This is a genomic window from Achromobacter sp. Root170, assembly GCF_001428165.1.
Lineage (GTDB): Bacteria > Pseudomonadota > Gammaproteobacteria > Burkholderiales > Burkholderiaceae_B > Achromobacter > Achromobacter mucicolens.
This window is the reverse complement of sequence record NZ_LMHN01000012.1, coordinates 229,702-457,634: the sequence shown is the minus strand read 5'-3', so window position 1 is coordinate 457,634 and position 227,933 is coordinate 229,702. Positions and strand designations below refer to the sequence as shown.

The window sequence follows — 227,933 nt, the reverse complement described above, 5'->3', positions numbered from 1 at the left end:
GTACTGCGCCAGCGCCTGCGGCGAGATGCGCTGTTCGCGCAGGCTTTGCGGAATGACGTCATAGGAACGCCCGTCCATGCCGAAGCGATTCACGTAGTTCTCGCCCACCAGCACCGCCAGCGTGTCGCCGATGGCCTTCATGGTGACGCCCAGGCTGTTGGCCTTGCTGCGATCCACCTTCAACTGCACGACGGGGTTGTTGTAGTCCAGGTCGCTGTCCACCACCATGAACAGGCCGCTTTCCCGCGCCGCCTTCTTCAGGCTTTCCATGGCGTCAAAGACCACGGCATAGTCCGACGCGCTCATCAGCACCATCTGCACCGGCAGCCCGCCCGTGGAGCCGGGCAGCGACGGCAGCTGGAACGCAAAGATGTTGCTGCCTTCGACCTGGTTCGCCATCGACTGCATGTCGGCCTGGATCTCGTCGGCCGAGCGCGTGCGGTCCTGCCAGTCCACGAAGTCCACGCCCCCGATGCTGTTGGAGACGCCGTCGGACCCGTTGATCAGCCAGCGCCCCTTTTGCTCGGGCAGCGTCTTCATGACGTCGTCCCACTTCTTGCCGAACTTTTCGACGTAATCGATGTTGGCCTGCTGCGGCGACTTGATGGCGGTGAGCACCGTGGACTGGTCCTCGACGGGGGCCAGCTCCTGCTGCGCGGCGTTGTACAGGAAAGGCAGGCTGGCCAGCACGGCCACCGCCAGCACGCCGGTGACCCAGCGGTGATGCAGCGACACGTCCAGCACGCGGCCGTAGGCCTCGCCCAGGCGGCCGAAGAAGTGCTCGGCCTTGCGGGCCATCCAGCCGTCGGCGACCCGGCCATTCAAGAGAAACGAGCTCATCACCGGCGACAGCGTCAGCGCGATCACGCCGGACACCACCACCGCCCCGGCCAGCGTGAAGGCGAATTCCTTGAAGAGCGAGCCGGTCAGGCCGCCCATCAGCCCGATCGGCGCATAGACGGCCGCGAGCGTGATGGTCATGGCGATCACCGGACCGGCGACCTCCCGCGCGCCGATCAGCGCCGCCCGCACGGGCGACTTGCCCTCCTCGATGTGGCGGTGCACGTTCTCGACCACGACGATGGCGTCGTCCACCACCAGGCCGATGGCCAGCACCATCGCCAGCAAGGTCAGCAGGTTCACGCTGAAGCCAAAGAGGGCCATGATGGCCGCGCCGCCCAGCATGGACAGCGGAATGGTGACCACGGGAATCAGCACCGCCCGCAGCGAGCCCAGGCACAGGAAGATCACCGCCACCACGATGACGATGGCTTCGAGCAGCGTCTGCGTCACGCCGTCGATCGAGGCGCTGATGAAGCGGGCCAGTTCGAACGGCACCTGCACGCTGGTGCCCGGCGGCAGGTTCTGCTTGATGTTGGGCAGCAACTCGTTCAGGCGCTTGACGATGACCAGGGGATTGCCGACCGGCGTGGCGTTCAGGCCGAAGTACACGGCCGGCTCGCCGTCCATCAGGCCGCTCGAATCGGTGGACGCCGCGCCCAGTTCCACGGTCGCCACGTCGCCCAGCCGAACGACGGCGCCGCCTTCGTGCTTGACCACCAGGTCCCGGAACTCGGCCACGTTGACGAGGTCGGTATTCACCTGGATGTTGGACACCACGTACAGCCCCTTGGCCTGGCCGGGCGCCGCCTGCACGTTGTTCTGGCGCAGCGCGTCGGCCAGCTCGCCGGCCGAGATGCCGCGGGCCGCCATGCGGTCCGGGTCCAGCCATACCCGCATCGCCAGCTTCTGCCCGCCGTACAGCTCGACGCTTGCCACGCCATCGATGGACGAGAGCTGCGGCTGCACCACCCGCGACAGGTAGTCCGTCAGCGCGGCCAGCGACAGGTTCGTGCTGGAAAAGCCCACGTAGGCGACGGCCGTCGCCTCGCCCGCGGACTTGACCAGGACCGGGTCGTAGACGTCCTGCGGCAGGCGGTACTTGACCTCGTTGACCTTGGCCATCACCTCGGTCATGGCCTTGTTGGAATCGGCATTCAGCTTCATCCGCACGGTGATCACGCTGCGGCCTTGGGTCGACGACGACGACAGGTAGTCGATGCCCTCGACGGTGGCCACGGATTGCGCGATGGGCTGCGTGACGAAACCCTGCATCAGATCGGGCGAGGCGCCCGGATATTGCGTCGTGATGGTGATGGTGGTGCTTTCGGTCAGCGGATATTGCCTGACGGGCAATCCGCTCAGGGCCTTGATGCCCAGCAGCAGGATGAGGGTGCTGACCACCAGCGCCAGCACGGGACGGCGCACAAACAGATCGGTGAACTTCATGTTGGCCTCCGCACCTTACCGGGCCTGCGCCACGGCGTGTCCCGGCGCGGCCAGCGCCACGGTGTCGTCCGGCAGGATCTCGACGGCGGCGCCGTTATGCAGGCGCAGCTGGCCCGACGTCACGACCCGGTCGCCCGCCTTCAGCCCCTCGGTCACCACCACCCGGCCGCGCAGGCGCTCGCCGGTTTTCACATAGGCCTGCCTGACAGTCGGCGCCGCCGCAGCAGCTTCTGGCGGCGTCACGACGTAGACCGAATCGCCATAGGCGCTGTAGCTGACGGCCGTCTCCGGCACGGTGATGACATCCGGGCGGTCGGGCAGTCCGATCCGGGCCTGCGCGTACATCCCGGCCGACAACGCGCCGTCGGGATTGGCCAACAGGGCCTGCACGCGGACCGTGCGGGTGCCCGGATCGACCTGCGGCTCCACGGTGGTGACCTTGCCCGGGAACTCGCGGCCCGCGTGCGCGTCCACCGTCACCGCCACCGGCTGTCCCACCCGCAGCACACCCAGCGCCTGCTCGGGCAGCGTCAGGTTGGCATACAACGAGGACGCATCCGTCAGCGACACCAGCGGATCGCCCGCGCGGGCAAACTGGCCCAGGTTCACGCGGCGCACGCCAAGCACCCCGTCGAACGGCGCCCTGATGCGCTTCTGGTCGATCAGCGCCTGCACGCGCCGCACGTCGGCGGCCGCCTGTTCATGGTCGGCCACGGCCTGGTCGAGCTGTTCACGCGTGGCGGCCTGCAGCGGCACCAGCCGGCGCGTGCGATCCAGCAGGGCACGCGCATTACGCGCCTGGGCTTGCAGCCGCGCCAGCTCGCCCTGCTCGGGCGCGTCGTTCAACTGCACCAGCAACTGCCCCGCCTTGACCGCCTCGCCCGGCGTGAAGAGGATCTGCGCCACACGTCCGTCGACTTCCGCCGCCACCATCACCTGGCGCGTGGCTTCCAGCGACCCGATGCCGGCAAGCATCACCGGAAAATCCGCCTGCACGGCGGGCGCCACCGCGACCTTGGCCGGCGGCATCGACCACCCGCTGCCTGCCGCGCCCGCCTTCGATTTCCAGTACATCACCCCGCCGGCCAACGCTGCCGCCGTCGCCAGGACGACGACCGCCCATGCCCCGTATTTCGCCTTCATGATTCGCTCGCTTTTTTATTTAAACAAGAATTTGCTTGGATAATCCACGAATCGCGGGATTTCGTCAAAGCAGCGAAAGCAATGAAGGGGATAGCGCCGGCCTATGGGTCAAAAAAAAGCCACGCGGACAGCGTGGCTTGGGAATATGAGCAGGCGCCTGCCGGCGCGCCGACTAACCGCGAACCATGTGCAGGTAGTGGCGGTGCCGCTCGTATTGGTCGAGGATGTCGCCGATGACGGCGTCGCGGCTCCAGCCCATGATGTCGTAGTCCTGCCCGCCCTCGCGCAGGTGGACTTCGGCGCGGAAGTACTTGCGCTCGTCTTCGTCGGCGGCCTCGTCGGGCGTCAGGCTGGGGCGCACGAAGGCCTGGGGCTGCACGGCGTAGGAAAAGTCCAGGTGTTCGCCATGCGAGACCTCGAGGATTGCGCCGCCCTCGTTCTCGTCTTCGCGCACCTGCACGGCATAGCCTTGCTTGCGCAATTCGTCGGCCACGTCTTCCAGCGCGGGCCGCACCACGTCCGCGATGAAGCGCAGCACATGGGCGCGGCGCGGCATCATGACCATGTTGCGCAGACGCCGCTCCCAGGATTGGCCGCCGCGCGCCGGCCGCGACAGCGTCAGGGATTGATAGCGGATGCCGCGCTTGGTGGCGTCCAGCTTGAGCGCCTTGAACAAACCCCAGAGCGACAGCAGCAGGATGATCGAGAACGGCAGCGCGCTGGCGATGGTGGCCGTCTGCAAGGCGGTCAGGCCATCGGCCAGCAGCAGCGCGATGGCCACCGCGCCCATGGACAGCGACCAGAAGATCCGCTGCCATACCGGCGTGCGGTCCGCGCCGCCCGAGGCCAGCAGATCCACCACCAGCGCCCCGGAGTCGGCGGAGGTGACGAAGAACACGGCCACCATCGCAATGGCGAACACCGAGATCACGCTGCTCCAGGGCAATAACTCAAGGAATGCGAACAGGGCGAGCGAACTGTCCGCATCCACGGCCTTCGCCAACCCCTGATCGCCGCCAACCAGGATGTAATAGATAGCCGTGTCGCCGAACACCGTCATCCAGAACAGCGTGAACCCGGCCGGCACCAGCAGCACGCCGCAGACGAATTCACGAATGGTGCGGCCCCGCGAAATGCGGGCGATGAACAAGCCCACGAAAGGCGACCAGGCGATCCACCAACCCCAGTAGAACAACGTCCAGCCGCCCAGCCAGTCGGTCGGCTCGTAGGCGTACAGGTTGAAGGTCTTGTTGACGATGTCGGACAGATAGGCGCCGGTGTTCTGCACGAACGTCTGGAAAAGGAACACGGTGGGGCCAACGGTCAGCACGAACAACAGCAGGACCACGGCCAGCACCATGTTGGCTTCCGACAGGAAGCGGATGCCCTTGTCCAGCCCGCTGGCCACCGACAACGTGGCCAGTCCGCAGGTGATGACGATCAGCACGATCTGGGGCACGACGCCAACCGGAATGCCGAACAGATGGTTCAGGCCGCTGTTCATCTGCGCAACGCCCAGGCCCAGCGACGTGGCCACCCCCAGCACGGTGCCGATGATGGCGAAGATGTCGACCGCGTGGCCGATCGGACCATGGATGCGATTGCCGATCAGCGGATACAGCGCCGAGCGCAGGGTCAGCGGCAGGCCGTGGCGGAAGCTGAAGAACGCCAGCGTGAGCGCCACCGCCGCGTAGATCGCCCAGGCGTGCAGTCCCCAATGAAAGAAGGTGATCTTCATGGACTCGCGCGCGGCCTCGACGGTGCCGCCCTCGCCCACGGGCGGCGACACGAAGTGCATGACGGGTTCGGCCACGCCGAAGAACATCAGCCCGATGCCCATGCCGGCGGAAAACAGCATGGCGAACCAGGTGAAGTTGCGGTAATCGGGCTCGCTATGGTCCGGACCCAGCTTGATGTCGCCGTACCGGCTGATCGCCAGGAACGCGACCGAGATCAGGATGATGGCGACGACCAGGATGTAGAACCAGCTTGCATTGCCGATGATCCAGGCCTGCATCGATTCGAAGAGGGTCTGCGCTGCCTTGGGCGCAATGATGGCAAAGGCCACCAGCAGCAACGTAAAGACGGCCGCGGAATAGAAGACGGGCCGATGGATGGTCGTGCTTGGTCGGGGTTCCGAAGTCATGGATGCACTCCTTGTGCCCGAGGGTGATGGAACATGGCGTTGGCCCCCTCAGCACGACCGGTGCGCCGCCGGTATTACTATCACGGGCGCACCCAAGCTGACAATCACCTGAGTTTGAAATCGGACCGTTCAGCGACGGTCCCGCGGCCTCAGTCCGGCTTGGCGTCGCCGAACACCACACGGCGAAAGAACCCGGCCAGCACGGCCTCGGTCATCTCGGGCGTGACGGCCTGGGGATCGAACGCAACGCTGAACTGCATGCCGTCGGACAGGGCCAGCAGACCCACCGCAAGCTGCTCGGCCGGCAGCGGCAGCGGCGTGCCGAACTGGGCCGAGAACTGGCGGATGTATTCGGTGGTGGCCGCGCGCAACTCGCGCAGACAGGCGACAAAGCCCACGCGGAAGTCCGGATCGCGCGCCGCCTGCAGCTTGCCCTCCATCCACAGCAGAAAGCAGTCGTTTTCGCGAAAGTGCTTGCTGTAGTAGTCGAGCACGCGCGCTTCCATCTGCGACCGGCTCTCGCCGGCTTCGAAAATGGCGCGCATGTCGGCCATGACGTTTTCGTGGTCGCGCTTGAGCAGTTGCAGGAACAGCTCGGACTTGCTGCTGAAATTGGAATAGAACGCGCCGCGCGTGTAGCCCGCCTGCTCGGCAATGTCTTCGACGCTGGCGGCCACGAAACCCTTCGACAGAAAAATCGACTGCGCGGCGTCAAGCAGGCGCTGGCGCGTCTGATCTCGGCTTTGCTCTCGGGTCAGGCGGACTTTGGACATGGCGCGAGTTTAGCACCGGCGCGCATTTCAGATTCAACTTTGTATTCAGATACAAGACTGTATTAGAATTCAGTCCGTATCGAGTCTGACTCGTCCCTTTCCTGCCCCATTTCCGCGCAGCGAGGTGTTTCGTGAATTGTTTTGGCCCGGGCGCGCATCCCATCGCGCGCCATGCCGTTGCTGCTGCAGCACGGATCGTTCCCGCCGTTTCGCCCCGCCGCGGCACGCGCCTGTTGGCCCTGTCCGCTGTCATCGCAATGGCCGCCGCCGTGGCCGGCTGCGGCCGTGACGAAGCGCCCGCCCCCGCGCCGCGCCCCGTCGTCGCCATGCCCGCGCAGGCGGACGAAGCCCTGCCGGCCTGGACGCTTCCCGGTGAGGTGCAGGCGCGCTACAGCACGCCGCTGTCGTTCCGCGTGGGCGGCAAGATCGTGGAACGCAAGGTGCGGCTAGGCGACACCGTGTCCCCCGGCCAGGTCCTGGCCAAGCTGGACCCGGCCGACGCCACCAAGAATGCCGCCGCCGCGCGCGCGGCGCTGTCGGCGGCCCAGCACCAGCTGGACTACGCCCGCAAGCAACTGGATCGCGATCGCGCCCAGGCGCGCGAGAACCTGATCGCCGCCACCCAGCTCGAGCAGACCCGTAATGCCTATGCCTCGGCCCTTGCGCAGCGGGACCAGGCCGCGCAGGAGGCGGCGCTGGCGGCCGACCAGCTCAACTACACGACGCTGCACGCCGATCACGCGGGCGTCATCACCGCCGAACAGGCGGACACGGGACAGAACGTCGCCGCCGGCACCCCCGTCTATCAGTTGGCCTGGGCGGGCGACATCGACGCGCTGTGCGACGTGCCCGAAAGCGTGCTGGCGGGCCTGGAAATCGGCCAGCGCGCCACCGTCACGCTGGGGCCCTTGCCCGGCCAGACGTTCACGGCCGTGCTGCGCGAGATCGCGCCGGCCGCCGATCCGCAAAGCCGCACCTACCGCGCCAAGCTCACATTGGAATCGCCCTCGCCCGAGGTCCGGCTGGGCATGACGGCCAACATCAGTTTCGATAACCGCCAGGCCAACGGACGGACCACCTATACCGTGCCGGCCACGGCCCTGTTCCATGACGGCCGCGAGCCGGCGGTGTGGATCGTCAAACCCGAGGCCGACACGCTGGAACTGCGCCGCGTGCAGGTGCTGCGCTACGACGCGCGCACCGTCACGCTGTCGCAAGGGTTGGCGGCGGGCGAGCGCGTGGTGTGGCAAGGCGTGCACACCGTGTCGGCCGGCGAAAAGGTACGCCCGGTGCCGCCGCTGCATCCCGAGGATTTCGCGTCATGAGCGCCCCCGGCCAGGACCCCGGCCAGCAGGCTGACCAAGACGCCCATCGCCACGAGGAAGGCCGGTTCAACCTGTCGGCCTGGGCGCTGCGGCATCAGCCGCTGGTGATCTTCATCATCACGCTCGTCACGCTGTTCGGCGTGCTGTCGTACTCGCGGCTGGCGCAGTCCGAAGACCCGCCCTTCACCTTCCGCGTCATGGTCATCCAGACCCTGTGGCCGGGTGCCACGGCGCAGCAGGTCCAGGAGCAGGTCACCGACCGCATCGCCAAGAAACTCCAGGAGACCGCCAACACCGACTTCCTGCGCAGCTACTCGCGGCCCGGCGAATCCCTGATCTTCTACACGATGAAGGATTCGGCGCCGGCCAGCACCGTGGCCGACCAGTGGTATCAGGTGCGCAAGAAGGTGGGCGACATGCGGGCCACGCTGCCGCAAGGCGTGCAGGGTCCGTTCTTCAATGACGAGTTCGGCGACGTCTACACCAACATCTACACGCTGCAAGGCGACGGCTTTTCGCCCGCGCAGTTGCGCGACTATGCCGACAAGCTGCGCACCGTGCTTTTGCGCGTGCCGGGCGTGGCCAAGGTGGACTATTTCGGGGATCAGCCCGAACACATCTACCTCGAGATCCCGAACACGCAGCTCACCCGGCTGGGCGTGTCGCCGCAGGAGATCGCCGAGGCGATCAACAGCCAGAACGCCGTGCAGGGCGCGGGCACGCTGACCACGGCGGACGACCGCATCTTCGTGCGGCCCACGGGCCAGTTCCCGAACAGCCGCGCCCTGGCGGACACCCTGATCCGCGTGAACGGCAAGTCCGTCCGGCTGGGCGACATCGCCACCCTGCACCGCGGCTACGACGATCCCCCGGCGCAGCAGGTGCGGTTCCAGGGCGAAACCGTGCTGGGCATCGGGATCACCATGCAGCCGGGCCACGACGTGGTGCGCCTGGGCAAATCGCTGGACGCCAAATTCAAGGAACTGCAGGCCGAGCTGCCCGCAGGCCTCGCGCTGACGGAAGTGTCCAGCATGCCGACGGCTGTGTCGGAGTCGGTCGACGAATTCCTGCGCTCCGTGGCCGAAGCCGTGGCGATCGTGCTGGCCGTGAGCCTGGTGTCGCTGGGGTTGCGCACGGGCATGGTGGTGGTGATCTCCATCCCTGTGGTGCTGGCCATCACGGCGCTGTTCATGGAGATGTTCGGCATCGGCCTGCACAAGGTGTCGCTGGGCACGCTGGTGCTGGCGCTGGGCCTTCTGGTGGACGACGCCATCATCGCGGTCGAAATGATGGCGGTGAAGCTGGAACAGGGCTGGAACCGGACGCGCGCCGCCGCGTTCGCCTACACCAGCACCGCCTTTCCCATGCTGACCGGCACCCTGGTCACCGTGGCGGGATTTCTGCCCATCGCGCTGGCCAAGTCCAGCACCGGCGAATACACGCGCTCGATCTTCCAGGTGTCGGCCATTGCGCTCATCACCTCGTGGTTTGCGGCCGTGGTGCTGATTCCACTGCTGGGCTACCGCCTCCTGCCCGAGCGCAAGCGCGAAGCGCATCTGCCGCACGACCACGAGCACGACATCTACAACACCCGCTTCTACCAGCGCCTGCGCGGCTGGGTGGCGTGGTGCGTGGACCGGCGTTATCTGGTGTTGGCCGGCACCGTGCTGGTGTTTGCCGTGGCGATGGCGGGCTTCAGGTTCGTGCCGCAGCAGTTCTTTCCCAGCTCCGACCGCAGCGAACTGCTGGTGGACGTGCGTTTGCAGGAAGGCGCGTCCTTTGCCGCGACGCTGCGCCAGGTCGAGCGTCTGGAAAAGGCGCTGGAAGGCCGGCCCGAGATCGCGCATTCGGTCAGCTTCGTGGGTACCGGCGCGCCGCGCTTCTACCTGCCGCTGGACCAGCAGCTTGCCACGCCCAACTTCGCCCAGCTCGTCATCACCACGCATTCGGTGGAAGACCGCGAAAAGCTCGCTCAGTGGATGGCGCCGATGCTGCGCAGCGACTTCCCCGCGATCCGCAGCCGCCTGTCGCGCCTTGAGAACGGGCCGCCGGTCGGCTACCAGGTGCAGTTCCGCGTCAGTGGCGACAAGATCCCCGAGGTGCGGGCGGTGGCCGAAAAGGTGGCGGCCGAGGTGCGCGCCGACAAGCGCTCGGCCAACGTGCAGTTCGACTGGGACGAGCCTTCGGAAAGATCGGTGCGCTTCGAGGTCAACCAGCAGAAGGCGCGCGAACTGGGCATCACTTCCAGCGACATCTCCAGCTTCCTGGCGATGACGCTCTCGGGCTACACCGTGACGCAGTACCGCGAGCGTGACAAGCTCATCAACGTCACCCTGCGCGCCCCGCGCGAAGAACGGGTCGACCCGGCCCGCCTTGCCACGCTGTCCATGCCCACGGCAAACGGCCCCGTGCCGCTGGGCAGTATCGGCCAGGTCCGCTACGACCTTGAGTACGGCGTCATCTGGGAGCGCGACCGCCAGCCCACCATCACTGTCCAGGCCGACGTGACGGGCGATGCGCAAGGCATCGACGTCACGCACGCCATCGACAGGAAGCTGGACGCCCTGCGCGCCGAGCTGCCCGTGGGCTTTCGCATCGAAGTCGGCGGACCCGTGGAGGAAAGCGCCAAGGGCCAGACGTCCATCAACGCGCAGATGCCCCTGATGGCGGTGGCTGTACTGACGCTGCTGATGGTGCAGTTGCAAAGTTTTTCCCGCGTGCTGATGGTGGTGCTGACCGCGCCGCTGGGACTGATCGGCGTCGTGGCCGCCCTGCTGCTGTTTGGCAAGCCTTTCGGCTTTGTCGCGATGCTGGGCGTGATCGCCATGTTCGGCATCATCATGCGCAACTCGGTCATCCTGGTGGACCAGATCGAGCAGGACATCCGCGCGGGCCACAAGCGCGTGGATGCCATTGTCGGCGCCACGGTGCGGCGTTTCCGGCCGATTACGCTGACCGCTGCCGCCGCCGTGCTGGCGCTGATTCCGCTGCTGCGCAGCAACTTCTTCGGCCCGATGGCGACAGCCCTGATGGGCGGCATCACCATCGCCACGGTGCTGACGCTGTTCTTCCTGCCCGCCCTGTATGCGGCGTGGTTCCGCGTGAAGCACGATGAACGCGACGAGCCGGAAGGCGTGCCGCCCGGCGCCAACGCGGGCGACACGGTGGAACGAGGAGCCTGACCATGCGCATCCCCTTCACTTTCCAACGCGCTCGGTTTGCGGCGCTGCCGCTGATGCTGGCACTGGGCGGCTGCGCCTTCGCGCCGGACAGCAAGCCGCCTGCCATGGCGCAACCCGCGCAATATGGCGTCGAGGCCGCGCCCCCCGCGGGCGCCACCGCGCAGGGCGTGGCGCAACGCTTCGAGCGCGGCGCGCACCCCGTGCCGCAGTGGTGGAAGCGCTACGGCTCCGAGGCGCTGAACGCACTCGTCGAGGAAGGCCTGGCCAACAGCCCGGACCTGGCCGCCGCCGAACGCAACCTGGCCGGCGCGCGCGAGCAATTGCGCGGGCAGGTCAATTCCTCGTTGCTGCCTTCGGTGGACGCGGGCGCCAGCGCCACGCGCAACCGCGCGCTGACGATGCCCGAACTGCCCGAACCCACGGCGCTCTTTAACGTCTTCACGGGACAGGTGCAGGCCAGCTACAACCTGGACCTCTTTGGCGCGGCGCGCTTCGCCAACACCTCGCTGGCGGCGCAGGTCGCGCAGCAGGCCTATCAGCTTGAAGCTGCCCGGCGCTCGCTCGCGGCCAACATCGTCACCGGTGCGATCACCTCGGCCGCGCTGGCCGAACGCGTGGCGCTGACGGAAAAGCAGGCGGTGCTGCTGCGGCAGGTGGCGCATGACACGCAACGCCGCTATGAATACGGCTCTGCCTCGCAGAACGATGCGCTGGCCGCCGACCAGGACGCCGCCACGCTGGAGGCGTCCTTGCCCGGCCTGCGCGCGCAGTGGCATGCCACGCGTCACGCGCTGGCCGTGCTGCTGGGCCGCAGTCCGGACCAGGCGCCCCCCGACCTGGCCTTCGACACGCTCGCCGTGCCCGAGGCGGTGCCCGTGGTGGTCCCATCGGAACTGCTGGCCTCGCGGCCGGACATCCGGGTCGCCGAGGCGGCGCTTGAGGCCGCCGCGGCCGACGTGGGCCTGGCCACCGCGCAGATGTTTCCCAGCCTGTCGCTGTCGGCGTCCATGGGCAAGGGCGGGTTCTCATGGGGCGACGCCTTGTCAGGGGGCGGTTCGATCTGGGCCATTGGCGCATCGCTGACGCAGCCGATCTTCCATGGCGGGCAATTGCTGGCCGAACGCAGCGCCGCGAAAGAACGGTACGAGGCCGCCGTCCTGCAATACAAGCAGACCGTGCTGACCGCGTTTCGTGATGTGGCCGACACGCTCTCGCGCCTGGATGCGGGCGGACAGGCGCTGGCATCGGCGGAAGCCTCGCGGCGCGCGGCCGAACAGTCCTATCGGAACACGGCCAGCCGGGTCAAGTTGGGCGCGCTGGCGCCTTACACCCAATACGCCGCCGAGCAGCATTACGTCGCTGCGCGCCTGCGCGAACTGGAATACGCCAACAGCCGCATGACGGAAACGGCGGCGCTGTTCCAGGCAATGGGGTCGCCGGTCGCCGCCGCACCGCAAAGGTAGCGATCCCGCGCGCCGGTCTTCGTGGCGCGCCGGGGCCGGCTGGCGCATCAGCCTTTCTTGAACAGGCGCTTGACCAGACTCACCGCGCCCAGCACGACCGCGCCGGCGACGATGCCGAACAGGGCATTGAGCAACGTGGACACCAGCGCGTGCACGACGCCGCCCCCGCCCACCGCGGCGGCGGCGTGTTCGATGGCCGCATACACGGGCGGGATGCCGTGGGTCAGGATGGCGCCGCCGACCATGAACATCGCAGCCGTGCCCACCACGGACAGGGTCTTCATCAGGTAAGGCGCGGCGGCCACGATCCGCTCGCCCAGCCAGGCCACCGCGCGCGACGATTTCTGGCTCAGGTGCAAGCCCAGGTCATCGAGCTTGACGATGCCCGCGACCAGGCCGTAGACGCCCACCGTCATCGCAATGGCAATAATGGACAGCACCGCGACCTGGCGCGTGAAGTCGGCGCCCGCCACCGCGCCCAGGCTGATGACGATGATTTCCGCAGACAGGATGAAGTCGGTGCGCACCGCGCCTTTGATCTTGGCTTTTTCAAACGCCACCATGTCGACCGACTGATTCTGCAGCGCCTCGGCGCGCGCGGCGTGATGTCCCTCGGGCGATTCGCCATGCGACAGGAACTTGTGCGCCAGCTTCTCGACGCCTTCGTAGCAAAGAAACGCGCCGCCCAGCATCAGGAGCGGCGTGATCGCCCAGGGCGCGAACGCGCTGATGAGCAGCGCCGCGGGCACCAGGATCAGCTTGTTGACGAAAGAGCCCTTGGCCACCGCCCAGACCACGGGCAACTCGCGGTTGACGGGCACGCCGCTGACCTGCTGGGCGTTGAGCGCCAGGTCGTCGCCGAGCACGCCCGCCGTCTTCTTGGCGGCCACCTTCGTCATGACGGAAACGTCATCCAGGATGGTGGCGATATCGTCGAACAACGCGAAAAAGCTGCTTCCGGCCATCAAGATCCCCAGGCGCCTAGTAAGGTGCTCCGAGTGTACAGGCGGCGGCCGGCGGATTCATGCAACCGAGCTGTCGGTTTTCATTCCGTTTGTGTCCGGATCGGGGCGGGTTGCGCGCCGTGCGCACCGCCGCGTCAGAAGCGTCTGGCGGGTCTGGCGCTACATCGCCTCGATGCGGGGATAGAGATCGCGGTTTTCGCGCTGCATGCGCTCGTGCACACGGCGCAGCACGGTGTTGGCGTCGTCGCGAAAACCCCGCTCGTCCAGTTCCAGGCTGCGGGCATTGTTCCAGCGCTTGGCAAAGCCTTCATAGGCGGCGGCGATGGCGTCCATCTCTTCCTGGAATTCGCGTCCCTTTCGCGCCAGGTCGGCGTCCGCGCTGCGCGCCACTGCGGGATACAGCGCGCGGTCCTCGACCGCCAGATGCAGTTTGATGGTGGCGCTCATGGCGACGATGCCCCGGGCGATCTCGGCCGCGTTGCGCGCCACGCCGGCCAGGGCCAGCTTGCGCAGCGACGCGATGCCTTCCAGGATATCCACGTGCTGCTGCTTGAATTTGTCGATGTTCATACGGACCTTCCCTGATGATGCCGCGGGGCCGGCAGGCCCCGCCCTTCCTTGCCGCGCGCGCCGTCAGGCCGGCGCGCGTGCGCCTGCGTTTTCGAAGAGGATGTTGTTTTCCAGGTGGATGTGCGCCATCAGGTCTTCCTTGAACTGGCGAATGCCCAGGTAAAGCGCGCGCCAGGTATTGCAGGCCGCACGCGGCAAGGTCACGTTGTTGGTCAGCGCCATCAGGCGTTCGAGCGCCACGCCGTGGTCGTCGTGTTCCGTGCGCATGACCATGATCGGCATGGTGGCCATGGCGCCGTGGCCGCGCGCCAGCATCGGGAACAGCACCTGTTCCTCTTTCTGCATGTGGCTTTCCAGTTCCTGCTGCATGGCGCGCAGGTGGTCGGCCAGGCCCGCCGGGCAGTCCGGGCTGTCGGCGTGGACCTGTTCCACCTTCAAGGCCAGGCGGATGAGCTCGGGCAATTGCTGACGGTGGACTTCGTGATAACGCGCCAAAATGTGATCGACCAGCTCGGCCGGCGAAGCGAGCCCCCAGTCCGTTTCCTGCGAGGGGTTCTGCGCCAGGGCGACCAGGCGCGCCTCGATCTGCGCGGGATCCAGCGAACGCTGGGCTGCCGCCTCGGCCAGGCTCTTCTTGCCGCCACAGCAGAAGTCCAGTTCGAATTCGTGAAACACCTGCGTGGCGCCGGGAATGCTGCGGGCCAACTGGCCCAGGGATTGCTCAACCATGCTCATCGCGTCTCTCCATAGATCATGACGGTGCTTCTCTACTTGCGAAATCCGTGCCAGGAAAAACTTGCGATTTATCAATCACCTGCGTTTTAAAGGGTAGATATCACCCTTATGCGGTAGGGTTTTATTCACCTTGCAACGGTAGAATTCACCCATGCAAAATCTCCTGCTTGCCGACCTGGTCGCCGACCTGCCACCCGCCATTCGTCTACAGCGTCTGGTCTCCAGCCTTCGAACGCATTTCCGCTGCGGCGCCGTCGCGCTGCTGCAGCTCGAAGAAGATCACCTGCGTCCCATCGCGGTGGACGGCCTGACGCAGGACGCCCTGGGCCGCCGCTTCGCCGTGCAGCAGCATCCGCGGCTGGCGGCCATCCTGGCGCGGCGCGGCGTCACCTGCTTTCACCACGACAGCACCCTGCCCGATCCCTACGACGGACTCATCAACGGCATGGCCGGCGAACCGCTGCCCGTGCACGACTGCATGGGCACCAGCCTGCACATCGAGGGCAAGACCTGGGGTGTGCTGACGCTGGACGCGCTGGAGGTCGGCACGTTCGACATGGAGGCGCAGGCCGATCTGCGCGACTACATCGTGCTGCTCGAAGCCGCGCTGCGCACCACCCGCCTGGAAGCCGAGATCCGCGCCCTGCGCGTGGCTCGCGGGCAGGCGCCGGCGGACAGCGCCGCACCCGCCGCCAGCGAGATCCTGGGCCAGAGCGAGTCCATTGCCCGCCTGCTGCACGAGATCGAAGTCGTGGCCGATTCGGAATTGCCGATTCTGCTGCTGGGCGAAACCGGCGTGGGCAAGGAATTGTTTGCGCGCCGGGTGCACGGGCTGTCGCGCCGCCGCGACCGGCCGCTGGTGCACGTGAACTGCGCCGCGCTGCCCGAGTCCCTGGCCGAAAGCGAATTGTTCGGCCACGCGAAGGGCGCGTTTTCCGGCGCGGTGGCCGACCGGCCCGGCCGCTTTGAAGCCGCCAACGGCGGCACGCTGTTCCTGGATGAAGTCGGCGAACTGCCGCTGCTGGTGCAGGCCAAGCTGCTGCGCACCCTGCAGAACGGCGAGATCCAGCGCCTGGGCGACGACCGTCCGCGGACGGTTGACGTGCGCATCGTGGCGGCCACCAACCGCAGCCTGCGCGACCTGGTGCGCGCGGGCGATTTCCGCGCCGACCTCTACCACCGCCTGTCGGTCTATCCGATTCCCATCCCGCCCCTGCGCGACCGCGGCAACGACATCCTGCTGCTGGCCGGCCGCTACCTGGAACTGAACCGCGCGCGACTTGGGCTGCGCAGCCTGCGGCTGTCGCCGGAGGCCGAGGAAATGATGCGCCGCTACCGCTGGCCCGGCAACGTGCGCGAACTTGAACACGTCATCAGCCGGGCGGCCATCAAGGCGGTCAGCCACGGCGCCAGCCGCAACGAAATCGTCACGCTGGGCGCCAAGCTGCTGGACCTGTCCGACGGCGACATGCCCGGCGCGCTGGAAGACGACGCGGATGACACACCTGTTCCGGATGCGCCGGCACAGTCGCTACGCGACGCGGTGGACGCCTGTCAGCGGCAGGTCATCCGCCGGGCGCTGGACACCCACGACGGCAATTGGGCCGTCGCCGCGCGCGCGCTGGATGTTGACCCCAGCAACCTGCACAAGCTGGCGCGGCGGCTGGGGTTAAAGGGCTGAAGCGTGGCGCCGTGTTGGGCGCAAATCAAGCAATCCGGGCGTGCGAATCGACCACCAGACGACCGTGGGTGATTGCGGCGTCGACCGCCATTCCGGGCGTGGCAACAAACCCGCCGGCAACGAAAAGCGGCACGGCATGGGGCTCGCCAAGCCGGTCCTGATCGCCCGCCAGCTCCACTGCCACGGTGGCGGTGAAGGCCGGCCGATGCGCGTTCCCGACGGAAACCCGGGAGACGCTGGCGGTAAGCCGATAGCCCTTGTAGACCATATTGTTCTGATACATGGGACCTCCAATGTTTGGCGGCAGGCCTTGCGGCCCGCCACTCACAGCGCGCGGATCTGCGTCGCGTGAGGGCCCTTGGCGCCTTGCGCGGTCACATAGCTGACCCGCTGGTTTTCCAGGAGCACTTTGTGTCCGTCGCTGACGATCTCCGAGAAGTGCGCAAACAAATCCTTGCCGCCGTTCTCGGGCATGATGAAGCCAAATCCCTTGGCATCGTTGAACCACTTCACAATTCCGGTTTCCATTGACGCTTTCCTTTAAATGCGGACAGGCCGCGTAGCGAGGCCTGTCAAGGAAAGGATCGCGAACAATGAGGCGCCCCGCAAAGGGTGCAAGACCGGACGAAAATCACGATGCTCGAAAAGCTTCTGAACCACTATGGGTGCCGGGCCGGGGGAAGTCAACGCGCTTTGTGCTTATTGCGTAACCAATCAACTCAATCCACGGGACGGCCGCGAAAAGCGCGTATGCTGGCCGCGTGGTGCTTGAAACGCGCGTTGCCTCGCCGTATCGCCATGAGGAGCAAGCCGTGATCAACCATCGCCAGAACGTCCCGCCTATCCCCCGCCCAGGCCTATTCACCGCGTTGACCGCTGGCGCCACGTGAGCCTGATCGGCAGGTCCATCGCCCGATTCGCCAAAGCGTGCGTGAAGCGCCTTCCCCCAGCGCCGGCCCCGTCCCGGGGCCCTGCCGCATCGGGACGCGATCCGCATCCGCGCCACGCCGCGATTTCATCGCCCTGGCGGATCTACCGCATCTATGCACGCCCCGGCCATCTGCTGTTGCGCAACGAACAAGGCCAAATCCTGGATCTGGGCGTGATGAAAGGCGCCGAACCCAATCTCCGATACCGGCTCTTTGCCCGGGACCTGCAAGGCAGGGGGTTCGCCACGCGCACGCAATTGCTTGACGACATCGCGCGGCGCATCGAGGCCGGGGAAGTCAGCCAGGAACTGCAGGTCCTGCCCGCATGGGACAGGCCGCTGGGCGCAGATCTGGACCGGGGCACGCACACGGATGTGTCGATGAAATTCGCACGCTAGCCGGACATGCTCGCCAGTCCGCTGATGCAGGACGACGTGACGGGGTTCGACGCGCCCTCGCGCTGGCGCGTGAAAGACAATTGCATGCGGTAACAGGGCCGTGCTACAAGACGGCCCTTCCCCGTCATCCCCCACCCGAATCATGTTCACAGCCTCGACCGCCAGCCCATTTGTCGCGGGCGTCGCCGTCATTCTCGCCATGCCGGGCCCGACCAATACGCTGCTTGCCGCCGCCGGCCTGCGCCAGGGCTTTCGCCAGTCCGCGCCGCTGACGCTGGCCGAGCTTGCGGGCTACCTGATTTCAATCACGGTGTGGGGCCGCTTTCTCGGTGAAGCGGCGCAGGTGCTGCCCTGGTTGCCGGGCGTGGTCCGGGCCACCAGCAGCCTGTACATCGCCTGGCTCGCGTGGCGCATGTGGCGCGCGGCCAGCGCCGTGCCTTGCGCGGCCCAGCAAGTGATCGGCATGCGCACGCTGTTCGTTGCCACGTTGCTCAACCCGAAGGGCATTCTGTTCGCCAGCGCCATCTTCCCCGCGCTGGCCTTCCAGCACTTGGCGGCGTATCTGACGGCGATGGGCGTCTTTGCGCTGTTGCTGGTGCCCATCGGCCTGGCCTGGGTGCTGTTTGGCGCGATGCTGGGCGGCGAACGGATGAAGTGGATCGATCCGGCAAAAATGCAGCGCGGCGCGTCGATCGTGCTGGGCGTGTTTTCCGCGACACTGGCCTGGTCGGTGTTTCGCTGAGCACATGTCGCACCGGCCTGAAAACCCATAGGATCCCTCGGGCGCGGCGGACCGAGCCCGTCCGCGGCAGCGGACGTCAGCCCTTGGGCATCTCGCGCTTCAAGCAGGCATTGACCACCTCGGTCACGCTCTTGCTCAGCCTTTCGCTGTCCGGCGTTGCGCTTTTGGTCGCCAGCAGCTGGTCCAGCTGCTTGAATTCCTCGTACGGCACGGATTTCTGCAAGCCGTCGACCATGCAATTGCAATAACTGGCGGCCTTCGCGTCGACTTCCGGCGAGGCCTGGACCCGGGATTTGAAACCGGCCACGCACGAGCTGTAGGTCTCGCGCTGGACCTCGGGCGGATAGGCTTCTTTCTTGCCGCACGCGGCAAGCGCCGCCAGCGACAGCAACCCCACGCCCGCCGCAACCCGCAATGACGTTCCAGCCATGTGCCCCGCTCCTGATGAATTGAAAGCGGACCATTGTGGCATAGCCGAAACCCGCCATTGCGCCCCGGTCGCCGCGCTTAGCCCATGCACGCTGCGCAATCCAGGATGGCGCGCCGGAACTCGTGCATCAACGGCGACCAGGCGGTCCCCTGCCGCGAAATCAGCGCAATGGCGCGCGGCAACGGCCGGCCCAGCGTCACCGGCAGCGCGACGACGTCCGCCTCAACTTCCAGCGCGCTTTGCGGCAGCAGCGCCAGCAGATCCGTCTGCGCCAGCAACTCCAGCGTACCCTTGGAAAAGTGCTCGACTTCCAGCGCCGCGGCGGGCAACGGCAGGTTGCTTTCCGCGTACCGCGAATCCAGGGCCTTGCGGGCAATCGAGGAAGGCTTGGGAAGAATCCACCGCAGGTCCGCCAGATCGCGCAACGCCAACTTGCGGCGCGCTGCCAGCGGATGGTGGCGGCTGGCCGCCACGCAAAGGCGGTCTTCCATGATCGGTTCATGGTGCAGGGTCGAAGGCACGTCCGCATAGATGGGCGTCACAGCCAGGTCCAGCTTGCCGCTGGCGACCTGCTCGTTCAGGTCATCGGATAATCCCTGCGTCAATTGCACCCGCAGCGCCGGCCGGCGCGGCAGCAGGTGCCGCATCGCGGGCATCGCCACGCTGTCGATGGTGGCGCCCGTCACCCCGACGCGCAGCAATCCCGCCTGCCCCACGCGCAATTCCGCCGCGTGACGCATGGCGTCCAGGTATTCGGCCCAGAGCCGCTTGGCATGTTCCAGGAACACCAGTCCGGCCGACGTCAGGCGCAGCCCACGGCCACTGCGGTCCAGCAACGCAAGACCCGTATCCGCTTCCAGCCGCTGCAGCGACTTCGACAGCGCCGGCTGGCTGACGCCAAACGACGCCGCGGCGCGTTCCAGGTTGCCGTACTCGACGGCGGCCAGGAAGTACTCGATATCCCGCAGCGACAGGTTCATAACCAAAGTTCATTCATTTACGTACTTTTGGGAATATAACGGCCACCCTGCCCTCCTAGAATCCTGGGACCAACCCGAGCATTCACCGAGGCGAGAGCACAATGGAACACAAGCCGAACATCGTCTTGATCGTGGCCGACAACCTGGGATGGGGCGAACTTGGCTGCTACGGCGGCGGCGCCCTGCGCGGCGCACCCACCCCGAACATCGACCGCCTGGCCGCCGAGGGCCTGCTGCTGCAGAACTTCAACGTGGAAAGCGACTGCGTGCCCACGCGCTCGGCGCTGATGAGCGGCCGTCACCCCATCCGCACGGGCTGCCTGCAATCCGTGCCGCCCGGCCTGCCGCAAGGACTTACGCGCGACGAGATCACGCTGGCGCAACAACTGTCGGGCCAGGGCTACGCCACCGCGCATTTCGGCAAATGGCATCTGGGCGACATCCCCGGCCGCTATCCCAGCGACCGCGGCTTTGACGAGTGGTACGGCATTCCGCGCACCACCGACGAAAGCCAGTTCACGTCGTCGATCGGCTTCGATCCCTCGGTGGCGGACATTCCGCACATCATGCAAGGCGAAGCCGGCGGGCCGTCGGAGAACGTCAAGGTCTACGATCTGGATACGCGGCGCGGCATCGACGCCGAACTGGTGGACCGGTCCATCGGTTTCATGCGCAAGCACGCCGAGGCGGCGCGCCCGTTCTTCCTGTATCTGCCGCTGGTGCATCTGCACTTTCCCACCCTGCCGCACCCCGACTTTGCCGGGCGCACGGGCGCGGGCGACTTTGCGGACTCGATGGTCGAAATGGACCATCGCGTCGGCCAGATCGTGCAGGCCGTGGACGCGCTGAACCTGCGCGAGGACACCGTGTTCATCTTCTGCAGCGACAACGGTCCTGAATACCGCAAGCCGTACCGCGGCACCGCGGGCCCCTGGAGCGGCACCTACCATACCGCCATGGAAGGCAGCCTGCGCGTGCCCTTCATCATCCGCTGGCCCGGCCGCGTGCAGCCGGGCCAGGTGTCCAACGAGATGGTCCACGTGACCGATCTGTACACCACGCTGTCCCGCATCGGCGGCGCCGGCATTCCGCAGGACCGGCCCATCGACGGCATCGACCAGACCGACTTCTTTACCGGCGCCAGCCCGAAATCCCTGCGCGAAGGATTCCTGTTCTACATCAAGGGCGACCTGCGCGCCGTGAAATGGCGCGACTGGAAGCTGCACTTCTACTGGGAGCCCGAGGTCAACGAGGGCAAGGGCAAACTGGAATCCCCATATCTGTTCAATCTGATCCAGGACCCCAAGGAGGAAAGCGACATTCTCATCTTCAATACGTGGGTGCTCGGCCCCATCCTGAAAATGGTGCAGGCGTTCAACCAGTCGTGCGCCGAACATCCGAACACACCGCCCGGCAAGCGGGATCCCGGCTGAGCGCAAGACGAATCACCGATAGCAGAAATCAAGGGGAAAACATGAAATTCGCTATCCAAGGCTGCGCGATGCTGCTGAGCATCGCCCTGCCCGCCGCGGCCGCCACGGCGGCCGACAGTAATTCTCAATGGCCGGCCAAACAGATCACGTGGGTGGTGGGCTTCGTGCCCGGCGGCACAGCGGACGTGCTGACCCGCATCGCGGCGCAGGAGCTGGCGCGCCAGACCGGCCTGAACGTCATCGTGGAGAACCGTCCCGGCGCCTCGGGGGCGATCGCGCTTCAGCTGGTTGCGCGCAGCAAGGCCGCCGACGGCTATCTGATCACCGTGCCGGGCCCGCTCATCTACCCGACGCCGCAACCCGACATCGGCCGCGAGCTGGCCCCCGTGATGCTGATGGCGCAAGGCCCCATGGTCATCGTCGGCCCCGCCCGCAACGCCAAGAACAGCCTGCAGGACGTGCTGGCCGATGCCCGGCGCCAGCCCGAAGCCTGGAGCTATGGCAGCTCGGGCAACGGCACCTCGCAGAACCTGGCGGGCGAATTGCTGAATCAATACGCCGGCACCCGCATCGTGCATGTGCCGTACAAGGGCGGCGGCCAGGCGGTGGCGGACGTTGCCGGTGGACAGATTCCGCTGGCCATCCTGGGCTCCGCGCCGGTCATGCCGCAGATCAAGTCCGGCGCACTAAAGGCTTACGCCGTGACGACGCCCTATCGCCTGGACAGCCTGCCCGACGTGCCCACGGTGGAGGAATCGGGCTTCAAGGGCTACGCCGCGACGCAATGGTTTTCAGTGGCGGCCAGCAATGCCATCACGAGCGAACAGCTAGAACCCATCAACGCAGCACTGCGCGCCGCGGTCGCCACGCCCACGTTCAAGGCGGCGGTCGACAACGCCGGCATGCTGGCCGGCGGCGGCTCGCGGGAAGACCTGCTGAAGTTCATCCAGGCGGACAACGCGAAGTGGAAGGCCCTGATCGACAGCGGCGCGGTGAAACTGGCGAACTGAGGGGCTGGCGAACTGAGGGGCTGGGCATCAGCTCATGTACACGCCGCCGTTGATGGCGTAGTTGGCGCCGGTGACGAACGCCGCCTCGTCCGAGGCCAGCCACGCGCACAGCCCGGCCAGATCCTGCGCGGTGCCCAGCCTGCCGACCGGCACGCTTTCGACGATGCGGTCCAGCAGCGCGGGCGGGAAGGCGCGGACGGTGTCGTCGGCGATGAAACCCGGCGACACCAGATTCACCGTCACGCCGCGCGCCGCGACTTCCTGCGCGAGCGAACGGGTGAAACCGATGACGGCGCCCTTGGCGGTCGCGTAGTTGATCTGGCCGATCTGGCCTTTTTCGGCCGCCACGGATCCGATGTTGATGATCCGCCCCCAGCCTCGGTCCGCCATGCTGTCGACGACCTGCTTGGTGCTGTTAAAGAGCGTGTCCAGATTGCTGCGCAGGACGGCCGACCAGTCGGCGTGGCCCATCTGCCGAAAGCGCATGTCCAGCATGGACCCGGCGTTGTTGACCAGCACGTCGATCTCGCCGACCTCGCGGCGGACCTTGGCGAACGCGGCCTCGGTCGAGGCCCAGTCGGTGGCGTCGCCTTCCGAGGCGATGAAGTCGTAACCCAGCGACTTCTGTTCCTTCAGCCAGTGGTCCTTGCGGGATGAGCGCGGACCGCAGCCGGCCACCACGCGATGGCCGGCGCGGTGCAGCGCCTGGCAGATCGCGGTGCCGGTATGGCCCATGCCGCTGGTGACGTAGGCAATGCGCAAAGCCATGGTGCTTCCTTTGAATGTCGTGCGGCAGGCGCCGCGGGAATCAGGCGGCGGCGCCGACCAGCGGAAACAGGCCGAACGCCAGCGCGGCCGCCAGCATCACCAGGCAGACCATCGTGGCCCACTTCAGCGAATAGCGCTGGTGATCGCCGAATTCCACCCCGGCCAGGCCGACGAGCAGGTAGGTCGACGGCACGAGCGGGCTGAGCAGGTGGACGGGCTGGCCGATCAGCGAGGCGCGCGCCATTTCCACGGGCGAGATGCCGTAGCCCTGCGCCGCTTCGCTCAGGATGGGCAGCACGCCGAAGTAGAAGGCATCGTTGGACATGAAGAACGTGAACGGCAGGCTGACCAGCGCGGTAATGCCCGCCAGGTATGGTCCCAGCGCGTCGGGAATCACGGCGAGCAGGCTGCGCGACATGGCTTCGACCATGCCGGTGCCCGACAGGATGCCGGTGAAGATGCCCGCCGCGAAGATCAGCGACACCACCGACAGCACGTTGCCGGCATGCTGCGCCACCCGGCGGCGCTGCTCGGCCAGGTTCGGGTAGTTGATGATGAGCGCAACCGCGAACGCAATCATGAACAGCACGGGCAGCGGCAGCACGCCCAGCACCAGGCTCACCATCAGCGCCAGCGTCAGGCCCGCGTTTACCCACAGCAGCTTCGGACGGCGCAGGTCGTGATCCACTTCGATCTCGGGCAGGTTCTTGGGGCCGTCCTCGTCGTAACCGGCGTGCAGGGACGCGCCATCGGGCAGCGACAGCACACCGAGGCGGCGGCGCTCGCGCAGGCCCAGGAAGAACGCCAGGATCAGGATCGCCACGATCGCCACGCCCATCACCGGCACCAGCGGCACGAAGATGTCGCCCGCGTCCACATGCAGGGCGCTGGCCGCCCGCGCGGTCGGGCCGCCCCACGGCGTCAGGTTCATGACGCCGCTTGCCAGCATCGCCAGGCAGGTCATGGACAGCGCGTTCATCTTCAGGCGCCGGTACAGCGGCAGCATCGACGCCACCACGATCATGTAGGTGGTCGACCCGTCCCCGTCCAGGGAGATCACCAGCGCCAGCACGGTCGTGCCCACCACGATCTTGAGCGGATCGCCCTTCACCGCGCGCAGGATGCGGCCGACGATGGGGTCGAACAGGCCCGCGTCGATCATCACGCCGAAATACAGGATGGCGAACATCAGCATCACGCCGGTCGGCGCGATCTTGCGGATGCCGTCCAGCATCATCTTGTCGATGCCGCCACCAAAGCCGCCCAGCAGCGCAAAGATAATGGGGACAAGGATGAGGGCGACCAGCGGCGAAAGGCGCTTGGTCATGATCAGCGTCATGAACGTGATCACCATGCCGAAGCCAAGCAGGGTCAGAAGCATGAGGGTTATCTCCAGCTAGTCGTTGTTATGTGCTGCCTCCGGCTGGGGAAGCAGGATCGCAAGACTAGGAAGAAAAGCTGTCTGGAACCTGTCGTTTTTTGCTATGCGACAATCGCGCCATGCGCATTCTGGTAATCGAAGACGACGAGGATCTTTCCGACGCACTCGTGCGCCGGCTGCGCCGTCTTGGCCACGCGGTCGACAGCCAGAATGACGGCCTGAGCGCCGACGGCGTCCTGCAGTACGAGACCTTCGATCTTGTCATCCTGGACATCGGCCTGCCCCGCATGTCGGGCTTTGACATCCTGCACCGGCTGCGTGACCGCGGCAGCAAGACGCCCGTGCTTGCGCTGACCGCACGCATCGACATCGAGGACCGCGTCCATGCGCTGGATACCGGCGCGGACGACTACCTTGCCAAGCCTTTCGATTTCCGCGAACTGGAAGCCCGCTGCCGCGCGCTGCTGCGCCGTCCCAGTCCGCAGGCCACGGGCGTCCTGCGATTCGGCGACCTGGTCATCGACAGCGCCGCGCGGCAGGTGACGCTGGCGGGCCGGCGCATCGAGCTGCCCAAGCGCGAATTCAGCCTGCTGGAAATCCTGCTGGCCGGCATGAACCGCGCCGTCAGCAAATCGGAAATCGCGAACAAGCTGTTCGCCTTCGATGACGATGCGGCGCCCAACGCCATCGAGGTCTACATCGCGCGGCTGCGCCGCAAGCTGGAAGGCTCGCCGCTGCGCATCGAAACGCAGCGCGGCACCGGCTACCTGCTGACGGCCGCCGGCGGCGCGCAGGACGAGCCCCCTACCCCGCCGTCACCGTAGCGGTCCCGCGCCACCATGATCCGGCCGCGCCCCGAGCAGCCTCGCCGCATTTCCGTCCGCCGCCGGCTGCTGACCGTGCTGGGGATGCTGTTCGCGGCCGGGCTGGCTGCGATCTACCTGCTGCTGCGCGGCTACGCGCACCAGACCGCCGACACCACCTACGATCAGTTGCTGCGCGCGTCCGTGCTGTCCATGTCCGACAGCCTGCAGCTCGTGCAGGGCGAGTGGCAGATGGACATGCCCTACGCGGCGCTTGCCCTACTGGAGCAGGCGCCGCGCGATCGCGTGTTCTACCGGGTGGCCTCGGCGCGCGGCGCGCTGATTTCCGGTTACGGCGACCTGCCCGCGCCGCCCGCGCGCGGCAACGCCGACGCCAGCACGCCGCAGCTTTACGCGGCCGAATACCAAGGCGAACCGGTGCGCGTCGCGTGGATGGAACGCAAGGTGGCGGGCCCGCAAGAGACCGAAACCGCGATCATCCAGGTCGCCCAGACACGCGAGGCGCGCAACGCGCTGGCCGAACGCATCCTGTGGCAAGGCACGCTGGCGCTGATCGGCTTTACCGCCGCCGCGCTGGCGCTGGCCTATTGGGGATTGCAGCGGTCGCTCTCGCCGATCCAGCGGGTCGAGCGCGAGCTGGCCGCCCGCTCGGCGTCGGACCTGCATCCCATTGCCGCGCCGGTGCCCGAAGAGCTGGACATGCTGGTCCAGTCGCTGGACGGCTTCATGGCGCGGCTGTCGGAAAACCTGGACACGCTGCGCCTGTTCATTGCCGAGGCCGCGCACCAGCTGCGCACGCCGCTGGCCGCGCTGCATGCGCAGATGGAAGTCGCGCTGGACGAGGACGACCCGATGGAGCAGCGGCGCAGCCTCGCGGCCGTGCTGCGCAATGCCGAAAAGCTGTCGCGGCTGGTCAACCAGCTGCTCAGCGACGCCAGCGTCATCCATCGCAGCAACGTCAGGCAGTTCCAGCCGGTCGACGTGGCCGAGCTGCTGAGCCAGGCCGTCTACGACACGGTTCCGCAGGCCGATCCCCAGCCCGACGTCCGGCTGCACCTGCCGTCCCCTGGCGACGAAACGCCCCGCGTGCAGGGCGACAGCCTGATGCTGCGCGAAGCGTTCAAGAATCTGATCGACAACGCCTTGCGCCACGGCGCCAACGAGGACGGCCACATCGACGTTCGCCTGGAACGGCATGACGGCGGCTGGCGCATCACGGTGTCCGACCAGGGGCCGGGCATCCCGCCGGCGCTGGCCAACACCGCCTTCGAACGCTTTGCGCGCGGTCCCAATCCGCGCGCGCCCGGCGCGGGCCTGGGCCTGTCGATCATCAAGCGCGTCGTCGACATCCACGGCGGCACGCTCAGTCTGAGCAACCGCGTGGGCGGCGGGCTGGACGCCGTCGTCACATTGCCTGGAGGCCCCGGTCATGCGTGACGCCCTGACCTTCCTGCGCGGCCTGGCCGCAAGCGCCGCGCTGACGCTGGCCGTGATCGGCCATGCCGCCGAAGTCAGCAGCAGCGGCCTCACGCTGGGTCCCGCCGACAGCAGCAACGTGCTGGTCGTGCATGCGTCCAACAGCGTGCAGGTGTTTCGCGGCGTGCTGGAAGACTTCAGCCGGCTCAACCCCTCCGTGCGGCTGGAGTACACAGAGCTGTCCACGCAGGATCTCTACCGCGAGACCGTGGACCGCGCGGCGAGGTCGCCCGGCGTTCCGTCCGGGCCCGACATCGTCATCAGCAGCGCCATGGACCTGCAGACCAAGCTGGTCAACGACGGCTACGCGCGCGTGCACCTATCGCCGCAGACGCGCGCCCTGCCCGGCTGGGCCAACTGGCGCGACGAGGTCTTCAGCATCGGCACCGACCCCATCGTCATGGTCTACAACACGCAAAAGCTTGACGCCACGCGCGTGCCGCACACCCGCCGCGAACTGCTGTCGCTGCTGCAGGCGCCCGACCAGCCGCTGGCGGGCCGCATCTCCACGTACGACGTGCAGGGCAGCGGCATCGGCTATCTGGCGGCCACGCAGGACACGCGGCTCGACAGCATGGCCGGCGCCCTGCTCGCCGCCTTTGGCCGCAATGGCGTGTCCATCCACGAGTCCACCGAACATGCGCTGGACAAGCTGGAAAGCGGCGAGGTCACGCTGGCCTACAACCTGCTGGAATCCTATACGCGGCACCGCATCGACAACGGCGCGCCGCTTGCGATCATCTACCCGCAGGACTACACGCTGATGCTGTCGCGTTCGGCCATCATTCCGCGCCAGGCGCCGCGCGGCGACCTGGGCGCGCTGTTCCTGGACTACCTGCTGTCGGCGCGCGGCCAGGACGCGCTGGCCCGGGAATCCGGTATGCGCCCGGTCAGCGCGTCGATCGTGCCCGCGGCCGGCGTGCGGCCGGTGGCTTTGGGCGTGGGGCTGCTGGTGTACCTGGACCCGCTCAAGAAACGCCACTTCCTGGACCTGTGGCGCGCGGCCATCTTCCCGCCGCGCTGATGCCGGGCTCGATGGGGTGCGGCGGCCGCAGGTTCAATGCGGGCTGGCCGTCGGGCGCACCACCACTTCGCTGACGTCCACGTCATCCGGTTGTTCGATGGCGTAGGCAATGGCGCGGGCGATGGCGTCCGGGTGCAGGGCGACGCGGCGGAACGACTGCATCGCCACGCGCGCGGTGTCGTCGGTGATGGTGTCGGCCAGTTCGGATTCGACGACGCCGGGGCAGACCACCGTCACGCGGATCTTGCTGGTCTCCTGGCGCAGTCCATCTGAAATCGCGCGCACCGCGAATTTGGTCGCGCAGTACACCGCAGCCGTGGGCGACACGCTCAGGCCGCCAATGGAAGACACGTTGATCACCTGGCCGTGCCCCTGGCGTTCCATGCCCGGCAGCACCGCGGCGATGCCGTGCAGCACGCCGCGGATGTTCACGTCGATCATGCGGTCCCACTCGTCCACTTTTAACGAGGACAAGGGCGATAGCGGCATGACCCCCGCGTTGTTGACGATCACGTCCACTGGCCCGAAAGCTGCCTCTGCACCGCGTACGAAGGCCTGCATGTCTTCGGCGGATGTGACGTCCAGCGCGCGAAACGCCGCCGTGCCGCCCTTTGCCCGAATCTCTTGCACCAGCGTTTCCAGCCGGTCCGTGCGCCGCGCGCCCACATACACGCGGTGGCCTTGGGCGGCCAGCAACCGCGCCGCCGCCTCGCCGATCCCGCTGCTGGCGCCGGTGATCAGCACTACTTTGGATTGCCGTTCTTGCATCGAAGTCATGGTCGTTCTCCAGGTTGTTTTCCGTGACTGAAATGCTACGGACCCGGCTGCCGCGCGCGAATACCCGCGTCTATCGCACCCTTGCCTATTTCTATCGCCCGCCATGTTCCGGCCGGGAAGACGCCGGTAGAATGTGCCGCACCGGAACCGAAACACGGGATGCCCCCATGACGCTGCCGTCCAGTCCGCAGTCGCGCGAAATGATTGCCCTCATCGAACGCCTGGCGCCCAACGAGGGCTACAGCTTGTCCGCGCTGGACGGGGTGCGCTTCATGCGCTCGGACCGTCCGCTCGGCCGCACGCCGGTCCTGTACGAACCCGGCATCGTCATCGTCTGCCAGGGCCGCAAGCTCGGCTTCCTGGGCGATGAGGTCTACGTGTACGACGCGCAGCACTATCTGGTGCTGTCCGTTCCCCTGCCCTTTTCCACCGAAACGCAGGCCAGCCGCGAAGAACCCTTGCTGGCCGTGTCCATCCGGATGGACCTGACCACCGTGGCGGACCTGGTGGTGGCGATCGACGCGCTTGCCGGCGCGCGCTCGGGCGACGGCCAATCCGGCGACGCGCCGCTGGGCATTGCTTCCACCCCGTTGTCGATGGACCTGGCGGACGCCACCGTGCGCCTGCTGCGCGCGCTGTGCAACCCGCTCGATGCCGAGATCCTGGGCCCGGCGCTCGTGCGCGAGATCTGCTTTCGCGTCCTCACCGGCGCACAAGGCGGCGCCCTGCGCGCCGCGCTGGCGCACCCGGGCCGCTTCGGCCGCGTCGCCCGGGCGCTGCGGCGCATCCATACGGACTTTTCACAACCGCTGGACGTGACGCACCTGGCGCAGGAAGCCGGCATGAGCGTGCCGGCCTTCCATGTCAACTTCAAGGCGGTCACGCAGACCTCGCCGATCCAGTACATCAAGTCCACGCGCCTGCATCACGCGCGGCTCATGATGATCCGCGACGGCCTGACGGCGGCGTCGGCCTCGGCGCGCGTGGGTTACGAGAGCGCCTCGCAGTTCAGCCGCGAATTCAAGCGCTTCTTCGGCCGCACGCCCATCGAGGAAGTGCGCGACATGAAGGCCTCGTTCGCGCTGTCGCCCGCGGCCGCCATCGGAGATTTCGCGTCCCGGCATTGAGACGGGCGCGGCGCCGCATCGTGTAGCATTCGCCGCAATTGCCGCAATCTTCACGCCTCAGGATGTCCGACGTATCCCGCCCCATTGGCCTGCATCACAAGACCGCCCAAGCGATCCAGGACGAAACGCTGGCCGCCATCCACCGCTGGTTCGACACGCTTCAAGCGCGCGACGACATCGATGCCATCGTGGCCCGCACGCCGCTGCAGGTCGGCATCCACAGCGAGATCCTGCTGGAATACGAGCCCTCGCGCATCGTGTTCGATGTCATGCCCAGTTGGGAGCCCGACGACCAGGACGGCCTGCTCGCTGAAGGGCGCAACGGGCCGCTCAGCCCCGACGCAGTGCACACGTCGCTGGCGCCCGTGCTGCGCGAGGCCGTGCGCGAACGCATCGCCCGGCTGGCCGGCACGCGGGCCCCGGTGCGCGAACGGCTCTTCGGGTCGGACAAGAAACTTGCCGCGTTGACGCGCAAGGCCGACGGCCCGCACAAGGCGCGGCTACTGCGGCTGCTGGAGTAGTAGACGGCACGGCAAGGGCGCCTCTGCGCAAGGCGGTTGAATTAGCCCGGTATCGCCGCATCAACGCGGCATTTGCCGCGTGAAAATGCGCGGCGAAATGCGCCTTGCGCGCAAGTTTGCGACGATAATCGGCGCTGGGCCCACCGCCATTGTCAACCTGATATGCGCGGCGCGCCCGCCGCTTTGATCCGCAGCAGCGGTGCGCCGCCCCCTTGCCGGCCGGCGCCACCTACAACCATCTGTGACACGTAGCAGCGTTTACGTCTGAACCAGAGTTGGAGGCACGCCATGCCCGATCATCGAATCGCCTTGCGCCGCGCCGTCGAGGCCGTGGACCATCTGACCGATCCCGAGCCGCCGTGGCGCGACATCCTGGGCACGGCCCGCGATCTGGTCGGGGCCGACAGCGGAACGCTCATCGTGTTCGACGCCAGGAACAAGCTGTTGACGCTGTCCGCCATCGGTTTCTCCGACGCGTGCGCGTCGGACTACCAAGCGCATTTCTACAGCTGCGACATCCTTGAGCAGGACGGGCGCCATGCCCCGGCCGGCACGTGGCTGGACACCGCGCGGATGTACGACGCCGCCCAGTTGCACCGCACCGAGTTCTACGCGGACTTCATGGTCCGGCATCGCATGGCGCAACTGCTGTCGCTCATCATCGAGTCGAACACCGTCCTGCACGCGGCGATCGGCTTTCAACGTTCGTCCGTGGATGCAAAGGCCGGCGACCGGCTGCAATCCGGCGACTTTGGCCGGTACTTTCGCGTGCTGCGTCATCAACTTTCGCAGCGCGAGCGCAATCGCGCCATCGGCTGGAAGTCGCTGGAAAGCGCATTTTCAGAAGTCCACGAAGCGGTGCTGCTCATCAGCGTCGATTGCATCGTCGACAAGCTGTCGCCGTTGGCGGTGGGATTTCTGGACGACGTCAATGGCTGGACCCTGCATGGCCGCAAGCTGCGCCACGCCGATGCCAAGGTGCAGCGGCTGTTCGACGCGCACTGCGCCGCGGTGGCGCGCGACGGCCAGATGCGGTCGATGGCCACCGCATCGGGGTGGGGGGAACTGTTCTGGGTCGATATCAGCGCGGCGCCGCCCGCGCTCAGCCTTATCGGCGGCCGGATGCTGCTGGTGCGCATGCGCAAGAAGAGCGCCTTTGCAATGCCGGACGTCACCAAGCTGCAATCGGTGTTCTCCATCACGCATGCCGAGGCCGCGGTGCTGGCTGGACTGGCGGCGGGCCATAGCGTCGAGGAGGTTGCCACCCTGCGTCATGCCTCCGTCCTGACGGTGCGCAAACAGGTGGCGTCGCTGCTGACCAAGATGGAATGCAGCCGGCAATCGGAACTGGTCCGTCTGGCCTCGCTGCTGTAGCGCAAGGGCGACGCGGCGTACTCAATCTTGAGTATGTGGTCTGCACCCATGCGGTCCTACGATGAGCACGAAGGCATGAGCACCGGGCGGGCACGTGTCCGCCGGATGCCTTCCCCCGGCCTGCGCCGGCCTCATCCAAAAGCCTTTGCGCGAGAGTGCCCGAGCCCAGATCCGGCGCCCCTGTTCGTCACCAGGAGTTCCCACATGAAGCCCCTACTTCCCTTACGCGCCCTCGTTCCGGCCGCGCTGGCGGCTTTTGCCCTGCTGTCCGGCCCTGCCGGTGCGCAACCTGCGGCCTCCGCCCCCGCCACGGCCGCGCCGCCGTCCAACTACACCCCTACCCGCGCTGAGGTCGAACGCGATCTGGCGGCGTGGAAGGAGTCAGGCGTCGAAGCCCAATGGGCCGGCGAAGAAACCCCCAACATCAACAGCCCGACCTATATCACCGACTACCAGAAGTACGTCAGTTCGGTGCGCGGCGACATGGCCCAACAACCCGCCAGCCAGACGGGATCGCAGCGCCGTTGGTGATTGCCGCGGCGCGTGGCCCGACTCTGCGGGTTGGGCCACCCCCGATGTCGTGACGAAAAATGTCATCACATCGCGCACGTCCAGTCGCGCCGGCCGGCCGGCAGCGCATCCCCGGCAAACGGCTTGCGCCAAGGCGTTACAAGTCCTGCCAGAATTAATCAAATAAAACACTTCTCCCCGCGCATCTGCTTTAGTTCTAGCCGTTGCATGGTGTTGCGTTTGGCGCGGCTGCCTGCGTCTTGCGTACCGCCGGCATAGAAAAGATCAATAACCCGGAGGAGAAGTCTATGCGTACGTTCAAGCGCAGGGCCGCCGCATTGCTGGCAAGCGGCCTTATCGCAGTGCTGGCGGGCTGCGCCTCGCCAGGCGGCAAGAAGGAAACGATCGCCATGGCGGGGCTGTCGCAGCCCGTGGAAATCGTCAGGGACAAGCACGGCGTGTCCCACATCTACGCCAAGAATCAGGCCGACCTGTTCTTTGCCCAGGGCTTTTCCGCGGCGCGCGACCGCCTGTGGCAGCTGGACCTGTGGCGCCGCCAGGGCGAAGGCAAGATGGCCGAACAGTTCGGCCCGCGCTTCATCGAGCAGGACCGCGCGGCGCGGCTTTTCCGCTACCGGGGCGACATGCAGGCGGAATTCGCCAGCTACCACCCCGACGGCCAGGCCATCCTGACGGCGTTCGCCAATGGCATCAACGCCTACGTGAACTGGGTCAAGGCCAATCCCGACCAGATGCCGCCGGAGTTCAAGCTGACCGGCACCGAGCCCGGCTACTGGAGCCCGGAGACCTCGCTGATCCGCATCTACGGGCTGACGCGCAACGTCAGCGAGGAAGTGCGGATGTCCGAGCAGATCGCCGCACTGGGGCTCAATGCCGTGCAGGGGCTGACCACCTTCGAGCCGCCCCTGGCGTTGCAGGTGCCCGCGGGCCTGGACGTGCGCCAGATCAACAAGTCCGTGCTCGCCACCTACCGGCTGGCGCGCGACGGGCAGAAGTTCGAGGCGGGCGACTTCCCGCGCAGCCCGCTCGCCGCCGACGAACGGGCCAAGCTGGCCAGCGCCTTGTCCGAGGGCCGGCTTGCCTCGCTGGATTCGGCCTTCGACCCGCTGGCGCCGCGCTATGAAAGCAACAACTGGACGCTGAGCGGCGAGCGCACCGCGACCGGCAAGCCCATTCTGGCGGGCGACCCGCACCGGTCCATCACCATGCCTTCGCTGCGCTATATGGTTCACCTGAATGCGCCGGGCTGGAACGTGATCGGCGCGGGCGAACCGGCGTTGCCCGGCGTCTCGATGGGACACAACGACCGCATCGCGTTCGGCCTGACCATCTTCGCCTTCGGCGACGAGGAAGATCTCTACGTCTACGACACCAACCCCGCCAACCCCAGCGAATACCGCTACCAGGGCGGCTGGGAAAAGATGCGCCAGATCGACGAGACCATTGCCGTGCGCGGCGCCTCGCCGGCAACGCGCAGCCTGAAATTCACGCGCCACGGGCCGGTCATCCATGAAGACCCGGTGCGGCGCAAGGCCTACGCCCTGCGCGCCGCTTATCTGGAATTTCCGGGGACGGCGGCCTACCTGGCCAGCCTTCGCCTGAACCAGGCGCAGAACTGGAACGAGTTCGTGGCGGGCATGGAAAAGCACTACACGCCCAGCGAGAACATGGTGTACGCCGACGTGGACGGCAACATCGGCTGGTTCGGCGGCAGCATCGCGCCGATCCGTCCGCGCAATGACTGGTCCGGCATGCTGCCCGTGCCCGGCAATGGCGACTTCGAATGGCGGGGCGTGCTGCCCGGCAGTTCCCTGCCGCGCGTCTTCAACCCGCCCGAAGGCTATGTCGCCACGGCCAATGAGTACAACCTGCCCGCCAACTACCCGTACAAGGACATGTCGGCGCGCACGTGGGCCGAACCCTTCCGCGTGCAGCGCATCCGGGAGGTGGTGGCCGACGGCCGGGGCCTGACCGTGCAGCAATCCCAGGACTTGCAGTTCGACAACCTGTCGATCCCGGCCCGCACGCTGGGCGGTTACGCCAAGTCGTTGAACTCGGCGGACCCGAACGTCGGCGCGGCGCTGAGCCTCTTGAAGGACTGGGATTACCGCATGGAGACCGACTCGCGGGCGGCGACCGTATACGCGTTCTGGCTGCCCGAAGTCGTCAAGCGCGTGACCGACCTGTACGTGCCCGCTAACGGACGCGCGGCGTTCGGCGACCTTTCCACCCGCCGGACACTGGAAAAGCTGGCCACGCCCGACACCGCTTTCGGCCCCCGGCCTGAACAGGGCCGCGACGCCCTGCTGTTGCAGGCGCTGGCCGACGGCCTGACGAAGCTCACCGCCAAGATGGGGCCGGATTCGACACAATGGCAGTGGGGCAAGCTGCACCACATCCAGTTCGATCACAGCCTGGCCAGCCTCTTGCCGCCCGACACGGCCAAGGCTTGGGCCACGCCGCGCTATCCGGTCGGCGGCGACAACGACACCGTGCACCGCGCGACGTTCCGCAAGAGCGACTTCCGCCAGACCAGCGGCGCATCGTACCGCCAGGTGATCGACGTGGCCGACTGGGACAACTCGCGCGTGCAGAACGTGCCGGGCCAATCGGCAGATCCGCGCAGCCCGCACTACCAGGATCTGCTCAAGGGCTGGGCGACGGGCGAGTATTTCCCCATGGCGTTCAGCCGCGCCAAGGTGGACAGCCAGCGCTCGGATACGTTGACGCTGCAGCCTGCGGGCAAGTGAGCTGACATCCCGGCTTTTTGATCGGGCTGCTTGCCTGGTACGGTGTCAGACGGGGCCCCGCCCCCTTGATGTTTGTCATTTCCCGCCGCCATCCGGCGGCGGAGAATACCGCCATGACCCTCTATCCCGTGCTGCTCATCCTGCACCTGCTTGCCGCCTTCCTGTTCGTCGGCACCGTCGCTTTCGAGGTGCTGTTCCTGGAACCGGTGCACCGGCGCCTGCCGCCGGACGTGCGCAAGGCGCTGGGCAGCCAGCTTGGGCCCCGGGTGCGTTCGGTGGTGCCCTGGTCGGTGCTGGTGCTGTACCTGGCGGGATTGGGGCTGGCATGGCAGCATCGCGGCACGCTTGCCGCGCCGCTCGCCTCATCGTTCGGGCTGTTGCTGACTGTGAAGATCCTGCTGGCCGTCAGCGTGCTGGTTCACGTCGTGACCGCGCTGGTGCTGGCCCGCCGGCGCAAGCTCACCGGCGCGCTGCAAAGCCGGCTGCACACCAGCGTGTTCTGTCACATGGTCGCCATCGTCGTGCTGGCCAAGGCGATGTTCTACATCACCTGGTGACCCGGCGCTGGCAGCTATCGCTTCGCTGCCTTGCCCGACGCATCCTGCTCGACCACCATGTCCAGCACGTAGACCTTGGACGGCGCATCGGCGGGCGGATTCTTCCAGTCGTAGCGCTTGACGCGCAGCACGGTGCGCACGCCATCCTGGTGCTCGAATCCCTCGATCGACTGATACAGCGGCTGCCACTTGTCCGGCGCGGGCAAGGCGATGCCCGCCTCGTTAAATTTACGCTCGCGCACCATCAGGCACTGGTAGTGCGGAATCATCGGATGGCTGCACTCGGCACGCTTGGCCGCCACTTCCAGGAACATGATCTGGCCCGTGCTGCCATACAGGGTTTCGGGCGTCGGTTCGCCGATGAACGTCAGGACGCTGCCGTCCTGCGCGGCCAGTTCCAACGCGGGCTCGGCCTTGTCGCCCGACAGCGTCACGCGCAATTGCCCTTTGAGGCGCTGGGCGATTTCCGCATCGAGCTGCATCAGGCTTTGTTCGCACGCCTTCATCGTGGAGGCCAGGTTCGCGATGGTCAGCACACCCTTCTTGTATGTGTACCCGCCGAACTGCGCGTTGCAGCCGCCGCGGACATTGACGCCATCGTCCTTGAAGGTCAGCCGCACCTGATGTTCGACCCCCTTCTGCAGCGCCGCGATGGCCTTGCCCGCGGGGTCGGTGGCGGCGGTCAGGCGCCAGTGGTAGGCGGTGAGGCCTGCTTGGGTGGCGGCTGACGTGGCGGCGGAATCAGGCATGGCGGACGATCCTTCACGGGGAGAGGTCGCGGGCGCGCAGGCAGACAGCAGCGCGGCGCAAACGGATGCAAGAAGGAGGGTTTTTTTCATGATTGGTTCCTGTCAGCCGCTGGCCGGAAAGAAAAGCGGCATTCTACGTCCGTGGGGTGGACGAAATGGCCAGCGCGCCGGCCATACCGTTTCCAAATCTTGCGAGCGCGGCGCCCGAATTACAGTCTGACACTTTCGTCTGCCGTCCGCGCCGCCGCAGGCGTCTGCGCGCGCTACTTTCCGTCGGGATAGGCCGGACTGGCCAGGCAGGCCTGCGCCCATTCGTAGTCGTCGGTATCGAAGATCTCGCCGTCGATCTTTGGCAGCGGCTTGTCGGCATACGCGAAATCGGGATTTGCCGGCGACCGGTTCCAATGGGTCTTGCCATTGCCGTCGCTGCACGCCTCGTCGGCGCTGCTGAACGAGCACGACGCGATGACCTTGGGCTTGCCGTTCTCGACGTTGGCCACGTAGCGCTTCGTGTAGACGCCGCCGGACGCCCAGTACTCGTCAATCGTGCAGACGCGGTCCTTGTTCTGGTAATGGCGGGTGGCAAAGCAGGCGTAGTTGTTGTAGTCGGGCGGCAGCACATCGCACGACGACGCGAAGCCGGCAAACGGGCCGCCGGTGAACTGCGCCCGGAACTTGCGCTGTTCCAGCGCCCGCGCGATCAGGGCCGGGGTGTCGGACCCCTTGGCCTTTTCCTTGAGCTGGGCGCTACGCGCAAGAATCAGGCTGCGCGCCGCCTGTGCGGGGGTCTTGCCGTCGGGCAGCAGGTCGGGCGACTCGATCAATCTTTCCAGTGCGTTGTCGCGCGCCGCCAGCCAACGCTTCTGGCCCTCGACCAGCATCGTGCGGATCTCGGCATCGGGCGCGGATTTCAACAGTGCGCCGTAGCTGCGGTTTAATTCCGCGTCGGCGGATACCGCGCCGCGGTCGGCGCAGATCAGCTTCTCGACGCCGGTGGCGGCCTTCTTGCAATCGATGGCCAGCGCAGGCGCGGACAACACGAACAAGCCAGCCAGGGACAGCAACCGTAGTGCGGGAATTCCAGGTTTCATCTGATTCTTCTCGGGTTCGATGGCGGTTGAACAGCGTGCCATTCTGGCATGAAACCGGGGACGCCTTGAAAACGGCAAACCCGCCGTCCGCCCTGGTCTTGGGCGAGCGGCGGGCCGGGCGATGCGCGCTACAACGCCGAGGCCATCGCCAGGCGCTCTGCGTAATGCGGTATCGACAGGCGCTCGATGACGGCCTGCTGCTGCGCGCCAAACACGTCGCGCTCGTCGGGCGAGGCCGAAATGTTCGGGCGGTCGATCGTCAGCTTGATGGCATTGCAACTGTCCACGAAGAACGTGCCCACCACGCGCTCGGGCGCCACGCCCAGCACACGCGCCACGTTGGCCGCGCAGAACACGTTCGAGCGCAGCGCGGCCTCGTAGTCGGCGGCGGAATTGAACACGATGTCGAACGTCAGCCGGTTGATGCCGGCGTCCTTGCTGCGCACCACCACGGCCATGTCCAGCAGCGGCTGTTCGCGCTGCGGCGTTCCTGCAGGCGGCACGTCGGCGATCAGGGACAGCGTGCGATCGTCCAGGTTGCCCTCGTAGCCCGTGATGCCGATGTCCGCATACCGCGGCCGCTCGGATCCGCTTTCCGTCCACGCCGCGCCGTTGACGCGGAAATACGTGATCGGGAACATGCGGTTCTTGATGATGTCCTCGTTCTGCAACAGGTGATAGAGCGTCCATTCGTAGGCGTCGCCCGCGTCCATGTTCAGGCGCGAGCCGTCACGGGCGGGGGCCAGCGACAACAGGCGTTTCAGGTCGGCCTGATGCCGCTCGGCAAGCTGCGCGGCATCGCGGTCGATAGTGCGAACCAGCGCCACCGGCCGGCTGGCGTCGGCTTCGTGGATCTTCCACGTTGCGGCGCGCAGTGCGTCCGGAAACTCTGCCTGCACCAGCTTGAGCACGGCGTCCTTGATCATCGGGTAGTTGGCCTGGAACACCGGATCGCGCGTGCCGCTGGGAACCACCGCGCCATACTGCCCGTCCTCGCGCTGAAAGCTCACCAGGTTGGGCGACAGCGGATAGGCGATGTTGCCCGCGGTGGCCTTGCGGCCGGCGTAGCCGTAGTGGATCAGGTAGTGGGTCAGCAGGCTGGCCAGCGTTTCGGCCGCCTGCGGCGTCGCCGCGCAGGTTTCCACGATCAGGCCCAGCTCCGCTTCGCCCTCGCGCAGCGGCACGGTCTGCACGCCGTTGCGGCCATAGACCAGCACATCGGCGGGCACGCGCGGCAGGTCCGCGGGGTCCAGGTGGACCAGCGACACCTTGCGCTTGCCCAGCCGCCGCGCGCCTTCCAGCTTGATGCTCCACGGCCAGGGTTTGCCTGCCCGCACGAACTGGCTGTTGCGGATGCCGGCGGTGCGCGCATCGCGCGCGAAGAATTCGGTGTGCTCCATCGCCAGGATCCCCTCGGGATAGAACTGGAGCTGGGGATGGCTTTCCTCGTAGAGCGAATGCGCGGCAATCGAATACGGCGTGCAGCGCCGTCCCGGATCCGGCGCCACGAAAAGCGCGGTGCCGTCGTCGTAGATTTCCGCGACGAGGCAATCCGACGGCGAGCCCGGGTCGCAGGCCAGCGCGCCGCATTCCAGCACGTGGCCGACGTGATAGGCCAGCCCCGGGTCGATGCCGCGGCGGATCATGTCGGACGCGAACAGCGCAATGTCGCAAGACCGGCCGGCCAGCACATACTTCGCGCCGCTGTCCAATGCCGTGATGAGGGGATGCACGCCCATCTGTCCCACGATGGTGCTCTCTTCCAGCGCCGCGGCGTCCAGCTCGGGGCCCGCGCCCGTGGGCCGCAGCGCGCCCGCCCGGAATTCCCGGATCACGCTGGCCGGGTCCAGCTCGGACCGGATGACGGCCACGGTGCGGTCCTTCACGCCCAGCTCGTCAAAGACTTCCTTGGCGACGTCGATCATCCAGTCCAGGTTGCGGTTGCCGCCGGCCATGCCGCAGCTGCCCAGGATGACCGGTCCGTCGATGCGCTCGCCCGCCTCGACCATGTGGCGAAAGTCCGCCTTCACGGCCTCGCGTTCGAAGTATTCGGTACCCGTGCCCAGGTAATACGGGCCGGCGTCCATCGACCCCGCATCCGAGATCACGGCATCGATACGCCCTTCCAGCGCCTTTTGCAGCGATTCGCGGGGAAATCCATATCCCAACGCGCCGCACGCGGACACCACGCGATAAACCAGCTTTGCCATCGTCACTCTCCTGTTTTGCAGGCCGCAGACATTGCGTTTGCTGCATGGGAGTGCACTTTGCGCCTGACGGCGCGGCAAAAAAAATAGTATGTCGATATGCGGGTATCGGCTGCCGATATGGCCTTTTAGCGGGCCGTCAGGAGGCCAGCGGTTCCGCGCCGGCCAGCCCCCTTTCCTCTACGTGCTGCATCACGAATTCGCTGAGGAGCGTGCGCACCGCCTCGGCCGGCGGCGCCAGCGGCACGTCGCTGGAGGCGATGACCGCCGCCGTCAGATAGACCGGCGGCTCGATCAGGGCGGCCGACACCATGGCGTGCCCAGGTGCGCCGGAGAAGTCGCCCAGCGGCAGGATGGTGTGGCCGATGCCCGCCTGCACTGCCGACAGCATCCCCGAAAAGACCTCGGTTTCCGCGACCACCTGCGGCACGATGCCGGCTTCGGAAAACAGCCGGTCCAGCAGGTTGCGCGTCATGTTGGGGTGGGCGGGCAGGATGAGCGGCATGCCGGCCAGCTGCTCGAAGCGCATGGTGCAAGGCCGGCGCCCCGGCTTGCGCGGGCTGACCACGAACAGCCGCTGCCGGAACAGCGGCTGGCGCGCGAACCCGGTCGTGGGCTCGTCCTCGAACACCAGCGCCAGGTCGAGCGAACTGTCGCGGATCCGGGCGCCCAGCTGGCCGCTTGCGTCGCTGCTGAAGCGCAGGCTGATCTTGGGCAGCGATGCCCGGCACTTTTCCATCAGTTCGCCCGCCAGGAACGACGCCAGCGTGGACGACATGCCGATCCGCACCACGCCCTGGATGTCGCCGCCCAGCGAGCGCACGATCTGCGGGATGCGCTCCATGCGGCTCAGGATGGACGTGGCTTCCGTGTACAGCGCGGCGCCGGCGGCCGTGGGACGCGCGCCCCGCGCACTACGATGCAATAGCGTCACGCCCAGCTCTTCTTCGAGCGCCGCGATCTGCTGGCTGAGCGCCGGCTGCGCCACCGGAATGAGCGCCGCCGCGCGGGAGAAACTGCCCGCCTCGACGATCTTCACGAAATACCGGAGATGGCGCAGTTGCACGGACGCGCTCCGTTCAGAACGTCACCGTGACGGACGGCGCGCTGCGCCGGGCTTCGCCGTGGAACACGGCTTCGATGTTGTTGCCGTCCGGATCCAGCACGAATGCGCCGTAGTAGCCGGGGTGGTAATCGCGAAATCCCGGCGCGCCGTTGTCCTGGCCGCCGTGGGCCAGCGCCGCCTTGTAGAACGCGTCGACCATCGCCTGATCGCGCGCCTGGAACGCAAGATGGTGGCGACCCGTCAACTGGCCCAGCGCGGCCTGGCTGTCGGCCGTCGACACAAACAATTCGTCGGCCCAGAAGTAGTCGTCCGCCGTGCCGCCCATGGGCACCTCCAGGGCGTCGAACACTGCCTGGTAAAAGCGCTGGCTGGCGGGCAGGTCCCGCACGACAAGCTGGATGTGATCGATCAGGCGGCCGCGATGGATCTCATTGGTCTGCATGACGTCTCCTTTCGGGTTGACAGGGCTCAGTCGACTATAGCGCCATCCGCCGCCCGAAAATGACAAAGCCCGCATGGCGCTGTCGAGCCATGCGGGCCTGAAGACCGCGGTCATGCCGGGCGCGCGCGGCGCGCCCGAGGCGATCAGCCAAACACGCGGAAGCGTTCGGCGTCGTCCATGAACGGCTTGTCGCCGAAACCGGCTTCGTTCGAGCCAAACGGCATCTGCGCGCGCAGCTTCCAGTAGGCGGGGACGTTCCACTCACGCGCCACGGCGGCGTCGATCAGCGGGTTGTAGTGCTGCAGGCTGGCGCCGACGCCGGCGTTGGCCAGCGCGGTCCAGACGGAAAGCTGGGCCATGCCGCCCGACTGCTCGGACCACACGGGGAAGTTGTCGGCGTACAGCGCAAACTTTTCCTGCAGGCTGCGCACCACGTCCTGGTCTTCGAAGAACAGGATCGTGCCCACGCCGGCGGCAAAGCTCTTGAGCTTGGCTTCGGTCTTGTCGAAACCTTCGGCCGGCGCAACCTTGCGCACTTCTTCCGTGGTCAGGTTCCAGAGCTTTTCGCTTTCGGCGCCAAACAGGATCACGGCGCGCGAGCTTTGCGAGTTGAAGGACGACGGGCTGTGCTTGATCGCTTCCTGGATCAGCGTGGTCAGTTCTTCCTTGGAGGCCGACAGGTTACGGCCCAGCGAATACTGCGTGCGGCGCTGCTTGAGCGCTTCGAGATATGCGTTGCTCATGTTTTGACCTTTCGACCAGTAGATAGAGATGACGATGGGAGGCATTCTACCGGCTGGACCATGACGCGAATACCCGTTCAACCGCACTTCGGCTGGAACAAACTGTTCCACCGGTGAGATCAAACGGGTGAAATCGGTGCGTTGCGGCGGCTAATTCAGTCGGCGCGGAACCCCGTCGCCTTCACCACCTCGGTCCAGCGCCTGGATTCGGCGGTCAGCAGCGCCTGCAGGGCCTGGCGGTCCGAACCCACGACGACGAAGCCGGCCTCGCCCAGCGTCTTCACGGCGGCGGGCTGGCGCAGCGCGGCCGCACTGTCGGCCTGCAGGCGGGTCAGCACGGCGTCGGGCGTGCCGGCCGGGGCGAACAGCGCGAACCAGGCGCCGAAGTTGACCGCTGGCAAGCCGCGCTCGGCAAAAGTCGGCACATCGGCCAGGGCCTGGGTGCGTTGCGCGCCCGTGGTGGCCAGCGCGCGCAGCTTGCCGCCCTGCACCTGGGGCGCGGCCAGCGCGGTCGTCACGAACGCCGCCTGCACGCCGCCGGACACCAGCCCGGAGACGGCATCGCCGGTCGAACGGTAGTGGATGGCTTCGATCTTCAGGCCGGCCTCGCGCGCAAAGAGCTCGGCGCCGAAATGGCCCGGCGTGCCCGCGCCGAAGGTGGCGAAGTTCAGGCGGTCCGGCGCCTTTTTCGCGGCGTCGATGAATGCCGCCAGGTCCTTGTAGGGCGACGTGGCCGGCACGACCAGCACGAAGTCGGCGCGCACCACCTCGGAAATCGGGGCGAAATCGCGCGGCGGATCGTAATTCAGGTTGCGGTACGTGGCGGGCGAAATGCTGATCGACCCGACCTCGCCCAGCAGCAGCGTCTGGCCGTCGGCCGGACTGCGCGCGACGGTCTGCGCGGCAATCTGCCCGCCCGCGCCCACCTTGTTTTCCACCACCACGCTTTCGCCCAGCAGCGGCCCCATGTGCTGAGACAGGGTGCGGGCCACGATATCCGGGCCCGTGCCGGGCGGAAAGCCCACGTTCAGGCGCACCGGCCCATTGGGAAATTGCGCGGCCGCCGCGAGCGGCAGGCACAGCAGTAAGCCGCCCAGCAGGCGGCGCAGCGTCGTTTGCATGGTTGTCTCCTGGTTTTTTTAATGCCGCGGCGGCTGCCGCGGGGTCAGCAAATGCGATAGAAGCGCAGCTCGACGCGGTCGGGATACCGTGCGCCGGTGCCAATGAAAAGGCTTTCGTTCATCCAGCCCAGCGTGGGCGCGGACGTCTCGAAACGGGGATAGCTGCGAAAGTAGATGCGCGCCGGATCGACGGCTCCGCCGCGCGCCAGCCGCGCAATGTCCTCGGCGCTGCCCGTGCGGATGCCGGTGTTCTCGACATACACGCGTTCGCCCGAGGGCGTCTCGATGACGTAGCGTGCGTGGATATCCGTGAAGGTGGCCGACCGGATGATCTGGAAGTCCGCGCCGCCGGGCAGCACCTTGCCCGACAGGCGCGGTCCCTGGACCGTGCCGCCGGTGATGGGGATCACGCGGCGGCGCCCTTGCGGGGTATCGCCCACTTCCTGCGGCGCGCCCACGTCGACCACGACGGTGGCCACGTGTTCAAGCCGGGGGGCCTGCGTGTCGTTCATGGCATCGGCGCCGCTCATGGTTTCTCTCCGCGGGCAAGGCGCAGCGCCGCCGGGTCAAAGCCCGCAAGCTGCTTGTAGCGCAGCGACACCGCCGCCAGCTCCTCGCCCGAAATCACGTCGTTGATGTTCGCGAACCCCGCGGGCGCGCGTTCTTCGGCCATCTGCATCACCTGCTCGGGGCCGTTCAGGCGGTTGCGCAGCACGATGCCCGCGGTACGCGGCAGGCGTTCGGCTTCGTACTCCAGCAGCGCGATCTCCGCCGAGCGCGCCTTGCCGCGCACGGCCTGATCCAGCCAGTCAGCCAGGCAGCGCGCGTCCAGGATGGCCTGCGCCGATCCATTGGAGCCGATGGGGTACATCGGGTGCGCCGCGTCTCCCAGCAGCGTGAAGCGTCCGCGCGTCCAGCGCGGCAAGGGGTCGCGATCCACAAGCGGAAATTCGTAGATCGCCTCGGCGCCGTCGATGATGGCCGGGATGTCGATCCAGTCCCAGCGCCAGTCGGCGAAGCGGTCCGCGAAGACGGACTTGTCGACCTTGCGGTTCCAGTCGGTGGCGGGCAGTTCCGCGCCCGGAATGGACAGCTCGGCGATCCAGTTGATGAGCGAGCGGCCTTGCCGGCGCAGCGGTTCCGAAATCGGGTAGCAGACGAACTTCTGATCCTGGTGCCCCGCCATGAACATGCTGCGCCCGTCCAGATACGGCGGCGCCTCGGTCACCGCGCGCCACAGCATGCGGCCGGAGAACCGGGGTTCGTCCCCCACGGGATGGAGCTGGCGCCGCAGCGCGGAATGAATGCCGTCGGCGCCCACCAGGATGTCGCCCTGCACGGTATGCAGCGCGTTGTCCGCGCGGCTGCGGAACCGGGCCTGCACGCCGTCCGCGTCCTGGGTGGCGGACTCCAGCACCATGCCGGGGACGATGGCATCCGGACCCAGGCGCTCGCGCACGGCCTGCGCAAGCAGCATCTGGAACTCGCCGCGATGCACCGAGAACTGCGGCAGCGGATAGCCGGCCTCGCGGCCGCGCGGCTCGCGCCAGATCGGCTGGCCCAGCTTGTTGTAGTAGTGCAGCTGCGAGGTCTCGATGGCGCATTCGGCCAACGCGGGCATCAGGCCCAGCTGTTCGATCTCGCTGACGGCGTGGGGCAGCAGGTTGATGCCGACGCCGAGCGGACGCAGTTCCTGCGCGCTTTCATAAATGCGGCAGCCGATGCCGCGGCGGTGCAGCATCAGCGCGAGAGTCAGCCCGCCGATACCCGCGCCGGCAATGACGATTTGCATGTCTACTCCTGGTCTTATTTGTTATGCAACATAACAAAATCGCCCCGCGTTCCGCACGAGGGATTTCCCGCAATCCGGTGGCGCGGCGACAATGCCTGCATTAGTGTTGAGGCCCCATCCGCGATCCGCCCCCATGTCCAGAGCATCCGTCCAACGCCCTCGCCGCCCCGCGGCCCGTGGCGAACACTTCGATCCGCACGTGCCCGGCGTTCAGTACGGCGCGCTGGACGACCTGGTCGGCTACGCGATCCGGCGCGCGCAGATCCTGATCTACGAGGACTTCCTGGCCGCGCTGGCGCCGTGGGACATCACGCCGCAGCGGTACTCGGCGTTGACGCTGATCGCCGCGAACGAAAACCTCAAGCTCACCGACCTGGCCCGCATCCTGGGCATTGCGCGATCGGGCGCGGTGCAGATCGTGAACCAGCTGCAGGACCTGGGCTACGTGGAACGCCAGGAGGCCGAGCACGACCGGCGCGCGTACGCGCTGGCCATGACACAGACCGGCCACGATGCGCTGGCCGCCATCACCGAGGCCGTTCAGGCGCACGACGCCCGCATCAGCGCCAAGCTGGGCGCGGCAGAGCGGCGCAAGCTGATCGGCTTGCTGGGCAAGCTGGGCTGACGCGTCCGCCGGCATCGCGCGGCGTTCCCGATTCGCGCGTCCGCGCCCCATTGCATGCTTTCTGCCCCGATGCGGGCATTCCCCTATTACCCCCGCCGCGCCAAAAAACTATCGTATTCGAGAATTATCAAATAAGAGAATTCTCGCTTCCGACAAAATGATTGCTGAAACCCTATACGATTTTGCCGTGATCGGCGCGGGCATCGCCGGCGCCTCCGTGGCCTACCGCCTGAGCGCCTCGGCGTCCGTGGCGGTGCTGGAACGAGAGTCCCAACCCGGTTATCACTCCACCGGCCGTTCGGCGGCCATGTTCATGGAGACCTACGGCACCACGCAGATCAAGGCGCTTACGCGCGCCAGCCGCGCGTTCTACGAGCATCCGCCGGAAGGCTTCTGCGAGCATCCGCTGCTCAGCCCTCGCGGCGTGCTGTACATCGGAACGCCGGATCAGAAGGATCTGCTGCAGGACGCCTTCGAAGACTTCCACCGCCAGTCACCCAACGTGGCCCTGATCGACGCCAGCCAGGCCGTCAAGCGCGTGCCCTGCCTGCGCGAAGACCAGCTGTGCGGCGCGATCGAGGAACCCGATGCGCGCGATATCGACGTGCATGCGCTGCACCAGGGTTTTCTGCGCGGCATGAGCCGCCAGGGCGCCGTGCTGCACAACAACGCCGAACTGGTGGGCGCCGCTTTCGAGAACGATGTCTGGACGCTGACCCTGGCCGATGGCCGGCAGATCCGCGCGCGGGCCGTCGTCAACGCCGCGGGCGCCTGGGCCGACCACACCGCTGGCTTGTGCGGCGCCGCCCCCGTCGGCCTGCAGCCGTGCCGCCGGACCGCGTTCACCTTCAGCGGTCCGGAGGACATGGATTTCTCGCACTGGCCCGCCGTGGTGGGCGTGGACGAAAGCTACTACTTCAAGCCCGACGCGGGGCAGCTGCTGGGCTCGCCCGCCAATGCCGACCCGGTCGATGCGCACGACGTGGTGCCCGAGGAACTGGATGTCGCCACCGGCATCTACCGCATCGAAACCGCCACGTCGCTGACCATCCGCCGCCCCAAGCACACCTGGGCCGGCCTGCGCTCGTTCGTGCGCGACGGTGACTTCGTGGTGGGCTGGGATGCGGCCACGCCGGCGTTCTTCTGGCTGGCGGCGCAAGGCGGCTACGGCATCCAGACCGCGGCGGCCACGTCCGAGCTGGCGGCCGCATTGCTGACGCACCAGCCCATTCCCGACCACCTGCAGGCGCACGGCGTCAATGCCGACGCCGTGCGGCCCGAGCGCCTGCGCTGACCTTATTGCCTACGACACCGAGATTGTCCAAATGACCGCCATTACCCGCTACCCCAGCACCCTGCCCCTGCCTTTCTCGCGCGCCACCCAGGCGGGCGGTTTTCTGTTCCTGTCCGGCCAGATCCCGATGGATGCCGCCGGCCAGGTGGTGCGCGGCGATGTCGCCACCCAGACGCATGCCGCCATCGCGCGCATCAAGGAAACCCTGGCCCTGGCCGGCGCAAGCCTGAAAGACGTGGTGCGCGTGACCGTGTGGCTGACCGACCTGGCGCATTTCGCCCAGTTCAACGAGGCCTATCGCAGCCATTTCTCTTCCGATTTCCCCTCGCGCTCCACCGTCGAGGCCAAGCTGGCCATGGACGTGGACGTCGAGATCGAAGTGCAGGCGTGGCTGGGCGATGCTCAGCCCAAGGCGCCTGCCGCCTGAAAGCTGTCCCGTTCGATTGCATGACACCGCCAGGCGCAGCGCCTGGCGGGGCGACACCCCAAGCGCGCGCCCCGATGCCCGCGCCCTAAAGCCCCACTTTTTGCGCGGAGCGTCATTCATGAAGATCTTTTCCGGGTCCCTGGCGACCGAGACGAACACCTTTTCTCCCATTCCGACCGGCCTGGCCTCCTACCGGGCGCGCGGCTACTTTCCGGCCGGCCAGCATCCGGACCGCATGCAGATGTTCTCGGGTCCGCTGTGGGCGGCGCGCCAACGCGCCGCGGGCAAGGACTGGACCCTCATCGAAGGGCTGACGGCAGGCGCGACGCCGGCCGGCATCACGACCCGCCACGCCTACGAGACGCTGCGCGACGAGCTGCTGAACGATCTGCGCCGCGCGGGCAAGGTCGATATCGCCCTCTTTGGCCTGCACGGCGCGATGGTCGCCGACGGCTACGACGACTGCGAAGGCGACCTGCTGCGACGCGCGCGCGAGATCGTGGGCCCCGATACCGTGATCGGCGCAGAGCTCGACCCGCACTGCCACCTGACGGACACGATGGTCCAGAGCGCCGACTTCCTGGTCTGTTTCAAGGAATACCCCCACACCGACATCCTGGAGCGCGCCTTCGACCTGGTCGACCTGTGCGTGGCGCGCGCCGAGGGCCGCATCAAGCCCGCGCGCGCGGTCTTCGACTGCGAGATGATTTCCATCATGCACACCAGCCGCGAGCCGATGCGCAGCTTCGTGGACCGCCTGCTGGCCATGGAGGGCAAGGAAGGCGTGCTGTCCGTGTCCATCGCCCACGGCTTTCCGTGGGGCGACACGCCGGACATGGGCTCGAAGGTGCTGGTCTATACCGACGGCAACCCCGCGCAGGCCGAGGCGCTGGCGCGCACGCTGGGCGAAGAGATCATCGGGTTCCGCGACCAGCTTGCGCCGCCCTACCCCGGCGCCGACGAAGCGCTGGACCTGGCGCTGGCGCACACCGAATTTCCCGTGGTGCTGGCCGATTCGGCCGACAACGCGGGCGGCGGCGCGCCCAGCGATGCCACGTTCATTCTGGAACGCGTACTGGCGCGCGGCATCACCGATGTCGCCTCCGGCCCGTTCTGGGATCCGGTTGCCGTGCAGCTGTGCTTTGAGGCCGGTGAAGGCGCGCAGATCAAGCTGCGCGTGGGCGGCAAGGTGGCGCCGGTGTCCGGCCAGCCGCTGGACCTGGACTGCGAGATCCTGGCGCTCAAGCGCGACGCCGTCATGACCGGGCTGGCCGGCACGCCCGCGCTGCTGGGCGACGTTGCCGTCGTGCGCACCCACGGCGTGACGCTTGTGATGACCACCTCGCGCACCCAGGCGATGGGCACCGACCTCTTTACCCAATTCGGCGTGGACCTGGCCGCGATGAAACTCATCATCGTGAAGTCCTCGCAGCACTTCTACGCCTCGTACTCCAAGGTGGGGCGCCACGTCATCTACGTCGAGACGCCCGGCGCCATCACGAATGACCTCAACACGCTGCCGTTCGTGAAGCGCCAGCTGCCCAAGTGGCCGTTCAAGCAGTAAGACCCGATGCCCAGGACCAACCACCCAAGCCGCCCATGACGGGCAGACCAGAATCAACAAAGGGGAAATCCATGATCAGACGTTTCAGCCTGCTGGGAGCCGCCGCGCTCCTGGCCATGAGCGCCGCGACCGGCGCGCTCGCCCAGACCAAAACCCTGCGCCTCGTGCCGCATGCGGACTTAAAGACGCTGGACCCGCTCTTTAACACCGCCTACATCACGCGCAACCACGGCTACATGGTGTTCGACACCCTGTTCGCCCAGGACAGCCAAGGCCTGGTCAAGCCGCAGATGGTGGACACCTGGACCATGTCCGAGGACGGCAAGACCTGGACGTTCACGCTGCGCCCCGGCCTGAAGTTCAACGACGGCACGCCGGTGACGGCCGAGGACTGCATTGCCTCGATCCAGCGCTGGGCAAAGAAGGACACGCTGGGCCAGGCCATGATGGCGGCGGGCGCGGAACTGGCGGCCACCAACGAAAACACATTCACGCTGACCCTGAAAGAGCCCTTCGGCCTGGTGCTGGATGCGCTGTCCAAACCCTCCGGCATGCCGCCCTTCATCATGCCCAAGCGGCTGGCGGCCACCGATCCGAACACCCAGGTGACCGAGATGGTCGGGTCGGGTCCGTTCCTTTTCAAGCGGGATGAATGGGTGCCCGGCAACAAGGTGGTCTACGTGAAGAACCCGGCCTACGTGCCGCGGTCCGAAGCGCCGGACGGCCTGGCGGGCGCCAAGAATGTGAAGGTGGACCGCGTGGAGTGGGTCTACATCCCCGACGGCAACACGTCGACGGCCGCGCTGATGAACGGCGAGGTCGACATGATCGAACAGGTCACGCCCGACTTCCTGCCGGTGCTCGAAACCAATCCCGACATCACGCTGAGCACGTCGGTTGCCTCGCAAGGCATGGTGATTCTCAACTCCCTGCATCCGCCGTTCAACAACCCGCTGGCGCGCCAGGCGCTGTATCACCTGGTCAGCCAGAAGGAAATGCTGACCGCGATGGGCTACCCGGACAAGTACCGCGTCGACTACTGCCCCACCATGTACATCTGCGGTTCGCCCCTGGCCACGGACGCGGGCGCCGCGCCCTACGCCAAGCCGGACGTGGCCCGCGCCAAGCAACTGCTGCAGGAATCGGGCTACAAGGGCGAGAAGGTCGTGCTGCTGTACCCCACCGATCACCTGAGCGCTCCCGCCGTCATGGTGCTGGCGCAGAACATGAAGAAGGCCGGCGTGAACGTGGACCTGCAGTCCATGGACTGGGCCTCGCTGGCCGGACGCCGCCTGAAGAAGGATCCGCCCGCGCAAGGCGGCTGGAACATCTTCCTGACCTGGGGCGGTTACTTCGACGCCAGCACGCCGGTGACCAATCCGTGGCTGTCCGCCGCCTGCGGCAACAGCCTGCCGGGCTGGCCCTGCGACAAGGAACTGGACACCCTGCGCACCAGCTGGATCCGCGAAACGGACGCCGCCAAACGCAAGGACATCGCCGCGCAGATCCAGGCGCGCGCCTACCAGACGGTGCCCTACGTAATGTGGGGCGAGTTCAAGCCCGTCTTTGCCGTGCGCGGCCTCAAGCACACCGAGCTGGTCAAGTCCGGCATCCCGGTGATGTGGAACATCGAAAAACCGTAAGGCCGACGCCGGGCGCCGCGCGCGCCCGGCCGCAAGCCGGGGGGAATCCAGCGTGAAATTCATCCTGCGCCGCATCGCGGCCGTCATACCCGTCATGGCCGTCGTGGCGGTTGTGGTGTTCCTGCTGATACACCTGTCGCCGGGCGATCCCGCAGCGGTGATCGCGGGCGACAACGCCACCGCCGACGACGTCGAGAAAATCCGCCAGAACCTGGGCCTGGACAAGCCGCTGTTGCAGCAGTTCGTCATCTGGGTCAGCCATATCGCCACGGGCGACCTGGGCACGTCGATGTCCACGCAGATGCCCGTCTCGCAGCTCATCGCCCAGCGCATGGGCCCGACGATCTCGATCGCGCTCTTCACGATGCTGTTCGCCGTGCTGGCGGCAATCCCCCTGGGCGTGCTGGCCGCGTGGAACGCCGGCAAGTGGCTGGACAGACTGGTGATGGTGGGCGCGGTGTGCGCGTTCTCGGTGCCGGTGTTCCTGATCGGCTACAGCCTGGTGTACGGCTTTTCCATCAAGCTGGGCTGGCTGCCGGTGCAGGGCTACAAACCCCTGGCCGATGGCCTCGTGCCTTACTTGCGCCACCTGGTGCTGCCCTGTCTGTCGCTGGGCCTGGTGTACATGGCGCTGCTGACCCGCATGACGCGCGCCACCATGCTGGAGGCCCTGTCCGAAGACTACATCCGCACCGCGCGCGCCAAGGGCCTGTCGTCCGGTCCCATCGTCTGGCATGCGCTCAAGAACGCCGCCAATCCCATTGTCACGACCATCGGCGTCGGCGTGGCGCTCCTGATCGGCGGGGTCGTCGTGACCGAGACGGTGTTTGCGATCCCGGGCCTGGGCCGCCTGACCATCGACGCCGTGCTGCGCCACGACTATCCGGTCATCCAGGGCGTGCTGCTGGTGGCCTCGGGCATCTACGTGCTGATCAACCTGCTGGTCGACCTGAGCTACCGGCTCTTCGATCCCCGCATCCGCTATTGAGAAGAGGCCACGCATGAACACGACCACCCTGCCCCTTCCCGCCACGCGGCCGCGCCTGCGGCGTGCGTTCCGGTCGGTGCGCCGCCATCCCATGCTGTACGCCGGCGGCGCGATTCTCATCATCCTCGCGGCCATCGCGCTGGCCGCGCCGTGGCTGGCCACCGTCGACCCGCAGGAAATCAATCCGCTGGCGCGCATGAAGCCGCCCTCGGCCGAACACCTGTTCGGCACCGACGCGCTGGGCCGCGACGTCTATTCGCGCACCGTCTGGGGCGCCCGCATCTCGCTGCTGGTCGGCATCGTGGTCGCCGTCGTCTCCACCGCCGCCGGCGTGGTGCTGGGCATGATGGCCGGCTACTTCCGCCGCATCGACGCCGTCATCATGCGCATCATGGACGGCCTGATGGCCATCCCCGGGGTGCTGCTGGCGATTGCGCTGATGGCCACACTGAAGGGAGGGCTGGGCACCGTCATCATCGCCATCGTCATTCCCGAGGTGCCACGCGTCGTGCGCCTGGTGCGCGCGCTGGTCCTGACCATCCGCGAGCAGCCCTACATCGAGGCCGCCGTCTCGGTCGGCACGCGGGTGCCGTCGATCCTGATGCGCCACATCCTGCCCAACCTGTTTGCGCCGCTGATGGTGCAGGCCACGTTCATCGCGGCCTCCGCCATCCTGACCGAAGCCGTGCTGAGCTTTCTGGGCGTGGGCATTCCGCCGCACATCCCGAGCTGGGGCAACATCATGGCCGAAGGCCGCAACTTCGTGGCCGTGGCGTTCCACATCATCCTGTATCCGGGCCTCTTTCTGGGCGTGGCCGTCCTGGCCGTCAATCTGGTCGGCGACGGGCTGCGCGACATGCTCGATCGCCGCCTGGCCAAGAAGCTGTAGGAGCGCACATGCAACCCAATCCCGTCCTGCGCGTGCAAGACCTCACCACCTGTTTCGACGGCGACGACACGACCGTGCTGGCCGTCGACAAGCTCTCGTTCGACCTCCTGCCCGGTGAAACCCTGGGCCTGGTCGGCGAATCGGGCTGCGGCAAGAGCGTCACGTCGCTGTCCATCATGCGGCTGCTGCGCGCCCCCGGCCGCGTCGCCAGCGGCAGCATCGAATTCGACGGCAGCGATCTCCTGGCCCTGCCCGAGAAATCGATGCGCGCCATTCGCGGCAACAAGATCTCGATGATTTTCCAGGAGCCCATGACCTCATTGAACCCCGTGATCACGGTGGGCAAGCAGATCAGCGAGTCGCTCATGCTGCACCAGGGCCTGTCGCGGCGCGAGGCGCTGACGCAGGCCGAGGCGCTGCTGGACCTGGTGCAGATCTCCGACCCGGCGCGCCGCGTGCGCGAGTACCCCTATCAGCTCTCGGGCGGCATGCGGCAACGCGCCATGATCGCCATGGCGCTGGCCTGTCAGCCCAAGGTGCTGATCGCAGACGAGCCCACCACGGCGCTGGACGTCACCATCCAGGCGCAGATCCTGCACCTGTTGCGCGATATCCAGGCGCGCCTGGGCACGGCCATCGTGCTGATCACGCACGACCTGGGCGTGGTCGCGCAGATGTGCCAGCGCGTGATCGTCATGTACGCCGGCCGCAAGGTCGAGGAAGGCAGCGTGGACGACGTGCTGGACCGTCCGCAGCACCCGTACACGCAGGCGCTGATCCGCTCGCTGCCCGACTTCGTCGACGGGCAGGACCACACCGCGCGGCTGGCCGAGCTGCCCGGCATCGTTCCGGTGCGCACACCTGCCTCGCGCGGCTGCGCCTTTGCGGCGCGCTGCCCCGAGGCCCTGCCGCGCTGCACCGAGGAAGCGCCCGGCGCCACCGACGCGGGCGCCCGCCACCGCGTCTGGTGCTGGGCCCGCCAGGACGCACCGGCACCCGCCGCCCTGACCGCCTGAGACGCATGAGACCCGCCATGAACCTGCACGACATTCCCCTCGCGTCTTCCGTGCCCGCCGCCACCGCGGTGCCCATGCTGGAAGTCATCGGCCTAAAGAAGCACTTTCCCGTGGACAGCGGGCGCGGCGCCAAGGTGCTGCGCGCGGTCGACGGCATCTCGCTGTCGGTGCCCCGCGGCCAGACGCTCAGCCTGGTCGGCGAATCCGGCTGCGGCAAGTCCACCACCGGCAAGTGCCTGATCCGCCTGACCGATCCCACCGAAGGCCGCATCCTGCTGGAGGGCGAAGACCTCGCCAAGATGAACAGCAGCCAGCTGCGCGCCATGCGCCGCCGCATGCAGTTCATCTTCCAGGACCCGTTTTCGTCGATGAATCCGCGCATGCGCGTGCGCGACATCATCGGCGAGCCGCTGCGCAACTTTGGCCACGACCGCGAGGCCATCCGCGAACGCGTGTCGCAGTTGCTGGCGCGCGTCAGCCTGCGGCCCGACGCCGCCGACAAGTATCCGCATGAGTTCTCGGGCGGCCAACGCCAGCGCATCGTGATCGCGCGCGCCCTGGCGCTGGACCCGGGGCTCATCGTCTGTGACGAGCCCGTGTCGGCGCTTGACGTGTCGGTGCAGGCGCAGGTCATCAATCTGCTGATGGACCTGCAGCGGGACCTGGGGCTGACCTACGTGTTCATCTCGCACGACCTGAGCGTTGTGCGCCACATCAGCCACCGCGTGGCCGTCATGTACCTGGGCAAGATCGTGGAGATCGGCACCCGCGATGCGATCTTCGACCGTCCGGCCCACCCTTACACCCGGGCGCTGCTGGCAGCCGTGCCGTCCGCCCGCCACGGGGAGCGCAACCCCGTCGAGGTGCTGAAGGGCGAAATCCCCAGCCCGCTGTCGCCGCCGTCCGGATGCGCGTTCCGTACCCGCTGTCCCATGGCGCAGCCGCGCTGCGCCGAAGAAACGCCCCAGCCGCGCCAGGTCGCCGCCGAACAGCAGGTCGCCTGCCACTTTGCCTGATCCCACCATTGCCTGATCCCACCTTGCCGGAGAATCGCATGTCCCAGCCCGACGCCACCCCGTTTGACTACATCCTCGCCGGCGGTACCGTCATCGACGGCACCAACGCCCCGGGCCAGCGCGCCGACGTGGGCGTGCGCGGCGACCGCATCGCCGCCGTGGGCGACCTCAGTGGCAGCGCCGCGCGCCGCCGCATCGACGTATCGGGCAAGGTGGTGGCCCCCGGGTTCATCGACTCGCACACGCACGACGACAACTACCTGCTCAAACGCCGCGACATGACGCCCAAGATCTCGCAGGGCGTCACCACCGTCGTCACCGGCAACTGCGGCATCAGCCTGGCGCCCCTGGCCCACGCCCACGCCAGCCCGCCCGCGCCGCTGGACCTGCTGGACGAAGGCGGCTCCTACCGCTTCGAACGCTTCTCCGACTACCTGGACGCGCTGCGCGCCACGCCCGCCGCCGTCAATGCCGCCTGCATGGTCGGCCATTCGACGCTGCGCGCGGCCGTCATGTCCGACCTGCAGCGCGCCGCCACGCCCGACGAAGTGCAGGCCATGCAATCGCTGGCCGACGATGCGCTTGCCAGCGGCGCCATCGGCATCTCCACCGGCACGTTCTACCCGCCCGCGGCCCAGGCCACCACGGAGGAAATCATCGAGGTCTGCCGCCCGCTCAACACGCACGGCGGCATCTACGCCACGCACATGCGCGACGAGGGCGAACACATCGTGCAAGCGCTGGAAGAGACCTTCCGCATCGGCCGCGAACTGGACGTGCCCGTCGTGATCTCGCATCACAAGGTCATGGGCCAGCCGAACTTCGGGCGGTCCGCCGAAACCCTTCCGCTGATCGAAGCCGCGATGGCCAAGCAGGATGTCTCGCTGGACGCCTACCCCTACGTGGCCGGATCCACGATGCTCAAGCAGGACCGCGTCCTGCTGGCCGGCCGCACCATCATCACCTGGTGCAAGCCGTACCCGGAACTCAGCGGCCGCGACCTGGACGAAGTGGCCGCCGAGCGCGGCAAGTCCAAGTACGACGTCGTCCCGGACCTGCAACCGGCCGGCGCCATCTATTTCATGATGGACGAGCCCGACGTGCAGCGCATCCTCAAGTTCGGCCCGACCATGATCGGCTCGGACGGCCTGCCCCACGACGAGCGCCCGCATCCCCGGCTGTGGGGCACCTTCCCGCGCGTGCTGGGCCATTATTCGCGAGACCTGGGCCTGTTCCCGCTGGAAACCGCCGTCTGGAAGATGACGGGCCTGACCGCCGCCAAGTTCGGCCTGGCCGAGCGCGGGCAGGTGCAGCCAGGCTACTTTGCCGACCTCGTGGTCTTCGACCCGGCCACCGTGGCGGACGCCGCCACCTTCGAACGCCCCACCGAACGTGCGGCCGGCATCCACTCGGTCTACGTCAATGGCGCCCCCGTCTGGGAGGAGCAGGCCTTCACCGGCCAGCACGCCGGCCGCGTCCTGGCCCGGACCGCCGCCGGGAGCGGCGAATGAGCGCCCGCAAGCTGCACCTTGCCGTCGCGCAGCTGGGCCCCGTCCAGCGCAGCGACACCCGCGTCCAGGTCGTGCGCCGCCTGATCGACCTGCTGGAAGACGCGCACAGCCGCGGCGCCGCCTGGGTGACGTTTCCGGAACTGGCCCTGACCACCTTCTTTCCGCGCTGGTCCCTGGACGATCCCCGCGAAGTGCAGGAATTTTTCGAGACCGAGATGCCGGGCCCGCTGACCCGCCCCCTGTTCGACGCGGCGCGCGACAGGGGCATCGGCTTTTACCTGGGTTATGCCGAGCTCGCGGACGGCGCGCAGTACAACACCAGCATCCTGGTGGGCCGCGACGGGCAGATCGTGGGCAAGTACCGCAAGATCCACATCCCCGGCGACGCGCAGACTGTCGACGGCGCGCCCTTGCAGCACCTGGAAAAGAAGTACTTCGCCGTCGGCGACCTGGGATTTCCCGTGTGGCAGACCCCGGACGCCGCCATCGGCATGTGCATCTGCAATGACCGCCGCTGGCCCGAGACCTTTCGCGTCATGGGCCTGCAGGGCGTGGAGGTCGTCATGGCCGGCTACAACACGCCGTCGGGCTACGTGCAATGGAACGAGCCGATCCACCTGCGCATGCACCATCACCTGCTGTCGCTGCAGGCCGGCGCCTACCAGAACGCCTGCTGGGTGGCGGCGGCGGCCAAGGCCGGCGTCGAGGAAGGCAACCCGATGATCGGCGGATCCTGCATCGTCGCGCCCACCGGCGAAATCATGGTGCGCACCTTTTCCGAGGACGACGAGGTCATCAATTTCGTCTGCGACCTGTCGGTGTCGGATCACTACCGCGCCAACATCTTCAATTTCGCCGCCCACCGCCGGCCCGAGCATTACCGGATGATCGTCGAACGCACCGGCGCCCAACCGCCCGCCTGATCCGGCCCACCCCTTACAATCCGGCTACACGCGGCGGGGCTTGCGGGCCCTGCCCCTGCCTTCAACCCTATCAGCCAGACCGCTACATGGCCCCAACCGGCAACACATCCCCGCCCGAGATCGTGGGCAAGGAAGAAATGGGCGCCCGCCTGCGCGCCGAGCGCAAGGCCAGGAAAATGACCTTGCAGGCGCTGTCCAAGGCCAGCGGCATCGCGGTATCGACCCTATCGAAGGCTGAACTCGGCCAGATCGCCCTCAGCTACGAGAAATTCGCCGCCCTGGCCCGCGCGCTCGACATCGACATGACCCGCATGTTCATGCTGCGCGACGCCGCGCAGGCCGCGGTTGCCCCCACCTTCGTCAAGAACCGGCTCAGCGACGCCCGCGACTACATCACCGAGAACTATCACTACCGCCTGCTGATGGGCGAATACCCCGGCAAGAAGATGCTGCCGATGGTCGCCATGATCGACTCGCGCAAGGTGGTGGAATTTGAGGACTACATTCGCCATCCCGGCCAGGAATTCGTCGTGGTCCTGTCGGGCAAGGTCCGCATCCAATTTGAAAATGGCGACAGCGTCGTGCTGAACCGCCTGGAATCGGCGTACTTCGACAGCAGCATCGGGCATGTGTATCTGTCGCTGAGCAGAAAGCCGGCCGAGGTGCTGGCGGTGTGCAGCGACATGGACGACGTGCCGGACAGACTGAAGGGCTGAGCGCCTAAGCGCTTAAGCGCGTAAACGCCTAAACGCCTAAACACCTAAAGGCGCCGTGCGCTCGCGGCCAGCAGCTTTTTCGTCATCGTGTCGTAGCGTCGCAGGATGCGCCGGCCATTGAGCGCCTTGCTCCACGAATACACGGGAATCAGCTGCTTGGAGCCGTAGCCGTCCACCAGATAAAGGCCTTCCCGCCCTTCGGCATTGAAGCCCACGACGATATTGCTGGCGCTGACGTCGTTGAAGATGACGTGCGCATCGATCAGCGCCATGATGAAGTCATGCACGCGATGCCGCAGTTCTGGGGAAAACCCGTGCCGCGCCACCACCTCTTTCAGCGTGGGCGCCAGGTTCCCGTGAGCGTCGACGATGCGCTCGACCACCAGCCCCAAACCCTTCGAGGTCAACATCAGGCCAAAGATGCGCGCCATGAGCACATTGCCCACATGCGCCCCTTGCCGCGCGGACGTGGCGATGTACTCGACGGTCTCCATGATGAACACCCGGTGCGCGTCATCCCGCTGAAAGCGCTTGTACCAGGCCCGCTTGCGGTCCGGCTGGCTGCGGCGCGCGCCATTGATGATCTTGATGAGCAGCGAGCTGTCGGCCGGGTGCAGATACACGTCCCGTTCGCTGCCCGCCGCCGCGATCGAGAGCGGCCTCAAGTCCAGGACGTCGAAGGGACTGGCCGCCCACGCGGCATGAAACGTCATCCGGGGCAGGACGCTCAGATCATTCGGTAGCGGGGTCAGTTCGGCAATATCGCGCCGGACGGACGCATTTAGCATGGCAATCTCTGGAGACGACTGCTGCACTGTGTCGTTGAAAACTTGCGGGGTAGCGCGGCGAACCGTTCTATCCAAACGAACGGATGCAGGATGGCGCAGGCGCGTGGTGGCCATATGGTATGCGGGCATCTGCCCGCGCACAAGCGCGCGTTTGGCACGGCCGACCCGCGGATTTCGCCGGAATGGGCCCGGTTTCCTAGACGATCCCGGGCGGCGGCGGATTGTTTCCCAACATGGAAATCTGTTTTCCAGGCCAATCCGGAAACATTTTCCGGATTGGCTGGCCGATACGCCTCAATTATTGAGGAACACGTTAGCGCGATCCGGAGCCTGGGACTTCTCGGCAGCGGCCGATGCGCGCTTCGGGGCGGGCCGGGCGGCCGCCGGCGCCTGGACCTTCTTGTCGGTCTTGCGCACGATGTAACTGCCGCCTTCGCTCAGGGTGCCCGATGCCATCTTCAGGAAAGAGAACTTGGGCTTGACCTCCGTGACGCGCCCCAGCCCTACTTCGGATTCCATCGCACCCAGGGATTCGCCGCTCTGCGGATCGCGCAGTTCTTCTCCCACCAGGAAGACCGCGTAGGTGTCGCCCGCCGCGATGCCGCCTTCTCCGCGATTGATGATGGCCGTATCGCCCATCACCTTGATGACCTGCATCGGATAGATCGCATCCACCATGCGGGCAACCAGCTTGTCGGCGGCGCCGCCGATCAGCTTGTTCAGGGTATCGGCGCCCACACTGGTGGCGCCCGCATAGTTGCCGCCGAACTTCTGCGACCCCGACCATTTGATCTTGCGGGAAGAGAACTCGATCACTTGCAATTGCAGCGTGCCGCTGGCGCTGCTGTTGACCAGGACTTCGCCCGTCATGGCAATGGTTTCGCGCTGGTTGTTGCTGACGCCAAGACTCTGCAACTGGGCCACCACCAGATAATCGGCGCCACTGGCCTGCGACAGGCGGGCGACCTCGGGATTGGCCGCCGCGTCGCCCAGGATGAACTCCTTCTCATCCTGGAAGAGCCTGTCGTTTTCCCGATTCAGCACATCGAAGCGCCGCGTGCCCACCAGCGATTCGCCGACGGTCTGGATCAACTGAGGACGGAACTGCCTGCTGTTGCTGACCACGACCACGCTACGGCGGTTGCTGTCCGCGCCCAGGCGTTCGTACTTGGCGTAGCGCAGCGTGACGGTGGCTTCCCAGCCGCGGCCCGGAAACTCAGCCACGTTGTTGACGTCGTAACCGAGTATCGGCGCATTCTGCGGCGTATTGAGCGTCTGGCGAATGTTCTTGTTCATGGCGCTGACGACCGTGGAATGATCCTGATTGTCCACGGACGCATCGACAGACACGTTCTGCGTCACGAACTGCGCCGACAAGCGCACGCCAAACGCCTGCCCGGCCGCGCTGACCAGCGCGGCCTGAATGGCTTCTTCGCGGCTCATGCCCTGGCCATCGGCCGTCACGGTAGCCTCCGTGACTTGCGCCTGGGCGCTCGGCATCAGGCCAAGACAAATTGCCAACGAAACCAGCAGGGTCGAAAGAACGGCTTTCATGCAGTGATCCTGTAGGGGCGGTCAACCGCCGTTAAAAGTCATGCTTGCTGTTGATGGACTTCGACGAGCGGTTCTGATCGGTCGCCGTGGCGGCCGCGCCGTTCGGCTGCGCGCCATTGCCGCGCCCGCGCATCTGCGCGTCGATGGCGTTGGCGTTCTCCAATTGCCCGTACGTCCACCCCACCACGGTTCCCACGTGTTCGACGCCGTTGCCGTCCTGCGTCGACCAGCGCTTGACGACGCTGGTGCCGCGCAATTCGCCGCTTGCCGACGCCGTGCCGGTGCGCGACCGCTTCTGGATCGTTTCGGCGATCTGTTCCTTGATCTGCTGGCTCTGGCCAACCTTGCCGTTCTCGATCTCGGTAACCTGGCGGGCCAGGTCTTCGTTGACATCGCCCATCTCCGTGTTCTCGGAGATCCGGATGTTGTTGTTCATGAAGGCAACGATGTTCGCCTCGGCCATCGCCTGCGCGATATCCTGTGCCGTCTGCTTGGCGCGAATCGCGCGCGACGCGCTCCAGCTCGGGTCCATCGGCACCGATGCGCGGCCGTAGGACAGCAGCATGGGACGACCGGCCTCGTCGTAGGTGAATCGCAGGCCGACCTCGTTCAGATAGCCCTTTTCATTGGCAGGCAGCAGGTCCTTGAGCACCTTGGGATCGCCCTTGACCAGCGTCGGCCGCTTGCGCGCAATGTCCTGCGCAAATTGCCGGGTCTTTTCGGACTGCACCGCAATCACCGCCACCAGCATGGCCTTCTTGCCATTAGCCGTCTGCGAGAAGATGCGCGTCTGCACCGGCACCAGGCCTTGCATGTTCTGGTATGCCGACTTGGTCACGCTCTTGCTCAGATTGTCCTTGAACAGCGTTTTCTTCTGTTCCACGGTCATCTTCTTGACGTCCTCCGCCGGGACGCCTTCCTCGACCAATGCGTTATCGAGTTTCTTGTCGAGCAGCGTCAGCGCCTTGTCGATCAAGGCTTCCAAGCGTCCGCCACCAGCTTTCAACGCGGCTTCAAGCTCCACCGGATCGAAGACGTCCTTGTTGCTGGACTGGTCCTCAAAGCGCGTCAGGATCGTCTGGGTGGTCAGGCGGCCATAGGTCGACAGGATGTAATCGGCCTGCATGTCGAACACGGCGCGCTCATAGGCCAGGGCCAACTGCGTGCCGTAATGCGGATTGGCGGCGCTGTCGACCGACAGCGGCGCAAAGCCGGCGTAGAAGACTCGCCCATCCTGGGCCTTGCCCATCGCCTGGCCGAACTGCTCTTCGAATTCGGCCACCCAGTCTTCGTAGCTCTGGACGGGCTCATCGCCCATGGCATTGGCGCCCGTGGCCTTGTCAAGCAGCGCCTCCGGCGCCTGGCCGGGAACGGGGGTCACGGCGTGCGCGCCCGCTGCGGGCTGTGCTGCGGGCTGTGCCGCGGGCTGTGCCGGGGTTTGCGCCAGCGCGGTTTGCATCGGTGTGCCGGCTGCGGCAAGCAGGGACAACGCCAGGACGATCGGGGTGAATTTGGACATGACGCGGCCTCTTACCAAGCGAAATTCTGATTGGGCCCCAGCTTCTCGATGGGGATCAGTGATTGGAAAATTTCCAGGCCGGTATCACGCTCAACCACGCGGAAATCAAATTCGTACTCCAGCTGCTGCTGCTTCTGCGCGCCGTCGACAACCGTGCGCTGACGGATCGCGCCTCCCATTTCCAGGTCGGACGCGACCACGGTGCCGTTACGGGCGACCGTCTTCTGGTTGAACATCTTGGACTTGCTGAGTTGACGCGAGTCCTTCACGAAGTCCGTGCGTTCGGCGCCCGTCGCGCCGGTAAAGATGAATTGGCCGGTCTTCGTCAGTGCGATCTTCATGCGCGAGGTCATGCTGGCGGTGTCGATGCGGAACGTCGTGTCGTTGACCACTTCGCCCATCTGCACGACCCAGCGGCCGCCGCCCGGCTTCTTGGCGTAGGGAGATTCCAGGAACTCCTGCACGGCCTTCTTCGACGCGTATTCAAAATCCGTGTTCTGCAGACCGAAGGACACCATGCCCGGCTGGCCGGTGCGGCTGAGATCGCCATTCGGGTTGCTGGAAACCACTGCCATGTTCTGGCAGCCCGCCAGCGACAGCGCCAGGAGGGCGATGAGAGATGCTTTTTTCATGGATGTTTGATGCTCAGTTTTCAACATATATGCGCACGATGGCGCGCGTGGCCAGGGGATCCATGGCCGTGGACTGGATGATTTCCTGACGCCGAGGGTCCAACGCCAGGCCATCGACGACCTGGGCGCCGTTGACGACGCGGCGTCCGCAATCGTCAAACCACTGGACCGCGTATCGGACGCGCAGAATCACGCCGAAGGGATGTGGGTCGCGCGCGTTGCGGACAGAGAACTGCACCGCCTTCATGCCGTTGCGCAGGTCAATCAACGCCGCGCCCTCCACCGCTGCCCCTTGCGGGCTGGCCTCATCCACGACCTGAAGGGCCGTTTCGGGGGCCAGTGTCATGTCGCAGGTGATGACCCGGGGCGCCGCGAGCGGCACACGTGTTTCCCCCTGCACCCCGCCAGCAATCCCCGCCAACAGGACGATGGCCAATCCTTGAACAAGCGGCCGCATGTCAGAGACCACCGGCAACTTTCACCGGCGCGGCAGCTTGGGTGACCGGCGCCTGGGCCGGCAGCGGCTGCACGTACACAGCCGGCTTGCCCGCCGTGCCGGACGCTTTCACCAGCACCAGCGTATTGACGTCTTCCTGCAGCGGGATCTGTGCAATGGATTCGCCCTGGGCGGCGGCCAGCGTCAGCAGACCGTCTTTCGGGCGGTCGACCACCACCATTTGCAGCGTGTCAGGCAGATTGGCCCACGCGCGAACGTCCGCCTTGGTCAAGGCGTACTGCACGGCGCCGGTTCCCAGCTTCAGCAGCCCGGCCACCAGCGGATCCGCCTTCTGCTTGTCGATCTGGTTGTTCACAGCGGCCTGGGCGGTGGTCTTCAAGACCGTTGAAATCACGGCTTTGGCCACCACGCCCTTGTAGCCGGCATCGAACTCCAGCCCGGCCACTTCGTTCAGGTCGGTCAGGACGGCGGTTTCCTGCTGCGTCTTGCCCGAACCCACCTTCAGGCTGCCGTAGGCGGCCTGTCCGCGCACAAACTGGGGCAGCGCGATGCCGCTATAGGTGACCTTGTCGCTGACGATGAACAGGGGCAGGTCAATGCGAAACTCCTTGAACCCGGGTCCGACGCCGTCTTCGTACAGCACGATGACCTTGTTCTTCAACACGCCTTTGCCCTGCTGCAGCTCCCGGCTCAGGTAGGCAAGGACCGCATTGCCGCCGCGCGTGGCGCTGGCGGCGTTGGCGCTTTTCAACATGTCCCGGGACACGTTCGAGCGTTTGTCGGACGTGGACGAGGACGTCGCACGGAAGACGGCGCTCATGGCATCACCAGCCGACAGGCGGATCTTCGACGACTTCAATCCACTAGGCAGATCTTTCACGCCGTCGGCGATCTTGGGGCCCACCTCTCCCAGGCTTTTCTTGGCGCCCTCGCTCTTCTCGTCGGCCAGACCGGTCTTCACCGACGCATTGACGGTATCGGAATAGGCCTTGAGCTGGGTCTGCGCGTTGCCCTGCCGGACCTGCAAGCGGTTGAAGTCCACCCGGGCATTGCTCTCGTCGCCCAGCATCAGATGGTTGATGGCCTGGTAGTAGTCGACAAGCGAGCCTTGGTAGATCTTGCCCTGATAGGCGCCGAACGCGCTGCTGGTCAGGGTCGTGCCGATCAGGTTGGCGACTTCGGCCGGCGTCTCCACCGTGTCTTCCTTCCAGTTGAGCTGGGTGGCCGCGGCGTTGAAGGCGTCGCGGCTCAGGGCCCACATGCCGGCGTCGTTGAACGCCTTGCCCGCTTCCAGCGCGTCCAGCAGGCTGGCCGGGTCATACGTCGGTTGGCCCTTCGCGTCCAGGTAGCGCGCGGCATACGCCTGGTAATCCGACGCGGCGAGATGGATGGAAGCGTCTTTCTCGCTTACGGTCCGCGTTCCCGCGCAACCTGACAGCACGGCAACAGCAACCAGCACCCCCTTTCCCACCCACCCCATGCGGCGCATCCTGCTCTCCTTGTAGTTAATTCAAATACTTGGTTACATAGATCGGGTGCGATGGTAACACATGGTTATTTTTAAGCACATTTCAAGCCTTATTTGTATCCGACTTGTGACACGTTGGAGAGGTCTTCAGCGCGCACGCCCAGGGCGTGAGCGGTTTGCGGAGATCGGGAAACGGACGGGGAGTCACAAGGGGATCGCGCCGTCAGGACGAGCAGGCGGATAGCGGATCGAGGGATGTCGCCGGGGCGGTCGGCGAGGACGACGGCGGGATGCAACCGAGCCAGGCGGAGCCGGCCGATGGAGTGCCGAGCCCGGCGGAGCTTGATGCCGAGCCCGGCGCCGTCTGAACAACAAAAAACCCGCATCCTCAAAGAGAGATGCGGGTTCATTGCGAGGAATTTCTTGGTGCCGACGGCGAGACTCGAACTCGCACAGCTTTCGCCACTACCCCCTCAAGATAGCGTGTCTACCAATTTCACCACGTCGGCTTGACCACTCCAACAAGGCGAACCTTGCTGGAAAGTCGAGCATTCTATCACGTAATTTCGAAAGCGGGAAAGCCGTCCCGCTTTATCCGTGAAGCGGCTGACGCGAGGGTCATCGCTGCCCTCGCGCCCTGCCCCGCCGATCAGTTGATCTGCAGATTCGTCGCCTTGACCACGTCGCCCCACTTGCGGGTTTCGCTTTCCATGAATGCCTTGAACGCCTGCGGGGTGTTGGGCGGCGGGGGAAGCAAAAAGCCGTTGGTCTGGTAGCTGGCGGCCAGCGCCGAATCGGAGGTCAGGGCCTTGTTGATGGCAGCGTTGACCTTCTGCACGATCTCCGGCGGGGTGCCGGCGGGCGCGAACAGGCCAAACCAGGCCGCCACGTCAAAGCCCGGCACGCCGGACTCGGCGATGGTCGGGATTTCGGGCGCGAACGGCACGCGGCTGGCGGTGGTGACGGCCAGGCCCGTCAGTTTGCCGGCGCGCACGTGCGGCAGGAGCGGCGGCAGGTTGTCGAAGATTGAGTCCACCTGGCCGCCCAGCAGGTCGGCCACGGCCGGACCGCTGCCGCGGTACGGAACGTGCAGGATGTCGATGCCGGTCTTCATCTTGAAGAGCTCGCAGCCCAGGTGGGCGGACGAACCGTTGCCGGGCGAGGCGCAGGTCAGCTTGCCGGGATTCTTCTTGGCGTACTCGATGTATTCCTGCACGGTCTTGACCGGCACGTTCGCGTTGACCGCGAGGATGTTGGGCACCACGTTCAGCAGCGCGACCGCGTCCAGGTCCTTGAGCGCGTCATAGGACATCTTGGAATACAGCGACTGGTTGATCGCCGTGGAGATGGACCCCACGAAGAACGTGTAGCCGTCCGGCTGCGCGCGGGCGACGGTCTCGGCGCCGATGTTGCTGTTGGCGCCCGGCTTGTTCTCGACCACGAAGGTCTGGCCGAATTCCTTGCCCAGCACGTCCGCGATCATGCGGGCGCTGATGTCGGTCGTGCCTCCCGGCGCGTAGCCCACCACCAGCCTCACGGGCTTGGTGGGATAGCCGTTTGCCTGGGCCTGGGCGGGGCCGCCCAGGACACACGCGAGCGCCGCGGCAACGCCAGCCAGCTTGGAATAGATTTTTTTCATGTTTCCTCCTGTTGAAAGCGGTGAGGCGCGACGTTACGCCGCGCCATTTCTTGTTGTTGTCCGGGCCGTCCGGCCCGGTGGGAATCAGTCGGCCGGCCGGGAACGCCAGGGTCCGGCCGCTTGCACGGGCGCGATCAGGTCCGGGGTGACGTCGGCAAGCGTGCCGCAGCCCAGCAGCGCCATGTTCGTGGAAATCTCGCTGTGAAAGATCCGCGCGACCTTGCGGATGCCGGCGGCGCCCGCCACCGCCGCGCCAAAGAGCTGCGGGCGGCCGGTGAACACCATTCGCGCGCCCAGGGCCACGGCCTTGAGCACGTCGGCGCCGCGCCGGAAGCCCCCGTCGACCATCACGGGATAGCCTTCGGGCACCGCGGCCACCACATCTTGCAATGCCTGCAGCGGCGAAATGCAGCCGTCGAGCTGGCGGCCGCCGTGGTTCGACACGATCACGCCGTCCGCGCCCGCCGCATGCGCCATCCGCGCATCGTCGGGGTGCATGACGCCCTTTAGCACCAGCTTGCCCGGCCAGTTCTCGCGGATCCAGCGGATGTGTTCCCACGACAGCTTGTCGCGCTCGCCGCGAAAGCCGTTGGGCGGGTCCTGCGTGATGGGCGGGCCGATCTCTTCGTACAGGTTCGAAAACCGGGGCACCCCGCTGCCCAGCAGCGTGCGCATGAAGACGTTCAGCGTCCAGCGCGGATGCAGCATGCCGTCCAGCACGACGCGTCCGCTCATCTTGAACGGGACGGTGAAGGCCAGCCGTTGCAGGTTCTCGCGGTTGGCGCCCACGCAGGTGTCGATGGTGACCACCAGCACCGGAATGCTGGCGGCGCGCAGCCGCGCCAGCAGCTTGCCGATGCGATCAATGTTGCCCGGCAGATAGGCCTGGTACCAGCAGCGGTTGCCGGTCGCCGCCTGCAGGCGTTCGAGCGGCACGCTGGAGGCGCCGCTGATGATGAACGGAATCCGCGTCTCCTGGGCCACGCGCGCCAGCGCCAGATCGCATTCGTGCATGACGATGGCCGAGAAGCCGGTCGGCGCGAACCCCACCGGCATGGCGTAGTCCTCGCCAAACAGGCTGACCTGGCTGCTGCGCTGGTCCACCACGCGCAGGCCGCGCGGCCGAAAGCCGATGTCGCGCGGGGCGCGTACGCTTTCGGCCAGCGACGCGCCGTCTTCCGTGCCGCCGCAGACGTAGCCTTCGACGCAGCGCGGCATGATGCGCCGCGCCTCGCGTTCGAAGTCACCCACCGACAGGCAGCGATCCAGCCGGCTCATGCGTCCACGGGCGCGGCGAGCGCCTGCAGGCAGGCCTCGAGCGAGCGCGCCTGCGTGTCGTCGTAAAGGGCCAGCTCGTCCAGCACGCGAGCGCCCAGCGCGGCTTCAAATGCCGTCTGGCTGGCATTCTGCGCGTACTCGGCCTGCGCCTTGTCGCCCAGGTTCGACTGGAAGATGCCGGCCGCGCTGACCGGCAGGAAGTCTTCATACACCAGCGGTTCGTATTGGATGAACCCCGCGTCGATCAAGGCGGACAACTCGGAGGTCTCCGGCGTGCCGGCCTTACCCGTCAGGAAGTAGCGGAAGTACGCCAGCCCCTGGTCATGCAACGCCGCGTAGTTGTCGGGAAATGCCGCAAAGCAATCCTTCAGGTTCTGCATGTACGCCGCCGCGTTGCCTTCGTTGGGCGCACCGCTGATGCGGCTGCGGGCCAGATCCAGCAACTGGTCGTACAGCGCGCGGCCCTTGCGGGTCAGCGCCACGCCACGCTGCTCGATCTCGCCAAAGCGGGCCGTGTGGCTGCCCACCGCACTGGTGCCGTCGGCGCCCGCAAAACGCACGGGCTCTTCCAGCGCCTTGAAGCTGGTCTGACGCAGCAGGATCGGGCACTTGCGCGGCGGCGGGCCTTCGATGACGGCCTTGGCCGACACGCCGCGCCGCGGCATCTCGGCCTGCGCTTCGTCGATGTCCAGCGTGCGCGGAGTCAGGTGATTGATGTGCGGACCCTTGAACGCCACCACGTCGGCGATCAGGCGATGCTGGCCGTGCAGCTCGCGGTAGTCGTCCAGGCTGACCGTGGACTCGCTGTGCCAGCGGAAGGTATGCAGCGCCTCGGCGACAAACTCGCGCGCGTCGGCCTCGGTGAGGCCGCCTTCCGCCTCAAAGCGGGCGGTCAGCGCCAGCGCGCGGTCCGTGAAGATCTGGCGCGCCGCCAGGATGCGGGAGGCCTTCTCGCGCAGCGCCACGTCATCGATCAGCTCCAGCCGCAGCAGCGACGTGAAAACGCGGAACGGGCTGACCTGCAGCGCTGCCTCGTGCGTGGCGCGAAAGGCCGTCGAATGCACGGGCACGCCAGCAGGCGACAGATCGTAGTAGCCGACCGGCTGCATGCCCATCACGGCAAACACGCGGCGCATGTTCGCCAGTTCCTCGGGCGTACCGACGCGGATCGCACCGTGGCGCTCGATGTCCAGGCGCTCGATCTCGCCCGTGCGCGCCAGTTGCGCGGCCAGTTCCGGCTGCTCGGACATCGTCCGCGCATTGACCTGCGCCACAAGGTCCAGCAGGGTGTCGTACAGCGGAACTTCCTGCTTGTACATGTCGGACATGGCGCGCGAAAACCAGGCGCGGATCTGATCGGGATTGACGAAATTCTGACTCATGGCGGGCTCGGCACATCGGTAAACAAGGATGGCCCGCATGAGATCATGCCCGCCGGGGCTCGATCAAATGAAAAAAATCGGCTTAATCAGTCCGTTTTTTCATGGATTGCCCGCGCGTGCCGCCCCGCGCCTCCTGCTGGCGCGCCTCGTCGCGCACCCACGCGACGAACTGCTTGATCTTGGGCACCTCGGCGGAGTGTTCGGAATACGCCACAAAGTACGCGCCGTCACTGGGCTGCACGTAGCCCCACGGAATGACCAGCTTGCCGGCTTGCAGCTCTTCCTCGGCCAGCAGACGCGGCGTGAGCGCGATGCCGCAGCCGCCCTCGGCCGCCCGCACGCACATGTAGAAGGTGTCGAACCGCGGACCGTGATAGCTGCTGTCCGATTGAAACTGCTGATGCGAGAAATAGTCGTGCCACGCTTCGGGACGCGAGGCGCACTGGATCAGCGTCTGTTGGCTCAGGTCGTCCAGGCTGGCGATCCGGCCGCCGCGCAGGAACCCGGGCGCGCACACCGGCACGACGTCGGCCTCGAAGAGCTCCAGGCACTGCGCGCCGGGCAACGTGCCGTGGCCAAAGAAGAACGAGATGTCGATCTTGGCCTGCATCAGGTCGAACGGGCGGGTTTCGCTGCGCACCTTGACCTGGATATCCGGATGCGCGGCCATGAAACGCTGCAGCCGCGGGATGAGCCAGCGCGAGCCGAAGGTGGGCTGGGTGCCGATCGTCAGCACCTGCGTTTCACTGCCGTAGGTCAGGATGTACCGCGAGGACATGTCCACCTGGTTCAGGATGGTCCTAACCTCGGATTGGTACAGCGCGCCGGCGGGCGTCAGTTGCAGCCGGCGGCGCACGCGCAGGAAGAGCGGATTGCGCAGCAACGCCTCAAGCTGCGCAATCTGCTTGCTGATCGCGCTTTGCGTCATGTGCAGCTCTTCGGCGGCACGCGTGACGCTCATGTGCCGCGCCACCGCCTCGAAACACTGGAGCGCCATCATCGACGGCATCAATCGCTTTTCCATGGTTTCCCCACGCGGATCGCTTCAATATCGCAAGCATAAAAAAAGCCGGCTTGCGCCGGCCTTTCTGCTGCAGTCCCTTACTTTGCCGGAGCGGCGGGCGCTTGCGCCGGCTTTTCAGCGGCAGGCGCAGCCGGCGTGGCCGGGGCCGCGGGCACGGAGGCGTCGGGCGCGGCGGGAGCCGGGGTGGCAGGCACCGACGACGCGCCCGGCACGGACGATGCGCCCGGCGTGGCCGGCACCGAGGCGCCCGGGGCCTGCGGAACCGAACGGTCGGCCGGGAAGCTCTGCATCACGCCGGAATCCACGGCGGGACCGCTGGTGCCCTTGTGGCTGAAGTAAGCCAGGCCAGCGGTGGAGGCAAAGAACACGACCGCGGACCACTTGGTGGCGCGCGACAGGAAGTTCGCCGCGCCAGTGGCGCCGAACAGGCTGCCCGACGAGCCGCTACCGAAAGCGGAGCCCATGTCGGCGCCTTTGCCCTGCTGAAGCAGGACCAGGACGATGATAGCCAGCGCCGAGATCACTTGGACGGCCAGCAGAATTTTGAGCATCAGGGGCATTACAGACTCCGGAACGGAAACTTAGATGGCGGCAATTCGCAAAAACTCTTCGGCCACGAGCGACGCGCCGCCGACCAGGGCTCCGTCGATATCAGTCATGGCGAACAAACTGGAGGCGTTGGCGGCCTTGACGCTGCCGCCGTACAACACCTGAACCTGCGCCGCGCCGAGCGCGCGCAGGGCGGCGCGGATGGCGCCATGGACTTCCTGGGCCTGCTCCGGCGAGGCCGTGCGGCCGGTGCCGATGGCCCAGACGGGTTCGTAAGCGAGAACCATGCGCGAGACGGCGTCGGCGCCCAGCGCCAGCACGGGCTTGAGCTGCCGTTCGATCACGGCCAGCGTGTTGCCGGCTTCGCGGTCAGCCAGGGATTCGCCCACGCAGACCACGGGCGTCAGGCCGGCGGCCAGCGCGGCCTGCGCTTTGGCGGCCACGATCTCGTCGGTTTCGCCGTGCAGGACGCGACGCTCGGAGTGGCCGGCCAGCGCCCAGCGGCAGCCGAACTCTTTCAGCATCGAACCGGAGACTTCACCCGTGTACGCACCCTTGTCGTGCGCGCTGACGTCCTGCGCGCCCCAGGACACGCTGCTGCCGGTCAGGGCCGACGCGGCCTGCGCCAGGTAGGGAAACGGAACGCAGATGCCGATTTCGCAGTGGCCCGCCGCATCCGCGGCACGAAGCTCGGTCAGCAACGCGGCGTTCTCGGCGAGATTGCCGTGCATCTTCCAGTTGCCCAGCACGAGGCGGGCGCGATTTTCGACTGAAGTCATGGCGAATTTGTCTGACGATTGGGTCTGAGGTGGGAGGACCTGTTACAGGGGCTTTGTGCAGCAACCGCCCACGGGCCTGCCTGGAAAAAATTCCAGGCGAAACCCGAGATTGTATCCTGTTGCGCGGCGATACGCCGAACGCCGCGCGTTTCTTACATGGTCAGGATGATTTTGCCGATGTTTTCCCCGCCTTCCATCATGGCGTGCGCCTTGGAGGCCTCGGCCAGCGGGAAGGTGGCATGGACGATGGGCTTGATGGCCCCTTTTTCCAACAACGGCCAGGCGTGCTCGCGCAGGGCACGCGCGATGGTGCCCTTGAAAGCCACCGGACGGGGACGCAAGGTCGAGCCGGTGATGGTCAGGCGGCGGCGCATGACCTGGGCGGTATCCACATTGGCGTGCGAGCCGCCCAGCTGCGCAATGATGACGATGCGGCCGTCATCGGCCAGGCACTGCATGTCGCGGGCGATGTAGTCGCCGGCCACCATGTCCAGGATCACGTCCACGCCGCGTCCGCCGGTGGCGTCCAGCACTTCCTTCACGAAATCCTGCGTCTTGTAGTTGATGCCCTTGTCGGCGCCCAACGCCTCGACGGCGCGTGCGCGATCATCGCTGCCGACGGTCGCATACACCTTATGCCCCATCGCACGCGCCAGCTGGATGGCCGTGGTACCGATGCCGCTCGCGCCGCCGTGAACCAGCAGCGCCTCGCCCTCGGACAGGCGGCCGCGGTCGAACACGTTGCTCCACACCGTGAAATACGTCTCGGGCAGGCCCGCGGCCTCGATGTCGGACAAGCCCTTGGGAATCGGCAGGCACTGCGCCACGGGCGCAACGCAATATTCGGCATAGCCGCCGCCGGCCACCAGGGCGCAGACCTTGTCGCCCACGGCAAAACCGCTGCCAGCCACGTCGCCGCCAACGATCTCGCCAGCCACTTCCAGGCCCGGCAGATCGGACGCGCCACGCGGCGGGGCATAGTTGCCCTTGCGCTGGAACACGTCAGGGCGGTTGATGCCCGCCGCGGTCACTTTGATCAGAACTTCGCCGGCGCCGGCCTCGGGCGTGGGACGTTCCACGGAGACGAGGACCTCGGGGCCGCCGGGGCGGGTGATTTCAACAGCGTGCATCGCGTGCCTCCTTTGCAGCAAATGGATTATTATTGCGCCCTTTGCGGCATACCGTGGTATCGATCGGACAGAATGTTTGCCTGGCGGCCGCAGTATCGCAAAATGTCGGCAAAAGCAGGACAGGTCAGCCGATAATGTTGGGCTCTGGCCTGAATGGTTACGTCGGGAGGTGTGGCAGAGTGGTCGATTGCACCGGTCTTGAAAACCGGCAACGGGCAACCGTTCGTGAGTTCGAATCTCACCGCCTCCGCCAAAAGCATTTGTTGTAGCGGATGTTCCATGTGCAACACCTAGCCGCTGAATGCTGCGTTTCATAAGGCCTTGATCAGCAACTGCTGAGCACTCTGAGCCAACACATGCGCCGGGCTGCTCGACCGCTAGCTCCGCGAGCGAGCGAATCGCTGCGTTTTTTAGCGCTGCCACGGGCGTGGCGACGCATTAGCGGCAGCATTGCTCAACATTCCGTCCTTCTGAAAATCTGACTATCCCCATGCCTACAGCGCCTGCGTGCCCTCTGTGCCAGACAACTTCCGCGTTTGAATTGGCCTATCACAAGGCAGGAATTCCCATCTACCGGTGCCGGGGATGCGGCGCAGGCAAGGCGGAACCCGAGCAGTTCGATGCCGCCACCTATTACGATTCCTCGTACTTCAATGGAGGACGCGAGGACGGGTATTCCAATTATGTCCAGGCTGGCGACGTGCTGCGTACACAGTTCAAGCAGGACATCGCGCTGCTGAAAAGGCTGGGCGCGGGCAGCGGGCGCCTGATCGAGCTGGGCTGCGCTTATGGCTATTTTCTAGACGTGGCCAAGGCATCCTCCTACGAGGTAGGCGGCGTCGAACTGTGTGAAGAGGCTGTCGAAAGCTGCAATGCCCGAGGGCACGACAAGGTTTACCACGGAGAAGTATCCAGAGAGGCGCTGTCCCGCTTCTCTGACGCGGACGTCGTGGTCCTGCTGGACGTCATTGAACACTTGCCTGATCCAGTGGCTTCGCTTGAGGCGGCATCCGGCACGTTGAAGCCGGGAGGATTGCTGCTCATGACGACCGGAGATTTCTCCTCGGCGGTCGCGAAAGCCACCGGCAGCAACTGGCGTCTCATGACGCCTCCCCAACACTTGTGGTTTTTCACGCCAAAATCCTTGAAGTCGCTGTGCGATCGCCTGGGACTGGACTTGGTCCACATGGATCACCCCTGGAAAAAGGTGCCGATTGGTTTGATCGTGTACCAACTGCTCCGGTATGTTTCGGTGCGACCCACGCTGCCGACGTGGACGCACCGCATGGGTCTGCCCGTGAATCTGTTTGACGCGATGCGCCTGGTGTTCCGAAAACGGGAGGCAGCGTGAAGGCAGTCCACATCCTGCTCGGGTCTTCGGCGCAGCGCCAAGTGCCGACCGAACACCAAGGACCGTTTTCGCGCCTCTCGTCGCTGGCATCGGATTGGACATTCCTGCTCGGCGCGGCCAGCTATGGCGTCGTGCTGGTTTTCTGGGTTTGCCTGCTGGCGTTTATCCCGCTTTCCCGCCGCTATCCCTTTACGATCATCAGTCTGGCCGTTATCGGAGTCGGGCTGATCATCTTGGGCACGGAGTGAGTCATGGCGACAAATTGCCAAGACAACGTATGGGTCGTGATTGCTGCATTCAACGAAGGCAGCGTCATCGCCAACACCATCGCGGGCGTGCTCCCGTATGTCGGGAACGTGGTCGTTTGCGATGACTGCTCGGCCGACGCGACCGCCCAAGCTGCCCTGGCCGCAGGCGCTCACGTCCTCTCGCATCCCATCAACCTCGGTCAGGGCGCCGCGCTGCAGACCGGGATCGAATATGCCCTGCGTCAGCAAGCCGATTACATCGTGACGTTTGACGCCGATGGCCAGCACGACGCCCGCGAAATCCTGCCCATGCTTGCCGCACTCAAGGCGAGCGGCGTCGATGCCGTTCTGGGCAGCCGGTTCTTGGGCACCAAAACCAATGTCCCGTTTTCCCGCAAGCTAGTGCTGACCAGCGCCCTGCTGTACACGCGCATCACTGCGCGAATTCGCCTGACCGATGTGCACAACGGTTTTCGCGCCCTGACCCGCAAATTCTGCGAAGAGTTCAAGTTCAAACAGAACCGGATGGCGCACGCATCAGAAATTCTCGAACATATCGCGTCCCATAAAGTGCGCTATATCGAGCACCCAGTGACGATCGCCTATACGGAATATTCCATCAGAAAGGGGCAGCGCAGCTCAAATGCCATCCGCATTCTGATGGAATTGCTGATGGGGAGAGTTTCCAAATGATTTTCAGCATCTTGCTCACCGCGGTATTTTTGTTCATGGCGGTTTACAGCTTTGCATTCATTCGGCCGACCTGGATCTGCATGTTGCTGTGTCTGTCTTATCTGGTGGGGATCTACTTCGTCTGGAATCCTGAGATCACCTCGGAGATCGCTCATTTCTTCGGCATCGGCCGGGGCCTGGACTTTTTCATCATTCTGCTCCTGGTAGCGATCATCAACGCGCTGATTCTTCTCGCACGCCACCTCAATTCCCAGCATCGCGCCATTACCAGTCTTGCACGCTATGTCGCGCTGCAAAACGCACGCGTTGGCCGCAAAACGTTGGACTGAACAACCGTCATGGCTACCAAGCAGTCAGCTTGGCAGCACGTCACCGCGGGTCATTGGCTGGCGGTGCTTGTGTCTGCAACGCTCATTTACCTGTCGTTGAACCTGGGGGCGTTGCAACCGGAATATCGCGTCTGGATATCGCCCTCCGCATCGCCGGAAGGCAGCGTCACCGTAGCGCTCTACGGCAACGACTTCGATTCCTATCTGTCGCGCGGAATTCTGACCGTGCCCGCAAACGGTTGGCAAATCACCCGAGGCTCGGACTCGACGGTCATGACGGCGCAGGCGCCCGCCGCCCCCATTGAAGTCGTGGCGCGGAACAACCCGGTCATTCTGACGTTTGTGCATCACGCCAACGGCGGTTCGGCCACGGTGAACAACGGCGCCGGCGACCGGCGCTTGATCGCCCTGCGCGCAGACAGGGAAACCTTGTCCACGTTAGTCATTGGCGGCGCCCTCTCTTCCGTTGCAGCCAGCAGCGAGGCCCCCCGCTTCGGCGTGACGATCCGGATCTTCGCCGCCGCGGCAATTCTGATCCTGCTGACGGCAATCACCTGGCAGATGACGCGGCCTGCCATCGCCGATGAAATGCCGCGGCCCAGCCCGCGACGGCTTGAAGTCGCATTCTGTGCACTGCCTTTTCTGATCACGTCGGGCGCAACCCTGATTGCCTTCCTGCCCGGCAACGTCAGCTACGACGGCTCGATCCAGTGGGTTCAGGCGGCCGGCCGCGGTGAATTGTTCGAGCCCCTGGGCTACCCCACCACGTATCTCATGCGCGCGTTCGCATGGATGAGCAGCTCTCCGTTGCCGTTGATTGCCATCCAGGCGGTTTTCGCAGCGTTTGGCATGGCGCTGGTTCTGCGCGAATTGCGCCACCGTGGATTGTCATTGCCTGCCAGTCTGGCGGTGGCCACGGCCCTCGCCATCACGCCGCAGTACTTCTCGTTCTTCACCAATCTGGGCAAGGACCCGCTCTGCGTGACGGGCATCCTGTTTTTTTCCTGGGCGGTGCTGAATCTGTTTCGCCAGACGAAGAAGCAGTTGCCGCCGTGGGGCGTTTTGGCCGCGGCTGTCGCCTCGGGATTGTTTGCGGGTCTGATGCGCAATAACGTCATGCCCGTCATTCTGGTGGCCCTGGCCGTCGCCCTGGCCTGGTTGTTCTGGCGCAGCCGCGCCTACCGTCTGCTCGCGGCCGGCGCGGTATTTCTCGTCGTCGCACTGGTTGTTCCCAAGGCACTCGCGGCGCTGGCGGCACAGGAGGTGGAGCAATACCAGCGGCCGGTCGAGCGGGTACGCATTCTGCCCAACGCCGACCTGCCGCTCGGCGTTTTCACCAACCTTTACCTCTATCATTTGTTCAGCGCCGCCATGGCCAACAACGTCGCCGTTTCGGACGACGAGGCGAAGCCCTTTTTCGCCATCATTCCGCGGGAGAAATGGAAGAATTACTCCTGCTACATGACAGACACGACCATGGCCAGTCTTGGCCAGAACATTCGCTTCACGCAAAGTGAATACAACGCGCACCTGCAGGCACATCAGCCGGCCATGGCGCGAACCGTGCTGCGCATCGTTCGGGACAACCCAAAACTTCTCTTTGACCGGCAAGCCTGCATAACCCGGGTGTTGTGGCAGATCGGCGTCGGAGACCGTCCCTTCCAAGCGACCGCGATGTTGGGATACGACGTCGTCGACAAGCGCTTCCTGCCACTTGCCGGAGAAAGTCGCACGCCTTGGCCCTCGCTGCGCCAGAACATCCAAGATTACGTGCAGTGGACAGAGAATCCCGGCTGGTTCTGGTTCTTCTGGAAGCCGGCGCTGCCGCTGGCCTTCGGCCTCTTTATCGTCGGGCTGTATCTCGCGCGTACCCGAGACGTAGGCGTGATGATGGTTGCCCTACTGCCCGTGCTGACCATTGTGCAATTGCTGCTGGTGATCCCGTTCCCGGCCTACCGATACGCCTACCCGGCGGTGTTGGTGCTGATGCTGCTGAGCGGGCTGGTTTTTTGCCGTCCACTCCCGCCATCCGGGCACACTAACTTTCTGAAGTAAGGAAGCACTGCCGCGTTATGCAGCCCAGGAGCGCTCTTTCACGGCGAAATGCGCCGCTTTGGATATGGCTGGCCAGCTTGCTGGCAGCAGTCGCAATGTTCCTATCCCTGGATCTGGCCTACGAACGTCCGGTCTATCGGCTTCAAGTCGCTCCCGCCACTGGCTACAGCGGATCGCTCAAGGTTGTTTTCTACGGCCTGCGGATTGATGCGCTCCGCAAGGACGACGCCATATCGGTTCCCGAGCAGGGATGGACGGAAACGCGCGCCCTAGACTCCGTCACATTCAGCGCCGAGGCGGGTGCGCCGCCCCTAGTGATAAGAACCGCGGATGAGCCCATCCTCTTTGGGTTGCTTCGCTATGCTCAGCCCAGCGCCGCCATCTTGAGCGATAGCGCGGGATACCGGAATCAGATCGAGCTGCAGAGCGCCACTGAATCTATCGTCCCCATCGAGGTCGGCGGCGTCAATTCCTTGGTGCCCTCCACCGCCACGCGAGCCGTTTTCGGCTTGCCTGCCCGCATCGGCATATTTGCGCTGATCTTGCTGGTTACTTCCGCCGTCGCCTTCCGTTTGATGACGGCTTCAGGAGTAGGATCCGCGGCCAAGCCGAAACGCCGAGAAACGCTGTGGCTGGCCCTTCCGCTTGCTCTGTCTACAGCCGCCACGCAGGTCAGCTTCTATCCAGCCAACGTGGGGTATGACGCTGCGCTCCAATGGGTACAGGCCGCCTTGGGCGGCGATCTTTCCGAGCCGCTTGGCTACGCCGCGACATACCTGATGCGGCTATTCACGTGGATAGACACATCACCCGCGTTGCTGGTGGCCGTGCAGGGCGTGTCTGCCGCGCTCGCGGTTGCGCTGGTTCTGCGTGAACTGCGCTTTCGCGGCGTCCCCCTCTGGTGCGCCGCTGCAGCGGCACTTATCCTGGCATTCACGCCGCAATACCCGCTCTTTTTCACCAATCTTGGCAAGGATGCCATCAGCGCAGTAGGCCTCCTCTTTTTCAGCTGGGCGCTCATGGCCGCCTTTCGCACGCAACGCGGCGCGCGCGTGCCGGCGTTCTTGTTGACCTCGATCGTCTGTTCGGCGCTGATGGCGAGTCTCATGCGCGGCAATGTCATGCCCGCCATCATGCTCGCGATGCTATTCGTCGTGATCTTGCTGTACCGCCGGCACACCGCGAACGGCGCAGTCGTGGCCGGCGTGGTCTTCGTGGCGCTGGCCATTGCAATACCCAACGCCCTGTCCATGCTGGCAAAGGCGGAGCGCCGAGCCTTCCTTGCTCAAAGCGGTGTTGAAGAAATACAAGATAGACCGCCGCGCCTGTTCGCCAACCTGTACATCTACCATCTATTTGCCGCGTCGGTCGCCAGTGGCGTTTCCATTGATGCAGAGGATTCCGCCCTTTTCTATCGATTGGCCCCTCGCGAAGCCTGGGCAGATTTCGATTGCTACATGACGGATACGACACAAACTTCGGTTTCGCAGAACATCCAGCTGGACAGGGAGGCGTATCTGGCGTTCCTATGGAATCACCAGCTTGATTTGGCCAAGGCTGTCGGCAGGATCCTGTTGGCACACCCAAAGATCCTGCTGGACAGGCAAATATGCATCACAAAAATGATCTGGCATACCGGCGTGGGCCAATTGCCATTTCAGACGACCGCCGCTTTGGGTTTCGATGATCAGGAAAGCAGATTTCTGCCCCTCGCCGGCCCGCATCGAAGTCTGATCCCCTCGCTGACCGAGGCCATCGAGCAATATAAGAGTCAGACGGAGATGGCAAGTTGGTTCTGGCTATTCTGGAAACCCGCCCTTCCGTTGCTTGCGGGATTTTTCATCGTGTTCATGTTTGTCGCGCGGACGCGAGACCCCGGAGTGCTGATGGCAGCCGTTGTGCCCGTTGCATCGATTCTCCTGCTGCTGATGGTGATACCGTTCCCCGCTTACCGCTACACGTATCCCGCAGTGTTGATGATGCTGTTGCTCAGCACGCTGGCGTTCGCCCGGCCGCAAGATGGATCCGCCGGCGCGTGACCTCTCGCCAATCCGGGATGTCACGACTTCCGAGCAGTAGTAGGATGGGACCTGCCGGTGCGCCTTTCTTGCTACACCTTTCCTTCAAGAAGGCGTCGCGCCTCATCCCCTGGAGGTTGCCATGTACAAGCACATACTCATCCCCATCGACGGATCCAGCCTGGCCAATTCCGGCCTGGAGCAAGCGCTTGCGCTTGCCCGCGAGTTGGGCGCCAGCGTCACGGTCCTGACCGTGTACAGCCCTTTCCAGATGCCTTCCATGGAAACCGTGCAGCTCGAAGGCATGCGCGGCGTCTACGAAAACCAGGCGCGCGAACTGGCCAGTTCCTACTTGTCCGAAGCCGCCGGCAAGGCAAGCACCACGGGGGTGGCCTGCGTCACGGAAATGCGCGAAAGCGAGTCGCCGTACCAGGTGATCGTGGACGTGGCCATGACGCGCAATTGCGACCTGATCGCCATGTCCTCGCACGGCCGCGGCGGCGTGGCCGCGCTGCTGCTGGGCAGCCAGACCCAGAAGGTGCTGGCGCACAGCACGCTTCCGGTGCTGGTGTATCGCTGAGCTACGCCGCCGCGTAGGTCTTGGGAATGCCAGCGGCGGCCACGCCGCTGCGCAGTCTTTCCTGCGGCAGTGAATCGGCCAGGAGCGGGCGCGCCGCCAGCAGGCGGGACAGGTCGACGCCGGTTCGAAAGCCCATGCTTTCCAGCATGAACACCAGATCTTCCGTGACGATGTTGCCCGACGCCCCCGGCGCGAACGGGCATCCCCCCAGTCCGCCCAGGCAGGAATCGAAGGCGCGGATGCCTTCGTCCAGCCCCGCCAGCGCGTTGGCCAGACCCAACCCCATCGTGTCGTGCAGATGCAGCTTGGTCAGCCGTGCCCCGACCGCGTCCTGCGCGGCCCGCACCGCCTCGCGCACCCGCCCGGGATGGGCATAGCCCACGGTATCGGCCAGGGCGATTTCGTCGGCGCCGGCCCGCGCCACGGCTTGCGCCACGTCCGCCACGCGCCGCACCGGCACCTCTCCTTCCATCGAACAACCGAACGCCGTGGCAACGGCCGCGTCGATGCGCATGGGCCGCGCCTGTGCGCGAACCCAGTCGACGATGGCGGCCAGCATGTCGACCTGCGCGTCGGTGCCCTTGCCGACGTTGGCGCGGCTATGCGTGTCGCTGACCGACACCGGAAACGCCAGCACATGCGCGCCCGCCTCATACGCCGCGATCGCGCCCTTCAGGTTGCAGGCCAGCGCACATACTGTCAGCCCATCGATCTTCAGGACCTCGGGCAGGATGTCGCCGGTGTCCGCCATCTGCGGCACGAGGCGTGGCGACACGAAGCTGCCCACCTCGATCTCTCGCAGGCCGGCGTCGGCCAACTGCCGGATCCAGCGCAACTTGTCGGCGCCCGCCATCATGCCGTTGGCCATCTGCAGTCCGTCGCGCGGCCCGACCTCGCAAAGCCTGACTTCCTGGTTCATATGCGTTCCCGTGATGCTATTGCTGAATGACGATGCCGGCGCTCTTGATGGTTTGCCGCGCCTTGCCGATGTCCGACTGGATCAGCGCCGCAAACTGCGCGCTGGACACCGGATCGGTCTCCAGTCCCTGTGCCGCCAGCGCGTCCTTCACGTCCTGCCGGGCAAGCAGCTTGTTGAAGTCGGTGTTCAAGCGCGCCACGATGGCGTCCGGCGTCTTGGCCGGGGCAAGCACGCCGTAGTAGGTCACCACGCTGAAATCCTTGTAGCCCAGCTCGGCCACGGTCGGCACGTCGGGCAAGGCGGGATTGCGCTTGGGCGAAGTCACCGCCAGCGCGCGCACCTTGCCGGACTTGATCAGCGTGGCCGCCGAGGAAATCGACGAACCCGCGAACTGCAAATGGCCGCCCATCAGGTCGGCTAACGCCGGGGCGGACCCTTTGTAGGGCACGTGCTGCATCTTGAAGCCGGCTTCGTGCTGCAGCATCTCCATGGCGATGTGCACGCCGCCGCCCGTGCCCGACGTGCCATACGAGATCTTGTTGGGTTCCTTCCTGGCCGCCTCGATCACCTCGGGCAGCGTCTTGTAGGGCGATCCCTCGGCCACCAGCAGCACCATCGGCGTGGTGGCCACCAGCGCCACGGGCGTCAGGTCCTTGACGGGGTCGTAGGCCACTTTCATCAGCAGCGGAATCAGCGTGACGTTGTCGGACTGGCCGATCACCAGGTCGTAGCCCTGCGCGGGCGACCGCGCGGCCTCCGCCAGGCCCAGCGCGGTGCCAGCACCAGGTTTGTTCTCGGGCACCACCGCCCAGCCGTTCAGCTCGTGCAGCTTGGTGCTCATCAGGCGGCCGATGTAGTCGGTGCCGCCGCCTGGCGTGGACGGGATGATGATGCGGATGGGCTTGCTGGGATAGTCCTGCGCGTTTGCAGCACATGCCACGGCCAATGCGGCCAGCGCAACGAGTTTGCGGATCATGGTTGTCTCCTCTTTGATGGATGTCTTGGCGGTCTGGCGCCGCCTCGACAGGGATCGGGCGCTACTGCCCGTCGTTCATGCAATCACTCCCGAAGCGCGCAACGCGTCGATGCGCGCGGCATCCAGCCCCAGACCCTGCAGGATCGCGTGAGTCTGCGCGCCCTGCGTGGGCGGATCGAACCGCTTGCCCGCCTTGCGGCCGTCGAACTCGATGGGCAGCGCGGCGGCCGAGATTTCGCCGCCGTCCGGCAGCCGCGTTTTCAAGAGCGCCCCGCCAGCGTTCAAGTGCGCATCGTCGAGCAGGTCGTGCGGCTGGCGGATCGGGCCATACGACAGGTTGGCCTCTTCCAGCGCGGCGCACAGGTCGTCGGTCTTCCAGGCCTTCAGGACCTCGCCCACGCCCGGCACCAGCCACGACCGCGCGGCTTCGCGATCGACGGCGGTCGCCAGGCGCGGGTCCGCGGCCCACTCGGGCGGCAGGAATTTCTGCGCGAAGTTGCGCCATTGCGCATCGCCCACCACCGCGACGAACACGCGGCCATCCGCCGTCTCGAAGACGTCGTACACGCCCCATGGCGGCTTGCGCTCCGCGCCCATGGGTTTGGGCGCCGTTCCCGTCAGCTGGAACTGCGCGATGAACTGCGCAACGAGTAGAAGATTGTTTTCAAAGAGCCCGGACCGGACATGGCGTCCGCGGCCCGTCGCGTGGCGGTCGTGCAGCGCGGCAAGCGCGCCCACCACCCCGAACGTGCCGCCCAGGATGTCGTTGACCGACGCCGCCACCCGCTGCGGCGTGTCCGCGCCGCCGTTGATGTAGGCCAGCCCGCCCATCATCTGCACCACCTCGTCCAGCGCCGTGCGGTGCTTGTAGGGACCGGACAGAAAGCCCTTGAGCGACACATAGATCAGCCCCGGGTTCTCGGCCGACAGCGATTCATAATCCAGTCCGTACTGCGCCAGGCTGCCATCGCGGAAGTTCTCCACGATCATGTCGGTCTGAAGCGCCAGCTTGCGCACGACCTCCTGCCCCTCCGGCGACTTCAAGTCGATCGCCAGGCTCTGCTTGTTGCGGTTGAAGACGGGAAAGTAGCCACTGCCGGATCCCTTCAGGCGGCGCGTGCGGTCGCCATCGATGGGTTCCACCTTGATGACGTCGGCGCCCAGGTCCGCCAGCGACAGGCCGGCGGCCGGCCCCATGATCATGTGGGACAGTTCCAGGACCTTGATGCCGCGCAGGGGCAGTTCGGTGCTGTCCATGAAGGGTGAAGCCGGTGCTGCTGTCATCTCGGGTTCCTCTTGCCAGCCTGTTCGATGGAAGCGCGGCGGCGGTCAGGGACACTCGCCCGCCGCCGCCCGCCTGCCTGCATGATCGCGGGCGGGCGGCCAGGGCGGGTAGCGGTCTTTCAGCACGGGGGCATTCTCGTTTGGGAACGTCCGGGTTACCCCTGATACGCCCGTCAGCTGCCCAGCACGCCCAGATGCGCCAGCAGCGCACGGGCGGCCGGCGACAAGGCGTCCGGATCCCGCACCGCGACGCACAGCGGCGTGCTGGACCAGGGCCCCTCCAGCGGAATGAAGCGGATGTCCAGGTGCGCCAACCGCGCCTTCAGGTAATGCGGCACCACGGCCACGCCCATGCCGCGCGCCACCAGCAGGCAGATGGTCTCGTGCGAACTGACCCGCGCGCTGATGCGGCGCGACACGCCCGCGTCGCGCGCGGCCTGGTCGAACACGCTGCTGATGCCGTTGTCCCGGTTCAGCTCGATCAATTCGAACGGCAGCAATTGCGCGTACCCCAGCGTCTCGCGATCGGCCAGCAGGTGCCGGCCGGGCACCACCGCCGCCAGTTCGCAATGGCCAAAGGGAAATACCTGCAGACCGTCATGGCCGAAGTCCGATCCCGCCGCCACGTCCGCCTGCCCTTCCAGCACGGCACGAAAGGCGGTCTGCGTGGTGTCCTCTTCCAACGAGATGTCGATCTGCGGGTTCGCGCGGCGAAAAGACTGGATCTGCGCCGGCAGGTCACCCGACAGGGCCGCGAAACTGACCGCGAGCCGGATATGCCCGCGCACCCCGGTCGCGAATCCCGCCATGTCGCGGTGCATGCGGTCCATGTCTTCCAGCACGCGGCGCACATGCGCGGCCAGCGCATCGCCCGCCGGCGTCGGCTGCACGCCCTTCACGCCGCGCTCGAGCAGCGGCACGCCAAACGCGTCCTCCATCTCCGACATGCGCTTGCTGACTGCGGACGGCACGATGTTTTCACGGGCGGCGGCGCGCGCCAGGCTGCCCTCTTCCAAAGCGGCCAGGAACAGGCGCAGGGAAACGGGGTCGATGTCGCGGGATGGCGGGGCGGGCGGACTGGGTTTCATGGCGCAAAGTGTCGTCCGGAGTCCGGGCCCGCAGGGATCGGGGTTTACCCGCGCGCGGCCGCGGCAACAATTCGCCGCCGCGCGCGCGGCCATGCGGTCTAGATGGTATAGTCTCGCCCGCTGCCGGCCCCAAGCGGACCGCGCATCGCCCGAGTGGTGAAATTGGTAGACACAAGGGACTTGAACAAATTTGAGCCCTTTGGAGGAAACTCCAAAGGTGTAGCCCGTCAAACTCGGTGAAGGCCCTGGACCCCGTCCGCGCTAATGCCGAGCCAAGCCCCGGTGGCCAACCGGGGAAGGTGTAGAGAGCAGACGGCGGGCACCTAAGGCCGGCGAGGCTATGGTGAAGGCGTGCTCCAGACCACGAACAGCAAGCCTGTGCTGGCGGCGAAAGCCGAAGTGGTAAGAAAATCCCTCGGCCTCGCGGCCGTACCGGTTCGATTCCGGTCTCGGGCACCACCCCTCGCATCACCCCCGCACTGGACAAACCGCGCACCGGCGCGGCAAGCTAGGACTTCGAGACGCGCTCCCAGCGCGCCGCCCGATAGTCCGGGGAGCCGTCCATGTGTTCGCACTATCAGACGTTGAAAGACGCCGAACTGCTGCTGCAAAAGTTCGGCGTGCGCCGCAAACCCGCCGCCATCGGCAAGTACGACATGTGGCCTCGTTATGAAGGGCTGTTCGTGCGCCGCCCGCCCGAACACGACGCGGGCGACGATGCCGTCCCGGAACGCGAGGCGGTCACCGGCCGCTGGGGCTTGATCAGCGCCATGACCCGCACGGGCGGCCTGGACCGCGCCAGCAAGCTGTCCACCTTCAACGCCCGCGCCGAGACGGCCGCCGCGTCCTATACCTTCGGCAACGCCTGGCGCCGCGCGCAACGCTGCATCATCCCCGCCGACGCGATCTTCGAACCCGACTGGACCTCCGGCAAGGCCGTGGCCACCCGCTTCACCCGCGCCGACGGCAAGCCCATGGGCATCGCAGGACTGTGGGACAGGTATCGCGATGCGGCGGGGCAATGGCACGAGACCTACACCATGCTCACCATCAACGCCGACCTCGATCCCCTGTTCAGCCGCTACCACCAACCCGGCACGGAAAAGCGCATGGTGGTGATCCTGCCTGAGGGCGCATACGGCGAATGGCTGACCGCCGCAGCGGAGCGAAGCCGCGAAATGCTGGTCCCGTTTCCGGCGGAACAGCTGACGGCCACGCCGCTGGGTTGAGCGCCAACTCAGCGCTTGAGCGATGCGGACCTTCCGTTGGCCTCCCGGGCATTCACGACGGCAACGGCCTTCCCCTTGCGCGGCAGGTCCGCCAACAGGGTCCGAGGCAGCGCGAATCCCTCGAAGAGCGCGTGTGTGAATGGATTGTGGGACTTTTCAGCAGATACCCGGTAACGCATCGCACCATCGCTGGCGCTGAAGCTCAGGTCCACGCTGGTCGCGTTGGCGCTGTCCAGCCGGGCCTGGCTCAACAGACGGAACAACGACCAAGGCCCCCGATACGCAAGCGTGCTGCTGGTGCCGTTGCTGCGCACCAATGTGACGCGGCTTTCCGTGTTGGCGCCCAAGCTGTTGGGCCAGATCAGCACGACGCTGTTGGCCGCCCCATGGCTGTAGGAGATCAACTGGCCCTCCACGCTCAGAACGCTGCTTCGCCGCGTTGCCGCCAGTCCCAAGGGCTCCACGCTGAACTGAACGCTCAACGCCCCCCGGCTATTGAAAAACGCATCCTGGATCCGGTTTGCGGCTTCCAGCTGTTCAAGGACGTCCATGCGCACCAGATAGCCTCCGTGCCGCTCGGAATGCAACGCCTCGAGGTTGTCTTCCAGAAACAGCTTCAGGTATTGCTCCTTGAATTGGGCCAGCCGTCCTTGCGGCCCAAACATGGCGGTGAAATCCTCGAGCGACGCGTCGGTCCGGCCCGCCGGATTGAACGGATAGCGGTTGGCCAAACGTTCGTCGTAAAAGCGATAGACCTCGGTATTCCAGCGCCGTTCCAGCTCTTTGAGCGCCTCGATCACGAGAACCTGCGACGATTCATCCGCCAGCTTTTTCACCTGCCGGTTGAGCGGCTCCGGCATACCCGCGGCAATGCGCTGAAGGTTGCCGATGGGATCCTCGCCCTTCAGCGTGAATCGCTCCAGCACCACGCTGAGGGCCGCCTTGCCCGGGTCCGGGCTGTCCTGCACGCTCTTCACAACGTCATGGACCCGAGCCACGGCAGCGATGCTCTCGTCCAGATACGAAGGTTTAAGTTCCGTTGCGCGCAGCACATCGGTCAATGGACGGAAGGGACGCGCGATGGCGGCAATCTGCTGGTCCTTGGCCACGCGGGCGGGAGTTGCCCCCTCGGCATCCGGCTTGTCCTGCGGTATGCGCGCATCCAAAGGATGCAGGCTGGTGTTGTCGCGTACCGTCTCCACCAGCCGCCGCAAGGGGGCTGCAGGGCTGATGACGCTGCCCAGCACGCTCACCGCCTGGGCAATGTCGTCAAAGTCAGCCACTTCCAGACGATTCAAGCTGCGCTGCCACGTGTCGATGTAGTCGCGGTTGTAGATCGCGCGAACCCGGATGGCGAGCGCCTGTTTGTCGGCTTCGGAATACTCGATGCGCGCGCGCTCGCCCAACGTCCATTGATCGATGAGCGCCAGGTCGGTGAAGTCCTCGCTGCGCGGCTCAAAGTACCTCTGGTAACCGCGCGCGGTAAGCAGGGCGGCGATTCGCGTATCCGGACCAGCGGCGTTGCCGGCGTCCGCGGTCCGGTAAACGATGTCGAAAGCGGGACCGACCTCATTGCGCAGGTCCAGCGGCGATTGCAAGGCCTTGCCGGCCTGCTCACGCATGCTCATGTATACGCGCTGAGGCATGGGGACCTGCCGCAGCCGGGCCTGGATCTGCGCCACGCGGTCGCGATGCGCCGGCAGATCGGTGCGGGCGTACTTCATGGCATAGGCCAGATGGCGCATCAGCCCGTTCTGCACATCCCCGTCGCCCGGAAACGCCGCCTGCCATCGTGTGCTCATCCAATCCTGCACGACGGGCGCGCGGCGATTGTCGATATCCTCGATCATCCGGTAAACGCGCAGCGCCGCCAACTGCTCGTCGCTGCCGGCCGGCGCCGCATTGACGGCTTGCATTACCCCCCCGGCCAGTTCGGGCAGAAACCGCCGCGACAGCAGCTGCAGGTACGCTTCATCGACCTTCGGGCCGATCTTGCGGCCTTGGTAGAGCCCGAGGTCCGACACCACCGGCCATGCTTCGCGATAGTCGCCAAACACCGAAACCGCGCTACGGATCTGGTCCAGCGGCGCCAGCAAGTTTCGGCCCGTCGGATCAGCGCTGCCATCAATCTGGAAAGCACTGAAGTCCCGGCTGCGCTCCAGCACCCGCGTCGCAAGATCGCGATTGATGTCGTAGTAGCGATACCAGCCACCGATCAACACAAGGCTGCCCAGCGCCGCCACGGCGAATCCCAACCGCAAAACGCGACGCTTGGCGGCCAGCACCTTCAGGTTGTCGCCAGCCAGACCTGCTTCGGGATAGATGATGCGCTGGAAGACCCGCTGCGCAAAATAGACCACGGAGTGGCCGGCCGGTTGGGTGTCCGCCAGCGGTTCTGCCAGTCCATATGATTGCGACGCAGCATTGATGAAGGCGTTGCAGAGCAATCCTTGCTGATAGACGGAAGAAAAGTACACACCACGCGGCAGCGCCGGCGTCGTGTAGCGATCGCTGCCCAGCACCTCTGCCAGAAAGCCCAGCAGCACGGGGCGCATGCCGGCCAGTTGGCCGACAAGTGAAAACAGCGCTTCCCGGGTTTCCAATGCGTTGGCATCCGCCAGCGCGTCGAACACGCGTTCGTTCAACCGGGCGATGAAGCCGTCATAGCGGCTAGCCAGTTCCTCGAGCCATGCGTCGTACTGCTTCACGGAATCAAGCGTGAACGTGAACCCGAAGATCTCTTCGCGCACCGCGCGCGGCAGGCGTGAGAAAAACGGCTCGAATCCAGCCAACAGATCGAACTTGCTCAACACCACATACAGCGGCGGGCGCGTACCCAGGTGCCGGCTCAGTTCGCTCAGGCGCGTTCGCAAAAGGATCGCCAGCGCCTTGCGGTCGCTCGCCTTCTGGTTCAGCAATGTCACCAGATCGACCATCAGCACCACGCCATTGAGCGGCCGCCGGCTGCGGTTGCGGCCAAGCCAGTCGATAAGGCCTTCCCACAGGCGCCCGTGCAGGCCGGCGGGCCAGTGCTTGCCAGGCTTGGCGGCACCGTCGGCGCGGGCGTCCTGGCCCAATTCCCCGTTTGCAGGGGCCTCCTCGTCTGCCGTTTCGATCTGGCTGATCAGCTCCCCAGGCGGGTCGATCAACACTGCCTCGCCGCCCATCCACCAATCGATGCCATAGGCCAGGTCCGGATCTGCCGGCGCGCGCACGCTGCCCGACTTGATCTCCCCCGTCAGCGAAAATCGCTGACCCGACCGGTTGATGAAGCTGGTCTTGCCCGAGTTCTGTTGTCCCAGAACCAGATACCAGGGCAGCGCGTACAGGGCATTGCGGCCGTCCAGATTGGCCCGCAAGGCAGCAAGACTCGCGTCGAGCGCACGCTCCTGCGCCTGGACGAACCGCAATGCCGGGTCCTCCTGGCGTTGCCCCGCCTGCTCGCGTTCGGTCTCCAGCCGACGGTTGCGTCGGCGCAACGCGGCCAGCCAAACGATCAGCGGCAACATCAGGACCGCGAGCATGGCCAGCAGTCTGGCCGGCGCCTCGTCCAGCGGACGGCGGCCGTTCCAGCTTAGTGAGGGGCCAAGCCACCAGATTCCGATCAACACGAACAGCACGCCCAACAGCACCAGCACCGGCATCGCACTCTTGAACTGGCGCAGCACCGGCCCGCCAAATCGCTTGAAATACGCCCAGATCCTCGACATCGCGTTTCCTTCTAAAACCCAGCTTTAACGTTGTGGTTCTTCCGCGCCCGATCGGGCCGGCACGTATTGGCTCAGTGAGCCGAACAGCTCCGGCTCCCACTGGCTGGCAGGCGTGTCCTGCATGAGCCGTCCGACGCCCGCATACAGGTCTTGCGCCAGCCATGACAGCCCGCGCACGGCAAGCATCTCCGCCGCGATGACGCGGGCGTGCCCCCGCTGCCTCGGCGTGGCGTCCTCGCCCTGTAATTCCTGCAGGCGCCGCAAAACGGCTTCCACGCCATCGCTTGCAAGCTGTGCCGACAATTCCTCGCGCAAGACGCGGAACTCCAACGTGGCAGGCTGCGCGGCGATTTCCGCATCTGCGCCGCTCAGCCAACCCAGCGTCTCGGCGTCCACGAAAGGGCGGCCATCGTTGAACTGCAAGTCGACCAAAACCGGAATGCGGCGCACGAATCGCTCGGTCGACGAACGGATTGCCGACGCCACTTCCTTCATTTCCAACCGCCGCGCGATGCTGGCGGCCAGAAAGCTCCCGCGGATCCAATACGGCGACGCCACCACGCTTTTCTCGACACGCTGGAGCAGCGCCGGCGTGACCGTGTTGGCGGTCAGTGCCTCGCCATACCCGTGTGCAATGTCGTTGGGCACCGCCATCAGTTCCGTGCGCATCTCCTTTCGCACGGGCGGCGCCGCGTGCAGATGCGCCCACAGCGCAAAGCGGCGAAGCTGATAGCCGGCCGGATCGTAAGCATCTTGCTGATTGATGAAGTCGGCCACGTTCAACAAAGAGCGCCGGCTCTCGCGTTCGTCTCCCAGCTTCAACGCCTCGCCGGGCATGTTGAAGAAGGCCTCGCTGATGGCCTGGCCGCCTTGCTGCCCCAAGGCGGGCACGGCGGCGGCCGGCTCCGGATACCGGAGCTGCTCCACGCGTCGGGCGAATTGCGCTTCCAACCGCGTCAGCATGGCAACGTCCAGCTTTGCCGCCGCCGCCTGCGCTTGCAGCGCATCGAGCGCCTTGGAGGCAAACTCCTGGTGCTGCCGGGCGTCGTCCTGCGCTCGCAAGCCCCCCAACGCCGCGCCCAGCCGCTCGACCTGCAACGCGACGAACCGGCGCTTGACCAGAAATCCGGTCGGGCCGGGCTTGGGAAAGCCTGCCTCCCAATAGCGCTCGACCATGCCGGCCAGTACATGGACGGCCTCAGCCCAAGTTCGCCAGGAACCGGCCCGCAATCGGGCCGCGATCAGATGCCCTGCCACGCGAAAGTGCTTGCACTGCGACGCCAGATACTGGCGCGACGCCTCGTCGACATAGGACCAGTCCAGCCGCGGCTCGTGCAGGCCGCCCAGCTTGACCATCTCATGGTCGATGCCTTGGAACGTCTCATCTTCCTCATCGAAGCAGCCAGCCGGACTGGCGGCATCCAGCGGCGCAAGCAACGCTTCCAGGTCCAGCGCGGGGTAGTCGATCACCAATGACATGCCTCCCGTTGCTGCGCGATCAGCCCGGTCAACCCAGCCGCGTCAAACATCAGTCCGTGAACGACGGCGGAATCGCTCTCGACGCGCAGCCGGCCACCCGTGACAAACTGGCGCAGCAGGTCGATGGCCACGAGTCCCCGCCCGGCGTCGACCACGTTGCCCGGCTCGATTACCTGCCACGTCCGAGACGCCGACAATGGCCGTTCGTCGATGAACAGCCGAATGCGGATCTGGTTGCGATCTGCAGGTGCTGGCAGGAGCAGTTGAAGCCGCGAGATATTGGCGATGCAACTGAGGGCGAGATAGACGGAGTCGGCCGCGCCGTCAAGCGCTGGCGCCGAGATGAAGATCTGCGTCTGCCCGGGCGTGGCATCTTCCTGGCGAGAAACAAGAAACGTGTTGTCGCCCTCGCTTCGCTGCGCCTCGTTCTGGCGGATCAGGTCAACCAGGGCGGACGGGCGCGGCACGACGGATGTCGCTGCGGGAACGACTATGGAGGGCGAATCAACTGCCGGCATCGGCTCTGGCGGCGTGCCGGCGATGCGATCAAAGCACGCGAGGCGCTGCAGCCCTGACACGATCGCCGTGCAATCGCTCGTGGAAGGAATGGGCGGCGTCTCCGCATGGCAAGTCGCTGCCGCCAGCATCAGAAGGCAAAAGGTGTTCGGAGATTTCATCGGGAAGAGTCCTCGCGGTCCAGGTTCCAGGCCTGGCATCGGCGTGCCAGCGTGCGCTTGGGAATGCCCAGGCTCTGCGCCGCCCGGCTGCGCGAACCTTGCAGTGATTGCAGGCGTGCGGTGACGAGCAGGCGTTCGAAGGTATGAACCGCATGCGGCAAGTTGTCGGTGTGAAGCAGTCCATGCAGATGGCGATGCACCTGATCGGCGCACTCGAGGGCGTTGCCGCCAGCCTCCGGTTGATGCAGGTGCTGCAGGCCGATCGCCGCGCCGGCGCCGGCCCGCTCGGCGGCAACCAGCAACATGCTGCGCAGTTCTCGCACATTGCCGGGAAAGGGATGGCCCTCCAGGAACGCCAGCGCGCGTGCCTCCAGCTCCTGCACATGGGTGCGTTGCTCGCGGTTGTGCCTGAGGATCATGTGCGACGCCAGCGCGGCAATGTCGCCTGGCCGGTCGCGCAGCGCGGGCAGGTGAAGCGTCTGCTGGCGAATCCGAAAATAAAGGTCCTCGCGGAATCGTCCCTCCTGGATCAACTGCGCCAGGGGCTGATGCGTCGCGCAGATAAGCCGAAAGTCCGAGGCGTGCTCCCGATCGCCTCCAAGGGGCCGATACTTCTTTTCGTTGAGCAACCGTAGCAAGGCGGCCTGCAGGGCCAGCGGCATGTCGCCGATCTCATCCAGGAACAGCGTCCCGCCATCGGCCTGCGCCACCAACCCTGCGCGCGCGTGCGTCGCGCCGGTGAAGGCCCCGCGCACATTGCCGAACAGCTCGGCCTCGATCAGGTCCTTGGGAATCGCGGCGCAATTCACCGGCACGAACTTTCCTCCGCGCGGTGACGCCTGATGGATCAACCAGGCGGCGTGGTCCTTGCCCGTTCCCGTTTCACCCGTCAACAGCACGGCGAGCGTGGAGTCGGCAAAGCGCAGGATGTCCTCCCGAACCTGCCTGGCCGCAGGGCTGACGCCGATGAATTCCGCCGCCAGCAAGCGCGCCGTGCGAACGCCGCGGCGCTCCTCCTGCGGCTGGCGCAAGCTGTTCTGGTAGCGCGCGTTTTCGGACGCGCTCATCTGCGCACACAGGCGCGCCGCCAGAAGCTCATGGGTCTGCAGCAACAATTGCCACACCGGATCGGCACGCCAGGTCTGCAGGCGGCGCGCATCGCCAGCCAATACCAGCACGGAGGCGACATGCTGGCGACTGTCGCGCTGCGGCAGCGCAAGCAGCGCGCTTTGCGGTCCCAAGCACTGCGTCAGGCGTTCAAATCCGGCGCCCACCGCGACCAGCGCCGACAGGCGCTCCACAAAACATGGCTGGCCCGCCGTCAGGCTATAGACGACCGGATCGTCCAGCGCCTCCAGGTCTATCGCCGGAAACGGTTCTGTTTCCGGGGGGACGCTGGCGAGTGGCAGCAACTGATCTCCCGCCGCATCGCGCACGTACACACAGGCGGCGCGCAAACTTGCGAATCGGGTGAGAGCGGACAGGAAAACAACCGCCAGCGCCCGCGGATTGGGGGCCATGGCCAGATTCCTGGCGATCTCGGCCACGTCATGCGCGTTCATCGCCGCGCCTCAGTCCAGACTGGCCGTGAAAGCGCTGCATTGCCACTGCAATCTCGCGTTGCCAAACGGCGCGCCGGTCGCCAGGCGCTGCAAGACCGCCAGGGACAACGGCGGGAGCAGTTCGCCGTCAATGCTCGCGTCCAGCAATCGGGCGCCGTTCGCGTGGCGGTTGCAGCGCCGCCGCAACTCAGCCCGTGCCTCTATATCGATGTCCAGCACGGCGTCATAGCGCGTGCGGAATTGGGCTTGAAGCCGCGCCAACCGTGCATCGATAATCTCGCCCAGCACGGCTTCGTCCAGGTAGCGGTAGGGAACGACCTGCATGCGGGCAAGCAGCGCGGGCTTGAAAAACGCCAACAGCCGCTGGCGCAGCGCTTCGTCCGTCAAATCCGCCAGCTCACCGCCCTGCTCGTCGAAGCCTAGATTCGACGTCAGGATGAATAGCACGTTCCTGCAGTCGATCTGTCGCCCTTCCCCATCGGCTAGCTCGCCCTTGTCGAAAGCCTGGTAGAAAATGTTCAGCACTTCGGGATGGGCCTTCTCCACCTCGTCCAACAGCACCACGGCGTACGGTTGCCGGCGGATGGCTTCGGTCAGCACACCGCCTTCACCGTAGCCGACATAGCCCGGCGGTGCGCCCAGCAGGCGGGACACGGTGTGCTTTTCCTGAAATTCGGACATGTTGATGACGGTGAGGAAATGCTTGCCGCCGAACAGCACCTCGGCCAGCACGAGCGCCGTCTCGGTCTTGCCGACACCGCTGGGACCGGCAAGCAGAAACGCGCCCAGCGGGGTGCCGGGTCGTCGCAGATCCGCCATCGCGGTGAGCAAGTGCCTGTGCACGCGGTCTATCGCCGCTTCCTGGCCCTTGACGCGCTCGCGAAGCAACATCGGCAGTTGCGCCAGACGTTCCGTCTGGCTGCTGTCCAGAGTCGTCACCGGAATTCCGGTCCAGTCCGCAATGACTTGCGCGATCTGCTCCCGGCCAACATCCGCATGCAACAGCGCGCCGCCGCGCTGCAATTCGGCCAGCTCGGCGACCGCCGAGGCGAGGTCCGCATCCTCTTGGACCGACGCGCTTTCGCCTTGGCCGCTTCTCAAGGCCAGAATATCGTCGACCAGTTGCCTTTGGCTTGCCCAGGACGCCTGAACGTGTCCGGCCCGCCGCTGCACGTCGCCTGACATTTCCTCCAAGGCCGCCAATCGTGCAGGATTGGCTTTTTTCCCTGCCCGCGCGTCGCGTCGCAGCAAGGCTGACTCCGCCTCGATCTGAGTCTGCTCCTGCATCAGATTTGCCAGTTTGCGAGGTGGCTCGGCCAACGCGGTGGCCACGCGAGCGCAGGCCGTGTCCAGGACGTCGATTGCCTTGTCAGGCAATTGACGTCCCGACAGATAGCGCGCCGACAATGCGACTGCTGCCTGCAGGGCGTCATCGCCGATATAGACGCCGTGCGCCTCCTCATAGGTCTGGCGCAGGCCGCGCAGGATGTGAACGGCGCTTTCGGCGCTGGGTTCGTTTACCTTGACCAGTTGGAAGCGGCGCGCAAGGGCCGGGTCCCTCTCGAAGTATTTCTTATATTCCGACCACGTCGTGGCGGCGATGGTGCGCAGTTCGCCGCGCGCCAGCGCGGGCTTGAGGAGATTGGCTGCATCACCACTTCCTGCTGCATTACCGGCGCCGATCAGCGTGTGCGCTTCGTCGATGAACAGAATGACCGGCCGCGCCGACGACCTGACTTCGTCGATGACCGCCTTCAGCCGCTTTTCGAATTCACCCTTGACGGACGCACCGGCCTGCAGCGCGCCCAAGTCCAACACCCAGATCGCAACCTGATGCAGCGCTTCGGGGACGCGCCCCTCGGCGATGCGTAGCGCCAGCCCCTCGACGACGGCACTTTTGCCGACCCCGGCGTCTCCCACCACGATGGGATTGTTTTTCCGGCGGCGCGACAGAATGTCGATCACCAGATCGATCTCCGCGTCGCGGCAAAGCACCGGATCTATGCGTCCCTCGCGCGCCTGAGCAGTGAGGTCATGGCCGAACCGGCCCAGCGCGCTGTCGTCACTGTGTGGGGCGGGCAGCGATGCCGCCGCTCCGACCTGGGCGGGTGTTTCCGACGAATCCGCCAGCACTACGCCGAAATTCTTGCGCAGCGCTTCGCGGTTGACGCTCTCGAAATACGAGACCGCCGCCAGGGGTAGATACCGCGGCGCATTGAGCAGGGCCGCAAGGAGCAGGCTGCCTCCCCGAATCTCCGTCTGCCCCAACTCCAACGATCCGAGCAGCCAGGCTTCCTGAAGCAACTCGATCAGCAGCGGAGAAAAGGTTGGGTATTGCTCCGTGCTCTCGGCCTGATACGACGCGCGCCCGGACATGACGGCCCGCGCCCCATCCACGTCCAGCGCGACGTGCCGCAATAACAACCTGACGTCGCCCAGCGGCTGGTCCAGGAGCTTGGACATCACCAGTGCAACAGTGACCTCGGCGCCTCGCTGGCTGATGCACAAGCTGGCGGCTTCTTCCAGAGCCTGACGGCAGGCAGGGTTCAAGCGCTGAATAACTGCGGGCAAATCAATTCTGATCATGGATCGCACTCGGCCGACACGATGTCGTTATTTATCTTCAAGGCCCAAACACGCTCCGCAAATGCAGCAATTAATAACGGAGATTATCTGAAACCCACAAAAATACGCGGCAAGAATATGCGATGAACAACAAATTAAACAAGCATTTATTTTTCGAATTCTTATTATTCTGCGAACTCGATAACCCCCTTAGGATCACCGAAATCAGTATTTCAAAAACCAAACTGATTAATTACAAAACACCAACCGTCACCGCCCGGTTTAATCAGGGCCTTCCAAATCCGTTGCTTCCGCGTTAATAACCAGGAACTTTCATGGCTACAAAATCGGCTTCCGTCGCCCCACAAGAACGTATCAACATCAAATACGTGCCCGCGACGGGTGATCAGCAGACAGAAATGGAATTGCCCCTCAAGCTGCTCGTCACGGGCGATTTCAAGGGACACGGGGAAGAAGCCGCGCTGGAAGACCGCCCGCTGGTCCGCGTCGACAAGGACAACTTCGACGAGGTGATGGCGGGCGCCGGACTGCAACTGGCCATGCAGGTGCCCACTCGACTCGGCGATGGCCAAGAGGACGACACCCTTAGCGTGGGCCTGCAATTCAAGGCCATCCAGGATTTCGCGCCGGATGCCATCGCCCGGCAGGTGCCTGAACTGAACAAGCTGCTGGAGCTCAGAGAGGCGCTCGTGGCGCTCAAGGGGCCACTGGGCAACGTGCCCGCGTTCCGCAAGCAATTGCAATCGCTCCTGGCCGACGACAAGGCGCGCAGCGCATTGGCCAAGGAACTGGACCTCGTGCTGGACACGTCCGCATCCTGATCCCCCACCCATCACCTACTGCCCACAGGTTTACAAGGACAAGCGCATGAAGGCTCAAGCCAGCGTTGCACCGGAAACGAAACAAAGCCAGGGACTGCTCGAGCAGATCATGGCGCAGACCCGAATCGAACCCACGCACGAGGGTTATGCCGTCGCTGAACGGGGGGTCGCGGCATTCATCGGCGAAATTCTAAAAAGCGATGAACGCGAGCAGCAGGTAAATAAACAGCTCGTCGACCAGATGATTGCCGAAATCGATCGAAAGATCGGTCATCAAATGGATGCGATTCTGCATCACAAGCCGCTGCAGGAACTCGAATCCGCCTGGCGTGGACTCAAACTGCTGGTGGACAGGACGGATTTTCGGGAAAACATCAAGATCGAAATCCTGCACGTCACCAAGGACGAATTGCTCGACGATTTTGAAGGCTGCGGCGACATCACGCGCAGTGGTTTGTATAAGCACGTGTATACCGCCGAATATGGGCAGTTCGGCGGCGAGCCGATTGCCAGCATTGTGGGCAACTACACGTTTGGCCCCTCGGCGCCCGACATCAAGCTGCTTAGCTATGTCGCCTCGGTTGGCGCAATGGCCCACGCGCCGTTCCTCGCCGCGGCCGGCGCCGAGTTCCTGAACCTCAAGAGTTTCCAGGATCTGCCCAATCTGAAGGAAGTGAAGGACATTTTCGAAGGTCCGCGCTTTGCGAAATGGCGCGGCCTGCGCGAATCCGAAGACGCCCGCTATCTTGGACTGACCATGCCGCGCTTCTTGCTGCGCCAGCCCTACGATCCCCTTGAAAACCCCACCCGCAGCTTCGTGTACCGCGAGACGATCGCAGGCGACCATGACAACTATCTGTGGGGCAACACGTCCTACCTGCTCGCCAGCCGCATCACCGAGAGCTTTGCCAAGTATCGCTGGTGCCCGAACATCATCGGACCGCAATCCGGCGGCGCGGTCGACGACCTGCCGGTGCACCTTTACGAATCCCTGGGACAACTGCAAGCCAAGATTCCCACTGAAGTGCTGGTGTCCGACCGCAAGGAATTCGAGTTGGCCGAAGAGGGTTTCATCCCCCTGACGATGCGCAAGGACAGCGACAACGCCGCCTTCTTCTCCGCCAACTCGGTGCAAAAGCCCAAACGCTTCCAAAAGACGCCCGAAGGCCAGGACGCACAGACCAACTACAAGCTGGGCACGCAACTGCCCTACATGTTCATCATCAACCGCCTGGCGCACTACATCAAGGTCCTTCAGCGCGAGCAGATCGGCAGCTGGAAGGAGCGGCAAGATCTGGAACGTGAGCTCAATGGCTGGCTCAAGCAGTACATCGCGGACCAGGAAAGCCCGTCTTCCGATGTGCGCAGCCGCCGTCCGCTGCGCGCAGCCAAAGTCCAGGTGCAGGACGTTGCCGGCAACCCGGGCTGGTACCAGGTTTCGCTGGCCGTGCGCCCGCATTTCAAGTACATGGGCGCCAACTTCGAGTTGTCGCTCGTGGGCCGCCTGGACAAGGAATAACGCGGCATGCCCAGAACATCCGGGCAGGCGAGCCTGTTCGAGCGGCTGACTCCGGACGCGCCGCCGCGGCGCGTCCGGTCACGCCAGGATGCCGCAGCGGCGCGCATCCTGGCGATCAAGCGTCATCTCGAGCTGATCCTCAACAGCCGTCAGGGGTGTTCGCTGAGCACGCCCGGCCTGGGTCTGCGCGACTTCAATGACGCCGCCATCGGCAGCGCCGACCTGCTGCTGCGCGTCAGCCAGGACATCCGCCAGTCGGTGGCCAAGTTCGAACCTCGGGTCCGCGTGCTGGCGGTTCGCGCCCGCCCCGATGCCTCGCGTCCGCTTGACCTGACTTTCCGGCTGGACTGCCTGGTTCCCCTTGCCAACGCCGCCGAACAGGTCGAGATCGACCTCATCATCCACCGCCCGGATCGACTCGCGCGAATCGTATAGCCATCGCCCAAGGAGGCGCATCGAACATGCCGTTGCGGGGAAAATTCCGCGAAGAAATGGATTACCTGCGCAGGCTCGGCCGCGAGTTTGCACGCGACAATCCGCAGCTATCGCAGTTTCTGGGCGACGAAGCGGCCGACCCCGATGTGGAGCGGCTGCTGGAAGGTTTTGCGTTCCTGACGGCCAAGCTAAGGCTCAAGATCGAAGACGACCTTCCCGAGCTGACCCATTCGCTCCTGCAACTCTTGTGGCCGAATTACCTGCGCCCCCTACCCAGCGTGACCATCATGCGGTTCGACCCGGTAGATCGCGCCATCACGACGCGGCAGGTTATACCAAAGGGTACGCAGATCCTGTCTCACCCCGTCGAGGGAATCCGTTGCGAGTTTCGAACCTGCGCGGACGTCACGATCTATCCGCTACGTATCCAGGAAGTCAGCGATGCGCACTCGCGCGAGAAGTCCATCATGCGTGTGGACCTTGCACCGATGGCGGGAAATTCGCTGGACAGCTTCGACTGCGATCAGCTCGACTTTCACCTGAGCGGTGACGACACCACAGCACTGACGCTGTACTTGTGGCTATCCCGGTACTTGAGCGAGATACGGGTGGAATGCGGGGGACAATCGCGCCAGCTGTCGCCGCGCCAGGTGAGCTTTCCCGGATTCTCTCCCGAAGAAGCGTTGCTTCCCTATCCGAAGAACGTGTTCGACGGCTATCGGATCCTCCAGGAATACTTCATCTTCCCCCGCCGCTTTCAGTTCTTCAGCCTGACGGCCTTACGTTCACTCTGGCCGGCGGACAGCCACGGCAACGTCCGCGTGGAGTTCCATTTCTCGCGCCCCATGCCCGCCGACATCCGGCTGCGCAACAACGACCTGATGCTGTACTGCACGCCTGCAGTGAATCTGTTCGAGCACGATGCAGAGCCCATCAATCTGAATGGCCGTCAGGCAGCGCAACGGATTCTGCCGGGGGGACAACGCCAGGACGCTTACGAAATCTTCAGCATCGACAAGGTGAGCGGCTGGCACCGCAAGGCGGATGGCCAGCGCGGAGAATTCCTGCGTACCTTCCATCCGTTTGAATCACTGCAGCACGAGATCGAACATTCGCAGGGCCGGTCGGCCCTCTACTACCGAACGCGGATCGAGAAGGAATTGGCCGGCGACGGCGTGCGGCATCGGGTTTCGTTCATCCGCAGCGACGAGACCCATTACATCGATGAGGATGAAACCGTTTCGCTTGCGCTGACCTGCACCAACAAGGACCTGCCCCTATCCCTCGCGGCTGGTGACATCTGCCTGCAAACGCAAACCACGCCAACGTTCGCACGCTATGGCAACGTCACAAGGCCCACGCCGTCATATCGGCCGGTCCTGGACGGCGAACTGCAATGGACGCTGATTTCCAACCTGTCGCTCAATTACCTGTCTTTGCTGTCGACAGAGCCGCTGAAGGCGGTACTTCGCGGCTACGACTTCGCGGCGCTGCATGACATTCAGCGCGCCCGCGCCACGCGAAAGCGGCTGGACGGCATCGAAGGCGCGGTCACCACACCGACGGACCTGCTGATGAAGGGCCTTCCCATCCGCGGCCTCAAGACAAGCATCCGGCTGGATCCGCAGGCCTTCCTGTGCGAAGGCGACCTGTACCTGTTCGGCACGGTGCTCAGTCACTTCCTCGCCTTGTACGCGAGCATCAATTCCTTTCACCTGCTGGAAGCCACCAACACCGGCAACAACGAGCGCTACGAATGGCCCCTGCAGACCGGCAAACAACCGCTGATCTAGCTGACCATCTGCTGGCTGACGCGAAGAACTTTGATTTCTTCCGCCTGCTCGAGCAGTTGCACGGCTTGCACGGCGACAACCTGGAAGCCCCCGACAGCGCGGCGCCGGAGCGCCAGCGTGTGCGCCTTGGCAGCTCCGCAGGACTGGGATTTCCGGCGTCCGACGTCGAGTTGGCCGAACGCATGCCCGCGTCCGCCAGCAGCGACTACCGCGTGCAAGCCACTTTTTTCGGCCTGCAGGGACCGGATTCCCCCCTGCCCGGCTTTTATCTGGATCGGCTCGCTTACGAATACGGCCAAGGCATTGGCATCCGTCCGGCATTTCTGGACTTCTTCCATCACCGGCTGCTGACGCTGCTGCATCAGGCCTGGCGCAAGTATCGCTATTACGTGCGTTTCCAACGGGAGGCGCAGGATCGGTTCTCGCGCTACGTTTTCGCCATGGTGGGATTGGGCGACTCCGAGCTGCGCGGCGTGACCCCCATCGCCTGGAGCCGCCTGCTGAGTTATGCGGGCGCGATTGCGGGGCGTAGCCGTTCAGCGCAGGTGGTCGCGGGCATCATTGCGCACTGTTTCGACCTCAAGACGGTGCGCCTGCGGGAGTTCGAGCCGCGATACATGCACATCAACCCTGGCCAACGGCTAACGCTGGGAAGGCGCAACGGAACGTTGGGCGATTCCTTTGTGATCGGCGATCGTGTACGTACACGCTATAGCAAGTTCACCATCGTCATTTCCGACCTTGATCAAAGACGTTTTCGCGAGTTCCTGCCCAGCGGCGAGGATTTCGAACGCCTGCGCAAACTGATCGACTTCCTGCTGCGCGACCCGGCCGCTTATGACCTGGAACTCGGGTTGCGGCAGGAAGAGGTCCCGCCCTTCAACCTGGGACGCGCCAGCGGCGCGCATCTGGGTTGGACCAGCTTCGTGGCGCATACGGTCGTGCGCCGCGCCTCCCACGTCAGAATCAAGGCGCGCTTATGACAACCTCCCTCTCCGAGCGCGGCATCGTGCTCGTCGTCGCCAATCCCCAGGCGCTGCAGCATGGCAGCACGCCACGGCATCGATTTGACTTGAACGGCGGCACCATAGGCAGCCACGGCGCAAGCTGGACCTTGGTGGACAAGGCGGGACGCGTGCTTGCGTTGCACTGCGAGATCCGCCACAGCGACGACGCATTCTGCGTGATAGACCGATCAGGATTCACTCGTGTCAACGATGCGCGCGACCCCTTGGGCGTGATGGTGGGCGCGCGCCTGAGCGACGCCGACGTCCTGCACATTGGGCCGTACAGGGTTACGGTGCACCTGGACGACGCGCTGCATGCGATGCCGGATGCTTCGCGCCATCTCGCCCAGTATGACGTGAGCGAGATCCTCAATGCGCATCGCGCCGCAATGGACGATTTGCCGGCCGACCGCTATCCGTTCGATCAGGCCCGCGGCACACACGGCGCGGATGCTGCCTTCCAGGCTTTGGCTGCCGCCCGCGATTCCCGCACCGACCTTGACCCGCTGCGCGCCCTGGACGCCGCGGAACAACCTTCGTTCGCCCCGCCCTCGCCACTGGATGCCGGCAATGCGCGGGGCGCAGCGCTTGCGCCCACCCAGCCGGACCTGGCCTCCACCCGTTACGTTGCGGTCGCCGGCTCGCCCAAGATCACTTCTGGAGACTTCAGCATGTCGCAGTCACGCGAACCCATTCTTACCGACCCCGGCAGGACGGCCCCGGCGGCCCCCTCCTTTGGCGATTCTGCGCAGGCGGCGTTGGCGCTGCTTCAGGGCATGGACGTGGCGCTCGATGACATGGACGCGCAGGCGGGCCGTGCACTGCTGGTCGAAGCCGGGCAGGCGCTCGGCGCGGCCATTCGAGGCATTGCTGCGCTGTACGACGCCACGGAGCCTCAGGAGTCGCGATTGGCGATGAACACGCTGACGCTGCAGCCCATCGAGGACAATCCGCTGCGCCTGGGCCAAGGCTATCCGGACACCGTGCGCGCCCTGTTCTCCCGAGAGCGCAGCGTCGTGCATCTGTCGCCCAAGGCCGCGGTCGAAGAGACGATGACGCAGTTCAAGGGGCATCAGGCCGCCATTATCAAGGGAATCGAAGCGGGGCTCGATGCCCTGCTGCAAGCGTTTTCTCCCGAGGTGCTGGTGAAACGCTTCTGCCGCTATGGAAATGAAGATTCCGCCCAGGCGGGCTCGAACGACTGGGCATGGCGAATGTACACGCATTACTACGAAGAACTCCGCTCGGCACGCCAGCGCGGTTTCGAGAAACTCTTCTGGGAAGTTTTCGCGCAGTCTTACGAACGCGCCGTGCGTGCGGAGGCCCAATGAAACGTCCGATCCTGGCCGGGCTTGCAGTCAGCATGCTCGTCGGGTGCGGCACGGTGGGCGAGGTCCTGACCAAGACAGGGCAGATCCTGATGGACCCGTCGATACCAGTGGGCGCCCCGGACGATCAGCCCAGCCTGATCGGTCTGAGCCTGTACGCCGCCGACGACGTCAATCCAAATCCCGAGAGCGCCCACGTGCCGCAGCCTGCGGATTTGTCCGGCACCGCCCAGCCGGGAGGCGATGCGAGCGGCGATGCCTTCGAAATCAGCTTGCGATCGGGCAACCGGCACGATTTGATTGGCGAATTGCGGGCGCTGCTCGACGAACTCGAGGACACAGCGGCGTCGCCGCAATCGATGAGCCGTGTCGATCGCGGCTCATCCCGCGTCTCCCAAGCCCGTGTCGTCGTGGCTCTATCGCCGCTTCCCGCCAGGCTTGATGTATCGCCCCACTACCTGTCCAACCGCGGATTCGGCGCCCCAGCCGCGGCCGCCAGCCAGCACCTGACAAGCGCCCCCTCCCCCCTCGCGCTCGTGGATGAGGACATTGCCGATCCGCAGGCGCATGTGCCGGCGCGCGGTCTTGGGCAGTACAGCCAAGGGCTGGATTTCGCCGCTCTCCCGCCCGCCGCTCCATCGCGCAGCCTGGCCACGCCCATTGCGTTCAAGGTATTGCAACTCAAGGACGATTCGCTGTTGTTGAACGCAGACCCGCTGCTGTTGGCCAAGAACCTGGAAAAAGCGCTGGGGACCACCTTCGTGACGCAAGACGACTACGTTCTTCAGCCCGGGCAGTTCAAATACATCGACTTCGCGCGCATCCGCCCGGACACACGATATGTCGCCATCGTGGCCGACTTCCACGCGCAGAACGGTGCTGTGTGGAAGCAGGCGTTCCGTCTGGAGCCAAAGGGACGCCGATATGCCCTGCTGCTGACGCTGAGCGGCACGCGCGTCGCCATCACCGACGAAAGCCATCGTCCCTTGCAATCGAGTTCCAATCCATGACATCACGCAATCCCGTTATCTGGAGCGAGGGGCTTTTCGTCAAGCCTCAGCATTTTCAACAGCAGGCGCGCGCCGCCGAGCACCACGCCAATCAGCGCATCAGCGGGGTCAGCGAAAACCTGTATGGGTTCAGTGAACTGGAGTTGAACCAGGAATACCTGAGCTTTGGAAAGATTGCGATTGTGCGCGCGCGCGGCGTCATGCCCGACGGAAGCGTATTCGACATCCCCAACGATCAGCCTCCTCCGGTGCCGCTGCCCATCACCGACGCCTCGGCCGTAAACCAGACCGTGTACCTGACGTTGCCGCTGCGTTCCGATGGCGTGCTGGAGGTGCAATGGCCCGAGACCTACGCCAATGCCCGTTACGTGACGCGCAGCGAAGAGGTGCGTGACACGCACAGCCAGGAGGGCGATTACGTGCCGATGAACCTGGCAGCCTTGAATCTGCAACTTGCGCTGGAACGCGACGACCGCAGCGCGTTTACAGGCATTGCCTTATGCCGCCTGCTCGATCGCCGTCCGGATGGCAGCCTGCTGCTGGACGAGTCGTTCTACCCCACGGGAATCTCGCTGAATGCGATTCCTCCGCTCAAGCGCTATCTCGGGGAGATCGCCGGTCTCATGCGCGAGCGCGCCAAGAACATCGCCGAACGCATCGGCTCTCCCGGCCAGGCCGGCGTCGCCGATGTGACCGATTTCAACCTGCTGCAGGTCCTCAATCGCCTGCATCCGTTGTTCCTGCATCTTTCCCGATTGCGCCGCGTCCATCCGGAGCAGCTGTACGTCGCTTTCAGCCAGGCTTGCGGCGAACTGGTCACCTTCACCGACGAGGGCCGAATCCCTCAGGAGTACCCTGCCTATCAGCACGACGATCCCCGCGCGTCATTCCGGGTGCTGGAAGACACGTTGCGGCGTGCGCTGAGCACGGTGCTTCAACCCCGTGCGGTTTCGCTGCCCATCGAACGTCAGCAATACGGCGTGCTGACCTGCGCCGTGCACGACCGGCGCCTGTATTCGGAAGCCGACTTCATCCTGGCGGTGCGCGCGCGCATGCCGCTGGACACGTTGCGGCAGCAATTCGTGCAGCAGGCCAAGGTGACGTCGATGGAGAGGCTGGGCGAACTGGTCAGCCTGCAGCTCCCGGGCATTCCGTTATTGCCTTTGCCCGTCGCGCCGCGCCACCTGCCCTTTCATGCGGGATTTACCTACTTTCAGTTTGATCGAAGCCACCCAAGCTGGCAGATGATGCGAGAGACGGCGGGGTTTGGTTTCCACATTGCCGGGGATTATCCGGAAATGGAATTGCAGTTCTGGGCGATCAGGAGCCAATGACATGAGCACAATCCAGAATATAAATGCCGAGCCGGAGGGATTTTTTCGAACAAGTCCCGTCGCGGCGATCGAGCAGAAAGGTCTGATCGCATTCGACACCATTGAAAATATCGATCGCGACCCCGATCTGAATTTCCAACTGCGGGGGCATGGCTATAACCCCTTGGTCGACGGCGCACTACCATTATTCGCGCTGGTCATCCGCCTACGCAAACTGGCGACTTATGAAGGCGTGGAGCAGCTTTATGGCGCCGTACGCGACCAGATCGCAGCGCTGGATGAGGAAATCCGCCAGCACGATTACGACAGCGCCACGCAACTGGCCTATCGGTATGCCTTGTGCAGTTTCATCGACGAAGCGGTCATGGGCACGCCCTGGGGCGCGCATTCACGGTGGGCCGAACGGTCACTGCTCAGCGTGAATCACAACGAAACCTGGGGCGGTGAAAAGTTCTTCACGGTCCTGTCGCGCATGATGATGGACCGCACCAAATACCGCGATGTCCTGGAGTTCAAGTACCTGTGCCTGTGCCTCGGCTTCAAAGGCAAATACGGCATGCAACATAATCAGAACGAAGCGCTTCAGGGGATTATTTCCAAATTGCATCGCGAGCTCCGTGCAATGCGTGGCGAGACGCCCGAAGTGCTTACCGATGCGCAAGAGAATATCGTTTCTAGCCGCTATCGCGTTGGCCGGCTTTGGCCCTGGTGGACGCCGTGGGTGAGCGCGGTGGTGGTATTGACGGTCATTTACGGCGCATTCGCCGTAAGCCTGCACGGGACCAGCGATCTGGTGCTGCAAGCGTTGGACGAAATCCTGAAGAAGTAATGCGTGGTCGGGCAGAACGCCGGAAAAAACACTATCCTTCTGCCTCGCCTTCCATTTTTCCGCCCGCCCGGGCGTCCGCGGCGCGCAGCGTGTGCGCGTTTTCCGGACCCGCGGCCGTACCGATCTTGAGCCTGCCCCCTCCTTCTCCCCCGTTTATCGTCCTGGACGCCTGCGTCCTCATGTCTGGCATCCTGCGCCGGCTGTTGCTGCGGCTGGCCGAGGCCGGTGTGTTTCAGCCCGTGTGGACCGAGCGCATTGGCGAGGAATGGCGCCGCAACGCCTGCCGGATCTGGGATATTCCGCCCGAGGTGATGGCCGATTTCTGGGCGGACATGAACGCGCGGTTTCCGGCGGCCCTGGAATCCGACACGCAGGTCTATGAGGCGTCGCTGCGCTATAGCGACCCCAAGGATTTCCATGTGATCGCGGCCGGGCTGGCGCGGCGCGCGCGCTGCGGGCTGCCGCAGACGCCGACCGTCCAGGTGCTGACGTGGAATCTGAAGGACTTCAACCGTTCCGAGCTGCGCCGCCAGGGTCTGGACGTCTATAACCCGGACCGGATGCTGGTGCAGTGGTGGCACGCGGGGTCCGAAAACATGCAGGATGCGATCGCGCAGATTCCGGCGGACTATGTCGCGCTGGGCCGCGACCCGGAGCCGTTGACGGCAACCCTGCACCGGGAACGCCTTTACGGCCTGAAGAACCTGGTGGCCCGACAATAAAAAAAAAGGGTCTGGCCGGCTTCTGCCGAACCAGACCCGGAGCCAACCGGATCCAAAAAGTCAGTCGACCTCGACGAAGGCTTCTTCGCGCTTCTTGCGCAGCGCGGGCAATGCCACCAGCACCAGCAGGATCGCGGCAAGCGCGAGCAGCGTGGCCGACAGCGGGCGCGTGACAAAGGTGGAGAACTCGCCACGCGACAGGAGCAGTGCCCGGCGGAAGTTTTCTTCCATCATGGGCCCCAGCACCAGGCCAAGCAGCAGCGGCGCGCCTTCACACCCCAGCTTGCTCCACACGTAGCCGATGATGCCGAAGATGGCGAACATGAAGATGTCGAAGGCGTTGTAATTCAATGAATACACCCCGATCGTGCAGAAGACCAGGATCGCGGGAAACAGCATGCGATACGGCACGCGCAGCAGCTTGACCCAGATGCCGATCAGCGGCAGGTTCAGCACCACGAGCATCAGGTTGCCGATCCACATCGAGGCGATCAGCCCCCAGAACAGCTCGGGGTGGCTGGACATGACCTGCGGACCGGGCTGGATGTTGTGGATGGTCATCGCGCCGACCATCAGCGCCATCACGGCGTTGCCCGGGATGCCCAGGGTCAGCAGCGGGATGAACGAGGTCTGCGCGCCGGCGTTATTGGCCGATTCGGGACCGGCCAGACCGGCCGGGTGGCCCTTGCCGAAGCGTTCCGGCTCTTTCGAGAGCTTCTTTTCCAGCGTGTAGGACGCGAACGCCGACAGCACCGAACCGCCGCCCGGCAGGATGCCCAGGGCCGAGCCCAGCGCCGTGCCGCGCACGATGGCCGGCGCGGCCTCGCGGAATTCCTGGCGGTTGGGATACAGAGATCCCACCTTGTCGGTGATCTCGACCCGGTTTTCCTTCAGTTCCAGGTTGCTCATGATTTCCGACAGGCCGAACACGCCCATGGCCACGATGGCGAAGTCGATGCCGTCCTGCAGTTCGGGAATGCTGAAGTCGTAGCGCGCAACGCCCGAGTTCACGTCGGTGCCGACCATGCCCAGCAGCAACCCGAGCAGGATCATGCAGATGGCCTTGGGCAGCGAGCCCGACGCCAGCACCACGGCGCCGATCAGGCCCAGGGCCATCAGCGAGAAGTACTCGGCAGGCCCGAACGCAAAGGCCACTTCGGCCAGCGGCGGCGCAAAGGCGGCGATCAGCACGGTGGCGACGCTGCCCGCAAAGAACGAGCCGATGGCTGCCAGCGATAGCGCGGCCCCAGCCCGCCCGTTTCGGGCCATCTGGTGCCCGTCCAGCACGGTCACCACCGCCGAGGTCTCGCCCGGCAAGTTCACCAGAATGGCCGTGGTCGAGCCGCCATACTGCGTGCCGTAGTAGATGCCGGCCAGCATGATGAGGCCCGCGGTGGGCGGCAGCACGTAGGTGATGGGCAGCAGCATGGCGATGGTCGGCACCGGTCCGAGTCCCGGCAGCACCCCCACCAGCGTGCCCAGCAGGCAGCCGATGAATGCGTAGGTCAGGTTTTCGGGGGTGAATGCCACCGAAAAGCCCAGCATCAGGTTTTGAAGCAGTTCCATGTCCGGTACCTCAGTTGGTCAGCACGCTGGGCCACAGCGGAAAGATGAGACCCAGCCCGCGAATGAACGCGAGGTAGGAGAACGCCACGAGGAACAGGCCGTTGGCGACGGCGACCTTCCAGTTGAATTCGTGGCTGGCAACGCTGCTGATCAGGACGAGCAGGAATACCGAGAGATACAGCCCGAGATAGCGCAGGGAAAAGCCGTACAGGAACACGGACCCGACGACGAGAAAGAGGATGCGAAAGTCATAGCGGCCGATGGTCGTGGTTTCGGCGCGGGGGGACAAGGCGCTCATCAGCACCGTCGCGCCCATCAGCGCCAGCACGATGCCGAGCCAGAACGGAAAGTAGCCGGGGCCCATGCGCGCCGCGGTTCCCATGGAATACGTGGTCGCCTGCAAGGCGAAGCCTCCTCCCACCACGATGAACATCACGCCAGACCAGAAATCCTGTCTGTTTCTTATCAATCTGCTTTCTCCCTAATTCGTCGCAGCCAGCAAAAGACAGCCTCAACTGCGAACGTTTCTCTTTCGACGAAGCCGCTTCAACGGGCGGCAACGACATGAACGCGGGATGGTAAATCGTGGAACGACATAATCCATATCGGTATCAACCATGACTTCCCGGGGGATATCCCTAGAACACGGAATGGACGCCGGGCGGTCGAGGGCCGGTATGAATATGGTGATGCAATCCAGGAACATCGCCCGAAAAGACCGTTTTTCGGGGAAGTTAGCCGGACGCCAAAAAGTTCCATGCAAAATTCAACGCCCGAAGTCCTGAAATATGCAGATGCATTTTTTCGGGGTCAGAGGTGCGCGTGGGGCCAAGTCAGTCGCACCTAGGCCGCAAACCTATTCGGCCCTTCAGCCGGTCAATTCGTGGGCCTCGCCCATGAAAAATCGCTCCCGCCAAAAGCTCGGTGGGAGCGACAGTTTTCTGACAGGAACTTGAAAGCAAAGGCGGTGTGTCGACGCCGCGCGGCGGATCAGTGGTCGTGGTTGCTGGCGGCGAATCCCGCCGCGTTCAGGATGTCGATCACTTCCTGGATATGGTCGGGGCCCCGCGTCTGGAGGACAAAATCCACCTCGACATTGCGCACCGGCAGCGACGTGAACGCGCGCTGGTGATGCACTTCCGTGATGTTGGCTTGCGCGTCGGCAATGAGCTTGGTGGCGTGGGCCAGCGCGCCCGGCAGGTCGCGCAGGTCGACGCGGATGCGCGCAAGGCGTCCGGCGCGGACCATGCCGCGCTCGATCAATTCGCCCAGCATCAGCGGATCGATATTGCCGCCGGTAAGCACCAGCCCGATGCGTTTGCCCTTGTAGCGGTCGCTGCCCTCTTCCTGCGCACGCAGCAAGGCGGCCAGGCCAGCGGCGCCGGCGCCTTCGACGACGGTCTTTTCAATTTCCAGCAGCACCACGATGGCATGCTCGATGTCCGCCTCGCTGACCAGCTCGATCCGGTCGACCAGCCGGCGCACGACGGGCAGCGTCAGATCGCCGGGTGATTTGACGGCGATGCCCTCGGCAATGGTGTACTGCCCCGGCGGCATGGTCGCGCCCTGGACGGCGGCGTACATGGCCGGAAAACGCTCGGTCTGCACGCCCACGATCTCGATGGCGGGGTTCACGGCCTTGGCGGCCGTGGAAATCCCGGAGATCAGCCCGCCGCCGCCGATGGCGATGACCAGGGTATCGAGCTCGGGCTGGTCTTCCAGCATTTCCAGCGCGACGGTCCCCTGCCCGGCCATGACGGCTTCGTCGTCATAGGGGTGGATCATGATGAGGCCGCGCTCCTGGGCCAGTTCGTAGCCGCGCGCCTTGGCGTCATCGAAGGTGTCGCCCGCCAGGACGACTTCGGCGCCGAAGCGCCGCGTATTGGCGACCTTCACCGTCGGGGTGAACCGCGGCATCACGATCACCGCCGGCACCCCCATGCGCTGCGCATGGTAGGCCACGCCCTGGGCGTGATTGCCCGCCGAGACCGCGATCACGCCCTTGGCGCGCTCGGCGTCCGACAGCGTGAGCATGCGGTTCAGCGCGCCGCGCTCCTTGAAGGACGCGGTGAACTGCAGATTCTCGAACTTCAGCCAGATCTCGGCGCCGAAGATGTCGGACAGCGTGCGGGACAGGGTGAACGGGGTCTTGAGCACCTGCCCGCGCAGGTTCTCGCGGGCGGCCTGGATGGATGCGATATCGATCACGATGGAAATCCTGTTAACGCACAGGCAGGAAGTTGAAGAGCAACAGACCCTGGGCGTAGTTGATGCCGATGCGCCGGGAGTTTTCGCCGAGCAGGTTGGCGATCAGGTCCAGCCGGCCGATGATGGCGCCGAACTCGCGCTCGAAGCTGAGATTCGTGGCGTTCGGGGAAATCTCATTGGCCAGCAGCAGCAGTTCGCCCTGGTTGTTGCGGCGCGTGGCCAGCAGCCAGGCCGCGGCCTCGACGTTCCGAGCGGCATTGTAGACCCGCTGGCCATCCAGGGCGTCGGTGGCGTACAGGCGTGTCTTGCCGTTGTGCGCGGCGATGATGGTGTCGGCCAGGCCGTAGATGAAGGCGCCGACCCGGTCGCCCGGATAGTTGGGATCCAGCGCAACCGCCAGGATCTGGATGTCGCGCAGACCGGCCAGGTCGCCAGGAGGCACGCGCACCTCAATGGAATGCTTGACGCGGTTAACCGCCGTGGCCAGGTCCGGCACGCCGGTCTTGCGCCACTCTCGGGGATTGCGGCGATACAGCTTGTCGAGCAGCGAGTACAGGCTGGTCAGGTTGTCTCGCACCTCCAGCGTGACGGTGCGGTTGAAGTCCGTCTGCGCGAACTGGTCCGCCGTCATGTCCTCGCCCTTGGGGCCGCGCTGACCCGGCCCGGGGGGAGTCATGCAGCCCGTCAACAGCGCAGCCAGCAGCGCCGTGGTGACTGCGGTTATAGGCCACGCCGTCATGCCTTGCTCATCCGTCTGCCCCCTTAAATCAAGCGTGAAGCGCGCCGCATCGGGGCGGCGCGTCTCTCGCGCAAGACTTTACAGGAAGGCGGGCGAACTGGGGAGCCGCGGACCGCCCCGCATGGCTGCCAGGGCGCAGGCAAAAAAAAACGGCGCCTTGCGGCGCCGTCTTTCAATCAGGAGGCTGCAGGCTTATTCAGCTTGCGGTTCCGATTGGGGAGCGGCTTCGGGAGCGGCAGCGGCTTGCTGCTGCTCGATGCCGCCGATCGCCTTGATGGACAGGCGCAGGCGGCCCTTGTCGTCGGCCTCGATGACCTTGACCCGGACTTGCTGGCCGACCTTCAGCACATCGTTGATGTTCGCGATGCGGTAGTTGGCGATTTCGGAGATGTGCAGCAGGCCGTCGCGGCCCGGCAGCACTTGCACGATGGCGCCGAAGTCCAGCAGACGCAGGACCGAGCCTTCGTAGATCTGGCCCACTTCGACGTCGGCGGTCAGCTCGACGATGCGGCGCTGGGCTTCCTTGGCCTGCGCTTCGTCGACGCTGGCGATCACGATCGTGCCGTCGTCGGAGATGTCGATCTGCGTGCCGGTTTCTTCGGTCAGCGCGCGGATGGTGGCGCCGCCCTTGCCGATCACGTCGCGGATCTTCTCGGGGTTGATCTTGATGGTCAGCATGCGCGGCGCGAAAGCCGACAGCTCGCCGCGCGAACCGTCCAGGGCTTCCTTCATCTTGCCGAGGATGTGCAGACGGCCTTCACGGGCCTGGTCCAGCGCAACCTGCATGATTTCCTTGGTGATGCCCTGGATCTTGATGTCCATCTGCAGTGCGGTGACGCCGTTTTCGGTGCCCGCAACCTTGAAGTCCATGTCGCCCAGGTGATCTTCGTCGCCCAGGATGTCCGTCAGCACGGCAAACTTGCCGCCGTCCAGGATCAGGCCCATGGCCACGCCGGCCACGTGATCCTTGATGGGCACACCAGCGTCCATCATGGCGAGCGAGCCGCCGCAGACCGAGGCCATCGACGAGGAGCCGTTGGATTCGGTGATTTCCGACACGAGGCGGATCGTGTACTGGAAGTCTTCGGGGGCCGGCAGCACCGGAACCAGCGAACGCTTGGCCAGACGGCCGTGGCCGATTTCGCGGCGCTTGGGCACACCGATGCGGCCGGTTTCGCCGGTGGCGAACGGAGGCATGTTGTAGTGCATCATGAAGCGGTCACGGTACTCGCCCATGAGCGCGTCGATGATCTGTTCGTCTTGCTTGGTGCCCAGCGTGGCCACGACCAGCGCCTGGGTTTCGCCACGGGTGAACAGCGCGCTGCCGTGCGCGCGGGGCAGCACGCCCAGACGCACGCTGATCGGACGCACGGTGCGGGTGTCGCGGCCGTCGATACGCGGTTCGCCGTTCAGGATCTGGCCGCGGACGATGGCCGATTCCAGCGAGAACATGATGTTGTCGACCGTGACGGCGTCGGGAGCCGATTCGCCCTTTTCGGCGGCGGCGGCGGCCAGCTTGGCCGAAACCTCGGCCGACACTTCACGCAGCTTGGCCGTGCGAGCCTGCTTTTCGCGGATCTGGTAGGCGGCGTTCAGGCCTTCCTGGGCGGCGGCGGTGACCGCGGCGATCAGGGCCTCGTCCTTGGCGGGAGCTTGCCAATCCCAATCGGGTTTGCCGGCGTCCTTCACGAGCTCGTGAATGGCGTTGATGACGGTCTGCATTTGCTGGTGGCCATAGACCACGCCGCCCAACATGACTTCTTCGGACAGCTGGTCAGCTTCCGATTCGACCATCAGCACGGCGTTTTCGGTACCGGCGACAACCAGGTTCAGCTTGGAGGACTTCAGTTCCGATGCGGTCGGGTTGATGGTGTATTGACCATCGATGTAACCCACGCGCGCGGCGCCGATCGGGCCATTGAACGGGATGCCGGAGATGGCCAGCGCGGCCGAGGCGCCGATCATGGCGGCGATGTCGGGATCGATTTCAGGATTGACCGACAGCGTGTGCAGGACCACCTGGACTTCGTTGTAGAAGTCTTCGGGGAACAGCGGACGCAGCGGACGGTCGATCAGGCGCGACGTCAGCGTTTCCTTTTCGGAGGGCTTGCCTTCGCGCTTGAAGAACCCGCCCGGGATACGGCCGGCGGCGTAGGTCTTTTCGATGTAGTCGACGGTCAGCGGGAAGAACGTCTGACCCGGCTTGGCCTTCTTGGCAGCCACGACGGTGGCCAGGACGACGGTGTCCTCGATCGACACCACAACGGCGCCGGAGGCCTGGCGAGCGATCTCGCCAGTTTCCAGGACGACCGTATGCTGGCCGTACTGGAACGATTTAGTCACTTTGTTGAACATGACGATTATTCCTTACAAATGAAAAACCGTGGCCGCTGCGACATGCGTCGCACCGACCACGGTTGCGTCATGGGGAGCCAGCCCCGTCGATCACTTGCGCAGACCGAGTTTTTCGATCAGTGCGCGGTACGAATCGGGATTGCGGCCCTTGAGATAGTCGAGCAGCTTGCGGCGACGGCTGACCATACGCAGCAGACCGCGGCGCGAGTGATGATCCTTCATGTGTTCTTTGAAGTGACCGGTCAGCTCGTTGATACGGGCGGTGAGCAGAGCCACCTGAACTTCGGGGGAACCGGTATCGCCCTGAGCGCGTTGGAATTGCGCAACGATATCGGATTTCTTGATGTCAGCTACAGACATTGATGACCTCTTCGGACATGCGACAGGGCCGAGGCGCCCTGACGTGGTTTGGAAAAAATTTGCGCGAGCCAGGCTTGAATTCGCTTTCTCACTGCTGCCATTGGCGGGATCGGGCAGGACCGGCAAATGAGGCGTGACGCCGTGTTGCGGGCACTGCGACAAGCCACCAGCGGCTGGCGCAAAGGATCTTGCAGAATCAATACATTTGATAAAGCTCGGCGATTATAGCTGATTCGCTAGAATTACCCCAGCAAGGAGACTGGACCCGGCCAATGGCCGGTCGAGGCGGCAACGCCCACCCACAGGAGAAGGACATGATCAGCCCATACCGAATGGTCCGCTTGGCCGCCGCATCGATCGCATTGGCCGGTCTGGCCGCCTGCGCCAACATGACCGAGGTGCCGCCCGGCACCCCGCTGTCGCAAGTCCAGGCGCAATTTGGCGCGCCCAACTTCGAATGTCCCCAGGCCAACGGCGGCCGGCGCGTCATCTGGACGCAGCAGCCGATGGGCCAGTATGCGTGGGGCGCCAACGTCGGTCCCGACGAACGGGTCGACCGGGTGATGCCGCTTCTGACCGACGCGCATTTCAAGGTGCTTGAGACGGGAGATTGGGGGCCGGATCGCGTGCGCTGCGAATTCGGACCTCCCGCGCGCATCGACCAGGCCGGGCTGGGCGAAAAGCGCGAAGTCGTCTGGTCGTACCGCTACAAGGAAAACGGCGTGTGGAATTCGCTGATGTACGTCTACATGAGCCGCGACGGCAGCAAGGTGACGCACTTTCATCCCGGGCCGGACCCCATGTACGACGACGACCGGTTCAACTGGTGGTAGATGGCCCGACTGGGCTGTCTGCGCCCCGGACCTGAAGGCCCGCCAGAATGAAAAAACCCGCCGGTTTGAATCGGCGGGTTTCTTTTTGGGCGCCCTCAGGAGGAATGGCCCCGGCGCTCCTGCTGCAGGCGGCGCACCTTGTTCCAGCGCCAGACCCACGTGACCCAGCCCGACAGGCCGTACAGCACGAACAGGCCGAACAGCACCACCGGAGGATCGCTGGACACGAACACGAACACCGCGACGACGAGCAGGATGCCCCAGAACGGCACGCTGCGGCCCAGGGCGAAGCTCTTGCCGCTGAAGAACGGCGCGTTCGACACCATGGTGATGCCCGCGTACATGGTGAGCGTGAACGCCACCCAGGCCATCAGGCTGTCATGGATGGGCAGCTTGTTGTCCACGGCCAGCCACACGAAACCGGCCACCAGCGCGGCCGCGGCCGGGCTGGGCAAGCCTTGGAAGAAGCGTTTGTCGACCACGGCGATGTTGGTGTTGAAGCGCGCCAGACGCAGCGCCGCGCCCGACACATACACGAAGGCCGCCAGCCAGCCCCAGCGGCCAAGGTCGTTCAGGATCCATTCGTACATGACCAGCGCCGGCGCCACGCCGAACGACGTCATGTCGGACAGCGAGTCGTATTGCTCGCCGAATGCGGACTGGGTGTTGGTCAGACGGGCCACCCGGCCGTCCATGCCGTCCAGCACCATGGCGACAAAAATGGCGATGGCGGCGACTTCGAAGCGGTCGTTCATGGCCTGCACAACGGCATAGAACCCGGCAAACAAAGCGGCGGTGGTGAACGCGTTGGGAAGCAGGTAAATGCTCCGGTGGCGGTTCTCGGAATCGCGCATGGAAAAATTGGGCATGGTCTCAATAACTTACGACGGACTTTGAAAGGTTAACCTATCTGGCCCTGCTTGCGGGCTACAGCAAGGATCGTGCCCGGCCCAATTGGCGCCAGGGGCCGTAAATAAGCAGGAAAAGGCCAAAAAAAGCGGCATGCCCTTGCGAGGCATGCCGCTTCGATCCTGACCGGCGGGCCTGAAAGCCCCGCCCGCCCGGGGATCAGTTCTTGGACTTGTCCACCAGCTTGTTGGCGGCGATCCAGGGCATCATGGCGCGCAGCTTGCCGCCCACTTGCTCGATCTGCGATTCCGCGTTGATGCGGCGGCGCGAGGTCAGCGTCGGGGCGCCGGCGGCGTTTTCCAGGATGAACTTCTTGGCGTATTCGCCGGTCTGGATGTCCGTCAGGCACTGGCGCATGGCCTTGCGGGTTTCGTCCGTGACGATCTTCGGACCCGTTTCGTATTCGCCGAATTCGGCGTTGTTCGAAATCGAGTAGTTCATGTTGGCGATGCCGCCTTCATAGATCAGGTCGACGATCAGCTTGAGCTCGTGCAGGCACTCGAAGTAGGCCATTTCGGGCGCGTAGCCGGCTTCCACCAGCGTGTCGAAACCGGCCTTGATCAGTTCGACGGTACCGCCGCACAGCACGGCCTGTTCGCCGAACAGGTCGGTTTCGGTTTCTTCGCGGAAGTTGGTTTCGATGATGCCGGCACGGCCGCCGCCGTTGGCGCTGGCGTACGACAGGGCCACGTCACGCGCGGCGCCCGACTTGTCCTGGTACACGGCCACCAGGTGGGGCACGCCGCCACCTTGCTTGTACGTGTTGCGCACCGTGTGGCCGGGGGCCTTCGGGGCGATCATGATGACGTCGATGTCTTCGCGCGGCACGACCTGGCCGTAGTGCACGTTGAATCCGTGGGCAAACGCCAGGGCGGCGCCCGCCTTGATGTTGGCGTGGACTTCGTTGTTGTAGACCGAAGCGATGTTCTCGTCGGGCAGCAGCATCATGACGATGTCGGCCGACTTGACGGCTTCGGCGACTTCCTTGACTTCCAGGCCGGCGTTGGCGGCCTTGTTCCACGAGGCGCCGCCCTTGCGCAGGCCGACGATGACCTTCACGCCCGACTCATGCAGGTTCAGCGCGTGCGCGTGGCCTTGCGAGCCGTAACCGATAATGGCAACGGTCTTGCCTTTGATGAGGGACAGATCGCAGTCTTTGTCGTAGAAAACTTTCATGTTGTGCTCCAGATTCCAGTATTTGGATATTCGTTTGATTCAGATGTAGGGTGAGGCAGGCCTGGAAGGCCGGTCAAATCTTCAAAATCCGTTCACCGCGTCCGATGCCGGACACGCCGGTGCGCACGGTTTCAAGGATGGCACTGCGGTCCAGGGCCTCGAGGAAGGCCTGTACTTTTTCCTGCACCCCGGTCAGTTCGATGGTGTAGGACTTGTCGGTGACGTCGATGATGCGGCCGCGGAAGATGTCCGCCATGCGCTTCATTTCCTCGCGTTCCTTGCCAACGGCGCGCACCTTCACGAGCATCAGCTCGCGCTCGATGTGGGCGCCTTCGGTCAGGTCCACCACCTTCACGACATCGACCAGGCGGTTCAAATGCTTGGTGATCTGTTCGATGACCTCGTCCGAACCGGTCGTGACGATGGTCATGCGCGACAGCGTGGAATCCTCGGTGGGCGCCACGGTCAGGGTTTCGATGTTGTAGCCCCGCGCGGAAAACAGGCCCACCACGCGCGACAGCGCGCCGGGTTCGTTTTCGAGGAGGACGGAAATCACGTGCTTCATTGCGGGGCCTCCTTACAGGTCTTCAGAGCCGAGCAGCATTTCGGTCAGCCCGCGGCCGGCCTTGACCATCGGCCACACGTTTTCGGTGCGGTCGGTGATGAAGTCCAGGAAGACCAGGCGCTCCTTGTGCTTGCCAAACGCCTCGCGCAGCGCCGGTTCGACGTCGGCCGGGCGCTCGATGCGCAGGCCCACGTGGCCATAGGCCTCGGCAACCTTGACGAAATCGGGCAGCGAATCCATGTACGACTCGGAATAGCGCGAGCCGTAGTCGATCTGCTGCCACTGGCGCACCATGCCCAGGAAACGGTTGTTCAGGCAGACGATCTTGGGCGTCAGGCGGTACTGGTGGCAGGTCGACAGTTCCTGGATGTTCATCTGGATCGAGGCTTCGCCGGTGATGACAGCGACGTCCTTGCCCGGATTGGCCATCTGCACGCCCATGGCGTACGGCAGGCCCACACCCATGGTGCCCAGGCCGCCGGAGTTGATCCAGCGGCGCGGCTTGTCGAACTTGTAGTACTGCGCGGCCCACATCTGATGCTGGCCGACGTCCGAGGTGACGAAAGCGTCGCCGCCCGTCACTTCCCAGAGCTTTTCCACCACGTACTGCGGCTTGATGACTTCGGTCGAGTTGGCGAACTTCAGGCATTCCTTGCCGCGCCACGTCTCGACCTGGTCCCACCACTTGGCCAGCGAGGCCGGCTTGTGCTCGGCGGCGGCGATCTCGAACTGCGCGCTGAGATCGGCCAGGACGTCCTTGACGTTGCCCACGATCGGGACATCCACGCGCACGCGCTTGGAGATCGACGAGGGATCGATGTCGATATGGATGATCTTGCGGGCGTTCTGCGCGAAGTGTTTGGGATTGCCGATCACGCGGTCATCGAAGCGGGCGCCGATGGCAAGCAGCACGTCGCAGTGCTGCATGGCCATGTTGGCCTCGTACGTGCCGTGCATGCCGGGCATGCCCACAAACTGGCCGCTGCTGGCCGGGAAGCCGCCCAGACCCATGAGGGTGCTGGTGCAGGGCGCGCCCAGCTGCGTCACGAGCTTGTTGAGCTCGGGCGCGGCGTTCGAGAGGATGACGCCGCCGCCCGTGTAGATCATGGGGCGTTCGGCGGCCAGCAGCATCTGCACGGCCTTCTTGATCTGTCCCTGATGGCCCTTGTTGACGGGCGCGTAGGAACGCATCGAGATCTCGCCCTTGGGCGGCACGTACTTGCACTGCGCGACGGTGATGTCCTTGGGGATATCCACCAGCACCGGGCCCGGACGGCCCGTGCGCGCAATGTAGAACGCGCGGCGCATGGTTTCGGCCAAATCCTTGACGTCACGCACCAGGAAGTTGTGCTTGACGCAGGGACGCGTGATGCCGACGGTGTCGCATTCCTGGAAGGCGTCTTCGCCAATGGCCGCAGTGGGCACCTGCCCGCTGATGATGACCATCGGGATGGAGTCCATGTAGGCGGTGGCAATGCCGGTGACGGCATTGGTCACGCCCGGACCGCTGGTCACGATGCAGACGCCGACCTTTTGCGACGAGCGCGAATAGGCATCGGCCGCGTGCACGGCAGCTTGCTCGTGACGAACCAGGATATGCTGGAATTTGTCTTGCTTGAAGATTGCGTCGTAGATATAAAGCACCGCGCCGCCAGGGTAGCCGAAAACGTGTTCCACGCCTTCATCGGCCAGGCAGCGCACGACGATGTCGGCGCCATTCATTTCCATGTTGTAGTTCCTTTCAGTACCGGCCCTGCAACCCTGACTGCTGCGCGCCCGGATACGGCGGCAACTGAACCCATACCGGTTACGACAACATGATCCGGCGCTTAGCGGCTCACGGAGCCACGCCACCCGGACACCTTGCCGACCCGGCACACGCTCGACAGAACGCAGTGCAAACGCCCCTTGGGGACGCTGGAGGTCGAAATGGAAGCCTTGGCAACACACGCTTGTGGCGCGGCCAACGGCAGGTGTGACTTGCTGCAGGACGGCTGGGATGTGACCCTGGCCGTTCGCATCAACGCTCCGGTTTCGGATAGGCAGACCGAAGCAAGTGTGGCAATTTACCGCGTTGCGTCAAAGGTGGCAAATCGGCTTTTGCCGACCGTTGCAAGGAGGGTTCGGTAACTATCCGGCCCCAAAACCCGCGATGGCCTCTCTATACTTGTTGCGTCGTCCAGAACCGAGCCGCCGCCCATGGATTTACGCATTGCCAGCATCCGCCGCTTTCTCTATAGCCACTACTTCTTCGGAGGCGTGCGCCAGGGGGTTGGCATGCTGTTGCCCGTGCTGGTGCTGGGCGGCATCTTCGGCAATTACACGACCGGCCTGGTGGCGACCTTCGGCGCCCAGTGCCTGGCCATCATCGACCAGCCGGGCGGTCCGCAGCGGCACCGCACCAACGAAATGCTGGGCGGCGCGGCGCTGGGCACGATCACCGTCATCATCACGGGGCTGGCGTCCACGCATCCGGTGCTGATCTGGCTGGTGGTCATCGCGCAGTGCTTCGTCTATTCCATGTTCACCGTGTTCGGCAAGCGCGGCGGCCTGATCGGCTTTGCGGGCCTCTTGCTGATGACGCTGACCATGCATTCGCCGCTGGCGCCGCATGAAGTCCTGTCCCATGCCGCCGCCACGCTGGGCGGCGCGCTGTTCTATGTGGTGTTCAGTTTGGGGTTTTCGCGGCTGTTCTGGCTGCGCGAAGAGCAGCAGGCCATGTCGGTGGCGCTGTTTGCCACCGCCGACTACGTGGCCGCGCGCGCCAACTTCTACGACGAGACCTCGGATCTGGACGAGGCCTACCGCAACCTGATCCAGCGCCAATCGGTCATGACCGAGAAGCACCAGGCCGCGCGCGACATGGTGTTGCGCGCCTTGCCCCGCGGCAAGGGACTGGGCGACCGCCAGCGCGTGATGATCTGGAACATGTTCGTGGACATGCTGCAGCTGCTGGACACGCTGGTCGCCACGCACACCGACTACGCCGCGCTGCGCCGCACGCTGGCCGGCAACGACTGCCTGATCTTCATGCGCGACGCGCTGGTGAAGATGTCGCTGGAGCTGAACCGCATCGCGCTGGACGTCTCGCGCGGACGCAAGGTGCAGTACCGCAGCAGCGCCAAGGCCGAGCTGCGAGCCATCGAGTACGAGATCGAACAGTTGAAGCAGCAGGGGCTGGGCGAGCGCGATCCGGAGATGCTGGCGCTCATCGTCCAGGTGCTGCGGCGGCTGCGCAATTCGGCGCGCATCGTGGACCGGCTGGCCGATCACACCGCGGCCTCGCCCGACGCCAAGCCCACCGACGTGCTGCGCATCAACAAGTCGCTGACGCGGTTCATTTCGCGCCAGGAGTTCCGGTTTGGCCTGTTGACCAGCAACCTGCGGCTGGATTCCCCGCATTTCCGCTACGCGCTGCGGGTGACGGCCGCCGCGGCCATCGCGATGACGCTGGCCAGCCGCTGGCTGTCGCCCGAGTTCTCGGCGCACAACTACTGGATCATGCTGACCATCGTGATCATCATGAAGCCGGGCTTCGCGCTGACGCGCCAGCGCAATGGCTGGCGTCTGATGGGCACCCTGATCGGCTGCATCGCCGCGCTGCTGCTCTTTAACGTGACCGACGAGCCCAGCATCCTGTTCGCCGTGCTGCTGGGCGCGTGCATCATGGGCAACAGCCTGGTGCAGCTGAATTACATGGCCAGCGCGATCTTCAACACCTTGTTCGTGGTGCTGGTGTTTCACTTCGTGTCGCCAGGCACCGTGTCCATGTCGGTGATCGGCGAACGCGCCATCGACACGCTGCTGGGCTGCGCGCTGGCGCTGGTCTGCAGCTACATCCTGCCGTGGTGGGAGGCGCGTTACCTGAAGCCGCTGGCCTCGGCCGCGACCCGCGCCAACCGCGAGTATCTGCTGGCCGGCCTGCGCTACGTCGAAGCCATGCAGGCGCACGGCGCGCCGGTGGGCGAAGCCGCCGCCGAGACGCCGGCCGTCACCGACGCCGACCTGGCCTGGCGATTGGCGCGCAAGAACGTGCACATCGCCTTCAGCAATTTCGCCGAGGCGTTCTACCGGATGATGAGCGAACCCAAGTCGCATCAGGTGGACGTGCCGGAACTGAACAACCTGCTGATCCAGAACCACGTGCTGGCCTCGCAGATCACCGCCGCGATTCCCATCCTGGCGGCGCTGCCCGCCACGCCCGAGCCCATCAAGCAGGCCTTGGACGGCATGACCGTCCTGCTTGACGAAAACAGCCCGCGCGTGCCGCTGGACCTGCCCACGCAGTTCGACACCGCCGGCGATCAGGCCGCGTTGGTTTATCCCGTGAAGCAGATGCTCAAGGCCACCCACATGATCCGCCAGGAACTGCTGGCACTGGCCGACCCGCTGCATGCGCCGCCGGTGGCGGCGGCGGCCTCGTAAGCCGGCATTCGCCGGTTCCGCGGGCGAAAAAAATGCCGGCCTGGCGCAGATGCCAGGCCGGCATTTTTTGTGAAAAGGCGAAGTCCCAACCAGGTTCAACCCGGTGTCTGACACTCCAACGAGACAGTCTTCAAGCGACCGCACCGCTTCCGGGGTGTCTGACACCTTCCCCGCCCGGCGACGCCGTCAGTCCAGCTTGCGGCGGAACACCAGCTTGTCCGCCGACGACGCCGATGCGTCGTACGCGTAGCCTTCCAGATCAAAACCCTGCAGCCCTTCCGGCTTGGCGACCTTGTGCTGGATGGCGTAACGCGCCATCAGCCCACGTGCGCGTTTGGCATGGAAGCTGATGATCTTCCAGGCGCCGTTCTTCCAGTCCTGGAACACGCATTGCACCACCCGCGCCTTCAGCACCTTCTGGTCCACCGACTTGAAATACTCCTCGGAGGCCAGGTTGATGATGACCGGCGACTTCTGGCCGGCCTGGCGCTCGTTCAGGTAGTCCGCGATGGTGCTGCCCCAGTATTCATACAGGTTCTTGCCTTTGGGGGTCTCCAGCCGCGTGCCCATTTCCAGCCGGTAGGGCTGCATCAGGTCGAGCGGGCGCAGCACGCCGTACAGACCGCTCAGGATGGCGACGTGCTCCTGAGCCCAGTCGAGCTGCTTGGCCGACAGGGTGGCGGCGTCCAGGCCTTCGTAGACGTCGCCATTGAAGGCCAGCACGGCCTGACGCGAGTTGGCCTGCGTGAAGCTGCGCTTCCAGTGCGCGTAGCGCTGGACGTTCAGCTCGGACAGGGCCGGGCTCAGGCTCATGAGTGCCGAGATGTCCTCGGCGGTCTTGGTCTTCAGAACCTTGATCAGGCCCGCGGCCTGATCCACGAACATCGGCTGGGTGTGCGTCTCGATGTGCAGCGGCGAGTCGTAGTCCAGCTTCTTGGCGGGGGAAAGCAACAACAGCATTCAGGATTTCCTTGATTTAGCGCGCCGTCCAGCCGCCATCGACGGAGACGGTCGTGCCGGTGATTTGCGCGGCGGCATCCGAGGCCAGGAACACGGCGGTGCCGCCCAGTTGTTCCGGCGTCACGAATTGCAGGGACGGCTGCTTTTCGCTGAGCAGTTCTCGAGCAGCGGCTTCCTGGTCCACGCCATTCTTTTCGGCCAGCGCGGTGATCTGTTTTTCGACGAGCGGGGTGCGCACCCAGCCCGGGCAGATAGCGTTGGCGGTGATGCCCTGCCCGGCCGTTTCCAGCGCCGTGACCTTGGTGAATCCCACCACGCCGTGCTTGGCCGCCACATAGGCCGACTTGCTGGCCGAGGCCACCAGACCGTGCGCCGACGCGATATTGATGATGCGGCCCGAGCCTTGCTTCTTCATGTGCGGCAAGGCGGCGGCGGTGCCGTGGAAGACGGCGGACAGATTCAGCGCCAGGATGGCGTCCCACTTTTCGGCCGGGAAATCTTCGATCAGCGCCGTGTGCTGGATGCCGGCGTTATTGACCAGGATGTCGATGCGGCCCAACTGGCGCACGGTGTTCTCGACCAGCTCGCGCACGGCCGCTCCCTTGGACAGATCCGCGCCGTCGTAGATGACCTTCACGCCATGCTTGCTGGCCAGATCCGAACGCAGCTTTTCAATGTCGGCCGCGTCGCCGAAACCGTTCAGCACGATGTCCGCACCCTGCTGGGCGAAGGCCGTGGCGATACCCAGGCCGATGCCGCTGGTGGAACCGGTGACAAGCGCTACTTTTCCTTTGAGCATGAGCTTTCTCCTGTGAGCGGGCGCATAAGTGAGGAAAACGAAAAGGGGGCAAACGAACAGGGCTACAAGTGTAGCTGCCCGGCAAGGCGCCCATCATGCCATGCCCTCACCCGCCGCAGGGTCAAGCGGCGGGCGGCTTGTCCGACGGGGACGATGACGCGGCGTCGGCGGGCGGCGCGGCGTCCGCCACCGGCAGGCCGGCCATGCCGCCATACTTTTCGGGCACGCGCTCAAGCACCTTGATCAGCACCGGCACCACGCCCATCGACACGGCGACGATCACCGACAACACGTCGCGCTGCTCCAGGTTGACCAGATGGTTGTCCCACGCTTCGTTGAAGATGGCGAAGCTGAACTCGCCGCCCTGGGCCAGCACCAGCGCAAACAGCAGGCGGTGGTAACGGGGCAACCCCAGAAAGCGGGCAAAGCCATAAAGAATGACGGCCTTGACCGCCAGCAGCGCCAGCACGCCGGCGCAGATGAACATCCAGTGATGGGCCACCACCTTCAAGTTGATGGACATGCCGATGGCCACGAAGAACAGGCCCAGCAGCAATCCCTTGAACGGGTCGATCGCCTTTTCGAGTTCGTGCCGGTAGCGCGATTCGGCCATCAGCACGCCCACCAGGAATCCGCCCAGGCCGGCCGACAGACCCGCATAGTCGAACAACTGGGCGGCGCCCACCACCATCAGCAGCGCCGCGGCGGTAAACAGTTCGTTCAATTCCGCCTTGGCCGCCCACCCCAGAAGGCGCAGCCGGTAGGCCAGCGCCACCACCGCCACGGCGATCAGGGCTTCCTTGAAGGACGGGGCCGACGTGCCATCCGAACCCAAGAGGCCAGCAGCCACCAGCATCGGAATCGCGGCCATGTCCTGAAACAGCAGCACCCCCAACGCCGAGCGCCCCAGCGGCGCGCGGGTCAACTGGCGCTCGTCGAGCAGGCGCAGCGCCACCGCCGTGGACGACAGCGCCAGCGACAGGCCGCACAGCACGGCCGCCTGCCATTCCATGCCGGCCAGATGCCGCAGGGCCGCGCCGAACACCACGCCCAGCAGCAGGCCGCACACCAGCATCTGCAGCGAACCCAGGACAAAGACTTCGTTGCGCATCGCCCACAGGCGCTTGGGCGACAGCTCCAGCCCGATGATGAACAGCATCATCACGACGCCCCACTGCGAGACGCCGATCATCGTGTCCACATTGGTGACCAGCTTGAAGCACGATGGGCCGACCAGGATGCCTGCGATCAGATAGCCGGGAATGGCGCCCAGACCCAGCATTTGTGTGACGGGCACGCACAGCACCGCGGCGAGCAGCAGGATGAGGATGAGGTCCATGGGATGGGCAGAGGGCGGAATGGGAAGAATTCTGGCCAAAGATTGCCCCGGCTGAAAGCCGGATGAAACCCGTTGTGGTCCTTTTACCCTTCCTTTTATCCGCCCCTTTACACAAAAGAAAAAAATCCTGTAGAATTGCGGGCTTCGCTGCTCCGACAACGAAGATCCTTCCGACCAGGGATCTTTAGTGAAGGCTTGTTAATCCAAGCGCTCACCGTTACGGAACCCAGCCACGGAGAGGTGGCAGAGTGGTCGAATGTACCTGACTCGAAATCAGGCGTACGGTATCCCCGTACCGTGGGTTCGAATCCCACCCTCTCCGCCAAGTATTAAAGAATGAAGCCCCTGAGAAATCAGGGGCTTTTTTCTTTGTGCTGTGTTTGGTGTGGGCTTATCAGTGTGGGCTTATCAGTGCGGGCCTATCAATAAGCAGCCAGCCGCCGCGGCGGCGGCGTTTCGCCAGCGTGGACGGACGACACCGCCTCAACCGCCAACACCCGCTCTGCGCCGCCCGGCAACCTGAACGCGCTCACCGCCCGCGTCAAATCCGCCGACTGATCCTGCATCGATCCCGCCGCCGCGGCGGCCTCTTCGACCAGGGCGGCGTTCTGCTGGGTCACTTCGTCCATCTGCGCCACGGCGCGGTTGACCTGTTCGATGCCGTCAGCCTGTTCGGCCGAGGCCGCGGCGATTTCGCCCATGATGTCGGTCACGCGTTGCACGGAACTGACGATCTCCTGCATGGTCGCCCCGGCGCGTTCGGCGCTGCCCGAGCCCTGGCCGATCTTCTGCACGGTGTCTTCGATCAGCACCTTGATCTCCTTGGCGGCCTGAGCGCTGCGCTGCGCCAGCGTCCGCACCTCGGCGGCCACGACCGCGAAGCCCTTGCCCTGCTCGCCAGCCCGCGCGGCTTCCACGGCGGCGTTCAGGGCCAGGATGTTGGTCTGGAATGCAATGCCGTCGATCACCGACACGATGTCCGAGATCTTCACCGAGCTGGCGGAGATCGCGTTCATGGTGCTGACGACTTCGGACACGGTGGCGCCGCCGCGGGATGCGGTTTCCGAGGCCGCCGCGGCAAGCTGGTTGGCCTGCTTGGCGCTATCGGCGTTCTGCTTGACCGTGGAGGACAGCTGTTCCATCGACGCGGCCGTTTCTTCCAGCGAAGCGGCCTGCTGTTCGGTGCGGGAAGACAGATCGGTATTGCCTGCCGCGATTTCGCCGGACGCGGACGCGATGCTGTCCACACCGGTCCGGATGCGGGCGACCGTGGCGGCCAGGTTGGCATTCATGGATTCCAGCGCCATCATCAACTGGCCGATCTCGTCACGGGATCGCACGACGATCGTGCTGGTGAGGTCGTTGGCGGCGACGGTGCGCGCCACGCGCACGGCGTCGGACAGCGGACGGGTGATGCTGCGCGTGAGCAGCACGGACATCAAGAGACCGCACACCACCGCGATGGAGCCGATCACGATCATCCACAGATTCGCGTTGCCGTAGGACGCTTCGATCTCCGCGGCCCGCGCATCGATGTCGGCGCGTTGCAGCGCGGACAGGCGATTGATGTTGTCGATGAACTGACGCGTCGCGGGCAGGAACTCCTGCGTGAAGATCTTGTTGGCGGCCTCGACGTTGCCTTCCTGCTTGGCCTTGAAGATGCCGTCGCGGGTGCGCAGGTAGTCCGCCCGCGCCTTGCCGATTCCCTGCCACAGCGCCTTTTCCTCGTCGGTCTCGATCAGGGGCTCGATCTTCTGCTGCAAGGCCGACGAGTTGCGGGTCGAGGCCGCCGCTTCCTCGGTGAAAAAGCCCGCCAGACTGGCGTCGGCGCTCTTTGCGATCGCGGTGGTCCGGGTGACCCCGGTCTGGATGTTGCGCGCCCAGTCGTTGATCAGGCGCTCCTTGGTCAGTGAACGCTGCGTCAGCGTGTCGACCGAATCGTTGATGTTGGCCAGGCTGACCAGCCCGACGACGCACATGACCATGATCATGGCCAGCAAGATGGCGAAACCACCCGCCAGGCGGGTTCCAAGCTTCATGTTTTTCATACTGCCTCCGGCGGCTCCCAGGGCAAGTGTGAATGCGGGCTCGGGCGGATGCCTCGGCGGCGGAATTGCGCCGCCTCCAAAACAGGCCAGATGCTCGCAAGCCCCTGGTTATCCGCCCCCAATAATGGTGTCCGTTGTGTCTGAGAATTGCCGGCGGAGAGGTCGAGTTGTCGAGGGTTCTCGCGACGGTCGAACGGATGCTAGCAGTCCGGATTTGGGGGGCATCGCGGGAAATGAAGGCGTTATTGACGCAACCTCGACGCATTGCGCCAAATCGCCGGCGGCGTTGTAAAAAAGCCGCTTTCCGGCCGCAACGCACGGGCAAAAAAAACGGCCCGAAGGCCGTGGTCAGATCAATCCGGCGTCGTCGGCCGCGCAAGCTGGAAGGTGTCCGTGCTGCGCGCGTACCAGCCGCCGCCGTGCATGCGGGCAATCAGCCCGAGCGCCGGCGTGTCCACGTGGCCGCGCTCGGCGTCGCGCACATAGGCGTCCTCGACGTGCGCGCCCAGGACGCGGCCGATGACTACGATCTGGCGCGGGCCGGTCACGACCGTTGCCTGGCTGACGCATTCCAGCGCCACCGGGCTGCCCTGGATGCGGGGCGGCCGGACATGCGTGGACGCGAGCGCCGTCAGGCCGGCCGCGGCCATCTCGTCCACGTCGGCCGGGTAATCGGCGCAGGTCTGGTTCATTTCGCGAACCAGCGACTCCGGCACCAGGTTCACCACGAACTCGCCGTTCTCGATGATGTTGGCGCCCGTGTCCTTGAAATCGCCATCGGGATGGCGCATCAGGCCGATCGCGACCGTCGGCGGCTGATGCCCCATCACGTTGAAGAAACTGAAGGGCGCCGCGTTGACCACGCCTTTGCCCGATACGGTGGTGACCCAGGCGATCGGACGCGGCGTGACGGTCGAGGTGAGGATGTTGTAGACCGTCTGCGCCGGCAAGGCGCTGAAATCGAACTCCATCGATCAAGCCTCCTGCGGCGCGGCGGTGGGGCCGGTCGCCGACACCGCGCGCTTCTCGCGGGTGTCCACCTGCAGCTGGAAGACGTCGGGCCGGGCGTAGTGTCCGGACACGTCGAAGTCGTATTTGCCGCGCAGGATCTGATTGGGCTCGATGTCGGCGTACAGGATGGTTTCTTCCGAGAAATCCGGGCCGGCCAGCACCTCGCCCAGCGGGCCGATGATGGCGCTGCCGCCGCGCATCAGCACCGTGTCCGGCGCATCGCCCAGGGCGCATTCGAAGTCTTCGGGGTACGCGCTGCGCCGCAGGTGCTGGCACGCCGTCAGCACGTAGCAGCGGCCCTCCAGCGCAATGTGGCGCATGCTGGGCACCCAGGTGTCGCGGTCGTCCGCGGTGGGTGCGCAGTACAGCGCCACGCCCTGGCTGTACATGTACATGCGCAGCATGGGCATGTAGTTCTCCCAGCAGATCACCGCGCCGATCTTGCCGTAGGGCGTGTCGATGACGGGCAGGGTGGACCCGTCGCCAAAGCCCCAGATCAGCCGCTCGCCCGCGGTGGGCATCAGTTTGCGGTGCTTGCCCGCCAGGCCGGCCTGGCCATTGAAGTACAGCACGGTGCAATACAGCGTGCCGCCGTCGGCCTCGATGCAGCCCATGACCACGAAGCTGTCGGTATCGGCCGCGGCCTGCGCCACCAGCGCGACCTCTTCGCCGTCCAGGCGGATGGCCTGCCGATGGTATTGGGCGAACGCGTCGCGGCCCTCCGGTTTGCGCATGCCGATGGGCGCGCCGAAGGAGTTGCCCTTGGGATATCCGCCCAGGAAGGCCTCGGGAAACACCTGCACGCGGGCGCCCTGCTCGGCCGCCTGGCGGATGAGCCCGGCTGCCTTCTGGGCGCAGGCCACGCTGTCGGTGGGAATGGACGCCGCCTGGATGACGGCGGCCTTGAAGGTGGTTTGCACGGTCATGTCTCTGCTCGCTTCCTTGTCGCGTTGTTGTTAGTGGACCGGGTCTTCGTCGATGGCCTGCGCGCGCGTGTTGGGCAGCAGCAAGCTGCCGATCACGCCCACGATCACCATCACCGTCACCGGGTACATCAGGCCGCCGAAGATATTGCCGCTGGCCTGCGCCAGGTAGGTGGCGGTAAAGGGCACGATACCGCCAAATATGCCGGCGCCGATGTGATACGGAAAGGACAGCGCCGTGTACCGGATGCGCGCGGGGAACAATTCCACCAGATAGGACGCGACCGGACCATAGACCATGGCGACGACGGCGGTCATGAGCACCAGGATCAGGATGATGGTGGCGCGGTCGATCCGCGCCGGATCGGCCTTTTCCGGATAGCCGGCTGCGGTCAGCGCCTTGGCGTACGCCGCGCGGTCAAAGCCGTTGACAGTGGCGCCGCCCACGCTCATCGCGATCTCCTGCCCCGGAATCGGCGCGGCGTACTCGAAGTTGATGCCCTTGCCGACCAGGAATTTCTTGGCCTGCACGCATACCTTCTTGTGGTCGGCGTGGCTGCCGATCATGGCGGCCTGCAGCCCGAAATCGCAGGCGCCGCCGGTGGTGTCGGCATGCACGCGGACGGGCGTCGTCTGCATCGCCTGCGCCAGCGCCGGATTGCCGGCATTGAGCAGGACGTCGAACATGGCGTGGTAGCCCACCGCGCCGATGAACAGGCCCGCCATCATGATCCACTTGCGGCCCACCTTGTCCGACAGCCAGCCGAACAGCACGAAGGTCGGTGCGCCGATGATGAAGCCGATCAGGATCAGCGTGTAGACGGTGGTCTGATCAAGCTGCACGGCCTGCTGCAGGAAGATCATGACGTAGAACTGGCCGGTGAAGTACGTGGCGCCCTGCCCCGCCGTGACGCCGATCAGCGCCAGCAGCACGAGCCGCAGGCTGGGCCATTGGCCGAACGTTTCCTTGACCGGGTTCTTGGACAGGCGGTTCTGCTGCTTCATGCGCGTGAAGACCGGCGATTCGTGCAGCTTGGCGCGGACGTAGATCGAGATGGCCAGCATCACGATCGACAGGATGAACGGCAGACGCCATCCCCACTGGCGGAAGTCCTCGGCGCTCATCGAGGCCTGGACGCACAGGATCACGACCAGCGACAGGATCAGCCCCGCCGACGAGGTGATCTGGATCCAGCCGGTCAAGAGGCCCCGGCGCCGCGGCTCGCAGTGTTCCGCGACGTAGATCACCGCGCCGCCGTATTCCCCGCCCACGGCCAGGCCCTGCACCACCCGCAGCGTCAGCAGCAGGATCCAGGACAGGTGGCCCGCCGTTTCGTAGGTGGGCAGGCAGCCGATCAGCACGGTTGCGCCGCCCATCATGACGACGGTGATCAGGAAGGTGTACTTGCGGCCCAGCTTGTCGCCCAGGTAGCCGAACATCACCGCGCCCAGCGGCCGGATGATGAAGCCCACGGCCAGCGCGCCCAGGGCGGCCAGCAGCGCGACAGTCGGGTTGTCCTGCGGGAACAGGACCTGGCTCATGAAGACGGCCAGCGTCCCGTAGATGAAAAAGTCGTACCACTCGAACAACGTTCCCAGTGTGGAGGCCACCACGACCTGGCGTTCTTCCTTGCGGCTCAGCGTCGGCCCGGCGTCGATCCTGGGCATTGCGACATTCGCTTCCATGCTTGCTTTCCCCTGATGTTTTAGATTGATACTGCTGTATGCATTAACTATTATCAAAGCTAAGACGTCGCCGGCAAAAGCTAGGGGAAACCCGGCGCGGCGGTCCAAGCGGCAAAAAAGGCCGCTGCTACACTGCCGCCACGCACACAGTGGAGGCAGCAATGGCAAGGCCCGCCGGCAAGGCTGAGAAGAATTCGGAACAGGCGCCTGCCACGGCGCGCAGGGGCATCCAGTCGATCGAAGTGGGATTCCGGATCCTGGACGTCATCCGCAAGACCGGCCGCCCGATGCCGCTCAAGGAAATCGCGGACGCCTGTGCGCTGACCGTTCCCAACGTCCACTACTACCTGGTGAGCTTCCAGAAGGTGGGCGTGGTGCAGCAGCACGCCGACACCGGCCATTACGGGCTCGGTCCGTACGCGCTTCGGTTGGGGCTGGCCGCCCTGGAGCAGTTCGACGTGTTCACCACGGCGCGCCCGATCATGGCCGAGGTGGCCGCGGCCACCGGCCATACCGTGTTCCTGGGGGTGTGGGGCAACAAGGGGCCCACGATCGTGTACCGCGTCGAGGGCAGCCGCAGCCGGCCCCTCCTGGAATTGCGCGTCGGCACGGTGATGCCGCTGCTGTCATCCGCGCTGGGCCGCAATTTCCTGGCGCACCTGCCGGATGCGCTGACCCGCGAGCTACTGGAACAGGAGATGGCCTCGTCCGTGCCGGAAAGCCACGGCGGTACCGCCGGCAACGCCTACACGATGGCGGATGTGCAGGCCATTCGCGACGAGGTCCGCAAGCACCACATCAGCCGATGCCGCCACGCGCTGCTGCCGCATTTCACGTCGCTGTCGGCGCCCATCTTCGACATGCTGGGCGAAATGAAGGCGGCCATCACGCTGATGGGGCCGGTGGGCGCCGTGGATGACGACCTGGAATCGGCCACCGCACGCCTGCTCAGCGAAAAAGCCCGCTCGATCTCGGCGACGGCGGGCTGGGTGGATCCGGAGGCGGCAGCCAACTGAGTTACGCGGTGTCTGGCTTTATCCCTCAGCCACGATCTTCGCGTCCTGGATCGTCTTCGCGTACTTCTGCTGCTCGCTCTTCATGAATTCGGCAAAGCGCTGCACGCCCCCGCCGCCGTCTTCCGCGCCCACCTGCGCCAGCTTTTCCTGCACGTCGGGCATCGCCAGCACCTGGTCGATGTCGCGGCTCATGCGCTGGACCATGGCGGCGGGCATGCCGCCCGGCCCGACCATGCCGAACCAGATGCTGGCCTCGAAGCCCGGGTAGCCCTGTTCCGCGACCGTCGGCACATTGGGCTGGCTCTTGGAGCGCTTTTGCAGCGTCTGCGCCAGCGCGATGACCTTGCCGGACTGGATCAGCGGCGTGGCCGTCGTCATGCCTTCGAAGCAATATTGCACATGCCCGCCCAGCAGATCGTTCATCAGCGGCGCCGATCCCTTGTACGGCACATGCAGCACGTCAATGCCGGCGCGTGCCTTGAAGATTTCCAGGGCCAGGTGCTGGGCCGATCCGCTGCCTGCTGAGCCGAACACGATCTTGCCCGGCTGCGCGCGGCACAGCGCGACGAGGTCGGGCAGCGTCTTGGCCGGTTGCCCGGCGCCCCCGATCAGGATGGTGGGCGTCTTGCCGACCAGGGCGATCGGCGTGAAGTCCTTGTCCACCGAATACGCAAGCTTGGGCTGCAGGCCCGGCGCAATGCCGTGGCTATTCACGTGCGCCATCAAAAGCGTGTTGCCGTCGCCCGGCTGGCGCGCGACCTGTTCGGCCGCGATGATGCCGGCCGCGCCCGCGCGGTTCTCGATGATGACGGGCATGTTCCACAGCACGCCCAGCTTCTGTCCCAGCAGGCGGGCCAGTACATCCGTGCCGCCGCCCGCGGGAAACCCGACCACGATCTTCACCGGCCCGGACGGCATCTCCTGCGCCCGCGCCACCGCGGGCAGCACCAGCGCCGCTCCCAGCGCCGCGGCGCCGGTCATGAATTGCCTACGTTGCATTGTTGTCTCCTCGCGCGCCGGTCCAAAGGCCGGCAACTGGTTATGTGGACACTGCCTGCCTCTGTGGCATCCGGCCATCTGGCGCGGCCTGGATGCGGACCTTCGGTACGACACCCGCGTGAACCGGCGCCGCTGCCGCATGCGCACCGCATGTGACGTTTGGCGCGGCGCCTCGCCAATGGCCTAGCGGCCGACGCGCGTCCACTTGCCGAAGCGTTCGACCATGCGCTCGTCAAAGCCGAATCCCAGCCCCGGCTCCTGATGCAGAATCACGCGGCCCTGCTTGTGGGTCAGTTGGCGGTCGACCAGCTTGCGGAAGTTCAGCACCTGGTCGTCCCAGAAGAATTCGACATAGCGCGCGTTGGGCGTGGCCGCGACCAGCGGCGCATGCACGTCGTGGAACCAGTGCGGGCACACCACCACGCCGTAGCTGGCCGCCGTGGCCGCGATGCGCTTCCATTCGGTGATGCCGCCGCAGACCGCCGCGTCCGTCTGCAGGATGCCGGCCGCGCCCTTGTCCAGCAGTTCCTTGTGATACCAGCGGCCGTAGCCGATTTCGGCCGTGGCGATCGGCAGATGCGTCAGCCGCGCCAGCTTGGCATGGCTGTCGATGTCGTCCGGGCCGAACGGCTCCTCGATGAAGTACGGTTCGTATTGCTCGAAACGGCGGATGTACTGCATGGCCTGCGTCACGTCCTGCCAGGCGTTATTGCAGTCCATCATCAACTCGACATCCGGCCCCACGGCTTCGCGCGCGGCCTTCAGGCGCGCTTCTTCCTCCCGGGGCGAGAGGCGGCCCGTCTTCATCTTGACGGCGCCAAAACCCTTGGCCACATAGCTGGCCATCTCCTCGCCCAGGTGCTGCGGGGTCTTGCCATCCAGGTAGTAACCGCCGCTGGCATACGCCGGCACCGATTCCAATTCCATCGCGCCCAGGAATTTGTGCAGCGGCAGGCCCGCGGTCTTGGCATTCAGGTCCCACAACGCGATGTCCAGCGCGCTCAATGCGCGCATCACCGTGCCGTGCCGGCCCTGCAACAGGGCTTCCTGATACATCGCCTGCCACAGGCCTTCGACCGCATGCGAATCCTTGCCCAGCAGCACGGGTCCCAGCAGGCTCTGGACGGCGGCCTCGAAAATGGCGCCGCCGGCGCTGCCCACGTAGCAAAAGCCGATGCCTTCGACGCCATCGGTAGAGCGCACCTTGACCAGGCCGTAGTGCCGGGTGGACACGGTGCGGTTGGAGAACGAGGTGACTTTATCCAGAGGCACCGCCGCGGCGCATACGTCTATGGATTCAATGATGGGCACGGGCAAGCTCCTTGATGACAGTGAAATCGGCTGGACCGATCGGCGCGCCGCGCGCTGCCTGATCGCCTGGACGTATTCTTCCCCTGCCCAAAGAAAACAACAATTATCTTGACGCATCTTTAGAATACGGAAAAATCATCTTCCGGATAGACAGGCCGTTGTGGACTCGCGCTTTTTGCAGACGTATGTGCATGTGGTGGAACTGGGTTCCATCGCCCAGGCCGCCCGCCACCAGGGGCTGACGCCAGCGACGGTGCAGCAACGGCTGCGCGCGCTGGAAGCCGACGTGGGCAGCGCGTTGATCGCGCGCTCGGGCCGTACGGTCAAACCCACGCCTGCCGGCGTGCGCATCCTGGAGCGGGCGCGCGCCATCCTGCGCGACGTGCGCGACCTGCGCTCGGCCGCGTCGGACACGGATCTGCCTGCAGGGCCCTTGCGGCTTGGCGCCACGCCCACCGCCCTGACCGGCATCATGCCGCCCGTGCTGCGCACCTGGGTGGCGCGGCATCCGGGCATCGAGATCTATATCGAACCGGCGCCGACCACGCTGCTCTACAGCAAGGTGCTGTCGGGCGAACTGGACGGCGCGCTGCTGGTGCATCCGCTGTTTCCCATCCCCAAGACCTGCGCGTGGCGCGACCTGCGCCGCGAACCGCTGGTGCTGGTCACGCCTGCGCAGATGAAGGTCGACGACCCGCTGGCCGTCATCGCGCGGGAACCGTACATCTGCTATGACCGCAGCGTGGTGGGCGGCAAAATGGCGGACGACTACCTGCGGGCGCGCAGCCTGCGCCCCCGGGTCCGTTTTGAACTGGATGGGATCGAATCGATTGCCAAGCTGGTTTCCGAGGGGCTGGGCGTGGCGCTGCTGCCAGACTGGGCCAGCACGGGCGCGCCGCTGGCGCACGTCAAACGCTGGCCGCTGCCCGAGCCCTGTCCGGTTCGAACGGTGGGCGCCATCTGGCTGCGGTCAGGCGTGCGATCGGAGCTGATGCGGGCCTTCGTGGAACTGGCCGAATCGCAGCTGGGCCTGGGCGGCACGGCCGCCCAGCGCACCCGCTAGGCTATGGCGTCTTCGCCGTTGCGCGCCACGACCACGCCGCTGGACACCACCAGGCGCCGCGGCGAGCGCTGCACCACGGCTTGGGCGATACAGCCCGCATCGGCCAGCACCAGATCGGCACGCGCGCCGGGCGCCAGGCCGTAGTCCGCAAATCCGCAGGCGCGGGCGGCGGCGCGGGTCACGCAGTCGAATGCCCACTCGATCTCGTCGTCGCGGCGCAGATCGTTGCGCAGCCCGATCAGCGCCGCGCGCTCCAGCATGTCGGGGCTGCCGTAGGGGGTCCAGGTGTCCCGGATGCCGTCATTGCCGCCAAAAAGCGTCACGGCCGCCTCGCGGCAGGCGCGCAGCGAGGGCACCGGACGAGACGCCGGCGCGGTGGTCAGCAGGGCCACGTCCAGCAGCGCCAACCGCCGCAGCAGGCCCTCCAGACGGCGGGCGTCGAGCGCGCCCAGGCAAAAGGCGTGGCTGATGACGACCTTGCCTTTCATGTCCAGCGCCTGGACGCGGTCCAGAATCAGCTCCAGCGTAAAAGCGCCCAGTTCGCCGGGCTCATGCAGATGGATATCCACCGGTTTGCCGTGCTTGTCGGCCAGGCCAAACAGCACATCCAGGGATTTCACGGGATCACGGTCGATGGCGGACGGGTCCAATCCGCCCAGCACGTCGGCGCCATCGGCAAGCGCCTGGTCCAGCAGGTCGGCTGTACCGGCGCGCGCCAGGAGGCCCGACTGCGGAAACGCCACCGTCTGGATCTCGACGCGCCCGGCCAGCGCTTGCCGCGTGGCATGCACGCCTTCCAGGTGTTTCAATCCGGCGTCCGTGTCGATATCGACGTGCGTGCGGATGCGGGTCGTGCCCGCGCGCAGGAATGCCAGCGCCAGCGCATGCGAGTGGCTGGCGGCGTCATGCCCGGTGGCGGCACGCCAGTTGCGTTCGTTGTCGATGCGATCGGTCAGGGACGGGCCGACCTTGTTCACATACCAGGCGGAACCCCAGGTCGTCTTGTCCAGATGGGTGTGGCCTTCGACGAAGGCGGGCAGCAGCAAGGCGCCGCCGCCCTCTTCGACGTTCACGGCGGGATCGGCCTCAAGGCCAGGGCCGATTTGCAGGATGCGGCCGCCGCGCACCAGAACGTCCACACCCTCGCCTTGCGGCGTGCGGACGTTCGTCAGGAGCAGAGCCGCCATGTCAGACTTGCGGCGGTTCGATCCAGAAAAAGCGCTCGCCCTGGCGGACCATGTCGGCGACGCCTTCTGCGCCGATGCGATAGTCCGTGCCCATCAGCGTGGCCCCGCCGTCTTCATGGATATGGATGACGGCCAGCGGGTCGTTGGCCATGGTGTACCAGTAGTAACCGGGCTTGAGATTGTGGGTGTCGGTAGTCATGCGTCGAGTATACAAACAACGCCTCGGCATTTTCAAAAAGACAACACATATGCAGCGCCCACCTGACAGGTAAGTCGTGACACGTCATACTCCCCGAAGCAGAGATTGAGTCCGTCTCAAACAGGTGGCACGTGCGGGCCCCAGCCATAACAGCAATAAGCGCGCGAGCGTTCATCGCGAGGGATACAGCTAGCACATGAAACGGCAGTTACTTCAGTTCAGCGAACCGCTCAAGCAGGCCATTCTGGACGGGGCAAAGGTGCAGAGCCGGCGCATCCTCAAGCCGCAGCCGTCCAAGTTCACCACGGTCTGGTATGCGGACGCCGCGGATTCAGGCAGATGGGTGGCCATGGGGCCGTCGCCCGACAACCCGTCCGAGATGCGCAAGACTTCAAGCTGGGTCAGGTGCCCCTACGGAAAATCGGGCGAGACCATCATCCTGGCCGACGAAGCCGGCGCGCCGTTCGCCAGCGCCGTCGTCGTGGGCGTACGCATTCAGCGGCTGCAGAACCTGACCGAGGCCGATGCGCGTGCGGAGGGCACGCACGCGCTGTATCAAAGCTCGGCGCTACTGCCCGGCGTGCCGCTGCAAACGGCGTTCGCGCTGATGTGGTGCGAACGCTATGGCGCGCACGCGTGGGCGGCCAATCCCTGGGTGTGGGTGGTCGAATACCGCCAGACCACGCCCTTCGACAAGTCGGATTACTGAGGCGCTGGCGCGCGGGCGCAACACCGCTCGCGCCGGCCGCCCGGAGTTGGTGTCAAGGTGTAACACAACCCCTCGGCTTCAGTTAATTCCATCCTATTTCAATCGACTTCAATCGCCATTTCGCCAGAGCGGACCCGCGCTGCCGCAGTGCAGCACCTCTCGTCCACTGAAAACGGGGGCGGTTGCGGATTGTCGCGATTGCGGCCGGGATGCTTACGTATAGCTGGCGCAAACCGCCGAAAATAGCGCCAACGAATACTCAACTTTGCTGCGTCTCGCAGCGGGCAGGTGCAAGATGAAAAAATGGCTTATTGCAGGTGTTGGCGCCGCGGGGCTGATGATCTCCAGTGTCGCCTTGGCACGCGTGGACGTCGGCATCTCGATCGGCGTTCCTGGAATCGTCTACCCGGCACCGGTCTACGTGGCTCCGCAGCCGGTCTACGTGGCGCCGCCGCCGCCGGTGTATTACCGCCCGGCGCCGGTGTACGTCGCGCCCCCGCCGCCGGTGGTATACCCGGCGCCGGTGTATTACCGTGGCGGTCGCTACTACGATCGCGGCCACTATCACGGCCCGAAACACGGTCACGGGTATTACCGGGGCCGCGGCCACGACCGCGATTGATAATCGCTCGCGCCAAAAGCAAAGGCCACTCCTGCGAGTGGCCTTTCTTTTGTCGAGGCAATGTCCGGTGCCCCGTGACAACCTGTCAGGCGGCGGGCGCCTGCACAGGCTTTGCAACCACCGAGGCCGGTTGTTGCGCAACCGGTTTGGCCTTGTCATCGGCCCAACGCGGTGATTCCTGGACCAGATCGATCCAGCGGCGCGGCGCACTGGACGCCCGCCACCAACCATTATGCGGACGCATGAGCAAACTCCGGTTCACCGTTAAAACGCACACCATTAATGCCCTGGAACAGATGACGGCTTTCCTGTTCTGCTTCGTGCAAATCAGTGAACGGCGCCTGACCCGGCACCGTCCAGCATTTTTCGGGTGCGGTTCCGCCGATTCGGCGAGTCCATATTTGCACCCGATAACCCTGCTCGTCTTCCTTTGCCACAGAGCATCTCACACGAAAATCTCCAATCATTCTTGAAGTCATGGACAACTCCTTGTTATATAAGTGAATGAAGCGTGTAGAACGCCGGTGTATTGTGCCGTAACTATCCGGCCCTTTTATGCCAAATACACAATTGCTCACATCAAAAATCAAGCACTCACGTGAGCACGATAGCGTTCCAAAAAGACAGCAATATGTCGGCAATGATAAAAAAAAACGGAGCCCGCAGGCTCCGTCTTTTTATCAGCCAAATGGCCGATGGACGCCGCGCGAATATCAGGGTTTTAGTACCGTAATACCGCCCATATAGGGCTGCAGCGCTTCCGGAATCAACACGCTGCCATCTTCCTGCTGGTGGTTTTCCAGCACGGCGACCAGCGCGCGGCCCACCGCCAGGCCGGAGCCGTTCAAGGTGTGGACATATTCCGGCTTGCCCTGGGCATTGCGGAAACGCGCCTGCATGCGGCGGGCCTGGAAGGTTTCGCAGTTGGACACCGACGAAATCTCGCGCCAGGTATTTTGTGCCGGCAGCCACACTTCCAGGTCATAGGTCTTGGACGACCCGAAACCCATGTCGCCCGTGCACAGCAGCACGACGCGGTACGGCAGATTCAGCAATTGCAGCACGCGCTCGGCGTGCCCGACCATTTCTTCCAGGGCCTCGTACGACTGGTCCGGCTGCGTGATCTGCACCATTTCGACCTTGTCGAACTGGTGCTGGCGGATCATGCCGCGGGTGTCGCGGCCGCCGCTGCCGGCTTCAGAGCGGAAGCACGGCGTGTGGGCGGTGAGCTTGAGCGGCAGGTCGGCGGCGGCCTGGATCGTGCCGCTGGCCACGCTGGTCAGCGTGATTTCCGAGGTGGAGATCAGGTACTGGTCTTCGCGCACATACGGCTTGCCCTGGTCGTCGACCTTGGGATCGTCGTCGCCGCCGCCCTTGGAGACCGCAAACATGTCGTCCTTGAACTTGGGCAGCTGGCCGGTGCCGTACAGCGTCGAGGCGTTGACGATGTACGGGGTGTAGCACTCGGTATAGCCGTGCGTGCCGGTCTGCAGGTCGAGCATGAACTGGGCCAGCGCACGGTGCAGGCGGGCGATGGGGCCGCGCATGAACGAAAAGCGCGCGCCCGACAGCTTGGCGGCCATGTCGAAATCCAGGCCCAGCGGTTCGCCCAGCGCGACGTGGTCGCGCGGCTCAAAGCCCAGCGCGGGTGGGTTGCCGTCGGCGCCGGCCTGGCCGGGCAGCCAGCGGCGCACTTCGACGTTGTCGTCGGCAGACTCGCCCAGCGGCACGCTGGCGTGCGGCAGGTTCGGCACCGACATGAGCAGGTCATTGAGCGGCTGCTGCAGGGCGGCCAGCTCTTCCTCGAGCTGCTTCAGGCGCACGGGCACGGCCTGCGATTCCGCCATGACGGCGCTGGCGTCCTCGCCCTTGGCCTTCAATTGGCCGATCTGCTTGGCCAGCGCGTTGCGGCGGGCTTGCAGGGACTCGGTTTCGGTCTGGACGGCCTTGCGGCGAGACTCCAGGTCGTTGAACCGTTCCGTGTCGAAGGCGACGCCGCGGGTCTTCAGGCGGTCTACGACGGTTTGCAGGTCTTTGCGCAGCAGTATCGGGTCTAGCATGGTGAGGTCGGTGAGGTTGCAAAAAAGGCGGCGGGGGATTGCCCGTCACCGGTTCTTGGCGCGTTCCTGTGCGTCCAGCTCGCGCAGGAATGCCAGCTTCTGCTGGATTTTAGCCTCCAGGCCGCGATCGGTCGGCCGGTAGAAGGAAGGCTTGAGTCCGTCAGGGAAATATTGCTCGCCCGCGGCGTAGCCGTGCGGCTCGTCGTGCGCGTAGCGGTAGGCCTTGCCATGACCCAGCTGTTTCATCAGCTTGGTCGGCGCATTGCGCAGGTGGATGGGCACCGGCGCGCTGCCGTGTTCCGCCGCGAACTTGCGCGCCTGGTTGTAGGCGTTGTAGACCGCGTTGGACTTGGCGGCGCACGCCATGTACACCACCGCCTGCGCCAGCGCGAGCTCGCCCTCGGGGGAACCGAGGCGCTCGTAGATGTCGGCGCCGTTCACGGCCAGGTCGGTCGCGCGGGGGTCGGCCAGGCCGATGTCTTCCACCGCCATGCGCACCAGGCGCCGCGACAGGTACTTGGGATCGGCGCCGCCGTCGATCATGCGGCAGAACCAGTACAGCGCCGCGTCCGGGTTCGAGCCGCGCACCGACTTGTGCAGCGCGCTGATCTGGTCGTAGAAGGCGTCGCCGCCCTTGTCGAAGCGCCGCAGGTTCTGCGACAGCGAGATTTCCAGCCAGGCGGCGTCCACCGTGTCGCGTCCGGCCGACTGCGCCGACTCGGCCACGACTTCCACCGCGCTGATCAGGCGGCGCGCGTCGCCGTCGGCCCACGCGGCCAGCTGCTCGCGCGCATCGGGCTCGATGCGGATGGTGTCGCCCGATTCCTGTCCTTCATTGAGCGCCGCAACGGCGCGATCAACGAGTTGTTGCAGCTCTTCTGCCGTCAACGATTGCAGCACATACACGCGCGCCCGCGACAGCAAGGCCGAGTTGACCTCGAACGACGGGTTTTCGGTGGTGGCGCCGATGAATGTGAACAGCCCGCTTTCGACATACGGCAGGAAAGCGTCCTGCTGCGCCTTGTTGAAGCGGTGGACTTCGTCGACGAAGAGAATCGTGCGCCGGCCCTGGCCCTGCGCGACCTGCGCCACCGTCACGGCGTCGCGGATGTCCTTCACGCCGCCCAGCACGGCCGAGATGGCGATGAACTGCGCGTCGAAGCCGTCGGCCATCAGGCGCGCCAGCGTGGTCTTGCCCACGCCGGGCGGCCCCCAGAAGATCATGGAATGCGGGCGGCCGGAGTCGAAGGCGACGCGCAGGGGCTTGTCGGGTCCCAGCAGATGCGACTGGCCAACCACGTCGGACAGGGTGCGGGGACGCAGGCGTTCGGCCAGGGGAACATAGGGCCGATGCGCGGGATCGGCCGCGAAGAGATCGTTGCTCATTGGCAGCAGATGAAGGGGTGCAGCAAGGATTTCAAGTCTGCATTACACCATGCCCGCGCCCTGGCGCCCGCCGGCCGTTGCCCCGGCCGGCGGCGTGGCCGCCCTACGCCAGTTCGGGCGGGGCGAAGCGGCGGTTGGCCAGCACGGGCAGCACCTTGCGCGCGTGGGCGAGGCGCTCCGGGTCGATGTCGGCAAAGACCAGCGCGGGCGCTTCGCCGGCGCGCGCCGTGACGACGCCCAACGGATCCACCACCATGCTGCAACCGATGTTGCGCTCACCGCATTCGCCGGTGGCCGCGACGTAGCAGGTGTTCTCCAGCGCCCGCGCCGTGACCAGGACCTCCCAGTGCATTTCCTTGAGCGGGCCGCGCACCCACGCGGCCGGCAGCACCAGCAGGTCGGCGCCGTCCAGCGTCAGCCGGCGGGCCAGTTCGGGAAAGCGCACGTCGTAGCAGGTCATGAGGCCCACGCGCAGGCCGGCAATGTCCAGCAGCGGGGGGATGTCCGTGCCCGGGGTGACATTGGTCGATTCCTTCATGGTGAAGGCGTCGTACAGATGCAGCTTGCGGTACTGCGACAGGATCTGGCCGTCGCGGATCGTGACCAGCGTGTTCCACACCCGGCCCTCGCCCGTCGGCACATGCACGCACATCATGGTGGCCAGGTCCGACCCGCGGCTGGCATCGAGCAGGCTCGTGATGAACGGACCGTCCAGCGCCTGCGCGGCCTTGAGCACGATCTGCGGATCGGTGATGTCGCGCGCCAGGATGCCTTCGGGCAGAACCAGGAGGCCTGCCCCGCCGGCGCGGGCGCGTTCCATCAGATCGATGCAGACCTGCGCGTTTTCTTCCCAGACGCGGCTGACGGCGAACTGGCCCAGGGCGACTTTCAGCATGGCATTTCCTTTGTCAAAGCACAGGCGCGCCTCAAGGGGCGCGCGGCATGGACCTATTTTCCCATCGTCCGGGCGGCGTGGCGTACGGGAAACTCCTAGCTCCCGCTTGTAAATTTCTTTCACGATAATGAAAAAAACAGGATTTGACGTAAATATTTTCCATACCGGGCCGCCATCATGACCAACTCATCCTCTCCCGCAGCTCCCCTGGACGTGAACGGCAAGGGCCTGGGCGCGTTTCCCGAATCCTGTACCACCGCCGACGTGGCGGCGCTGAACTGGAACCTGCTGAACGAAGACGTGAGCCTGCCGGTGGCCGTGCTGTACGAAGCCCGCATGCGCCACAACCTGCAGTGGATGCAGCAGTTCATGGAGGCCTATCACGTCAAGCTGGCGCCGCACGGCAAGACGACGATGAGTCCGGCCCTGTTCAAGCGCCAGATCGACAACGGCGCCTGGGGCATCACCCTGGCGACCGCACCGCAGGTCCTGGCGGCCTACCAGCACGGCGTGCGCCGGGTGTTGATGGCCAATCAGCTCGTGGGCCGCGCCAACATGGCCATCATCGCCCGTCTGCTGGAGGATCCGGCCTTCACGTTCTTCTGCATCGTGGATTCGGCCGCCAACGCCGCGCAGCTGGGCAAGTTCTTCGGCGACGAGGGCAAGGTGCTGCCCGTGCTGATCGAACTGGGTCCGGCGGGCGGGCGCACCGGCGTGCGCGACGACGCCCAGTTGCAGGCCGTGGCCGATGAGATCGCCCGCTGGCCCGGCCTGGCGCTGGCCGGCATCGAAGTCTATGAAGGCGTGCTGCAGGAAGAAGGCGCCATCCGCGCCTTCCTGCGCCGCGCCACCGACGCCTTGCGGGGCCTGGCCGCCGCGGGCCGGCTGCGCAAGAGCGGGCCCGCCCTCATCTCCGGCGCCGGGTCGGCCTGGTTCGACGTCGTGGCCGAGGAATTTTCGCAAATGGACATCGGCAGCCCGCTGGAAGTGGTGTTGCGCCCGGGTTGCTACCTGTCGCACGACGTGGGCATCTACCGCAGCGCCGCCGAGCGAATCAACGCGCAGAACCCCGTGGCCCGCCAGATGGAGCCCGGCCTGCAACCTGCCTTGCAGGTCTGGGCCTACGTGCAGTCGCTGCCCGAACCCGGCCGCGCCATCATCGCGATGGGCAAGCGCGATGCCGCCTTTGACGCGGGCCTGCCCACCCCTGCCCTGCTGTACCGGCCCGGTTCGGTGCAGCCCGGCGCGGCGCCGTCCCACTGGAAGCTGTCGGCCATGATGGACCAGCACGCCTTCATGCAGGTGGGCGACGGTGACGACATCCAGGTGGGCGACATGATCGCCTTCGACATTTCGCATCCCTGCCTGACGTTCGACAAATGGCGTCAGGTGCTGCTGGTGAACGAGCACTACGGCGTCACCGGCGTGGCCGAAACCTTTTTCTAGTCCCCCTGCCCGCGGCACCGCGCCAGGCCCACAGGGGACCGCAGCATCCGGGCACCCGGCGCTCATCCGATATCACGCGACAACCTGTTTCTGACCCTCTGGAGAGAGAATCATGAACTTCCGTACCTCCCGGCGAGGCGGTGGGCTGAAGAGCCTGCTCGCGGCCGGCGCAATTGGCTTGACCGCTTTGTCGACCCCCGCCCTCTGTGCCACGCCGGTCAAGGGAGGCACGATCTCTGTCGCCACCATCGGCGAGCCGCCGACGCTGGACCCGATGACCAGCACCGCCGACCTGGTGGGCATCCTGACCCAGCACTTCTTCGAGACGCTGTACACCTTTGACGCGAAGTGGAACCTGACGCCGCTCCTGGCCGACAAGATGCCGGAAGTGTCGGCGGACGGGCTGGTCTACACGATTGCGCTACGCCAGGGCATCACGTTCCATGACGGCTCGAAGATGGATTCGTCGGACGTGCTGGCGTCTCTGAAGCGCTGGACCGAGACCGCCACGCGCGGCAAGATGGCCGCCAAGATCATCAGCGGGATCGAGGCCCCGGACGCCAACACGATCCGCATCACGCTCAAGCAGCCGTATGCACCGCTGACCGCCCTGCTGGCCATGAACAATAGCGCCGCGGTCATCATGCCCAAGGGCAAGATCGCGCCGTCCCTGACCGAATTCGTCGGCACCGGCCCGTATCAGTTGAAGGCCCGCGTGCCCGACCAGTATGTGCAGCTCGTCCGCTTCGAGGGCTACAAGCAGCGCGAAGGCGAGCCCAACGGCTATGGCGGCGCACGCAAGCAGTATCTGGACGAAATCCGCTTCGTGCCGGTCAGCAATGCCAACACCCGCGTCGAAAGCGCCGTGGCCGGCCAGTTCGATTACGTGGACTCGCTGCCCGTGGAATCGCTGCCCAAGCTGAAGAACGGCCGCTCAGACCCGGTCATGCTCAAGCCCTTCGGCTGGCCGCGCCTGGTGCTCAACACCAAGCAGGGCATCATGTCGAACCAGGCCGTGCGCCAGGCGGTGCAGCTTGCCCTGAACGAAGAAGACATGCTGTTCGCGGCGTTCGGCGACAAGAACTTCTACAAGCTCAATGGCGACCTGTACCCGGAAGGCTATCCGTGGGCCACGTCGCTGGGCGGCAAGGTCTACAACAAGGGCGACGCCGCGGCAGCCAAGAAGCTGGTGGACGGGGCCAACGTGCAGGACCGCAAGATCCGCATCCTGACCAGCCAGCAGTACGAGTTCCATTACAAGATGGCGCTGGTGGCCGCCGAATACCTGAAGGCCGCGGGCTTCACGGTGGACATGCAGGTGGTCGACTGGGCCACGCTGACGCAGCGCCGCCAGGATCCGGCCGTGTGGGACATCTTCATCACGCACAGCCCCTTCCTGCCTGAACCGGCGCTGATCGACTTCCCGTCCAAGGACGCGCCGGGCTGGTGGGACACGCCGCGCCGCAACCAGGTGCTGGACGCCTTCAACCAGGCCGGCTCGCAGGAAGAACGCGTCAAGCGCTGGGCCGACGTGCAGCAGGCCGTGTACGACGAAGTGCCGTTCATCAAGGTCGGCGACTTCAACGCCCAGGCCGCGCGCTCGCCCGCGCTGCAAGGCACGCAGGCCGTGCCGTGGCCGTACTTCTGGAACGCCTGGAAGGCGTCCAAGTAAGCGCACGTCCGTCGGGCGGCCGCTACCGCCCGACGCGGCAGGCACCCGCGCGCGACCCGCTCGCGCCCGCGCAATGACCTCTAGGATTTCACCGTGTTGCGTTATCTCTTGAATCGGCTGGTCGGGCTGGTGGCCGTGATGTTCATCGTCGCGACGATCGTGTTCGTGATCATCCGCCTGACGCCCGGCGACCCGGCCGCCGTGATGCTCGGTCCGCAGGCCAGCCAGCAGGACATCGCCGCCCTGCGCGCGCAACTCGGACTGGACCAGCCTGTGGCGGTGCAGTACGTGTCGTGGCTGGGCAAGCTGCTGCAGGGCGACCTGGGCCAGTCCATCTTCATGAACAAGCCGGTGCTGGCGGCGCTGGCCGACCGCGCCGAGCCGACGATCCTGCTGACGCTGATGTCGCTGTTGATCGCCAGCGCCATCGCGCTGCCGGTCGGCATTCTTTCCGCGGTCAAACGAGGCACCACGCTGGACCAATCGGTGCTGTCGTTCTCGATGTTCACGTCCAGCGTGCCGAGCTTCTGGCTGGGGCTGCTGCTGATGCAGGTGTTCTCCGTGAAGCTGGGCTGGCTGCCGGTGGCCGGTTATGGCGGCCCGGACGCTTCGCTGGCCACGCGCCTGTCGCACCTGATCCTGCCTGCGGTCGTGCTGGGCCTGGTGAATTCGGCCCTGATTACCCGCTTCATCCGCGCCAGCATGCTGGACGTGCTGCGCGACGACTACGTGCGCACGGCGCGGGCCAAGGGCCTGCCGGAACGCAAGGTCATCCTGAAGCACGCGGTGCGCAACGCGTTGATCCCGATTCTGACGGTGCTGGGCTTGACGACGGCGTTGCTCATCAGCGGCGCGGTTGTGACCGAGACCGTGTTCGGCCTGCCTGGTGTCGGCAGCCTGGTGGTGTCGGCAGTGCTGCGCCGCGACTATCCAGTCATCCAGGGCGCGCTGCTGATCATCGCGGCGATCTACGTGCTGATCAATCTGCTGATCGACCTGCTGTACCTCGTGGTCGACCCCCGCGTGCGTTACTGAGCCATCGACATGACGACTGCAACTTCCATGAATCCCGGCGCGGACCGCTGGCAGGTCCTGCGCCTGCTGGTGGCGCGCAAGACGGTGCTGATCAGTCTTATCGTGATCGTGGTGCTGGCGGCCGCCGCGCTGCTGGCGCCGTGGATCAGCCCCTACGATCCCTTCAAGCTGTCCATCATGAACCGCCTGAAGGCGCCCGGCGCCGCGCACTGGTTCGGCACCGACGACTTCGGGCGCGACGTCTTCAGCCGCGTCATCCACGGCGGACGGCTGTCGCTGATGGTCGGCTTTTCCGTTGTCATCCTGTCCAGCGTGCTGGGCATTGCGCTGGGGCTGATCGCGGGGTTCTTCCGCACGGCCGACAAGTTCGTGTCGCGGCTGATCGACGCGATGATGGCGTTCCCCGATATTTTGCTGGCCATTTCGCTGGTAGCGGCGCTGGGCCCGTCGTTGGTCAACGTGGTGATCGCGCTGGGCATCGTGTACACGCCGCGCCTTGCCCGCATTGTGCGGGCCTCGACGCTGGTGATCCGCGAACTGCCCTTCGTGGAAGCCGCCCGCGCGCTGGGCGTGCCCACGTGGCGCATCGTCACCGTGCACGTGCTGCGCAACCTGGTGTCGCCCATCCTGGTGCAGGGCACCTTCATCTTCGCGTACGCCATCCTGGCCGAGGCCGGCCTGTCGTTCCTGGGCGTGGGCGTGTCGCCCGACATCCCGACCTGGGGCACCATGATCAACGCGGGCCAGCAGTACATGGGGTCGGCCGACTGGATCATGATCTTTCCCGGCATCGCCATCGTGCTGTCCGTGCTGTCGCTGCAACTGGTGGGCGACGGCCTGCGCGACGTCCTCGATCCGCGCCTGCGCAAGGAGCTGTAAACATGACCGCAAGCACCCGAGACATCGTGCTGTCGGTGCAAGGCCTGAAGACCTGGTTCCACAGCCGCGACGGCATCGCCAAGTCGGTGGACGGCGTCACCTTCGACCTGGCCCGTGGCGAGACGCTTGCTATCGTCGGTGAATCCGGCTCCGGCAAGTCCGTGACCAGCCTGTCCATCATGGGTCTGTTGCCCAAGCCGGCGGGCCGCATCGAGGCCGGCAAGATCCTGTTCCGCGACCGCCAGGGCGTGCAGCACGACCTGGCGCACGCCACGCCCGCCACGCTGCAACGCATCCGCGGCGCCGAGATCGCGATGATCTTCCAGGAGCCCATGACCAGCCTGAACCCGCTGTACACCGTGGGCGACCAGATCGCCGAGGCGGTGCTGCAGCATGAAGGCGGCTCGCGCGCCGCGGCGCTCAAGCGCGCCCGCGAGATGCTGGAGCGCGTGGAGATCCCGGCGGCCGACCGGCGCGTGAACGAGTATCCGCACCAGATGTCCGGCGGCATGCGCCAGCGCGTGATGATCGCGCTGGCCCTGGCCTGCAACCCCGCCGTACTGATCGCCGACGAGCCCACCACGGCGCTGGACGTGACCGTGCAGGCGCAGATCCTGGACCTGCTGCGCCGCCTGCAGGCCGAGATGAACATGAGCATCCTGTTCATCACGCACAACCTGGGCGTGGTCGCCGAGATCGCGCACCGCGTGGCCGTCATGTATGCCGGCCGCGTGGTCGAGGACGCCGGCGTCTACGACCTGTTCGAAAAGCCCACCCATCCCTACACGCGCGGCCTGCTGTCCTGCCTGCCGACCGCCGCGCTGCTCGCGTCCGGCGAGCGCCTTCGCGCCATTCCCGGCAACGTGCCCAGCGTGCTGGCGCTGCCGCCCGGCTGCACCTTCGCGCCCCGCTGCCCGCTGGCTGCGGACGACTGCCGCGCCGGCGTCCCCGATCTGGTGGCGGTGCGGCCCGAACACCGCGCGCGCTGCATCAAGGTAAATCCGCTATGACGAGCCCATCCACTCCCCGCGCCGCCGCGCCGCTGGTGCGCATCGACGACCTGAAGGTCCACTTTCCGACCTCGCAGGCGCGCAACGCCCCCGTCGTGCGCGCCGTGGACGGCGTGAGCTTCGACGTGCCGCGCAACACCATCGTGGGCCTGGTCGGCGAATCCGGTTCGGGCAAGACCACGACCGGCCGCGCCCTGCTGCGCCTGTTCGCCCCCACCGCCGGACGCATCGTGTTCGACGGACAGGACATCACGACGCTCAATGAAAAGCAGATGCTGCCGTGGCGCCGCCGCATGCAGATCGTGTTCCAGGACCCGTACGCCAGTCTCAACCCGCGCATGACGGTGGCCGAGATCCTGGGAGAAGCCCTGGACACCCACAAGCTGGCGCAGCACCGCCGCGCCGAGCGGATCGGCGAATTGCTCGAACGCGTCGGCCTGAACGCGGACCACAGCCGCCGCTATCCGCATGAGTTCTCCGGCGGGCAGCGCCAGCGCATCGGCATTGCCCGCGCGCTGGCGGTGGAGCCGGATTTCATCGTGGCCGACGAGCCCGTATCCGCGCTGGACGTCTCGGTTCAGGCGCAGGTGCTGAACCTGCTGCAGGACCTGCAGCGCGACCTGGGCCTGACCATGCTGTTCGTCGCGCACGACCTGGCGGTGGTCGACTACCTGTGCGACGACGTCGTGGTGATGTATCTGGGCCGCATCATGGAACGCGGTCCGACCAGCGAGGTTTATGCGCGCCCGCGCCATCCCTACACCCGCGCGCTGCTGTCCGCCGCCCCTGTGCCGGATCCGCGCGCCCCGCGTTCGCGTATCCTCCTGAAGGGCGACATCCCGAGCCCGGTCAACCCGCCTTCCGGCTGCGTGTTCCGCACACGCTGCCCCCATGCCATCGACGCCTGTGCGGCGGCGGTGCCGCCGGCCGTCGGCGTGAGCGCGGACCACTACGTGTCCTGCATCCGCCTCGACGATCCCGCGCTCGCGGCATGAGTCCGCCCGAATTGATCCAGGAACCACACATGAACATCATCCGCGACATCGTCTTCCAGATACGCAGTCGGCGGGACGCATTGAGCGTGACAGAACGCAAGGTTGCCGACGCCATCCTGGACGACATCATCTGGAGCGCCAGCGCCACGGTGGACCAGCTGGCCGCCAAGGCCGGCGTCAGCATCGCCACCATTTCGCGGTTTGCGCGCACCGTCGGCTGCGACGACACGCGCGACCTGAAGATGAAGCTGGCGCAGGCCAGCACGGTGGGCAGCCGGTTCCTGGACCCCAGCGCCCCCGCCGAGGAAAGCACGTTCTACGCGCGCATCTACGCCGACATCGAAAGCACCCTGCGCGCGCATCTGCCGACGTTCACCGAGCCGCTATTCGAAGCCGCCGCGTCCATCGTGGACGGGGCGCGCATGATCTACGTCTTCGGCATGGGCGGCGCGTCGGCGGTGCTGGCGCAGGAAGTCCAGTCACGCCTGGTGCGGCTGGGCTATCCCATCGCGGTTTACAGCGACGCGGTGCTGCTGCGCATGGTGGCGGCCACGCTCGACGAGCGCGACGCCGTGCTGGTGCTGTCGGCCTCAGGCCTGACGCCCGAGATCGTCGGCGCCGCGCGCATCGTCAAGCAATACCGCGCGCGCATCGTCGCCATCACCGACGCGTCGTCCGAACTGGCGAAGCTGGCCGACGTGGTGCTGCCCATCCGCACAGACGAGACCGACTTCATCTACAAGCCGTCGGCCTCGCGCTACGCGATGATGCTGGCCATCGACCTGCTGTCGACCGAACTGGCCATGCTGAACCAGGAAGAAAACCGGGAACGCCTGCGCCGCATCAAGCTGGCGCTGGACGAACACCGCGGCGGGCCGAACCGCCTGCCGCTGGGCGATTGATCGGGAAACCACGATGTACGACACCCTTATTGGCAACGTCCGGATCCTGGACGGTTCGGGCGGCCCCGAATACCGCGCCAGCGTGGCACTGGCCGGCGGCCGCATTGCCGCGATCGGCGAACTGCCGGGCGCGCCGGCGCGCCAGCTCATCGACGGCACCGATCTCGCGCTGGCCCCGGGCTTCATCGACGTCCACACCCACGACGACACCAACGTCATCCGCACGCCGGACATGCTGCCCAAGCTGTCGCAGGGCGTGACGACCGTGGTGGTGGGCAATTGCGGCATCAGCGCCTCGCCGGTCACGCTGCGCGGCGAGCCGCCCGATCCGATGAACCTGCTGGGCAAGCGCGAGGACTTCCGCTACGCCACCTTTGCGGACTACACGCGCGCGATCGAAGCCGCGCGGCCGGCCGTGAACGTTGCCGCCCTGGTGGGGCATACGGCCTTGCGCAGCAACCACATGGACCGGCTGGACCGCGCCGCGACGCGCGAGGAGGTGCTGGCAATGCGCGCCCAACTGCGCGACGCCCTGGCGCACGGCGCGATCGGCCTGAGCACCGGGCTGGCCTATGCCTCGGCGTTCGAAGCAGACACGGCCGAGGTCAAGCTGCTGGCCGAAGCGCTGGACGAATTCGGCGCGCTGTACACGACGCACCTGCGCTCGGAATTCGCCGCCATCCTGGAGGCCATGCAGGAAGCCTTCGACATCGGCCTGCACGCGCGCGTGCCGGTGGTGGTGTCGCACCTGAAGTGCGCCGGCGCCGGCAACTGGGGCCGCACGAAAGAGGTGCTGTTCGCGCTGGAAAACGCGGGGCGCATGCAGCATGTGGGCTGCGACTGCTATCCGTATTCCGCCAGTTCGTCGACGCTGGACCTGAAGCAGGTCACGGACGAATTCGATATCGACATCACCTGGTCCGAGCCGCATCCGGAGCAGGCGCGCCGCAAGCTGGCCGCCATCGCGGCCGACTGGGGCGTCACGCTGCTGGAGGCCGCCAAGCGGCTGCAACCGGCCGGCGCGGTGTATCACAACATGCACGAGGACGACGTGCGCCGCGTGCTGTCGCACCGGCTCACGATGGTTGGGTCGGACGGACTGCCCAACGATCCCATGCCGCATCCGCGGCTGTGGGGCGCCTTTCCGCGCGTGCTGGGCCATTACAGCCGGGACGTGGGCCTGTTTCCGCTGGCGCAGGCCGTGCACAAGATGACGGGGCTGTCCGCCGCGCGCTTCGGCCTTGCCGAGCGCGGCTTCGTGCGCGAGGGCCACCACGCGGATCTGGTGCTGTTCAACCCCGATACCGTCATCGACCGCGCGACCTTCGCCGCGCCCGTGCAGACCGCAGCGGGCATCGAGGCCGTTTGGGTCAATGGTGTCCTGTCGTACCGCAAGGGCCAGGCCACCGGCGAGCGCGCCGGCCGCTGGCTGCCGCGCAGCGGCGACCTGCGCGCGTCCTACCCCGCCATTCCGGCCGCGTCGTAGCGGCCGCCCCCGGACCACTTCAAGGAGAATCCTTCATGAGCGCTACCCCCACTCCCGACAACAACGGCATCACCCGCTACGGCGTGGCCGGCGGCACCGGCCAGGGCGGCTCGCACATGCCCTTCGCCCGCGCGGTCGCCGCCGACGGCTGGCTGTACGTTTCCGGCCAGGTGCCGATGGAAAACGGCGAAGTCATCGAAGGCGGCATCGTGACGCAAAGCCACAAGGCCATCCAGCAGGTGCTGGCCATCCTGCAAGAAGCCGGCTACGGCCCCGAACACGTCGTGCGCTGCGGCGTCTGGCTGGACGACGCGCGTGACTTTGCGTCGTTCAACAAGGTGTTCAAGGAATACTTCGGCGCAAATCCGCCGGCGCGTGCCTGCGTGCAGTCGAGCCTGGTGGTGGATGCGAAAGTGGAAGTCGACTGCGTGGCGTATAAGCGCCCCTGACACGCAGGCAGGTCGCGGTAGGTGTCAGACACCGGGTTCAATGCGCGGCTACCGCCAAACACGGCATGCCAAATAAAAAATGCCCGGTTTCCCGGGCATTCCGCATTGGGCCAAAAACGCCGCTACATCTTCACCACATCCACGCCCTTGGGCGCGGTGAACTGGAATTCCTTGGCGGGCAGTTGGGGGTTGGGCTGGATGGCCGACAGGTCGACGCGGGTGGTCTGGCCGAACGAGTCGAGCAGTTCCACGCGCACCGGCAGGTTGTTCTTCATGCCGATGTCCACGCGCGAGAAACCGGCGTCGGCCGTGCGCGGCTTGGCGCGCAGCCAGTCCACGCCGTCCTTGGCCGGCAGTGCGCTGACGTCGAAGGACTGTTCCAGCGAGCCCGAGCCGAAAAGAATGGCCGCGGGCGACGTGCCGATGGCGGCGTCGACCTTGCGTTCCGTGACCTGGGCCAGATCGGGGTCGAACTGGAAGACCTGGCGGCCGTCGGAGATGACCAGTTGCTCGTAGGGCTTTTGCACGGCCCATTTGAATTTACCGGGGCGCTGGAACGAGAATACGCCGGTCTGCGCGGGCTGGGTGCGGCCCTGGTCGTTGACGGTGTACTGCGAAAACGACCCGGTGGCCGCCGTGACCGTGGACACGAAGTTGCGCAATTGCTCTTGCGCACTGGCGGCCAGCGCCAGGGCGGGGACCAGGGCCGGAGTCAGGCCCAGCACCGCAACGGCGGCCAGGCGTTGAAACGTCTTCATCATGCTTCCTCTCGTGCGGCGGCTGCGGGAACCAGGATCTCGCGGTTCCCGTTGGATTGCATCGCCGACACCATACCCGATTGCTCCATCTGCTCGAGTAACCGGGCCGCACGGTTGTAACCAATCCGCAGATGACGCTGCACCAGCGAAATGGACGCGCGGCGGTGCTTGAGCACGACTTCGCAGGCCTGGTCGTACATCGGGTCGGATTCCGCGTCCCCGCCGATGCCCGTGACGCTGCTGGCGCCTTCAGCCCCGTCGCCGTCCAGCCCGCCTTCCAGGAGGCCCTCGACGTAGTTGGGTTCGCCCTGCGACTTCAGGCTTTCGACCACGCGATGGACTTCGTCGTCGCTGCAGAACGCCCCGTGCACGCGCACCGGCAGGCCGGTGCCGGGCGGCATGTAAAGCATGTCGCCCTGGCCGAGCAGGGTTTCCGCGCCCATCTGGTCAAGAATGGTGCGCGAGTCGATCTTGGACGACACCTGGAACGCGATACGCGTGGGGATGTTGGCCTTGATGAGGCCAGTGATGACATCCACGCTGGGACGCTGCGTGGCCAGGATGAGGTGGATGCCCGCCGCCCGCGCCTTCTGCGCCAGCCGGGCGATGAGTTCTTCGATCTTCTTGCCCACGACCATCATCAGGTCGGCCAGCTCGTCGATGACGACCACGATGGTGGGCAGCGGCGACAGGGGCTCGGGCTGATCGGGCGTGAGCGAGAACGGATTGGGGATCGGTTCCTCGCGCTTGATCGCGTCGCGGATCTTGGTGTTGTAGCCGGCCAGGTTGCGCACGCCCATCTTGCTCATGAGGCGATAACGCTTTTCCATTTCGCCCACGCACCAGTTCAGCGCGTTGGACGCCTGGCGCATGTCGGTGACCACCGGCGCCAGCAGGTGCGGGATGCCTTCGTAGACGCTCATTTCGAGCATCTTGGGGTCGATCAGGATCAGGCGGGTATGCGAGGCGTCGGCCTTGTAGAGCAGCGACAGGATCATGGCGTTGATCCCGACCGACTTGCCCGAACCGGTGGTGCCCGCCACCAGCAGGTGGGGCATCTTGGCCAGGTCGGCCACCACCGGGTTGCCGGCGATGTCCTTGCCCAACGCCATGGTCACGACCGAATGGCTGGCGTGGTAGGTCTGCGAACCCAGGATTTCGGACAGGCGCACCATCTGACGGCGCGGGTTGGGCAGCTCCAGCCCCATCAGGTTCTTGCCCGGTATGGTTTCGACCACCCGGATGCTGACCAGGCTGAGCGCGCGCGCCAGGTCCTTGGCCAGGTTGACGATCTGGCTGCCCTTCACGCCGGTGGCCGGCTCGATTTCGTAGCGGGTGATGACAGGGCCGGCCTGCGCCGCGACCACGGTGACCGACACGCCAAAGTCGGCCAGTTTCTTTTCGATCAGGCGAGAGGTGAATTCGATGGTCTCGGCCGACACGGTTTCCTGGTTGTTCAGGGGCGGGTCGAGCAGGCCAAGGGTGGGCAGATCGCCTTCGGCGCCGCCGGTGGGCGGGAAGAACAGGGATTGCTGCTTTTCCTTTTCGACGCGCTCGGACTTGGGCACCACGGTGATGGCCGGTTCGATGCGGACCGGCTGCTCGTGCACCAGTTTTTCCTGCTTGGCCACCACCTGTTCGGTGCGCACGGCCTTGGCGACTTCGCCGACCTTGCGGTCCTGGCGCGCGGTGTAGGAATTGCGCATCTTGCGGACCAGGCCTTCCAGCCAGGAACCGACGCGCTCGGCGACCGCCAGCCACGAAAACGAGAAGAACAGGCTGAGTCCGATGGCCAGCATGACCAGGAAGGCCAGCGTGGCGCCGGTGAAGCCGATGCTGCTGCCGATGAGGCCCGCCAGCATCTGGCCGATGACGCCGCCCGCGCCGCTTGCCGTTTCCGATGCGCCGGGCAGGTGCGTGCCGCGGCTGGCCAGGCGCAGGGCTTCCATGCCCAGCGAGCCCGTCATCAGCAGGAAAAAGCCAATGCCCTCTTCCCAGTGGACGCGCGGCAGTACTTCGGGTTGCTTGCTGTTGGCCACGCGCAACTGCGCGGCCAGGCGCCGGTAGCCAGCCCGCACGCGATGCAGCAGCAGGACGACCCACCACCAGGCGGAGAAACCAAAGAGATAGAGGAGGATGTCCGCCAGGTAGGCGCCCAGGCGTCCGCCCTGGTTGCGCACGACATCGCCTGGGACCGAGTGCGACCAGCCAGGGTCGGACGCGCTCCAGGTGGCGAGCACCAGGGTAAGCCAGGCCGCCAGGGCGGCAAAGAGGATCCAGCGGGCTTCACGCAACAACGCGGAAATGCGCGTTTGCAGCGGCGAGGGTCCGTTGCGGGTGTTGCGCGAGGCGCGCGGAGAAGCAGTCGAGATACGCGGCATGCGGCTCATTATAATTGGGCGTTACCCTAAAGATACCTGCCCATGTCCACGCCTACGCACGCTAAAGTTTTGATACTCGGTTCCGGCCCCGCCGGTTACACGGCGGCCGTCTATGCGGCACGCGCCAATCTTAACCCTGTTCTTGTTACAGGTTTGGCCCAAGGCGGCCAGCTCATGACCACCACGGACGTCGACAATTGGCCGGCCGACGCGGATGGCGTGCAGGGTCCGGACCTGATGCAGCGCTTCCAGAAGCACGCTGAACGCTTCAACACGGAAATGCTGTTCGACCACATCGCCAAGGTCGACCTCTCCAAGCGCCCCTTCACCCTGACCGGCGACACCGGCAAGGTCTACACCTGCGACGCGCTCATCATCGCCACGGGCGCCTCGGCCAAGTACCTGGGCCTGCCGTCCGAGCAGTCCTTCATGGGCCGCGGCGTCTCCGGCTGCGCCACCTGCGACGGTTTCTTCTACCGCAACCAGGACGTGGTGGTGGTCGGCGGCGGCAATACCGCTGTCGAGGAAGCCCTCTACCTGTCCAACATCTGCCGCAAGGTCACGCTGATCCACCGCCGCGACAAGTTCCGCGCCGAGCCGATCCTGGTCGACAAGCTGATGAGCAAGGTCGAAAACGGCAACATGGAACTCAAGCTGTTCCACACGCTGGAAGAAGTGCTGGGCGACGACAGCGGCGTGACCGGCGTGCGTGTTCGCCACGTGGACACCGGCGCCACCGAAGACATGGCCGTCACGGGCGCCTTCATCGCCATCGGTCACCAGCCCAACACGGAAATCTTCCAGGGCCAGCTCGAGATGAAGGACGGCTACATCGTCACCAAGAGCGGCCTGTCCGGCATGGCCACCATGACCTCGGTGCCCGGCGTGTTTGCCGCCGGCGACGTGCAGGACCACGTCTACCGCCAGGCCATCACCAGCGCCGGCACGGGCTGCATGGCCGCCCTGGACGCCCAACGGTGGCTGGAGAATGCGGGGCAGTAAGGTCGGCATGGCCGACCTGAAACGCCTGAAGAAGGACCTGCAGGAAGAACGCGAACGCGCCGCCCTTGCCCCGCAACGGGCGGCGGCGGCGGCCGCGCGCCCCGCGTCGCCCCCCGAGGACGACCTGGCGGCGTTCAAGCGCTCGATGAAGTCCGTCACGCCGATCCGGCACGCGCAACGCGTCGAGCACAAGCCCGCCCCCGAACCCGCGCCCGCCCTGCGCCGCGCCAACGCGCTGGGCGAAACGCCCAACCGCGCCGACGCGGGCGTCTCGGACGGCGGCGAGATCACGCACCTGCTGTCCGAAGGCGGCACCGCCTTCGTCCGTGGCGACGTGGCGCCCGACACCGCGCGCAATTTGCGCCGCGGCCAATGGCGCGCCGGCGCGGAACTCGATCTGCACGGGCTGCGCGTCGAGCAGGCGCGCCATGCCCTGCTGTCGTTCCTGGACGAGTGCCAGGAACACGGCATCCGCTGCGTGCGCATCGTGCACGGCAAGGGCTACAACTCGGAAGGCCTGGAGCCGGTGCTGAAAGACAAGGCCCGGACGTGGCTGGTCCAGAAGGCCGACGTCATGGCATTCTCCGAGGCCCCCGAGCGCGAAGGCGGCGCGGGCGCCCTGTTGGTGCTGCTGCGCCAGTCCGAGGGGCCGCGCAAATGAAGTGGCTTTACCTGGCGGTGGCGATCGTCGCAGAGATCTTCGCCACCAGCGCCCTCAAGGGCTCCGAAGGTTTCACGCGGCTGGTGCCGTCGGTCATCACCGTCTTCGGCTACCTGATTTCGTTCTACTTCCTGTCGCTGACGCTGCGCGAGATTCCCGTGGGCATCGCCTACGCGATCTGGTCCGGCGTCGGCATCGTGCTGATCTCCATCGTGGGCGCGGTGCTGTTCAAGCAGCACCTGGACACACCCGCGCTCATCGGCATCGGCCTCATCATCGCCGGCGTGGTGGTGATGAACGTCTTCTCCAAATCCGTCTCGCATTGACGACGTTCTCCGCAGTTCGGATACAAGGCCTGGGGACGCGGGGCATCCTGGCGCAGACCTTGCTACGCGTCGCCCTTGCGGCAATCCTGTGCCTGGGTTGGCTGTTCGCCGCCTGCGCATCGGCCCAGGGCTTTGACCGCGCCGCCGAGCTCAAGCGCTACCGGGCCTGGTACACGGTCTTCTCAGAGGACATGGACCGGCTGGCCGCGGCGTCCGGCCCGCTGACGGAAGCGCAGTTCGATGCGCTGTTTGAAAAGTCGGTCGTGCCCGGCTCGCGCGCGGCCGGCTTCCTGCGTGAAACCTTCGCGCGCCGAACCGGCGATGGCACGTACCGCCCGCGATACGGCCCCCGCCCCGTATTCATGGGTGTGCTGGCCAGCGGCATTCCCGCGGGCCAGGGCGGCCGCTATCCAGAATCTGATGCCGCGTTCCAAGACAAGGACCTGTCGGTCTGGTACCTGCACGTGGACGTGGGCGACATGACCAACACGTACCTGCTGTCGTCTGGCGCCTTCACCCCCTACCGGCTGCCGCCCGCGGGCACGTTCGAGCGCCGCGCCTACCCGTTCCTGCTGATGGACACCCGAGACGGGGCGTTGCGGCTGGGCGGCGTCAGCGCCGAACTCTGGGGCCTCGTTGCGTGGCTGCACAATGCCGCAAACTAAGCCCGTGTTGCGCCTGTACGCGATGGCCGCGATGTCCGCTGCGCCCGGCCTTGCACTGGCCCTGTGCCAGCCGCTCGCCGCGAACGAACGTCTGACCGTTGTGGCCGACGTGCGGCTCGACGACACCCACACGCTGCTGGCCAAGGACGGCTCACGCATCCGCAGCTGGCTGCCCGCCGTCCAGGTGCCCGACGGACCGCGCGCCACGCCCGTCATCTGGGCCGAAAACGTCGACTGGTCGGTCTATGCGGCCGATCCCCGCGCGCGCATTGGCGCCACGATGCTGCGATTCGAGCAAGGCCAGGACGCCCGCCCGCATCTTTGCGGCATTGCTCAGTACAGCCCGAACACCGTGGACGAGGTCCGCGCCAAGCCCGCGCCCGCCCTGCCGCCGCCAGAAAGCGAGACCCGCTTTCGCTACGACGCATCTGGCCGGCTGATCGGCTACGAGGTGCGGTCGCGCACCTGGGACGGCCGCGCGAATCGGCCCGTCCGGCGTTGCCTGCGCTATGACGCCAACGGCTGGCTCGCCGAATTGGCCGACGGTAGGTGCGACGGCGCCTCCCGTCCGCAGGTGCGCTATGTGCATGACGCGGCCGGCCGCCTGTTGCGGACCGTCCGCCACGCGCCTGAAACCGGTGAAGCAAACGAGGTCATCGTGCATGACGCCGCAGGCGGGATCGCCCAGCGCTATCTGCGGCCGGTCCTGCAAAGCGAAAATGGGCGCGACGCGCAGGCGGGATTGCCATACCGCGCCGTCGCGGGCGAACACCCGGTTCTGGTGCTGCCCGGCCCCGGCTGGCAGCCGCCCGCCCTGGAGTCCTACCACTACGACTGGGCCATCGTGCAGCCGCGCGGCGACGCCAGCGTTTACGAGGCCAAGCGCGATCCCAAGTCCGTGCTGGCCAGGGGAAACAGCGGCGAAAATGGACGCTTCGACATGAGCGCGGACGTCCGCCGGCGCGTGTGGGCGGCGGCGGGCCGCGCGCCTGGTGGCGTGCAGTGGTTGTGGGCGCCGGGGCAGGTGCTTACGCTGTTGCAGGCCATGCCCGGCACCGCGTGGGCCGCCTGCGCCGACCCCCAGGACCGCCGGCCGGCAGCCTGCCCTGCTCCCTAGCTGTTGTCCGGCCGCGGATGCCGCGCATCCGGATTGCGCAGGTAATCGACCAGCGCCAGCGTGGCCCGGTCGGGCGGCGGGGTCAGCAGCGACACCACGAAGATCGTCAGGAACGCCACCGGGGCGCCGAATACGCCCGCCGCGATGGGCTGAATGCCCCACCACAGGTCCACCGGCTGCGTGCGCGCGATGCCCAGCACCGATTCCCGCAGCCACGGGTGCGTGTGCGTCATGTAGGCAAACGTCGCGGCCAGGCCTGCGGCCATCCCCAGCGTGGCGCCCCATTTGTTGGCGCGCCGCCAGAACACCCCCATGACGAGCGCCGGGAAGAACGACGAGGCCGCGAACGAAAACGCGGCCGACACCATGAACAGGATGTCCGCGGGTTTGCGGGCCGCGACCCACGCCGCGCCAAACGCGACCACCAGCAGCAGGATCTTGGACACCATCACGCGGCGCGCGGCCGACATGCGCGGCGACACGACCCGGTACCACATGTCGTGAGAAAGCGAGTTGGACAGCGTCAGCAGCAATCCGTCGGCCGTGGACAGCGCCGCCGCCAGACCGCCGGCCGCGACCAGCCCGGAGATCACGTAGGGCAAGCCGCCGATTTCGGGCATGGCCAGCACCACCACATCCGCGCCCATGCTGATTTCGCTCAGCTGCACGACGCCATCGCGGTTGATGTCGGTGACGTCGAGCAGGTTGGTGTCGACCGCGCTCCAGGCGTGCACCCAGTTGGGCAGACTGAGGAAGTTCGAGCCCACGACCTGGGTATAGATTTCGAACTTGACCAGCAGCGCCAGCGCGGGCGCCATGAAGTACAGCAGCAGGATGAACAGCAGCGACCAGCACACCGACTTGCGCGCCTCGATGACGGACGGTGTGGTGTATGAGCGCATCAGGATGTGCGGCATGCCGGCGGTGCCCAGCATCAGGCACAGCACCATCGCCAGGAAGTTGATGCGCATGTTGCTGCGTTCCTCGGGGTCCTTGGCCGGGAACGGTTCGGCGTGCGGCGTGGGCGGCGCGGCGCGGGCCTCGAAGGTCGCCTTGGCCTGCGACCACGTGGTGCGTGCATCGTCGACGGTCGGCGGGTAGGCGGCCAGTTCGCGTTCGGCCGACCGGATCTCGACCATGGGCGCGTCGCCCGCGTTCAACTGGGCCAGCCGGCTGCGCAGCTTGTCCTTTTCCAGCGTCCACGATTCGGGCAGCGTCTGCAGGCGGCGCGACATCTCGTCGGCGCGCTGCTGCCAGATCGTGCGCACCTCGATCTCGGACGGATCGTTCTGCAGGTAGACCTCTTTTTCGGTCACCTGCTGCAGCACGGCTCCGCCCGACAGTTGCGGCAACGGCATGTTGGTGTGCTTGACCGACAGCCAGATCACCGGCACGAGGTACGCAATGACCAGGATGATGTATTGCCCGACCTGCGTCCACGTGACCGCGCGCATGCCCCCCAGGAACGAACACACCAGCATGCCGCCCAGCGCAACGAAGATGCCCAGCTCGAATGAAATGCCCGTCATCCGCGTGGTGATGATGCCCACCCCGTAGATCTGGGCGACCAGATACGTGAACGAGCAGAGAACGGCGCAGAAGACCCCGGCCAGGCGCGGCAGGTTGCCGCCGTAACGGGCGCCCATGAAATCGGGAATGGTGTACTGGCCGAAGCGGCGCAGGTAGGGGGCCAGCAGCATCGCCACCAGCACGTACCCGCCCGTCCAGCCCATGATGTAGGCCAGCCCGCCATAGCCGGTCAGATACAGCGTGCCCGCCACGCCGATGAAGGACGCCACCGACATCCAGTCGGCCGCGGTCGCCATGCCGTTGTAGATGGCCGGCACGCGCCGGCCGGCGACGTAGTACTCCACTTGGTCGGAGGTGCGGCAGACAATGCCGATGCCGGCGTACAGGCTGACGGTGACCAAAAGGAATACATAGCCGATCCAGTTGCGCGGCATGCCCAGGATCTCGGCCAGCGCCATCAGCAGGATCATCAGCGCAAAGCCTGCCGTATACAGCACATAGATGCGCCGCAGGCGGATGCGGAACTCCTGGGGGGTGTCTCCCGTGAAAAACGGCATCAGCGCGGCTCCCCGGTTTCGTCGGCGCGCTCATCGGCGCGATTCATGACCCGGGCGTAGACGGCGATGATGATCAGATAGGCCAGCGGGGCGCCATAGGCGGCCATCCAGAAGGCGAAGGGCCAGCCGATGAAGTCGAACGAGAGCCGGCGGGCGAAAAACGAGGGAATGAAGGTCAGCGCCGCCCAGATGGCGAGCAGCAGCAGGATCAGCCGCAGGTTGCGGCGCCAGTAAGGCGTGACGGATGTCCGGGAGGGAGTAAGGCGCGTTTGCGGCATAGCGTGGATGAGCAGGTCCCATCTAAATATCGCCAAACGCAGCGCTTGAAAAGCCCTGAAGCTTGATTTGCCGGCTTTTTATGCGACAACGGCTGGCACTTCCTGGTGCCAGCCGTTGTGCGTTTGCTTTTTTTGAGTACTGCTTTACTTTTTTTATTTACCGGTGCCGCCGGTATTTGCCCATGCAGGGCTTTGTCTCCTCACCTGCATGGGAAGAGATTCTGCACCAGATGCGGGATTGCCACACTAGGGGAATGCCCTAAGACGGAGCATTCATTTACATATTCCTTGCACCATATAAGTGCATTTTGGCTCTGCCGTTCTAAATATTGGGATTTTTCGGCCCAAACCGCCCCGCGCACGGCCTAATTCTTGAGCACTGCTCAGTTCATGAGCATGGCCGATGGCGCCCGGCGTCCGAACCCGTGCACGCCAGGATGCCCGATTCCGGGCACGACAGCCAGAAGCTTGCCAGCCGCTCTTTACACGGCGTTTACACCCCGCCCGCCAAGCTATACCCCGTTTTTACCCCCCGCTCCGTAACCTGCCGGTGTCTTCAATGGTCACCTCGCCTGCCCGGCGCGCATCCGCCTTTTGCCGCGCAGGCCTGTTCGAAGGGAGCAAGCCTCCCGGGGAGAAAAAACGTGGATCTCGTCTATATCGCGCTCTTTGCCGCGATGGCCGGGCTGACCTGGGCGCTCGTCCGGTTCTGCGACGCCTTGTCGGCCGGAGGGCAGTCATGAGCTGGCTCTACTGGCTAAGCGGCCTGACGGCCGCATTCCTGTTCGTGTACCTGCTGGTCGCGCTGTTCAAACCGGAGAAATTCTGATGACCCCCGAATTCGTCGGGCTGCTGGTCTTGTACCTGGCAGTCCTTTTTGCGATCGCGCCCGTCCTGGGCCGCTACATCCGCGTCGCGATGGAAGACGGCCGTTCGCGGCTGACGGCCTGGGGACGGCCGCTCGAGCGCGGCATCTACCGGCTGGCGGGCATCGACCCCAAGGCGGAAATGGGCTGGAAACGCTATGCCGCCGCCGTGCTGGTCTTCAACCTGGTCGGCATCGCCGCCGTCTATGCCCTGCAGCGCGTGCAGGGGCTGCTGCCGCTGAACCCCGCCGGCCTGGGCGCCGTGTCGCCCGATTCCGCCCTGAATACGGCCATCAGCTTCGTCTCGAACACCAACTGGCAGGGGTACGCGGGCGAATCCACAATGAGCTACCTGACGCAGATGCTGGCGCTGACGGTGCAGAATTTCGTATCGGCGGCGACCGGCATCGCCGTGGTTTTCGCGCTGATCCGCGGGCTCGCCCGGCACTGCTCGGCCACCGTGGGCAACTTCTGGGCCGACATGGTCCGCTGCACGCTGTATGTGCTGTTGCCGCTGTCGCTCGTGCTGGCGATGGCACTGGTCAGCCAGGGCGTGATCCAGAACTTCAACCCCTACCAGGCCGTGCAGACGGTCGAGACCGTGCACTACGACCAGCCCCGCGTGGACGCGCAAGGCCAGCCCGTGCTGGACGCGGCCGGCGCGCCGGTCACCGACCCGGCCACCACGCGCACGCAGACCCTCGCCATGGGGCCGGTCGCGTCCCAGGAAGCGATCAAGCTGCTGGGCACCAACGGCGGCGGCTTCTTCAACGCCAATTCGGCGCACCCCTTCGAAAACGCCACGCCGCTATCGAACTTCCTGCAGATGCTGGCCATCCTGGCGATACCCGCCGCGCTGTGCTTTACCTTCGGCGAGATGGTGGGCAGCCGGCGCCAGGGCATCGCCATCCTGGCCGCGATGACGGCGCTATTCGCCGTCTTTGCGCTGTCCGCCGCGTATTTCGAACAGCAGCCCAATCCGATGGCCGAGCAAGCTGGCGCCGCGACGTTCGGCGGCAACATGGAAGGCAAGGAGACGCGCTTCGGCATCGCGGCCACGTCGCTATTTGCCACGGTCACCACGGCGGCGTCCTGCGGCGCGGTGAACGGCATGCACGATTCGTTCTCCGCGATGGGCGGCCTGTCGCCGATGCTGCTCATGCAGCTGGGCGAAGTCGTATTCGGCGGTGTGGGCTCCGGCCTGTACGGCATGCTGGCCTTTGCCATCCTGGGCGTCTTCATCGCCGGACTGATGATCGGGCGCACGCCCGAGTACCTGGGCAAGAAGATCGAGGCCTTCGACATGAAGATGGTTTCCATCGTCATCCTGGCCACGCCGCTGCTGGTGCTGGGCGGCACGGCGCTGGCCGTGTCCGTGGCGGCGGGCCAGGCCGGCGTGCTCAATCCCGGCATCCACGGATTCTCGGAGATCCTGTACGCGCTCTCGTCGGCCGGCAACAACAACGGCAGCGCCTTCGCGGGGCTGTCAGCCAACACGCCCTTCTACAACGTCCTGTTGGGGATCGCGATGTGGTTCGGCCGGTTCGCCGTGATCGTCGCGGTGCTGGCCATGGCCGGCTCGCTGGCGGCCAAGCGCCGGCTGCCCGCCGGCCCCGGCAGCATGCCGACCACCGGCCCGCTTTTCGTGACGCTCTTGATCGGCGCCGTGCTGCTGGTCGGCGCCCTTACCTATGTGCCCGCGCTGGCTCTCGGCCCGGTCGCGGAACACCTGCAACCCTGATGCAAGAAGGCTAGGAAAGAACATGGCCAAGATTGAAATGCAAACCGTCGGATCTGACGGCAGTACAGCCGCCCGCGCGTCCGTGCCCGGCGAACCGGGTCAACCGAACGCGGGCAAGCAGAGCGCGGCGCGGACTGACGCGGCCCGACCTGACGCGACCCGACCCTTTGGCCTCTGGTCGCGGGCGCTGGTGGGTCCCGCGCTTCTGGACAGCCTGCGCAAGCTGTCGCCCGCCGCGCAGGTCAAGAACCCCGTGATGTTCGTGGTCTACGTGTGCAGCCTGCTCACCACGGTCCTGTGGATCATGGCCCTCGGCGGCCAGGCCGAGGCGCCGGCGGGATTCATTCTGGGCATCGCCGTGTGGCTGTGGTTCACCGTGCTGTTCGCCAACTTCGCCGAGGCGCTGGCCGAAGGCCGGGGCAAGCAGCAGGCGGCCACGCTGCGCGGCCTGCGCACCACCATCGACGCGCACCTGCTCAAGGGCTTTCGCGACGACGACGCGTTGGATGCGGACCCGGCGCACTGGCGCGGCCAGGCCGTCAACCAGCCATCGGGCCTGCTGCGCCGCGGCGATGTCGTGCTGGTCGAAGCCGGCGACACGGTGCCCGGCGACGGCCAGGTCATCGCCGGCGTGGCCTCCGTCGACGAAAGCGCCATCACGGGCGAGTCCGCGCCCGTCATCCGCGAGTCGGGCGGGGATTTCTCGTCCGTCACCGGCGGCACGCGCGTGCTGTCGGACTGGATCTTCGTGCGCATCGCCGCCGATCCCGGCGAGAGCTTCCTGGATCGCATGATCTCGATGGTCGAAGGGGCCCGGCGCCAGAAGACGCCCAACGAGCTGGCGCTGACCATCCTGCTGGTGGGACTGACCGTGGTGTTCCTGCTGGTCGTCGTCACGCTGATGCCCTTCTCGCTCTACGCCGTCGCGGCGGCGGGCGGCGGCGCGGCGGTCACGGTGACCGTGCTGGTGGCGTTGCTGGTCTGCCTGATACCCACCACCATCGGCGGCCTGCTGTCGGCCATCGGCGTGGCGGGCATGAGCCGCATGATGAGCGCCAACGTGATCGCAACGTCCGGCCGCGCGGTCGAAGCCGCGGGCGACGTCGACGTGCTGCTTCTGGACAAGACCGGCACCATCACCTTCGGCAACCGCCAGGCGTCCACCTTCCTGCCGGCGCCCGGCGTGTCCGCACGCGAACTCGCGGACGCCGCGCGCCTGGCCTCGCTGGCCGACGAAACGCCGGAAGGCCGCAGCATCGTGGCCTTGGCGGACAAGGCCATCCATGCGCCCGCGCCGCGCATCGCGGGCATCGAGTTCGTGCCGTTCACCGCGCAATCGCGCATGAGCGGCGCGGACCTCGGCGAGCGCAGGATCCGCAAGGGCGCGGTCGACGCGATCCAGGCCTGGCTGGCCGCGCAGGACGCCACGGTGCCCGCCGAGGCGCTGCGCCTGGCCGAAGACGTGGCGCGGCGCGGCAGCACGCCGCTGATGGTCAGTGACGGTAACCGCGCATTGGGGGTGGTCGAGCTCAAGGACATCGTCAAGCCCGGCATCCAGTCGCGCTTTGCCGAATTGCGCCGCATGGGCATCAAGACCGTGATGATCACCGGCGACAACAAGCTGACCGCCGCCTCCATCGCGGCGGAAGCCGGCGTCGACGACTTTCTGGCCGAAGCCACACCCGAGGCCAAGCTCAAGCTTATCCGCGACTACCAGTCGCAAGGCCGCCTGGTCGCCATGACGGGCGACGGCACCAACGACGCGCCCGCGCTCGCGCAGGCCGATGTGGCGGTGGCGATGAATTCGGGGACCCAGGCCGCCAAGGAGGCCGGCAACATGGTGGACCTGGATTCCAACCCGACCAAGCTCATCGAGATCGTCGAGATCGGCAAGCAGATGCTGATGACGCGCGGCGCGCTCACCACGTTCAGCGTGGCCAACGACGTGGCCAAGTACTTCGCCATCATCCCGGCCGCCTTCGCCACCGTCTATCCGCAGCTCGGCGTGCTGAACATCATGGACCTGGCGACGCCGTCCTCGGCCATCCTGTCGGCCGTGATCTTCAACGCGCTGATCATCGTGGTGCTGATCCCGCTGGCCTTGAAGGGCGTGCGCTACCGCCCGCTGGGCGCCTTGGTGCTCCTGCGTCGCAACCTTCTCATCTATGGCCTGGGCGGGCTCATCGTGCCGTTTGCCGGCATCAAGCTCATCGACATGGTGCTGGCCGCGCTGGGCTGGGCGTGACGGCCGCCGTCATCCCTGCCACTGCCTTGCAAGCCTCCACGCAAAGGAATTCCTCATGACCACCGCAACTTCCGCGCCGCGCCAAGGCGGCATCCTGCGCCCCGCGCTGACCGTCTTCGCCGCGCTGTCGCTCATCACCGGCCTGGCCTATCCGTTTCTGACCACCGGCATCGCGTCGGCCGTGTTCCCCCACCAAGCCGCCGGCTCGCTGATCGAGCAGGACGGCAAGGTGGTCGGATCCGCGTTGATCGGCCAATCGTTCACCTCGCCGCAATATTTCTGGGGCCGCCCGTCGGCCACGGCGCCCATGCCCTACAACGCGGCAGCCTCCGGCGGCTCCAATCTCGGCCCGCGCAACCCGGCGCTGGCCGAAGCCGTCCAGGCGCGCATCGCGGCCTTGAAGGCGGCCGATCCGGACAACGCCGCGCCGATTCCGGCCGACCTTGTCACCGCCTCGGGCAGCGGGCTGGATCCGCACATCAGTCCGGCCGCCGCAGCCTATCAGGCGGACCGGGTGGCGCGGGCCCGCAATCTGCCGCGCAGCGAGGTCGATGCGCTTATCCAGGCCCACACCGCCACGCCCTGGCTGGGCGTGCTGGGCAGCCCCGCGGTCAACGTGCTGACGCTGAACCTGGCGCTGGACAAGCTGCGCGGCCCGCGATGATGGGGCGGCGTATAGTATTGCCAGCCGTTTCCTCCCCTTCCTTGCGCGTTCATGGCTGACATCGCTGGCGAGCGTCCCGATCCGGACGCGCTCTTGAAAACCCTGGACGCCGCCGAGCGGCAGGCGGTGCGCGGCAAGCTGCGCGTGTATTTCGGGTCGTCGGCCGGCGTGGGCAAGACCTACGCCATGCTGGCGGCGGCGCGCGCGCAGGCCGCACAGGGCACGGACGTGCTTGCCGGCATCGTCGAAACCCACGGCCGCCGCGAGACCGCGACGCTGCTCGATGGCCTGCCGGTCCTGCCGCTTCGGGACGTTGTCTACCGCGGCCACGTGCTCAAGGAATTCGACCTGGACGGCGCGTTGCGCCGCCGTCCGGCGCTGGTGCTGGTCGACGAACTGGCCCACTCCAACGCCCCCGGCTCGCGCCACGCCAAGCGGTGGCAGGACATCCAGGAGCTGCTCGCGGCCGGCATCGACGTCTGGACCACGCTGAACGTGCAGCACCTGGACAGCCTGAACGAGGCCGTGGGCAGCATCACCGGCGTGCGCGTCTGGGAAACGGTGCCCGACGACGTGTTCGATGCGGCCGACGAGGTCATGCTGGTCGACCTGTCGGCCGACGAACTGCTGCGCCGCTTGAAGGAAGGCAAGGTCTACCTGCCCGAACAGGCGCGGCACGCCTCCCGCAATTTCTTTCGCAAGGGCAATCTGATCGCGCTGCGCGAGCTGGCGCTGCGGCGCACGGCCGAGCACGTGGACGACGATGTGCAGGCCTACCGCCGCGACCGCGCCATCGAGTCCGTGTGGCGCACGCGCGAAGCCATCGTGGCCTGCATCGGGTCCGACGCCGACGCCGAATACGTCATCCGCAACGCCCATCGCATGAGCCAGCAGCTCGATTGCGATCTGCATGTCGTCACCATCGACACGCCGCGCGCCGCGCCGCCCGCCGCCGCCGAAACCGAGCGCCTGCAGCACGGCCTGGCGCTCGCCGACGCGCTGGGCGCGCGCACCGAAACGCTGGCAGGCGGCGACATGGTCGACGCCGTCGTGCGTTATGTCCGCCGCCACAACATCACCAAGGTGATCGTGGGCCGCACCCGCGCCGGCGGATGGCAGCGCCTGCGCCTGTCGCTGACGGCGTTGCTGACCGCCGGCATGTCGCACGGTTGGCTGTGGCGGCGCCACAGCTTCGCCGACCAGCTCGCCGCCGGGTGCCCCGAGATCGACATCATCCGGCTGGGCGCGCCGCCCGTTCCCCAGCACGCGCCCGCCAAACGCGACCCGCTCACGCTGGGCCGCCGCGCGCGCGCAGCCGACGACGAACGCGCCGCCCGGCCACTGGCGGGGTACGTGTGGGCGCTGTGCTACTGCGCCGTGGCCACGGCGCTGTCCTCACTCGTCTTCCCCGCGCTGCACCAGACCAACATCGTCATGCTGTTCCTGCTGGCGGTTGCCGCGGTGGCGCTGCGCCACGGACGCGGGCCGGCCGCGCTCGCGTCGGTCGTCAGCGTCGGGCTGTTCGACTTCTTCTTCGTGCAGCCCTTGTCTTCGTTCGCCGTGTCGGACGTGCAGTACCTGCTGACCTTCGGCGTGCTGCTTGGCGTGGGCTTGCTGATCGGCCAGCTTACCGCCGGCCTGCGCTTGCAGGCGCAGGCGTCGGTCAAGCGCGAGGCCGACGCGCGCAGCCTGTACGAATTCGCGCGCGAACTGTCCTCCGCCCTGCTGCCCGAACAGATCGTCGCGCTGGCCGGCTCGTTCGTGCATGCCACCTTTGGCGCGCGTTGCGCGCTTTACATCCTGGGCCTGGACGACCGCCTGAAACTGGCCATGCCCGCCGACAGCGACATGTCCGCGCCCGAATCGGCGCTGGCGCAGTGGGTGTACGACCACGGCCAGCCTGCGGGCGCCGGCACCGCCACCCTGTCCAACAGCGGGTTGCTGTACCTGCCGCTGAAGGCGCCGATGCGCACCCGCGGCGTGCTGGTGCTGGACGCGCCCCGCCGCAGCCTCTACGCCAATCCAGACACGCGCCGCCAGGTCGAGGCCTACGCCACCCTGATCGCCATTGCGCTAGAACGCCTGCACTATGTCGAGGTTGCGCAGCAGGCCGTGGTCAGCATGGAATCCGAAAAACTGCGCAACTCGCTGCTGGCCGCGGTTTCGCACGACCTGCGCACGCCGCTCACCAGCCTGGTGGGCATGACCGACACGCTGATGCGCGAGCGGCAGGCACTGCCCGCTGGCGTGCAGGACACGGTGCGCGCCATGCGCGATCAGGCGCAGCGCATGCACGCGCTGGTGGTCAACCTGCTGGACATGGCGCGGCTGCAAAGCCGCGATACGCCGCTACGCCTGGAATGGCAATCCATCGAAGAGCTGGTCGGCGCCGCGCTGGCGGCCATGCGCGAACCGCTGGCCGGCCGCGAGGTCCTGGTCGCGCCGCTGTCCGCGCTGCCGCTGGTGGAGTGCGACGGCGTGCTGATCGAACGCGTGCTGTGCAATCTGCTGGAGAACGCGGCCAAGTACACGCCTGCCGGCAGCACGCTGCGCATTCACGCCTTCGTGCATGAGGCCGAAACCCCGGGAGCCCAAACGCAAGGGCGCGAAATGCGCGTGGCCATTGCCGACAACGGCCCCGGCGTGGCGCCCGGCGCCGAACGCCGCATCTTCGAAAAATTCACGCGCGGCGAACGCGAGTCCGCCACGCCTGGCGTCGGCCTGGGACTGGCAGTGTGCGAAGCGATCGTCGCCGCCCACCACGGCCGCATCTGGGTCGAACACACGCCCGGCCAGGCCAGCGGCGCGCAATTCGTCTTCAGCCTGCCGCTGGGCGCTCCGCCCGAGATCCAACCCGAAACCGCCTGAGTACCCCCAATGTTCGATTTCCAGCCCATAGTCCTCATCATCGAAGACGACGCCAACATCCGGCGGTTCGTGCGCCAGGCCCTGGAAAGCGAAGGCTGCGTGGTGCACGAGGCCGACACCGTCAAACGCGGGCTGATCGAGGCGGGCACCCGCCAGCCCGACGCGATCGTGCTGGACCTGGGCCTGCCTGACGATGACGGCATGACGCTCATCCGCGAGCTGCGCGGCTGGACCGAAGTGCCCGTGCTGGTGCTGTCCGCGCGCAGCGCAGAAGCCGACAAGGTCGCGGCGCTGGACGCGGGCGCCGACGACTACCTTGCCAAGCCTTTCGGCGTCAGTGAACTGCTGGCGCGTTTGCGCGTGCTGCTGCGCAGGCATGGGCGGGGCGGCGCGGGCAATGCAGCCGAGATCGCGTTTGGCGACGTGCGCGTGGACTTCTCGCGGCGCGTCGTCGAACGCGCCGGCCAGCACGTGCACCTGACCGCGATGGAATACCGCCTGCTGGCGGCGCTGCTGGCCCACCGGGGCAAGGTCATGACCCACCGCGAACTGCTGCGGCAGGTGTGGGGGCCGTCTCATGTCGAGAGCAATCACTACCTGCGGATCTACATGGGCCATCTGCGCCAGAAGCTCGAGGCCGACCCGGCGCAGCCCGTGTTCCTGCTGACCGAGATCGGCGTGGGCTACCGCTTTGCGGGCTGAGCTTTCGCGCGCGCAGCCATTTTGACGCGCGCTTTACGCGCAGGGCGCGAGTCTTGTCTCGCGCTTTATGCCGGTCCTCCTATTGTTGCGGTCCGCTCAACACCAGGAGGCTTTCCCATGCCCCGCAACACCCTCGCCGCAGTGGCGCTGCTATCCCTCGTTCCCCTGGCGCAAGCCGCCGACGCCCCCGTCGCCGCCGATGCCGTGTCACCGTATTCCCTGACGGCCAACGTCACGCTCGCCAGCCAGTACCGCTATCGCGGCCTCATGCAGACCAACAACCGGCCCGCCATCCAAGGCGGCTTCGACCTCGCGCACGCCAGCGGCTTTTACCTGGGCAACTGGAACTCCAGCATCAGCTGGCTGAACGACAGCAACAGCGACGTCTCCGCGCCTGTGGAAATGGACTTCTACGGCGGCTACAAGGGCAATCTGACGGACAATGTGCCCGTGGACCTGGGCGTGCTGCAGTATTACTACCCGGGCGACTATCCATCCGGCTACACCAGCCCCGACACCACCGAACTCTACGCCAGCATCGGATACGGCCCGGTGATGTTCAAGTATTCCCTTGCGCTGACCAACCTGTTCGGCTTTGCCGACAGCAAGTACAGCCAGTACTTCGACCTGTCGGGCAACTTCGACACCGGCATCTGGGGCCTCGTCATCAACGCCCATGCGGGCCACCAGATCGTGCGCAACGTCGACAACGGGTCCTACACTGACTGGAAGCTGGGCCTGACCAAGGACTTCGGCCAGGGCCTGTCCGTCTCGCTGGCCTATCTGGACACCAACGCCGACCGCGCCGTCTACACCAATACCCGGGGCCGCGACATGGGACGCGCCACCGGTCTTCTATCGGTGACCAAGACGTTCTGACCGGCGCCTGCCGTTGACGCGGTTTTTACGCGGCACACGCGCATTTATCGGCAGGTTTTACGGCGCGATTTCTATAGTGGAATCGTCAACAACCCACCGGATACGCGGGACGCCCTCAACGGCCCCCGCCCTCAAACCGCCATGATTCCCCGACCGCGCCTTCGCCAGGTTCCGATAGCCGCCCCCGTTGCCGCCTCGCCCGCGCCGCAGCCGCAATGCCGCCTGATTGCGCTGACCGTGCGCATCGATACGCTGGACGCCCTGAACGTGCGGCTGGCCCTGCACCGCGCATTGGGCGACCGCATTGGCGTCTACCTGCTGTCGGTGGACCACGCGCACGCCCAAAGCACGCTGGAACTGCAATGCGAACGCGGCGAACTGGACGCCATGATGGCCGCGGTCATGCGCGGTCTGCCCAGTGCGGAATTCGGGCCGGCGCGCCCGGCGACTGCCGTCACGGAGCGCTGAGCCATGCACCCGAGTGCCAAACCCATGTTCGAGGGCCTGTGGCTGCCGATGGTGACGCCCATGCGAGGCGGCCACGTGGATCTGGACGCCGCGCAGGCGTTGGCCCGCTACTATCGCAACGCCGGCATCGCCGGCCTGGTGCTCTTTGGCTCCACCGGCGAGGGCAACCTCTTGAGCATGCCGGAGAAGGTCCAGATGATCGAGGCCATCAACAGCGACTCGCACGCGCTGCCGCTGGTCCTGGGCGTGGGCGGCGTCGACACCCGGGGCGTGGCCACGGCGGTGCGCCGGCTGGACCGGTACGCGCCGGCCGGCTACCTGGTCCCGCCGCCGTATTACCTGGGTCCGTCGCAGGCCGGAATTCTGTGGCATTACCGGCAGATCGCGTGGGCGACAGAGCGTCCCATCATCCTGTACAACATCCCCAAGCGCGCGGGCGTCGCCATGACGGTCGAAACCATGGAGGCGCTGGCGGTGCTGCCCAACTTCGGCGCGGTGAAGGAATGCAATCCGGCCGTGCTGGCCGCCTTGAATGCGCGGGGCCGGCTGAACGCCTTATGCGGCGAGGACCTGGCTTTGCTGGACCACTTTTTGGCGGGCGGACGCGGCGCCATTCCCGCGGCCGCGCACCTTTATCCGGAGCGCTTTGTCGCGCTGATGGCGCTGGCGCAGTCGGGCGACGCGCAGGCCGCTCGCGAATGCTTCGACCCTTTGCGCCCCCTGATCCGGCTACTGTTCAGCGAGCCCAATCCCGCGCCGGTCAAGCGCGCGCTGGCCATGCAGGGCCTCATCGCCGACGAGCTGCGCCTGCCCATGATGCCCGCCAGCCGCGAGCTGAGCGCGCGGCTGCGGCGCGCCCTGGACCTCATCCCGGCATCGGCTGACCGGTTGCAGACAGCTTGAAGATCGACACGGCGCGCGCCAGGTCGCCCGCCTGTCCGTGCAGCGTGGCGGCCGAGGCCGCGAACTCCTGCACCAGTGCGGCATTCTGCTGGGTGGCGCCGTCCAGATGCGTCACGGTCACGTTGATCTGCTCGATGCCCGCGCTTTGCTCGCCGGACGCCGTGGCGATTTCGCTCATCAGCGGCGCGCTGGTGGCCGCCGATTCCAGCACGCTGCCCATGGTGGCGCTTGCCTGCTCCACGCGTTGGCTGCCGCGCGCCACGGATGCGGACGAGGCCTCGATCAGCGTCTTGATCTCTTTGGCGGCCGTGGCCGAGCGCTGGGCCAAGGCCCGGACTTCGCCTGCCACCACGGCAAAGCCGCGGCCCTGCTCGCCCGCCCGCGCGGCTTCGACGGCAGCGTTCAGCGCCAGGATATTGGTCTGGAACGCGATCTCGTCGATCAACCGGATGATCTCGTCGATGCGCTGCGAACTGTGCGAGATCTCGCGCATGGCATCGATGGCGTGCTGCGTCTCGTCGCTGCCCTGCCGGGCCAGGCGTGCGGCCTCGGCGGCCAACGCGCTGACCTCGCGCACGTGCTCGGCGCTTTGCCGGGCCGTGGCGGTGATCTCTTCCACGCTGGCCGCGGTCTGCTCCAAGGCGGCGGCCTGCTGTTCCGTGCGGTCGGACAGGTCCACGCTGCCCGCGGCGATCTGGCGCGAGGCGGCCGCAATGGACGCGGTGGAATGCACGATGGTGCGCACCGCCGCGTCCAGCCGCTGCTGCATCCGCGCCATCGCGCCAAACAGCCGGCCGATTTCGCCGCGATGGTGGTGCGAGATGGCGCTGGACAGGTCGCCGTTGGCCACCCGCTCGCACACGGCCACCGCCTCGTTCAGCGGCCGCAGGATGTGCGTGCTGAAAAAGCGCAGCGCCGCCGTCAGCACCAGAGCCAGCAACACCAGCGTCACGCTGCCCTGCCGCCATAGCGTGCCGTAGAACGCCGCGTCGACGTCGTCGACATACAGGCCCGTGAACATCAGCCAGCCCCATTCCGGGTCGTAGGCCGCGTAGGTCAGTTTGGGCAGCGGATCCTCGGCGCCCGGCCGCGGGAACAGGTAGCGCACGTAGCCGCCGCCCGCCTTGCCTTGCGCGTAAAGGTTCTCAAAGAGCGGCTGCCCGTCGCTGTCGCGCGTGGCGCGCACGTTCGTGCCCACCCGCTTCGCGTCGGGATGCACCAATAGATCGTAGTCGTCGCCAAACGCGCCCACATAACCATCTGCGCCGTACCGCATTGCCGACAGCTGGCGCGCCACGTCGCGCTTGGCTTCGGCCAGCGGCACGCCTTCCTGCACGCGCCGCTTGCCCCCGCTGACGACGCCCGCAGCCATGTCGATCACGTGGCGAAGCTCCGTCTTGCGGTCCTCCATCATCTCGGCGCGCCGCTGCCAGGCGTCCCACACGCCCAGCGCCAGGACGGCGGCGCCAATGGCAAACACGAACCACAACAGTTCCCTGCGCAAGCTGGAATGACTCATCGACTCTCTTCTGCATGACCGCGACTCGAAACAAAAATCGGCGGATTGTGACTTTTTATGTAGATTGGCCGACGAGGATACTATTTCAAACTTCGTTTGAATTCGATTTGACTAGTCACTTTGATCTAGCTCAATTTCCATAAAAAAAAAACGCAAGGCGACTCGCGCCTTGCGTTCTGCTTCAAACCGGACGGCGGGACGACGCCCGCCCGTGCCCTAGGCCCCGGGCGGGGCGACGCGTTGCGGCCGCGCCGTCGTCAGGGCAATCAGCGCCACCATGATGAGCGCATAGGTGGGCACGCTGCGCATATTGCGGAACATCATCTCGGTCATGCTGAACGCGCAGTAGCTCAGGCAGAACAAGAGCCCCATCTGCGCACCCACCCGGATCACCCGGTCGTCGCTGGCCAGGCGCCGGAAGAACACGCCCGCCGGCACCAGATACAGCGCCAGCATGCTCAACAGACCCAGCAGGCCGTATCCCGCCATGGCGGCCAGCAGGTCGTTGTGCGGCTCGCCAAAACCATCCACCACTTCCTGCGTCACGATGCCCTGCTTCTGCAGCTCGCGCAGTTCCTCGCGGAACCGGCTTGGGCCGATGCCCACGATCGGGCTCTTTTCGAACATCAGGAACGAGGCATGCCACAGCTGCAGCCGGATGCCGAACGACGTATCGCGGTTGGCCGACGTGGAAAAGCCCTGAACGTCGTGGGTGATCTGCTGCATGCGGCTGCTGAAGGTCCAGATGGCCGCCGCGCTGGCGACGAGCGCCACGCAGACAGCCAGCGCGCAGTACACCTTGTGGCGCCGGCGCCAGTTGCGCAGCCCAAGCAGAAAGACCAGGCCCAGAATGGGCAACAGCATCCAGCTGCTGCGGGTTTCGGACAGCCAGGTCGCGACCACGGCCAGCGCCACGGCCACCAGCTTGACCGCCGTTTCCAGGCGCGGCCAGCGCGAGCCCGGCCCCCAGCCCAGCGACAGCAACGTCATGCCGCCCAACAGCAGCACCATGTTGGCAAAGGCCACGGCGTTGTAGCGTCCGCCCACCTCGACCACCGCGCCGCGGCCGCCCGAGAGCATCGTCACGATCAAGAGGATGGACCCGGCCAGCGCGCCGGCCAGGATGGTCCATTCGATATGGCGAAGCAGGCGTTGCGGCGCGCGCAGCAGCAACCACAGGACGGGAAGCGCCAAGGCAAACCGAAGCAGTTTCTCAAGTTCGGAACTGCTCCACATGCCTTTCACGGCCGAGGTGATCAGCAGACAGGCCAGCGGCGACAGCAGCGCCAGGGAAAGGGGCCAGAGCGCGCGGAAATCCATGGGCTCGTAGCGCTTGACGGCGTTCATGGTGATCGCGGTCAGGGCGATCAAGGCGCTCAGATACAGAACGGCGGGGCCGCCCACGGGGCTGGTCAGCGCCAGGGCGGGCATCAGCAGCACCAGCCAGGCGGCCAGGGTTACATACAGTCGGGGCACAACAATCAACCTGAAAAGAACAAAGCACGCACGATGCGCGTCATGCCGGTGGTTAGAGAAAACCCGCCGGCCATGAAGGCGGGCGGGTTTGGCGAAAGAGCGGGAGCCGGGCCTTGCACGGCAGACAGCCTTGCGGGGGGCCCTTTTCGCGGCTTACATGTTTTCGATCATCACCTGGCCAAAGCCGGAGCACGACACCTGCGTCGCGCCTTCGAGCAGACGGGCAAAGTCGTACGTGACCTTCTTGGACTGGATCGACTTTTCCATGCTGGAGATGATCAGGTCCGCGGCTTCGGTCCAGCCCATGTGGCGCAGCATCATTTCGGCGGACAGGATTTCGGAACCGGGGTTCACGTAGTCCTTGCCGGCATACTTGGGCGCCGTGCCGTGGGTGGCCTCGAACATGGCCACGGAATCGGACATGTTGGCGCCCGGGGCGATGCCGATGCCGCCCACTTGCGCGGCCAGCGCGTCCGAAATGTAGTCGCCATTCAGGTTCAGGGTGGCGATGACATCGTATTCCGCGGGACGCAGCAGGATCTGCTGCAGGAACGCATCGGCAATCACGTCCTTGACGATGATCTCGCGGCCGGTCTTGGGATTCTTGAACTTGCACCACGGGCCGCCGTCGATCAGCTGCGCGCCGAACTCCTTCTGCAGGAGCTCGTAACCCCAATCGCGGAAGCCGCCTTCGGTGAACTTCATGATGTTGCCCTTGTGCACCAGCGTCAGCGACGTACGGTCGTTGTCGATGACGTACTGGGCGGCCTTGCGCACCAGGCGCTCGGTGCCTTCACGCGACACCGGCTTGATGCCGATGGACGAAGTGTTCGGGAAACGGATCTTCTTGACGCCGAGCTTGGTCTGCAGGAACTGGATCAGTTCCTTGGCCTGCTCGCTTTCGGCCATGTATTCGATGCCGGCGTAGATGTCTTCCGAGTTCTCGCGGAAGATCACCATGTTGGTCTTTTCGGGCTCGCGCACCGGGGACGGCACGCCCTTGAAGTAGGCCACGGGGCGCAAGCACACGTACAGGTCCAGCTGCTGGCGCAGGGCCACGTTCAGCGACCGGATGCCGCCGCCGACCGGGGTGGTCAGCGGTCCCTTGATGGAAACCACGTAGTCTTTGACGACTTCCAGGGTTTCGTCGGGCAACCACACGTCCGGGCCGTAGACCTTGGTGGCCTTTTCGCCGGCGTAGACCTCCATCCAATGGATCTTGCGCTTGCCGCCATACGCCTTCTGCACTGCCGCGTCGACGACCTTGATCATGACGGGGGTGATGTCGGCGCCCGTGCCGTCGCCTTCGATGAAGGGGATGACGGGCTGGTCAGGCACATTCAGCGAGAAATCGGCGTTGACCGTGATTTTCTGGCCGCCGGCGGGAACCTTGATATGTTGGTAGGACATGAATGCTCCATTTGCTCCGGGTGGTTTTTCTGCACGCGCCAGGATCGGACAACGTCCGATTCCGCGGGTCATACCGCCTCCTGCGAACCGCACACCGGATGGCGGATAGCAGCCCATTCTATATCGCAAAGCGCCGGGCGAAACCTGAGCTGCATCGTGGGGCGGTAAAATAACGCGACTCCATCCTGCTTTTGGCCCCCTCCCGATGTTCAATCCCTCCCGCGACCAAGTTCGCGAATTCTTTATCGAAACCTGGCGCAAGCACCGCGCCAACGAGGTCCTGACCCCGCTGGAGGCGATCGCGCTGGACTGGATCATCGAGCACCCGGAATACCACGCGGACCTCGAAAGCCCCGACGCCATGACGGCCGAATACGCGGTGGAAAAAGGCCGGACGAATCCGTTCCTGCACCTTTCCATGCACCTGGCGATTGCGGAACAACTGTCCATCGACCATCCGCCCGGCATCCGCCAGGCCTACCAGCAGCTGACGGCGCGCTCGGACGCGCACCACGCCGCCCACGAAATCATGGAATGCCTGGGCCAGGTCGTCTGGGAAGCGCAACGCCTGGGCACGCCGCTGGACAGCGACACCTACATCGACCTGATCCGCCGCCGCGCCAGCCTCTGATCCAAACAAAAAAACCCTCGCTCGCGAGGGTTTTTTGCTTGCACACCCGCCGCAGCGGGCGCGTCTTAGCGCCGGACGCCCAGGTCGCTGGGCAGCGACGCCAGCCACGCCGACACGTTGGAGATGTCCTGGTCGGACAGCTGCGTGGCAAAGGCGCCCATGATCGGGTTCTTGCGCACATTGGCCGTGGCCGCGCTGCCGGAGGCGCCACGCTTGTAGGCCTTCAGGGCATGCACCAGGTAATCAGCATGCTGGCCGGCCAGCGTCGGATAGGCGGGATCCACCGCCGTCTTGGCGTCGACGCCGTGGCACGAGGCGCAGTTGAATTTATCGAAGACGGCCTTGCCGGCCGCCAGGTCCTGCGCCTGGGCGGCTGCGCCCGAAATGGCCAGGGTCGCGCCCGCAAGGGCAAGCATGGTGCGGTTCATGGTGTTGCCCCCTTACTTGAGATTCGAGTAGTACGCGGCCAGGTCGGCGATATCCTGGTCGGTCAAGCTGCCGGCGATGGCATCCATCGTGGGATGGCTGCGCGCGCCTTTCTTGTACTCGTTGAGGGCCGTTTCGATGTATTTGGCGTTTTGGCCAGCAATCATCGGAACATGGTAAAGCTCGGGAAACGATGCCTTGTAGCCTGGGATGCCATGGCAACCGATGCACATCGAAACCTTGTCTCGGGCATTCTGGACATTACCGACCGGCGCTGCGTCTGCAGCAACAGCCTGGCCGGCGATCGCACAGGACGCCATCGTGGCCAACACGGAAACCGTGTACTTCAGAGAGGTTCGCAACTTCATTGGAATGACTCTTCTTGGTATGGCTAAGGACTAGGGCCTGCTCACACGAAAAGGCCCTCTGCAAACACGTTGCGGGTGGAACCCAAAGCAAAACCGCCTGATTGTACGATAATTGCTCAGGATTAATACCTTGCGTTAGTGTTGATCCCAATCAAACCACAGAAGCCATCAGACCATGTCCGCAGCCCAGACCGCCTCCTCCGCCAAGCCAGTCCGCTTCGATGGCACCGACAGCTACGTCGCCACCGACGATCTCAAGCTCGCCGTGAACGCCGCCCTCACCTTGCAGCGCCCGCTGCTGATCAAAGGCGAACCCGGCACCGGCAAGACGATGCTGGCCGAGGAAGTGGCCCGCGCGCTGGGACGGCCGCTGCTGCAATGGCACATCAAGTCCACCACCAAGGCGCACCAGGGCCTGTATGAATACGACGCCGTCTCGCGGCTGCGCGATTCGCAGCTGGGCGACGAGAAAGTCCGCGATATCCGCAACTACATCGTGCAGGGCACGCTGTGGCAGGCGTTCCAGTCGCACGAGCCGGTGGTGCTGCTGATCGACGAGATCGACAAGGCCGACATCGAATTCCCCAATGACCTGCTGCGCGAACTGGACCGCATGGAGTTCCATGTGTACGAGACGCGCGAGACCATCTCCGCGCGCCACCGTCCGCTCGTCATCATCACGTCCAACAACGAAAAGGACCTGCCCGACGCGTTCCTGCGCCGCTGCTTCTTTCACTACATCCGCTTTCCCGATCGCGACACGATGCGCGACATCGTGGCGGTCCACTATCCGGATCTGAAGCAGGACGTGCTGCGCGCCGCGCTGGACACGTTCTTCGCGCTGCGCGATGCGCCCGGCCTGAAGAAAAAGCCATCCACGTCCGAACTGCTGGATTGGCTGCGCCTCTTGCTGGCCGAGGACGTCTCGGCCGCGCAGATCGACGCGCACACCGCCACCGCCGTGCCGCTGATGGCCGGCGCGCTGCTCAAGAACGAGCAGGACGTGCATCTTCTTGAACGCCTGGCGGCCATGACGCGCGGCGGCCAGCGCCGCTGATCCCGCATCCAAGGGCGGCACGCACATGCTGATCGACTTCTTCTATCACCTCCGGGCGCACAAGCTGCCGGTCTCGGTCAAGGAATACCTGACGCTGGTGGACGCCTTGCGCCAGGACCTGATGTCGCCCACGCTGGACGAGTTCTACTTCCTGGCGCGCGCCACGCTGGTCAAGGACGAATCGCTCTACGACCGCTACGACAAGGCGTTTGGCGCGTACTACCGCGGCATCGAGGCCGCGTTGCCCGCAGGCAAGGAGATCCCGCTCGACTGGCTCATCAAGCAGTTCGAAAAAAGCCTGTCGCCTGAAGAAAAGGCCGCCATCGAAAAGCACGGCTGGGACAAGCTCATGGAGCTCTTCAAGGAGCGCATGGATGAGCAGAAGGAGCGCCACGCGGGTGGCAGCAAATGGATCGGCACGGGTGGCACCTCGCCCTTCGGCAACGGCGGCTATCACCCCGAAGGCATCCGCGTGGGCGGCGCATCGGCCGGCAACCGCACGGCGGTCAAGGTCTGGGACATGCGCCAGTTCAAGGACTACGACGACCAGGTCGAACTGGGCACGCGCAACTTCAAGGTGGCATTGCGCCGCCTGCGCCGCTTCGCGCGCCAAGGCGCCGATCTGGAACTGGACCTGGACGACACCATCGCCAGCACCGCGCGCAACGCCGGCCATCTGGACCTGCGCATGGTCCCGGAACGCCACAACACGGTGAAAGTGCTGATGCTGCTGGACGTGGGCGGCAGCATGGACGACCACATCGGCCGCGTCGAGGAACTGTTTTCGGCGGCCCGCAGCGAGTTCCGCAACCTCGAGGTCTATTACTTCCACAACTGCCCGTACGAAAGCCTGTGGCAAAGCAACCGCCGGCGCCAGAACGAGCGCTTCGACACCTGGGACGTGCTGCGCAAGTACAACCCGGACTGGCGCCTGATCATCGTGGGCGACGCCACCATGAGTCCCTACGAGATCCTGCAGCCCGGGGGCTCGGTCGAACACTACAACAAGGAACCCGGCGCCGAATGGATGCGCCGGTTGCTGGACGCCTGGCCCAAGTCGGTGTGGCTGAACCCCGAGCCCACGGCCTCCTGGCAGTACCGCCAGTCCATTGCCTTGATGCGCGACATCATGCAAGACCGTATGTATCCCGTGACCGTCGCCGGCCTGGAGCAGGCGATGCGGATGCTGTCGAAGTAGAGGCCGAGGGCGCCAGCCGCCGATCTCAGCCGTCGACCGGGTTTTCCGGCGTGTTAAGCGTCAGCTGGTAAAAGGCCAGGTCGAGCCAGCGGCCGAATTTGAAGCCGGCCTCGCGGATGGTGCCGGCGTGCACGAACCCCAGCTTTTCATGCAGCCGGATGCTGCCCTGATTGGACGCGTCGATGCCGCCGACCATGACGTGCACGCCATCGGCGCGCGCCCGTTCGATCAGGAGGCCCATCATCGCCTCGCCCAGGCCGCGTCCGCGAAAGCGCCCGTCCACGTAGACGGAATGCTCGACCGAATACTTGAACGCCGGAAATGCGCGGAACGTGCCGTAGGTCGCGAACGCCATCAATTCGCCGTCTTCGTTTTCCAGACCCAAGACCGGAAAACCGCCCTGCTCCTTGGCCTGGAACCAGCCCTGCATCGCCTCGCGCGGCCGCGGCTTGTAGTCGTACAGCGCGGTGGAGTTCGCAATGGCGTCATTGAAAATGGCCAGGATCTGGTCGGCGTGGCGCGCGTGCGTGCACAGGACCAGGGTGCAGCCTTGCGGGGCGCGGAGTTCGGCGGGCGTTGTCATGGCCAGGATTTTAGCGACCGGGCCGGGCGCCGCCTACCGGCGTAAACGGGGCACAGGGCGAAAAAAAACCGGCGATGTCGCCGGTTCAGTGAAATGTTGCCGCTTCTGGCCACTCTCAGGCGGCGCGGCTCTCCACAGATCGATGCGCGCCGTTTCCCGCATGGCGCAAACCCGGGCACTGCCGCCATGCCAATTCGTCGGCGTCCATGTCCAGGTCGAACAAATCTTGCGCGGCGGGCCACGGATGGGAGCGCGCGGTGGCGCCCTCCATTTCAAGCACATGGCCGGCAAATCCGCGAGGCGATCCGCCGCACTCCGCGAAATACCGCTGGGAACTCAGGTCCACCACGTAGGTGGTCATGTCATGGGTCAATATGGCCACGTATTGGCCGTCATCACTGGCATAAGCGTACTGAAACTGTCCTTTGATGCCGTCGCCATTCAGGGCATTGCCGGTCAGTTGGGACAAGGCACGCGTGACGATCTCGGTCAGCATGGGTCGTTCCTCCGTAGAATGCGCCAGCAGGATGCCGGCGGCGAAGGCGCGAACGACAAGCACCGGCGCCGCGCTGCGGCGGCGTCTGGCGTTGGACGGGAAGCCGGTAAAACGGCTGTCGCGCATCCCGTCAGCAACAGCGAATGCGTGCTTAAAAGCTTACACCCGCGACCGGAACCGATTCAAATCCCCTGGGAAATCACAGTTGCTGCGCCGCAGCATCAAGCCGGATGCGGCTTCGCGCCGCTTATGCTGCCGCAAACACCGCACCGTCTGTAGCGCCCCCCGCGTCGCGCCGGCGGCGCCAGGCGTCCCGCCCGATGCGGTACAGCACATGGGCGCGCAAAGGATGGCCTGGCGGCACGGCGGGGTGATCGAAGGGCTGCGGGTCGGCCACCATGCCCAGGCGGTCCATTACGGTGCGGGACCGCTGGTTGTCCGTGGCGGTGAAGGCGACGATCTCATCCAGCGCGACCTGCTCGAAGCCCACGCCAAGGGCCGCGCCGGCCGCCTCGCTGGCGTAGCCCCGTCCCCAGAATGACTGCGCGAGACGCCAGCCGATCTCCACCCCGGGCGCAAAGGGCAACGCAGGCGCCAGCGGCTTGATGCCCACGAAGCCGATGAACGGCGCCACGCCGGGCGCTTCCACCGCCCAGAAGCCCCAGCCGTGCTCGTCGATGCCCGCGGCCAGCCTGTCGGCCAGGGCATCGCTTTCCTGGGGCGTGAGCGGCAGCAGGAACTGCGTCACTGTCGGGTCCGCGTTCAGGGCCGCAAAGGGCTTGCGATCGGAGGCCCGCCATTGCCGCAGCACCAGGCGGGGCGTTTGGACTTCGACGGTCAGGGACATAGCAATTTCCTCGGCATCGCGGCTGGCGCTTAAGCGATGCGGCGGCTTTGGAGGGAGGCCCGCCGCAGCGCCTGAACCATTGCCAACGTATACACTCCAACGGATTCTGCCATGCCAAAGGAATGATCCGCCATGCGCTTGTCCCTGTCGAAGCTGCCGCGCCCCCTGGGCGTGCTGCTGTTTTCCTCCTTCCTGGCCTTTCAGGCCGGAGCCGCCAGCCTGCCGGCCGGCGTCACGGAGGCCGCCTCGATCGAAGGCATCACCGAATACCGCCTGGCCAATGGCCTGCGGGTGCTCCTGGTACCCGACGAATCCAAGCCGTCCACCACGGTCAACATGACTTACCTGGTGGGCTCGCGCAACGAAAACTACGGCCAGACCGGCATGGCGCACCTCTTGGAACACATGCTGTTCAAGGGCACGTCCACCACGCGTAACGCGATGGGCGAGTTCTCGCGCCGCGGCCTGCAGGCCAACGGGTCGACTTCCAGTGACCGCACCAACTACTTCGCCAGCTTCGCGGCCAACCCCGAAACACTGAAGTGGTATCTCGGCTGGCAGGCCGATGCGATGGTCAATTCGCTGATCGCCAAGGAAGACCTGGACTCGGAAATGACCGTGGTCCGCAATGAAATGGAAAGCGGCGAGAACAGTCCTTTCCGCATCCTGATGCAGAAGATGCAGTCGGCGGCCTACCAGTGGCACAGCTACGGCAAGAACACGATCGGCGCCCGCTCGGACGTTGAAAACGTGGACATCGCGCAGTTGCGCGCCTTCTACCACGAGTACTACCAGCCCGATAACGCCGTGCTGATCGTGGCGGGCAAGTTCGACCCGCAGACGACGCTGGCGGACATCGAGGCCACGCTGGGCAAGCTGCCCAAGCCCGACCGCAAGCTGCCGCCGGAATACACGGTAGAGCCGGCGCAGGACGGCGAGCGGTCGGTGACGCTGCGCCGCACGGGCGGCACGCCGCTGGTCGCGGCGATGTATCACATCCCCGCCGGCGCCAGCGCGGACTTCGTGCCGTTCGACCTGGCCACCACGATCCTGGCCGACACGCCGTCGGGCCGTCTGTACCATGCGCTGGTTCCGACCAAGCTGGCCTCGGGCGTGTTCGGTTTCACGATGGAAAATCTGGATCCGGGACTGGCGATGTTCGCCGCGCAACTGACGCCGGGCAAGGACCTGGACGCGGCCATGACGGCGCTGACGGGCACGCTGGAGTCGCTCGACAAAAAGCCGTTCACGCAGCAGGAGCTGGACCGCGCGCGCAGCAAGTGGCTGACCTCGTGGGAACAGACCTACAGCGACCCCGAACAAGTCGGCGTCGCGCTATCTGAAGCGATCGCCGCGGGTGACTGGCGCCTCTTTTTCCTGCAGCGCGACCGCGCGCGTCAGGCCACGCTGGCCGAAGTGCAAAAGGCCGCGACGACCTATCTGGTGCAGAGCAACCGCATCGAAGGCCGCTACATCCCGACCGAAAAGCCGGTGCGCGCGCCGCAGACACAGCGCGTGGACCTCACGGCGGTGTTCAAGGACTACAAGGGCGATCCGGACTTCAAGGCCGCCTCGGCGTTCGATCCCTCGCCGGCCAACATCGACAAGCTGACAAAGCGCACGACGCTTGACCTGCCCAATGGCCCGGTGAAACTGGCGCTGTTGCCCAAGGCCACGCGCGGCAGCCGCGTGCAGGCGCAGATGCTGATTCAATTCGGCAACGAAAAGGACCTGCTGGGCCAACGCGTGAATTCCAGCGCGGCCGCCGACCTGCTGCTGCGCGGCACGGACAAGCTGACGCGCCAGGACATTCAGGACCGTCTGGACAAGCTGCAGGCCGAGCTGGGCTTTAGCGGCGGCGGCACGACGCTGAAGGTAGCGATGTCGACCAAGGGCGAAAATCTGCCCGAACTGACGGCGCTGGCGCTGGAGATCATCCGCAACGCCAGCTTCCCGAAGGAACAAGTCGAGGAATACCAGCGTCAGCTCGAGACCTCGATCCAGAACGCGATGACGGAGCCGTCGGCCCTGGCCAGCCGTACGCTGGCCCGCCACGACAATCCGTGGCCTGCCGACGACCTGCGTTACGTGCCGACGTTCGAGGAGTCGCTGGCCGGCGTGCGCGCGCTGAATCGCGAGGCACTGGCCAAGTTCCACGCGAAGTTCTACGGCGCGGGCGACATCGAGTTCTCGGCGGTGGGCGATTTCGAGCCGGAAGCGGTGGAAAAATCGCTGCGCGCGGGACTTGCCGGCTGGAAGAAGGCGCCGGCCTATACCCGCGTGCCAAACCCGTATCGCGACGTGCCGGCCAAGCAGTTCGACATCAATACGCCGGACAAGGCCAACGCGTTCTATCTGTCGCGCATGCCGCTGAAGCTGCAGGACACGGACGCGGATTATGCGGCGCTGTATCTGGCCAACTATCTGTTCGGCGCGTCGGAAACGTCGCGGCTGTGGAACCGGGTGCGCGAGACCGAAGGTCTGTCGTACAACGTGCGCAGCTCGCTGTCGGTATCGTCGTTCGAACCTGCCGCAAGCTGGAGCATCTATGCGATCTACGCGCCGCAGAACCGCGAGCGCCTCGAGAAGGCAATCAATGAGGAACTGGCGCGGGTCCTGAAGGATGGCTTCTCGGACAAGGAAATCTCGGAGGGCATCACGGCGCTGCTGAACTACCGCAATCTGGCGCGCGCGCAGGACGATGTATTGGCCAGCACCTGGCTGGACTATCTGGAGCGTGGTCGCACGTTTGCGTGGTCGGCCGAGATGGACAAGAAGATCTCTGCCTTGACGCCAGAGGCGGTGAACGCCGCGCTGCGCAAGTACGTGCGTCCGGACGGATTCAGCACGGCGCTGGCGGGTGACTTCAAGAAGCCCTGACGCATCGCCAATTGCAAAACCCCTGCTTCGGCAGGGGTTTTTTTTGCATAGTCGATTTGTTCCCCTGGAGCGGGAAGGCGGGAAATGGATTCAACCATTCCATTGATGGGGATAATTTGTCGTCCTGAATCTATTACTCGGTTATTTGGAAAGATGTTTTCAAGGAATAAGGGTTTATCCCAGGATGGATGACGAGGACAATTCAGTTCATCGGGAACAGCAAACGAACACGACGGAGCGCCGCCGGATTCGGTCCCCATTTACGACGAATTGGAGGTCTCATCATGAAAACCCTAGCCACTACCCTTTTCCTATCCCTGGCCCTGGCCGGTGTCGGCGCACAAGCCGCCGGCGTCGAGCAAGCAAAGAGCAGCGCCCAGGTGGCGACTGAACTGCACGAAGCGAAAGTCAGCGGCCAGTACACCTTCGGCGAGCTGGACTATCCGCCCGCCCTGCCCCAAAAGACCAGCCTGAGCTCGCAGGAAGTGCAAGCCCAGTTGCAACAGGCCAAGGTCAGCGGCCAATACACGTTCGGCGAATTGCAGTACCCGCCGGTCGCCGCCGCCACGGCCGCCGCGAAGTCGCGCGCCGATGTCCAGCAGGAACTGGCGCAAGCGAAGGCCAGCGGTCAATACACGTTCGGCGAGCTCGAATACCCGCCGATCAGCCGGTGAGCTGCTTGCTGTAGCCCGGCCGGCCTCGGGCGGCATCATGGCCTGAGGCCGGTATTTTCGGCATACATCGGCGGTTGAAGTAGCAGTAGTTGAAGTTGCAGTAGTTGCAGTTGTAGTTGAGGTAGCAGTTGAAGTTGCTGTGATGTAGTTGCAGTCAGCAGTTGAAGTTCGCAGTTGAAGTTCGCAGTTGAAGTTTGAAGTTGCTGGATTAGTAGTTGCAGTAGCAGTAGCGGAGAGGCCGTGGCGATGCGTCACGGTCTCTTTTTTTTTGCCGGTTCAGGACTGGCGGGGATCTGGGCTCTTATGGCGCCCGGCGCGGCCACGGCGCCCGGCGCGCGGGGCCACGATTGCGGTCCGGAGCCTTCGCTCCGGACTTCCCCTGCCTCATCCTCGTCATCGCCTACGGCGATTCCTTCGGATTCCGTTGGGCTTATCGACGCCCCACGCACCGGGCACCGCAGCCACACCGGGCTCGCGGTGTCGGAAACAAGACGGGCGTCGGGGCGGGTGGTTTGCTTGGCGTTTTTTTCGCGGTTTTAGTTGTTTGGAGGATCTTGCGGGGCCCGCGCTGCGTCGGCCGCGCGGGCGGCCTCGCAGCGCTTACGCGATGTGGTTCGGTTTCGGGTGCTCGCTGCGCGCGGATGGCAAGCTGCGGGAAGCTGGATCTGAGTACGGGGTGGCTGTATCCGGCGATAGTGGCTAGTGAATGCAGCGGGGTGTCAGCGACTGGCTCCGGCATCCGCATTCCGCATATCCGTAATTTTTAGAAACCCTTCGATTTCTTGGCTATTTGGAAGGTGGTTTCATGCGTGCGGGTTTATTCGAGTTTCTTACGGTACGCCGCATCGGCCCACTTGATATGGACTGGGTCGTGAGGCAGCGACGCAGGGCTCGATCTCTCTTAAAACAAACTGGAGCTCTCACACATGAAAATCCTGGCCACCACGCTGTTCTTTTCCCTGGCCCTGGCCAGCACCGGCGCACATGCGGCGGGCGCTGAACACGGGAAGTCCGGCTCTCAGGTCGCGGCCGAGTTGCAGGAAGCCAAGCTGACCGGCCAGTACACGTTTGGCGAAATGGACTATCCCGCCGCTTTGCCCCGCACCTCCGGCCTGACCGAACAGGAAGTGCGGGCCGAGCTTCAACAAGCCAAGGCCAATGGCGAATACACCTTTGGCGAACTGGATTACCCGCCGGTCGCTCGATAAGCAGCCGGATGTGGGCGGGCCGATATTGAAAGGCCCGAAAAAAAAGCCGCGACTCTCGTCGCGGCTTTTTTGTTGAAGATCGGCGTGATCAGCTGAAGAATTCCTTGACGCGGTCCGTCCAGGATTTGCTTTGCGGCGAGTGGCGGTCGCCGCCGTCGTTCAACGACGCTTCGAACTGGCGCAGGATGTTCTTCTGGTCTTCGCTCAGGCGCACCGGCGTTTCCACCACGACGTGGCAGTAGAGGTCGCCGGGGTAGCTGCCGCGCACGCCGCGGATGCCCTTGCCGCGCAGGCGGAAGGTCTTGCCGGACTGGGTGCCTTCGGGGATGGAGATCTCGGCCTTGCCGCCCAGCGTGGGCACCTGAAGTTCGCCGCCCAATGCCGCGGTGGTGAACGGGATGGTCAGCTCGCAGTGCAGGTCGTCGCCGTCGCGCTGGAAGATCTTGTGCTGCTTGATGTGGATTTCCACATACAAGTCGCCCGGAGGCCCGCCATTGATGCCGGGTTCGCCATTGCCGCTGGAGCGGATGCGCATGCCGTCGTCGATGCCGGCCGGGATCTTGACCTGGAGGGTCTTGTTGCGGCGGATGCGGCCAACGCCGTCGCAGGACGGGCACGGGTCGGTGATTTCCTTGCCGTTGCCGTGGCAGGTCGGGCAGGTTTGCTGGACGCTGAAGAAGCCTTGCTGCATGCGCACGGCGCCCGAGCCGCCGCAGGTGCGGCAGGTCTTGGGCGAGGTGCCGGGCTTGGCGCCGGAGCCGTGGCAGGTGTCGCAGTTTTCCCAGCTGGGGACGCGGATTTCCGTGTCGAAACCGGCGGCTGCCTGTTCGAGGGTGATTTCCAGCGCGTATTTGAGGTCGGCACCGCGGTACACCTGGGGACCTCCGCCGCGACGCCCGCCGCCGCCGCCGCCGAAGATTTCGCCAAAGATGTCGCCGAACGCGTCGGCGAAACCGCCGCCCATGCCCGCGCCGCCCATGCCGGCGGCATTGGGGTCGACGCCGGCGTGACCGTAGCGGTCGTACGCGGCGCGCTTTTGCTCATCGCCCAGGACCTCGTAGGCTTCCTTGGCTTCCTTGAACTTCTCTTCGGCTTCTTTGCTGTCCGGATTGCGGTCCGGATGGTATTTCATGGCCAGCTTTCGATAGGCCTTCTTGAGATCGTCGTCCGAGGCGTTTTTTGCCACGCCCAAGACGTCGTAATAGTCGCGTTTTGCCATGATCCGTGGGCTCGAAACCGAGCCTTCTTTTCAGTGCTACAGAATGAGTTCGCCCGGTAGGCGGATTTCTCCGGCTACCGGGCGGCAGAGGCAGGTCAGCGCCCGGCCATTATTGGTCGCGCTTGACTTCCTTGAAGTCGGCGTCGACGACGTTGTCGTCCACCGGCTTCGCGTTGTCGGCCGCTTGCTGCTGGCCGGCGGCTTGCTGCGCCTGCATGTCGGCGTACATCTTTTCGCCGAGCTTTTGCGATGCGGTCGACAGGGCTTCCACCTTGGCGTCGATCGCGGCCTTGTCGCCTTCCTTCAGCGTGTCTTCCAGGTCCTTGATGGCGGCTTCGATGCTTTCCTTTTCGGAAGCTTCGAGCTTGTCGCCGTACTCGGTCAACGACTTGCGGGTGGCATGCACCAGCGCATCGGCCTGGTTACGCGACTGGGCCAGTTCGGCAACGCGGTGATCTTCCTCGGCGTTGGCCTCGGCATCCTTGACCATGCGCTGGATCTCGTCTTCCGACAGACCCGAGTTGGCCTTGATGGTGATCTTGTTTTCCTTGCCGGTGCCCTTGTCCTTGGCGGACACGTGCAGGATGCCGTTGGCGTCGATGTCGAACGTGACTTCGATCTGCGGCATGCCGCGCGGCGACGGCGGGATACCTTCGAGGTTGAACTCGCCCAGGGCCTTGTTGCCCGCAGCGATTTCGCGCTCGCCCTGGAACACCTTGATCGTCACGGCCGGCTGGTTGTCGTCGGCGGTCGAGAACGTCTGCGAGAACCGGGTCGGGATCGTGGTGTTCTTCTGGATCATCTTGGTCATGACGCCGCCCAGGGTTTCGATACCCAGGGACAACGGCGTGACGTCCAGCAGCAGCACGTCCTTGCGGTCGCCCGACAGCACGGAGCCCTGAATGGCGGCGCCAGCGGCGACGGCTTCATCGGGGTTCACGTCCTTGCGCGGATCCTTGCCGAAGAATTCCTTCACCTTTTCCTGAACCTTGGGCATGCGGGTCATGCCGCCGACCAGGATCACGTCGTCGATGTCGGAGACCTTCACGCCGGCGTCCTTGATGGCGACGCGGCAGGGCTCGATCGTGCGTTCGATCAGTTCTTCGACCAGCGCTTCCAGCTTGGCACGCGTGATCTTCAGGTTCAAGTGCTTGGGACCGGAGGCATCAGCCGTGATGTACGGCAGGTTGATTTCGGTCTGCTGCGCGGACGACAGTTCGATCTTGGCCTTTTCGGCGGCTTCCTTCAGGCGTTGCAGCGCCAGCACGTCCTTGGACAGGTCAACGCCTTGTTCCTTCTTGAACTCGGCAATGATGTAGTCGATGATGCGCTGGTCGAAGTCTTCGCCGCCCAGGAAGGTGTCGCCGTTGGTCGACAGCACTTCGAACTGCTTTTCGCCGTCCACGTCGGCGATTTCGATGATGGACACGTCGAACGTGCCGCCGCCCAGGTCATAGACAGCGATCTTGCGGTCGCCCTTTTCGGTCTTGTCCAGGCCGAACGCCAGCGCCGCGGCGGTGGGTTCGTTGATGATGCGCTTGACTTCCAGGCCCGCGATGCGGCCGGCGTCCTTGGTGGCCTGGCGCTGGCTGTCGTTGAAGTAGGCGGGCACGGTGATGACGGCCTCGGTCACTTCTTCGCCCAGGTAGTCCTCGGCGGTCTTCTTCATCTTGCGCAGCACGTCAGCCGACACTTGGGGAGGCGCCATCTTCTTGCCGCGCACTTCAACCCAGGCGTCGCCGTTGTCGGCCTTGACGATGGCGTAGGGCATCAGGTTGATGTCCTTCTGCACTGCCTTTTCTTCGAACTTGCGACCAATCAGGCGCTTCACGGCGTAGAGCGTGTTGCGCGGGTTGGTCACGGCCTGGCGCTTGGCAGGCGCGCCGACCAGAGTCTCGCCGTCATCCATGTAAGCAACGATGGAGGGGGTGGTGCGAGCACCTTCGGCGTTTTCGATGATCTTGACCTGCCCGCCGTCCATGACAGCCACGCAGCTGTTGGTCGTTCCCAGGTCAATGCCAATAATCTTGCTCATGGTGGGTTACCTTGATTATTAAATCTATGAAAAATTGGGGAAAACTGCTTGTCCCCCCATAACTGGGGCTGCCCAAAGGGTTTTTCAAGACGCCGGGCTGGAATTTTCGGCGCCCGATTCCTGCAGGCGGTGGATCGCCGCCGTGAACTGGGGCAATCCGGGCCAGCCGGTGATGCGCCCCAGGCGCTTGCCGGACCGGTACAGCACAAAAGTGGGGACGCCATGCAACGAAAAGCGGCGTCCCAGCGGCTCATCCGCATAGACATCGGCTTCGAACCACGTCAGGCCAAGCCCTACCAGCGTTTCCTGGTGCAGCAGCGCCGCCTGTTTGAACAGATTGCAGTTGTAGCAATCCTGGCCCCACAGGAAGACACAGCGCAGGTCCGCCCCGGGCGCTTGCACCACGGCCGCATCGAATCCCGCGGTGTCGACATGGCGCATGCCGAACACCCGGAATACCTGGGCCGGGTCAAAGCGCGGGTCGGTCATGGTGGGACGCGGTTCAGCCCTGGCCGGCCGACACGACCACCAGCGCCGGGCGCAGGGTACGGTCGGCAATCACATAGCCCTTCTGCAGCAGTTGCACCACCGTGTTAGCGGGCTGCTCGTTGGGAATGGACGAAATGGCCTGGTGCTGGTGCGGATCGAACTTGTCGCCCTGGGCCGGCGCGATTTCCTTGAGCAGATTGCGCTCGAACGCGGCGGCAAGCTGCTTGAGGGTGACTTCGACGCCTTCGCGCAGGGTTTCGACCGTCTGATCGGGCTGGGCCAGGGCAGCTTCCAGGCTGTCCTTGACCGGAACCAGGCTTTCGGCGAACGACTCGATGCCGAACTTGCGCGCCTTGGATACTTCTTCCTGGGCGCGGCGGCGCACGTTTTCGGCTTCGGCTTGCACACGCAGAAGCTGGTCGTGCTGCTCGTTGACGGTAGCCTGGGCGGCGTCCAACTGGGCGCGCAACTCGTTCAGCTCGGCCTGCGCGGCGTCCTGGGCGGCGGGAGCCGCATCGGCGCTCTGGCCGACTTCGGGCGCCTGGTCAGCAGGCTCGTGGGGTGCCGTCATGGGGAATCCTCCAAAAAGAATGGCTTTCGCAGACATGAATGGGGGCCAATACCCCTAATTCAAGCCCGGTTAAGCGAAATATTCCCCGGGGCGCGGCCCGAAGGCCGGGCGCCCGCTGACCGAACGGCTACTTCTTGCTGGGCTGGGCGGGGGCCACGGGGTCGCTGGCCGGAAAACTTTCCTTCAGCGCGCGGTCCACGCGCTTGTCATCGGCGTCCGGATCCGATGGAATCGCGACCGGGTCGCTGGCCGGGAAGGTATCGGCCAGGGCCTCGTCCAGGTCATGTTCGACGCGGTCCTCGTCGACGGGAGTGGTGACTTTGCCCTTCTTGACCGTCTTTCCAGTCTTGGGATCATGGTGCATGCGCCTTCTCCTTCAAGTCCGTGGCTGCTGGTATCCACCCCTGCAAGTTTCGTTCCACCAGACTGGACAGCCCCGCGATCCAGGCCGGGTCGTCATTGATGGCAGGAATGTAACGGAACTGTTTGCCCCCCGCCTCGAGAAAGGCGTCGCGGCATTCCAGGCTGATTTCTTCCAGGGTTTCCAGACAGTCTGCCACAAATCCCGGGCACACCACATCGACCTCCGTGACGCCGGAGGCCGCCAGGGCCTTCAGGGTCGGCTCGGTATAGGGCTCCAGCCAGCGGGCCGATCCGAATCGGCTCTGGAAGGTCACTTCGATCTGGTCGCGGGGCAGGGACAGCCGCTGCGCCAGGAGCCGGGCGGTTTCCATGCAGTCGCGGTAGTAGGGATCGCCCAGTTCGATGGAGTAGCGCGGCAGGCCGTGAAAGCTCATGACGAGTTTCTGCGGCTTGCCATGCTCGGCCCAGTAGCGCTCGATGCGCGCGGCGAGCGGATCCAGGTAGGCGGGCTCGTCGTGAAAACGCTTGATGAAGCGCATCTCCGGCTGATCGCGCAGCTTGCCCATGTAGCGGGTGACCGCGTCGACCACGGTGGCGGTGGTGCTGGCGGCGTACTGGGGATACAGCGGCACCGTCAGGATGCGCTCGCAGCCCTGATTGCGCATATTTGCGATCACCTGGGGGATGGAGGGGTTGCCATAGCGCATGCCCAGCTCGACCACGGCATCCACGCCAGCCGCCTGCAGGGCGGCGCGAACGCCGTCGGTCTGGCGTTGGCTGTAGACCATCAGGGGCGAGCCGCCCTCCATCCAGATGCCGGCGTAGCGCGGCTCCAGCCGCTTGGGCCGGCGCACGAGCACGATCCCGTGCAGAATGGGCTTCCAGAGATAGCGCGGGATTTCGATGACGCGCGGGTCGGAGAGGAATTCGCCGAGATACTTGCGGATGTCCTTGGGCGACGTCGTGTCGGGGGTGCCCAGGTTGACGAGCAGCACGCCGACCTTGCCGGGCACGCGCGGCGGCGGATCCTCGTTGAAGGGGTCTTCTTGGTGGGGCTCAGGAAGGTAGCGCTCAGGCCAGAGATACTTGAACAGGCGAAGAAACACAAAAACTCCCCTTCCTCCGCAAGGAGGATGTAGCTTTGAATGGGACTACTGGTTGTGGCTGAGGGCGTTGGACAGCAGGCGCGCTGTGATGTCCACGATGGGTATGACACGCTCGTAGGCCATGCGGGTCGGACCGATGACACCCAGGGTGCCGACCACCTTGCCGTCCACGCCGTAAGGCGCCGTGATGACGGAGACGTCTTCCAGGGGCACCAGTTGCGAATCGCCGCCGATGTAGATCTGCACGCCCTGCGCGCGGCTCGAGACGTCCAGCAATTGCAGCAGATCGGTTTTTTTCTCGAACAGCGAAAACATCTTGCGCAGCCGGTCCATGTCGGACGCGATGTCGGTGACGTCCAGCAGCTTGCGTTCGCCCGATATGACCACGGCATCGCCGTCCTCGGCGGCTTCGGCGCTGGCCTCGACGGCGGCCTGCATCAGGCGCGAGATGTCCTCCCGCAACTGGGCCAGCTCGGTCGACAACGTCTGGCGCACGGCATTGAACGACTTGCCGGCGAAGTGCATGTTGAAGAAGTTGCCGGCTTCCAGGAGCTCGGATTCGGAGTAATCCCGCTGGACGAAAAGGATGCGGTTCTGCACGTCGCCATCGGGCGTCACGATGATGAGCAGGACACGCTTGTCGGACAGGCGGATGAATTCGATCTGCCGGAACACCTGCGCCCGCTTGGGCGTGAGGACCACGCCGGCGAACTGCGTCAGGTTGGACAGCAGCGCCGCGGCCGCATTGACGGCGCGGGTAGGTTCGGCGGCCGAGAGCATTTCGCCCATGTTGTGCGGCTGCAGCTGGTACGACTGCACCGACAGCAGCGAATCGACGAACATGCGGTATCCGCGCGGCGTGGGAACACGGCCGGCGGAGGTGTGCGGACTGTGGATCAGTCCCAGCTCTTCCAGGTCCGCCATGACATTGCGGATGGTGGCCGGAGACAAGTCAAAGACTTTAGATAGCGTCCGCGAGCCGACTGGCTGCCCATCGGCGATGTAGCGTTCTATCAACGCTTTCAGTAAAGCGCGTGCGCGGTCATCCATAGCGGCTATTTTAGGGAATCTTTTCAGGTTGAGGCGATTTTTGTCCCGCAACACAATATACGGCCCCATATAATCGGCTAATTGGCCCATTCTGGGCGCGTTCAGCTTTGCGGTTTCGCCCTTTTCATTCTTACGCAGCCATGCATTTTCCTATAGTCGCCCTGATCGGCAGATACCAGGACACCGGCCTGGACACACCGCTGAGAGCACTTGCGCACGCGCTGACGCAGGCGGGCCGCCATGTGCTGATCGATGCGGACACGGCGCGCAATACCGGGCTGACCGAATACCCCATCGCCACGCTCGAGGAAATCGGCAAGACCGCCTCGCTCACCGTGGTCATGGGCGGCGACGGCACCGTGCTGGGCGCCAGCCGCCATCTCGCGCCCTACGGCATGCCGCTGATCGGCATCAACCACGGGCGCCTGGGCTTCATCACCGACATCGCCCTGCAGGACGCGCACGCGGCGCTCGCCCGGGTGCTCGAAGGCAGCTTCCAGATCGAAGACCGCATGCTGCTCGAAGGCAGCGTGTGGCGCGGCGACCAAAAGATGTATTCCGCGTCGGCCTTGAACGACGTGGTCCTGAACCGCGCGGGCCGCGGCGGCATGATCGAGGTCCGGGTCGAACTTGACGGCGCCTTCATGTATACGCAGCGCGCCGACGGCCTGATCATCGCCACGCCCACCGGCTCCACGGCCTATGCGCTGTCGGCCAATGGCCCCATCCTGCACCCGGGCATGAACGCCATGGTGCTGGTGCCGGTGGCGCCGCAAACGCTGTCGAACCGGCCCATCGTCATCCCGGACACCGGCGTGCTCAACATGACGCTCACGGCCATGGGCCGCGTCGAAGTCGGCGCCAGCGTGCACTTCGACATGCAGACCTGGTCCGACCTGCAACCGGGCGACCGCATCGTCGTGCAGCGCGCGCCCTACACCATCCGATTCGTGCATCCCGAAGGCTACAGCTTCTTTTCCACCCTGCGCCGCAAACTGCACTGGAACCTGATGCCCGAAGCCTCCGACAACGTAGAGTAATTAGCGCCCCTTATGCTGCGCACCCTGCACATCCGCGACTTCGTCATCGTCGAACAGACCGAGATCCACTTTGGCCCCGGCTTCACCGTCTTTTCCGGGGAAACGGGCGCCGGCAAATCCATCCTGGTCGATGCGCTGGCGCTCACCCTGGGAGAGCGCGGCGATGCCAGCATGTTGCGCGAAGGCGCGGCCCGTGCCGACATCACCGCGGTGTTCGACACCCCGGCGGCGCTGCAGGCGTGGCTGGCCGAACGCGAAATCGACGCCGACGACGAACTCTCGCTGCGCCGCGTCATCGATGCGCAAGGCCGCAGCCGCGCTTACATCAACGGCACCCCGGCCACCGTGGCGCAACTGCGCGAACTGGGCAACAGCCTGGTCGACATCCATGGCCAGCACGCGCACCAGAGCCTGATGCGTCCCGACGCCCAGCGCGACCTGCTGGACGCGCACGGCGGCCACGGCGAGCTTCGCCACGCGGTTGGCCAGGCGTGGAAGCAGTGGCGCGCCTTGGCACGCCAGCTGGAATCGGCCGAAAAAGACGCCGAAAGCCTGGCCTCTGAACGTGAACGCCTGCAATGGCAGGTCGACGAACTGGACCGGCTGAACCTCGGACCGGACGAATGGGACGCCCTGCAATCCGAGCACACGCGCCTGTCGCATGCGCAATCGCTGCTGGATGGCGCCTCGCAAATCCTTGAAATGCTGGACGGCGAAGGCGATTCGGCGCATCACCGCCTGACGGCCGCGAACCAGCGCCTGCAGCAGATGCTGCGGCACGATCCGGGCCTCAAGGGCGTCCATGACGAACTGGAATCGGCACGCATCGCCATCAGCGAAGCCGTGTCCGACCTGAACAACTATGTCAGCCGGGTCGACCTGGATCCCAAGCGACTCGCCGACGTGGAAGCGCGGCTGGGACTGGTGTTCGAGACCGCCCGCAAATTCCGCACCGATCCCGATGCCCTGTGCGAGCTGCGCGAATCGCTGCATTCGGAGCTTGCGGCCTTGCAGGCCGCCGGCGACATCGACGCGCTGCGCGCCCAGGCGGCCACGGCACAGACGCAATACGACGCGGCCGCCGCCAAGCTGACCACCGCCCGGCGCAAGGTCGCCAAGGATCTGGGCAAACAGGTCACCCAGGCCATGCAGACGCTCGCGATGCAGGGTGGCCGCTTTGAACCCACGCTCGCCCCGTCGGCGCCGTCCGCGCACGGCAACGAACAGGTCGAATTCCTGGTGGCCGGTCACGCCGGCACCACGCCGCGTCCGCTGGCCAAGGTCGCCTCGGGCGGCGAACTGTCGCGTATCTCGCTTGCGCTGTCGGTCATCGCCAGCCGCGCGGCGCGCGTGCCCACGCTGATCTTCGACGAAGTGGACAGCGGCGTGGGCGGCGCGGTGGCCGAATCCGTCGGCAAGCTGCTGCGCGAACTGGGCGAACGCCATCAGGTGCTGTGCGTCACCCACTTGCCCCAGGTGGCCGCGTGCGCCAACAACCAGTTCCTGGTCAGCAAGGCCGAGTCCCGCGGCACCACGCGGTCCAGCATCGAACCGCTGGACGCCCCGGCCCGCGTCGAGGAAATCGCGCGGATGCTGGGCGGCATGACGCTCACGGCCACCACGCGCGAACACGCGCGTGAAATGCTGGAAGGGTTCGGCCAGACAACGCCTTGAGTCTGCGGCCTGCCGGCGTCACTGGCCCCGACACGCAAAAAGCCCCTTCGTTCAGAAGGGGCTTTTGTTTTTGGCTACGCAGCCGGATGTACCGGCCTCACGGCTGCCCGCCCAGGCTTAGCGGCCTTTGAGGCAGCTGCCGCAGATGCCGTACAGCACCATCGCGTGGCTTTCCAGCGCGAAGGCGTTGTCCTTGGCGATCTTTTGCTGGCGCTTTTCGATCTCGGGATCCGAGAACTCGACGACCTTTCCGCAGTTGGTGCAGATCAGGTGGTCGTGGTGGTCGCCGTCGTTGAGCTCGAAAACGGCCTTGCCGCTGTCGAATTGGCTGCGCGCCAGGATGCCGGCCTGCTCGAACTGCGTCAGCACGCGGTAGACGGTAGCCAGGCCGATTTCGACGTTTTCGCCGATCAGGGCGCGGTAGACGTCTTCGGCGCTCAGGTGCCGCTCACCCGATTTGCGGAAAATATCAAGAATCTTCAGGCGCGGGAAAGTCGCCTTCAAACCCATGTTTTTCAGTTCGCTTTGGTCGCTCATGGTGTAATCGCTCTCCGTCCGCGTTGGCATGGGCAAGGACTGGGGTCACCGCAAGCCGGCTCGCCGAATTCATGCCGCCTCGCGGAACTATCTTTATGAAACCTTTATGATAACGGTTTTGCTTGCTTCCAAATAATAGGGGCGCGTAGTGTCCATGTTTGCACGTATTCCCTCCCGCTCACTGAAGACCGGTTTGGCCGTTGCCGCCCTGGCCGTTGCCTTGGCGGGCTGCACCTCGAACAAATGGGGCTTCCCGTACAAGGCGCCGGTCCAGCAGGGTAACTGGATCACGCAGGAACAGGTTGCGCTGCTCCAGCCCGGCATGACCCGTGAACAAGTCCGCTTCGCGCTCGGCAGCCCCACGCTCACCAGCGTGCTGCACGCCAATCGCTGGGACTACCCGTACTACTTCAAGCCGGGCTACGGCAACCCGCAAGAGCGCAAGTTCACCGTCTGGTTCGAAAACGACCGTCTCACGCGCTGGGAAGGCGACAAGCAGCCCGATCTGCAGCCCTACCAGATCAACACGCCGGACGCCGTTGCCGACGAAAAGGCCGACAAGCGCCTGGCCCGGGACGAAGCCCGCGCCGAGGAAGAGCAGGACGAACAGAAGCGCGACGCCGATGCACCCGCCAGCCCGCTCAACCAGTACCCGGGCCAGCCCGGCATCTCACCCGAGCCGCTGCGTTAAATCCAAGGACTTTTTTATGCGTATTGCTATCGCCGGCGCAAACGGCCGCATGGGCCAGATGTTGATCGAGGCCATCCTGAAGGCCGACGGCCTGGAACTGGCCGTTGCGCTGGACGTGCCGGGCTCGGCCGCGCTGGGCCGCGATGCCGGCGCCACGCTGGGCAAGCAGACCGGGGTTGCCATCACCGACGACCTGGACGCGCTTGCCGGCGCTGACTGCCTCATCGATTTCACCCGTCCGGAAGGCACGCTCAAGCATCTGCAGGCTTGCGTGAAGCACGGCGTGAAGGCCGTCATTGGCACCACCGGGTTTGACGACAACGGCCGCGCCGCAATCGAGGTTGCCGCGCAAAAGACCGCCATCGTGTTCGCCCCCAACATGAGCGTGGGCGTCAACGCGACGCTCAAGCTGCTGGACATGGCGGCCCGCATCCTGAACGCCGGCTACGACGTCGAAGTGTTCGAAGCCCATCACCGCAACAAGGTCGATGCGCCTTCCGGCACGGCGCTGAAGATGGGCGAGACCATCGCGTCGGCCTGGGACGTCGCGCTGCCCGACGTTGCCACCTGGAGCCGCCACGGCGACACCGGCGTGCGCAAGCCCGGCACCATCGGTTTTTCGGTGCTGCGCGGCGGCGATATCGTTGGCGATCACACGGTGTCGTTCTGCGGCATCGGCGAGCGCATCGAGATCACGCACCGCTCGTCCAGCCGGGCCACTTACGCCGAAGGCGCGCTGCGCGCTGCGCGCTTCCTCGAGGGCAAGACCAACGGTCTTTACGACATGCAGTCCGTGCTGGGGCTGTAATTTCCGGCGCCAAAAGCAAAGGACCCCGCGGGGTCCTTTTTTCATTCCGGAAAGCCTGCCCGGTCACACCACGACCGGCTCGGGCTCCAGGCGCACGCCATAGCGATCGGCCACCGCATCCTGCACCGCGCGCGCCAATCCCATGATGTCCGCGGCGGTGGCGCCCCCGCGATTGACGAGCACGAGCGCCTGGCGATCATGCACGCCCGCCGCCCCCAGCGCCCTTCCCTTCCAGCCGCACTGATCGATCAGCCAGCCTGCGGCCAGCTTGAACCGGCCGTCCGCCTGCGCGTACGACACCAGGCCAGGAAAGCGCTGCGCCAACGCGTCACGCTGCGCGGCCGGCACGATGGGATTCTTGAAGAAGCTGCCGGCATTGCCCGTGACCGCGGGATCGGGCAGCTTGGCGCGCCGGATCTCGCACACCGCATCGAAGACATCGCGCGCGCTGGGCGATGCGCCCGACAGCCGCGGATGGCGTTGCAGATCGGGATACGCCAGCACCGGCCGCCACGGCCGCGGCAAGGCAAAGCGCACGCTCACGATGATCCAGCGCCCGGGCGCATCATGCTTGAACACGCTGTCGCGGTACGAGAACCGGCAATCGGCCGCCTGCATTTCCACGAAGCGCGCCTCGCGCACATCCCAGGCCGTCAGGCTGTGAAGGCGTTCCTGCAGCTCGACGCCATAGGCGCCGATGTTCTGCACGGGCGCCGCGCCCACGGTGCCGGGGATCAACGCCAGATTTTCCAGGCCATCCCATCCCTGCGCGACGCAGGCCGATACGAATCCATGCCAGCTTTCGCCCCCCGCGGCTTCGACGATCCACGCGTCCGGCCGCGATTCCAGCAGCCGCACACCTTGGAAGGCCACGCGGGCAACCAGGCCCGGCACGCGCTCGGGCAGCACCACGTTGCTGCCGCCGCCCAGCACGAGCAACGACGGCGCCGTTTGCGCCAGGGCGGACAACGCGGGCAATTGCGCGGGCTCGCGCAGCGCGACGAACGCATCGGCCCGGGATGCCAGTCCCAACGTATTCAGACCAGTGAGGTCCTGCACGGACGGAGACAAGGAATCGGGCGCGGATCCCGCGAAGGAATTTGACATGAGTGCTACGAGGTATGCTATAGTTTCTGTCTTCGCTCAGTTTACTTGATTGAGTGCTTGACCCGATTTACAGCGTAAATCGCAGCCAGCCAGACAGGCTCAGGACAAGCTCAAAAAATCGTGCTAGACTGCGCGCCTTCTGATCGATAACCAAGTTGATCAGCGTGAATAAGAAAAGCGGTTCTGGGCAGTTTACGGAACCAATGCGGGAGTAGCTCAGTTGGTAGAGCGCAACCTTGCCAAGGTTGAGGTCGCGAGTTCGAGACTCGTCTCCCGCTCCAGATTTTGGTCTGCAGCGTTTTTTCAATGCTGCAAATCGTTGAAAGCAAGGGCCGAAAGGCCCTTTTTTCATGCCTGAAACACCGGGTTCGCCAACGCAGGCGCATCGGCTTGATGGATGAAAAAATTAATGTATACTCTCGCCTCGCTGATCGGCCAGCCGCCAGAATTCTCAAAATTCAAACGGACCCTCAGCGATGCGGTCAGTGTGCAAATGCGGGAGTAGCTCAGTTGGTAGAGCGCAACCTTGCCAAGGTTGAGGTCGCGAGTTCGAGACTCGTCTCCCGCTCCAGATTTCGGTCTGCAGTGCAAAGACCCTTAAAAGCATGTACAATCGCTTTCTTTGCTGAACAGCCCTGATACCAATACAGGCTTTCACTAAAAGCAAATAAAGCAGTAGCAAAGTAGTACAGCAAAGCAGTACCCCAAGCGGGAGTAGCTCAGTTGGTAGAGCGCAACCTTGCCAAGGTTGAGGTCGCGAGTTCGAGACTCGTCTCCCGCTCCAAATACAAAGAGGAAGCAACGGCACACACCGCGCTTCCTTTTTTCTTGCAAGTGCTGGCGCAATGGCAGAGTGGTTATGCAGCGGATTGCAAATCCGTGTACGTCGGTTCGATTCCGGCTTGCGCCTCCAGCATCTTTCTCCCTCCCCCCTGCATCTCGTTACCCATCCCTACGCCCGGTTAGCCGGATGATTGTTATGGTGACCCCGTTTTCATTTGAACGATGAGTCCATGCACAACATCCCGGAATCGCACCCGCGCCGCTTTGCTACCTGCCCCGCTTTCCTGAGCCTGTCCGCCGCCGCGTTGATCGCACTTGCGCCCCTTGCCGCGGAGGCGCACGACAAGCACCATCACCACCGCCACAAAGGTGGCGAGTACAAGGAAAAGTACTGGGATGGCGCCTGTAAGGTCGAGCGCAAGTGGAAGCGCAATGGCGACTACAGCGAAAAGCGCAAATGCCGCGACGACTATGCGTATGGCTACGCGCCGCAGCCCGTGGCCGTGCCTGTGATGCCCGTTCAGCCTGGCATCGTCATCTCGCCCACCATCGTCATACGCCCATAACACCATGGATCAATCGGTGAAAGACGCCCTCGCCCGCTGGCCCAATGTGCCGGCGGTGTACGGCTGGCTGTCGCTCGATGCGCGCGGGCGTTGGCGCCTTCATCCGCAAGGTCAGGCCAACGAAGGCGGGCCGGGCGAGCCGATCACCAATACGCAGATCCTGGAGTTCATCGGCCGCAATTTCGACCATGACGATGTGGGCCGCTGGTTTTTCCAGAACGGGCCGCAGCGCGTCTTCGTGCGGTTGGACGCGGCGCCTTATGTGTTGCGCCTGGCCGATGACAATCGCGGCCTCGTCACGCATACCGATGCGGCCGTCGGCTCGGTCACCGGGTGGTGGCTGGATGATGCAGGCCAGCTCTTCGCATCGACGCCCCTGGGCGCCGGCATTGTGCTGGACCGCGATCTGCAGCCGCTGCTCGAAACCCTGCAGACGGCTGCGGGCGCGCCCCTGATGGACGCGCTGGCGGGCTTGATGCCCGGCCAGTCGATCAACGTAGCGTGGCCAGGCGTTTATGGGGACGCGCCGCTGCATTCGATTGCGCAGGCGGACGTTGCCGATCGCCTGGCGTTCGACCCCGCGCCGCACGCCGGCGCGGGCTGAAAAAGCGCGTTCAGCGCCGGCCGCTCTTGATTAGGGCGAACTTGCCGTCGCCCAGCAGCGCCAGCACGGCAGCCGCGACGGTCAGGAAGATGGGATATTCCCAGCCGCCGCCCGGGTTGCCGAATCCCCAGCCGTTGCCGAAGTGAACCGTCGACGCCGCGAAGAGCTGCACCACGGCAATGGCGGCCACCCAGCGCGGCACCACGCCCAAAATCAGCAGAATGCCGCCCGCCACCTCAAAGAACGTCACGGGATAGGCCAGCCAGCCGGCAAAGCCGATCTTCGTGAAAAACTGCGCCGTGCCGGGCAGCGTGAAGACCAGCAGCTTGGTCAGGCCGTGGGCCAGGAACATCACGCCCAGCGCCACGCGCAGGAGCAGTGCCGCATACGGCGCGGTACGGGAATCAATCATTGCAGTCATCCTTGTGCAGAAACGGATCGCTCAAAACGGGGCGAACCTTCATGGAGCCGTATTCTTGCGATTCCAAAAACAAAGATAAACATGCAGAATTGCAAATTATTGTTCCTCTATAGGAAACAATCTTGGACACCCACACCGCCATGCAGACCTACGCCAAGGTCGTTGAACTGGGTTCATTCGCGGCGGCCGCCGACAAGATGGGCCAGGCGCGCTCCGTGGTCACGCGGCAGATTGCCTATCTGGAACAGAAGTACGGCGTGCGCCTGCTCAACCGCACCACCCGCAAGCTGAGCATGACCGATGCCGGGCGCGCCTTCTACGAGCGGGTCCGGCCCATCCTGGCCGAGGTCGCCGACCTGGAACTGTCGCTGCAGGCGGAAGGCCAGCGGCCCAGCGGGCGGTTGCGGGTCAGCGCCCCCGTGTCCTTCGGCATCCTGCATCTGGGACCGGCGATTGCCGAATACCTGCAGCGCTATCCGGACGTGGTGATCGACCTGGACCTGAACGATCGCGTGGTGGATCTGGTCGAGGACGGCTACGACGTCGCGGTGCGCATCGGCCCGCTGGTGGATTCATCGCTCGTGGCACGGCCGCTGGCGCCGCAGCAACTGCTCGTCTGCGCGGCGCCCTCGTACCTGCAACGCCACGGCGCCCCTGCCGTGCCTGAAGACCTGAAGCAGCATCGCTGCCTGCACTACGCCTACGCAAGCACGGGCAACGAATGGCATTTCGAAAAGGATGGCGTGACGCACCTGGTGCGCGTGAATGCGGCGCTGCGGGCCAATAACGGCGACGTGCTGCGCACCGCCGCGCTGGCCGGCCACGGGATCATTCTGCAACCGGAATTCCTGGTGGGCGACGACATTCGCGCCGGCCGCCTTACCGCCTTGCTGACCGGCTACGCCCACACCCCCATCTCCATGGTCGCCGTCTACCCGCACCGCCGCTTCCTGTCGCCCAAGGTGCGGTCGTTCGTGGAACACCTGGAAGCCCGATTCGGCAGCCCCGCGCCCACGCCGCCGGGACGGCGCGCCACGACCCGCCGCAGCCGTTAGAATCGTACCCATGACCGCCAAATCGCCCCTCGTATACTTTCCCGCCCCGCGCCGTTCCCTCTTTTGCAGCCAATGCGGCACGCCGGTAAACCGCCGCGTGCCGGAAGGCGACAACCGCGAGCGCGACATCTGCGATCACTGCGGGGCGATCCATTACCAGAATCCCCGGCTGGTGGTCGGCACCGTGCCCGTCTGGGAAAACCGCGTGCTGCTCTGCCTGCGCGCGATCGAGCCGCGCTACAACACGTGGACGCTGCCCGCCGGCTTCATGGAACTGGGCGAGAGCACCGCGCAGGGCGCCGCGCGCGAGACACTGGAAGAATCCGGCGCCAAGATCCAGCTGGGCGACATCTACACCATCATCGACGTGCCGCAGATCGAGCAGGTGCACGTGTTCTATCTGGCGCAGGCGGTGGGTCCCGAACTGGACCCCGGCCCGGAGAGCCTGGAAGCGCGCTGGTACGACGAAGCCGAGATCCCCTGGGACGACCTGGCGTTTCGCACCGTGGCAAGCACCCTGCGCCTGTTTTTCGAGGACCGCAAACGCGGCACCTTCGGTCCTCATCACTACACCCTCGAATCTCACCGTTGAAACTGCCCTGGCTGGCCGCCGACACCCCGTTTCCCCCTGCGGAATTCGCGCTGACGGATCCGGATGGTCTGCTGGCCGCAGGCGCGGATCTGTCCCCGGAACGGCTTACCCAGGCGTACTCCAACGGTATCTTTCCGTGGTACTCGGAAGGCGAACCCGTCCTGTGGTGGAGCCCGGATCCGCGGATGGTGCTGCGCGTGAAGGATTTCGCGCCGTCGCACTCTCTGCGCAAGCTGCTGCGGCAGATCGCCGCGCGCGAGCACGACGCGGCGCCGAGGGTGCAGGTGCGGGTCGACACCGTGTTTGCGCAGGTCATGGCGGCCTGCGCCGCGCCGCGCGACGGACAGCCGGGCACGTGGATCACGGCGGCCATGCAGGAGGCTTACCGCCAGTGGCATGAGGCCGGGGTCGTGCACAGTATCGAAACCTGGATCGACGGCGAGTTGGCGGGCGGCCTGTACGGCATCAGCCTGGGCCGCATGTTCTTTGGCGAATCCATGTTCACCCGTGTCCCGAACGCCTCCAAGATCGCGCTGGCGCATCTGGTTCGCTACCTGGAGGCGCAGGGCGTCGAGTGGATCGACTGCCAGCAGCAGACGCGCCACCTGGCCAGCATGGGCGCACGCCCCCTGCCGCGCGAACGCTTTCTGCGGCATGTCCGCCAGGCCACGATGCAACCCGGCATCGCGTGGTCCCGCGGCAGGTTGGATACGCAGGGAACGCTGCATCCGGACACACCCGAGGGGACGGATTGCCGCCCGAGTTAAGCGTTAATATGGAGCGATTCCTGTCCCGGGCCCGCCGCCCTCAAGGGATATTCCATGCGACAGCGCCAATGAGCCAGCTCCCATGAGCCAGCTGAAAGAACTTCCCTTCTCCACGCTGCAGTTCTATGCAACCGCTCCCTACCCGTGCAGTTATCTGCCGGGTCGCCAGGCCCGGTCGCAGGTTGCCGCGCCCGGCCATCTGATCAACGCGGGTACGTATTCGCAACTGGTGGAACAGGGCTTTCGCCGCAGCGGACTCTTTACCTATCGTCCCCATTGCGACAACTGCCAGGCCTGTATCCCCGTGCGCGTGGACGCGGCCGCCTTCGCCCCCAATCGCAGCCAGCGCCGGGCTTGGCGCAATCATCAGCATCTGCAGTCGTTCGTGGCCGAACTTGCATGGTCGCCCGAGCACTACCGGCTCTATACGCGCTACCAGCAGGGCCGGCATCCGGGCGGCGGCATGGACGAAGACAGCCGCACCCAGTACGCGCAGTTCCTGCTCACCAGCCGCGTCAACACGCGGCTGGTCGAGTTCCGCAACGCCGAAGGGGTGCTGGTGATGGTGTCCATCATCGACGTGCTGGACGATGGCCTGTCCTCGGTCTACACGTTTTATGACCCGGACATTGCCGACGGCCTGGGCACCTACAGCATCCTCTGGCAGGTCGAACAATGCCGCGCATTGAACCTGCCCTGGCTCTATCTGGGGTACTGGATCGCGGACAGCCGGAAAATGTCCTATAAATCGGCCTTCCGTCCGGCGCAATTCCTGGTCGACGGGCAATGGCGCGACACGCCCGAGCGGCCGCCCGCCTGAATCGGCCTTGCGGTGGGTCCATGAGCGGCGGGGACACATCAAATCGCTCTACAATTCCGCCCCATGTCTATCCTCTTTCACGCCTACCCCCTGGCCCGCCCGGCGCTGTTCGCCATGGACGCGGAAACCGCCCACGAAGTCACCTTGTCGGGCCTGCAGCGCGCCTATGAGTGCGGCGCCACGCGCAAGCTCATGCACGCGCAGCCCAAGGCGCCCTGCACGCTGATGGGGATGCAGCTGGCCAACCCGATCGGGCTGGCCGCCGGCCTGGACAAGAACGGCGCCTATATCGACGCGCTGGGCAACCTGGGCTTCGGCTTCATCGAGGTCGGCACGGTCACGCCGCGCGCGCAGCCCGGCAACCCCAAGCCCCGCATGTTCCGCCTGCCGCGCGCCAATGCGCTGATCAACCGGCTGGGCTTCAACAACCAGGGACTGGAAGCGTTCCTGGCCAACGTGCAACGTAGCACGTGGCGCAAGCAGGGCGGGATCCTGGGCCTGAACATCGGCAAGAACGCGGATACTCCCATCGAACGCGCGGCGGACGACTACCTGATCGGACTGGACGGGGTGTACCCGCATGCCGACTACGTCACCGTGAACATCTCGTCGCCCAACACCAAGAATCTGCGCGCGCTGCAAAGCGGCGACGAGCTCTCTGCCCTGCTCGGGCAATTGGCCGACAAGCGCCGCGCATTGGAAGACCAGCACCAGCGCCGGGTGCCGATGGCCGTGAAGATTGCGCCGGACCTGACGCAGGAGCAGATCGACGCCATCGCCGAGATCCTGCCGCGCCACGGCATCGATGGTGTCATCGCCACCAACACCACGCTGTCGCGCGATGCGGTGCAAGGCCAGGCCCACGCGCAAGAAGCAGGCGGCCTGTCCGGCGCGCCCGTGCATGAATTGTCGCTGGCGGTGATCCGCCGCCTGAAGGAGCGGCTGGGCAATAGCCTTGCCATCATCGGCGTGGGCGGCGTGCTGTCTGGCCAGCAAGCCCGCGAAAAGATGGACGCCGGCGCCGATGCGGTGCAGCTCTACACGGGCCTGATCTACCGCGGCCCGGGGCTGGTCGGCGAATGCGTGCGCGCCGTGGCGCGCCGCTGACCGCGGAACCTGCCCCACAAAATGCAGGCAAAAAAAGGGGCCACCCTGTGGGTGGCCCTAATTCCAGCTCTGCTCTGTCACTCAACAGTACTACATTACTGCGATTCGCGCAGCACCGTGCGCCAAATACTTAGGCGCTGCGGCGGCTGCGGCTGGCGACCTTGGTGGCGGCATCGGCAGCGTCCGTGGCAGCCTTGAAGGTCGCGTTGGCGGCGGCATTCAGGTTCGACTCGGCGACTTCGGCGGCCTGCTTGGCGGCCTTGGTCATCGAATCGTAGGCGCTGGTCGCGGTGGCCAGCGAGGACTTGATCAGGGCGACGGCGCTTTCGGAACCGGTCGGGGCGTTCTTGGAGAACTGGTCGACGGCTTCGCTCAGCTGCTGCTGGCTTTCGGCGATCTGTTCTTCGGTCAGCTTGACCAGGCTGCCTTGCACGCCGGCAACGATGTCATACACGTGCTTGGTGTAGGCCAGGGCCTTTTCGGCGCCCGGTTGCAGCAGGCCGGTGGCAAACGCGGCGGCTTCCTGGGGATCCTTCACTTCGGAAGCTTGCTGCGACTTCTGGGCGACTTCGTCCAGGGTGGCCTTCACGACCTTCAGGTTCAGTTCGACCAGCTTTTCAAAGCCGGCGAAAACGGCGGACTGGGCAGCCACGATGGTGTTGATGCTGGCCTTCTGGCGGTCCAGGACTTGTTGCGGGATTGCGCTCATAGAATGCTCCTCTCAGGGTAGCCGGAGGCTGTCCGGCAATAAGGATGGTTGTCTGCGACGAAATAAGAAACGTGCGCGGAAACTGGTACTACAAGCTACCGCCGGCCCGTTTGATGCACTGCACAATTGCCATTCTAGACTCGGTAAAAAACTTGTCAAGCGCTTTTTGTGCGGCGCAACAAGTGTTTGCACTTTATCGGTGCGGCGCTTTGCCCGGCTTGATTGCGCTCAATGATTTCCCAGAACTCGGGAAATACCGGACATGACGCGGTATCAATTCTTTTCTACACTGCTTTCACGCCGATGACAGACAAATACCAAATACATGTCAGCGGTTGATAACTAAATCGCAGCAAGCAAAACCCTGCAATCGGAGACCTCATGACCCTGATCCCCCGCACGCTTTCGGCCCTGCTCGCGGCCGGTGCCCTGTTCGCGGCCGGCGCCGCGCACGCGGAATACCCGGAACGCCCCATCAACATGGTGGTGCCGTTCGCTGCAGGCGGCCCGACCGACAACGTCGCCCGCTCTCTCGCGGAAGCCATGCGCACCAGCCTGGGCCAGACGGTCGTGGTCGAAAACAAGGGCGGCGCCGGCGGCACCATCGGCACCACCCAGGTCGCCCGCGCGCAGCCGGACGGCTATTCCATCCTGTTGATGCACGCCGGCTTCTCGACCGCGCCTTCTCTCTATAAGAATCCGGGGTACGACCCCTTCACCAGCTTCGAACCGATCGGCCTGGTGGTCGACGTGCCGATGACGATCGTCGCGCGCTCGGACTTCCCGCCCAACAACATCGCCGAGCTGGCGGACTACGTCAAAAAGAACAAGGACAAGGTGTCGCTGGCCAACGCGGGCATCGGCGCGGCCAGCCACCTGTGCGGCACCATGCTGGTGGAAGCGCTTGGCGTTCAACTGCTGACCATCCCGTACAAGGGCACCGCCCCCGCCATGAACGACCTGCTGGGCAAGCAGGTCGACCTGATGTGCGACCAGACCACCAACACGACGCAACAGATCGAGGCCGGCAAGGTAAAGGCCTACGCCGTGACCAGCCTGAAGCGCGTTCCCACCCTGCCCAAGCTGCCGACCATGGACGAGTCCGGCTACAAGGGCTTCGAAGTGGGCATCTGGCATGGCATGTGGGTGCCGAAGGGCACGCCCAAGCCCGTCGTGGACAAGCTGGTCAAGAGCCTGCAGGCAGGCCTGGCCGATCCCAAGTTCCAGGAGCGCATGAAGCAGCTGGGCGCCACCGTGCTGACTTCGGAAGCCAATCCCGACGCGCTGACCGCCAAGGTCAAGCAGCAAGTCCCGCAATGGGCCGAGCTGTTCAAGAAGGCCGGCATCGAAAAGCAATAAGCGCAGCCCATGGGGCCGTCCACGACCGTGGCGGCCTCGGGCGGCAATGCCTGAAAAACGAAAGCCCCCTCGCGGGGGCTTTTGTATTTGGGGCCAGGCACTGCGCTACGGGCGCATCGCTTCGGCCGCCATGCCCAGGCCGTTGAAGCCGGTGGAAACCGAGGGCTCGTAGCCCAGGGCCTCGGAAATGCTGGCAGCCGTATCGACCAGCGCCTTGATCCAGTCGTCCTGCAGGCGTTCGGCCGGCGCGGAAATCGACAGCCCCGCCACCAGTTTGCCGGTGTCATCGAAGATGCCCGCGGCGATGCAGCGCACGCCGAGTTCGAGTTCTTCGTTGTCGCGCGCATAGCCATGGCGGCGCACCAGGGCGAGTTCGCGTTCGAGCTTGTCCAGATCGGTCAGGCTGTTGCGCGTGTGGCCGGCAAGCCCCGTGCGCAACGCATAGGCCCGCACCTGGCGCGTGTCGCCCGTGGACAGGAACAGCTTGCCGGTGGAGGTCAGGTGCAGCGGCGCGCGGCCGCCGATGGCCCGCACCACCTGCATGCCGGAGCGTTCGCTCCAGGCGCGGTCGATATAGACGATCTCGTCGCCCTGCTGGACAGAAAGATTGATGGTCTGCCCCGTCAGCTTGTGAAGCGACCGCATGGCGGGAATGGCGGCCTCGCGCACGTTCAGGCGTCCCTTCACCAGCGAGCCCAGCTCCAGAAGGCGCATGCCGAGCTGATACAGGCCGTTGTCGACCCGCTCGACGTAGCGGCCCACCACGAGGTCATTCAGGATGCGGTGCGCGGTGGACGCGTGCAGGCCGGTGGTTGCCGACAGCTCTTTGAGCGTGACCGGATCGGGCTGCGCGGCCAGGGCGTCGAGCAGCCGCATGGCGCGTTCGATGACCTGAATGGCGATCGGATGAGCGGACGCGCCTTCGGTTTCGGCGTCCAGGGGATTGCGGGGCGTTGGAAGACGGGCCATGGAAGATTTGGGCTGGCGCCGCCGCGCACGGGGGTGCGTTGCGGCACTGCAGCAAGCGGTTCTTTCCCGTATTGTGAAATTTACGAGCCGGTTTTGCAATCAGAATTTGATCGGGCAGTGCAACCGGCGGTGTCCCGCCGGCACCCCGGTCAGGCTGCCGCCGGGGGCGCCAGCTTACCGCCCAGGCGCAGCACTTCCGCCCGCAAAAACTCCAGCGCCTCGGCCGCTGCCTCGGGATCGCCCTTCACGCCGAGCTCGATGTGGGGCATTCCGCCCGCCTCGCCGACGCTGGGCAGGCTGAAGGCGCGCACGCCGGGCCAGCGGGATTCCACGCTGACCATCGACGGCGTGATGCGTGATTCCGGCATGCTGAAAACCAGGAACGAGTGTTCGGCATGAACGCGCACATGCTGCAGCGCACGATATCGCGTGTCCAGGGTCAATTCCAGCATCGGCCACGCCATGACGGGAAAGCCCGGCACGAAGGTGTGGTCCTTGATGAAGAAGCCGGGGATCCGGTTGTAAGGGTTGGGAACGATCTCGCAGCCTTCGGGGAACATGCCCATCTGCAGGCGCTGCTGATTTTCGGGCGCGCTCATGTCGGCGGTGCCTTGGCCTTTCTCGGCCATTTCCCGGGTGCGCAGCGCGATGGCGGCTTCGGCTTCCGGGTGCAGCGCCAGCGGCAGGCCCAGCGCGGCGGCCGCGGCCTGGCGGGTATGGTCGTCCGGCGTGCCGCCAATGCCGCCACACGAAAACACGACATCGCCGGTGGCGAAGCTGCGCTTGTAGGCGTCCACCAGGCGGTCGCGCTCGTCAGGCAGGAATTCGGCCCAGCTCAGATGCATGCCGCGCGCGCCCAGCATCTCGACGATCTTGGAAAAATGCTTGTCCTGACGTCGTCCCGACAGGATTTCATCGCCGACGATGATGAGACCGATACGGCGGGCGGTGGATTCTGCAGCCATGTCCAATTCCAAAGGTGAGAAATGACGCCGGTCAGACGTCGATGACGCGGTCCTGCCGCAGGCGCTTCAGAGCTTCCAGGCCGTAATGCGCATAGACCAGGGCGGAAAACACCGGCAGGATAATCCACGCGGGCGGCAGCAGGTTCAAGAGCGAGCAAATCAGGCCGATGCTCCAGAAGCCGCCGTTGTTCCGTTCCAGGATCAGCTTGCGTTCCTCTGGGCTGGCGTGTTCGACGATGGCGTCCACGCGCATCATGCGCGAGAACGCAAAGGCCCACCAGAAGATCGACAGCACCACGGCCATGGGCGGCACCAGCCAGAGGGGCAGCGTCAACACCCAGCCGGCGGCAAAGGCGGCGGACACCCACACCGCGTTCCACACGCTGACCGCCGTCGAATACTTGCCGCGGCGGGCGACGGTGGAATATTCACGCTGGCCGACGTGGCGCAACACCAGTGGCATGACGAACACGGCGGCGATGGCCAACCCCAGGATGCCGGACACCGGCAGCAGGATGGCTGCGGCGATGACGGGAATCAGCCAGATCTTGAGCGAGAACAGGCCCACCGCGACCAGCCATTCGTCAACGCGATTGACGACATCCCAGTGCGAGACCTCGGCGCGCAGCCAGTCGGTCAGGGGCGTCCAGAAAAACCAGAGCAGCAGGATCGCGCCAACCAGCGCGATCAGAAAGGGCAGCAACACCGCGAACAGCATGGTCGGGTGGCACTGCGACACAAGCGCGCGCTTGAACGCCTGGCCCACGCTTACCGCGCCCGCGCCGGCGCCGGACAGGCGGCCGTTCCCGGGGGTGGGAGGATCAGTACGCAGAGCGGTCATGGCAGTCGAAGTGAGGGGTGAACAACCCGGGTATCATAGTCAAACCCGCCCCGATCCGCTCACATGTCACTGCTCACCCCCGGTACCGATCTTGCCCCGCTGCGCGCGCGGCTGGACGCCACGCCCGGCGCCTGGCTCATCGCCTGCTTCTGCGCCGCCTGGTGCGACACCTGCGAAGAATACAAGCCCAAGCTGCAAGCCTTGGCCGACGCAATGCCGCAGCATGTCTTTGCGTGGATCGACATCGAGGACCACGCTGAACTGCTGGGCGACGTGGACGTCGAAAACTTCCCGACCCTGTTGGTGCAGATCGGCGATCGCGTCGTGTTCTACGGCCCCATGCTGCCGCATATCGGCCATCTGGAGCGTCTTCTGGCAAGCCTGAACGCAGAGAGCGCGGCCGTGAACACCGCCCTGCCCGATCTGCCCCGGATGCTGGCCGCCTGACGCGCGTCGCGCCCAACAAAAAACCCGCAACGCCGGCTGGCCTTGCGGGTTTTTTCATGGGCCGGAACCCGATTGCGATCAGGGCTTGCGGCTGCCGCCAAGCAGAACGGCCAGTTGGCGCTTGGGCGCGGAAGACGGCGTGGCGTTGCCGCGCGATTCCTGTTCTTCGGCCGGCGCGGCGGGCGCAGACGGCTCGTAGGGCTTGAAGAAGAAGTCGTCCACGGGCTGGCGCGAGCCGCCGGCATGGTGACTGGAACGGCGCTCGGAAGAACGGCCCCGGTCGCCGCGGCTTTCGCGGCCGCCTTCGCGCCCTTCGCGCGAATGCGAGCTGCTGTCGCTGCGGCGATGGCTGCGCGCGATCAGGTCGGCCGGCACGTCGAGCGTGCCGCGCGGCACTTCGCGCTTGATGAGCTTTTCGATGTCGAGCAGGAACCGCTCTTCGTCGGCGGTGAACAGCGCAATGGCTTCGCCCGATGCGCCCGCGCGGCCCGTGCGGCCGATGCGGTGCACGTAGTCTTCGGCGTTGTACGGCAGGTCGTAGTTGATGACGCAGGGCACGCCCGCCACATCCAGGCCGCGCGCGGCCACGTCGGTGGCGACCAGCACTTCGAGTTCGCCAGCCTTGAAGGCCTCAAGGGCCTTCATGCGGTCGGCCTGGGTCTTGTCGCCGTGGATCGATTCGGCCTTGACGCCATCACGTTCCAGGTCGCGCGCCAGGCGTGCGGTGCCGATCTTGGTGTTCGAGAAGACGATGACCTGATTGAGGCCGCGCGACTTCACCAGATGCACGACGGCGGCGCGCTTGGCGTCGCTGGTCATCTTGTAGGCGATCTGCGTGATGGTCGTGGCGGTGGCGTTGCGCGCCGCCACTTCGATTTCGACGGGGTGGTTCAGGTACGACCGGCCCAGCTTGCGGATTTCGTTGCTGAACGTGGCCGAGAACAAAAGGCCCTGACGCTGCGCGGGCAGCAGGCGGATGATGCGTTCCAGATCGGGCAGGAAGCCCATGTCGAGCATGCGGTCCGCTTCGTCCAGCACCAGGATGCCGACCTGGCTGAGGTTCACGTTCTTCTGTTCAACGTGATCGAGCAGACGGCCCGGCGTGGCAACCAGCACTTCGCAGCCGCGGCGCAGCGCTTCCTTTTGCGGACCGATATCCACGCCGCCGAACACCACGGCCGAGCGCAACGGCGTCTTCTTGCTGTAGCGCTTGACGCTCTCGAAGACCTGGTCCGCGAGTTCGCGCGTGGGCGCCAGGATCAGCGCGCGCACCGGATGCCGGGCGGGCGAAGCGCTGGTGTTGGCCAGCGGCATGAGGCGATGCAGGATCGGTACCGTGAACGCCGCCGTCTTGCCGGTGCCGGTCTGGGCGGCGCCCATGACGTCGCGGCCCGACACCACCACGGGAATGGCTTGCGCCTGGATGGGCGTCGGGGTGGTGTAGCCGGTTTCGGCGATGGACTGCAACAACAGGGGGTGCAACCCGAAATCGTCGAACGTCGGCGCGGGCGCGTCAGCGGTGGGTGCTACGGTTTGAGTGGATTCAGTCATCAGGGTTAGGCAAGTACCGGGACCAGTGAAAAAGAACAAAACGAGAGTGCTGCATGCACTGCACTACATAAGCATCGGGGCAACCATGCTGGAGTCGATACTTATGTGGGCAGTACCAGGCCCGGATTGCTGTGGATTGATGAATTTTAGCGCAGCCGCCTTACCACACGGTCAAACGGACCATTCAACGGCCGGTTAACCGCGCGTTCAAAGCGCCCGCCGAGGCGAAAAAGACACTGCGAGCGTCCATCAGGCGGACATATCGGCGGGGAAATCGTGGCCGTCAGCCGGCCAGCCAGCGCAAACCCCAGAGCACCAGCATGCCAACCACAATGACCAATACGGCGCTGCGCGTGCGCAGAAAGACCAGAATGGCGACCAGACCGGCGACCAGCTTGTAATCGAACACGGGGCCAAGTCCGGCTTTCCAGGGCAGCAGGTCCGGGACCACGATGGCGGTGAGCGCGGCGGCGGGCGCATAGCGCAAGGCGCGCCGCACATTGTCGGACAGCGGAATGTAGTCGCCAAACAGCATGAAGCCGGCCCGCGTCAGGACGCTGCACAGCGCGAGCAGCAGAATGGCGGAATAGACGTAGAGTTCCCAGGACCAATTCGTCATGCACGCGCCTTGAAGAAGCGTTCGGCCCACATGCCGGCGATAACGCCGGAGATGACCGCCGCGGCCAGTCCCAGGCGCAAGGGCATGGCTTGCCCCACCCAGGCGACGACCCCGGCCGCCAGCATGGACACCAGCATGGGCTTGGAGCTGGCCAGCGGCACCGTGATGGCCAGCAGCGCCAGCACGGCGGCGAAATCCAGGGACCAATTGGTCGGCACCTGGGCGCCCAGATAAATCCCGATGATCGACGAGGACTGCCAGACCAGCCAGCCTGGCACGATGGAGCCCAGGAAGAACCAGAGCTGCTCGCGCGTGCCGCGCTCGACCGAGTCGCCAAAGCGCGGCATGAAGAGCACGAAGCCCATGTCGGTCGTGAAATAGCCGAGTCCCAGGCGCTTGGGCCAGGACAGATGGCGGAAGTACGGCTGCAACGCCGCACCGAAGATGATGAAACGCAGGTTGACCACGCAGCCGGCGGCGAAGATCAGCCACAGCGGCGCGCCCGCCGCGATCAGGGGCAACGAAGTGAGCTGGGCCGAGCCGGCGTACAGCAGCAGCGTCATGGCGAGCGCCATGGATTCGGTCAGTCCGGACTTGACCATGGCCACGCCGGTCACCAGACCCCAGGTCGCGGTGGCGATGAGGGCGGGCACGATGGCGTGGACGCCGGCGCGAAAGGCGGTCAGGCGTTCCTGGCGAACCAGGCCTGGGTCTTCGGATTCAGGAAGCGCGGATTCAGAGGACAACGGCTGGCCCCTGGCGATGCAGACAGGACGACATGGAAACTCTATGGAATGAACACGCGACGGCCCGTTCGCCCGCCGGCATCATGCTGCAAGGGCGTTGGCCCCAGACCGGTGCGCGAATAGGCGCGTATTGTAACCTCGCTGCTTGATACAATAACGCCCTCAAGATTCTTGAGCCCTTGGGGCCTGGCGCGCGGCGGCAGGTCTGGCGCGCACTGTGTGGAGAAGACCATGTCGATGGCTGACCGCGACGGTTTCATCTGGTATGACGGCAAGCTCGTTCCATGGCGAGACGCGACCACGCATGTCCTGACGCATTCGCTGCACTACGGGCTGTCCGTTTTCGAAGGCGTGCGCGCGTATCGCTCCACGCTCGGCACCGCCATCTTCCGCCTCGAAGACCACACCAACCGGCTCTTCAATTCGGCGCACATCTACCAGATACCCATGCCGTTCGATCGCGACACGATCAACGAAGCCCAACGGATGGTCGTGCGCGAAAACCAGCTGGAATCCGGCTACCTGCGTCCCCTCGTGTTCTACGGTCCCGAAAAAATGGGCGTGTCGCCCAAGGGCGCGCGGGTGCACGTGGCCATCGCGGCCTGGCCGTGGGGCGCGTACCTGGGCGAAGAGGCGCTGTCCAACGGCATCCGCGTGAAGGTGTCGTCGTTCGCGCGCCAGCATGTGAATGTCACCATGCCGCGCGCCAAGGTCGCCACCACGTACGCCAATTCCATCCTCGCCAACACCGAAGCCCTGCAGGACGGCTACGACGAGGCCCTGCTGCTGGACACCGACGGCTTTGTCGCCGAAGGCTCCGGCGAGAACCTGTTCATCGTCAAGGACGGGGTGCTCTGCGAGCCCGAGATCGCCTCGGCGCTGACGGGCATTACCCGCTCCACGATTCACGCCTTGGCGGCCGACCTGGGCCTGCGCGTGTTGACCAAGCGCCTGACGCGCGACGACGTCTACATCGCGGACGAGGCCTTCTTCACCGGCACGGCCGCCGAAGTCACGCCCATCCGCGAAGTCGACAACCGCCGGATCGGCTCGGGCCGGCGCGGTCCAGTCACCGAACAATTGCAGAACGCGTTTTTTGACGTGGTGAATGGCCGCAACCCGAAGTACCATCACTGGCTAAGTAAAGTCTGATTTTCAATTCTGATTGGCGCGCTTTTGCCCAGCAAGACCGCATCATTGTTTCAACCTGCCGTTCATCGGTTCTTTTTTCAGGAATATTCATGACCGCTGCTGCCCCGGCCGCCGTCTCCCGCGCTCACGAAGTCATCGAGGTCGGCGCTGAAGACCTGCCCGTGTTCTGTCCCGGCCCCAAGGCCCCGCTCTGGAGCATGCACCCCCGCGTCTTCCTGGATGTGGCCCGCACGGGTTCCGCAAGCTGCGCCTACTGTGGCGCCGAGTACCGCCTGAAGGCGGGCACGGTGCTGCACGGCCACCACTGACCTCGCCGCCCCACAATACGCTTAACCGTTTCAGCAGCCATGTTCGCCACGCCCGAAGAAGCAGAACACGCGTTCTACGAAGCCCTTGAGCAGGCGGACGCCGTCCGCCTGATGCAGGTCTGGGCCGACGACGAGGAAGTCGTATGCATCCATCCGGGAGGCCTGCGCGTCGTCGGTCATTCCGCGGTGCACGAGTCCTGGCAACAGGTGCTGTCCAACGGTCCGCTGCATGTGCGTCCGCTGCGCCCGCTCGTCATGCTCAGCATGATGTGCGCGGTGCACGTCCTGGTCGAACAGGTGGCGGTGCGCACGCGTGAGGGCACGCAGTTCGCCAACTGCTACGCCACCAACATCTACCACAAGGGCCCCACCGGCTGGCGCATGGTCATGCACCATGCCTCGCAGGCGCCCTCGGAAGCCGGGGTGCTCGACCTGCACGACGTGCCCGACATGCTTCACTGACCCGGGTGGATTCCCAGTTGGCCCCTGCTCGTCTTGATACAACGCCCTGCCCCGTCCCGCCCTGGCTTCCCGGGGGCGACAGCCAGACGGTCTACGCCGCCCTGTTCGCGCAGTATCACCGCATCGCGTTCGTGCGCGACCGCGTCGACACGCCGGACACGGACTTCGTCGATTTCGACTGGACCGGCCCTGGGCTGTTTCCGCACAAGGCCGCCGACGGTGCGCCGGTAAGCGGGCAACGCCCGGTCGGCAACGGCAAGACCGCCGCAGCACGCTGGATGACGGACGCCGACTGGAAGTCGCTGCCGCAAACCCCCGACACCCCTGCCCTGATCCTGTTCCACGGCCTGGAAGGCGGCAGCAACAGCCGCTATGCGCAGTCCATCGCGCATTACTTCCGGGCACGCGGCTGGATCGTGGTGATCGCGCACTTTAGGGGTTGCTCGGGTGTGCCCAACCGCCTGGCCCGCGCGTATTACTCCGGCGACTCGGCCGAGGTGGGCTTCCTGCTGAACACCGTGCGCCAGCGCATTCCGCACGCGCGCTGGCACGCCGTCGGCGTGTCATTGGGCGGCAACGCGCTGCTGAAGTATCTGGGAGAACACCAGGAAGACACCACCTGGCTGACCGCCTGCGCCGGCGTGTCGGCGCCGCTGGATCTGGTCGCCTGCGGCAAGACGCTGTCGACCGGCATCTTCAACCGGCGCGTCTACACGGCGCACTTCCTGAAGACGCTCAAGCACAAGGTGCTGGAAAAAGCGCATCGTTTTCCCGGTTCCATCGATGTCATGCGGATCGCGCATGCGCACGACCTGCGCGAATTCGACGACACCTACACCGCGCCGATGCACGGCTTTCGCAATGCGCTGGATTACTGGACGCGCGCGTCCAGCAAGCCGTGGCTGCCGAAGATCGCCGTGCCGACGCTGGTGCTCAACGCGCGCAACGACCCGTTCATCCCGGCCGCCTCGCTGCCCAAGCCGCAAGACTGCGCGCCGGGCATCCTGCTGCATCAACCTTCCGATGGCGGGCACGCGGGCTTTCCCACGGGCAGCTTTCCGGGGCACCTGAACTGGCTGCCCCAGCGCCTGGGACGGTTCTTCGAAACCGGGCTGTAAAAGCTGCGGCCAGCTCAGTAGGTGTCTGACACCCCCGAGATCCAACCGCAGACTTGCGACGCTGTCTCAAGGTGTCAGACCCCTTGTATCAACCTGACTTGAAGCGCTCGAGCAGCCGGCGCTCTTCGGCCAGCTTGTCCTTGACTTCCTTGATCTGCACGTCGATCTGCGACTGCTCGTAGAAGTCGTTGGACAGGCCGCGCGCCTGTTGCAGCTGCGACTCCGCGGCGGCGTACGCACCCGTCATGACGTAGTAGCGGGCCAGGTCGCGGCGCGCCTGTACCGGCTTGCCGTTGCGCTCTTCGCTTTGCGCCAGCATCTGATAAAGGCTCGGTTCGTCGCTGCCCCACTGCTTGATCTTCTCGCGCAGGTAATCCTGCGCCTCGGCATGCCGGCCATTGGCCTGCAGCGCCTGGGCGTAGGCAATGCCCAGCGCGCGATGTTCGGGATAGCGCTTGGTGCCCGCCTGGGCAAGCGACATTGCCTGCGGATAATCCTTGCGCGCCAGCGCGATATCCACAGCAAGCTTTGCCAGCTGCGGCGAACTGCGGCCATTGGCGGAAGCCAGGTTCCAGTAGCGCTCCGCTTCCGGCAGGTTGTTGCGCTGGAAGTTCTGCAGGGCCAGCCCGTAATACGCGGCGGACTGCCGCACGCCCGAGAGGGCCTGGGCCTCGTCCTGCAACTGCTGGCCGGCCGTGCGCAGACCGACCGTGTCGCGGCCCTGCACCACGCGCATCTTGGCGCGGATGTACCAGAAGTCGTCGCTGTCCAGATGCCGCGAGGCCGGCAGCGCGCGGGCGCGGTTCTGCACGTCCGACATACGCTCGATCGACAACGGGTGGGTGCTGGCCCACGAGCCGCCGCCCGCGCCTTCGTTCAGGCGCGATGCGTTCATCAGCCGTGCGAACATCTGAGACATGCCGTCGGCGTCGTAGCCAGCCTTCGTCAGCATCTGCAAGCCAGCGCGGTCGGCCTCGCGTTCCGCGTCGCGCGAGAATCCCAGTTGGCGGTTGATGGCCGCCGCCTGCCCGAAGGCGGCCACGCCCATCGACAGGTTGCCGCCGCCGCCCGCCAACGCCGCCAGCAGCGCGCCCGCCAGGCTGGCCAGCATCAGCATGCCGTTCTGGTTCTGCTGGGTCATGCCGCGCGCAATGTGGCGCTGCACGACGTGTCCGATTTCGTGGGCCACCACGGCGGCCAGTTCGGATTCGCTGGCCGACGACACGATCAGGCCCGTATTGATCCCGATGAAGCCGCCCGGCATCGCGAACGCGTTGATCTCGGGATCCCGCACGCCGAACATCTCGACCTCGGGCACGCCGCCCGGCGCAAACGCCGCAAGCTTGCGCCCCATCGTCGTGAGGTACTGGCTGAGTTCGGAATCATCGATATAGGAAGGGTCGCGGCGGCCCTGCGCCATGATCGCTTCGCCCAGCGTGCGCTCCAGCATGGGCGACAGGTCGGACGACGAGGCGGCGCCCATGGAAGGCAGCCCGACCGGCTGCGCCCACGCCGTGACGGGAGCCACGGGCATGGCGAGCGCCGCGCAAAGGCTCGCGATCGCGCCCCGTTTCGCAATCGAGCAAATGGATGGCATTTTCCTGCGGTTCATAAGCCTATGATAGCGATGAGCTTAAAATGTTTCATCGAATCCTCAACGAGGTCTCAATGCGTCCCGTCCGTAAAGCCGTTTTCCCTGTCGCCGGCATGGGCACCCGCTTCCTGCCCGCCACCAAGGCGATGCCCAAGGAAATGCTGCCCGTGGTCGACAAGCCCCTCATTCAGTACGCGGTGGAAGAAGCCGTCGCCGCGGGGATTACCGATCTCATATTCGTGACTGGCCGAAACAAGCGCGCCATCGAAGATCATTTCGACTCCGCGCCCGAGCTGGAATCCGACCTGGAAAGCAAGGGCAAGCATGAACTGCTGGCGATGGTGCGGGGCATTCTACCCGCGCACGTCAATTGCCTCTATATTCGCCAATCGGCCCCGCTGGGCCTGGGCCATGCCGTGCTGTCGGCCGCCCCTGCCGTGGGCGACGAGCCCTTTGCGGTCCTGCTGGCCGACGACCTGATCGACGCCGATACGCCCGCGATGAAGCAGCTTGTGGACGTCGCCGTGGCGCGCAACGCCAGCGTGCTGGGTGTGCAGGACGTGCCGCGCGCCGACACCCGCAAGTACGGCATCGTGGCCACGCACACAGGCGACACGCAGGCGGATGGCCGCACCGAACGCGTCACGCACATCGTTGAAAAGCCGGATCCCGAAGCCGCGCCCTCGACGCTGGCCGTGGTGGGCCGCTACGTGCTGGAAGCCGCGATCTTCGACCATCTGCGCTCGACCAAGATGGGCGCGGGCAATGAAATCCAGTTGACCGACGGCATCGCCTCGCTGATGCGTGAGCGCGAGGTCTATGCGCACCGCTTCGATGGCGTGCGCTACGACTGCGGCAACAAGGCGGGGATGTTCCAGGCCACCGTGGCGCTGGGCAAGAAGTATCACGGCCTGCTGCCGGAGTGACCGGCGCGGCCTGGCGGGAATGGGCACATCAGTGCCGCGTTCCCCGCCGGGTTCAGGAAGACAGCGCCGCGCCCGACTTGGCGCGCGCGCGCGCATCGCGGTCCGCCTTGCGCAGCCGCCCCTTGGCCGACAGGCGCATCAGCGTGCCCAACGCCACCATCAGCCCGATCACCTCAACGAGCGCGGCAGGAATCCACATGGTCAGCCCGCCGATCGTCTGGTCGGTTTGCGCCGACATGGCGATCGCCCGCCCGCATAGCTCAAAGAGCGGATAGATGTCGCTTTCCGTGAAGGCGATGACGGCGCCCGCCACCATTTGCGGCAGCATGGTCGCCACGGGCGAAATGACGCGTCCGCCGGGCGACATGGCCGCGGGGGGCGCGGGACGTCGGTCCAGGATCAGGTTCCAGTACATGAACCCGCTGATCACGACCGACCAGTTCATGAGGCGGTAAAGACGCCAGTCGAGCATCGAGTAGAACTGCACCGACGGAATCAGCCAGATCAGCACCAGGAACACGAAAAGCGCAGGCACGAAGATCTTGTGGGTCAGCACCGCCACCGTGGCCCGGCCCGTGCCGGTGCGCAGGAAATCGCGCAGCCGCAAACGCCACCGCATCGGCAAACCCGCCCGCATCACCTGCCCCGGGAAGGCCGCCATGACGAGCAGCGGCCCAAGATGGTGCAGCACCAGATGCTGGATGCGATGGATGAAAAACATGCGCTCGGCGTAGTAGTCGAGCCGGGTGTGCAGGGACAGGTACAGGAGGACCATCCCCGTCCAGAAAAGGATCTGGCGCGCGCGCGTGACATGGTGGACCCGCTGCCCGCGTACGAACAGCACGATGGCCACCAGGAAGGAAGCCACCAGCGTGGGAGAGAACTCCCAGGGTACGAGCCATTCGAGACTATCCATGCGTGCCATCCGAGAAACGACGCGAAGACAAGGGCCGGCGCCCGGCGCCGTCTTTCGGCGATTGTAGTAGACCCCGCCATCGCGCGCTGCCGGGCGCCGGCCCGGGCTGGAACGTGTCAGAAACGGTGTGACACGCCCGTGCCGATGCGCGTGGTGTGGGCGTTGCCGGGGTCGAACTGGTTATCCAGCGTGTAGTTCGACGCGTAGCCGGCGAAGGCGTAGAGCGTCGTGCGCGGGGACAGGTCGTAGGTATAGCCCAGCGTCGCAACCTGCGCATTGCGCGCCCTCATGCCGTTGTCCCAACGCCAGTCGGGCCGGGCCAGCGACCATTGCACCAGGACGGCGCCCGACCCGGCCGGAACACTGACCCCGACCAGCCAGGCGTCGACCGTGCCGCCCTGCACGAAGGCCGCGGGTCCCAGCCCGAGGCCCAGTCCGTCGGGGTCGCCGCCGTCCAGCCCCACATAACCGTTGCGCTGGCGCGACCAGGCAAGCGACACCTTGACCACCTCGAAGTCGTACGAGGCGCCCACCTGGAACGCCTGCGGACGCCCGCCCGCCTGCGCGGGCGGGGTGGCCAGGCGCAATTGTTCCCAGGTGGCCACGGCCAGGAGCGGCCCGTCCTCATACTTCAGGCCGAGACTGATCGCACGAGTGTTCCGGTTGGTGCGAAATTGGTCCTGTCCATCCGCGTCGAAGGCATAGCCGACCCCGGCCTGGAACCCCTGCCATTGCGGGGAATACCAGTTCACCATGTTGCTGAATTGGTAATTGTCGGACGCCTTGAAGGTCGCCCCCATGCCCATGTCTTTCCACGAGGCGATCTCAAGCGCGTTGCCATAGGTCTGGCCGACCGTGTACTGGCGGCCAAGGCGCAGGTCGCCGTAGCTGGCATGGGCCAAGCCGACCCAGGCGCCATAGTTGAAGAGCCGGCTGCTATCGGCCGCGGTGCCGCTGGACGGGTCAAAGCCGCTTTCAAGCTGGAAACTGGCGGCCCACCCGGAGCCCAGGTCTTCCGTCCCCTGCAGGCCCCACAGCGAGTCCGTCAGGCCGCCATTCAGCAAGCCGCTTTGGCTGCCCTGCCCCGACACCCGGGTCACGGCAACGCCGGCGTCCACAATGCCGTACAGCTGCAAGCTGGTGCCGCCATCCGCAGCCACCGCCGCGCAGGAGGGCATCAGGCCGGCCGCCGCCAAGGCGGCGAAAAATGCAATTCTCATGATCTTTCCTTGCGTTGGCGGCGGGCGCGGAGCCCGCCGCCGGTTGCATCAGCCTACTGCCAGCCGTAGCGGCGGACCCAGAAGTGCTTGAGCGTCTGCGTCAGCACGCAATATCCCAGGAGAATGCCGACGAGCCAGGGGAAGTAGCTCCAGGGCAGCGCCTGCAACTGAAAGTACTCCGCCAGCGGCGAGAACGGCAGCACCAGCCCCAACGTGATCACCATCAGCGTCATTCCCATCAGGGGCCAGGACGCGCGGCTTTGCAGGAAAGGAATCCGGCGAGTGCGGATCATATGCACGATCAGCGTCTGCGACAACAGGCCTTCGACAAACCAGCCGGACTGGAACAGCGTCTGATGCTCGGGCGAATTGGCCTGGAACACGAACCACATGACGGCGTACATCGCGATATCGAAGATCGAGCTGATCGGGCCGAAGAACACCATGAATCGGCCCAGGCCTTCCGGATCCCAGCGCTGCGGCTGCTTCAGCAATTCTTCGTCGACATTGTCAAACGGAATCGCCGTCTGCGAGATGTCGTACATCAGGTTCTGCAGCAGCAGATGGATGGGCAGCATCGGCAGAAAGGGCAGGAAGGCGCTGGCGACCAGCACCGAAAACACGTTGCCGAAATTCGAGCTGGCCGTCATCTTCAGGTACTTGAGCATGTTGCAGAAGGTCTTGCGGCCTTCGATCACGCCGTCCTCCAGCACCATCAGGCTCTTTTCCAGCAGGATGATGTCGGCGGCCTCCTTCGAGATATCCACCGCGGAATCCACCGAGATGCCCACGTCCGCCGCGCGCAGCGCCGGGGCGTCGTTGATGCCGTCTCCCATGAAGCCCACCGTGTCGCCCTGCGCGCGCAGGCTGCGAACGATGCGTTCCTTGTGAATCGGCGCCAGCCGGGCAAACACGTTGGCCTCGCGCACGGCGACCGCCAGCTCGGCGTCGTCCATCGCCTCGATCTCGGCGCCCAGGTACACCTTGCGCACGTCCAGTCCCACCTCGCGGCAGACCTTGCGCGTGACGAGTTCGACGTCGCCGGTCAGCACCTTGACCTCGATGCCCGAGTCCTTCAACGCGGCCAGCGCGGGCCCGGTCGACTCCTTGGGCGGATCCAGGAATGCGATGTATCCCACCAGCACCAGGTCGGATTCGTCCGCCACGCCGTAGGCCTGCTGCGTGGGCGGCAGTTCCTTCACGGCGACCGCAATGACGCGAAGGCCCTCCCGGTTCAGACCCGCCGTCACGTGACGGATGTCGGCGCGGCGCGCGTCGGTCAGCGGATGCACCTCACTGCCCACGCGCAGACGCGTGCAGGCTTCCAGCATTTCCTCGAGCGCTCCCTTGCAGATCAGTTCGTGGTGGTCGCGGCCGTTCTCGGTCTCGTTCACCACGACGGACATGCGACGGCGCGAGAAGTCGAACGGAATCTCGTCGATCTTCCGGTAGCGGCCCGCCAGGTCCAGGCTGCGCGCCACTTCCGCATGCTCCAGCACGGCCACGTCCAGCAGGTTCTTCAGGCCCGTCTGGTAGTAGCTGTTCAGGTAGGCATAGGCCAGCACGTCGTCGCTGGCCGCGCCATAGACGTCGGTGTGGCGCTCGAGCACGATGCGGTCCTGCGTCAGCGTGCCGGTCTTGTCGGTGCACAGCACGTTCATGGCGCCCAGGTTCTGGATCGCGTCCAGACGCTTGACAACGACCTTGCGGCGGGACATGCGCACGGCGCCCTTGGCAAGCGTGGCCGTGACGATCATGGGCAGCATTTCGGGCGTCAGGCCCACGGCGATGGCCAGCGCGAACAGCAGCGCCTCCAGCCAGTCGCCCTTGGTAAAGCCGTTGATGAGCATCACCACCGGCGCCATCACCAGCATGAAGCGGATCAGGATCCAGCTCACGCGGTTGATGCCTTGCTGGAATTGCGTGGGCGCGCGCGAGGTCTGCGTGACGCGGCCAGCCAACTGGCCGAAGTACGTGTCCGAGCCGGTCGCCACCACCAGCGCGCTGCCCGCGCCGCTGACCACGTTGGTGCCCATGAAGGCCATGTTCTCCAGTTCGAGCGGGTTGGCCGACTGCATGCGCGGAGACATATGCTTTTCAACAGGCAGCGATTCGCCCGTCAGCGCGGCCTGCGCCACGAAGAGGTCCTTGGCGTTCAGAATGCGGCAATCGGCGGGGACCATGTCGCCGGCGGAGAGCAGCACGACGTCGCCGGGCACCAGATCGGCCAGCGGCACTTCACGCTGTTGCGACCCGGTGGCGTGCAAGGCCGCGCCAAAGAAGCGCCGGCCATTGCCCGCGTCAGGCGATCCGGCATCGCTGCGCAGAACCGTCGCGGTGTTGCGCACCATCGCCTTCAGGGCTTCGGCGGCGCGGTTCGAACGCTGCTCCTGCACAAAGCGCAGCACGGTCGAGATCAGCACCATCGAGCCGATGATGGCAACGGCCGTCCACGACTGGTCCTCGGGCGCCGCCATGCGCACGTCGGTCAGCCATGACAGGACCGCCAGCGCGGTCAGCAGCAGGTTGAACGGATTGCGATAGGACAGCCACAGGTGATGCGGCCAGGAAAGCGGCTTCTCGTGGTCGACTTCATTGGCGCCATGCCGATCGCGGGCGGCCTGCGCCTGGGCGTCGGACAATCCGCCCCAGCCGCTGCCGAACCGCTCGAACAGGGAATCGAAGCCCAGCCGGGACGTCTCGACCATGCGCTGGCTGGCGCGGCGGGCGGCTTCGGAGGAAACCGCGGCGTTGTCCGCGCCTTGTTCAAGGATGGGGGCGCGGCGAAAGTGCCGGCCGGTGCGGCGCAGACGCGCGGCGGAGGAAAAAAAGGATTTCAGGAAAGCAAACATGGGAGTGCTCCGCATTTATTGGTGTTGTTGCGGGAGACACGGACGACCCTGCCGGTGGCGGCCGCGCGCAGGCAGCAGCGGACCGCGGCGTTTCCTGGGAAATGCCGTGAGGCCGCCACTGACGGGCGTGCGAAGGCGCCGGAGCAATGTTGCCGGTGTCCGGATCGCGTCTATAGCGCGCCGGGTGCGGAAAACGGAAGGGAAGCGGGCTGTGGAACCGGGACCGGACGCCGATGCTCGCAGGACGCGGGCGGGGCCGGGGATTCCAGGCTGCGGGTTCCGTACGGACCGGGATGTCTATCCGGCCAGTCGGCTCGCAGTGAGTGACGGGTCAGATAGGCATGCCGGAGCCGCGCACAGGGCGCAATCGAGGCTCTGGGTCTAAGGCGCTAGGCATGATTTCTCCGGGGGAAGGAAATGTTTGTGGGGGGTCAGGCCATCGCGGCCTGTGCGCCGAAATGCACGTGGCGCACGGCGGGGTTGGCGCTCAAACGGCGCGCTTGCGTCATCAATTCGGCCCGCAGTTCGGGCGGGCAATTGACCGTGATGCAAGCCGACGCGAGATCGGGATCCTGGCCTTGGTCGACCTGCACTTGGGCGACATCCAGGCCAGCGGCGCTGAAGTCCAGGCAGATCTGCTTGCGCAGTGCGCCGAGCTCGCCGCGCGGACAGATCACCGTCAGCCGGGAAGTGCCGCGGCGGCGGCCCAGGGCGGTGGCGCGGTCCACGCCGGCACGGCGCAGGAACAAGTCGAAGAAACGCATAACGACCTCCATGACAAGAAGGCGGAGCGTGATCGCGAACACGTGCGCAGCCGGACAGCGCCCTGGCGGCGGGCACGACGAACGTGCACGAACGCTGGCGCTGCGACTAGCGGCGGTTCTGGCGGTTTACGTTGGGGAGAGTCCCGGCAGGCTGAGAGCCTGCGCTACTGGCCGGGCTGAAGCCTGGCGCCTGGGATACACCGCAACCTGCTGAATGACAGGATGCGGCAGACGGAGTTCTGCGTGGATCCTGTCAGACAGCGACGTCGATGCAAGATCGACAACTTTCGCCGGAATCGGTATTCACGAAGACTGCTCCTGGGATGGAAAACAGCGAAAGTTTACGCGGGTTTGTACTGATGGACAAGGGTTGGGTGCATTTTTGACGCAGAAAAGCGCCAAGGCCAGACAGACGCGCGCGCCTGCCCGGCCTGCCCGTCTTTACCCGTAAAAGTGCCAGCCCAGGTAGCCCGCGAAAATCGCGTACAGCCCGCCCACCGCCGACAGCGCCGGCACGCTCATGGCAGACCGGCGGAAACGCAGCCACAGCAGTCCGATCGACAGCATCGTGAAAAAGCCCGCCGCCAGCAGCGGGGCGTCCAGCAGCCACGGCGTCATGAAGATGCCCAGCGCGCTGGGGATCGTGGCCTGGATCATCATGGCGCCCGAAATGTTGGCCAGTGCCAGGCGTTCCTTGCCCTGGCGCACCCAGATCAGCGCATTCATGATCTCCGGCAGCTCGGTGGCCACCGGGGCCAGCAGCAGCGCGGCCACGTGGGGCGAGGCGCCCATGGCGATGCCCAGCAGTTCGATCTGGTTCACGAACACGTGCGAGGCGCCGGCGATCACGACCAGCGCCATGACCGTCTGCGTGACGGCCCAGAACATGGAGGGGTCTTCGTCGCGCGGCCGCAGCTTCAGGGGTTCGAGGTCATCGCTGTCCAGGGATGCCTCGTCGTTGCTGAGTTCACGCTTGATGTAGAGCGCATAGGTGACCAGGAACACGAATCCCAGCCAGGGCTTCCAGGCAAAGGCCAGCAGGCCCAGGCCCACCTTGAAGATGAAGATGCCCATGAACCAGGCCTGGTCGCGGGCCAGCCGGCGCTGGTCCGCGTTGATACAGTTCGCCTGCGTGGGCTTGCCGCGGCGGGCGCGCCACAGGGCCAGGCCGACGACCGCATAGGCCAGCGTGGCAAGCACCAGGGGACCGCCCATCGCGGCGCCGACGCCGATGTCTTTTTGTTCGGGGGTATCGCCGAAGACCACGGCCATGAAGGTGACCGCGCTTTCCGGCAGCGCGGTGCCGAAGGCGGCGAGCACGGTGCCGGTGGCGGTCGCGCCCAGTTGGAAGCGGTGACCGACCCATTCGACGCCATTGACGAAGAACTCGCACGCGACGTAGATCACTGCCGCGGACAGGAAGAACAGAAAAAGGGTGAGCAACATGGGAATGCGGCCGGACGAGCGGATACCATTGGCGCGACGCAGCGGCTCGCCCGGCCAAGGGTGAACGCTACGCGGCCAAAGGTCTCGCCTGGCTGATCCACGCGGCTGCAAGCCGGACGTGGGTGCCGTCAGCGCCATGGGGTTCTAGCGGCTGCTCCGCAGCACTGAACCACCAAGTCTGTTGACGCTGACTCCTTTGGGGACAAAGGATGGCTACTCCCCAATGACAGAGCGGCGATTGTAGCAGCGGCCGGCACGTTGTCCAGTCATCGCCGCACGGCCAACGCGGATACGCCACGGGGTGTTGCATTCGCGGGATGGCAGGTAAAGTAGCCCCATCTTCCGCCCTTGCCGGGGCTGCGCGCCCGGCCCGCCCGACATGAGCCTGCCTCCCGACGACCTCGCCCCTTTCGCCGCGCGGCGCCAGCGCCTGATGGATCGCATGCGCGCGGAAGGCGGCGGCATCGCCATCCTGGCAACCGCGACGGAAGCCATCCGCAACCGCGACGCGGAATTTCCTTACCGGCACGACAGCGATTTCTTCTACCTGACGGGCTTTACCGAACCCGACGCCTGGGTGGTGCTGGTGGCGGGCGCGACAGACCGCGCCGTGCTGTTCTGCCGGCCGCGTCACGTGGAGCATGAATTGTGGGAGGGCAAGCGCTTTGGCCCCGAGGCCGCGGCCGCCCACTTCGGTTTCGACGACGCCCATCCCATCGACGCGCTGGACGAACTGGTGCCCGCGCTGATGCTGGACCATCCGACCCTGTACGCCCCGTTGGCCGGGGACAAGCGCACGGACGGGCGCTTGCACCGCTGGCTGGCGGCGGCGCGCGAGAAAAGCCGGGGCGGGCGCCTGCCGCCCAGCCGGCAGCAGGACGTGCGGCCACTGCTGGCCGACATGCGGCTCATCAAGGACGCCTCGGAAATCGCCGCCATGCGGCGCGCGGCCAAGATTTCGGCAGGCGCCCACGCGCGCGCCATGCGCGTGGCGCGGCCCGGCATGCGCGAGTACGAGATCGAGGCCGAGCTGCTTTATGAATTCCGCCGCCACGGCGCCCAGTCCGTGGCGTACAACAGCATCGTCGCAGCCGGGGCCAACGCCTGTGTCCTGCACTACCCGGCGGGCGAGGCGGTGCTGCGCGACGGCGATCTGGTGCTGGTCGATGCGGGCTGCGAAGTGGACAGCTACGCCAGCGACATCACGCGCACCTTTCCGGCGAACGGCCGCTACAGCGGCCCGCAGCGCGCGCTTTATGACCTGACCGTCGCGGCGCAGGACGCGGCCGCCCAGGCCACCGCGCCGGGCCGCAGCTTCAACGATGCGCACGAGGCCGCGCTGCGCGTCCTGGCGCAGGGCATGCTGGATCTGAAACTGCTGAAGGGATCGCTGGACGGCGTGCTGGAATCGGGCGACTACAGCCGCTTCTACATGCACCGCACCGGACACTGGCTGGGCCTGGACGTGCATGATGTCGGCGACTACCGCCAGCCCGGCGCGCCCGGCACCGATCGGCCGTGGCGCACGCTGCAAACCGGGATGATGCTGACCATCGAGCCGGGCATCTACGTGCGCCCCGCCGACGACGTGCCAGAGGCCTATTGGAACATCGGCATCCGCACGGAAGACGATGCGCTGGTCACGGACGAAGGATGTGAACTGATCACCCGCGGCGTGCCGGTGCAGGCCAGCGAGATCGAGGCGCTGATGCGCGAATGACGCGGCTGGCGGCCTACAGCACGTAGCCGTCCAGCCAGCCCATGGCCACCCAGACATAGACCACCACCATCGCGATGGCGAACATGGTGGCGATGGCGCCGACCAGGCACGCCAGGATGGCGACCAGCACGGGCCCCCAGCCCGTCGAAGACACCTTGCCCAGGCCCGGATTGCAGATCCGGTCGAACTTCTCGTCCGGCATCAGGGAATAGACCGCGCTTTCGATGAACCCGTCGATCATGGGAATGAAAAGCAGGAAGAAAGCGGGGTTGTCGTACCAGACCGGGTAAAAGCGCACGGCGCAGAACAGGCACACGGCGGCGAACATG

General features: G+C 65.5%; 208 protein-coding genes, 7 tRNA genes and 1 riboswitch (2 of these 216 only partly in view). Of the genes, 108 read left to right on the top strand and 107 right to left on the bottom strand.

The window, feature by feature from the left end:
- From ASD87_RS12305 to ASD87_RS12290, 4 genes are all read right to left on the bottom strand, one after another.
- On the bottom strand, positions 1-2,289 hold the 5' portion of the coding sequence (locus tag ASD87_RS12305; RefSeq protein WP_056321677.1) for a MexW/MexI family multidrug efflux RND transporter permease subunit. The gene continues 813 nt to the left of window position 1, outside the view; the window shows 2,289 of its 3,102 coding nt (coding positions 1-2,289); its start codon is at positions 2,287-2,289; its stop codon lies beyond the left edge, outside the window.
- A gap of 15 nt (positions 2,290-2,304) precedes the next feature.
- A complete protein-coding gene (locus ASD87_RS12300) occupies positions 2,305-3,432 on the bottom strand; it encodes an efflux RND transporter periplasmic adaptor subunit (protein WP_056321675.1) in 1,128 nt (375 codons plus the stop codon).
- Positions 3,433-3,604: 172 nt separating this feature from the next.
- Entirely contained in the window at positions 3,605-5,578 is a 1,974-nt protein-coding gene (locus ASD87_RS12295) for a choline BCCT transporter BetT (RefSeq protein ID WP_056321672.1), read from the bottom strand.
- A gap of 149 nt (positions 5,579-5,727) precedes the next feature.
- Entirely contained in the window at positions 5,728-6,351 is a 624-nt protein-coding gene (locus ASD87_RS12290; protein ID WP_056321670.1) for a TetR/AcrR family transcriptional regulator, read from the bottom strand.
- A gap of 131 nt (positions 6,352-6,482) precedes the next feature.
- On the opposite strand from ASD87_RS12290, the gene ASD87_RS12285 reads away from it, so the two are divergent.
- From ASD87_RS12285 to ASD87_RS12275, 3 genes are read left to right on the top strand one after another with little or no spacing between them, the layout of a single operon-like run.
- Positions 6,483-7,676, top strand: coding sequence for an efflux RND transporter periplasmic adaptor subunit (locus tag ASD87_RS12285; protein ID WP_082586267.1), 1,194 nt, complete (start codon positions 6,483-6,485; stop codon positions 7,674-7,676).
- Positions 7,673-10,858, top strand: coding sequence for an efflux RND transporter permease subunit (locus tag ASD87_RS12280; protein WP_056321667.1), 3,186 nt, complete (start codon positions 7,673-7,675; stop codon positions 10,856-10,858). Before ASD87_RS12285 ends, ASD87_RS12280 begins: the two co-directional genes overlap by 4 nt.
- Before the next feature lie 2 nt (positions 10,859-10,860).
- The gene (locus ASD87_RS12275; protein ID WP_056321665.1) at positions 10,861-12,321 is read left to right on the top strand and encodes an efflux transporter outer membrane subunit; all 1,461 of its coding nucleotides are present in this window, start codon (positions 10,861-10,863) and stop codon (positions 12,319-12,321) included.
- A 47-nt stretch (positions 12,322-12,368) separates the two neighbouring features.
- Here ASD87_RS12275 and ASD87_RS12270 read toward each other — a convergent pair whose 3' ends face one another.
- The 3 genes from ASD87_RS12270 to ytfE form a co-directional block, all read right to left on the bottom strand.
- The gene (locus ASD87_RS12270; protein WP_056321661.1) at positions 12,369-13,286 is read right to left on the bottom strand and encodes a DUF808 domain-containing protein; all 918 of its coding nucleotides are present in this window, start codon (positions 13,284-13,286) and stop codon (positions 12,369-12,371) included.
- Positions 13,287-13,445: 159 nt separating this feature from the next.
- Positions 13,446-13,856 (bottom strand): hemerythrin domain-containing protein, encoded by a 411-nt coding sequence (locus tag ASD87_RS12265; protein WP_056321657.1) that lies wholly within the window; start codon positions 13,854-13,856, stop codon positions 13,446-13,448.
- Positions 13,857-13,919: 63 nt separating this feature from the next.
- Complete coding sequence (gene ytfE, locus ASD87_RS12260; protein WP_056321654.1) at positions 13,920-14,591, bottom strand: iron-sulfur cluster repair protein YtfE; 672 nt, start codon at positions 14,589-14,591, stop codon at positions 13,920-13,922.
- A gap of 151 nt (positions 14,592-14,742) precedes the next feature.
- Between ytfE and norR the strand changes: the two genes are divergently transcribed.
- Positions 14,743-16,272: a nitric oxide reductase transcriptional regulator NorR gene (gene norR, locus ASD87_RS12255; protein ID WP_056321651.1), complete on the top strand. Its 1,530-nt coding sequence runs from the start codon at positions 14,743-14,745 to the stop codon at positions 16,270-16,272.
- 25 nt (positions 16,273-16,297) lie between these two features.
- Here the strand turns inward: norR and ASD87_RS12250 are convergent, their stop codons facing one another.
- Both ASD87_RS12250 and ASD87_RS12245 read right to left on the bottom strand, forming a co-directional pair.
- Positions 16,298-16,555: a hypothetical protein gene (locus tag ASD87_RS12250; RefSeq protein WP_056321647.1), complete on the bottom strand. Its 258-nt coding sequence runs from the start codon at positions 16,553-16,555 to the stop codon at positions 16,298-16,300.
- A gap of 41 nt (positions 16,556-16,596) precedes the next feature.
- Positions 16,597-16,800: a cold-shock protein gene (locus tag ASD87_RS12245; RefSeq protein WP_006223700.1), complete on the bottom strand. Its 204-nt coding sequence runs from the start codon at positions 16,798-16,800 to the stop codon at positions 16,597-16,599.
- A gap of 358 nt (positions 16,801-17,158) precedes the next feature.
- Here ASD87_RS12245 and ASD87_RS12240 point away from each other — a divergent pair, with 358 nt between their 5' ends.
- Positions 17,159-17,599: a hypothetical protein gene (locus ASD87_RS12240; RefSeq protein ID WP_056321644.1), complete on the top strand. Its 441-nt coding sequence runs from the start codon at positions 17,159-17,161 to the stop codon at positions 17,597-17,599.
- A gap of 142 nt (positions 17,600-17,741) precedes the next feature.
- A complete protein-coding gene (locus tag ASD87_RS12235; RefSeq protein WP_056321642.1) occupies positions 17,742-18,341 on the top strand; it encodes a LysE family translocator in 600 nt (199 codons plus the stop codon).
- 76 nt (positions 18,342-18,417) lie between these two features.
- On the opposite strand, the gene ASD87_RS12230 is transcribed toward ASD87_RS12235, so the two are convergent.
- Both ASD87_RS12230 and ASD87_RS12225 read right to left on the bottom strand, forming a co-directional pair.
- On the bottom strand, positions 18,418-18,771 hold the full coding sequence (locus ASD87_RS12230; RefSeq protein WP_056321641.1) for a hypothetical protein: 354 nt from the start codon (positions 18,769-18,771) through the stop codon (positions 18,418-18,420).
- 77 nt (positions 18,772-18,848) lie between these two features.
- Positions 18,849-19,751, bottom strand: coding sequence for a LysR family transcriptional regulator (locus ASD87_RS12225; RefSeq protein ID WP_056321638.1), 903 nt, complete (start codon positions 19,749-19,751; stop codon positions 18,849-18,851).
- 101 nt (positions 19,752-19,852) lie between these two features.
- Here ASD87_RS12225 and ASD87_RS12220 point away from each other — a divergent pair, with 101 nt between their 5' ends.
- Positions 19,853-21,184 (top strand): arylsulfatase, encoded by a 1,332-nt coding sequence (locus tag ASD87_RS12220; RefSeq protein WP_056321636.1) that lies wholly within the window; start codon positions 19,853-19,855, stop codon positions 21,182-21,184.
- A 41-nt stretch (positions 21,185-21,225) separates the two neighbouring features.
- Complete coding sequence (locus ASD87_RS12215) at positions 21,226-22,194, top strand: tripartite tricarboxylate transporter substrate binding protein (RefSeq protein ID WP_056321632.1); 969 nt, start codon at positions 21,226-21,228, stop codon at positions 22,192-22,194.
- Between the two features lie 27 nt (positions 22,195-22,221).
- On the opposite strand, the gene ASD87_RS12210 is transcribed toward ASD87_RS12215, so the two are convergent.
- Together ASD87_RS12210 and ASD87_RS12205 are read right to left on the bottom strand one after the other, a co-directional pair.
- The gene (locus tag ASD87_RS12210; protein WP_056321629.1) at positions 22,222-22,962 is read right to left on the bottom strand and encodes an SDR family oxidoreductase; all 741 of its coding nucleotides are present in this window, start codon (positions 22,960-22,962) and stop codon (positions 22,222-22,224) included.
- Between the two features lie 40 nt (positions 22,963-23,002).
- Complete coding sequence (locus tag ASD87_RS12205) at positions 23,003-24,343, bottom strand: CitMHS family transporter (protein ID WP_056321627.1); 1,341 nt, start codon at positions 24,341-24,343, stop codon at positions 23,003-23,005.
- 119 nt (positions 24,344-24,462) lie between these two features.
- Here ASD87_RS12205 and ASD87_RS12200 point away from each other — a divergent pair, with 119 nt between their 5' ends.
- Genes ASD87_RS12200 through ASD87_RS12190 form a run of 3 tightly spaced genes read left to right on the top strand, consistent with a single transcriptional unit; the run spans position 24,463 to position 27,667 of the window.
- A complete protein-coding gene (locus tag ASD87_RS12200) occupies positions 24,463-25,167 on the top strand; it encodes a response regulator transcription factor (RefSeq protein WP_056321624.1) in 705 nt (234 codons plus the stop codon).
- A gap of 15 nt (positions 25,168-25,182) precedes the next feature.
- Positions 25,183-26,604 (top strand): sensor histidine kinase, encoded by a 1,422-nt coding sequence (locus ASD87_RS12195; protein WP_056321621.1) that lies wholly within the window; start codon positions 25,183-25,185, stop codon positions 26,602-26,604.
- Positions 26,597-27,667, top strand: a complete 1,071-nt coding sequence (locus ASD87_RS12190) for an ABC transporter substrate-binding protein (protein WP_056321619.1) — start codon at positions 26,597-26,599, stop codon at positions 27,665-27,667. The genes ASD87_RS12195 and ASD87_RS12190 overlap by 8 nt, the downstream gene beginning before the upstream one ends.
- Positions 27,668-27,700: 33 nt before the next feature.
- Here ASD87_RS12190 and ASD87_RS12185 read toward each other — a convergent pair whose 3' ends face one another.
- Positions 27,701-28,435 carry an SDR family oxidoreductase gene (locus tag ASD87_RS12185; RefSeq protein WP_056322721.1) on the bottom strand — a complete coding sequence of 245 codons (735 nt, stop codon included), beginning with the start codon at positions 28,433-28,435 and terminating at the stop codon, positions 27,701-27,703.
- 176 nt (positions 28,436-28,611) lie between these two features.
- Between ASD87_RS12185 and ASD87_RS12180 the strand changes: the two genes are divergently transcribed.
- The 6 genes from ASD87_RS12180 (at position 28,612) to ASD87_RS12155 (ending at position 35,304) form a co-directional block, all read left to right on the top strand.
- Complete coding sequence (locus ASD87_RS12180) at positions 28,612-29,571, top strand: AraC family transcriptional regulator (RefSeq protein ID WP_056321616.1); 960 nt, start codon at positions 28,612-28,614, stop codon at positions 29,569-29,571.
- 62 nt (positions 29,572-29,633) lie between these two features.
- A complete protein-coding gene (locus tag ASD87_RS12175; RefSeq protein WP_056321614.1) occupies positions 29,634-30,092 on the top strand; it encodes a DUF6138 family protein in 459 nt (152 codons plus the stop codon).
- A 288-nt stretch (positions 30,093-30,380) separates the two neighbouring features.
- Positions 30,381-31,466, top strand: a complete 1,086-nt coding sequence (locus tag ASD87_RS12170; protein ID WP_056321611.1) for a LuxR C-terminal-related transcriptional regulator — start codon at positions 30,381-30,383, stop codon at positions 31,464-31,466.
- Between the two features lie 204 nt (positions 31,467-31,670).
- Positions 31,671-31,997, top strand: a complete 327-nt coding sequence (locus ASD87_RS12165) for a DUF4148 domain-containing protein (RefSeq protein WP_056321608.1) — start codon at positions 31,671-31,673, stop codon at positions 31,995-31,997.
- Between the two features lie 287 nt (positions 31,998-32,284).
- Positions 32,285-34,747, top strand: a complete 2,463-nt coding sequence (locus ASD87_RS12160; protein WP_056321606.1) for a penicillin acylase family protein — start codon at positions 32,285-32,287, stop codon at positions 34,745-34,747.
- Between the two features lie 113 nt (positions 34,748-34,860).
- The gene (locus ASD87_RS12155) at positions 34,861-35,304 is read left to right on the top strand and encodes a CopD family copper resistance protein (RefSeq protein ID WP_056322719.1); all 444 of its coding nucleotides are present in this window, start codon (positions 34,861-34,863) and stop codon (positions 35,302-35,304) included.
- A gap of 14 nt (positions 35,305-35,318) precedes the next feature.
- On the opposite strand, the gene ASD87_RS12150 is transcribed toward ASD87_RS12155, so the two are convergent.
- Positions 35,319-36,053, bottom strand: coding sequence for an META and DUF4377 domain-containing protein (locus tag ASD87_RS12150; RefSeq protein ID WP_056321603.1), 735 nt, complete (start codon positions 36,051-36,053; stop codon positions 35,319-35,321).
- Here ASD87_RS12150 and ASD87_RS27105 point away from each other — a divergent pair.
- Positions 36,052-36,273, top strand: a complete 222-nt coding sequence (locus ASD87_RS27105) for a hypothetical protein (RefSeq protein WP_162256764.1) — start codon at positions 36,052-36,054, stop codon at positions 36,271-36,273. The genes ASD87_RS12150 and ASD87_RS27105 overlap by 2 nt on opposite strands.
- Positions 36,274-36,316: 43 nt before the next feature.
- Here the strand turns inward: ASD87_RS27105 and ASD87_RS12145 are convergent, their stop codons facing one another.
- From ASD87_RS12145 to ASD87_RS12110, 8 genes are all read right to left on the bottom strand, one after another.
- Positions 36,317-37,144 (bottom strand): lysozyme inhibitor LprI family protein, encoded by an 828-nt coding sequence (locus tag ASD87_RS12145; protein ID WP_056322716.1) that lies wholly within the window; start codon positions 37,142-37,144, stop codon positions 36,317-36,319.
- Between the two features lie 128 nt (positions 37,145-37,272).
- Entirely contained in the window at positions 37,273-39,354 is a 2,082-nt protein-coding gene (locus ASD87_RS12140; RefSeq protein WP_056321601.1) for a DUF4387 family protein, read from the bottom strand.
- Between the two features lie 136 nt (positions 39,355-39,490).
- Positions 39,491-40,417, bottom strand: a complete 927-nt coding sequence (locus ASD87_RS12135; RefSeq protein WP_056321598.1) for a LysR substrate-binding domain-containing protein — start codon at positions 40,415-40,417, stop codon at positions 39,491-39,493.
- 13 nt (positions 40,418-40,430) lie between these two features.
- Positions 40,431-40,859: a VOC family protein gene (locus ASD87_RS12130; RefSeq protein WP_056321595.1), complete on the bottom strand. Its 429-nt coding sequence runs from the start codon at positions 40,857-40,859 to the stop codon at positions 40,431-40,433.
- Between the two features lie 143 nt (positions 40,860-41,002).
- Entirely contained in the window at positions 41,003-41,602 is a 600-nt protein-coding gene (locus ASD87_RS12125; RefSeq protein ID WP_056322712.1) for a nitroreductase family protein, read from the bottom strand.
- A 155-nt stretch (positions 41,603-41,757) separates the two neighbouring features.
- Complete coding sequence (locus ASD87_RS12120; protein ID WP_056321593.1) at positions 41,758-42,723, bottom strand: tripartite tricarboxylate transporter substrate binding protein; 966 nt, start codon at positions 42,721-42,723, stop codon at positions 41,758-41,760.
- 44 nt (positions 42,724-42,767) lie between these two features.
- The gene (locus ASD87_RS12115; protein ID WP_056321590.1) at positions 42,768-43,253 is read right to left on the bottom strand and encodes a DUF3237 domain-containing protein; all 486 of its coding nucleotides are present in this window, start codon (positions 43,251-43,253) and stop codon (positions 42,768-42,770) included.
- Positions 43,250-44,515, bottom strand: a complete 1,266-nt coding sequence (locus tag ASD87_RS12110) for a flavin-dependent oxidoreductase (protein WP_056321588.1) — start codon at positions 44,513-44,515, stop codon at positions 43,250-43,252. Before ASD87_RS12110 ends, ASD87_RS12115 begins: the two co-directional genes overlap by 4 nt.
- A 133-nt stretch (positions 44,516-44,648) precedes the next feature.
- Here ASD87_RS12110 and ASD87_RS12105 point away from each other — a divergent pair, with 133 nt between their 5' ends.
- The 12 genes from ASD87_RS12105 to ASD87_RS12050 all read left to right on the top strand — a co-directional run bounded on the left by ASD87_RS12105 (position 44,649) and on the right by ASD87_RS12050 (position 57,127).
- Positions 44,649-45,140 (top strand): MarR family winged helix-turn-helix transcriptional regulator, encoded by a 492-nt coding sequence (locus ASD87_RS12105; RefSeq protein ID WP_056321583.1) that lies wholly within the window; start codon positions 44,649-44,651, stop codon positions 45,138-45,140.
- Positions 45,141-45,297: 157 nt separating this feature from the next.
- Positions 45,298-46,434, top strand: a complete 1,137-nt coding sequence (locus ASD87_RS12100) for an FAD-binding oxidoreductase (RefSeq protein ID WP_056321581.1) — start codon at positions 45,298-45,300, stop codon at positions 46,432-46,434.
- A gap of 31 nt (positions 46,435-46,465) precedes the next feature.
- The gene (locus ASD87_RS12095; protein ID WP_056322710.1) at positions 46,466-46,861 is read left to right on the top strand and encodes a RidA family protein; all 396 of its coding nucleotides are present in this window, start codon (positions 46,466-46,468) and stop codon (positions 46,859-46,861) included.
- A gap of 118 nt (positions 46,862-46,979) precedes the next feature.
- Positions 46,980-48,425, top strand: coding sequence for a M81 family metallopeptidase (locus tag ASD87_RS12090; RefSeq protein ID WP_056321578.1), 1,446 nt, complete (start codon positions 46,980-46,982; stop codon positions 48,423-48,425).
- Between the two features lie 71 nt (positions 48,426-48,496).
- Positions 48,497-50,068, top strand: a complete 1,572-nt coding sequence (locus ASD87_RS12085; RefSeq protein ID WP_056321576.1) for an ABC transporter substrate-binding protein — start codon at positions 48,497-48,499, stop codon at positions 50,066-50,068.
- A 52-nt stretch (positions 50,069-50,120) separates the two neighbouring features.
- A complete protein-coding gene (locus tag ASD87_RS12080; protein ID WP_056321574.1) occupies positions 50,121-51,056 on the top strand; it encodes an ABC transporter permease in 936 nt (311 codons plus the stop codon).
- 13 nt (positions 51,057-51,069) lie between these two features.
- Positions 51,070-51,945 carry an ABC transporter permease gene (locus tag ASD87_RS12075; RefSeq protein WP_056321571.1) on the top strand — a complete coding sequence of 292 codons (876 nt, stop codon included), beginning with the start codon at positions 51,070-51,072 and terminating at the stop codon, positions 51,943-51,945.
- An 8-nt stretch (positions 51,946-51,953) separates the two neighbouring features.
- Positions 51,954-52,961, top strand: coding sequence for an ABC transporter ATP-binding protein (locus ASD87_RS12070; protein WP_056321568.1), 1,008 nt, complete (start codon positions 51,954-51,956; stop codon positions 52,959-52,961).
- A gap of 17 nt (positions 52,962-52,978) precedes the next feature.
- Positions 52,979-53,977 carry an ABC transporter ATP-binding protein gene (locus tag ASD87_RS12065; protein WP_056321564.1) on the top strand — a complete coding sequence of 333 codons (999 nt, stop codon included), beginning with the start codon at positions 52,979-52,981 and terminating at the stop codon, positions 53,975-53,977.
- Between the two features lie 38 nt (positions 53,978-54,015).
- Positions 54,016-55,488 carry an amidohydrolase family protein gene (locus ASD87_RS12060; protein ID WP_056321561.1) on the top strand — a complete coding sequence of 491 codons (1,473 nt, stop codon included), beginning with the start codon at positions 54,016-54,018 and terminating at the stop codon, positions 55,486-55,488.
- Positions 55,485-56,411, top strand: a complete 927-nt coding sequence (locus ASD87_RS12055; RefSeq protein ID WP_056321559.1) for an N-carbamoyl-D-amino-acid hydrolase — start codon at positions 55,485-55,487, stop codon at positions 56,409-56,411. The genes ASD87_RS12060 and ASD87_RS12055 overlap by 4 nt, the downstream gene beginning before the upstream one ends.
- An 86-nt stretch (positions 56,412-56,497) precedes the next feature.
- Positions 56,498-57,127, top strand: a complete 630-nt coding sequence (locus ASD87_RS12050) for a helix-turn-helix domain-containing protein (protein ID WP_056321556.1) — start codon at positions 56,498-56,500, stop codon at positions 57,125-57,127.
- A gap of 44 nt (positions 57,128-57,171) precedes the next feature.
- Here ASD87_RS12050 and ASD87_RS12045 read toward each other — a convergent pair whose 3' ends face one another.
- The 14 genes from ASD87_RS12045 to ASD87_RS11980 form a co-directional block, all read right to left on the bottom strand.
- The gene (locus tag ASD87_RS12045) at positions 57,172-57,915 is read right to left on the bottom strand and encodes a YrbL family protein (RefSeq protein ID WP_162256767.1); all 744 of its coding nucleotides are present in this window, start codon (positions 57,913-57,915) and stop codon (positions 57,172-57,174) included.
- A gap of 294 nt (positions 57,916-58,209) precedes the next feature.
- Complete coding sequence (locus ASD87_RS12040) at positions 58,210-59,469, bottom strand: hypothetical protein (protein WP_056321552.1); 1,260 nt, start codon at positions 59,467-59,469, stop codon at positions 58,210-58,212.
- A gap of 31 nt (positions 59,470-59,500) precedes the next feature.
- Positions 59,501-60,988 carry a DUF6844 domain-containing protein gene (locus ASD87_RS12035; RefSeq protein WP_056321549.1) on the bottom strand — a complete coding sequence of 496 codons (1,488 nt, stop codon included), beginning with the start codon at positions 60,986-60,988 and terminating at the stop codon, positions 59,501-59,503.
- An 11-nt stretch (positions 60,989-60,999) separates the two neighbouring features.
- Positions 61,000-61,620, bottom strand: coding sequence for a penicillin-binding protein activator LpoB (locus tag ASD87_RS12030; protein ID WP_056321546.1), 621 nt, complete (start codon positions 61,618-61,620; stop codon positions 61,000-61,002).
- Between the two features lie 13 nt (positions 61,621-61,633).
- Complete coding sequence (locus ASD87_RS26895; protein WP_156403414.1) at positions 61,634-62,056, bottom strand: hypothetical protein; 423 nt, start codon at positions 62,054-62,056, stop codon at positions 61,634-61,636.
- Positions 62,057-62,078: 22 nt separating this feature from the next.
- Complete coding sequence (locus ASD87_RS12020; protein ID WP_056321541.1) at positions 62,079-63,566, bottom strand: hypothetical protein; 1,488 nt, start codon at positions 63,564-63,566, stop codon at positions 62,079-62,081.
- Between the two features lie 403 nt (positions 63,567-63,969).
- Positions 63,970-64,054 (bottom strand) — tRNA-Leu (locus tag ASD87_RS12015).
- A gap of 140 nt (positions 64,055-64,194) precedes the next feature.
- Entirely contained in the window at positions 64,195-65,184 is a 990-nt protein-coding gene (locus tag ASD87_RS12010; RefSeq protein WP_056321538.1) for a tripartite tricarboxylate transporter substrate binding protein, read from the bottom strand.
- An 84-nt stretch (positions 65,185-65,268) separates the two neighbouring features.
- A complete protein-coding gene (locus ASD87_RS12005; protein WP_056321535.1) occupies positions 65,269-66,462 on the bottom strand; it encodes an alpha-hydroxy acid oxidase in 1,194 nt (397 codons plus the stop codon).
- Positions 66,459-67,844 (bottom strand): VOC family protein, encoded by a 1,386-nt coding sequence (locus ASD87_RS12000; RefSeq protein ID WP_056321532.1) that lies wholly within the window; start codon positions 67,842-67,844, stop codon positions 66,459-66,461. Before ASD87_RS12000 ends, ASD87_RS12005 begins: the two co-directional genes overlap by 4 nt.
- 82 nt (positions 67,845-67,926) lie before the next feature.
- Positions 67,927-68,868 carry a LysR substrate-binding domain-containing protein gene (locus ASD87_RS11995; RefSeq protein ID WP_056321530.1) on the bottom strand — a complete coding sequence of 314 codons (942 nt, stop codon included), beginning with the start codon at positions 68,866-68,868 and terminating at the stop codon, positions 67,927-67,929.
- Between the two features lie 77 nt (positions 68,869-68,945).
- Positions 68,946-69,428 carry a preprotein translocase subunit SecG gene (secG, locus tag ASD87_RS11990; RefSeq protein ID WP_056321526.1) on the bottom strand — a complete coding sequence of 161 codons (483 nt, stop codon included), beginning with the start codon at positions 69,426-69,428 and terminating at the stop codon, positions 68,946-68,948.
- Between the two features lie 21 nt (positions 69,429-69,449).
- Positions 69,450-70,196: a triose-phosphate isomerase gene (gene tpiA / locus ASD87_RS11985; RefSeq protein WP_056321524.1), complete on the bottom strand. Its 747-nt coding sequence runs from the start codon at positions 70,194-70,196 to the stop codon at positions 69,450-69,452.
- A 152-nt stretch (positions 70,197-70,348) separates the two neighbouring features.
- On the bottom strand, positions 70,349-71,326 hold the full coding sequence (locus ASD87_RS11980) for an NAD(P)H-quinone oxidoreductase (RefSeq protein WP_056321520.1): 978 nt from the start codon (positions 71,324-71,326) through the stop codon (positions 70,349-70,351).
- Between the two features lie 165 nt (positions 71,327-71,491).
- On the opposite strand from ASD87_RS11980, the gene ASD87_RS11975 reads away from it, so the two are divergent.
- The 8 genes from ASD87_RS11975 (at position 71,492) to ASD87_RS11940 (ending at position 78,600) form a co-directional block, all read left to right on the top strand.
- Positions 71,492-71,579, top strand: a tRNA-Ser gene (locus tag ASD87_RS11975).
- Between the two features lie 288 nt (positions 71,580-71,867).
- The gene (locus tag ASD87_RS11970; RefSeq protein WP_056321519.1) at positions 71,868-72,677 is read left to right on the top strand and encodes a class I SAM-dependent methyltransferase; all 810 of its coding nucleotides are present in this window, start codon (positions 71,868-71,870) and stop codon (positions 72,675-72,677) included.
- On the top strand, positions 72,674-72,925 hold the full coding sequence (locus tag ASD87_RS11965) for a hypothetical protein (protein ID WP_056321516.1): 252 nt from the start codon (positions 72,674-72,676) through the stop codon (positions 72,923-72,925). Before ASD87_RS11970 ends, ASD87_RS11965 begins: the two co-directional genes overlap by 4 nt.
- Before the next feature lie 3 nt (positions 72,926-72,928).
- Positions 72,929-73,618 (top strand): glycosyltransferase family 2 protein, encoded by a 690-nt coding sequence (locus ASD87_RS11960; protein WP_056321515.1) that lies wholly within the window; start codon positions 72,929-72,931, stop codon positions 73,616-73,618.
- The gene (locus ASD87_RS11955; protein ID WP_056321511.1) at positions 73,615-73,947 is read left to right on the top strand and encodes a DUF2304 domain-containing protein; all 333 of its coding nucleotides are present in this window, start codon (positions 73,615-73,617) and stop codon (positions 73,945-73,947) included. Before ASD87_RS11960 ends, ASD87_RS11955 begins: the two co-directional genes overlap by 4 nt.
- A gap of 9 nt (positions 73,948-73,956) precedes the next feature.
- Positions 73,957-76,002: a hypothetical protein gene (locus ASD87_RS11950; RefSeq protein ID WP_056321508.1), complete on the top strand. Its 2,046-nt coding sequence runs from the start codon at positions 73,957-73,959 to the stop codon at positions 76,000-76,002.
- Between the two features lie 95 nt (positions 76,003-76,097).
- Positions 76,098-78,041, top strand: a complete 1,944-nt coding sequence (locus ASD87_RS11945) for a hypothetical protein (protein WP_056321506.1) — start codon at positions 76,098-76,100, stop codon at positions 78,039-78,041.
- A gap of 121 nt (positions 78,042-78,162) precedes the next feature.
- Entirely contained in the window at positions 78,163-78,600 is a 438-nt protein-coding gene (locus tag ASD87_RS11940) for a universal stress protein (protein ID WP_056321504.1), read from the top strand.
- Position 78,601: 1 nt separating this feature from the next.
- Here ASD87_RS11940 and ASD87_RS11935 read toward each other — a convergent pair whose 3' ends face one another.
- The 4 genes from ASD87_RS11935 to ASD87_RS11920 form a co-directional block, all read right to left on the bottom strand.
- Entirely contained in the window at positions 78,602-79,519 is a 918-nt protein-coding gene (locus ASD87_RS11935; protein WP_056321501.1) for a hydroxymethylglutaryl-CoA lyase, read from the bottom strand.
- A 16-nt stretch (positions 79,520-79,535) separates the two neighbouring features.
- Entirely contained in the window at positions 79,536-80,495 is a 960-nt protein-coding gene (locus tag ASD87_RS11930; protein WP_056321498.1) for a tripartite tricarboxylate transporter substrate binding protein, read from the bottom strand.
- A 75-nt stretch (positions 80,496-80,570) separates the two neighbouring features.
- Positions 80,571-81,779, bottom strand: a complete 1,209-nt coding sequence (locus ASD87_RS11925) for a CaiB/BaiF CoA-transferase family protein (RefSeq protein WP_056321496.1) — start codon at positions 81,777-81,779, stop codon at positions 80,571-80,573.
- Between the two features lie 173 nt (positions 81,780-81,952).
- Complete coding sequence (locus ASD87_RS11920; protein WP_056321494.1) at positions 81,953-82,867, bottom strand: LysR family transcriptional regulator; 915 nt, start codon at positions 82,865-82,867, stop codon at positions 81,953-81,955.
- A 563-nt stretch (positions 82,868-83,430) separates the two neighbouring features.
- Between ASD87_RS11920 and ASD87_RS11915 the strand changes: the two genes are divergently transcribed.
- The gene (locus tag ASD87_RS11915; RefSeq protein ID WP_056321492.1) at positions 83,431-84,096 is read left to right on the top strand and encodes an SOS response-associated peptidase; all 666 of its coding nucleotides are present in this window, start codon (positions 83,431-83,433) and stop codon (positions 84,094-84,096) included.
- Positions 84,097-84,104: 8 nt separating this feature from the next.
- Here the strand turns inward: ASD87_RS11915 and tssM are convergent, their stop codons facing one another.
- The 5 genes from tssM to tssH all read right to left on the bottom strand — a co-directional run bounded on the left by tssM (position 84,105) and on the right by tssH (position 94,110).
- Positions 84,105-87,764: a type VI secretion system membrane subunit TssM gene (gene tssM / locus ASD87_RS11910; protein WP_200952187.1), complete on the bottom strand. Its 3,660-nt coding sequence runs from the start codon at positions 87,762-87,764 to the stop codon at positions 84,105-84,107.
- Between the two features lie 66 nt (positions 87,765-87,830).
- On the bottom strand, positions 87,831-89,285 hold the full coding sequence (tssA, locus tag ASD87_RS11905; RefSeq protein ID WP_056321486.1) for a type VI secretion system protein TssA: 1,455 nt from the start codon (positions 89,283-89,285) through the stop codon (positions 87,831-87,833).
- Positions 89,273-89,962: a type VI secretion system-associated protein VasI gene (vasI, locus tag ASD87_RS11900; protein WP_200952185.1), complete on the bottom strand. Its 690-nt coding sequence runs from the start codon at positions 89,960-89,962 to the stop codon at positions 89,273-89,275. Before vasI ends, tssA begins: the two co-directional genes overlap by 13 nt.
- Complete coding sequence (locus tag ASD87_RS11895; protein WP_056321485.1) at positions 89,959-91,524, bottom strand: sigma 54-interacting transcriptional regulator; 1,566 nt, start codon at positions 91,522-91,524, stop codon at positions 89,959-89,961. Before ASD87_RS11895 ends, vasI begins: the two co-directional genes overlap by 4 nt.
- Before the next feature lie 9 nt (positions 91,525-91,533).
- Positions 91,534-94,110 (bottom strand): type VI secretion system ATPase TssH, encoded by a 2,577-nt coding sequence (gene tssH, locus ASD87_RS11890; RefSeq protein WP_056321481.1) that lies wholly within the window; start codon positions 94,108-94,110, stop codon positions 91,534-91,536.
- A gap of 314 nt (positions 94,111-94,424) precedes the next feature.
- Here tssH and tssB point away from each other — a divergent pair, with 314 nt between their 5' ends.
- The 10 genes from tssB (at position 94,425) to ASD87_RS11840 (ending at position 104,908) form a co-directional block, all read left to right on the top strand.
- Positions 94,425-94,931, top strand: coding sequence for a type VI secretion system contractile sheath small subunit (gene tssB, locus ASD87_RS11885; RefSeq protein WP_056321479.1), 507 nt, complete (start codon positions 94,425-94,427; stop codon positions 94,929-94,931).
- Positions 94,932-94,977: 46 nt separating this feature from the next.
- A complete protein-coding gene (gene tssC, locus ASD87_RS11880) occupies positions 94,978-96,450 on the top strand; it encodes a type VI secretion system contractile sheath large subunit (RefSeq protein ID WP_056321476.1) in 1,473 nt (490 codons plus the stop codon).
- A gap of 6 nt (positions 96,451-96,456) precedes the next feature.
- Positions 96,457-96,885, top strand: coding sequence for a type VI secretion system baseplate subunit TssE (gene tssE, locus ASD87_RS11875; protein WP_056321473.1), 429 nt, complete (start codon positions 96,457-96,459; stop codon positions 96,883-96,885).
- A gap of 56 nt (positions 96,886-96,941) precedes the next feature.
- Entirely contained in the window at positions 96,942-98,678 is a 1,737-nt protein-coding gene (gene tssF, locus ASD87_RS11870; protein WP_200952184.1) for a type VI secretion system baseplate subunit TssF, read from the top strand.
- Positions 98,642-99,661, top strand: a complete 1,020-nt coding sequence (gene tssG / locus ASD87_RS11865) for a type VI secretion system baseplate subunit TssG (RefSeq protein ID WP_056321468.1) — start codon at positions 98,642-98,644, stop codon at positions 99,659-99,661. Before tssF ends, tssG begins: the two co-directional genes overlap by 37 nt.
- A 26-nt stretch (positions 99,662-99,687) precedes the next feature.
- Complete coding sequence (gene tagH, locus ASD87_RS11860) at positions 99,688-101,016, top strand: type VI secretion system-associated FHA domain protein TagH (protein WP_200952182.1); 1,329 nt, start codon at positions 99,688-99,690, stop codon at positions 101,014-101,016.
- Positions 101,013-102,023 carry a type VI secretion system lipoprotein TssJ gene (tssJ, locus tag ASD87_RS11855; RefSeq protein WP_056321463.1) on the top strand — a complete coding sequence of 337 codons (1,011 nt, stop codon included), beginning with the start codon at positions 101,013-101,015 and terminating at the stop codon, positions 102,021-102,023. The genes tagH and tssJ overlap by 4 nt, the downstream gene beginning before the upstream one ends.
- A complete protein-coding gene (tssK, locus tag ASD87_RS11850) occupies positions 102,020-103,357 on the top strand; it encodes a type VI secretion system baseplate subunit TssK (RefSeq protein ID WP_056321460.1) in 1,338 nt (445 codons plus the stop codon). Before tssJ ends, tssK begins: the two co-directional genes overlap by 4 nt.
- A gap of 1 nt (position 103,358) precedes the next feature.
- Positions 103,359-104,186 (top strand): type IVB secretion system protein IcmH/DotU, encoded by an 828-nt coding sequence (icmH, locus tag ASD87_RS11845; RefSeq protein ID WP_082586261.1) that lies wholly within the window; start codon positions 103,359-103,361, stop codon positions 104,184-104,186.
- Positions 104,187-104,311: 125 nt separating this feature from the next.
- On the top strand, positions 104,312-104,908 hold the full coding sequence (locus tag ASD87_RS11840) for a PIN domain-containing protein (protein WP_082586279.1): 597 nt from the start codon (positions 104,312-104,314) through the stop codon (positions 104,906-104,908).
- Between the two features lie 60 nt (positions 104,909-104,968).
- Here ASD87_RS11840 and ASD87_RS11835 read toward each other — a convergent pair whose 3' ends face one another.
- The 6 genes from ASD87_RS11835 to rpsO all read right to left on the bottom strand — a co-directional run bounded on the left by ASD87_RS11835 (position 104,969) and on the right by rpsO (position 112,136).
- Complete coding sequence (locus tag ASD87_RS11835) at positions 104,969-106,474, bottom strand: tripartite tricarboxylate transporter permease (protein WP_056321454.1); 1,506 nt, start codon at positions 106,472-106,474, stop codon at positions 104,969-104,971.
- 10 nt (positions 106,475-106,484) lie between these two features.
- Positions 106,485-106,907 (bottom strand): tripartite tricarboxylate transporter TctB family protein, encoded by a 423-nt coding sequence (locus tag ASD87_RS11830; RefSeq protein WP_056321452.1) that lies wholly within the window; start codon positions 106,905-106,907, stop codon positions 106,485-106,487.
- Positions 106,908-107,464: 557 nt separating this feature from the next.
- Entirely contained in the window at positions 107,465-108,682 is a 1,218-nt protein-coding gene (locus ASD87_RS11825) for a threonine ammonia-lyase (RefSeq protein WP_056321449.1), read from the bottom strand.
- A 13-nt stretch (positions 108,683-108,695) separates the two neighbouring features.
- Positions 108,696-109,421, bottom strand: coding sequence for a hypothetical protein (locus tag ASD87_RS11820; protein ID WP_056321446.1), 726 nt, complete (start codon positions 109,419-109,421; stop codon positions 108,696-108,698).
- A gap of 192 nt (positions 109,422-109,613) precedes the next feature.
- Positions 109,614-111,776 carry a polyribonucleotide nucleotidyltransferase gene (gene pnp, locus ASD87_RS11815; protein WP_056321443.1) on the bottom strand — a complete coding sequence of 721 codons (2,163 nt, stop codon included), beginning with the start codon at positions 111,774-111,776 and terminating at the stop codon, positions 109,614-109,616.
- 90 nt (positions 111,777-111,866) lie between these two features.
- Positions 111,867-112,136 (bottom strand): 30S ribosomal protein S15, encoded by a 270-nt coding sequence (gene rpsO / locus ASD87_RS11810; RefSeq protein WP_006223612.1) that lies wholly within the window; start codon positions 112,134-112,136, stop codon positions 111,867-111,869.
- Positions 112,137-112,450: 314 nt separating this feature from the next.
- On the opposite strand from rpsO, the gene ASD87_RS11805 reads away from it, so the two are divergent.
- Positions 112,451-112,969 (top strand): hypothetical protein, encoded by a 519-nt coding sequence (locus ASD87_RS11805; RefSeq protein ID WP_056321438.1) that lies wholly within the window; start codon positions 112,451-112,453, stop codon positions 112,967-112,969.
- Positions 112,970-113,064: 95 nt separating this feature from the next.
- On the opposite strand, the gene pssA is transcribed toward ASD87_RS11805, so the two are convergent.
- The 4 genes from pssA to ASD87_RS11785 form a co-directional block, all read right to left on the bottom strand.
- A complete protein-coding gene (gene pssA, locus ASD87_RS11800) occupies positions 113,065-113,838 on the bottom strand; it encodes a CDP-diacylglycerol--serine O-phosphatidyltransferase (RefSeq protein WP_056321436.1) in 774 nt (257 codons plus the stop codon).
- A 199-nt stretch (positions 113,839-114,037) separates the two neighbouring features.
- Positions 114,038-115,054 (bottom strand): ketol-acid reductoisomerase, encoded by a 1,017-nt coding sequence (gene ilvC, locus ASD87_RS11795; RefSeq protein WP_056321433.1) that lies wholly within the window; start codon positions 115,052-115,054, stop codon positions 114,038-114,040.
- Positions 115,055-115,127: 73 nt separating this feature from the next.
- Positions 115,128-115,619, bottom strand: coding sequence for an acetolactate synthase small subunit (gene ilvN / locus ASD87_RS11790; protein ID WP_006223608.1), 492 nt, complete (start codon positions 115,617-115,619; stop codon positions 115,128-115,130).
- Between the two features lie 12 nt (positions 115,620-115,631).
- On the bottom strand, positions 115,632-117,401 hold the full coding sequence (locus tag ASD87_RS11785; protein WP_223576600.1) for an acetolactate synthase 3 catalytic subunit: 1,770 nt from the start codon (positions 117,399-117,401) through the stop codon (positions 115,632-115,634).
- A gap of 417 nt (positions 117,402-117,818) precedes the next feature.
- On the opposite strand from ASD87_RS11785, the gene ASD87_RS11780 reads away from it, so the two are divergent.
- Positions 117,819-120,044, top strand: coding sequence for an FUSC family membrane protein (locus ASD87_RS11780; RefSeq protein WP_056321428.1), 2,226 nt, complete (start codon positions 117,819-117,821; stop codon positions 120,042-120,044).
- Positions 120,045-120,230: 186 nt separating this feature from the next.
- Here the strand turns inward: ASD87_RS11780 and yaaA are convergent, their stop codons facing one another.
- The 3 genes from yaaA to ASD87_RS11765 all read right to left on the bottom strand — a co-directional run bounded on the left by yaaA (position 120,231) and on the right by ASD87_RS11765 (position 123,142).
- The gene (gene yaaA / locus ASD87_RS11775) at positions 120,231-121,004 is read right to left on the bottom strand and encodes a peroxide stress protein YaaA (protein WP_056321427.1); all 774 of its coding nucleotides are present in this window, start codon (positions 121,002-121,004) and stop codon (positions 120,231-120,233) included.
- Between the two features lie 16 nt (positions 121,005-121,020).
- Positions 121,021-121,803, bottom strand: coding sequence for a 3-hydroxybutyrate dehydrogenase (locus ASD87_RS11770; protein ID WP_056321424.1), 783 nt, complete (start codon positions 121,801-121,803; stop codon positions 121,021-121,023).
- A 121-nt stretch (positions 121,804-121,924) separates the two neighbouring features.
- Complete coding sequence (locus ASD87_RS11765) at positions 121,925-123,142, bottom strand: cation:proton antiporter (RefSeq protein WP_056321422.1); 1,218 nt, start codon at positions 123,140-123,142, stop codon at positions 121,925-121,927.
- Between the two features lie 234 nt (positions 123,143-123,376).
- Between ASD87_RS11765 and ASD87_RS11760 the strand changes: the two genes are divergently transcribed.
- A tRNA-Ser gene (locus ASD87_RS11760) sits at positions 123,377-123,467 on the top strand.
- 97 nt (positions 123,468-123,564) lie between these two features.
- Here ASD87_RS11760 and ASD87_RS11755 read toward each other — a convergent pair.
- The 4 genes from ASD87_RS11755 to ASD87_RS11740 form a co-directional block, all read right to left on the bottom strand.
- A complete protein-coding gene (locus ASD87_RS11755; RefSeq protein WP_304438531.1) occupies positions 123,565-125,181 on the bottom strand; it encodes a methyl-accepting chemotaxis protein in 1,617 nt (538 codons plus the stop codon).
- A gap of 362 nt (positions 125,182-125,543) precedes the next feature.
- Complete coding sequence (locus ASD87_RS11750) at positions 125,544-126,161, bottom strand: flavin reductase family protein (RefSeq protein WP_056321417.1); 618 nt, start codon at positions 126,159-126,161, stop codon at positions 125,544-125,546.
- A gap of 3 nt (positions 126,162-126,164) precedes the next feature.
- Positions 126,165-127,127 (bottom strand): carbon-nitrogen hydrolase family protein, encoded by a 963-nt coding sequence (locus ASD87_RS11745; protein ID WP_056321415.1) that lies wholly within the window; start codon positions 127,125-127,127, stop codon positions 126,165-126,167.
- 30 nt (positions 127,128-127,157) lie between these two features.
- Entirely contained in the window at positions 127,158-128,810 is a 1,653-nt protein-coding gene (locus ASD87_RS11740; RefSeq protein WP_056321412.1) for an MFS transporter, read from the bottom strand.
- A gap of 161 nt (positions 128,811-128,971) precedes the next feature.
- On the opposite strand from ASD87_RS11740, the gene ASD87_RS11735 reads away from it, so the two are divergent.
- On the top strand, positions 128,972-129,826 hold the full coding sequence (locus tag ASD87_RS11735) for an IclR family transcriptional regulator (protein ID WP_056321410.1): 855 nt from the start codon (positions 128,972-128,974) through the stop codon (positions 129,824-129,826).
- Between the two features lie 18 nt (positions 129,827-129,844).
- On the opposite strand, the gene ASD87_RS11730 is transcribed toward ASD87_RS11735, so the two are convergent.
- A complete protein-coding gene (locus tag ASD87_RS11730; protein WP_056321409.1) occupies positions 129,845-130,825 on the bottom strand; it encodes a tripartite tricarboxylate transporter substrate binding protein in 981 nt (326 codons plus the stop codon).
- Between the two features lie 183 nt (positions 130,826-131,008).
- A complete protein-coding gene (locus ASD87_RS11725; protein WP_056321406.1) occupies positions 131,009-132,136 on the bottom strand; it encodes a mandelate racemase/muconate lactonizing enzyme family protein in 1,128 nt (375 codons plus the stop codon).
- 160 nt (positions 132,137-132,296) lie between these two features.
- Between ASD87_RS11725 and ASD87_RS11720 the strand changes: the two genes are divergently transcribed.
- On the top strand, positions 132,297-133,199 hold the full coding sequence (locus tag ASD87_RS11720) for a LysR family transcriptional regulator (RefSeq protein WP_056321404.1): 903 nt from the start codon (positions 132,297-132,299) through the stop codon (positions 133,197-133,199).
- Here ASD87_RS11720 and ASD87_RS11715 read toward each other — a convergent pair.
- Both ASD87_RS11715 and ASD87_RS11710 read right to left on the bottom strand, forming a co-directional pair.
- Positions 133,196-134,386, bottom strand: a complete 1,191-nt coding sequence (locus ASD87_RS11715) for an amidohydrolase family protein (protein ID WP_056321402.1) — start codon at positions 134,384-134,386, stop codon at positions 133,196-133,198. The two genes, ASD87_RS11720 and ASD87_RS11715, sit on opposite strands and share 4 nt — an antisense overlap.
- A 1-nt stretch (position 134,387) precedes the next feature.
- Positions 134,388-134,585, bottom strand: a complete 198-nt coding sequence (locus ASD87_RS11710; protein WP_056321399.1) for a hypothetical protein — start codon at positions 134,583-134,585, stop codon at positions 134,388-134,390.
- 196 nt (positions 134,586-134,781) lie between these two features.
- On the opposite strand from ASD87_RS11710, the gene ASD87_RS11705 reads away from it, so the two are divergent.
- Both ASD87_RS11705 and ASD87_RS11700 read left to right on the top strand, forming a co-directional pair.
- A complete protein-coding gene (locus ASD87_RS11705) occupies positions 134,782-135,294 on the top strand; it encodes an ASCH domain-containing protein (RefSeq protein WP_056321397.1) in 513 nt (170 codons plus the stop codon).
- A 295-nt stretch (positions 135,295-135,589) separates the two neighbouring features.
- The gene (locus tag ASD87_RS11700) at positions 135,590-135,916 is read left to right on the top strand and encodes a virulence factor (RefSeq protein ID WP_056321394.1); all 327 of its coding nucleotides are present in this window, start codon (positions 135,590-135,592) and stop codon (positions 135,914-135,916) included.
- Between the two features lie 230 nt (positions 135,917-136,146).
- On the opposite strand, the gene ASD87_RS26575 is transcribed toward ASD87_RS11700, so the two are convergent.
- The 4 genes from ASD87_RS26575 to ASD87_RS11685 form a co-directional block, all read right to left on the bottom strand.
- Positions 136,147-136,395, bottom strand: coding sequence for a hypothetical protein (locus ASD87_RS26575; RefSeq protein ID WP_081100999.1), 249 nt, complete (start codon positions 136,393-136,395; stop codon positions 136,147-136,149).
- Positions 136,396-136,629: 234 nt separating this feature from the next.
- A complete protein-coding gene (gene serS / locus ASD87_RS11695) occupies positions 136,630-137,976 on the bottom strand; it encodes a serine--tRNA ligase (protein ID WP_056321392.1) in 1,347 nt (448 codons plus the stop codon).
- 45 nt (positions 137,977-138,021) lie between these two features.
- The gene (locus ASD87_RS11690) at positions 138,022-139,362 is read right to left on the bottom strand and encodes a replication-associated recombination protein A (RefSeq protein WP_056321390.1); all 1,341 of its coding nucleotides are present in this window, start codon (positions 139,360-139,362) and stop codon (positions 138,022-138,024) included.
- A 103-nt stretch (positions 139,363-139,465) separates the two neighbouring features.
- Positions 139,466-140,257: a deaminated glutathione amidase gene (locus ASD87_RS11685; RefSeq protein WP_082586260.1), complete on the bottom strand. Its 792-nt coding sequence runs from the start codon at positions 140,255-140,257 to the stop codon at positions 139,466-139,468.
- A 177-nt stretch (positions 140,258-140,434) separates the two neighbouring features.
- Between ASD87_RS11685 and ASD87_RS11680 the strand changes: the two genes are divergently transcribed.
- From ASD87_RS11680 to ASD87_RS11640, 9 genes are all read left to right on the top strand, one after another.
- On the top strand, positions 140,435-141,703 hold the full coding sequence (locus ASD87_RS11680) for an amino acid deaminase (RefSeq protein WP_056321387.1): 1,269 nt from the start codon (positions 140,435-140,437) through the stop codon (positions 141,701-141,703).
- Positions 141,704-141,815: 112 nt separating this feature from the next.
- Positions 141,816-143,375: an ABC transporter substrate-binding protein gene (locus ASD87_RS11675; RefSeq protein WP_082586259.1), complete on the top strand. Its 1,560-nt coding sequence runs from the start codon at positions 141,816-141,818 to the stop codon at positions 143,373-143,375.
- A gap of 93 nt (positions 143,376-143,468) precedes the next feature.
- Complete coding sequence (locus ASD87_RS11670) at positions 143,469-144,410, top strand: ABC transporter permease (protein ID WP_056321384.1); 942 nt, start codon at positions 143,469-143,471, stop codon at positions 144,408-144,410.
- Positions 144,411-144,419: 9 nt separating this feature from the next.
- Complete coding sequence (locus ASD87_RS11665; protein WP_056321381.1) at positions 144,420-145,289, top strand: ABC transporter permease; 870 nt, start codon at positions 144,420-144,422, stop codon at positions 145,287-145,289.
- A gap of 2 nt (positions 145,290-145,291) precedes the next feature.
- Positions 145,292-146,299 carry an ABC transporter ATP-binding protein gene (locus ASD87_RS11660; protein ID WP_056321377.1) on the top strand — a complete coding sequence of 336 codons (1,008 nt, stop codon included), beginning with the start codon at positions 145,292-145,294 and terminating at the stop codon, positions 146,297-146,299.
- Entirely contained in the window at positions 146,296-147,294 is a 999-nt protein-coding gene (locus tag ASD87_RS11655) for an ABC transporter ATP-binding protein (RefSeq protein WP_056321373.1), read from the top strand. Before ASD87_RS11660 ends, ASD87_RS11655 begins: the two co-directional genes overlap by 4 nt.
- Before the next feature lie 29 nt (positions 147,295-147,323).
- Complete coding sequence (locus ASD87_RS11650) at positions 147,324-148,196, top strand: MurR/RpiR family transcriptional regulator (RefSeq protein ID WP_056321370.1); 873 nt, start codon at positions 147,324-147,326, stop codon at positions 148,194-148,196.
- A gap of 13 nt (positions 148,197-148,209) precedes the next feature.
- Complete coding sequence (locus ASD87_RS11645; protein ID WP_056321367.1) at positions 148,210-149,682, top strand: amidohydrolase family protein; 1,473 nt, start codon at positions 148,210-148,212, stop codon at positions 149,680-149,682.
- 35 nt (positions 149,683-149,717) lie between these two features.
- Entirely contained in the window at positions 149,718-150,131 is a 414-nt protein-coding gene (locus ASD87_RS11640; protein ID WP_056321365.1) for a RidA family protein, read from the top strand.
- Between the two features lie 122 nt (positions 150,132-150,253).
- Here ASD87_RS11640 and lolA read toward each other — a convergent pair whose 3' ends face one another.
- Positions 150,254-150,889: an outer membrane lipoprotein chaperone LolA gene (gene lolA, locus ASD87_RS11635; RefSeq protein WP_056321362.1), complete on the bottom strand. Its 636-nt coding sequence runs from the start codon at positions 150,887-150,889 to the stop codon at positions 150,254-150,256.
- The gene (locus ASD87_RS11630; protein ID WP_156403413.1) at positions 150,889-153,270 is read right to left on the bottom strand and encodes a DNA translocase FtsK; all 2,382 of its coding nucleotides are present in this window, start codon (positions 153,268-153,270) and stop codon (positions 150,889-150,891) included. Before ASD87_RS11630 ends, lolA begins: the two co-directional genes overlap by 1 nt.
- A gap of 42 nt (positions 153,271-153,312) precedes the next feature.
- On the opposite strand from ASD87_RS11630, the gene trxB reads away from it, so the two are divergent.
- Genes trxB through ASD87_RS11605 form a run of 5 tightly spaced genes read left to right on the top strand, consistent with a single transcriptional unit; the run spans position 153,313 to position 157,041 of the window.
- The gene (gene trxB / locus ASD87_RS11625; protein WP_056321357.1) at positions 153,313-154,272 is read left to right on the top strand and encodes a thioredoxin-disulfide reductase; all 960 of its coding nucleotides are present in this window, start codon (positions 153,313-153,315) and stop codon (positions 154,270-154,272) included.
- Complete coding sequence (locus ASD87_RS11620; protein WP_056321354.1) at positions 154,259-154,933, top strand: Smr/MutS family protein; 675 nt, start codon at positions 154,259-154,261, stop codon at positions 154,931-154,933. Before trxB ends, ASD87_RS11620 begins: the two co-directional genes overlap by 14 nt.
- On the top strand, positions 154,930-155,259 hold the full coding sequence (locus ASD87_RS11615; protein ID WP_056321352.1) for a multidrug efflux SMR transporter: 330 nt from the start codon (positions 154,930-154,932) through the stop codon (positions 155,257-155,259). The genes ASD87_RS11620 and ASD87_RS11615 overlap by 4 nt, the downstream gene beginning before the upstream one ends.
- 59 nt (positions 155,260-155,318) lie before the next feature.
- Positions 155,319-155,924 carry a hypothetical protein gene (locus ASD87_RS11610; RefSeq protein ID WP_235512689.1) on the top strand — a complete coding sequence of 202 codons (606 nt, stop codon included), beginning with the start codon at positions 155,319-155,321 and terminating at the stop codon, positions 155,922-155,924.
- Positions 155,911-157,041, top strand: coding sequence for a hypothetical protein (locus tag ASD87_RS11605; RefSeq protein ID WP_056321349.1), 1,131 nt, complete (start codon positions 155,911-155,913; stop codon positions 157,039-157,041). The genes ASD87_RS11610 and ASD87_RS11605 overlap by 14 nt, the downstream gene beginning before the upstream one ends.
- Here ASD87_RS11605 and ASD87_RS11600 read toward each other — a convergent pair.
- Positions 157,038-159,128 (bottom strand): sodium:solute symporter family protein, encoded by a 2,091-nt coding sequence (locus tag ASD87_RS11600; RefSeq protein WP_056321346.1) that lies wholly within the window; start codon positions 159,126-159,128, stop codon positions 157,038-157,040. The genes ASD87_RS11605 and ASD87_RS11600 overlap by 4 nt on opposite strands.
- A complete protein-coding gene (locus tag ASD87_RS11595) occupies positions 159,128-159,406 on the bottom strand; it encodes a DUF4212 domain-containing protein (RefSeq protein ID WP_056321343.1) in 279 nt (92 codons plus the stop codon). The genes ASD87_RS11600 and ASD87_RS11595 overlap by 1 nt, the downstream gene beginning before the upstream one ends.
- Positions 159,407-160,145: 739 nt before the next feature.
- On the opposite strand from ASD87_RS11595, the gene kdpF reads away from it, so the two are divergent.
- The 9 genes from kdpF (at position 160,146) to ASD87_RS11550 (ending at position 170,742) form a co-directional block, all read left to right on the top strand.
- Positions 160,146-160,235, top strand: a complete 90-nt coding sequence (gene kdpF, locus ASD87_RS11590) for a K(+)-transporting ATPase subunit F (protein ID WP_056321339.1) — start codon at positions 160,146-160,148, stop codon at positions 160,233-160,235.
- Positions 160,235-162,013 carry a potassium-transporting ATPase subunit KdpA gene (gene kdpA / locus ASD87_RS11585; RefSeq protein ID WP_056321336.1) on the top strand — a complete coding sequence of 593 codons (1,779 nt, stop codon included), beginning with the start codon at positions 160,235-160,237 and terminating at the stop codon, positions 162,011-162,013. The genes kdpF and kdpA overlap by 1 nt, the downstream gene beginning before the upstream one ends.
- A gap of 37 nt (positions 162,014-162,050) precedes the next feature.
- The gene (gene kdpB, locus ASD87_RS11580; RefSeq protein ID WP_369818536.1) at positions 162,051-164,258 is read left to right on the top strand and encodes a potassium-transporting ATPase subunit KdpB; all 2,208 of its coding nucleotides are present in this window, start codon (positions 162,051-162,053) and stop codon (positions 164,256-164,258) included.
- A 55-nt stretch (positions 164,259-164,313) separates the two neighbouring features.
- A complete protein-coding gene (kdpC, locus tag ASD87_RS11575; RefSeq protein WP_056321334.1) occupies positions 164,314-164,922 on the top strand; it encodes a potassium-transporting ATPase subunit KdpC in 609 nt (202 codons plus the stop codon).
- Positions 164,923-164,973: 51 nt separating this feature from the next.
- The gene (locus ASD87_RS11570) at positions 164,974-167,790 is read left to right on the top strand and encodes a sensor histidine kinase KdpD (RefSeq protein ID WP_056321331.1); all 2,817 of its coding nucleotides are present in this window, start codon (positions 164,974-164,976) and stop codon (positions 167,788-167,790) included.
- Between the two features lie 9 nt (positions 167,791-167,799).
- Positions 167,800-168,492 (top strand): two-component system response regulator KdpE, encoded by a 693-nt coding sequence (kdpE, locus tag ASD87_RS11565; protein WP_056321330.1) that lies wholly within the window; start codon positions 167,800-167,802, stop codon positions 168,490-168,492.
- A gap of 117 nt (positions 168,493-168,609) precedes the next feature.
- The gene (locus ASD87_RS11560) at positions 168,610-169,371 is read left to right on the top strand and encodes a TorF family putative porin (protein WP_056321327.1); all 762 of its coding nucleotides are present in this window, start codon (positions 168,610-168,612) and stop codon (positions 169,369-169,371) included.
- A gap of 141 nt (positions 169,372-169,512) precedes the next feature.
- Positions 169,513-169,839, top strand: a complete 327-nt coding sequence (locus tag ASD87_RS11555) for a hypothetical protein (protein WP_235512686.1) — start codon at positions 169,513-169,515, stop codon at positions 169,837-169,839.
- Positions 169,840-169,842: 3 nt separating this feature from the next.
- Positions 169,843-170,742, top strand: coding sequence for a 4-hydroxy-tetrahydrodipicolinate synthase (locus ASD87_RS11550; RefSeq protein ID WP_056321324.1), 900 nt, complete (start codon positions 169,843-169,845; stop codon positions 170,740-170,742).
- Here the strand turns inward: ASD87_RS11550 and ASD87_RS11545 are convergent.
- From ASD87_RS11545 to icd, 3 genes are all read right to left on the bottom strand, one after another.
- Positions 170,705-172,261: a methyl-accepting chemotaxis protein gene (locus ASD87_RS11545; protein ID WP_056321323.1), complete on the bottom strand. Its 1,557-nt coding sequence runs from the start codon at positions 172,259-172,261 to the stop codon at positions 170,705-170,707. The genes ASD87_RS11550 and ASD87_RS11545 overlap by 38 nt on opposite strands.
- A 216-nt stretch (positions 172,262-172,477) precedes the next feature.
- Complete coding sequence (locus tag ASD87_RS11540) at positions 172,478-173,737, bottom strand: O-antigen ligase (protein ID WP_056321320.1); 1,260 nt, start codon at positions 173,735-173,737, stop codon at positions 172,478-172,480.
- Between the two features lie 153 nt (positions 173,738-173,890).
- On the bottom strand, positions 173,891-175,147 hold the full coding sequence (icd, locus tag ASD87_RS11535; protein WP_056321319.1) for an NADP-dependent isocitrate dehydrogenase: 1,257 nt from the start codon (positions 175,145-175,147) through the stop codon (positions 173,891-173,893).
- A 205-nt stretch (positions 175,148-175,352) separates the two neighbouring features.
- Here icd and ASD87_RS11530 point away from each other — a divergent pair, with 205 nt between their 5' ends.
- A complete protein-coding gene (locus ASD87_RS11530) occupies positions 175,353-175,778 on the top strand; it encodes a DUF1841 family protein (RefSeq protein WP_056321316.1) in 426 nt (141 codons plus the stop codon).
- A gap of 65 nt (positions 175,779-175,843) precedes the next feature.
- Here the strand turns inward: ASD87_RS11530 and ASD87_RS11525 are convergent, their stop codons facing one another.
- Positions 175,844-176,206 carry a cytochrome c gene (locus tag ASD87_RS11525; protein ID WP_056321311.1) on the bottom strand — a complete coding sequence of 121 codons (363 nt, stop codon included), beginning with the start codon at positions 176,204-176,206 and terminating at the stop codon, positions 175,844-175,846.
- 12 nt (positions 176,207-176,218) lie between these two features.
- Entirely contained in the window at positions 176,219-176,572 is a 354-nt protein-coding gene (locus ASD87_RS11520; RefSeq protein WP_056321309.1) for a cytochrome c, read from the bottom strand.
- A 175-nt stretch (positions 176,573-176,747) separates the two neighbouring features.
- On the opposite strand from ASD87_RS11520, the gene ASD87_RS11515 reads away from it, so the two are divergent.
- Together ASD87_RS11515 and ASD87_RS11510 are read left to right on the top strand one after the other, a co-directional pair.
- Entirely contained in the window at positions 176,748-177,629 is an 882-nt protein-coding gene (locus ASD87_RS11515; protein ID WP_056321308.1) for a MoxR family ATPase, read from the top strand.
- A gap of 25 nt (positions 177,630-177,654) precedes the next feature.
- The gene (locus ASD87_RS11510) at positions 177,655-178,827 is read left to right on the top strand and encodes a VWA domain-containing protein (RefSeq protein WP_056321305.1); all 1,173 of its coding nucleotides are present in this window, start codon (positions 177,655-177,657) and stop codon (positions 178,825-178,827) included.
- A 25-nt stretch (positions 178,828-178,852) separates the two neighbouring features.
- Here the strand turns inward: ASD87_RS11510 and ASD87_RS11505 are convergent, their stop codons facing one another.
- From ASD87_RS11505 to ASD87_RS11495, 3 genes are all read right to left on the bottom strand, one after another.
- The gene (locus ASD87_RS11505) at positions 178,853-179,410 is read right to left on the bottom strand and encodes a GNAT family N-acetyltransferase (protein WP_056321301.1); all 558 of its coding nucleotides are present in this window, start codon (positions 179,408-179,410) and stop codon (positions 178,853-178,855) included.
- Positions 179,411-179,525: 115 nt separating this feature from the next.
- Positions 179,526-179,906 (bottom strand): hypothetical protein, encoded by a 381-nt coding sequence (locus tag ASD87_RS11500; protein WP_056322693.1) that lies wholly within the window; start codon positions 179,904-179,906, stop codon positions 179,526-179,528.
- A gap of 247 nt (positions 179,907-180,153) precedes the next feature.
- Positions 180,154-180,753: a GNAT family N-acetyltransferase gene (locus tag ASD87_RS11495; RefSeq protein WP_056321298.1), complete on the bottom strand. Its 600-nt coding sequence runs from the start codon at positions 180,751-180,753 to the stop codon at positions 180,154-180,156.
- A gap of 132 nt (positions 180,754-180,885) precedes the next feature.
- On the opposite strand from ASD87_RS11495, the gene ASD87_RS11490 reads away from it, so the two are divergent.
- From ASD87_RS11490 to ASD87_RS11480, 3 genes are all read left to right on the top strand, one after another.
- On the top strand, positions 180,886-183,633 hold the full coding sequence (locus ASD87_RS11490; RefSeq protein ID WP_056321297.1) for a pitrilysin family protein: 2,748 nt from the start codon (positions 180,886-180,888) through the stop codon (positions 183,631-183,633).
- A 284-nt stretch (positions 183,634-183,917) separates the two neighbouring features.
- A complete protein-coding gene (locus ASD87_RS11485; RefSeq protein WP_056321292.1) occupies positions 183,918-184,307 on the top strand; it encodes a DUF4148 domain-containing protein in 390 nt (129 codons plus the stop codon).
- A 926-nt stretch (positions 184,308-185,233) separates the two neighbouring features.
- Positions 185,234-185,515, top strand: coding sequence for a DUF4148 domain-containing protein (locus ASD87_RS11480; RefSeq protein ID WP_056321290.1), 282 nt, complete (start codon positions 185,234-185,236; stop codon positions 185,513-185,515).
- A gap of 88 nt (positions 185,516-185,603) precedes the next feature.
- On the opposite strand, the gene dnaJ is transcribed toward ASD87_RS11480, so the two are convergent.
- The 7 genes from dnaJ to hrcA all read right to left on the bottom strand — a co-directional run bounded on the left by dnaJ (position 185,604) and on the right by hrcA (position 192,348).
- The gene (dnaJ, locus tag ASD87_RS11475) at positions 185,604-186,734 is read right to left on the bottom strand and encodes a molecular chaperone DnaJ (protein ID WP_056321287.1); all 1,131 of its coding nucleotides are present in this window, start codon (positions 186,732-186,734) and stop codon (positions 185,604-185,606) included.
- Positions 186,735-186,843: 109 nt separating this feature from the next.
- On the bottom strand, positions 186,844-188,769 hold the full coding sequence (dnaK, locus tag ASD87_RS11470) for a molecular chaperone DnaK (RefSeq protein WP_056321286.1): 1,926 nt from the start codon (positions 188,767-188,769) through the stop codon (positions 186,844-186,846).
- Positions 188,770-188,853: 84 nt separating this feature from the next.
- Complete coding sequence (locus tag ASD87_RS11465) at positions 188,854-189,258, bottom strand: thioredoxin family protein (protein WP_056321281.1); 405 nt, start codon at positions 189,256-189,258, stop codon at positions 188,854-188,856.
- Between the two features lie 13 nt (positions 189,259-189,271).
- Complete coding sequence (gene grpE / locus ASD87_RS11460) at positions 189,272-189,829, bottom strand: nucleotide exchange factor GrpE (protein ID WP_056321280.1); 558 nt, start codon at positions 189,827-189,829, stop codon at positions 189,272-189,274.
- Between the two features lie 127 nt (positions 189,830-189,956).
- Positions 189,957-190,193 (bottom strand): hypothetical protein, encoded by a 237-nt coding sequence (locus tag ASD87_RS11455; RefSeq protein WP_056321277.1) that lies wholly within the window; start codon positions 190,191-190,193, stop codon positions 189,957-189,959.
- Positions 190,183-191,298, bottom strand: a complete 1,116-nt coding sequence (hemH, locus tag ASD87_RS11450; protein ID WP_056321275.1) for a ferrochelatase — start codon at positions 191,296-191,298, stop codon at positions 190,183-190,185. The genes ASD87_RS11455 and hemH overlap by 11 nt, the downstream gene beginning before the upstream one ends.
- A gap of 45 nt (positions 191,299-191,343) precedes the next feature.
- Entirely contained in the window at positions 191,344-192,348 is a 1,005-nt protein-coding gene (gene hrcA / locus ASD87_RS11445) for a heat-inducible transcriptional repressor HrcA (protein WP_056321273.1), read from the bottom strand.
- A gap of 140 nt (positions 192,349-192,488) precedes the next feature.
- Between hrcA and ASD87_RS11440 the strand changes: the two genes are divergently transcribed.
- On the top strand, positions 192,489-193,388 hold the full coding sequence (locus tag ASD87_RS11440; protein WP_056321271.1) for an NAD kinase: 900 nt from the start codon (positions 192,489-192,491) through the stop codon (positions 193,386-193,388).
- Between the two features lie 12 nt (positions 193,389-193,400).
- Positions 193,401-195,062: a DNA repair protein RecN gene (gene recN, locus ASD87_RS11435; protein WP_056321270.1), complete on the top strand. Its 1,662-nt coding sequence runs from the start codon at positions 193,401-193,403 to the stop codon at positions 195,060-195,062.
- A 117-nt stretch (positions 195,063-195,179) separates the two neighbouring features.
- Here recN and fur read toward each other — a convergent pair whose 3' ends face one another.
- Positions 195,180-195,599 (bottom strand): ferric iron uptake transcriptional regulator, encoded by a 420-nt coding sequence (gene fur / locus ASD87_RS11430; protein ID WP_056321269.1) that lies wholly within the window; start codon positions 195,597-195,599, stop codon positions 195,180-195,182.
- A 154-nt stretch (positions 195,600-195,753) separates the two neighbouring features.
- Between fur and ASD87_RS11425 the strand changes: the two genes are divergently transcribed.
- Together ASD87_RS11425 and dapB are read left to right on the top strand one after the other, a co-directional pair.
- Complete coding sequence (locus tag ASD87_RS11425) at positions 195,754-196,290, top strand: outer membrane protein assembly factor BamE (protein WP_056321268.1); 537 nt, start codon at positions 195,754-195,756, stop codon at positions 196,288-196,290.
- A 16-nt stretch (positions 196,291-196,306) separates the two neighbouring features.
- Positions 196,307-197,098: a 4-hydroxy-tetrahydrodipicolinate reductase gene (dapB, locus tag ASD87_RS11420; protein ID WP_056321266.1), complete on the top strand. Its 792-nt coding sequence runs from the start codon at positions 196,307-196,309 to the stop codon at positions 197,096-197,098.
- Between the two features lie 63 nt (positions 197,099-197,161).
- On the opposite strand, the gene murB is transcribed toward dapB, so the two are convergent.
- Positions 197,162-198,205, bottom strand: coding sequence for a UDP-N-acetylmuramate dehydrogenase (gene murB, locus ASD87_RS11415; RefSeq protein ID WP_056321262.1), 1,044 nt, complete (start codon positions 198,203-198,205; stop codon positions 197,162-197,164).
- Between the two features lie 205 nt (positions 198,206-198,410).
- On the opposite strand from murB, the gene ASD87_RS11410 reads away from it, so the two are divergent.
- From ASD87_RS11410 to ASD87_RS11385, 6 genes are all read left to right on the top strand, one after another.
- Positions 198,411-198,486 (top strand) — tRNA-Gly (locus ASD87_RS11410).
- Positions 198,487-198,700: 214 nt separating this feature from the next.
- Positions 198,701-198,776: transfer RNA gene (locus tag ASD87_RS11405), tRNA-Gly, on the top strand.
- Between the two features lie 137 nt (positions 198,777-198,913).
- Positions 198,914-198,989, top strand: a tRNA-Gly gene (locus tag ASD87_RS11400).
- A 55-nt stretch (positions 198,990-199,044) separates the two neighbouring features.
- A tRNA-Cys gene (locus tag ASD87_RS11395) sits at positions 199,045-199,118 on the top strand.
- Between the two features lie 100 nt (positions 199,119-199,218).
- Positions 199,219-199,554: a hypothetical protein gene (locus ASD87_RS11390; protein ID WP_056321257.1), complete on the top strand. Its 336-nt coding sequence runs from the start codon at positions 199,219-199,221 to the stop codon at positions 199,552-199,554.
- Between the two features lie 4 nt (positions 199,555-199,558).
- Positions 199,559-200,158 (top strand): DUF2946 family protein, encoded by a 600-nt coding sequence (locus tag ASD87_RS11385; protein WP_056321255.1) that lies wholly within the window; start codon positions 199,559-199,561, stop codon positions 200,156-200,158.
- A 10-nt stretch (positions 200,159-200,168) separates the two neighbouring features.
- Here the strand turns inward: ASD87_RS11385 and ASD87_RS11380 are convergent, their stop codons facing one another.
- Positions 200,169-200,570, bottom strand: a complete 402-nt coding sequence (locus ASD87_RS11380) for a DoxX family protein (RefSeq protein WP_056321252.1) — start codon at positions 200,568-200,570, stop codon at positions 200,169-200,171.
- Positions 200,571-200,701: 131 nt separating this feature from the next.
- Between ASD87_RS11380 and ASD87_RS11375 the strand changes: the two genes are divergently transcribed.
- The 5 genes from ASD87_RS11375 (at position 200,702) to ASD87_RS11355 (ending at position 204,920) form a co-directional block, all read left to right on the top strand.
- Positions 200,702-201,634 (top strand): LysR family transcriptional regulator, encoded by a 933-nt coding sequence (locus ASD87_RS11375; protein ID WP_056321249.1) that lies wholly within the window; start codon positions 200,702-200,704, stop codon positions 201,632-201,634.
- Positions 201,635-201,644: 10 nt separating this feature from the next.
- Positions 201,645-202,226: an NUDIX hydrolase gene (locus ASD87_RS11370; RefSeq protein WP_056321247.1), complete on the top strand. Its 582-nt coding sequence runs from the start codon at positions 201,645-201,647 to the stop codon at positions 202,224-202,226.
- Positions 202,223-202,993: a leucyl/phenylalanyl-tRNA--protein transferase gene (gene aat, locus ASD87_RS11365; RefSeq protein ID WP_056321244.1), complete on the top strand. Its 771-nt coding sequence runs from the start codon at positions 202,223-202,225 to the stop codon at positions 202,991-202,993. Before ASD87_RS11370 ends, aat begins: the two co-directional genes overlap by 4 nt.
- 82 nt (positions 202,994-203,075) lie before the next feature.
- Positions 203,076-203,813: an arginyltransferase gene (locus tag ASD87_RS11360; protein WP_056321241.1), complete on the top strand. Its 738-nt coding sequence runs from the start codon at positions 203,076-203,078 to the stop codon at positions 203,811-203,813.
- Positions 203,814-203,876: 63 nt separating this feature from the next.
- On the top strand, positions 203,877-204,920 hold the full coding sequence (locus ASD87_RS11355) for a quinone-dependent dihydroorotate dehydrogenase (protein WP_056321238.1): 1,044 nt from the start codon (positions 203,877-203,879) through the stop codon (positions 204,918-204,920).
- 130 nt (positions 204,921-205,050) lie between these two features.
- Here the strand turns inward: ASD87_RS11355 and phaP are convergent, their stop codons facing one another.
- Positions 205,051-205,629, bottom strand: coding sequence for a TIGR01841 family phasin (gene phaP / locus ASD87_RS11350; RefSeq protein WP_056321236.1), 579 nt, complete (start codon positions 205,627-205,629; stop codon positions 205,051-205,053).
- 381 nt (positions 205,630-206,010) lie between these two features.
- Between phaP and ASD87_RS11345 the strand changes: the two genes are divergently transcribed.
- Positions 206,011-206,988 carry a tripartite tricarboxylate transporter substrate binding protein BugD gene (locus ASD87_RS11345; RefSeq protein WP_056321233.1) on the top strand — a complete coding sequence of 326 codons (978 nt, stop codon included), beginning with the start codon at positions 206,011-206,013 and terminating at the stop codon, positions 206,986-206,988.
- A gap of 105 nt (positions 206,989-207,093) precedes the next feature.
- On the opposite strand, the gene ASD87_RS11340 is transcribed toward ASD87_RS11345, so the two are convergent.
- The 3 genes from ASD87_RS11340 to ASD87_RS11330 all read right to left on the bottom strand — a co-directional run bounded on the left by ASD87_RS11340 (position 207,094) and on the right by ASD87_RS11330 (position 209,763).
- Complete coding sequence (locus ASD87_RS11340) at positions 207,094-207,957, bottom strand: IclR family transcriptional regulator (protein WP_056321230.1); 864 nt, start codon at positions 207,955-207,957, stop codon at positions 207,094-207,096.
- Between the two features lie 149 nt (positions 207,958-208,106).
- On the bottom strand, positions 208,107-208,922 hold the full coding sequence (locus tag ASD87_RS11335; protein WP_056321228.1) for a molybdopterin-binding protein: 816 nt from the start codon (positions 208,920-208,922) through the stop codon (positions 208,107-208,109).
- A gap of 31 nt (positions 208,923-208,953) precedes the next feature.
- Complete coding sequence (locus tag ASD87_RS11330) at positions 208,954-209,763, bottom strand: EI24 domain-containing protein (protein ID WP_056321226.1); 810 nt, start codon at positions 209,761-209,763, stop codon at positions 208,954-208,956.
- 63 nt (positions 209,764-209,826) lie between these two features.
- Here ASD87_RS11330 and ASD87_RS11325 point away from each other — a divergent pair, with 63 nt between their 5' ends.
- Entirely contained in the window at positions 209,827-210,210 is a 384-nt protein-coding gene (locus ASD87_RS11325; RefSeq protein WP_056321223.1) for a thioredoxin family protein, read from the top strand.
- 78 nt (positions 210,211-210,288) lie between these two features.
- Here ASD87_RS11325 and ASD87_RS11320 read toward each other — a convergent pair whose 3' ends face one another.
- From ASD87_RS11320 to ASD87_RS11310, 3 genes are all read right to left on the bottom strand, one after another.
- A complete protein-coding gene (locus ASD87_RS11320) occupies positions 210,289-211,761 on the bottom strand; it encodes a DEAD/DEAH box helicase (protein ID WP_156403412.1) in 1,473 nt (490 codons plus the stop codon).
- Between the two features lie 283 nt (positions 211,762-212,044).
- A complete protein-coding gene (locus tag ASD87_RS11315; protein WP_056321218.1) occupies positions 212,045-212,380 on the bottom strand; it encodes an AzlD domain-containing protein in 336 nt (111 codons plus the stop codon).
- A complete protein-coding gene (locus ASD87_RS11310) occupies positions 212,377-213,126 on the bottom strand; it encodes an AzlC family ABC transporter permease (protein ID WP_056321216.1) in 750 nt (249 codons plus the stop codon). Before ASD87_RS11310 ends, ASD87_RS11315 begins: the two co-directional genes overlap by 4 nt.
- A 231-nt stretch (positions 213,127-213,357) precedes the next feature.
- Here ASD87_RS11310 and ASD87_RS11305 point away from each other — a divergent pair, with 231 nt between their 5' ends.
- From ASD87_RS11305 to ASD87_RS11290, 4 genes are all read left to right on the top strand, one after another.
- On the top strand, positions 213,358-214,278 hold the full coding sequence (locus tag ASD87_RS11305; RefSeq protein WP_056321213.1) for a branched-chain amino acid transaminase: 921 nt from the start codon (positions 213,358-213,360) through the stop codon (positions 214,276-214,278).
- Between the two features lie 89 nt (positions 214,279-214,367).
- Positions 214,368-214,586 (top strand): zinc-finger domain-containing protein, encoded by a 219-nt coding sequence (locus ASD87_RS11300; protein ID WP_056321210.1) that lies wholly within the window; start codon positions 214,368-214,370, stop codon positions 214,584-214,586.
- A 39-nt stretch (positions 214,587-214,625) separates the two neighbouring features.
- Complete coding sequence (locus tag ASD87_RS11295) at positions 214,626-215,048, top strand: nuclear transport factor 2 family protein (protein WP_056321209.1); 423 nt, start codon at positions 214,626-214,628, stop codon at positions 215,046-215,048.
- Positions 215,049-215,065: 17 nt separating this feature from the next.
- Complete coding sequence (locus ASD87_RS11290) at positions 215,066-216,166, top strand: YheT family hydrolase (protein ID WP_056321207.1); 1,101 nt, start codon at positions 215,066-215,068, stop codon at positions 216,164-216,166.
- An 88-nt stretch (positions 216,167-216,254) separates the two neighbouring features.
- Here ASD87_RS11290 and ASD87_RS11285 read toward each other — a convergent pair whose 3' ends face one another.
- The gene (locus ASD87_RS11285) at positions 216,255-217,778 is read right to left on the bottom strand and encodes a M48 family metalloprotease (protein WP_056321205.1); all 1,524 of its coding nucleotides are present in this window, start codon (positions 217,776-217,778) and stop codon (positions 216,255-216,257) included.
- Between the two features lie 56 nt (positions 217,779-217,834).
- Here ASD87_RS11285 and galU point away from each other — a divergent pair, with 56 nt between their 5' ends.
- A complete protein-coding gene (galU, locus tag ASD87_RS11280; protein WP_056322690.1) occupies positions 217,835-218,686 on the top strand; it encodes a UTP--glucose-1-phosphate uridylyltransferase GalU in 852 nt (283 codons plus the stop codon).
- Positions 218,687-218,738: 52 nt separating this feature from the next.
- Here the strand turns inward: galU and ASD87_RS11275 are convergent, their stop codons facing one another.
- The 5 genes from ASD87_RS11275 to ASD87_RS11255 all read right to left on the bottom strand — a co-directional run bounded on the left by ASD87_RS11275 (position 218,739) and on the right by ASD87_RS11255 (position 225,884).
- A complete protein-coding gene (locus ASD87_RS11275; protein WP_142050699.1) occupies positions 218,739-219,611 on the bottom strand; it encodes a cytochrome c oxidase assembly protein in 873 nt (290 codons plus the stop codon).
- 107 nt (positions 219,612-219,718) lie between these two features.
- Positions 219,719-220,822 carry a porin gene (locus ASD87_RS11270; RefSeq protein WP_056321200.1) on the bottom strand — a complete coding sequence of 368 codons (1,104 nt, stop codon included), beginning with the start codon at positions 220,820-220,822 and terminating at the stop codon, positions 219,719-219,721.
- 53 nt (positions 220,823-220,875) lie between these two features.
- Positions 220,876-223,674 (bottom strand): magnesium-translocating P-type ATPase, encoded by a 2,799-nt coding sequence (gene mgtA, locus ASD87_RS11265; protein ID WP_056321198.1) that lies wholly within the window; start codon positions 223,672-223,674, stop codon positions 220,876-220,878.
- Positions 223,675-224,105: 431 nt separating this feature from the next.
- Positions 224,106-224,438: a hypothetical protein gene (locus ASD87_RS11260; protein WP_056321196.1), complete on the bottom strand. Its 333-nt coding sequence runs from the start codon at positions 224,436-224,438 to the stop codon at positions 224,106-224,108.
- Between the two features lie 441 nt (positions 224,439-224,879).
- Positions 224,880-225,884, bottom strand: a complete 1,005-nt coding sequence (locus tag ASD87_RS11255) for a sodium:calcium antiporter (protein ID WP_056321193.1) — start codon at positions 225,882-225,884, stop codon at positions 224,880-224,882.
- A 43-nt stretch (positions 225,885-225,927) separates the two neighbouring features.
- Positions 225,928-226,118, bottom strand: a riboswitch (yybP-ykoY riboswitch).
- Between the two features lie 145 nt (positions 226,119-226,263).
- Here ASD87_RS11255 and ASD87_RS11250 point away from each other — a divergent pair.
- Complete coding sequence (locus ASD87_RS11250; protein WP_056321192.1) at positions 226,264-227,604, top strand: aminopeptidase P N-terminal domain-containing protein; 1,341 nt, start codon at positions 226,264-226,266, stop codon at positions 227,602-227,604.
- 13 nt (positions 227,605-227,617) lie between these two features.
- Here the strand turns inward: ASD87_RS11250 and ASD87_RS11245 are convergent, their stop codons facing one another.
- Positions 227,618-227,933, bottom strand: the 3' portion of a protein-coding gene (locus tag ASD87_RS11245) for an NINE protein (RefSeq protein WP_056321190.1). 149 nt of this gene lie beyond the right edge of the window; the window shows 316 of its 465 coding nt (coding positions 150-465); the start codon falls outside the window, past its right edge; it ends in the stop codon at positions 227,618-227,620.

Coding starts and splice junctions, on each gene's coding strand:
- ASD87_RS11945 (WP_056321506.1), top strand. CDS start 76,098: ATGTTCCTATCCCTGGATCTGGCCTACGAACGTCCGGTCTATCGGCTT.
- ASD87_RS11390 (WP_056321257.1), top strand. CDS start 199,219: ATGCACAACATCCCGGAATCGCACCCGCGCCGCTTTGCTACCTGCCCC.
- ASD87_RS11455 (WP_056321277.1), bottom strand. CDS start 190,193: ATGCACCATGATCCCAAGACTGGAAAGACGGTCAAGAAGGGCAAAGTC.
- ASD87_RS12005 (WP_056321535.1), bottom strand. CDS start 66,462: ATGAGCCGGCTGGATCGCTGCCTGTCGGTGGGTGACTTCGAACGCGAG.
- ASD87_RS12230 (WP_056321641.1), bottom strand. CDS start 18,771: ATGGCTGGAACGTCATTGCGGGTTGCGGCGGGCGTGGGGTTGCTGTCG.
- ASD87_RS11925 (WP_056321496.1), bottom strand. CDS start 81,779: ATGACAGCAGCACCGGCTTCACCCTTCATGGACAGCACCGAACTGCCC.
- ASD87_RS12060 (WP_056321561.1), top strand. CDS start 54,016: ATGTCCCAGCCCGACGCCACCCCGTTTGACTACATCCTCGCCGGCGGT.
- ASD87_RS12065 (WP_056321564.1), top strand. CDS start 52,979: ATGAACCTGCACGACATTCCCCTCGCGTCTTCCGTGCCCGCCGCCACC.
- ASD87_RS11305 (WP_056321213.1), top strand. CDS start 213,358: ATGTCGATGGCTGACCGCGACGGTTTCATCTGGTATGACGGCAAGCTC.
- ASD87_RS11530 (WP_056321316.1), top strand. CDS start 175,353: ATGTTCAATCCCTCCCGCGACCAAGTTCGCGAATTCTTTATCGAAACC.
- ASD87_RS12150 (WP_056321603.1), bottom strand. CDS start 36,053: ATGCCTGATTCCGCCGCCACGTCAGCCGCCACCCAAGCAGGCCTCACC.
- ASD87_RS11385 (WP_056321255.1), top strand. CDS start 199,559: ATGGATCAATCGGTGAAAGACGCCCTCGCCCGCTGGCCCAATGTGCCG.
- ASD87_RS11325 (WP_056321223.1), top strand. CDS start 209,827: ATGTCACTGCTCACCCCCGGTACCGATCTTGCCCCGCTGCGCGCGCGG.
- ASD87_RS11935 (WP_056321501.1), bottom strand. CDS start 79,519: ATGAACCAGGAAGTCAGGCTTTGCGAGGTCGGGCCGCGCGACGGACTG.
- ASD87_RS11915 (WP_056321492.1), top strand. CDS start 83,431: ATGTGTTCGCACTATCAGACGTTGAAAGACGCCGAACTGCTGCTGCAA.
- ASD87_RS11950 (WP_056321508.1), top strand. CDS start 73,957: ATGGCTACCAAGCAGTCAGCTTGGCAGCACGTCACCGCGGGTCATTGG.
- ASD87_RS11960 (WP_056321515.1), top strand. CDS start 72,929: ATGGCGACAAATTGCCAAGACAACGTATGGGTCGTGATTGCTGCATTC.
- kdpC (WP_056321334.1), top strand. CDS start 164,314: ATGACCACCGCAACTTCCGCGCCGCGCCAAGGCGGCATCCTGCGCCCC.
- ASD87_RS12280 (WP_056321667.1), top strand. CDS start 7,673: ATGAGCGCCCCCGGCCAGGACCCCGGCCAGCAGGCTGACCAAGACGCC.
- ASD87_RS11620 (WP_056321354.1), top strand. CDS start 154,259: ATGCGGGGCAGTAAGGTCGGCATGGCCGACCTGAAACGCCTGAAGAAG.
- ASD87_RS11995 (WP_056321530.1), bottom strand. CDS start 68,868: ATGGAAAAGCGATTGATGCCGTCGATGATGGCGCTCCAGTGTTTCGAG.
- ASD87_RS11750 (WP_056321417.1), bottom strand. CDS start 126,161: ATGGAGTTCGATTTCAGCGCCTTGCCGGCGCAGACGGTCTACAACATC.
- ASD87_RS11495 (WP_056321298.1), bottom strand. CDS start 180,753: ATGTCCCTGACCGTCGAAGTCCAAACGCCCCGCCTGGTGCTGCGGCAA.
- ASD87_RS11700 (WP_056321394.1), top strand. CDS start 135,590: ATGAAAAAATGGCTTATTGCAGGTGTTGGCGCCGCGGGGCTGATGATC.
- ASD87_RS11955 (WP_056321511.1), top strand. CDS start 73,615: ATGATTTTCAGCATCTTGCTCACCGCGGTATTTTTGTTCATGGCGGTT.
- ASD87_RS27105 (WP_162256764.1), top strand. CDS start 36,052: ATGGCGGACGATCCTTCACGGGGAGAGGTCGCGGGCGCGCAGGCAGAC.
- ASD87_RS12110 (WP_056321588.1), bottom strand. CDS start 44,515: ATGCAAATCGTCATTGCCGGCGCGGGTATCGGCGGGCTGACTCTCGCG.
- icmH (WP_082586261.1), top strand. CDS start 103,359: ATGAGCACAATCCAGAATATAAATGCCGAGCCGGAGGGATTTTTTCGA.
- vasI (WP_200952185.1), bottom strand. CDS start 89,962: ATGAAATCTCCGAACACCTTTTGCCTTCTGATGCTGGCGGCAGCGACT.
- ASD87_RS11525 (WP_056321311.1), bottom strand. CDS start 176,206: ATGAACCGCACCATGCTTGCCCTTGCGGGCGCGACCCTGGCCATTTCG.
- ASD87_RS12235 (WP_056321642.1), top strand. CDS start 17,742: ATGTTCACAGCCTCGACCGCCAGCCCATTTGTCGCGGGCGTCGCCGTC.
- ASD87_RS12030 (WP_056321546.1), bottom strand. CDS start 61,620: ATGAAAAAAGCATCTCTCATCGCCCTCCTGGCGCTGTCGCTGGCGGGC.
- kdpE (WP_056321330.1), top strand. CDS start 167,800: ATGTTCGATTTCCAGCCCATAGTCCTCATCATCGAAGACGACGCCAAC.
- ASD87_RS12050 (WP_056321556.1), top strand. CDS start 56,498: ATGGCCCCAACCGGCAACACATCCCCGCCCGAGATCGTGGGCAAGGAA.
- ASD87_RS11255 (WP_056321193.1), bottom strand. CDS start 225,884: ATGTTGCTCACCCTTTTTCTGTTCTTCCTGTCCGCGGCAGTGATCTAC.
- kdpA (WP_056321336.1), top strand. CDS start 160,235: ATGACCCCCGAATTCGTCGGGCTGCTGGTCTTGTACCTGGCAGTCCTT.
- ASD87_RS12205 (WP_056321627.1), bottom strand. CDS start 24,343: ATGCTTCTGACCCTGCTTGGCTTCGGCATGGTGATCACGTTCATGACG.
- ASD87_RS11835 (WP_056321454.1), bottom strand. CDS start 106,474: ATGGAACTGCTTCAAAACCTGATGCTGGGCTTTTCGGTGGCATTCACC.
- mgtA (WP_056321198.1), bottom strand. CDS start 223,674: ATGTTTGCTTTCCTGAAATCCTTTTTTTCCTCCGCCGCGCGTCTGCGC.
- dnaJ (WP_056321287.1), bottom strand. CDS start 186,734: ATGGCAAAACGCGACTATTACGACGTCTTGGGCGTGGCAAAAAACGCC.
- ASD87_RS11545 (WP_056321323.1), bottom strand. CDS start 172,261: ATGAGTCATTCCAGCTTGCGCAGGGAACTGTTGTGGTTCGTGTTTGCC.
- ASD87_RS11485 (WP_056321292.1), top strand. CDS start 183,918: ATGAAAACCCTAGCCACTACCCTTTTCCTATCCCTGGCCCTGGCCGGT.
- ASD87_RS11650 (WP_056321370.1), top strand. CDS start 147,324: ATGAACATCATCCGCGACATCGTCTTCCAGATACGCAGTCGGCGGGAC.
- tssJ (WP_056321463.1), top strand. CDS start 101,013: ATGAAACGTCCGATCCTGGCCGGGCTTGCAGTCAGCATGCTCGTCGGG.
- ASD87_RS11920 (WP_056321494.1), bottom strand. CDS start 82,867: ATGAAACCCAGTCCGCCCGCCCCGCCATCCCGCGACATCGACCCCGTT.
- ASD87_RS11630 (WP_156403413.1), bottom strand. CDS start 153,270: ATGCCGCGTATCTCGACTGCTTCTCCGCGCGCCTCGCGCAACACCCGC.
- ASD87_RS12210 (WP_056321629.1), bottom strand. CDS start 22,962: ATGGCTTTGCGCATTGCCTACGTCACCAGCGGCATGGGCCATACCGGC.
- ASD87_RS11595 (WP_056321343.1), bottom strand. CDS start 159,406: ATGCCGCAAACGCGCCTTACTCCCTCCCGGACATCCGTCACGCCTTAC.
- ASD87_RS11270 (WP_056321200.1), bottom strand. CDS start 220,822: ATGAGAATTGCATTTTTCGCCGCCTTGGCGGCGGCCGGCCTGATGCCC.
- fur (WP_056321269.1), bottom strand. CDS start 195,599: ATGAGCGACCAAAGCGAACTGAAAAACATGGGTTTGAAGGCGACTTTC.
- ASD87_RS11605 (WP_056321349.1), top strand. CDS start 155,911: ATGCCGCAAACTAAGCCCGTGTTGCGCCTGTACGCGATGGCCGCGATG.
- ASD87_RS11755 (WP_304438531.1), bottom strand. CDS start 125,181: ATGAAGCTTGGAACCCGCCTGGCGGGTGGTTTCGCCATCTTGCTGGCC.
- pnp (WP_056321443.1), bottom strand. CDS start 111,776: ATGTTCAACAAAGTGACTAAATCGTTCCAGTACGGCCAGCATACGGTC.
- ASD87_RS11660 (WP_056321377.1), top strand. CDS start 145,292: ATGACCGCAAGCACCCGAGACATCGTGCTGTCGGTGCAAGGCCTGAAG.
- tssF (WP_200952184.1), top strand. CDS start 96,942: ATGGATTACCTGCGCAGGCTCGGCCGCGAGTTTGCACGCGACAATCCG.
- tpiA (WP_056321524.1), bottom strand. CDS start 70,196: ATGACTTCAGTCGAAAATCGCGCCCGCCTCGTGCTGGGCAACTGGAAG.
- ASD87_RS12160 (WP_056321606.1), top strand. CDS start 32,285: ATGCGTACGTTCAAGCGCAGGGCCGCCGCATTGCTGGCAAGCGGCCTT.
- ASD87_RS12195 (WP_056321621.1), top strand. CDS start 25,183: ATGATCCGGCCGCGCCCCGAGCAGCCTCGCCGCATTTCCGTCCGCCGC.
- ASD87_RS12185 (WP_056322721.1), bottom strand. CDS start 28,435: ATGCAAGAACGGCAATCCAAAGTAGTGCTGATCACCGGCGCCAGCAGC.
- ASD87_RS11570 (WP_056321331.1), top strand. CDS start 164,974: ATGGCTGACATCGCTGGCGAGCGTCCCGATCCGGACGCGCTCTTGAAA.
- rpsO (WP_006223612.1), bottom strand. CDS start 112,136: ATGTCTGTAGCTGACATCAAGAAATCCGATATCGTTGCGCAATTCCAA.
- tssB (WP_056321479.1), top strand. CDS start 94,425: ATGGCTACAAAATCGGCTTCCGTCGCCCCACAAGAACGTATCAACATC.
- ASD87_RS11295 (WP_056321209.1), top strand. CDS start 214,626: ATGTTCGCCACGCCCGAAGAAGCAGAACACGCGTTCTACGAAGCCCTT.
- secG (WP_056321526.1), bottom strand. CDS start 69,428: ATGCCCCTGATGCTCAAAATTCTGCTGGCCGTCCAAGTGATCTCGGCG.
- tssH (WP_056321481.1), bottom strand. CDS start 94,110: ATGATCAGAATTGATTTGCCCGCAGTTATTCAGCGCTTGAACCCTGCC.
- ASD87_RS11355 (WP_056321238.1), top strand. CDS start 203,877: ATGTCTATCCTCTTTCACGCCTACCCCCTGGCCCGCCCGGCGCTGTTC.
- ASD87_RS11655 (WP_056321373.1), top strand. CDS start 146,296: ATGACGAGCCCATCCACTCCCCGCGCCGCCGCGCCGCTGGTGCGCATC.
- ASD87_RS11780 (WP_056321428.1), top strand. CDS start 117,819: ATGGATTTACGCATTGCCAGCATCCGCCGCTTTCTCTATAGCCACTAC.
- ASD87_RS12175 (WP_056321614.1), top strand. CDS start 29,634: ATGTCCGACGTATCCCGCCCCATTGGCCTGCATCACAAGACCGCCCAA.
- ASD87_RS11380 (WP_056321252.1), bottom strand. CDS start 200,570: ATGATTGATTCCCGTACCGCGCCGTATGCGGCACTGCTCCTGCGCGTG.
- ASD87_RS12225 (WP_056321638.1), bottom strand. CDS start 19,751: ATGAACCTGTCGCTGCGGGATATCGAGTACTTCCTGGCCGCCGTCGAG.
- ASD87_RS11740 (WP_056321412.1), bottom strand. CDS start 128,810: ATGGAAGCGAATGTCGCAATGCCCAGGATCGACGCCGGGCCGACGCTG.
- ASD87_RS11250 (WP_056321192.1), top strand. CDS start 226,264: ATGAGCCTGCCTCCCGACGACCTCGCCCCTTTCGCCGCGCGGCGCCAG.
- ASD87_RS11520 (WP_056321309.1), bottom strand. CDS start 176,572: ATGAAGTTGCGAACCTCTCTGAAGTACACGGTTTCCGTGTTGGCCACG.
- ASD87_RS12020 (WP_056321541.1), bottom strand. CDS start 63,566: ATGCGCCGCATGGGGTGGGTGGGAAAGGGGGTGCTGGTTGCTGTTGCC.
- ASD87_RS12170 (WP_056321611.1), top strand. CDS start 30,381: ATGCCCGATCATCGAATCGCCTTGCGCCGCGCCGTCGAGGCCGTGGAC.
- ASD87_RS11805 (WP_056321438.1), top strand. CDS start 112,451: ATGATCAGCCCATACCGAATGGTCCGCTTGGCCGCCGCATCGATCGCA.
- tssK (WP_056321460.1), top strand. CDS start 102,020: ATGACATCACGCAATCCCGTTATCTGGAGCGAGGGGCTTTTCGTCAAG.
- ASD87_RS12300 (WP_056321675.1), bottom strand. CDS start 3,432: ATGAAGGCGAAATACGGGGCATGGGCGGTCGTCGTCCTGGCGACGGCG.
- ASD87_RS12250 (WP_056321647.1), bottom strand. CDS start 16,555: ATGTATCAGAACAATATGGTCTACAAGGGCTATCGGCTTACCGCCAGC.
- ASD87_RS12070 (WP_056321568.1), top strand. CDS start 51,954: ATGCAACCCAATCCCGTCCTGCGCGTGCAAGACCTCACCACCTGTTTC.
- ASD87_RS11320 (WP_156403412.1), bottom strand. CDS start 211,761: ATGACTGAATCCACTCAAACCGTAGCACCCACCGCTGACGCGCCCGCG.
- ASD87_RS11260 (WP_056321196.1), bottom strand. CDS start 224,438: ATGCGTTTCTTCGACTTGTTCCTGCGCCGTGCCGGCGTGGACCGCGCC.
- ASD87_RS11315 (WP_056321218.1), bottom strand. CDS start 212,380: ATGACGAATTGGTCCTGGGAACTCTACGTCTATTCCGCCATTCTGCTG.
- ASD87_RS12120 (WP_056321593.1), bottom strand. CDS start 42,723: ATGCAAACGACGCTGCGCCGCCTGCTGGGCGGCTTACTGCTGTGCCTG.
- ASD87_RS12180 (WP_056321616.1), top strand. CDS start 28,612: ATGACGCTGCCGTCCAGTCCGCAGTCGCGCGAAATGATTGCCCTCATC.
- tssG (WP_056321468.1), top strand. CDS start 98,642: ATGGCCCCTGCAGACCGGCAAACAACCGCTGATCTAGCTGACCATCTG.
- ASD87_RS12215 (WP_056321632.1), top strand. CDS start 21,226: ATGAAATTCGCTATCCAAGGCTGCGCGATGCTGCTGAGCATCGCCCTG.
- ASD87_RS12115 (WP_056321590.1), bottom strand. CDS start 43,253: ATGAGCGGCGCCGATGCCATGAACGACACGCAGGCCCCCCGGCTTGAA.
- ASD87_RS11830 (WP_056321452.1), bottom strand. CDS start 106,907: ATGTTCATCGTGGTGGGAGGAGGCTTCGCCTTGCAGGCGACCACGTAT.
- ASD87_RS11675 (WP_082586259.1), top strand. CDS start 141,816: ATGAACTTCCGTACCTCCCGGCGAGGCGGTGGGCTGAAGAGCCTGCTC.
- ASD87_RS11360 (WP_056321241.1), top strand. CDS start 203,076: ATGAGCCAGCTGAAAGAACTTCCCTTCTCCACGCTGCAGTTCTATGCA.
- ASD87_RS11370 (WP_056321247.1), top strand. CDS start 201,645: ATGACCGCCAAATCGCCCCTCGTATACTTTCCCGCCCCGCGCCGTTCC.
- ASD87_RS12155 (WP_056322719.1), top strand. CDS start 34,861: ATGACCCTCTATCCCGTGCTGCTCATCCTGCACCTGCTTGCCGCCTTC.
- ASD87_RS11440 (WP_056321271.1), top strand. CDS start 192,489: ATGCATTTTCCTATAGTCGCCCTGATCGGCAGATACCAGGACACCGGC.
- ASD87_RS11710 (WP_056321399.1), bottom strand. CDS start 134,585: ATGACTACCGACACCCACAATCTCAAGCCCGGTTACTACTGGTACACC.
- ASD87_RS11335 (WP_056321228.1), bottom strand. CDS start 208,922: ATGGCTGCAGAATCCACCGCCCGCCGTATCGGTCTCATCATCGTCGGC.
- ASD87_RS11490 (WP_056321297.1), top strand. CDS start 180,886: ATGCGCTTGTCCCTGTCGAAGCTGCCGCGCCCCCTGGGCGTGCTGCTG.
- ASD87_RS12270 (WP_056321661.1), bottom strand. CDS start 13,286: ATGGCCGGAAGCAGCTTTTTCGCGTTGTTCGACGATATCGCCACCATC.
- ASD87_RS11770 (WP_056321424.1), bottom strand. CDS start 121,803: ATGCTCAAAGGAAAAGTAGCGCTTGTCACCGGTTCCACCAGCGGCATC.
- ASD87_RS11735 (WP_056321410.1), top strand. CDS start 128,972: ATGGCAAGGCCCGCCGGCAAGGCTGAGAAGAATTCGGAACAGGCGCCT.
- ASD87_RS12095 (WP_056322710.1), top strand. CDS start 46,466: ATGACCGCCATTACCCGCTACCCCAGCACCCTGCCCCTGCCTTTCTCG.
- ASD87_RS12055 (WP_056321559.1), top strand. CDS start 55,485: ATGAGCGCCCGCAAGCTGCACCTTGCCGTCGCGCAGCTGGGCCCCGTC.
- ASD87_RS11555 (WP_235512686.1), top strand. CDS start 169,513: ATGATTCCCCGACCGCGCCTTCGCCAGGTTCCGATAGCCGCCCCCGTT.
- ASD87_RS11330 (WP_056321226.1), bottom strand. CDS start 209,763: ATGACCGCTCTGCGTACTGATCCTCCCACCCCCGGGAACGGCCGCCTG.
- ASD87_RS11715 (WP_056321402.1), bottom strand. CDS start 134,386: ATGGCGGCTCTGCTCCTGACGAACGTCCGCACGCCGCAAGGCGAGGGT.
- ASD87_RS11505 (WP_056321301.1), bottom strand. CDS start 179,410: ATGACAACGCCCGCCGAACTCCGCGCCCCGCAAGGCTGCACCCTGGTC.
- yaaA (WP_056321427.1), bottom strand. CDS start 121,004: ATGCTGTTGTTGCTTTCCCCCGCCAAGAAGCTGGACTACGACTCGCCG.
- ASD87_RS11285 (WP_056321205.1), bottom strand. CDS start 217,778: ATGAACCGCAGGAAAATGCCATCCATTTGCTCGATTGCGAAACGGGGC.
- ilvC (WP_056321433.1), bottom strand. CDS start 115,054: ATGAAAGTTTTCTACGACAAAGACTGCGATCTGTCCCTCATCAAAGGC.
- ASD87_RS12245 (WP_006223700.1), bottom strand. CDS start 16,800: ATGGAAACCGGAATTGTGAAGTGGTTCAACGATGCCAAGGGATTTGGC.
- ASD87_RS12045 (WP_162256767.1), bottom strand. CDS start 57,915: ATGCTAAATGCGTCCGTCCGGCGCGATATTGCCGAACTGACCCCGCTA.
- ASD87_RS11465 (WP_056321281.1), bottom strand. CDS start 189,258: ATGACCGACCCGCGCTTTGACCCGGCCCAGGTATTCCGGGTGTTCGGC.
- ASD87_RS12010 (WP_056321538.1), bottom strand. CDS start 65,184: ATGAAAAAAATCTATTCCAAGCTGGCTGGCGTTGCCGCGGCGCTCGCG.
- ASD87_RS11730 (WP_056321409.1), bottom strand. CDS start 130,825: ATGCAACGTAGGCAATTCATGACCGGCGCCGCGGCGCTGGGAGCGGCG.
- kdpB (WP_369818536.1), top strand. CDS start 162,051: ATGCAAACCGTCGGATCTGACGGCAGTACAGCCGCCCGCGCGTCCGTG.
- hrcA (WP_056321273.1), bottom strand. CDS start 192,348: ATGGATGACCGCGCACGCGCTTTACTGAAAGCGTTGATAGAACGCTAC.
- ASD87_RS11690 (WP_056321390.1), bottom strand. CDS start 139,362: ATGAGCAACGATCTCTTCGCGGCCGATCCCGCGCATCGGCCCTATGTT.
- ASD87_RS12140 (WP_056321601.1), bottom strand. CDS start 39,354: ATGGCAAAGCTGGTTTATCGCGTGGTGTCCGCGTGCGGCGCGTTGGGA.
- ASD87_RS12085 (WP_056321576.1), top strand. CDS start 48,497: ATGATCAGACGTTTCAGCCTGCTGGGAGCCGCCGCGCTCCTGGCCATG.
- dapB (WP_056321266.1), top strand. CDS start 196,307: ATGCGTATTGCTATCGCCGGCGCAAACGGCCGCATGGGCCAGATGTTG.
- murB (WP_056321262.1), bottom strand. CDS start 198,205: ATGTCAAATTCCTTCGCGGGATCCGCGCCCGATTCCTTGTCTCCGTCC.
- ASD87_RS11600 (WP_056321346.1), bottom strand. CDS start 159,128: ATGCCGTTTTTCACGGGAGACACCCCCCAGGAGTTCCGCATCCGCCTG.
- dnaK (WP_056321286.1), bottom strand. CDS start 188,769: ATGAGCAAGATTATTGGCATTGACCTGGGAACGACCAACAGCTGCGTG.
- ASD87_RS12190 (WP_056321619.1), top strand. CDS start 26,597: ATGCGTGACGCCCTGACCTTCCTGCGCGGCCTGGCCGCAAGCGCCGCG.
- ASD87_RS11345 (WP_056321233.1), top strand. CDS start 206,011: ATGACCCTGATCCCCCGCACGCTTTCGGCCCTGCTCGCGGCCGGTGCC.
- ASD87_RS11340 (WP_056321230.1), bottom strand. CDS start 207,957: ATGGCCCGTCTTCCAACGCCCCGCAATCCCCTGGACGCCGAAACCGAA.
- tssC (WP_056321476.1), top strand. CDS start 94,978: ATGAAGGCTCAAGCCAGCGTTGCACCGGAAACGAAACAAAGCCAGGGA.
- ASD87_RS12075 (WP_056321571.1), top strand. CDS start 51,070: ATGAACACGACCACCCTGCCCCTTCCCGCCACGCGGCCGCGCCTGCGG.
- ASD87_RS11665 (WP_056321381.1), top strand. CDS start 144,420: ATGACGACTGCAACTTCCATGAATCCCGGCGCGGACCGCTGGCAGGTC.
- tssE (WP_056321473.1), top strand. CDS start 96,457: ATGCCCAGAACATCCGGGCAGGCGAGCCTGTTCGAGCGGCTGACTCCG.
- ASD87_RS12100 (WP_056321581.1), top strand. CDS start 45,298: ATGATTGCTGAAACCCTATACGATTTTGCCGTGATCGGCGCGGGCATC.
- grpE (WP_056321280.1), bottom strand. CDS start 189,829: ATGACGGCACCCCACGAGCCTGCTGACCAGGCGCCCGAAGTCGGCCAG.
- ASD87_RS12200 (WP_056321624.1), top strand. CDS start 24,463: ATGCGCATTCTGGTAATCGAAGACGACGAGGATCTTTCCGACGCACTC.
- ASD87_RS11275 (WP_142050699.1), bottom strand. CDS start 219,611: ATGGCACGCATGGATAGTCTCGAATGGCTCGTACCCTGGGAGTTCTCT.
- ASD87_RS11820 (WP_056321446.1), bottom strand. CDS start 109,421: ATGACGGCGTGGCCTATAACCGCAGTCACCACGGCGCTGCTGGCTGCG.
- serS (WP_056321392.1), bottom strand. CDS start 137,976: ATGCTAGACCCGATACTGCTGCGCAAAGACCTGCAAACCGTCGTAGAC.
- ASD87_RS11300 (WP_056321210.1), top strand. CDS start 214,368: ATGACCGCTGCTGCCCCGGCCGCCGTCTCCCGCGCTCACGAAGTCATC.
- norR (WP_056321651.1), top strand. CDS start 14,743: ATGCAAAATCTCCTGCTTGCCGACCTGGTCGCCGACCTGCCACCCGCC.
- ytfE (WP_056321654.1), bottom strand. CDS start 14,591: ATGAGCATGGTTGAGCAATCCCTGGGCCAGTTGGCCCGCAGCATTCCC.
- lolA (WP_056321362.1), bottom strand. CDS start 150,889: ATGAAGACGTTTCAACGCCTGGCCGCCGTTGCGGTGCTGGGCCTGACT.
- trxB (WP_056321357.1), top strand. CDS start 153,313: ATGTCCACGCCTACGCACGCTAAAGTTTTGATACTCGGTTCCGGCCCC.
- ASD87_RS11680 (WP_056321387.1), top strand. CDS start 140,435: ATGACCAACTCATCCTCTCCCGCAGCTCCCCTGGACGTGAACGGCAAG.
- recN (WP_056321270.1), top strand. CDS start 193,401: ATGCTGCGCACCCTGCACATCCGCGACTTCGTCATCGTCGAACAGACC.
- ASD87_RS12275 (WP_056321665.1), top strand. CDS start 10,861: ATGCGCATCCCCTTCACTTTCCAACGCGCTCGGTTTGCGGCGCTGCCG.
- tssA (WP_056321486.1), bottom strand. CDS start 89,285: ATGTCATTGGTGATCGACTACCCCGCGCTGGACCTGGAAGCGTTGCTT.
- ASD87_RS12290 (WP_056321670.1), bottom strand. CDS start 6,351: ATGTCCAAAGTCCGCCTGACCCGAGAGCAAAGCCGAGATCAGACGCGC.
- ASD87_RS11510 (WP_056321305.1), top strand. CDS start 177,655: ATGCTGATCGACTTCTTCTATCACCTCCGGGCGCACAAGCTGCCGGTC.
- ASD87_RS12145 (WP_056322716.1), bottom strand. CDS start 37,144: ATGAAACCTGGAATTCCCGCACTACGGTTGCTGTCCCTGGCTGGCTTG.
- ASD87_RS11645 (WP_056321367.1), top strand. CDS start 148,210: ATGTACGACACCCTTATTGGCAACGTCCGGATCCTGGACGGTTCGGGC.
- ASD87_RS12035 (WP_056321549.1), bottom strand. CDS start 60,988: ATGTCCAAATTCACCCCGATCGTCCTGGCGTTGTCCCTGCTTGCCGCA.
- icd (WP_056321319.1), bottom strand. CDS start 175,147: ATGTCCTACCAACATATCAAGGTTCCCGCCGGCGGCCAGAAAATCACG.
- ASD87_RS12000 (WP_056321532.1), bottom strand. CDS start 67,844: ATGAGTCAGAATTTCGTCAATCCCGATCAGATCCGCGCCTGGTTTTCG.
- ASD87_RS12220 (WP_056321636.1), top strand. CDS start 19,853: ATGGAACACAAGCCGAACATCGTCTTGATCGTGGCCGACAACCTGGGA.
- kdpF (WP_056321339.1), top strand. CDS start 160,146: ATGAGCTGGCTCTACTGGCTAAGCGGCCTGACGGCCGCATTCCTGTTC.
- ASD87_RS11550 (WP_056321324.1), top strand. CDS start 169,843: ATGCACCCGAGTGCCAAACCCATGTTCGAGGGCCTGTGGCTGCCGATG.
- ASD87_RS11980 (WP_056321520.1), bottom strand. CDS start 71,326: ATGCACGCTGTTGAAATCACCCGCCCCGGCGGCCCCGAGGTCCTCGTC.
- ASD87_RS11560 (WP_056321327.1), top strand. CDS start 168,610: ATGCCCCGCAACACCCTCGCCGCAGTGGCGCTGCTATCCCTCGTTCCC.
- ASD87_RS11745 (WP_056321415.1), bottom strand. CDS start 127,127: ATGACCGTGCAAACCACCTTCAAGGCCGCCGTCATCCAGGCGGCGTCC.
- ASD87_RS11425 (WP_056321268.1), top strand. CDS start 195,754: ATGTTTGCACGTATTCCCTCCCGCTCACTGAAGACCGGTTTGGCCGTT.
- ASD87_RS26575 (WP_081100999.1), bottom strand. CDS start 136,395: ATGACTTCAAGAATGATTGGAGATTTTCGTGTGAGATGCTCTGTGGCA.
- ilvN (WP_006223608.1), bottom strand. CDS start 115,619: ATGAAGCACGTGATTTCCGTCCTCCTCGAAAACGAACCCGGCGCGCTG.
- ASD87_RS11930 (WP_056321498.1), bottom strand. CDS start 80,495: ATGATCCGCAAACTCGTTGCGCTGGCCGCATTGGCCGTGGCATGTGCT.
- ASD87_RS11640 (WP_056321365.1), top strand. CDS start 149,718: ATGAGCGCTACCCCCACTCCCGACAACAACGGCATCACCCGCTACGGC.
- ASD87_RS12125 (WP_056322712.1), bottom strand. CDS start 41,602: ATGAGCAACGCATATCTCGAAGCGCTCAAGCAGCGCCGCACGCAGTAT.
- ASD87_RS11705 (WP_056321397.1), top strand. CDS start 134,782: ATGAAACGGCAGTTACTTCAGTTCAGCGAACCGCTCAAGCAGGCCATT.
- ASD87_RS12090 (WP_056321578.1), top strand. CDS start 46,980: ATGAAGATCTTTTCCGGGTCCCTGGCGACCGAGACGAACACCTTTTCT.
- ASD87_RS11615 (WP_056321352.1), top strand. CDS start 154,930: ATGAAGTGGCTTTACCTGGCGGTGGCGATCGTCGCAGAGATCTTCGCC.
- pssA (WP_056321436.1), bottom strand. CDS start 113,838: ATGCCCAATTTTTCCATGCGCGATTCCGAGAACCGCCACCGGAGCATT.
- ASD87_RS11500 (WP_056322693.1), bottom strand. CDS start 179,906: ATGCTGACCGAGATCGTCACGCGTGCCTTGTCCCAACTGACCGGCAAT.
- ASD87_RS11940 (WP_056321504.1), top strand. CDS start 78,163: ATGTACAAGCACATACTCATCCCCATCGACGGATCCAGCCTGGCCAAT.
- phaP (WP_056321236.1), bottom strand. CDS start 205,629: ATGAGCGCAATCCCGCAACAAGTCCTGGACCGCCAGAAGGCCAGCATC.
- ASD87_RS12295 (WP_056321672.1), bottom strand. CDS start 5,578: ATGACTTCGGAACCCCGACCAAGCACGACCATCCATCGGCCCGTCTTC.
- ASD87_RS11895 (WP_056321485.1), bottom strand. CDS start 91,524: ATGAACGCGCATGACGTGGCCGAGATCGCCAGGAATCTGGCCATGGCC.
- ASD87_RS11765 (WP_056321422.1), bottom strand. CDS start 123,142: ATGGACCTCATCCTCATCCTGCTGCTCGCCGCGGTGCTGTGCGTGCCC.
- ASD87_RS12165 (WP_056321608.1), top strand. CDS start 31,671: ATGAAGCCCCTACTTCCCTTACGCGCCCTCGTTCCGGCCGCGCTGGCG.
- ASD87_RS12040 (WP_056321552.1), bottom strand. CDS start 59,469: ATGAAAGCCGTTCTTTCGACCCTGCTGGTTTCGTTGGCAATTTGTCTT.
- ASD87_RS11480 (WP_056321290.1), top strand. CDS start 185,234: ATGAAAATCCTGGCCACCACGCTGTTCTTTTCCCTGGCCCTGGCCAGC.
- galU (WP_056322690.1), top strand. CDS start 217,835: ATGCGTCCCGTCCGTAAAGCCGTTTTCCCTGTCGCCGGCATGGGCACC.
- ASD87_RS12265 (WP_056321657.1), bottom strand. CDS start 13,856: ATGAACATCGACAAATTCAAGCAGCAGCACGTGGATATCCTGGAAGGC.
- ASD87_RS12105 (WP_056321583.1), top strand. CDS start 44,649: ATGTCCAGAGCATCCGTCCAACGCCCTCGCCGCCCCGCGGCCCGTGGC.
- ASD87_RS11515 (WP_056321308.1), top strand. CDS start 176,748: ATGTCCGCAGCCCAGACCGCCTCCTCCGCCAAGCCAGTCCGCTTCGAT.
- ASD87_RS11685 (WP_082586260.1), bottom strand. CDS start 140,257: ATGCTGAAAGTCGCCCTGGGCCAGTTCGCCGTCAGCCGCGTCTGGGAA.
- ASD87_RS12130 (WP_056321595.1), bottom strand. CDS start 40,859: ATGCAGACCAATGAGATCCATCGCGGCCGCCTGATCGATCACATCCAG.